Origin of the sequence: Amycolatopsis sp. NBC_01307, assembly GCF_035975215.1 — a bacterium.
Lineage (GTDB): Bacteria > Actinomycetota > Actinomycetes > Mycobacteriales > Pseudonocardiaceae > Amycolatopsis.
This window is the reverse complement of sequence record NZ_CP108403.1, coordinates 6,448,703-6,678,597: the sequence shown is the minus strand read 5'-3', so window position 1 is coordinate 6,678,597 and position 229,895 is coordinate 6,448,703. Positions and strand designations below refer to the sequence as shown.

Below are 229,895 nucleotides of genomic sequence, written 5' to 3'. Positions count from 1 at the left end.
CGAGGTTGCGCGCCACCGCCGTCCACCGCGACCGCCTGGCTCCAGACCAGCTCGAACAGCATCCGCAGGGCCGCGACGATCGTCGGGCTGCGGACGAACAGCGCGCCGTCCATGCCGCTCGGGTCCAGCGGGACCAGCGCGGAGTGGTGGTCGGCGACGACCATCTTCATCGGCAGCTCCGGAGCCACCCGCATGGCCCACCCGGCCGCGACGCTGGCGGCCACGACCTCCTTGGCGCCGTCGAACTCCAGGGCCGCGCGCTCGTAGACGTTGCGCAGCCGCACCCCGCGTTCGGTCACCGCGTCCGGCAGCCGCAGCACCGTGCCCGCGTCCGGTTTCCGCTTGAAGTGCCGCGTGGTGAACGTCAGGAACTCCTCGCGCGCGGACAGGCACAGCTCCAGCGACAGCGAGCCGATGCGCTGCGGGTCCGTCAGCACCTCGACGCCCGGGTCGCCGCCGCTGCCGTGCGCCGCGCGGTACACGGCCTGCAGCATGTCCAGCTGCTGGCGCGCCGCGACGATCTGACGCTGCTGCTCCACGAGCCGCTGCTGCGCGCCCAGGATCGCGTGGTCGACGGCGCGCACCGGCTCCATCGGCGCGATCACCGGGTCGTCGCGGTAGTCGCGGCGCACGAAACCCTGGTCGAACAGCTCCCGCATCTCCGGGCTCTCGGCCCGCGGATCGTCCAGCGGCAACGGCCCGGTGCGCACCATCGCGTCGTACAGCGCGCCCGCGCCGGGCGTCAGCAAGCCCTCGAGCATCCGTGCCCCTCCTCCGGCAGCGGCGGGGACGTGGACGGCCGGATCCGGCCGGTGTCCGCTCTGCCACCTACCCCACGCGCCGGACGGCGGAAAGGATTAGGCCGGTCGGGAACTTCGCCGCCGGACCCGTCGAGGGGGCAGGTCCGGCGGCGGACCCGACAGGAGCCGGACAGCGTCGTGCAAGGGGACTGCGGCACGGTGACGCCGTCGTGGCCGGCACGAACCGCCGAGGGGGCGGGTCGTGTTCCCCAGCACGACGACCGCGGACCGGACTGTCGAGGTCCGGTGAGGTGGCGGGGCCGGGCCCGGCCCCGCCACCTCACCAGCGGCGGGACGGGTCGATCACGTGGACGGCCGCTTCCTCCGCCGAGGCCGCGCCGCCGTCGACGCCCGCGTCGGAGGCGTACAGCTCCTCGTCGGTGTCCGCGCCGAAGCCCTCGTCCGAAGCGACGAGCCGGCCCGCGCGGACGTCGCCGACCTCGTCGTCGACCAGTTCGCCGTCGGTGTCCTCGCTGTCGCCCAGGCCGTCATCGTCGGCGTCGTCGGCCAGGTCGGGGACCTCGCGGGCGAGCCGGCCGTCGAGGCTTTCGCCCTCCGCCGTCTCCCGCGCGGTCGTGCCCCAGTCCTCGGTCGCGCGCGTGTGCTCCGGCGGGGAGTAGCCCTCGGCCAGCTCGTCGCGGTCGAGCAGGGTGTCCTCGGGGTCGAGCACGCCGTTGTCGGCGTTGTCTTCGATGTCGTCGTCCATGGACCCCATCTTCGTCCAGCTCCTTGGGCCGCACCCGGTCCGGGTGATATCACGTGCAGGCCGCCGCACGGGCGGTGTTCCGGTGAAAGGTGATTCCCCATGCCGATGAGACGCAGGGTGCTGGCCGCGGGGCTGGCCGGGGTGTTCGGCGCCGCCGTGTCCGGGCGGACCGCGCAGGCCGCGACGGCGACGACCCCGCCGGTGCGGCTCGACCAGCTGAACCTGGTCAACCTGTCGCACGTCAACGACCCCGCGAAGACCAACGTGTTCCCCGGCGATCCGGCGTTCTCGCTGGAAACCATCGCGACCATCCCGGACGACGGCTACTACCTGCAGTTCGTCCGCGAAGGCGAGCACACGGGCACGCACTGGGGCGCGCCCGGCCACTTCAACACCGGTCAGCCCCTCGCCGACGCGATGGACCCGGCGGATCTATTCCGGCCCGCGGTCAAGATCGACATAAGAGCGAAGGCGGCGGCCGACGCGGACTACGGCGTCACGATCGACGACCTCAAGGCCTGGGAGAAGCGCCACGGCCGGATCCCCGACGACGCCGTCGTCGTGCTCTGGACCGGCTGGGACGCCAAGTGGGGCACCCCGGCCTACCCGAACACCGGCGCCGACGGCGTGCTGCACCAGCCCGGGTTCTCGATCCCGGCGGTCAAGTGGCTGATCGACACCGGACGGCTGGGCCGCCAGGGCGGCACGGGCACCGACACGTTCAGCCCGGACGTCGGCACCGACGAGACGTACACCGTGTCCAAGCTGGTCTACCAGCGCCACCGGATCAGCCTGGAGATCCTGGCGAACCTGAAGGCGCTGCCGACGACGGGCGCGTGGGTGCTGGCGGGCGGCCCGATCAACCGCAGGGGCGCGGGCTCGACGGCGACGATCTTCGGCGTGCTCCCGCCGGGCGTGCACGCGGACTGAGCCGGTCGTGAGTGTTTAGGGCGGTTAGAACCGCCCTAAACACTCACGACAAGCCGCGGTAGACCCGGGTCAGCTCGCCGAGAGCGGCGCGGCGCCCGAGAGGCGCAACGCCGACAGCGGCGCCGGGCGGCCGAAGCGGTAGCCCTGGGCCGTCGTGCAGCCCGCCCGGGTGATCAGCTCGGCCTGCTCGGCCGTCTCGATGCCTTCCGCGACGACCGCGAGGTCGAGGTCGGCGCACAGCCCGACCAGCGAGCGGCACAGGGCGGCGTCGCGCTCCGGCTGGATGCCCGTCGTCAGGGCGCGGTCCAGCTTGATCAGGTCGACCGGCAGCGCGTGCAGCACGGTCAGCGAGCTGTACCCGGCCCCGAAGTCGTCGAGCGCCACCCGGACGCCGAGGGCCTGCAGCCGCCGGATCGCGTCGGCGCCGGCCGCGAGGTCCGGCACCGGCACCGTCTCGGTGATCTCGACGACGAGGCGGTCCGCCGGCAGGCCGTACCGGGCCAGGCTCGCGCTGACGCTCTGCTCGAGCGTGGCCGCGCCGAGCCGGCTGGCGCAGACGTTGACGTGCACCGTCAGGTCCAGCCCGGCCGCGGTGATCTCGCGGCAGGCCAGGTCCAGCACCAGCGCGTCCAGCTCGGCCCCGAGGCCGGCGCCTTCGACCGCGCGGACGAACGTCTCGGGCGAGACCGGCGTGCCGTCCGGGGCGCTCCAGCGGGCCAGCGCTTCGACGGCCACCGGTGTCTCGTCGGCGAGCCGCACGATCGGCTGGAACACCAGCCCGAAGCCCTCCGGGACGCCGCCGGCCGCGCGGCGCAGCGCCGACGGGAAGTCCGGCGGACCGTCCTGCGACGGCCGGTAGACCACGGTCGTGTCCTTGCCGAGGCGCTTGCCCGCGTACATCGACGTGTCCGCGCGGCCCAGCAGCACGTCGGAGGTGACCAGCGGCTCGGCCGGGTCCGGCACGACCAGGCCCATGCTCGCCCGCACCACGACCAGCGTGCCGTGCACCGAGAACGGCCGGCGCAGCGCGCCGCGAATCCGGTCCGCGACCGCTTGCGGCGCCTCGACTTCGCCTTCGAGCAGGATCGCGAACTCGTCGCCGCCGAGGCGCGCGACGGTGTCGGTCGAGCGGACGCAGCTCAGCAGCCGCTGCGCGACGCCGTGCAGCAGGAGGTCACCGCCGGCGTGCCCGAACCGGTCGTTGACCTCCTTGAAGTCGTCGAGGTCGACGAAGATCAGCACGAGCGGGCGGTGGTCCCCGGTGGCTTCCGCGCCGTCGGCGACGGCCCGGTCGAGCCGGTCGCCGAACAACGCGCGGTTGGCCAGCCCGGTGAGCGGGTCGTGGTAGGCCTGGTGGGTCAGCTGCTGCTGGCCCTCGTACACCCGCCGCAGCAGCAACCGGTTGTCCAGCACGGAAAGCAGCTGCCGGGCGAGCACCAGGAACACCACGAGCACGCCGACGAACACCTCGACGCCGTCCGGCCCGGCCCCGGCCACCAGCTGCGCGGTGATCAGCAGCGCCACGGCCGTGACCGGGATGTAGGGCAGCGCCAGCTGCCACCAGTCGACGCCGCCGGACTGGCCCGCGTCGTCGCGCCGGCGCGCGTTCGGCGTCGCCAGCAGCGCGAACGCGATGAACATCGGGCCGAGCACGAACCCCGCGTCGGCCCACGGCTTCATGCTTTCGGCGCCGATGCTGACGAGGTAGGCGAACACGCTGTCGGAGCAGGCGAGCGCGACGATCCCGACGGCCAGCAGCAGCAGGTTCGCGCGGTAGGGCCGGTCCACCCGGTCGAACACCACCAGCAGCACCGCGACGACCACGATGACCAGGTCCGACAGCGGGTAGGCGATGGCCACGGCCCACGAGCCCGCGTCCGGCGCGGTCGCCCGGACCAGCTGCCCGAGCGCCGCGGTCCAGGTCAGGATGAACAGCGAGCCGGTGACGACCAGGCCGTCGAGCACCACCGCGATGCCGAAGTGCGCGGTCCACTGCGCGGGCTGCCAGCGTTCGCGGTCCGGCCGGATCCGCGCCCGGGCCAGGGTGAACAACGCCGCGAGCGCGAAGACCGGGAAGCTCAGGTAGCCGACGTCGGCCAGCGACGGCGACGGCAGGCCCCGGCCGTCGACCAGCTGGAACCAGGACCAGACGCACTGCCCGAGCGACCAGCCGGCCATGCCGAGCGCGACGAGCAGCCGCCACCAGCGCTGGTGCCCGCGGAAGCGGCGGGCGACCAGGCAGCCGCAGAAGACCGCGGCGACCCCGGCGCTCAGCTGCATGGCGTCGTCGATCCACAACGCGAAGGTATCGCCCCAGAACGCGAACCCGTTGCCGGCGATCAGCGCCGCCGTGACGACGACGAGCACGATCGCCACCGGGTACCGCCGCACTGTCATGGCACCTCACGTGGTCAAACCCGGTCAGTCGAACTGAGAAACACTACACCGGGCACGACCGGGAACCGGCTCACCGCACCGGCACCATCAGGCGATGTCACGCCGGTGGAGCAGCCACCCGCCGAGCACGGCGAACCCGGCCAGGTACCCCGCGATCACCACGGTGGCCTGCCCGGACCCGACGATCTGCCCGACCCCGGGGGCACTCGCCCCGAACGACGCCGCGAGCGCGCCGGCGTTCGGCCCGGGCAGCACCTTCTGCAGCTCGGCGACCCACGTCAGCAGCGGCGCGGCGACCGAGGCGAGCAGGTTCTGCACAGCCAGCAGCCACACCAGGCCCAGCCCGATCGGCAGCGCGACCGAGCGCAGGCCGATGGCCAGCAGCACGCCGAGCGCGCCCCACATGGCCGTCACCAGCCAGCCGGCGCCGAGGCCCAGCAGGACGTCGGACGCGCTCGGCCAGACGAGCGCCTGGCCCTGCAGTGAGGCGACGAGCGCACTCGCGCCCGCGGTCGCCGCGAACAGCGTGAGCACCGTGGCGAGTGCCGCCGCCGTGACGACGACCAGCTTCGCGCCGAAGACCGTGACGCGCGAAGGGTTCTGCACCAGCACGGTCTTCCACGTGCCGAAGCCGTATTCGCTGCCCGCGACGAGCACGCCGAAGATCAGCGCGAGCGCGCCGACGAAGATCGGCAGCCCGCCCAGCGCGCTGCCGACGAAGGCATCCGGCAGCATCGCGCTCAGCCCGCGGCCGGCGCCGGGCCCGCCGGCCGCCGGGGCCCCGCCCAGGCCCGCGTAGGGGACGGCGTAGCCGAAGGTCAGCGTCAGCACGACGGCGACGGCCAGCAGCAGCCAGCTCGCGGGCCGGCGCGCCTGCTTCAGGAGCTCGGCTCGGATGTCACGCGGCATCGGGGGTACCTCCGGTCAGGGCGAGGAACGTCTGTTCCAGGTCGGGTTCGCGCCAGCGCAGCTCGCTGACGTCGAGGCCGGCGCCGACGAGCGCCGCGTTGATCCGCCCGGCCTCACCGGGGTCGACGTCGAGCTCGAGCGCGGCGCCGTCGGCGTGGACGCGGTCCGCGCCGAGCAGCCGGCCGAGGTGCGCGCGGGCCTGGTCGAGCGGCCCGGCGACGACGCGCAGCGCGCCACCCGCCCGCAGGTCCGGCACGGTCGTCTCGGCGACGAGCCGGCCGTGGTCGAGCACGCCGACGCGGTCGCAGATCTGCTCGACCTCGGCCAGCAGGTGGCTCGAGAGCAGCACGGTGCAGCCGTCCGCGGCGAGCTTGCGCAGCGTGACGCGCATGTCGGCCATCCCGGCCGGGTCGAGGCCGTTGGTCGGCTCGTCGAGCACCACCAGTTCGGGCACCTTCAGCAGCGCGGCGGCGAGGCCGAGCCGCTGCTTCATGCCGAGCGAGTACGTCGCGTACTTGTCCTTCGCCCGGTCGGTCAGGGTGACGACGTCGAGCACGGCGTCGACGCGGCTGCGCGGGACGCCGGCGTGGTCGGCGAGGACCCGCAGGTTCGCCCGGCCCGACAGGTACGGGTAGAAGGCGGGGCCTTCGATCAGCGCGCCGACGCGGGCGAGGCTGGCCGGGCCCGGTTCGGCGCCGAAGAGCCGGACGCGGCCGGACGTCGGCCGGATCAGGCCGAGCAGCATCCGCAGCGTCGTCGTCTTGCCGGCGCCGTTCGGGCCGAGGAAGCCGTAGACCTCACCGGCGCGCACCGACAGGTTCAGCTCCGTCACCGCGGCGGCCGGTCCGTAGCGTTTGGTCAGGGCGATCGTTTCGACGGGCAGGTTCACGGGTCTCCTTGCCTTTCCGGGTGAGGCCCCACGGCTTGAAGACCGAGAGGACGCTGGCGAACAGCAACAGGCTGGGGGCGACGATCACGGGGTAGAGCAGGCCGGCCGGGTCGCCTTCGGGCGGCACTCCCGCGGCGAGCTGACGGCCGTACCCGGCCGCGTCGTAGAGCCCCGGGCGCAGCGCGAAGAGGATCAGCAGCGCCATCACGACGTTCACCGCCAGCTTCACGGCCACCCACCAGTAGCGGACGAGGCCGTACTTCGTGCCGAGGCCGAGCACGACGCCGGTGCCGAGCGTGAGGAGCGCGGCGATCAGCATCGGCCACACGGCGAACAGCTCCAGCGCCTGCAGGCTCGTGGCGACGACGGCGGGGTCGCCGGAGATCAGCGCGGTGGCGACGAGGATGCCGAGGACCGCGTCGATCCCGATCCACGCGCCCCCCGAGACGATGTGGGCCACCAGGTACCACTTGCGGGCCCGGGCGCCGAGACGGCGTGTCATGGTCCCTCCTTTCGCTGCCCCCATCCTCGGGATCCGGGCCGCCGGGGGCGTCCCCCGGCGTACGGCACTTGGGCCTACGGCAGCGCGCGTACCCGGCTACGTCCGGTGTGGTGTGCCGGCCGGTTCTCCGGCCGCGTCCCGGGTGCCCCGATAGACTGAGTCCGGCACGCAGGACGAACCGGCAGGTGGTGCAGGTGACGCAGGCGAAGGAGCGGACCCGGGAGCGCATCTCCCGCAGCGGGGTGGACAAGTTCACCGAGCGGCGGGCGCAGCTGGCCGGGTCTGCGCTGCGGACGCTCGCCGAGCTCGGTTACGCGCGCACGAGCCTGCGGGAGATCGCCCAGAACTCGGAGTTCTCGCACGGCGTGCTGCACTACTACTTCGCCGACAAGGTGGACCTGCTCACCCACTGCGTCCGCCAGTTCGAGGAAGTCTGCGTCACCCGCTACGACGAGATCGTGGCCCGCGCCCGCACGGCCGAAGAGCTGAAGCGCGACTTCGCGGCGGCGATGGCCGCCACCCTGCGCGCGGACGCGAAGATGCACCGCCTCTGGTACGACCTGCGCAACCAGAGCCTGTTCGAGGAGTCGTTCCGCGCGGACGTCCTCGAGATCGACCGCCGCCGCGAAGAGATGATCTGGCACGTGGTGACGCGCTACGCGGACCTCGCGAAGACCCCGGTGGAGGTCCCGGCCCCGGTCGCGTACGCGTTGTTCGACGGCCTGTTCCAGCAGGCCCTGCTACGGCACCTGGCCGGCGCACCCGACGTCCCGGAGGAGCTGGAAAGCGCCGTCCCGTCGGTGCTGACCCGGATCGTGGCCGGCTAGCGCCTCGCCCGGCTGCTCGTGCTCCGCGGCGCGGGCACGAGAACGGCGATCAGGTGGTCAGGCCCGGGTTGCCCCAGCCGAGTTCCGGCAGGCCGTTCGACAGGCCGCCCGCGATCCGCGCGCCCGCCGGCAGTGGTGACCCGGTCGTGTCGGGCCGGTAGGCCAGTGGCCGGTCCGGCCGGAGTCCGCGGCGTCGTCGAGGACGCCGGCCGCGGTCTCGAACCTCCGGTACTTCCGCCCGAGGTCGTACTCGACGACGCCGCGGGGTTCGCCGCAGAACATCGAGCAGCGGTAGGCGATGCCGTGCCCGTAGTGCGTGCCGTCGATGCGCACGGCGGAAAGCCGGACGTCCGGTCCTTTCGAGACCGGGTTCAGTTCGGTGGTGAGCAGCAGTCGGCCACCTGGAACTGCCGGACCACGAAGTGGGTCGTCGAGTACGGGTTGAGGAACCGCGGGATCTCGTCGACCGCCCGGCCGGGGAGCACGACCGGCAGGATCCGCGCGGTGTACTCGTCGATGTCGCCGGTCACCTGGTCCCGCAGCACCGCGCCCTCGAACCGCGCACCCCGGCCGACGTGGGGCGGCTCCTCGCCGTCGGTGTGCACCTCGAGGCCGACGCGCCGGTGGAGGAACTCGGCGAACCGGCGCACGAGCGTCTTGTGGTCCTCGTCGTCGTGCGAATACGACACGAAGACCCGGGGGCGGCTCGGCATGACCCCGGAGCCGGCGGGTCCGGAGCCGCCGTTACGCCGGCCGGACGCGGGTTTCGCCGACCACGACCGGGTCGAGGCCGGGGTGGTTCTCGTCCGCCTGCGCCCAGTACCCCGCCGCCTCCGAAGCCGCGCCGCGGGCGGCCGCGACGTTGCCGAGGCCGGTGTACGCCCGCGCGGCTTCGTGGTCGCTCTCGCACGCCTCCGCCCGCGCCGCCGCTTCGCGGTAGGCCGCCGCGGCGAGGTCGAGCTCGCCGGTGTGGAACCGGGCCCAGCCCAGGCAGTTGAGCGCGAGCACGGCGTCGAGGTCCAGGCCGAGCTCGTCGAACACGCCCAGCGTGGCCGCCGCGAGTTCCGCCGCCTCCGCGGCTTCGCCGAGCGCGACGCGCACCAGCGCGATGCCGCGTTCGGTGATGGCGGCGTTGCGGCGGCTGCCGGTCTGGACGTAGAACTCCAGCGCCGTCCCGAAATCGCGCAGGGCCGCTTGGTGTTCGCCGCGGTAGTGGTCGGTCCAGGCGTGGTGCGCGAGCGCGGTGCTCTCGCCGTGGCGGTCACCGATCGCGCGGTACTCCCGGAGCGCTTCGCGGTAGCACTCGGACGCGCCGTCGAGGTCGCCCCGGTCGATCAGGGCGATCCCGAGGTTCGCCGTCGTGGTCGCCAGCGCCCACCGGTCGCCCGCCGCTTCGGCCGCCGCGCGGGCCCAGCGGTGCGTCGCGATCCACTCGTCCCACAGCTTCGCCAGGAAGAAGTAGCCGCGCAGGAAGAACGCCAGCTGCCAGCACCGCTCGTGCTCGCCGAGCTCGCCGGCCCGGCGGCACAGCGCGACGAGGTTCGGCCACTCGGCGCGGAACCACGCGACGCCGTCCAGCGGCCCCGGCTCGGGCAGGCCGCCGGGGTAGGTGACCACCGGCCGGTAGCGCTGCGGGGCCAGCAGCCGGTCGGCCCGTTCGGCGTCCCGCACGGCGAACGCCGCGAGCTGCCGGAAGGCCGCCTGCCGCTCCTCGGGCTCGAGGGCGGCTTCGCCGGTCTCGACGGCGAAGGCGCGGAGGAGGTCGTGGAAGCCGTAGCGGTCGGCGGCGGGCTGGGTGACCAGGTAGGCGTCGTGCAGCCGGTCGAGCAGCCGGTCGGTCTCCCGCGGGGCGAGCCCGGCCAGCGCGCTCGCCGCGCGGACGTCGAGGTCGTGGCCGGGGTGCAGCGAGAGCAGGCCGAACAGCCGGGCCTCGGCGTCGCTGAGCTGACGCGCCGACAGCCGGAAGGCCGCGGACAGGCTGCGCTCGCCGTCGTCGAGCTCGCCGAGCCGGTCGGCTTCGACGGCCAGCCGGCGGTCCAGCTCGGCCACGTCCCACGCCGGGTGGGCGCGCAGCCGGGCCGCGGCGATCCGGACGGCGAGCGGGAGCCGCCCGCAGCGGTCGGCGACGCGGGCGGCGTCGGCGGCGTCCGCGCCGGTGAGCGCGGTGAAGAGCGCGGCCGCCGCGCCGGCGGGCAGGACGTCGAGCGAGACGTGCCGGGCCTCGTCGAGCGCGCTCAGCCGCGACCGGCTGGTCACCAGCACCCGGCACTTCGGCTCGGCCGGCAGCAGCGGCCGCACCTGCGCCGCGTCGGCCGCGTTGTCGAGCACCAGCAGCAGGCTGCGCCCGCGCAGCCGGGAGCGGTAGAGCGCGGCGCGGTCGTCCGGGTCGGCCGGGATCCGCTCGGCGGGCACGCCGAGCACCCGCAGCAGCCGGTCGTGCAGGGCCGCCGGGTCGACCGGCGTCTCGCCGTGCCCGCGCAGGTCGACGAACAGGCAGCCGTCGGCGAACACCGCTTCGAGCCGGTGCGCGCAGCGGACGGCCAGCGCCGTCTTGCCGACCCCGCCCATCCCGGAGATCACGCAGACGCCGTTTTCGGCTTCCAGCGCGTCGCGCACCGCCTGTAGCTCCGGGGTGCGGCCGGTGAAGTCGCCGGTGGCGGGCGGCAGCCCGGACGCGCGGACGTCGGGGCGGGTGCGCCGTCGCGCGGGTTCGCGGGGGAGCAGCGCGGTCAGCGCCCCGGGCGCGTCCAGCTCGGCCTCGCACAGCGCGGCGAGTGCGGGATTCGGTGTGGTCAGCCCGGTTTCCACTTTGCTCAGATAACCCTTGCTGTAGTGGACCCGGTCCGCGAGGCCGGTCAGGGAGAGCCCGGCCGCCCGGCGCAGGCGCCGTAGTTCCGCGCCGAACGTCGCTCGTTCGTTCATCAGTACCCACCCTCGTCGCAGGAGCATTATGACGGCGCCGGAGCGTCGCCGGGGGTGGCCGGCCGGGTTCCGGGGCCCGGCCGGCCGCTGTGCGCACAGCCCGTGTTCGTCACGCATGGCCCCGTCCTCAGCCGAAGACGACGGTCAGCAGGGCGAGGATCAGCCCGATCGCGTGGGTCTGCATGGTTGGCGCACCTCCTCTCGGCGGGCGAAGACCAGGGAGGCGGCCCGGCCACCGGAGTGGTGAAAACGCACCGGCAACCGTCATTTCGACTCCTTCGACAGTGCGCACCAGGGCAGCACTCGGCGCGGGGTTCACCCCGTGGTCTTCGGTTTTTTGCCGCGGAATCGCCGCGGCCCGCCAAGAATGCGGCCGCCCGGAACGGCCCGGCAAGGAGTTTCCCGTTTCCCACAAGGAGAGGAAAGGAAACTGCGGCATAACGATCCGTATGTCGTGCCATGATCGACTGGACAGCGGCCGCGGGGCTGACGAGTATTGACGACCGTGCGCGGAACGGCGAGGGGAGGAACGGTGGTCCTCAAAGCGGCGGATGTGGTCGGCGAGCTGAAGATTCTCCGCAAGGGGAGGGGAATTTTCACCACGCCGCTGGGGGAACGGGTCGGGCCGGCGCTGCGCGAGATATGCGGCATTCTCGAAGATGACGACCAGGCCGAGGTGCAGCGTAAACTGTCCAGTCGTTTGCTGCCGCTGGTCGAGGCGCTGCCGGAGGACCTGAAGATCGTCCTGCTCGCCGCGTTCGCGCTGCACGAGAGCGCCCGCAAGCCCTTCTACCAGGAACGGGTGCACTGGGCGGCGATCACGCTGCAGCGTGACGACCGGACGGTGCGCCGTCGTATCGACGAAGGCATCGAACAGATCGCGGCAATGGCGGTCAAGGTGACCGAGCCGGATCCCGGACCGCGGTATCCGAGCCGCAGTTGGCACACCGAAGAACTGCGGGTCGCGCTGACGTTGGGCGACCCTTCGGCCGAGGCGTTCGAATTCCGGCGGGTGGTCGCGGACGCCGACGAAATCACCGAGCTGGATCTGGCGCTGACGCTGAGCGCGGCCGCGAAGTCAGGCGAATCCGTGCACGAGTCGGATCTGGAAGTGGACGTCTTCCACGGCGGTGTGCTGACCAGCCGGGCGATGGAGTCGAGCGACCGGATCGGGCTGGCGTTGCGGTTGCCGGAACCGTTGCGGCGCGGGGAACAGCACGAAATCGCGTTGCGGTTCCGGGCGAGCATCCGGGAACCGCACTACGTGTGCGTGCCGCGGCACCCGTGCGATCTGTTCGACCTGCACGTCAAGTTCGGCGACCGGGTGCCGGAGCACATCGTCCTCCTGGAAAAGGCTTTCCAGGAGGACGCGCGCGACACGTCCCGGCGCGGGACGCTGCTCAAGGCCGACGACTCCGGCGAGGTGCACGTCCGGTTCCGGCACCTCGCCCCCGGCTTCGCCTACGGCATCCGCTGGGAACCCGCGGACGTCAACTGACCCCGGCCCGGCCGGGCCAGATCAGCCGTTCGACGGTGAACAACGCCGACACGAACGGCTGGGGCAGCCGCACGACCTGCCGGGCGGCCTGGGCCTTGGCCGCCAGCTCGGTGCTGACGCCGAGCGCGTCGACGACGTCCAGCGCGGCGCCGTCGACCAGCCCGGTCGCCCGGTCACGCGGGCCGTGACCGCTCAGCGCGAGCGCGATCCCGAGGTCGAGGCGGCTTTCGATGGTCTCCGGGTGGGTCCGGCCGAGCAGCCGGATCTGCGGCTCCACAATGCCTTCCAGCAGTTCGGCCTGGCGGCCGAACTCGCGCAGCTGGGCGTGCGCCAGGCCCATGCCGTGCCGGATCCGGTACCGCAGCCGGTGGTCCCCGCCCAGCACCCGCAGCACGACCCGCTCGGTCGCGGACAGCACGGCCAGCGCGCGTTTGGGCTGGCCCAGGGCCAGCAACGCGCGGTCGGCGTGCGCCGCGGCCGTCAGGGTCAGCGGGTTTTCCGAGCCGTAGCGGCGCGCGTAGCTCTCCTCGAGCTCGCGCAGTTCGGCCGCCGAGCGCTCCCAGTCGGCCGGGGCGGCCCGCAGGTCGGCCAGGTCGAGCGCCAGCATCGCGTCGGCGCGGACGAGCTCCGCTTCACCGCAGCGGACGTGCCGCTCCCGGCCCGCCGCGTGGTAGGCCGCGACGACCTCGCCGGCGACCTCCCGCGCCCGCCGCGGCTGCCCGGACAGCTGCAGGCTGCGCGCGTGTTCGAGCCGGACGGCCGCCGGTTCGTCGCCGTCCGGTGGCGCGTCCCGCAGCTCCGCGAGCACCGGTTCGAGGAGCGCGACGGCCTCCCGCGGCCGGCCGCGCAGCCGGTGGGCCTGCGCCGCGACGACGGCGGCCCGGTAGCGCTCGTCGCCGTCGTCGGGCAGCCGGTCACCGATGCGCCGCCAGAACGTCCGGTCGGCTTCGGCGTAGTCGCCCTGGCAGTCCAGGGCCTGCGCCGCGGTCAGGCCGGCCGCGTACCGCTCGGCTTCGCTGTCCGCCAGCACGAGCGCTTCACGCGCGTGCCCGACGGCCTCCGGGTACAGGCCGCACGCGATTTCGACGCGGGCCGCGCGGGTGTGGTCCGCGGCCGTCGCCTCGCCGCTCGACAGGATCACGGCGTGGATCTCGCCGGCCGTCGTCGGATCCCCCTGGGCTTCGAACGCCGCCGCGACCGGGCGCAGCAGCCGCACCCGGTGCGCCGGCGCGGTTTCGGCGAGAGCACGGGCGTGCTGGAGCAGGAAGTCACGCCGGCCCCGATGGCCGGCCAGCCAGGCGAGCAGGACGTCGGCGGCGCGGCCGGGCAGGTCACCCGGGTCGAGGCCGGTGCGGGCGACGTCGAGGGTGAGGCCCAGGAACCGCAGGTCGCCGTCCGCTTCGGTGGCGAGCCCGCGGCTGACGAGCGCCGCTTCCGCACGAGAGCCCAGCACCTCGGCGGCGAACTCCGGCGGGACCGGGACGGGCGCGAGCACCGCACCCAGCCGGACCAGGTCCCGGGCCGCGGCGCCGAGTCCGGCGAGCAGGTCCCGGACGGCTTCCGGCGCGGTGTCCGGCAGGGCGTCGAGCACCTCGCCGGCCGGCGGCCGGAGCGCCGCGGCGCGCAGGGTGACCGGGTGACCGTCGCAGCGGTCGGCGAACCGCAGCACGGCCGCGCGCTCGGCGTCACCGGCAGGCGTCCGGAACAGCCGCAGGCTCTCCTCGCCGGTGAGGCCGGCCAGGTCCACGGTCGCCGCGTCCCAGCGGCCCGACCGGCTGGTGACCAGGGTGCGGACGTGGTCGCCCGGCAGCACGAGCCGGTCGAGGACCGCGGGCGGCAGCCCGGCCGGGACGTCGTCGACGAGCACCAGCACCCGCTCGCGGGCCGCGTCGATCCGGTCGGTGAGCAGCGCGCGCAGGCGGTCGAGGTCCAGCCCGGAGACGTCGGTGCCGAGCCGGTCCGCGGCGGCGCGCGCGAGCGCGAGGGGGAACTGCGCGAGGAAGTCGTCCGGGTCGAGGTGCCCGAACGGGCCGGTCCGGAGCACCCCGCCGGGGAAGGCACCGGCGAACAGGCAGGCGTACTGCTCGGTGAGCGCCGTCTTGCCGATGCCGGGCAGGCCGCGCACCACCACCGGCCGCGGATCCGCGGTGGTGCCCGGGAAGAGCGCGCTGTGGACGGCCCAGAGCGCCGGGTACCGGCCGGCAGGCGGGCCCGGCCGGCCCAGGGGGACGTCGGTCGCGGCGACCTTCGCGCGGACCCGGGCGACGAGGTTCGCCGAGGTCACGGCGAACTTCGCGTCCCGGAGTTCGGCCGGCTCGAGGTGCGCCGTGTCGGATTCGGGGTTGAGCACCAGTACGCGGTCCGCCGGGTCGCCGTGGTGCCAGGCGGCGGCCAGCGCGGCCGTCAGCTGCCATTGGCACGCGTATTCCGCCGGCAGGGCGGGTGAATAGCAGGCGAGCAGGACGCGCGATCCGGCGAGGGCGTCGACGGGCGCGTCGAAATCGTCGAATCGGGCCCGGAATACGCGCAGCCCGTCGGCTTCGAGCGCTTCTTCGACCCGTTCCACCGCCGGGTCGGCTCGCGGGGAACACAGGAAGACGTCGAACCGGTCCGTCACGGGGTAACCGTGCGGGCCGGAATCGGAATCCGTCATCGGGGCACACTCTCCGGTGGCGTTCAATGGGTGATCATCGGTGGAGGTCCTGGGGGTAGGGGGCGGTCACGGGCGAAGCATCGGTGCGCGGCGCGATTTCGCTACCGGTTCCCGCGGTGTGGCGATTACTGTCAAGAATCTGACCAGCCGGGCGGGGGCCGACCGCCGGGTATGCCGAGTGGGCCGTTTCTCGTTAACGGACAATATGTGGACAAGAACCACAGCACTGCAACGTTGCTGGTCAGCGCCTCGATAATCGAATGCGGGAACAGAAAACGAGTTCCTGCGGAGTTGGTATTTCCGGGTGGCCGGAACGAGGAGGGAACCCCATGGAGACCATGGCGTTGGACACGGTTCCGGCCGAAGAGGTCGACGGCTACACCGTGCTGAAGGAACTGCCGCGACCGGAAGGCCGGCTGACCAAGGAGGACCTCGACCCGGTGGTCGCGGCGGCGCGCACCGGTGACCCGGCGGCGATCCAGGCGCTGCTGCGGCTGATCAAGCCGACGGTCGCCCGCTACTGCCGCGCCCGGATCGGCGGCCGCGACCTGTCGTACCTCTCGGCCGACGACGTCGCGCAGGAGGTGCTGCTCGCGGTGCTGAAGGTGCTGCCGGGCTACCAGGACCGCGGCGGCTCGTTCCTGTACCTCGTGCGGGCGATCGCGGCGAACAAGGTCGCCGACGCGTTCCGCTCGGTGGCGCGCGACCGCTCGAAGCCGGTGTCGGAGCTGCCGGACCGCCCGCTGGGCGGCAACGAGCCGGAGAACCACGTGCTGGAGATGGACCTCGGCGCCCGCCTGGGCCGGCTGATGGCGACGTTGCCGCCGCTGCACCAGGCGATCCTGTCCCTGCGGATCGTCGTCGGCCTGTCGGCGAACGAGACGGCGGAGTCGCTGGGGATTTCGCCGGGCAACGTCCGCATCACGCAGTACCGCGCCCTCCAGAAGCTGCGCGCGATGATCGGCGAAAACGAGGTCTAGCGCGTCACTCCAGGTATTCGGTGATGAAGTGGTCGCTTTCGTGGATGTGCACGGCCTCGTAGACCCCGGGGCCGAGCACCGCGAACTTGTGCGCGGTGCCGGCCGGGACGACGAGCACGTCCCCGGCACCGCCGTCACGTTCCGCGTCGCCGATGGTGAACCGCGCCCGCCCCCGGATGATGACGAACGTCTCGGCGTAGGGATGCCGGTGCAGCCGCGGCCCGGACCCCACGACGTCGCTGCTTTCCCGGATGACGGAGATCCCGGACCCGACGTCGCGCCCCTCGAAGTTCTCACTGTCGCTCACCCGCTCCAGGGTAGGCGCCCCACCCAAGCCGCGGTGCCGGTTTTCGCGCGGCCCCCGTGTCGACCCGCCAATCACGCGTGTCGACCCGCCAATCACGCGAACTGACCCTCCAATCACGCGAGCCGACCCTCCAGGCACGCGAGCCGACCCTCCAGGCACGCCGAACTCGCGTGATCAGCCGCGTATCTCACGTGATTGAAGGCGTATCTCGCGTGATTGGAGGGACATCACGTGTGATTGGGGGGTCGACACGGCGTCAGGGGCGGGATTCCAGGGCGGCGATCCAGTGCGGGGCCTTGCAGCGGTGGGCCAGCTCCAGGGCCTGGCGGTAGTGCGAAGCCGCGGGAAGGTTCAGAGCCGTTGCCAGTTCGGCCAGGTAGAACGCCACCGGGCGGAGGGTCAGCAGGCCGCTGCCCGCGCCGGCCAGCTCGGCCGCCGCCGGGAGGAGCGCGTCGTACAGGCGGGTCATGGCGGGGACGTCGCCGGTGTTGATGGCCGTCAGGGCCTGGAGAGTGAGGCGGGCCTCGTACAGGAGGTCGTGCGGGGCGTCGCCCGGGTAGTCCACTGTGGACGCTCCGCGTTGCACCCGGTGGCACTGCAGGGCGAAGGCGAGGATGCCGTCCTCCAGGCCGGTCATGCCCGTCCCCGGGAGGCGGGCGGCCGCCGCGCGGAACAGGGCTTCCGCCGCCGGGTCGTCCGCGATGCTCGCCCGCAACGCGCGGTACCACTGCGTGAACACGCCGACCAGCGGCAGGTCGTGGTCGGCGGCCAGGCGGTCGGCCGCCTCGGCGTGGACGTCGGCCGCGGGCAGGTCGGCCAGTGCCGAAAACGCCTGGACCAGCACCAGATGACCCAGCACTTCGAACGTCACCAGGCCGTGCGCCGCGGCGACGTCGACCAGTTCACGCCCGATGCGTGCCCGCTCCGGCGCCAGCCCGGCCCGGTCGAACGCCTGCATGAACCGCGCGTTGAGCGCGAACGCGAGCAGCGCCGGCTCACCCAGTTCCCGCGCCAGGGCCTCGGCTTCGAAGGCCGCCTCCCGGCCGCGGTCGCCGCCGGTGTTGCGCAGCTCCAGCGTGAGCGTCGCCAGCAGCCGCGCGCGCTCGGCGCGGCGCTCCGGCGGCAGCGCGACCAGGGTCTTCTCGACGACCGTGACGATCCGCGCGGCCAGCTCCGGGTCGTCGTTGGCCGTCCACACCGCCGGGACGTCGAACGCGCCCAGCACCGACGCGGTCAGCACCGGGTCGCCGAGGGACTCCGCCAGCGTCACGGCTTCCGCGCGGTGCTCGCGGGCCTGCGCCAGCGCACCGGTGACGGCCAGCGCCCGCACCAGCCCCATGATCAGGTCCAGCCGCTCCCGGACGTCGTCGCCGGCCCGGTCGAGCGCGGCCCGCCACAGCCGCGCCGCCTCGTGCGGGGCCACCCGGCGCTCGGCGCGTTCTGCCGCCAGTCGCGCGTACCGCACGGCGGCCGGGCTTTCGGCGAGCAGGAAGTGGTGGGCCAGCGCGTCGACGTCGTCGGGGCGCAGCCGCTCCAGCGCCTCGCCGGCGTCGGCGTGCCAGCGGGCGCGGCGGGTGCGCGAAAGATCGTGGTACAGCGTGTCCCGCACCAGGTCGTGCGCGAACCGGACCCGCCCGGGCGCGGGCTCGACCAGGAACCCGGCCCGGACCGCGGCTTCGACGTCGTCGAGGACGTCGGTGCCGGCCAGCGAGCCGAGCAGCCCGAGGTCGACGTCGCGGCCGAGCACCGCCGCGCGGCGCAGCACTTCCCGCGTGCCGGCGGGCAGCCGAGACGTGCGGTGGCGGACGACGTCGCGGACCCCGGGCGGCACGACGGCGTCGGAGTCGGCGTCGAAGAGCCGCGCGAGCTCCCGCACGAAGAACGGGTTGCCGCCGCTGCGCCGGTGGATCGCCGCCGCGGTGGGCGCGGGGACGTCGTGGCCGAGCGTCGCGCGGACGAGGTCACGCACTTCGGTGGCCCCGAGGCCGCCCAGGTAGACGCGGGCGGGTTCGGCCCGCGCGACGCGCCCGAGGAAGCCGGCCAGGGTGGCGGGCAGGTCGGTGCTGCGGTGCGTCCCGACGACGAGCACGTGCCGCACCGACGGATCCGCGACGACGGAGGCCAGCAGCGTGAGGGTTTCGGCGCCGGCCCACTGGAGGTCGTCGAACACGAGCAGCAGCGGCGCCTTGCGGCCGAGCGCGGCGAGATGGGCGGCGACGGCGCGGTGCCGCCGGAACCGCGCCGCGACGGGATCGCTGCCCGGTTCGGGATCGAGCGCCACCGCCTCGCCCAGCACGCGGGTCCACGGCCACACCGCGGGCAGGCCTTCGTCGTCCGGGCTGGCGCCCCACGCCGTGGTCCAGCCGTTGGCGGCCAGGCGCACCGAGAACGCTTCCGCCAAGGCGGTTTTGCCCGCGCCCGCCTCGCCGGAGATCAGCGCCAGCCGCAACCGGCCGGTGCGGGCGGTGGTTGCCTCCGCGGCCAGCCGGGCCAGTTCGTCCGCGCGTCCCACCAGGGGCGAGACGGCCGGAGTCGCCGCCAGGATGTCCGCCTCCGCCTGGCGCAGCCCGGGGCCGGGGTCGATGCCCAGCTCCGACGCCAAGACGTGCCGCGCCCGCCGCAACGCGCCCAGCGCGTCACCCTGGCGCCCGGCCCGGTAGAGGGCCAGCGCGAGCAGCCGCCAGCCGTCCTCCCGCAACGGCCACGCCTCGACGTGCGCCTCCAGGTCCGGTACCGCCTCGGCCGCGCGGCCCAGCTCCAGCAGCGCCGCCGCCCGCCGCTCGACGCCCAGCCGGCGCAGCTCGTCGAGGCGGTTGATCTCGCCGCGGGCCCAGGGCTCGTCGGCGAACTCCGCGTACGCGGGCCCGCGCCAGAGGCCGAGCGCTTCGTCCACTTGGGACAGTGCCGCGCCGGGCGTGGTCACCGCGGCTTCGAAACTCCAGGCGTCGACGGACGCCGCGCGCAAGGCGTACCCGGGTCCCGAGGTGACCAGCAGCCGGGCCGGGGTTCGCGGCGCCCGATCGGGTTCCAGCGCGCGACGCAACGCGGACACGAACGTCTGGAGCGCGCCGACCGCACCCGCGGGCGGGTCCGGCCAGAGGTCGTCGACCAGGACGTCCACCGGCACGACCCGGCCGCGCGCGATCAGCAGCCGCGCCAGGACCGCCCGGTGCCGCGGGCCCTTGAGCGCCAGGGGACCCCGCTCGTCCTCGGCCACGAGCGGACCGAGCACGCCGAACCGGACCATGCACGCACTGTAACGCGCTCAGCCGGCGCTGACCCGGCGCTGATCGGCTTGACGCAGGCTCGCCGGGCAACCACCGCGAAAGGACGTCCATGCAGATCCCCGGATTCGACTACCAGCACGTCACGGTCGGTGACGACGTCGCTCTCAACGTCGCCGTCGGCGGCTCCGGCGCCCCGATCGTGCTGCTGCACGGCTTCCCGCAGACCCACCTGATGTGGCGGCACGTGGCCGCCGACCTCGCCGCCGACCACACCGTGCTCGTCCCCGACCTGCGCGGTTACGGCGCCAGCGACAAGCCGGCGGACACCGGCGAGACGTACTCGAAGCGCACGATGGCCGCCGACGTCGTGGCCGTCGCCCGCGCGTTCGGGCACGAGCGGTTCGCCCTCGCCGGGCACGACCGCGGCGCGCTGGTCGCCATCCGGGCCGGCCTCGACCACCCGGCCGCCGTCTCCCACCTGGCGATCCTCGACGTGCTGCCGACCCTCGACACGTGGGACGTGCTGCACGGCGTGAGTGCGGCGGTCGGCTTCCACCTCTACCTGATGGCCCAGCCGCCGGGCCTGCCGGAGACGCTCATCGCCGGCGCGCCCGACGCGTTCTTCGGGTACTTCCTCGACGCCTGGACGCAGCGCCCGGACGCGATCCCGGCCGACGTCCGCGCCGAGTACCTGCGGGCCTGCCGCGAGGCCGTGCCGTCGATCGTCGCGGACTACCGGGCAACGGCGACGGTGGACGTCGAGCACGACACGGCGTCGCGGACGGCGGGCGACCGGCTCGGCATGCCGGTCACCGTGCTGCAGCAGGACTGGGGCGCCGCGCTCGGCTACGACGCGACGGCGTTGTGGCGCCCGTGGACGGCCGATCTGCGCCACCGCACGGTGTCGTCCGGGCACTTCATGGCCGAGGAGGCACCCGCCGACGTCGTGAAGGAACTGCGGGAGCTGGTGGCACGCTGAGGGCATGACCTTCGGCGTGCACCACGTCCAGCTGGCCATCGAGCCCGGCAGCGAGGACCGCTGCCGCGCGTTCTACGTCGGCGTGCTCGGGCTGACCGAGATCCCGAAGCCGCCGGAGCTGGCCGCCCGCGGCGGGCTGTGGTTGCGGGACGGCGGTCTGGAACTCCACCTCGGCGTCGAGGCGGACTTCCGACCGGCCCGCAAGGCGCACCCGGGCATCCTCATCGACGACCTCGACGCGCTGGCGGCCCGCCTCGAAGCGCACGGCAGCCCGGTGGAATGGGACGACGGTTTCCCCGGCCACCGCCGGTTCTACACAAGCGACTGCCTCGGCAACCGCCTGGAATTCCTGACCCCGGTTCCACCGCCCGCTTGACCCGAAGTCCGTGAATGCCACATCGAGGGACACCAAGTCCCTCGATGTGGCATTCACGGCTTTCAGCGCAGGTGTTGTCAGAGATCCGGGGAGCGGAACGCGTCCAGCACGCGGCGCTCCCTTTTGGTCGGTCGGCCCGCGCCGCGGTCGCGGCGGGCGACCGGGATCACGGACTCCGGGGTCGGCTTCGGCGTCCGGTCCAGGAAGCACGTCGCGGCGTCCGGCGCGCCCACGCGTTTCTGGATCACCCGTACCACGTCGAGGATCCTGGTCGTGCCGCCGACGCGGACGCGGACCTCGTCGCCCGGCACGACGGTCGTCGCGGGCTTCGCCGGCTTGTCGTTGACGCGCACGTGGCCGCCTCGGCACGCCGCCGCGGCGTCCGGGCGGGTCTTCATCAGCCGGACCGCCCACAGCCAGCGGTCCACACGGGTCGACTCCACAGTCGTCCATCATGGCCCATTCGCGCCAATGCTGCGCCGTGCCTGGAGGTTACTCGCGGGTATATGTCGACTTGTCTGTACCAGTGAGCTATAACGTGTTCTAAATACCTCAACGGTGAGGAACATCACATGAGCGACGAAGCCATGGAGAGAACAAACTCTGGCGGTCTTTCCCGACGTCTCTTCATTGCAGGAACAGGTTCTATCTTGGCCGGGGCCGCGCTCGCCGGCCGAGCCGCCGGTGCGACGCCGAGAGCGGCCGGCCCCATCCCCGACGGGGCCCGGGTCCCGGCCCTGGTGATCGGCTCCGGCTACGGCGGCCAGGTCACCGCCCTGCGGCTCGCGCAGGCCGGCGTCGACGTCCAGCTGGTCGAAATGGGCATGGCCTGGGACACGCCCGGCTCCGACGGCAAGATCTTCGCCAACACGACCACGCCCGACCAGCGCTCGTTCTGGTTGCGCACCCGCACGAAGCAGCCGCTGTCCAACTTCCTCGGGTTCCCGATCGACAAGGACATCCCGAAGTACACCGGCATCCTCGACGCCGAGGAGTTCAGTGGTATCACCGTGTACCAGGGTCGCGGCGTCGGCGGCGGCTCGCTCGTCAACGGCGGCATGGCCGTGACGCCGAAGCGGGAGAACTTCGGCGCGATCCTCCCGACGGTCAGCGCCGACGAGATGTACAACACCTACTACCCGCGCGCCAACGCCGGTCTCGGCGTCGGCCTCATCGACCCGGCCTGGTTCGACACCGCCGAGTGCTACCAGTACGCGCGGGTCGGGCGGAAGCAGGCGCAGCGGTCCGGGTTCCCGTACGTCTTCGTGCCGGACGTGTACGACTGGAACTACATGAAGCAGGAGCAGGCCAACACCGTGCCGCGCTCGGCGCTGGCCGGGGAAATCCTGTACGGCAACAACTACGGCAAGAAGTCGCTGCAGAAGACCTACCTGCCGCAGATCCAGGCGACCGGCCGCGTCACCATCTCGCCGCTGCACCGGGTGGCGAAGGTGACGCCGGCGTCCGGCGGCGGCTACACCGTCACGATCGAGCAGCTCAACACCACGGGTGACGTGTCGGCGACCAAGGTCGTGACCGCGGCCAAGGTCTTCTTCGCCGCGGGCAGCGTGGGCACGAGCAAGCTGCTGGTGAAGCTCAAGGCCACCGGCGCGCTGCCGAACCTCAACGGCGAGGTCGGCAAGAACTGGGGCGACAACGGGAACGTGATGGTCGGGCGGGCCAACCAGATCTGGGACCCGACCGGCAGCCTCCAGTCGTCCATCCCGTGCGGCGGCATCGACAACTGGGCGGCCGGCGGCGCGTTCGCGGAGGTCGCGCCGCTGCCGACCGGGATCGAGACGTGGGCGTCGTTCTACCTGTCCATCACGAAGAACCCGAACCGCGCGCAGTTCAGCTGGAACCCGTCGACCCAGAAGGTCGACCTGAACTGGCAGACGGCCTGGAAGCAGCCCGGGATCGACATGGCCAAGACCATCTTCGACAAGATCAACGCGAAGGAGGGCACGATCTACCGGTCCGACCTCTTCGGCTTCTACAAGATCTGGGGCGACCATCTGACCTACCACCCGCTCGGCGGCGCGGTGCTCGACAAGGCGACCGACAACTACGGCAGGCTCGCCGGATACCAGGGCCTGTACGCGATCGACGGTTCCCTGATCCCCGGCAACACGAGCGTCAACCCGTTCGTCACCATCACCGCGCTGGCCGAACGGAACATCGAGAAGATCATCGCCACGGACTTCTAGGGTCTGCCGCGGCTCGTCGTGAGTGTTTAGGGCGGTTAGAACCGCCCTAAACACTCACGAGCGGTGGGACGGGAGGACGCAGGCGACGTCGAGACCCAGGACGTGGTTGAGCCGCCCGAAGGCCAGCCACGAACCGAGGCTCATGCTCAGCTCGACGACTTCCTTCTGGCTGTAGTGCTCGGCCATCCGCTTCCAGAACTCGTCGTCGATGCTGTGGTGGTCGAGCGCGTACCGCTCGGCGTACTCGGCCGCCAGGCGCGTCCGCTCGTCGAACAGGTCCGTGGTGCGCCACTCCGAGACGGCGTCGGCGAACTCCTCTTCGACCTTGACGCCGTCGCGTTCGGTGCGCCAGTCGAGGCAGAAGACGCAGCCGTTGATCTGCGCGATCCGCAGCCGCGCGGCCTCGAACTCCCGCAGCCCCAACGTGGTGTGCGAATAGACCGCCAGTGAGAACTTCGAGGCGGCGACCCCGATACCGGGCACCATTTCGCCCCACACGTACCCGATCGGGTCCTTGCCCTCGGGGATGTCGATGTTCACGAGCGCCTCCTTCCGAGCTTGCCGGCTGCCGGGCGCAGCGGGACGTCGAGTGCGTCGTAGAGGCCGGGTTTCGCGTCGGCCAGCCAGTCGATCGCGCCGACGAGACGGCCGACCGCGGTGGCGTTGCCGCCCGCCGACCGGTTTTCGCCTTCGTCGCTCGCTTCGACGCTGACCTCGATGCGCGGCCGGCCTTCGATGATCACGCGGTGGGCGCCGTCGCCGCTGGGCGGCGTCGGCCAGTCCGGCGCGCACGCCGGGTGGATGCGGGTGACGTGCTCGATGACGATCCGCGGCTCGCCGTCGACGATGCCCTGGACCTCGAACCGCACCGCGCCCTGGGTGCCCTTCTCGAACTCGCCCATGGTCCGCGTGGACACGGTTTCCTCCAGCGGACGCCGGTGCAGCGTCTCGCGCAGCTCGTCGACCTCGACGCCGAGGCCGCGTGCGATCAGCCGGACCTGCCCGCCCCACACCATCGACGGCACGCCGGTCATCAGCATCGGCGGGTCGTAGTCCATCGGCTGGCCCATGCCGACCAGGTACCGCACGGAGTCGGGCTGCTCGTAGGTCGAGTAGTCGAAGATCTCCTGGCAGCGGATGACGTCGACGTCGGTGCCGAGCCCGCTGATCAGCAGCGGCAGCACGTCGTTGCCCCAGCCGGGGTCGACGCCGGAGACGAACAGCGAGCCGCCGCCGTCGGTGATCGCCGCCAGGACCGGGTCCCGCAGCTCCGGCGGCGCGTTGCGCTGGTCGTAGAGCGGGTAGAGGGCCGGCGTCACGACGATCGCGCCCGAGCGGATCGCGCGCAGGATGTCGGCCAGCGCGTCGTCGAAGCGGATGTCGCCGGAAGCGGCGTAGACGATCGCGCGCGGACTCGCCGCCAGCACCGCCTCGACGTCGTCGGTCGCGGTGACACCCAGGTCGCCGACGCCGGCGAGCGCGCCCGCGTCCTTGCCGACCTTGTCCGGGTTGTGCACCAGCACCGCGGTCAGCTTCAACGCAGGATGGGCCTCGACGGCCCGGATTGCGGCCCGGCCGACGTTGCCCGTGCCCCACACCACTGTGGCGATCATTCGCCGAGTTTTCGCCGGTTCGACCGGCTCGAGGAAGGGAATCGTTCCGGTGAGCGGACCGCGCGGACGCGGGTAGCATCCAGTGCGTCCGAACGTCGTATCGGAAGGCGCGTCATGACGATCGACCCGAAGCCCCGCAGCCGCACGGTCACCGACGGGATCGAGGCCGCACCCGCCCGGGGCATGCTCCGCGCCGTCGGGATGGGCGACGACGACTGGCGCAAGCCGATCATCGGCGTCGCCAGCTCCTGGAACGAGATCACGCCCTGCAACTTGTCGCTCGACCGGCTGGCGCAGGCGTCGAAGGAAGGCGTGCACGCGGCCGGCGGCTACCCGCTGCAGTTCGGCACGATCTCCGTCTCCGACGGCATTTCGATGGGCCACGACGGGATGCACTTCTCGCTGGTTTCTCGCGAGGTCATCGCGGACTCGGTCGAGACGGTGATGCAGGCCGAACGCCTCGACGGCTCGATCCTGCTGGCCGGCTGCGACAAGTCGCTGCCCGGGATGCTGATGGCCGCCGCCCGCCTCGACCTCGCGTCGGTCTTCCTCTACGCCGGCTCGATCGCGCCCGGCTGGGTGAAGCTGACCGACGGCACCGAGAAGGACGTCACGCTGATCGACGCCTTCGAAGCCGTCGGCGCGTGCCGGGCGGGCCGGCTCAAGACCGCCGACCTGGACCGCATCGAACGCGCCATCTGCCCCGGTGAAGGCGCTTGCGGCGGGATGTACACGGCGAACACGATGGCGTCGGCGGCCGAGGCGATGGGGATGAGCATGCCGGGATCGGCCGCGCCGCCGTCCGCGGACCGCCGTCGCGACAACTACGCGCACCTCTCCGGGGAGGCCGTGGTCGGGCTGCTCGAAAAGGGCATCACCGCGCGCGACATCCTCACGCGGGAGGCGTTCGAGAACGCCATCACCGTCGTCATGGCCCTCGGCGGCTCGACCAACGCCGTGCTGCACCTGCTGGCCATCGCGCACGAGGCGAAGGTCGCGCTCGACCTCGACGACTTCAACCGCGTCGGCGACCGCGTCCCGCACCTGGGCGACCTGAAGCCGTTCGGCAAGTACGTCATGAACGACATCGACCGCCACGGCGGCATCCCGGTGCTGATGAAGGCCCTGCTCGACGAGGGCCTGATCCACGGCGACGCGCTCACGGTCACCGGTCGCACCGTGGCCGAAAACCTGGCCGAGCTGGACCCCGAGCCGATCGACGGCGAGGTCCTGCGCAAGCTGGACAACCCGCTGCACCCGACCGGCGGCATCACCATCCTGCGCGGCTCGCTCGCGCCCGAGGGCGCCGTCGTGAAGTCCGCGGGCTTCGACACGGCCGGCTTCGAAGGCCCGGCGCGCGTGTTCGAGCGCGAGCAGGAGGCGATGGCCGCGCTGAACGAGGGCCACATCGAGGCGGGCGACGTCGTCGTCATCCGCTACGAAGGCCCGAAGGGCGGGCCGGGGATGCGCGAGATGCTGGCCATCACCGCGGCGATCAAGGGCGCGGGGCTCGGCAAGGACGTCCTGCTGCTGACCGACGGCCGGTTCTCCGGCGGCACCACCGGCCTGTGCATCGGGCACGTCGCGCCCGAAGCCGTGGACGGCGGGCCGATCGCGTTCGTCCGCACCGGCGACCGGATCGCCGTCGACATCAAGGCCCGCAGCATCGACCTGCTGGTCGACGCGGCCGAGCTGGCCCGCCGTTGCGAGGGCTGGGAACCGCTGCCCAACAAGTTCCCGGAAGGCGTGCTCGGCAAGTACGCGAAGCTGGTCCGGTCGTCGTCCTACGGCGCCGTCACGACCTGAGCGAGGGCGCGTTTGTCGACCTTGCCGACTTCGGTGAGCGGCAGCGCGTCGGCGAAAGACACGCTCGCCGGGACGTAGTGCTCCTGGCCGAAGGCTTTTCGGACGTGGGCCTGCAGTTCCTCGACGGTGATCGGTCGCGTCGCGACGACCACGGCGTGCAGCACCTGGCCGTCCACGGTGTGCTTGCCGAAGACGGCGGCCGCGCGGACCGCCGGGTGCGTCGCGAGCGCGTGCTCGACGACGGTCGAGGGCACCTTCGTGCCGTGCTCGCCGACCACGACGACGTCGTCCACGCGGTCGAGCAGGTAGAGGTAGCCCTCGTCGTCGAAGCGGCCGAGGTCGCCGGTGCGCAGCCAGCCGGCGCCGACCTCCGGGCCGCCGAGGTAACCGTCCATCATGGACAGTCCGCGCACCTCGACTTCGCCGTCGGCGAGCCGCGCCTCCATCCCGGGCACGATCCGGCCGACCGAGCCGAGCCGCTCGGGGTGCCCGGCCAGCTCGGCGGCGGAGATGCTCGCGATCATCGGGGCTTCGGTGAGGCCGTAACCCTGGCCGACGACCGGGCCGAAGACGTCGAGGGCCTGCGCGAGCCGGTGCGGCGGCAGCGGCGCGGCGCCCAGGGAAAGTGAGCGGACGCTGCTGACGTCGGTGCTCGTCAACGCCGGGTGGTCCAGGACCGCGGCGAGGCGCGGTGGCGTCAGGGAGAGCGTGTCGATCCGGTGCTCCTGGATCGCTTCGACGACGGCGCCCGCGTCGAAGCCGTCCTGGAGCACGAGGGTGTCGCGGCGCAGGAGCGCGCCGAACACGGTGGCGTTGCCGGTCATGTGCGTCATCGGCGCGACGAGCAGCGTGCGGCCGGGGCCGTCCGGCGACGGGGCGAAGATGTAGGCCATGCCGTCGTAGATGCCGCTGTGCCGGATGAGCTTCGGGGTGCCGGTGGTGCCGCCGGTGGGGAAGAGGACGCGGACGGCGCTGGGAAGGTGCAGGTCCCGGGGCGCGCCGTCGAGGTCGTCGAGGGTGCGGACGTCGTCGCCGGGCCAGTCGTCCGGCCGGTCGGTGACGACGGTGGTGACCCCCGCCGCGGTGGCCGCGGCGAGCCGGTCCGGCCGCGGCGCCGAAGCGGCGACCAGCAGCACGGTGGCGCCGCGCAGGAGCGCCGCGAGCTGCACGAGCAGGGTCTCGGGCCGGTTCCGGACGTCGATCGCGACGACGTCCACCTCGCCCAGGCCGCCGTGCAACCGGCGCAGGCGGTCCCGGGCCTGGTGGTAGGTCGTGACGCCGTCCTGGTGGAACAGGACGCGGTCGCCGCCGTCGTCGAGGGCGGCCAGGACGGTCGTCAGGAAGAAGCTCACCCGGCGACGGTACTGCTCAGTCCTGGTAGGAGAGCTTCTCGAGTTCGGTGTCGAAGTCGAACCAGTCGCTCTCGCTGCCGGCCGGGATGACCTCGTACGTCGTGTCCAGGAAGGCGGCGAGCTCCTTCGCGGGCGCCTCGAGCACGGCGGCGCCGTCCGGGGAGGTCAGCTCGACGATGACCAGCTCCGGGTTGCCGGCGGGGCCGATGCGCACGTCACCGTCGCCGCAGCGGGCGAGCAGGCCGTCGGCGAGCAGGTCGCGCCCGAACAGCCACCGGACGGCGTTCGCACCCGCGTGGAGCACGACGGCGACCGCGTACGGGTCGCGGGTGTCGTACTCGAGCTCGGCCGGCACCGGCTTCGGCTCCGCCCCGAAGGTGCGGAGGGCGAAGTCGACGCTGGTGCTGGTCAGGCTGTGCGGCTCGGCCATGGGGTGGCCCCTCACGTCTCGTCGGTTCTGTCGATCTTGCTCTGGAGATAACCCATAGTGAGGTCAATGCCTTCTCAATGCGAAAGCGTTTCACTCCATAGGGGGACCGAGAAGTGCTAAAGGTCACCGTGAGCGCGAACAAACGGGCAACGCGCAGCCCCGAACGTGAAGGATTCGTCGCGACTTTCACGAAGCGGCCGGACCGGACCGAGTCCGCGACACCAGGCCTTCGGAGCCGCTGACCGGACGGATGGGTCCGGCTGCCGAACTTGCCCCGTCCGGGTGGGACACGCCACCTCATCGCCGCACAGACCAGTCCGCCGCGCCCGCCGGTCGCGAATCCCTCGCAGATGCCGGAGGGCGTCGTGGGTGACGTGGAGGTTGCCGGGGATGGGTGAGCGTGGGCGGCTGCGGCTGCATACGGACGAGGCTCCGGTGACCGTGGCCAGTGCCGAGGAGCTGCTGCAGCGGGTCGGGGCCGGGGACGAGAGCGCTTTTTCGGCGCTCTACGACCTCATCGCCGGTCCGGTGCTGGGTCTGGCGATGCGCGTGCTGCGCAACCACGCCCAGGCCGAGGAAGTGGCGCAGGAGGTACTGGTGGAGGTGTGGCGCAAGGCCACGAGGTTCGCCCCGGAGCGCGGCAGCGCGCTGTCGTGGGTGCTGATGATCGCCCACCGCCGGGCCGTCGACCGCGTGCGCTCCCACCAGGCCGTGCTCGACCGCGAGGACAAGGTCGGCCGGATGGACGTGCAACGGCCGTTCGACGAGGTCACCGAGTCCACCATGGCCAGCCTGGACCAGGAGCGGGTGCGCCAGTGCCTGTCCGCGCTGACCGACCTGCAGCGCGAGTCCATCGTGCTGGCCTACTACAACGGCTACACCTACCCGGAAGTGGCCGAGGTGCTGAAGGTGGCACCCGGCACCGTCAAGACCCGGATCCGGGACGGGCTCATCCGGCTGCGCGACTGCTTGGGGGTGGAACGATGACTGCCGAACTGCACACGCTGACCGGCGCTTACGCGCTCGACGCGGTGTCCGATGCGGAACGTGCCGAGTTCGAACGGCACCTCGGGGAGTGCGCCGCCTGCCGCCAAGAGGTCGAAGAGCTGCGGGCCACCGGCTCGCGGCTCGCCGTCGCCGTGGCGGTCGACCCGCCGGCGGAGCTGCGGGCCCGCGTGCTGGCCGAGGTGGCCCGGACCCGGCAGGTGCCGCCCAAGGTGACCGCCATCGGCGCCGCGTCCGGCCGGGCGCGGACCTGGCAGGTGCGCGTCGCGCTGCTCGGCGCCGCCGCCGCGGCCGTCGTGGCGGTCGCGTTCGGCGTGCACACCGCCTCCAGCGACCGGCAGCTCGACACCGCCCAGCAGGAACAGGCGTCGCTCAACTCGGTGCTGACCGCGCCGGACGCCTCGACGCTCAAGGGCTCCGGCCAGAGCGGCGCCACGCTCGTGGTGTCGCGCGGCCAAGGCAAGGCCGTCCTGCTCGCCTCCGGGTTCCCGGCGCTCGACGCGGGCCACGCCTACCAGGTGTGGTTCACCGGCACCGACGGCACGCGGTCGGCGGGGCTGATGCAACCCGAGTCGCCGCACCAGATGCGCCCGATGCTCGCCGCGATCCCGCCGGGCACCGACCACATCGGGATCACCGTCGAGCCCGCGGGCGGTTCCGCGGGGCCGACGACCGCGCCGGTCAGCACGATTTCCCTTTCTTGACCGGTTTCGCCGAAACGCCGGCAGGGTGACACAGCTTCGCTTTCACCGCACAGTGAGCCGTGTCACCCGATCGGACCCAATCCGTTTTCACCGCAGCCCCGAATGACCCACAACAAACAGTTCCGAGTGAACTGTCCAAGCCGCTTAATGGAGTGATTTTTCGTGCGTAACCTTCGTATTGCCGGTATCGGTCTGACGGCGGCCGCCGCGCTCACCCTGACCGCGTGCAGCGGCAGCGACACCGCGTCGTCGGGCAGCTCCAGCGCCCCGGCCCCGTCGTCCTCGATGGCCGCCCCGTCCTCCAGCGCCGACGCCGGTGCTTCCGATGGCATGACGACCAACGCCGACGTCTTCGGTCCGGCCTGTTCGCAGCTGCCGCAGGGCTCCGCGCCCGGCTCGCTGGACTCGATGGGCCCGCAGCCCGTCGCTTCCGCCGCCTCGACGAACCCGCTGCTGACCAAGCTGGTCGCCGCGGTCAAGGCCACCAACCTGGTCGACACCCTCAACAGCGCCCCCGCCATCACCGTGTTCGCGCCGGCCGACCCGGCCTTCGCGGCGCTGGGTGACGCGAAGTTCAACGAGCTGGCGGGCAAGCCGGCCGAGCTGTCGCCGATCCTGCAGTACCACGTCGTCGGCAAGCGTTACGACGCCAAGGGCCTCGCGTCCGCCGGCACGCTCGACTCGCTGAACGCCGCCGGTGGGCCGCTGAAGATCGAGGGCACCGGTGACAACATGACCGTCAACGGCGCGAAGATCCTCTGTGGCAACATCCCCACCAAGAACGCCACCGTCTTCGTGATCGACAAGGTGCTGACCCCGGGCACCAACAAGTAAGCATTCTCCGGATCAGTCCACAGTGGTCTCATCGAGGCCACTGTGGGCTTTCCGCGTCTCAGGGGTGCCGGCCGAGCTCCGGCCCGAGCTTCGTCGCGATGTCCGTGAGGATCTGGACGTAGTCCTCGTGCTCGAAGGTGAACGGCAGCGCGAACGCGACCTCGTCGATTTCCCGGAACGCGGCGTGGGCGTGCAGCCGCTCGGCGATTTCCGCGGAAGTGCCGACGAAATCGGGGGAAAACAGCATTCGCGCCGGGCCCTGCGGGGTTTCTGTGCGCGGCAGCCGTTTCGCGGCGAACGCTTCGTATTTGGCGCGCTGTTCCGGCGTGGCGCTGTCGGTCGGGACGACGACGAGCCCCTGCGAGACCCGCGCGTTCTCGCCGTCGGGGTGGGCGGCGCGGAAGGTCCGGATGTGGGACAGCTGGATGTCCGCGAAGTCGTCGGCCTCTTCGGCCTTGACGACGCTGCTGGTCAGGAAGTTCATCCGGTGCTTGCCGGCCCACTCCGCCGAGCGCAGGCTCGCGCCGCCGTACCAGAGGCGGTCGCCGAGCCCGGGCGCCTGCGGCTGGACGCGGTCGGAGAACACCTCGAAGCCCGCGGTGCCGCTGAACTCCGTCGCCGGCTCGCCGCGCACGAAGCCGAGCAGTCGCTGGACGCGCTCGTAACCGAAGTCCTCGACGTCCGCGGTGTCCGGGTAGAGGGCCGGCTTGACCTCGTCCCAGCGCATCGGCGGCCCGACGCTCAGGCCCGGGTTGAGCCGCCCGCCCGAGAGCAGGTCGACCGTGGCGAGGTCCTCGGCCAGCCGCAGCGGGTTCTCCCAGCCCAGCGGGATCACGGCGGTGCCGAGGTGGATCCGGCTGGTGCGCTGCGACGCCGCGGCCAGCACGGCGACCGGCGACGAGATGCCGTACTGCAGGTGGCGGTGGCGCACCCAGGCGCTGTCGAAGCCGAGCTGTTCCCCGAGCTCGATGATCTCGAGGGTCGATTCGTGGCCGCGGCGCGGGTCGGCCGCGTCGAACAGGCCGATGGTCAGGAAGCCGAGCTTCCGCAGGGGTCGCGACACCGGTGTTCCTCCACGATCCGGGACGGGATGACGCTCTCGATTCTGCCCCTCGGACGCCGTCGTCCCACCTGATGAACGTTTGGACCAAGTGCGGCTACGTCCGGCTCAGGTCTCGAGGAGGCGGTCCAAGCCGTCGAGGATGAGGTCCAGACCGAACTCGAACTCTTCCTGATCGTCGCACCAGCCCAGCGTCGAGTCCGGGTCGTCGTGGGCTATCTCGCTCAGCATGCCCACCAGGTTGGGCAGCTGGCCGGCCAGGTCCGCGGGGGTGCTGTCACCGCTCTCGGACGGGTCGAACAGCTCCTGGTTGAAGCCGAGCGCGCGGCTGCCCAGGGCGTGCAGCGAGTGGTGGACCAGGTCGTACGAGAAACCGCCCGCACGCATCAGGCCGACCAGGGCGTCGTAGTAACGCAGGACCGCCAGGCTCGTCGACGAGCGCGTTTCGAACAGTGCCGGTGCCCAGCGGTGGCGGAGGAACACCTCGCGCGCCGCCAGGATTCGTTGGCGCACCGCGGCTTTCCAGCCTGGAGCGGAGATGTTCGCGACGGCTTCGTTGATCTCCCGGGCCACCGCGTCGACGATGCCGTCGAGCACGTCTTCCTTCTTGGCCACGTGGTAGTAGAGCGACATCGCCTCGGCACCCAGCTCCTCCGCGAGACGGCGCATCGTGAGCGCGCGCAGGCCGTGCTCGTCCGCGAGTTCGACCGCCGCGCGCAGCACGCGCTCGCGGCTCAGCGGGGTCCGCGGTGCGGGGACGGCGTCGGTGGCCACCCGCAAGATCGTACAAGGTAAGGCTGGCGATCATGTGCCTTACAGCGTACGGTCGCCTTACAACGTACGACTTACGTTGTAAGAGCCGGGGAGACGCTATGAAAGCGCTGGTCCTGCACGCGTACGGCCCGCCCGAGCACCTGAGTTTCGAGGACGTCGCCGAGCCGGTGCCCGCCGCCGGTGAGGTGCTGGTCCGGGTGCTTGCCACCTCCGTGAACCCCTACGACTGGCACTACATGCGCGGCGAGCCGCGGATCGCGCGCCTGATGCCCGGCGGCCCGCGACGGCCACGCGCCGTGATCCTCGGCTGCGACCTGGCGGGCCGGGTCGAGGCGGTCGGCGAAGGTGTGACGGCGTTCCGGCCCGGCGACGACGTCTACGCGCTGCTGCCGCACGGGGCATACGCCGAGTACGTCACCGTTCCCGAAGACCTGCTCGCCCCGAAACCCGCGAACCTGTCCCACGCGCAGGCGGCGGCGATGCCGATGGCGGCCGTCACCGCGCTGGTCGCCCTGAGCGGGGTGGAACGCGGGCACCGCGTCCTGGTCAACGGCGCTTCCGGCGGGGTCGGCACCTTCGCCGTCCAGCTGGCCAAGGCGCTCGGCGCGCGGGTCGACGCCGTCTGCGGCGCGGCCAACGCCGACCTCGCCCGCTCGCTCGGCGCTACCGAGGTGACCGACTACCGCGAAGACGACTTCACCCGCGGCGGCCGCACCTACGACGTTCTCCTGGACATCGCGGGCAGCCGATCGCTTCCGGCCTGCCGGCGGCTGCTGTCCCGGACGGGCCGGTTCGTCGCCGTCGGCGGCCCGGCCGGGCGCTGGGTGCAGCCGGCCGGCCACGTGTTCGGTGCGCTGGCCGCCGGGCCCTTCACCGGACGGAAGGTCGTGCTCGCGGACGCGGTGGCCTGCCGCGACAAGAAGGCGGTCCTGAGCAGGCTGGCCGGGTACGCCGAGTCCGGCGCCCTCACGCCGGTGATCGATCGGAGTTACCCGTTCGGCGACCTCCGCGAGGCGATTGCGTACCAGGAAGCGGGGCACGCCAAGGGAAAGGTCGTCATAACCCGGTGATCGCCGTGTGTTCGTCGGGGCTCAGGACGAGGTCCGCGGCGGCCAGGTTCTCCCGCACGTGTGCGATGGACGTCGTGCCGGGGATCGGCAGGACGGCGGGGGAGCGGCCGAGCAGCCAGGCCAGCGCGACCTGCGAGACGGTCGCGCCGTGCCGCGTGGCGATGGGCTCGAGCACGCGGCGGACCGCGGCCGGCCCGGCGGTGTCCGTCGGCGCTCCCGGGACGGACAGCGACACCGGCTGCCACGGGACGAAGACCGCGCCGGCCTCGGTGGCGGCGTCCAGCAGCGGTTGCTCGTGACGGTCCGCGACGTTGTAGTGCGCGGTGACGGCGGCGACGTCGACGATGCTCTGCGCGGTGCGGAGCTGATCGAGCGTCACGTTCGACAGGCCGATGTCGCCGATCACGCCCTCCTCCCGCAGCTCGGCGAGGGTGCCGACCTGCTCCTCGAACGACGCGTCCCGCGCCCAGCCGCTGTGCAGGTAGTAGAGGTCGATCCGCTCGACGCCGAGACGCCGCGCGCTCAGCTTCGCGGACTGGCGGAGGTACTGGCGGTGGCCGAGCGCGGCGATCGTCGAGATCTCCGGGCCGCTGCGGACGAACCCGCCCTTGGTCGCGATCCGCAGGTGCTCCGGGTACGGGTGGAGCGCGTCGCGGATCAGCAGCTCGTTGGTGTGCGGGCCGTAGACGTCGGCGGTGTCGATCAGCGTCACGCCGGCGTCGGCGACCTGGCGTAGCAGCTCGACGCCGCCCTCGCGGTCGGGGTAGTCGCCCCAGTGGCCCGGCCCGGTGAGCCGCATCGCGCCGTAACCGATTCGTGGAGTGGTCATGACCCCACCGTCGGCCGGCCGCGGGCGCCGGACCAGGGAGGGTGCTGCCTATGCACGCGCGTACCAGGCAGCCGGGCGCCGACCGGCGGACACTGGAGGGATGGATGGCACCGAACTGGGCGAGTTCCTGCGGGCCCGCCGCGCCGCGCTCGACCCGCGCCGGGCGGGGCTGCCCGACGACGGCCGGCCGCGGCGGGTGCCCGGCCTGCGGCGGGAGGAACTGGCCCAGCTCGCGCACGTGAGCACGGACTACGTGATCCGGCTGGAGCAGGGCCGCACCCGGCGGGTGTCCCGCACGATCCTGGACGCGCTCGCGGACGCCCTCCGGCTGGCCCCGGACGAGCGCGCGTACCTGTTCACCCTCGCCGACGTCGCGCCGCGCACCTCGCCCCGGCCGCCCACGGCGGATCGGGTCGCGGGCCCGTTGCGGCGGCTGCTCGACGGCATGCCCGACATCCCGGCGCTGGTGCTGAACCGCCGGCAGGACGTGCTGGCGTGGAACCGCGCGGCCGTCGCCCTGCTGATCGACTTCGGCGCGCTGGCGCCGGCCGAGCGCAACCTGATCCGGCTGACGTTCCTCGACGCCGGTTACCGCTCCCGCTACGCGGACTGGCCGCGGGCGGCGCGCGCGTGCGTCGAGGTGCTGCGCATGGAGGCCGGCCGGGACCCCGCCGACCCGGTGCTGGCCGCGCTGGTCGGCGAGCTGGTGCTGAAGGACGCGGAGTTCCGGTCGTGGTGGAGCAGCCACCAGGTGCGCGGGCCGCGGGAGCTGACCAAGACCTACGTGCACCCGGTGGCGGGCGCGGTCACCTTGGACGTCCAGCAGTTCTCGGTGGAGACGCACCCGGGCCAGCGGCTGGTGGCCTACACCGCCGAGCCCGGGTCCGACTCGGAATCCGCGTTGCGGTTCCTGTTGCAGTGGGCCACCGAGCCCGCGCGGCGGTGAAGCGCGGGCCCGGCGGACCGGTCAGCCGGCGTGCGGGCAGTTGCCCCGGTAGTCGGAGATCGTCGTGCTGGTGCCCGGGATCGGGCAGAGGAACTGCTCGTACCGGGTGTCGTCGTCGATGAACCGCTTGAGCCACGACAGCGTGTACTTTGCGATCGTCGTGTTCGCCGAGTTCGGCGCGAAGTGGCTGGCACCGCGCAGTTCCAGGTACGCCTTGTCCAAAGAGGACGGCAGGCTCGTGTAGAACGGGATCGAGTGCGACGCCACCGGCGCGACGGTGTCCGCCTGGGCCCCGACGACCAGCGTCGGCACCCGCACGGTCGACCAGCTCTTCGTCAGGTTCCAGCCGGTCAGCGGGATGGCCGCCTGCAGGGACGGCCGTGAGCGCGCCGCCTCCAGGGTGCCGCCGCCGCCCATCGAGTGCCCGACGACGCCGAGCCTGCTGCTGTCGATCCGCGACCGCACCGAGCTCTGCTGGGTCAGGTAGTCCAAAGAGGACAGCAGCTGCCTGCCCCGGCTGTCGGGCTGATCGCTCGTGGTCAGCGTGTCGATGGTGAACACCACGAACCCCTGCGACGCGAGCCGCGGGCCCAGCCAGGAGATGCTCGACTGGGTGGCCGTGAAGCCGGGGGCGATCGAGATCGCGCCGAACGTGCCGGCGGTCGTGCTGGTCGGGTAGTAGATGGTGCCGCCGCCGAAGCCGGAGACGGCCAGCCGGGACACCGTGGTGGTGCCGGTCGCGAAGCTGCCGCGGCTGGCTTCGATGCTGGACGTGGTCGGTGCCGGACCCCGTTCGTAGGGGTTCGCGGCGGCCGGGGCCGGCGCGACGACACCGGTGGTCAGCGCCAGCGCGGCCACCACGACACCGGCGGTCTTGCTGCGCCAGCCGAGGCGGCGGGTCTTCTCACCCGAGCCAGACGACGTCGGCGGGCTGGTGAGTACGGACATGGATCGCTCTCTTTCCCCGGGCAGGCGAAAGTGCGCCCGGATACGGACGGCGGATCGATGGAACCGTTGCACGGCAGGGGAACGCATGCCGCGTGCGAGGAGGCGGAGTGAGCCGCTCCCGTCGCCCCATGAAACACTTCGGCTAAATGTTCCACAACGGCCGAACGGGTGAGGAATTGTCCGGTTGTTGGTGAATGAGCGCCCGGCCTAGGCGGTGTCCTGTGGGTCTGCTCGATGGGCTTCGTGATCCAGGTGGTTCCTGGCGGCGCGGGCGGGGCGCCCTCGTACCGGGGTTGTACTCGGGCGATCCGCCCGTGCCGTCAGGGGCCGCCTGGGCGCGAAGACCGCGAGCTTTGACTCGCAGGACACCGCCTAGCGCTCCAGGGCGCCTTGGACGAGCTTGTCGAGCAGCGTCGTCGCCACCGCCAGGTCGACCGCGCGCGCGGCCAGGACGTCCGAGTAGAGGAACGACTCGCCCAGGCGGACCACGGCGAACGCCAGGTCGGGCAGCGGGACCAGCGGGGTGAGCTCGGCGGCCTCGGCGTCGGCGCGGAACAGGTCGACGTGCGCGTCGACCAGGGCGGGCTGGACGCCGCCGCGCGGGTCGGTCAGGACCCGCAGCGCGACCGTCGACTCGGTCGCGAACAGCTTGCGCATGCCCTCGTTGCCGGCGACCTCGCGGCGGTACTCCTCCATCACCCACAGGCAGCGCAGCCGCCCGTCCGGGCCGCGGACGTCGTCGCCGTGCTTCGCGTGCCAGCGCTCCAGCGCCTGCTGCCAGGTGCGGTCGGACAGCAGCAGGAGCCCGGCGCCCATCAGGTCGTCGCGGTTGCCGACGCGGCGGAAGAACGTCGTGCGCGAGATCCCCAGCTCGGCGGCCATCCGGCCGAGGTCGAGGCGGGTGCCGGCGAACAGCAGCCGGGCCGCGTGCCGGACGATGTCGTCGGTCGAGACAGTCACCGGGCGCAGCCTAGTACCCGCCCGGATCCCCCTGAGCGCAGGGAATTCCCCGCAGGTCGCCGACGGTTACGTTGAAGTGCGTGGCGCTCCGTGGTTACGGTGGTGGGAGTTCCCGATCAAGGAGTACGTCGTGCGCGTCGACATCTGGTCCGATCTCGTCTGCCCGTGGTGCTACCTCGGCAAGCGCCGGTTCGAGCAGGCCGTGGCCGAGCTCGGCGTGGACGTCGAGGTGGTGCACCACTCGTTCCAGCTCGACCCGTCGTTCCCGCGCGGGACGTCGCGGCCGACGCGCGAGCTCCTCTCGGAGAAGTACGGCCGGACGCTCGAAGAGGCCGACGAGATGGAGGCGCAGATGGAACAGCGCGCCGCGGCCGACGGGCTCGAGTACCACCTCGACGGTGTCCACATGGGAAACACCGTCGACGGGCACCGGCTGGTCCACCTCGCCGCCGATCGCGGCCTGGCCGACGAGGTCGTCGACCGCTTCTACCGCGCGCACTTCACCGAGCGGCGGTCGCTGTTCGACCGCGACTCGCTGGTCGAGCTGGCCGCCGAAGCCGGCCTGGACGCCGACGAGGCCCGCGCCGTGCTGGCGTCCGGCGCCTACGAAGCGGAAGTCGAGGCGGACGGCGAGCAGGCGCGGGCCCTCGGGGCGACCGGCGTGCCGTTCTTCGTGATCGACAGCCGGTTCGGCGTCGCCGGCGCGCAGACACCCGAGGTGTTCACCCAGGTGCTGCGCCGGGCTCTGGAGCCCGCGGCGGGCTAGCGGCGGGTCAGCGGCGACGACGGCTCCGGCTGAAGCGCGAGCGGTCGGTGGCGACACCGGCCAGGTGCAGCGCGACGCACAGGAGCCCGGCGGTGGTCAGGGTGCTCGTGGTGATGACCGGGCCGAGGCTGAACCCGGCGAGCTCCATGATCAGGGCGATCCCGAACAGCACTGCGGCGACGATGGCGAGCATGACGTCCTCGTTTCCTTGGTGGACACCGCTGAATGGTCCACACCACTACGGCATTTGCGTTACCGGGCAACAAAATCGCCGTCCGGCTGGTGGCCAGTAGTTCCCCCTGGGACGCGGGGTGAAACCGGCTATTCCGGCGGCGGTGCCGTGCTGGCGCGCACGACCAGTTCGGTCGGGACGGTCACCGGCGCGCCCGCTTCGACGTCCGCCGCGATCTCGGCGAGCAGGGCCGCCACCGCGTGACGGCCGACCGCCTCGAACGACTGGCGGATCGTCGTCAACGGCGGCCAGAAGTGGGCGGACTCGTCCATGTCGTCGAAGCCCACGACGCTCACCTCGCCCGGCACGCTCCGGCCGGCTTCGTGCAACGCGCGCAGCAGGCCGAGCGCCATCTGGTCGTTCGCCGCGAACACCGCCGTCACCGCCGGGTCCGTGGCGAGCCACCGGCCCGCGCGGTAGCCCGACTCGGGGGACCAGTCGCCGGTCAACGCCGGCGGCACCTCACGCCCGGCCCGCTCCAAGGTGGCCTGCCACGACTTCCGGCGCCGCTCGGCCGCGTACGACTGCGGCGGGCCCGCGATGTGCCAGACCGTGCGGTGCCCGAGGTCGAGCAGGTGCCGGGTCGCGGTCGCCGCGCCGTCGGCCTGGTCGGTGTCGACGACCGGGTAGTCGTAGCGGGCGCTGGAGTCGATCACCACGACCGGGAGGCCGTGCGGCAGCTCGATCTCGCTCTGGTCGAGCTGGTGCTGCTCGATGAGGATGACGACGCCGTCGACGGCCTGCTCGTTCAGCTTGCTGAACGCGCCGGTGACCTCGCCCTGCGTCGGGCGCGTCACCGGCATCAGGATGATCGAGAACCCCTCCGCGACGACCGCCGCCGCGATGGCGTCGAGCGTGCGGCTGTTCCCGAAGGTCGGCAGCGCCGAGATGATCACGCCGATGCTGCGGAACGTCCCGTTGCGCAGCGCGCGGGCCGCGCTGTTGGGCCGGTAGCCGATCCGGCGCATCGCGGCCAGGACGCGCTCGCGCGTGGCGTCGTCGACGTTCGTCCGGCCGTTCGCCACCCGCGAGACCGTCTGGCCCGAGACACCGGCCTCGCGGGCCACGTCCGCCATCGACGGTCCACGGCGGGCGGGTGCAGCCGACACAGGTACTCCTCGATCTCCTGGACATGTTTACGTCAACACGTTACCCTCCCGATCGTCCATGTTGACGTAAACATCAGCACGAACCGCCGGAGGGACGATGACGTCCACAGTGGCTTCACTGCCCCGCAGGTCTCGGCGGCAGTGGCGTGGCTGGCTCTTCGTCGCCCCGTTCATGGTCGTGTTCGCGCTGACGTTCCTCGCGCCGATCATCTACGCGTTCGGCCTCAGCCTCTTCCGCGACCAGGCCTTCTTCGGCGGGACGACGTTCGTCGGCGCCGCCAACTACGCCGACGTGCTCGCCGACGCGAAGTTCTGGGCGTCCTTCCTGCGGGTGCTGCTGTTCCTCGCCGTCCAGGTGCCGGTGATGCTGCTGCTCGCGCTGGTCGCGGCGCTGGCGATCGACAGTGCCCGGCTGCACGCGGCCGGGTTCTTCCGGATCGTGATCTTCCTGCCCTACGCCGTGCCCGCGGTGGTCGCCGCGCTGATGTGGGGCTTCATCTACGGCGACCACTTCGGACTGGCCGCGGACCTGAACCACCTGCTCGGGCGCGACGTCGTGAAACCGCTGTCGGACCACTGGATGCTCGCCTCGATCGGCAACGTCGTCACGTGGGAGTTCGTGGGTTACAACATGCTCATCTTCTACTCCGCGCTGAAGGTGATCCCGAAGGAGCTGTTCGAGGCGGCGGCGATCGACGGCGCGGGCGCGTTCCGCACCATCGCGAGCATCAAGCTCCCGGCGTTGCGGGGCGCGATCGTGATCGCCACGATCTTCTCGATCATCGGCAGCTTCCAGCTGTTCAACGAGCCGAACATCATGCGGACGCTGGCGCCCAACGTGATCGGCACGTTCTACACGCCGAACATGTACGCCTACAACCTCTCCTTCGGCGGCCAGCAGTACAACTACTCCGCCACGGTCGCGATCGTGATGGGTGCGATCACCGCCGTCATCGCCTACGTCGTCCAGCTGCGCGGCGCCCGGAAGGGGATGTGATGACGGCAGTTTCCGTGACGCGGCCGCGGCGTTCCCGCGTGCTCACCACGGTCATGGCGCTGTACCTGCTCTACACCCTCGTCCCGCTGGTGTGGCTGGTGATCAACGCGACCAAGACGCAGGCCGCGCTGTTCACCAGTTCGGGTCTGTCGTTCGGCGGCCCGTTCGCATTGTTCGACAACATCGGGCAGACGTTCACCTACGACAACGGTATCTTCCTGCGCTGGCTGGGGAACACGCTGCTCTACGTCGGCGCCGGGGCCGGCGGCGCGACGATCCTCGCCACCGCGGCGGGGTACGGGATGGCCAAGTACCGTTTCCCCGGCCGCAAGGCGGTGTTCGCCGTCGTCCTCGGCGCGGTGGCCGTGCCCGGGACGGCGCTCGCCGTGCCGACGTTCCTGATGTTCAGCAAGCTCGGGCTGACCAACACCCCGCTGGCCATCATCATCCCGTCGCTGATCAGCCCGTTCGGGCTTTACCTGATCTGGGTGTACGCCGCCGAAGCCATCCCCGACGAGCTGATGGAGGCGGCGCGGATCGACGGCGCGGGGGAGCTCCGGATCTTCTTCACCGTGACGCTGCGCCAGCTGATCCCCGGCGTGGTGACCGTCGCGCTGTTCACCATGGTGTCCACCTGGAACAACTACTTCCTGCCCTTGATCATGCTCAGCGAGCCGAAGTGGTACCCGCTGACCGTCGGGCTGAACCAGTGGAGCGCGCAGGCCTCCGGCGCCGGCGCGCAGCCGGTGTTCAACCTGGTGCTCACCGGCTCACTGCTCACGATCATCCCGCTCGTCGTCGCTTTCCTGCTCCTGCAACGCTTCTGGCAGTCCGGGCTCAGTGCGGGCAGCGTCAAGCAATAAACCGTCACACCGTCGTGAAGGGACACTCGATGTCACGCACCCGTAGTCGCGCCAAGGCGTTCGGCGCCGTCGCGCTGGCCGCACTGCTGGCCGTCGGCTGCTCGTCCGGAAGCTCGTCCGGGCCGGCCGGCGCCACCGGTACCCAGGACTCCGTCGACGCCGCGCTGAAGGCCGGCGGCGAGATCACCTACTGGAGCTGGACGCCGTCGGCGAAGGACCAGGTCGCGGCGTTCGAGAAGGAGTTCCCGAACGTCAAGGTCAACTACGTCAACGCGGGCACGAACAAGGACGAGTACACCAAGCTGCAGAACGCGATCAAGGCCGGCTCCGGCGCCCCGGACGTCGCGCAGGTCGAGTACTACGCGCTGCCGCAGTTCGCGCTGACCGACTCGCTCGCCGACCTCGGCCAGTTCGGCTTCCAGGCGTTCGAAAAGGACTACAGCGCGTCGACCTGGGCCCAGGTGAAGAACGACAACGGGCTCTACGGCCTGCCGCAGGACTCCGGCCCGATGGCGTTGTTCTACAACAAGGAGGTCTTCGACAAAAACGGCATCACCGTGCCGAAGACCTGGGAGGAGTACGTCGCCGCGGCGAAGAAGCTGCACGCGGCCGACCCGACGAAGTACATCACCTCCGACACCGGTGACCCCGGCTTCGCGCTGAGCATGATCTGGCAGGCGGGCGGGCACCCGTTCACCACCGACGGCCGGAACGTGAAGATCAACCTGGCGGACGCGGGCGCGAAGAAGTGGACCGCGCTGTGGGACCAGCTGATCGCGGGCAAGCTGCTCGCGCCGGTCAAGGAGTGGTCCGACGACTGGTTCCGCGCGCTCGGCGACGGCACCGTCTCCTCGCTGGTCACCGGGGCCTGGATGCCCGGCAACTTCAAGTCCTCGGTCCCCGGCGGCGTCGGCAAGTGGGCGGTGGCGCCGATGCCGACCTACGACGGGCAGCCGGTCACCGCGGAGAACGGCGGCAGCACGCAGTCGGTGCTCAAGCAGAGCAAGAACCCGGCGCTGGGCGCGGCGTTCGTGCGCTGGCTCAACCACGGCAACGGCGTCAAGCCGTTCATCGAGAGCGGCGGTTTCCCGGCCACCACGGCGGACCTGACCTCGCCCGCGTTCGTCGACGAGGCCGTGCCGTACTTCGGTGGCCAGAAGGTCAACCAGGTGCTGACGCAGGCGTCGAAGGACGTCGCGAAAGGCTGGACGTACCTGCCCTACCAGACCTACGCGAACAGCGTCTTCACCGACACCGTCGGCCAGGCCTACCTCAACGGCACGAGCCTCGAGGCCGGGCTGGCCGCGTGGCAGAAGGCGCTGGTCGACTACGGCAACCAGCAGGGCTTCACGGTCACCGCGGGATGAGCGTCCGGATCGAAGGTGACGTCCGCGAGGCTGTCGGTCCGGTCCCGCGTCGCCTCTTCGGCTCGTTCGTCGAGCACCTGGGCCGGGCCGTTTACACCGGGATCCACGAACCGGGACACTCCACTTCGGACAGCCGTGGCTTCCGTGGCGACGTCCTGGAATTGGTCCGGGAGCTGGGCCCGACGGTGGTGCGCTACCCCGGCGGGAACTTCGTCTCGGCCTACCGCTGGGAGGACGGCGTCGGGCCCGACCGGCCGGTCCGGCTCGATCCCGCGTGGCACAGCGTCGAATCGAACCGGTTCGGGCTGCACGAGTTCGCGGCGTGGGCCGAAGCCGCGGACGTCGAGGTGATGTACGCGGTCAACCTCGGCACCCGCGGGATCTCCGAGGCCGCCGACGTCCTGGAGTACTGCAACCACCCCGGCGGCACCGAGCTGAGCGAGCGGCGGCGCGCGAACGGCGCCGACCGCCCGTTCGGCTTCCGGCTGTGGTGCCTGGGCAACGAGATGGACGGCCCCTGGCAGATCGGGCACAAGACGGCCGACGAGTACGGCCGGCTGGCCGCCGAGACCGCGCGGCTCATGCGGATGATCGACCCGGACGTCGAGCTGGTGGTCGCGGGCAGCTCCCACGCCGACATGCCGACGTTCGGCTCGTGGGAACGCACGGTGCTGCGCCACACCGCCGGGCTGGTCGACCACATCTCGCTGCACGCCTACTACCAGGAGCTCGACGGCGACACCGACAGCTACCTCGCGAGCGCGTCGGCGCTGGACGCCTACATCCGGACGGCGGCCGGGATCATCGACGAGGTCGGGAGTCCCGTCGGGATCAGCGTCGACGAGTGGAACGTCTGGGACCTGCGCCGCTGGACCGAGACCGACCAGCCGCGGCTCGTCGCCGGGGGCTGGCGAGAGCATCCGCCGCTGCTCGAAGACACGTTCACCCACACCGACGCGGTGGTCGTCGGCTCGCTGCTGGGTTCGTTGCTGCGCAACGTCGACCGCGTCACCATGGCCAGCCAGGCGCAGCTGGTGAACGCCATCGCGCCGATCCGCACCGAGCCCGGCGGTCCGGCTTGGCGGCAGCCGACGTTCCACCCGTTCCGGCTGGTCTCGTCGTTGGCCCGGGGCGTGAGCCTGCGGTTGTCCGTCGGGGGCGACCGGATCCGCACCGCCCAGCACGGCGAGGTCGATCTTGTCGACGTCGCCGCGACTCTTGACGGGGCCGCCGGTGCGGTGTTCCTGACCAATCGCGCCACGAAGACGAGCACCGACGTCGAGATCCGGCTCCGCGGCGGGAGGTTCGCGGTCGCCGCCGCCGAGACCCTCGGCGCCGCGGGCCCGGTGCCGCTGCCCGGCCCGGGAGCGACGTCCGACGCGAAGGGAACCGTCATCACCGCGACGCTGCCGCCCCTGTCCTGGACCGTGCTCCGGCTGGCGGGCGCGGATGCCTGAGTTCGCCATCGGGGACACGGACTTCCTGCTCGACGGCCGGCCGTTCCGGATCCTGTCCGGCGCCCTGCACTACTTCCGGGTGCACCCGGACCTGTGGGCCGACCGGATCGACAAGGCGCGGCGGATGGGGCTCAACACCATCGAGACGTACGTGCCGTGGAACGCGCACGCGCCCGAGCCCGGCACCTTCGACGTCACCGGCGGCCTCGACCTCGACCGGTTCCTGCGCCTGGTCGCCGCCGCCGGGATGTACGCGATCGTCCGGCCCGGCCCGTACATCTGCGCGGAGTGGGACAACGGCGGGCTGCCGGCGTGGCTGTTCCGGGACCCCGCGGTGGGCGTGCGCCGGTTCGAGCCGCGGTACCTCGCGGCCGTGCGCGAGTACCTGACGCGGGTGTTCGAAGTCGTTGCGCCGCACCAGATCGACCGCGGCGGGCCGGTGCTGCTCGTCCAGGTCGAGAACGAGTACGGCGCGTTCGGCGACGACAAGCGGTACCTGAAGGCGCTGGCCGAGTACACCCGCGAGGCGGGTGTCACGGTGCCACTGACCACAGTGGACCAGCCGGACATGCTCGAAGCGGGCGGCCTGGACGGGCTGCACCGGACCGCGTCGTTCGGTTCCGGCGCGGCGGCCCGGCTGGCGGTCCTGCGCGCGCACCAGCCGACCGGGCCGCTGATGTGCGCCGAGTTCTGGAACGGCTGGTTCGACGACTGGGGCACCCACCACCACACGACGTCCGCCCCGGACGCGGCGGCCGAGCTCGACGCGCTGCTCGCCGCGGGCGCGTCGGTCAACCTCTACATGTTTCACGGCGGCACCAACTTCGGCCTCACCAGCGGCGCCAACGACAAGGGCGTCTACCGGCCGATCGTCACGTCGTACGACTACGACGCGCCGCTCGACGAAGCCGGCGACCCGACGCCGAAGTACCACGCGTTCCGGGACGTGATCGCCCGCTACCACGACGTTCCGGACGCGGCACCGCCCCCGGCGCGGGCCGCCCCGACGCCGTCGGCGGCGCTGGGTGACCCGGTGTTCCTGCTCGACGCCCCGGAGCGCTGGGGCACGTGGCAGTGGTGCGAAGAGCTGCCGGTGTTCGACGAGCTGTCCCCGGTGCCGCGGCTGGCGCTGCTGCGGACCTGGGTCGACGGGCCGGGGGTGCTGGTGTTCGGCGAGGTCCGCGACCGGGCGACGGTGTTCCTGGACGGCGTCCGCGTCGGCACGCTGCTGCGGGAGCACCACGACCGCGCGGTGCGGCTGCCGGCGTCGGGGAAGCTGCTGGTGCTGGTGGAGGACCAGGGCCGCGTCGACTACGGCCCGCGGATCGGCGAGCCGAAGGGCATCGTCGGCGGCGCCTCGGTGGCCGGTTCGCCGGTGCTGGGCTGGGAAGTGCTGCCGATCGACCTGGCCGCGCTGCCGGGCTCTTCGGAGCCGTCCGCTCAGGTTGCGGGTCCGGTGGCCGGGCCGGTGCTGCTGCGCGCGTCCTTCGACGTCCCCGCGCCGGCCGACCTGTTCCTGGACACGGCCGGGTGGGGCAAGGGAATGGTGTGGTGCAACGGTTTCCTGCTCGGCCGGTACTGGCGGCGCGGGCCGCAGCGGACGCTGTACGTGCCACGCCCGGTGGTCCGGAGCGGGGCCAACGAACTCGCGGTCCTCGAGCTGGACACGCTGCTGGACCCGGCAGTCCGGTTTGTGCCGCGCCCGCTGCTGGGACACACCGAGGCCTGAGCGGCGCCCGAGTACCGGCGGGCTGTTCGTCCGGGTCGCCGCCGCCGACGTCGGGCGACCAGCCGTGGTGGTTCTCCTGTTCGGCCATGACGGCCTCCTCGATCACCGCAGCGCAGTCACGCGTCAGGTACCGCGGGCCGGCTGCTCCATGCCGGCGCCAGGCCGAACGCCGGGACCAGCGCCGGGTCGTTGAACGCCGTGATGCGCGCGATCCGGTCGCCGGCGAGCGTCAGCACCTGGACGCCGTGGGCCTCGAAGCCGCTCCCTGTCCTGGCGTACTCCACCAGCGCCGGCTGGCCGTTGGCGCGCGTCGGGACCAGGTGCCAGCGGCCCTCGCGCAGCACCCGGCTCGCGAGGAACCCGACGACCGCGTCCCGGCCGGTGAACCACGTCGGGATTGGGGGCATCTCCAGCTCGACGTCGGCGCGCAGCAGCGTCACCAGCGCGCCGGGGTCGGCGCGGACGAACGCGTCGACGTAGCTGTCGAGCAGCGTCCGGCGGGCGGGTTCACCGGGCTCGGCGAGGTCGTCTTCGGCCAGCGCCGCCTCGGCGAGCCGGGTGCGGGCACGGCGCAGCGCGCTGTCGACGGCGTCGGTCGTCGTGTCGAGGATGCCGGCGACGTCGGCGGCCGGGAACGCCAGCACGTCGCGCAGGGTCAGCACGGCCCGCTGCCGGGCGGGCAGCAGTTGCAACGCGGCGATGAACGCCAGCCGCACGCCGGCCCGGCCCGCGGTGATCGCCGCCGGGTCGAGCAGCGCGTCCGGCACCGGCTGCAGCCACGGCACCGACGGTTCCGCGTCCGCGACGGGCACCCGGTGGTCGTCGGCCGGCGCGCCCAGGCCCGACGGCAGCGGCCGCCGGGCCCGGGTCGCCAACGCCGTCAGGCAGGCCGTGGTCGCGATCTTGTACAGCCACCGCCGCACCGAGGACCGGCCTTCGAACCGGCCGAACCCGCGCCACGCCCGCAGGTAGGTCTCCTGCACGAGGTCCTCGGCGTCGTGGATCGAGCCGAGCAGGCGGTAGCAGTGCGCGAGCAGCTCCGGCCGGAACGGCTCGGTCTCCGCGGCGAAGTCGGTCATGGTCCCGTCCACGTTAGAGCGCGCGCAGCCCGGAACCGTCGACCTGGTACTCGGCGGCGCTTCCGGCGTCCGAAGCGACGTCGAGGACGGCTTTGGCGACCTGCTCCGGCGTCAGGACCGGCTGCAGGCCCTCGATGAAGGCGTCGCGGTCGACGCCGGCACGCGCGGCGTAGCCGGTGACGCCCGCCGCGCCGACACCCGCGGTGGGCGTCAGCTGCGGCAGCAACGTGACGAACCGCAGGCCCAGCGCGGCGCGGTCCGACTCGCCGGCGGCGTACCCGCGCAGGTACCGGACCGCGGCCTTCGCGCTGGCGTACCCGCCGCTGAGCGGCGACCCGCCGAGGGCGGCCCCGCTCGACATCGACACGACGACCCCGCCGGGCGCGAGGGGTTCCCGCAGCGCGGCGCGCGTCCAGGCGAAGACGTGCCGGGTGTCGACGTGCCAGTTGCGGCTGAAGGTCTCCCAGGTCTGTTCGTGGATCGGCGCCATGGGCGGCACGGCCCCGGCGTTGAGCACGAGCAGCGCCGGCCGGTGCTCGTGGATGACGTCTCGCGCGAGCGCGTCCTCGGTCGCGTCGGCGGCGACGGGCACGAAGCGCTCGCCGAGCTCGTCCCGGGCCGCGTCGAGGTCGGCTTCGCTGCGTGCGATGCCGACGACGGTGTGGCCGTCGGCGACGAGCGCGGCGGCGATCGCGCGCCCGAAGCCGCGGCCGGCTCCGGTGACGACGGCGGTCTTACTGGAGTGGGACATCAGGCCCTCCGGGGGTGGTGCGGTGCGGTCGGGATCAAGACCGGCAGGAGCGCCGGAAACCGTCGCGACAACGACGTGAGCTGGGTCACAGTTGAATCCGGGACGGCGGCCCGATCCAATGGCGTGGTGACCTCTTCGCTGCTCCTGCGCAACGCCCGCCTGCTCGACCCGCTGACGGGGGAGTACACCGAAGGGGACCTGCGGTGCGCCGACGGCCGGATCGCCGAGGCCGGGCCGGGGCCGGCCGCCGCCGACGTGCGGACGCTCGACCTGCGCGGCGCCGTCGTGCTGCCCGGGCTGATCGACGCGCACGTGCACGTCGCCGCGTCGACCGCGGACCTCGGCTCGCTGCCGGCGCAGTCACCGGCCTACGCGGCGGCTCAGGCCGCGCGCATCATGAGCGCGATGCTCGACCGCGGTTTCACCACGGTCCGCGACGTCGCGGGCGCCGACTACGGCCTCGCCGACGCGCAGGCGGAGGGGCTGTTCCGCGGGCCGCGGCTGCTGTTCTGCGGCAAGGCGCTGAGCCAGACCGGCGGGCACGGCGACAGCCGCACCCGCGGCACCCACGTCCGGGACGACCACCCGTGCTGCGCGGGCCTCAACCGGATCGCCGACGGCGTCGACGCGGTCCGCGTCGCGGCGCGCGACGAGCTGCGCAAGGGCGCCCACCACCTCAAGGTGATGGCCTCGGGCGGCGTCGCGTCTCCGACCGACCGCATCGACTCGACGCAGTACTCGGCCGACGAACTGCGCGCGATCGTCGAGGAGGCGGAGGCGGCGAACCGGTACGTCGCCGCGCACGCGTACACCGCCCGCGCCGTCAACCGGGCGCTGGAGCTGGGCGTCCGCTCGATCGAACACGGCAACCTCCTCGACGACCGCAGTGTCGAGCTGTTCGTTTCGCAGGACGCGTACCTCGTGCCGACGCTCGTGACGTACTGGGCCCTGAAGGAGGAAGGCCGCGAGCACGGCCTGCCGGAATCGAGCTGGCGCAAGGTGGACGAGGTCCTCGACGCGGGCCTGGCCGCCCTGGACCGCGCGGCCCGCGGCGGCGTCAAGCTGGTCTACGGCACCGACCTCCTGGGCGGCATGCACCGCCACCAGAACCACGAGTTCCGCCTGCGAGCCGAAGTCCAGTCACCCCTGGAGGTGATCCGCGCGGCAACGTCGACGGCGGCGGACCTGCTGAACTTGACGGGCGAGATCGGCACCCTGGCCATCGGCGCGCACGCGGACCTCGTGGTGGTGGACGGCGACCCGCTCGCCGACATCGGGGTGCTGACCCGGCCGTTCCGGCACGTGGTGCAGGGCGGGGCAGTGGTGGCCTAGACCCAGTTCCGCACGCTCGGCGCGTAGCCCTCGGGCTTGTCGCCGACCTTCAGGCCGGGCGTGACGATCCAGCTCTGGTAGTCCGGGGTGAACATCTGGTAGACCGACGCCGGCGGGAGCGCGCTCGCCTTGTCGAGGAGTGTGCGCAGCTCGGCGGGGATCTCGAAGTCGAGGGCGGCCATGCTGGCGCCGAGCTGATCGGCGCTGCTGGCGCCGACGATCGCGGACGCGATGCCCGGCTGGGTGGCGACCCAGTTGAGCGCGACCTGGGCCATCGTCACGCCGAGCTTGCCCGCGACCTCTTCCAGGGGCTTGAGCAGCTGCCAGTCGCGGTCGGTCCAGGTCTGGGCGTCCGGGTCGGCGAACCGGCCTTCGGTCCCGGTGCGGTATTTGCCGGTGAGGAAACCGCCGGCCAGCGGGCTCCACGCCGTGACGCCGAGGCCGAGTGTCTGGCCCAGCGGGACGTGCTCGGTCTCGATCTGGCGCTGGACCAGGGAGTACGGCAGCTGCAGGTTGATCACGGGTGTGAGCGCGTTCGCCTCGGCGTAGGTCTGGGCGCGCGAGGCGTACCAGGCGGGCACGTCTGAGAGGCCGGCGTAACGGATCTTGCCCGCGCGGACGAGGTCGTCGAACGTGCGCATGACCTCCTCGACCGGGGTGAGCCGGTCCCAGGTGTGCAGAAGGAAGAGGTCGACGTAGTCGGTGCCGAGCCGGCGTAGCGACGCCTCGAGGGCGCGGATCATGTGCTTGCGCCCGTTGCCGCCCGCGTTCGGGTCGCCGTCCGCGACGCTGTTGGTGAACTTGGTGGTGAGTACGACTTTGTCGCGGACGTTCGCCTCGGCGATGAGCTTGCCGAGGATGGTTTCGCTCTCGCCGGCGGTGTAGAAGTCGGCGGTGTCGATGAAGTTGCCACCGCCGTCGAGGTAACGGCGGAAGATCGGGCGGGCCTCGTCCTCGGTCTTCCCGTAGGCGGCGTGGAAGCCGCCGGTGCCGAAGTTCATCGTCCCCAACGCGAGCCGGCTGACGCGCAGCCCCGAGCGGCCGAGGAGGTAGTACTGGTCGAGTGCCATGGGAAGTGCTCCTGTGCAACGGAAATCTGGTGGACTCCTCCAGGGTGCCGAGAGTTTTTTGGACCGGCAAGTCCAGTCATCGGCCGCACGTCGGCCTGGACGTGGACCGGTTCTGAGGTCTGCCGCGGCTCGTCGTGAGTGGTAATTCGGGTTAGAACCCGAATTACCACTCACGACCTTCCGGCGTCGCGCGGCCCTCCGGGGCAGACGTCATCGGGGTTCGTTGTGGACCGGCGAGTCAGGCGAGTTCGGCCGAGACGACCGTCGGGAGTTCGCGCAGGCGGTCGAGCAAGCGGTCCGTCTCCTCGTCCGGGAGCAGGAGCGCGCAGGCCAGTGAACTCTCGCGGACGCCGTCGCGGATGTCGACCGAGAGTTCGTGGATCATGCTTGTCTGCTGGGTGAGGGTGCCGACCAGGGCGGGGATTCCCGCGGCGCCGCCGGTGAAGTACGTGGCGATGCGGCGGCGGACCAGCAGGGAACTGGCGAAAGACGTGGGGGCCATGACGGATCTCCGGAAGTCGGGTTCTCAGGGGATCCGGGCCAGGCCCCGGGGGCAAAACATGGGTCGTCAGCGCTGCGCGCCGGCGACCTGGTTCAGCCGGCGCGCCGGGTTACGAGTCGCGAGGACGTCATCAGGCGCTGCACGGCGACAGGCTAACACGGACTCACCCGTTCGCCGGGAAATGCGGGTCCACCAGGGCCGCGAGGTGGTCGTCGAGCAGGTCGGCCTGCCGATCCGGTGGGAACGCCCGCGGGTCGAACAGTGCTTGGACGACCAGGCCGAGCGTGAACGCGAGCGCGCCCGCGGCGATGCGCTCGGGGTCGCCGGGGCGCAGCTCGCCTAGGCGTTGCGCCTCGATGACGAGGTCGCGCAGGCGGTCGCGGCTCTCGCCGTACTTCCGTGCGTACGCGACGCTCAACGCCGGGTCGGCCAGCGCGGTGTCCCAGGAGGACACCCAGATCCGGTTGCCCGTGATCGCGTCGGCGGTCAGCGGCAGGATGTCCAGGAGCCTCGCGCGCACCGCGGCGAGGCCCGGGCCGGTCGTCCGGCGGGCGCGGGTGCTCGTGCGCTCGTCCAGCAGGTCGAGCGCGTGCGCGAGCAGCTCCTGTTTGCCGCTGAAGTAGTGGGTGAGCAGGCCGGTGGTGGCGCCCAGTTCGGCCGCGACGGCGCGCATCGTCAGGCCGCCGAACCCGTGCGCGGTCAGGACGCGCCAGACCGCCTCGGAGACGTCGCGGCGGCGGGCTTCATGGTCTCCCTTGGGGCGCGGCACGCGTGTTAGCATAACAGTCGTTGTGTGAATGGGGGCAGCTGTGTTCTTCAGACCGTTGACGGAAAACGCCCGGCTCGAGCCGCTGGAGCCGTGGCAGGCCGAGGAGTTCGCCGGGCACCTCGAGCGGGCGCGCGAGCACATCCGGCCGTGGGTCGGGCCGGCGTTCGTCACCGACGACGTCGAGGGCGCGCGGGCGACCCTGCGCCGGTACGCCGAGCGCCAGGCCACGGGCGGCGGCCGGCTCCTCGGAATCCGGCTCGACGGCGCGCTGGTCGGCGGCGTGATGTTCGTGGAGTTCGACGCGGGCGCAGGCTCGTGCGAGATCGGTTGCTGGCTGGAACCGGGCGCCGAGGGCCACGGCCTGGTGACGCGGGCGTGCGAGGTCCTGCTCGACTGGGCGTTCACCACCCGCGGCCTGCACCGCGTGGAGTGGCGCTGCCGCGCGGACAACGTCCGCAGCTCGGCGGTGGCCGAACGCCTCGGCATGGTCCGCGAAGGCGTCCTGCGCGAGTACTGGCCGTACGACGGCGCCCGCTACGACAAGGAAATCTGGGCCATCCTCGCCCCGGACTGGGCCGACCGAACGTCGTGAGGGGCACCTTCAGGGCTTATACGTCCCTGAAGGTGCCCCTCACGGCAGGTCAGGCGCCGGTGGCGGCCTTCAGGTCCGCGGCGCGGGCGGTGCTCTCCCACGGGAGGTTCAGCTCCGGACGGCCGAAGTGGCCGTACGCGGCGGTCGGAGCGTAGATCGGGCGCAGCAAATCCAGATCACGGATGATCGCCGCGGGACGCAGGTCGAAGACCTCGGTGATGGCCTGCTGGATCTTCGACGGGTCCACCGTCTCCGTCCCGAACGTCTCCACGAACAACCCCACCGGGGCCGCCTTGCCGATCGCGTACGCGACCTGCACCTCGGTCCGCGTCGCCAGGCCGGCGGCAACGACGTTCTTCGCCACCCACCGCATCGCGTACGCGGCGGAACGGTCGACCTTCGACGGGTCCTTGCCCGAGAACGCGCCACCACCGTGACGGGCCATGCCGCCGTAGGTGTCGACGATGATCTTGCGACCGGTCAGCCCGGCGTCACCCATCGGACCACCGATCACGAACCGGCCCGTGGGGTTGACCAGCAGCCGCGCGCCGGACGTGTCGATCCCGAGGTCCGCCAGCTCCGGCTCGACGACGTGGTCCTTCACGTCGACGCCCAGCATGCGGTCGAGGTCGATGCCGTCCGCGTGCTGCGACGAGACCACGACCGTGTCCAGCCGGACGGGCCGATCGCCCGCGTACTCGATGGTCACCTGCGTCTTGCCGTCGGGACGCAGGTACGGCAGCACGCCGTCGTTCCGGACCGCGGTCAAGCGACGGGAAAGCCGATGAGCGAGGGCGATCGGCAAGGGCATCAGCTCCGGGGTGTCGGAGCACGCGTAACCGAACATCAGGCCCTGGTCACCCGCACCCTGGCGGTTGATCTCGTCCTCATCCGACTCCACGCGGGACTCGTAGGCGGTGTCGACGCCCTGGGCGATGTCGGCCGACTGCGACCCGATCGCCACGTTGACGCCACACGAGTTGCCGTCGAACCCCTTCGCCGACGAGTCGTACCCGATCCGCAGGATCACATCCCGCACGATCGTCGGGATGTCGGCGTAGGCCTCGGTCGTCACCTCACCGGCGACGTGGACCTGCCCAGTGGTGATCAGGGTCTCGACCGCGACGCGGCTGCGCGGGTCCTTCGACAGCAGCCCGTCCAGGATCGAGTCGCTGATGGCGTCGCAAATCTTGTCGGGGTGCCCTTCGGTCACCGACTCCGAGGTGAACAACCTGCTGCCGGACATGACGGGTCCTCGCTTCCGTGGAGTTTCGTCGGGAGTTTTCGTCGGGAGTTTCTTCGGGAGTAATAGACAGCGGCAGGCACTCCCGCACGGAATGCCTGCCGCTGGTGGTGAACCCGAGTTAAAGTCTTTCCCCAGTCCCCAGTGAACTTCGGTCGAACTCGGTTTCCCCGGTGGTGCGTCGGAAGGCGGTCAGCCTTCCTTCTTCCCCGATATCGCGTGGTCGTCGCCCGGCAGCCCGATCACGGTGTCCGCCGCGTTGTCCAAAATGGACACGATCCACGAGAGCAGGTCCTGCTTCGTCGTGCTGGCGGCCTCGAGCCATCGCTGCTTCCGGTCCGCCGGCACGTTCATCTCGATGCTGAGGACGTCGCTGCCGCCCTCGTCGTCCGCCGCCCGCGCCGCCTTGCGGCTGGCCCGGACCCGGTTGCGCAGCTCGTTGCGGGACCAGCTGAACTTCTCCGCCCGATCGAGCCAGTTCTCCTGCTGTTCCTCCGGCAGGCTCGCCAGCTCCGCGTGGTGCTGGAAGCTGAGCGCCGGCCGGCGGCGGGTCACCGAGTACCGCCGCGCCACCCACGCGTAGTTGCGGAGCGTCTGATAGTCCAGCGACGTCTTCGCGATCGCGTGCATGTAGCGGTCGGGGTACTGCGCCTGCCCGTAGATCAACCAGTCGCCCAGCCACCACGTCGAGGACTCCGAGATCACGAAGATCTCGTGGCCGATCCTGCTCCACTCGTCGAGCGGGATCTGGGGTGGCAGGTTGAGGCTGGTCCGCCTGGTCAGCATCCCGTCGGTGAACGGCCGGCCGGCCAGCCGGCCCGGGGGCGACGCGACCGGTGACCGGTCGGTGTCCCGCGGGCTGCCGGCCGGTTCGGCGTGCCGCGGAATGCTGCCCTCTTTGCTCGTCATCATCACCATTCGTCTCCTAGGCGTCATCGACATAGACGACCTCGACCCGGCGAACGTGATCGCCGGGCCGCCCTGTACTCCTCCCCATTGGCCTTCTCCTCCTTCCACGATCGGGTGAATTCCTTGGTGTCAGCACCCTACACGCGGGCATGGTGCGGGGCGGGTTTTCCGGGATTCCGCGGGGCGGCTTCGCGCGCCGTTCCGGAATGCGGGCGGTGCCGCTCACCGGGGTGCCCGGCCGCGGGGATCGGAACGGCGCGCGGCCGCCCTCGCCGTCCCATTCCGGGATAGCACCACAACGGTGTGGTGGATTGGAAAAGTGATCCCGGGCACACGTCCCGCCGCCCGGACGGGGTCCTGCCGGTTAGTCCACGCCGTGGACTAAATGAAGATCATTCGGGTTTGTCCGTTGGCTCCCCGGCCCGGCGCGCGCGTCCGCGTCCGCCGCTGCCGGTCGTGCACGAGCCTCGTGCCGAAACGGTCGTGTCCAAAGCGCCCCCAGGTGCCCCAGTGGTACGGGCCTCTTCGGGGCCCGCGTCCGGCCGACGGTGGCCCGGGTGCGCGGGCGATGCCGCGCAGAGGCGGACCACCTCGGTGACCAGGTGGATTCTGGCACCGCTGTAGGCCTTTGACAAGTTGGGCGGGCTGTGTCCACGTCGGACTCGGCACCGGTTCCGCGCCGGTCCGCCGGGTGCCGCGCGCGGGCCCGGCGTCCCGCCGGCGGGACGTCCGGCCCGCGGCGGCGCGTTCCCGGACCGGCTGGGAGCGCGACCGGAAATCGCCGCCGCGCGGCCATCGGGGAGAAGCGCTTCGATGCGGTGCCCGCACCATTGACGCCCCCGCGTCGCCTTGCCTAGTGTTCCCGATATCCACATCGCGGCATTCTCATTCTCGCCTCGCGGTCGACGTATATCGACGAATGGACCCAGAAAATGAACAAGGCCATGAAAGGAATCGTTCTCGCCGGCGGAACCGGTTCGCGGTTGTACCCCCTGACGAAGGCGACGTCTAAGCAGCTGCTCGCGGTCTACGACAAGCCGATGGTCTATTACCCGCTTTCGGTGCTGATGCTCGCCGGCATCCGGGAGATCCTGGTCATCTCGACGCCCGACAGCATCCCGGCCCTGCGCGCGCTGCTCGGTGACGGCTCCGACCTGGGGCTCGACATCAGCTACGCCGAGCAGGACCAGCCGCGCGGCATCGCCGAAGCGCTCCTGATCGGCGCGGACCACATCGACGGGAATCCGTCCGCGTTGATCCTCGGTGACAACATCTTCCACGGTGCCGGGTTTTCCCGAATCCTGCGCGCCGCGCGCGAGCGCCTCGACGGCTGCACGCTGTTCGGTTACCCGGTCTCCGATCCCGAGCGCTACGGCATCGGCGAAACGGACGAGCGCGGCTCCCTCGTGTCGATCGAGGAGAAACCGCTGCGCCCGCGTTCCGACAACGCGATCACCGGGCTGTACCTCTACGACTCCGACGCCGTCGAGATCGCCCGCGGCATCGAGCCGTCGGCGCGCGGCGAGCTGGAGATCACCGACGTCAACAAGGCCTACCTCAAGGAGGGCCGCGCGCAGCTGTGCCGGCTCGGCCGCGGGTTCACCTGGCTCGACGCCGGGACGCACGACTCCCTGCTCGCCGCCAGCCAATACGTTCAGGTGATCGAAAAGCGCCAGAGCGTCCGGGTCGCCTGCCTGGAGGAGATCGCGCTGCGCATGGGCTACATCGACGCCGAGCGGTGCCGGGCCTCCGGCGAGGCGATGAAGAGCTCCGAATACGGCAAGTACCTGATCCAGCTCGCCGAGACGCTGGGCTAGGGGGATGGGATACGCGGAGCTGACCCCGCACGAGCTGCTCACGCCCGGGTTCGCGGCGCCGGAGGTGACCGGGCGCGCCTGGCACGTCCGGTGGGACCGCGAGCCGGCGATCGGGCCGGACGCGCTGCCCGCCGTCGTCGACTTCCACACCTCGGGCACCACCGGGCCGCGCCGGCAGTGGCGGCGTCACGGGCCGAAGGTGTGGGCCGAGGCGGGGATGCTCGCCGACCTCGTGGCGCCCGGACGGCCGGACGCCGTCGTCTCGTTCGTGCCGCCGGTCCACCTGTTCGGCGCGCTGGCCACGGTGCTCGTCCCGGCCCGCCTGCGCGTGCCGGCGTGGTACCGCGACGGCTTCTACGGCACCCTGCCCGACATCGGCGGCCGCCCGGTGGTGATGGCGACGCCGTGGATCTTCGAGCTGCTGCTGCGCCACCTGGACTGGGTGCGCGGGCTCGACCACCTCACCGTGCTCTACGGCGGCGCCATGCTGCCGGCCACCGCGGGTGACCTGCTGCGCGAGCTCGGCCCCGAGCGGGCCCTGCTGGTCGAGGTGCTCGGCTCCACCGAGGCGGGCGGCATCGCGACGCGCACCTGGCGCGAGGGCGAGCCGCCGGAGTGGCAGCTGTTCCCCGACGTCGAGTTCGCGGGCCGGGCGACGCCGGGTGCCGAGGTGCCGCTGGCCGTCACCAGCCCGCGGCTGGCGTTCCGGCCCGGCGAACCGGAGCCGGCGTCCTGGGAGGCCGACGACCGGGTCGTGCCGCTCGGCGAGCGCTCGTTCCGGCACGCCGGCCGGGCCGGTCGCCTGGTCAAGGTCAACGGCCGCCGGATCAACCTGGACGACGCCGAGTACGCCCTGCGGGCCGTGCTCGACTGCGCCGACCTGGCGCTGCTGCCGGTCACCGACCCGAAGATCGGCGAGCACGTCGAACTGCTCGTCGCCCTCGCGCCCGGCACCGAGGTCGCCGACCTCGACCTCGCGGCCGCGTTCGCCCGCCTGGGCGTCCGGCCGCGCAAGCTGCACGTCGTGCCCCGGATCGACCGGTCCGCCCTGGGCAAGCTGCGGCACGTTCCCGCCCCCACCACACCCGACGAGGAGGTCGCAGCGAGGTGACACCGATCGCCGAAAGCCAGGGCCGCGAGCTGACCAGTTCCCTTTACCTGGGCGAGATCGTCTGGAGCGCCGACTGGGACGCGAAGATCGACCCGTGCGACGACGCGGACATCGCCCGGATGCGGGCGAGCGCGCGCACCATCGAGGAGCACCTGACCGCCGACAAGCCGGTGTACGGGCTCACCCAGGGCTTCGGGCCGCTGGTGGTGTTCGACGCCGACTCCGAGATGGAGCAGGGCAGCTCGCTCATCTCCCACCTCGGCACCGGCCAGGGCGCACCGCTCTCGCCCGACGTCTCGCGGCTGATCCTGTGGCTGCGCATCCAGAACATGCGCAAGGGCTACTCCGCCGTCACGCCGCGGTTCTGGCAGATCCTCGCCGACCTGTGGAACAAGGGCTTCACCCCGGTGATCCCGCGGCACGGCACGGTCAGCGCCAGCGGGGACCTGCAGCCGCTGGCGCACGCCGCGCTGGCGTTCGGCGGGCAGGGCCGGGCGTGGCGCCGTGACGGTGGCGGCCGGTGGATCACGGTGCCCGCGAAGGACGCGCTGGCCGCGCTGGGCCACGAGCCGGTCGACTGGCCGGTGCGGGAGGCGCTGGCGTTCGTCAACGGCACCGGCGCGAGCCTCGCCCAGTCGATCGTCAACCACCAGTCGTCGCTGCGGCTGGTCCAGGCCGCCGCGATGCTGACCGGCCGGCTCGCGAGGCTGCTGGGCGCCAACCCGGAGCACTACGACGCCGGGCACGGCATCGCGCGCGGCCAGCTCGGCCAGCTCACCGCGGCCGAGTGGATCCGGCGTGAGCTGCCGGACAACCAGACCCGCGACCCGAAGCGGCCGCTGCAGGAGCCCTACAGCCTGCGCTGCGCGCCGCAGGTGCTCGGCGCGGTGCTCGACCAGCTCGACAACGTGGGCAACGTGCTGGCCCTGGAGGTCGACGGCTGCCAGGACAACCCGATCACCTTCGAGGGGCGGCTGCTGCACGGCGGCAACTTCCACGCGATGCCCGTCGGGCTCGCCTCCGACCAGACCGGGCTCGCCATGCACATGGCGGTCTACCTGGCCGAACGGCAGCTGGGGCTGCTGTTGTCCCCAGCCACCAACGGCGACCTGCCGCCGATGCTGACCCCGCGCGCCGGCCGCGGCTGCGGGCTGGCCGGCGTGCACATCAGCGCGACGTCGTTCGTGTCGCGGATCCGGCAGCTGGTCTACCCGTCGTCGCTGACGACGTTGCCGACCAACGGCTGGAACCAGGACCACGTCCCGATGGCGCTCAACGGCGCCAACTCCGTGGCCGAGGCCCTGGAGCTGGGCTGGCTGGTGATCGGCTCGCTCGCCCTCGGCGTCGCGCAGCTGGCCGTGATGACCGACGCGCCGCCGCCCGACGGCGGGATCTGGGCCGAGCTCGCCGGGATCTCCCCGCCGCTGGCCGAGGACCGGCCGATGGCGGCCGAGGTGCGGGCCGCGCGCGACCTGCTCAACCGCTACGCCACCGACGCCCTGGCCAACGGCGACGCGGGATGAGCCTCGAGATCAAGGGGATCTCGCTGCAGGTCGACGAGGTGAGCGAGGAGGTCGCCGCGCACGACCTGCGCGCGATCAGGGAGCAGCTGCACTGCACCGACGTCATCCTGATCGGGATGGACCTGCCGAAGCTGTTCACCGCGGCGCACAACGCCCTGGCGGCCGGCCTCGACGTCTGGATCGAGCCGCACCCGGTGGACATCGGGCGGCGCAAGGTGCTGCGCACCCTCGAGGTCGCCGCGCTGGCCGCCGAGCAGCTGCGGCGCGGCTTCCCCGGCCGCGTCAACCTGGTCGTCGGCTGCGAGTTCTCCCTGCACCTGGCCGGGATGATCCCCGGCAGGCCGGAAGCGATGCGGCTGCTCGTCACCATCCACTGGCGGCGACGGTTCGAAAAGCGGATCAACCGCAAGGTGAACCGGCTGCTGGCGCGGGCGCTGGGCCGGGTCAAGCCGGTCTTCGGCGGCCCGGTCACCTACGCGGCGGCGTCGTGGGAGGACGTCGACTGGTCCGGCTTCGACTACGCCGGGGTGAACCTCTACCGCACGGCGTCGAACTCCGCGCAGTTCGAGGTGCGGCTGAGGGAACGGCTCGCGCGCGCCGGGAAACCGCTGCTCATCACGGAGTTCGGCTGCGGGGCCTACGTCGGTGGCGCGCAGCGCGGGCCGGGATCGTTCAAGATCGTCAACTGGCTCTCGGTTCCGCCCAAGATCCGCAAGGGCAACATCCGCAGCGAGCGGGTGCAGGCCGCCTACGTCGGCGACATGATCGACGTCTACGCGCGCAACGACGTCCACGGCGCGTTCGTCTACACGTTCGCGCTGCGCGACTACCCGCACTTCGCGGATCCCTTGCGGGACCTGGACATGGCGTCGTTCAGCGTCGTCAAGATCGATCCCGACGACCTGGACCGCTGGGAACCGAAGGACGTGTTCCACGAGATCGCGCGCCGGTACGCCGTTCCCGCGGTTCAGCTCGCCGGGGGTGGCCGCGCTAGCATCGAGCAACCATGATCGGTTAGACCGCTTACGGGGGACCCATGGAAATTCACCAGCTGCAGAAGCACGATCGGTTCCACATCCGGCAGAAGCAGAAGCTGATGGTCATCCGCTACCACGTCTACGCGGACGACGGTCAGGGCCGGCCGGGTGACCTGGTCGCCTTCATCGAGGAGAAGCGCCTCACGTTCAAGGAACACGCGACGTTCTACACCGACGAGAGCAAGGAAACGGTGCTCGCGAAGTTCCGTTCCCACAAGGTGGAAGAGCTGTCCAGCGCGTACCAGGTACTGGGCGCCGACGGCGACGAAGAGGTGCTCGGCCTGTTCGGCAAGAAGTTCGGCAAGTCCTTCTACCGCTCGACCTGGGTGCTCGACCAGGAGGGCCGCGACCGCCTGACGGTCAGCGAGCGCAGCCAGGGCATGGCGGCGTTCCGCCGGATCTGGAAGCTGGTCCCGTGGCCGGGCGACGTCGAGGTCCCGTTCTTCTGGAAGTACCACTTCGACTTCACCCGCGGCGAGGACCAGGTCGTCGGCGCGGTGGAGAAGACCGCGCGGCTGTCGGACAACTACCTGCTGCGCCTGGAAGACGACGAGATCGACCGCCGCCTGGCCCTCGGCCTCGCGATCGGCCTGGACGCGTTGCAGTACAACTGATCCTCCCGCGGCTCCGTTCAAAGCCGTGAAGGCCTCCTTACCGGCCATAAGAGCCGGTAAGGAGGCCTTCACGGCTTTACGGCGTCAGGTGAGCTGGTGCTTGCGGGTGAGCTGCTCCAGCTGGGCGACGAGGTCGTTCGGGCCCGGCTGGGCCTCGATTTCGGCGCGTAGCGCCTGGGCTCGGGTACGGAAACCGGGCTCCGTGAGGAGTCGTTGTAGCGCGTCGCGGACGGCTGGGCCGGTGGCGTCGTCCGAGTGGACTGTGAGGCCCGTTCCCTGCTCCTCCAGTTTGCGGGCCAGCAGCGGCGCGTCGAAGTCGTACGGGAGCGTCAGCTGGGGGACGCCGTGGCGGGAGAACGTCGCCAGGGTGCCGAAACCGCCGTGGTGGATGGCCGCGGTGCACGTCGCCGCCAGGGCGTCCAGGGGGACGTACGGGACCACTCGTGCGTTCGACGGGATCGGGCCCAGTGACTCCGGGTCCGCGATCGTCGCCACCACCTCGATGTCCATTGTGGACAATGCGGCCAGGATGTCGCGGACGTTCACCGTGTAGCCCGAGTACTCCGTCGCCGACGTGCCGAGCGTCAGCGCGACGCGGGGGCGGTCGAGCGGCTTGGTCACCCAGGGTGGGACCACCGCCGCGCCGCCGTACGGGGTGTAGCGGACCGGGAGCGCGTCCAGGGAGACGGCGAGGCTCGGCGGGAGCGGGTCGAGGGTGAAGTGCCCGGCCCGCAGGTGATCCTCGTACGGGAGGCCGTGACGGGACGCGGTTTCCGTGAGCCACGCAGTGAGATGATCGGTAGCGGTGAAGCGCCGGATCCAGTCGTGCGTAACGCCCAGGAAGTCCGTGCCGAACAGCACCCGGCCGTGCGCGGCGCCGCACGCGTGGGCCGCCAGCGCGCCGCTGTAGGTGAACGGCTCCCACAGCACCAGGTCCGGCCGCCACGCGCGGGCGAACTCGACCGCGCCGTCCAGCAGCGGCTCGTTGTCCTCGCCGAACGCGTACGTCACCATCATCTCGAACGCCTCGGCGCGCTCGTAGGTCCAGTCGGCCGGCGTCGGCGTGAACTCCGCCAGGTCGTAAGGCTTCGGCAAGCCGCGCCGCAACGCGTCGCGCGCCTCCTGCGCCTCCGGCGTGTCGTCCTCGGGGTCGGGCTCCGGGTCGTGGCCGAGCGGGACGGCGGTGAGGCCGGCGCGGGTGATCGCGTCGGTGAACCCCGGCGTGCTCGCCACCCGGACCTCGTGCCCGGCGGTGCGCAGTGCCCACGCGAGCGGCGCGAGCGCGTAGAAGTGCGTCAGCTGGGGCAGGACACAGCACAGGACCTTCACGGCTGGCCTCCGCGGTGTTTCGTGGTCAGTTCTTCGAGCCGCGCGACGACGTCGTTGGGGCTCGGCATCGCGGCGATCTCCCCGGCCAGCGCGGTCGCGGCGGCCCGGATGCCCGTGTTGCCCAGCAGTTGTTCGACGCTCCACCGGATCCGGCGGCCGCTGGCCTGGGCCGGGTCGACCGTCAGCCCGGCGCCCTGGGCCGCGAGCTTGCGGCCGAGCAGGGGCGCGTCGAAGTCGTGCGGCAGGGTCAGCTGGGGGACGCCGTGGCGGGCGAACGTCAGCAGCGTGCCGAACCCGCCGTGGTGGATCGCCGCCGCGCACGTCGGGGCGAGGGCGTCGAGCGGCACGTACGGCACGGCCCGCACGTTGTCCGGCACCGGCCCGTCGACCGTCGCCACGACCTCGACGTCCATTGTGGACAACGCGGCGAGCAGGTCGGTCACCTGCACGGTGTAGCCGCCGTACTCCAGCGTCGCGGACGTGCCCAGGGTGACCGCGATCCGCGGGCGTGACGGGGTTTCCCGCAGCCAGGCGGGAACTTCCGCCGGGCCGCCGTAAGCGACGTACCGCGCCGGGACGTACTCCAGCTCCGGCGACGACAATCGCAGCGGCGACGGCAGCTGATCGACGGTGAAGTGCCCGGACCGCAGGTCGTCCGTGTAGGGGACGCCGAGGCGATCAGCCGTCGAAGTCAGCCACTCGGTGAGCCGGTCGTCCGGGACGTGGGCGTGGATCCACTCGTGCGTGACGCCGAGGAAGTCCGTGCCGAACAGCACCCGGCCGTGCGCCGCGCCGCACGCCGCCGCGGCGAACGCGCCCGCGTAGGTGAAGGGCTCCCAAAGCACCAGATCGGGCTGCCAGGAGCGGGCGAACGCGACCAGGTCGTCGAGGATCGGCGCGTTGAACTCGCCGAAGGCGTAGGTGACCATCGCGTCGAACGCCTCGGCGTGCCCGTCGGTCCAGTCCGCGCCCGACTCCGCGAGGTCGTACGGCGCGGGCAGCCCGGCCGGCGCTTCCTCGGCGATCTCCTCGTCGTCCTCGGCGTCGGCCGGGCCGACCGCGACGGCGGTGAGCCCGGCGTCCGTCACGGCTTCGGCGAAGTCGGGCGAGGTCGCGTACCGCACCTCGTGCCCGGCCGTGCGCAACGCCCAGGCGAGCGGGACCGTGGCGTAGAAGTGCGTCAGCTGCGGCAACGCGCAGAACAGGACCTTCACGACGCACCGCCGCGGTGCTTGACGGTCAGCGCTTCCAGCTCGCCGACCAGCTGGTTCGGCGTCGGCAGCGCGTGCATCTCGTCGCGCAGCCGCGCCGCCCCTTCGGTGAACGACGGTTCTTCCAGCAGCCGCAGGACATTCGCGCGGATCGTGTCCGCGTCGATCGGGATGCCGTGCATGTTCAGGCCGGCGCCGGTCGCGGCGAAGCGGCGGCCGATCAGCGGCTCGTCGAAGTGGTACGGCAGGGTCAGCTGGGGGACGCCGTGCAGCGCGAACGTCGAGAGCGTGCCGACGCCGGCGTGGTTGATCGCGACCGAGCACGTCGACGCGAGCGCGTGCAGCGGGATGTACGGCATCAGCAGCGCGTTCTCCGGGATGCTGCGCAGCTTCTCCTGTTCGTCCTCCGGGACCGTCGCGTACAGCTCGACGTCGAGGTCGGCGAGCGCGTCGAGGACGTCCTGGATGTCGATCGTGTAGCCGGCGAAGTGGCCGGTCGCGGTGAGGCCCATGGTGAGCGCGACGCGCGGCTTCTCGGGCTTGATCTCCAGCCACCACGGCGCGATCGCGACGCCGCCGTACGGGACGTTGCGCATGTGCAGGTAGTTGAGGTCGGCTTCGCACTGCAGGCTGGCCGGCATCGGGTCGATCGTGAAGTCGCCGGTGATCAGGTCCTCGGTGAAGTCGAAGCCGTACTTGCGGCCGTAGGAGGCGAACCACTTGGCCAGCGGGTCCTCGGCCTGGCCGAAGCCGCGGAAGATCTCGCGGGCGCGGCCGTAGACGTCGGCGCCGAACAGGAGACGCGCGTGGGCGGCACCGCACGCCTTGGCCGCGATGGCCCCGGCGTAGGTGAACGGTTCCCAGATGACCAGGTCCGGCTGCCACGACTTGGCGAACTCGACGAGCCCGCCGATCATGGAGAAGATCTCGTAGCGGCAGCGCTCGACGTCGTCGACGTAGCCGGTGAGCATGCTCTCCCAGTCGGCGCTCGACGGGTCTTCGACGGCGTCGTACGGCGGGTGCAGGCCCTCGCGGGCCTCTTCCAGCATGTCCTCAGTGACCTGCATGGCCACGAGGAGCCGCCGCGGGTCGACTTGGCGACCCGCCGGGACCGCGGTGAGCCCGGCCTGCGTCACCTCCTCGACGAAGTCGGGCTGCGTGGCGACGACGACCTCGTGCCCGGCCGTGCGCAGGGCCCAGGCCAGCGGCACCATCGGCTGGAACATGCTGCCCTGGTTGGCGGTGGTGAACAGGATGCGCATCGGATCTACCTTTCGTGAGGTGCCGGTCGTGAGTGGTTAGGGCGGTTCTAACCGCCCTAACCACTCACGACGGGCACCGTGCTAGCTCGTGGGCGACTTCGTTCGGGGTGGGCAGAGCGTGGATTTCCTTGCGCAGTGCGGCGGCGCGCTCGCGGAACTCCGGTTCGGTCAGCAGCCGTGCTACGTGCTCCCGGATGGCCGTGGGGGTGGCCTGGTCGCCGGGGAGGGTGAGCGAGCCGCCCTGGTCGGCCGCGCGGGCGGCGAGCGCGGGCTCGTCGAACGTCCACGGCACGGTCAGCTGCGGGACGCCGTGCCGCGCGACGGTCAGGAAGGTCCCGGGTCCGGCGTGGTTGATGACGACGTCGCAGGTCGGGGCCAGGACGTCGAGCGGGACGAAGGGGACGACGCGCGCGTCGACCGGGCCCAGGTCGTCCGCCACGGTGGCCAGCACCTCGGCGTCCAAAGTGGACAGCTCGGCCAGGGTGTCCTTGACGCTCACGGTGTACCCCGCGAACTGTTCGGTGGCCGACGTGCCGAGCGTGAGGCAGATCCGGGGGCGGTCGCGGGGCCGTTGCAGCCAGTCCGGGACCGTCGACGGGCCGTTGTAGGGGACGTACTGCATCGAGCGGTAGTCGAGATCGGCGTCCAGGCGCAGGGACGCGGGTAGCGCGTCGAGCGTGAACTCGCCGGTGATCAGGCTTTCGTCGAAGTCGAACCCGTACTTGCGGCCGTACCCGCTGAGCCAGTCCTTCAAGGGGTCGGCATCAGGCGAGAGGGCGAGGAAGCGTTCGCGCGTCACGCCGAAGACGTCGAGGCTCCACAGGAACCGCGCGTGGGCCGCGCCGCACGCTTTCGCCGCGATCGCGCCGGCGTACGTTGTGGCTTCCCAGATCACCAGGTCGGGCTGCCACGCGCGGGCGAACTCGACGAGCCCGGGGACGAGCGCGAAGTTGTTCAGCTTGTGGCCGTGCTCGATCATCCGCTCGTACCCGGCCCGCATTTCCTCGACGCCGACCGGGCGCAGCGCGGCGTCGTACGGCGACGGCAGGCCCGCGCGGTCCGCTTCCGCTTCGGCGGGGTCCAGGGAGAGCAGCCGCCGCCAGGTGTTCGTGCGCTCCCGGCCGACCGGGACGGCGGTGAGCCCGGCCGCGGTGATCGTGTCGGCGAAGACCGGGGGCGCGGCGACGCGGACCTCGTGCCCGGCCGTGCGCAACGCCCAGGCCAGCGGGACCATCGGCTGGAACACCGTGGACTCGGGGTAGGTGGCGAACAGGACGCGCATCGGGCTCACCGGTTCTTCTCGACGAGGGCTTCGATCTCCTCGGCGACGTCGTTGGGGGACGGCAGGCCGCGCAGCTCGTCACGCAGGTCCGCGGCGCGGGTCTTGAACGAGGGTTCGGCCAGCAGCCGTTCGACGCCCTCGCGGATCCGGGCGCCGGTCGCCCGGTCGCCGCGGATGGTGAGTGACCCGCCCTGCGCGGCCGCGCGGCGGGCCAGCTCGGGCTCGTCGAAGTCCCACGGGACCGTCAGCTGCGGGACGCCGTGGCGGGCCACCGTCAGGAACGTGCCCGGTCCGGCGTGGTCGATGACGACGTCGCAGGTCGGGGCCAGCGCGTCCAGGGGGACGAAGGGCACGACGCGCGCGTTGGCCGGGATCGGGAACGCGGGATCCTTGACCGTCGCGACCACCTCGACGTCCAATGTGGACAGTTCGGCGAGGGTGTCTTCGACGCTCACGACGTACCCGCCGAAGTGCTCGGTCGCCGTGGTGCCCAGGGTGAGGCCGATGCGCGGGCGCCTCGTGGGCAGCCAGTCCGGGGTGGCGGCCGGGCCGCCATAGGGGACGTACTGCATCGGCCGGTAGTCCAGGTCGCCGGCGCGCAGGCCGATCGACGGCGGCACCTGGTCGATGCTGAACTGCCCGGTCGTCATGTCCTCGCTGAACGCGAAGCCGTACTTGCGCCCGTAGCTGCCGAGCCAGTCCGCGAGCGGGTCCTCGGGGGCGCCGTTCGCCGTCCGCCGGTAGATCTCGCGGGTCGCGCCGAAGACGTCGAGGCTCCAGAGCAGCCGGGCGTGCGCGGCGCCGCACGCCTTCGCGGCGATCGGGCCCGCGTAGGTCAGCGGCTCCCAGATCACCAGGTCCGGCTCCCACGCCCGAGCGAACTCGGCGAGGCCGTTGATCAGCGGGAAGTTCTCCAGCTTGTGGCCCTCGTCGACGGCGACGCGGTGGCCCTCGCGCAGGTCCTCCCAGTCGGCGTTGGCCGGGTCCTCGACCACCCGCCACGGGCTCGGCAGCCCGGCCCGCGCCTGCTCCAGCAGCGCCGGGTCGAGGCTCTCCATCCGCCAGATCGTCGCGTCGCGCCCGACTGGGACGGCCGTGAGCCCGGCTTGCGTCACCACGTCGGCGAACGCGGGCTGGCAGGCGACGCGCACCTCGTGCCCGGCCGTGCGCAGCGCCCAGGCCAGCGGGACCATCGAGCAGAAGATGGTCCGCTCGGCGATGACGGTGAACAGGATCCGCATCAGCGCGTCCGGAACTTCACGGTCAGCTCTTCCAGCTGTCCGACGACGTCGTTGGGCGAAGGCAGCGCGAGCATCTCGTCCCGCAGGTCGACGGCCCGCGCGCGGAACCGCGGCTCGGCGAGCAGGCGGGCGACGCCGTCGGCGACATCCTTGCCGGTCGCGTGGTCGCCGCGGATCATCAGCGCCGACCCGTGCGCGGTGGCGCGGCGCGCCAGTTCCGGCTCGTCGAGGTCCCACGGCAGCGTCAGCTGCGGGACGCCGTGCAGCGCGACGGCCAGGTAGGTGCCCGCGCCGGCGTGGTTGATCACGACGTCGCAGGTCGGCGCGAGGGCGTGCAGCGGCGCGTACGGCACGATCCGCGTGTTGCGCGGCACGGCCGTGAGCCGGCCGCGGACGTTGTCGGCGACGGTGGCGATCACCTCGATGTCGAGGTCGCCCAGCGCGGTGAGGACGTCTTGGACGTCCACGGTGTAGCCGTCGAAGCGGATGGCGGCGGTGCTGCCCAGGGTGAGCGCGACGCGCGGGCGCGTCGGCGCCGCCCACAGCCAGTGCGGCACCGACGCCGGGCCGCCGTAGGGGACGTGCTGCATCGGCAGGTAGTCGACGTCGTCGGCGGCCATCCGCAGCGAGCCGGGGAACTGGTCGACGCTGAACTGGCCGGTGACCATGTCCTCGCCGAACTCGAAGCCGTAGCGCTCGCAGTAGCCCTCGTACCAGTCGGCGAACGGGTCGTAGCGCTGGTCTTCCGGCTGCTGCGCCATCAGCCGCCGGTAGTGCGAGCGGGTGACGCCGAACGCGTCGAGCCGGCCGAGGAGCCGGCCGTGCGCCGCGCCGCAAGCCTTGGCCGCGATCGCGCCCGCGTATGTCGACGGCTCCCACAGCACCAGGTCCGGCTCCCACGCGCGGGCGAACTCGACGAGCCCGGCGATCATCGGGAAGTTCTCAGGCTTGTGGTCGGTCCACACCGCGCCCGCGTAGGCCGGCAGCATCTTCTCCCAGTCGGCGCGCTCGGGGTACTCGGCGACGTCGTAGGGCGCGGGCATCCCGGACTCGAGTTTCAGCAGCTCGAGGGCGTCTTCGTCGGAGACGCCCTCGAACTCGGCCTTCAGCTCCGCGTTGTGGTCGAGCGCGCCCATCACGGCGTCGAGACGGCGGTACAGGTCGACGTCGCGGCCGACCGGGACGGCCGTCAGCCCGGCCTGGGTGATCGTCTCGGCGAACATCGGGGCCGCGGCGAACCGGACCTCGTGCCCGGCCGTGCGCAACGCCCAGGCCAGCGGGGCCATCGGCATGAACGTCGTCGGCTCGGGGGTGTCGGTGAACAGGACGCGCATGGGATCTCCTGGGCTTCTACTGGCGGGTGCGGTGCCGGGCGGTGAGCTCTTCGAGCCGCGGCACCAGGTCGTTCGGGCTGGGGGCCGAGAGGACTTCGCCGCGCAGCGCGACGGCCCGGCGGCGGAACTCCGGCTCGGTGAGCAGCCGCTGCACGGCGTCGCGGACGCTCGCGCCGGTCGCCTCGGTGGTGTGCAGCGCGAGCCCGGCGCCGTGCTCGGCCAGCTTGCGGCCGAGGATCGGCTGGTCGAAGTGGTAGTGCACGGCCAGCTGCGGCACCGGGTAGCGCGACGTCGTCAGCAGCGTCGCCGCGCCCGCGTGGTGCACGATCGCGGCGCAGGTCGGCACCAGTGCGTGCCACGGGACGTACGACACGACGCGGACGTTGGCCGGCAGCGTCCCGAGCTTCTCCTGCTCGGCCTCGGCGACGGTCGCGACGACCTCGACGTCCAAAGTGGACAGCTCGGTGAGGACGTCCCGCAGCGGGACGGTGTAGCCGGTGAAGATCTCCGTCGCGGTCAGGCCGAGGGTGAGGCCGACGCGCGGGCGTTCCGGCGGGCGCTTGAGCCAGTCCGGGATGACGGCCGGGCCGCCGTACGGGACGTACTGCGTGCGGACGTAGTCGAGGTCGGCGTTCTCCTGGAGGCTCGCCGGGAACTGGTCGATCGTGAAGTGCCCGGTGGTCATGTCCTCGGTGAACGCGAAGCCGTACTTGCGGCCGTACGCGCCGAGCCAGTCGGCCAGCGGGTCTTTCCCTCGTTTCGCCTTCAAGAAGTGTTCGCGGGTCAGGCCGAAGACGTCGACGCTGAACAGCATCCGCGCGTGCGCCGCGCCGCAGGCCTTGGCCGCGATCGGCCCGGCGAGGCAGAACGGCTCCCACACCACGAGGTCCGGCTGCCAGGCCTGGGCGAACTCGACGAGCCCGGCGAGCATCGGCACGTTGTCCGGCCGGTGGATCGACGCGACGGCGTGCTCCTGCTTCTCGACGAGGTCGTCCTCGTTTCCGTCGAGGACGTCCCACGGCGACGGCAGCCCGGCGCGCGACTGCTCCAGCAGCTCAGGTTGGGTGCCGCGCCACTTGTCGACGTCGCGTCCGACCGGGACGGCGGTCAGGCCGGCCTGGGTGATGACGTCGGCGAACCCGGGCTGGCTCGCCACCCGCACCTCGTGCCCGGCGGTGCGCAACGCCCACGCCATCGGCACGAGGTACAGGAACGTGCTCTTCTCCGGGTTGACCGCGAACAGGACGCGCATCACTCCTCCGTTTCCGGGTCTGCCGCGGCTTGTCGTGAGTGGTTAGGGCGGTTCTAACCGCCCTAACCACTCACGACCGGGTGCGGTGCTTGGCGGTCAGGGCTTCGATCTCGGGGACCAGGTCGTTGGGGCTGGGGAGCGCGCGGATCTCGGTCTGGAGGCGGCGGGCGGCCGTGGTGAAGGACGGCTCATTCAGCAGGCGGAGGACGCCTTCGCGGACGTTCGCGCCCGTCACCTGCGTCGGGTCGAGGTTGAGGCCGGCGCCCTGGGCGGCGAGGCGGTGGCCGAGCGTCGGCTCGTCGAAGTGGAACGGCAACGTCAGCTGCGGGACGCCGTAGGGCGCGAACGCCGTCAGCGTGCCGAAACCGGCGTGCGTGATCGCCGCCGTGCACGTCGGGGCGAGCGCGTGCAGGGCCACGTACGGGACGAGCCGCGCGTTGTCCGGGATCCGCGCCAGCTTCGCCTGCTCGGCCTCGGCGACCGTCGCGACCAGCTCGATGTCCAGGTCGGCGAGGGAGTCGAGGATGTCCTGGACGTTCACCGTGTAGCCGGAGAAGTACCCCGTCGCGCTCAGGCCCATGGTGAGCGCGACGCGCGGGCGCTCCGGGGGCAGCTGCAGCCAGCGCGGGACGACCGCCGCGCCGCCGTACGGGATGTACGGCGTCCGCAGGTAGTGCAGGTCCGACTCGGTCTGCAGGCTCGCCGGGATCTGGTCGATGGTGAACTGCCCGACCGTCATGTCCTCGCTGAACTCCGCGCCGTACTTGCGCGCGTACCCGCCGAGCCAATCCGCGAGCGGGTCGTTCCGGCCGTTGCGGATGCTCAGGAAGTGCTGTCGGGCAAAGGCGTAGACGTCGACGCCGTAGAGCAGCCGGGCGTGGGCGGCGCCGCACGCCTTGGCCGCGATCGCGCCGGCCGGGGTGAACGGCTCCCACACGACGAGGTCAGGCTCCCAGTCGCGGACGAACTCGACGAGCGCCGACATGATCGCGAACGTCTCGAACCGCGCGCCCTCGGCGACCTCGGTGAACGCGCGGTGGGCGCGGTCCCAGTCGGTCGAGCCGGGGTCGTCCAGCACCGCGTACGGGTCCGGCAGCCCGCGGCGGGCCTCCTCCAGCGTGGCGCTGTCCATGCCCATGGCCAGCAGCAGCCGCGGGATGCCGAGGTCACGCCCGAGCGGCACGGCGGTGAGCCCGGCCTGGGTGATCTCGTCGGCGAACGCGGGCTGGCTCGCGACACGCACGTCGTGCCCGGCGGTCCGCAGCGCCCAGGCCAGCGGCACCATGCTGTTGAACACGGTCGTCCCCGGACTGACGGTGAACAAAACCCGCATTACTCCTCCGTTTCCGGGTCTGCCGCGGCTGGTCGTGAGTGTTTAGGGCGGTTCTAACCGCCCTAAACACTCACGACCCCCGGCGGTACTGGGCGGCCAGCTGCTCGGCGACCGCGTTGGGTGTGGGCATGGCGTGGATCTCGTCGCGTAGGACCGAGGCCCGGTCTGCGAAGGCGGGCTCGTCGAGGAGGTGGGCCACGGCGTCCGCGACCACCTCGCCCGTCGCCTGGTCGGCGCGGACGGCGAGGGCGCCGCCTTGCGCCGCGGCGCGGGCGGCGAAGACCGGGCCGTCGAAGTCCCACGGCGTGCACAGCTGCGGGACGGCGTGGCGCGCGGTCGTCAGGAACGTGCCGAAACCGCCGTGGGAGACGACGGCCGAGCACGTCGCCGCCAGGGCTTCGAGTGGCGCGTACGGCACGATCCGGACGCCGTCGGGGATGCTCGCCAGCTTGGCCTTCTCGACGTCCGGCAGGGTGGCGACGACCTCGACGTCCAGCTTGACCAGGTGATCCAGCACGTCCTGCACCGCGACCGAGTAACCGGCTTCGTGGTCGGTGAGGCTGATCCCCATGCTCAACGCGACCCGCGGCTTCTCGGGCGGCTCACGCAGCCAGTCCGGGATGGCCGCCGGGCCGCCGTACGGAAAGTATTGCAGCGGCACGGTTTCCAGCGACGTCGGCAGCCGCAGCGACGCCGGGAGCTGGTCGATCGTGAACTGCCCGGTGACCAGCTCCTCGGTGAATTCGCCGCCGTGCTTGCGCGCGTACGCGCCGAGCCAGTCACCCAGGGGATCGCCGGCCGCGGGAAACGACCGGGTGACGCCGAAGACGTCGGTGCTCCACAGGATCCGGCCGTGCGCCGCCCCGGACGCCAGCGCCGCGATCGGGCCCGCGAAGCACAGCGGTTCCCACAGCACGAGGTCCGGCTCCCAGGCGCGGGCGAACTCGACCAGGCCGCCGATCATCGGGAAGCACGCGGGCTTGTGCCAGTAGTGCAGGATCGCCGCGTACGACTCCTCGAGGTACTCCGGCGTCGCCTTCTCCGGGAACTCCGCGACCTCGTACGGCACCGGCAGCCCGTAGGCCGGCCGCCACTGGGTGCCGCGGTAGTCGGGGTGGCGCGGCATGAGGTCCCACAGGTCGCCGTCGCGGCCCACGGGCACCGCCGTCAGCCCGGCCTGGGTGACGACCGGCGCGAACTTCGGCTGGCACGCGACACGCACCTCGTGCCCGGCGGTGCGCAGCGCCCAGGCCAGCGGCACCATCGGCAGGAAGTGCGCCTTCTCGGGGTTGGCGGCGAAGAGGACCTTCACGCGATGGCCACCTTCGCGACCCGGCGGGCGAGCTGGTCGGCGACGTCGTTGGGTGTCGGCATGGCGAGGATCTCGTCGCGCAGCCGGTGCGCGCCCTCGGTGAACTTGGGCTCGGTGAGCACGCGCAGCAGCCGGTTGCGCAGCACCCCGCGCGCCGACGCCTGGTGGACGTGCAGCGCCAGCCCGGCCCCCTGCGCGGCGACGCGCTTGGCGAGCGCGGGCCCGTCGGCGTTCCAGGGCACGATGACCTGCGGTTTGCCGTGCAACGCCGTCGTCGCGAGGGTGCCGTAGCCGGCGTGGTGGATGACGGCGGTGCAGGTCGGGACCAGCGCGTGCAGCGGCACGAACGAGACCATCCGCACGTTGTCCGGGACCTGGCCGAGCTTCTCCTGGACGCTCTCCGGGATCGTCGCCACGAGTTCCATGTCCACATCGGACAATTCTTCGAACAGGTCCTTGAGGTCGACCATGTCGCCGCTCGACTCGGCGATGCTGATGCCCATGGTGAGCGCGACCCGCGGCTTCTCGGGCGGCGTCCGCAGCCAGGCCGGGAGCACGGCGGGGCCGCCGTAGGGGACGTACCGCATCGGCACGTAGTCGAGGTCGGCCTGCACACGCAGCGACGGCGGCAGCAGCGAGATCGTGAACTCACCGGTGACGAGGCGTTCGCTCCACGGGACGCCGTACTTGCCCGCGGCCGGCGCCAGCCACTCCTTCAGCGGGTCTTCGGCGCCTTCGGGGCTGAGCCGGGTGAAGTGGTCGCGGGTGACGCCGAAGGTGTCGAGGCTGAACAGCAGCCGCGCGTGCGCCGCGCCGACGGCCTCGGCGGCGATCGCGCCCGCGTACGTCGACGGCTCCCAGATCACCAGGTCCGGCTGCCACGCCTGGGCGAACTCGACCAGGCCCGGGATCAGCGGGACGTTGCTCATCTTGTGCCACTTGGTGACGTGCAGCTTGTAGCCGTCGCGGAGGTACTCGTAGGAGACGTCCTCGGGGCGCCAGTCGACGGTGTCGTAGGGCACCGGCAGGCCGTTGAGCCCGACGCTGAACCAGTTCGTGTCGCGGGCCATCAGCTGCCACAGGTCGCGGTCCGGCCCGACCGGCACGGCGGTGAGCCCGGCCTGCGTGACGACGTCGGCAAACTTCGGCTGGCACGCGACGCGCACCTCGTGCCCGGCGGTGCGCAGCGCCCAGGCGAGCGGCGCCATGGCGAGGAAGTGGGTCTTCTCCGGGTAGGTGGTGAACAGGACGCGCATGTCTCTCCTTGCGAGCGGTGCCGGGGTCGTGAGTGGTAATGAGGGTTCTAACCCGAATTACCACTCACGACCCGCGGCGGGCGGCCAGGTGCGCGGCGACGTCGTTGGGTGACGGCATCGCGAGCATCTCGTCGCGCAGGTGGGCGGCGCCCTTGGTGTACGCGGGTTCGTGCAGCAGCCGGACCAGCGCGTCGCGGATGCCTTCGGTGGTCGCTTCGGTGGCGTGGATGGAGATGCCCGCGTCCTGCGCCGCGAGACGGGCGCCGAGCGTGGGCTGGTCGACGTCCCAGGGCAGGGTCAGCTGCGGGATGCCGCGCAACGCCGTCGAGGCGAGGGTGCCGACGCCCGCGTGGTGGATGGCGACCGAGCACGTCGTCAGCAGCGCGGTGAGCGGCACGAACGGGACCAGGCGCGTTCGCGACGGGACCCTGCTCAGCCGGGTCTCGGGGGTGACCGTGGCGACCAGCTCGACGTCGAGGCCGTCGACCGCGTCGAGGACGTCCTGCAGGTCGACCGGGTAGCCGCCGGTGCGGTCGTGCGCCGTCAAGCCCATGGTCAAGGCGACGCGTGGGCGTGAAGGTGGCGTCGAAAGCCAGTCCGGGACGACCGCGGCGCCGCCGTAGTTCACGTACCGCATCGGGACGTGCTCCAGCGACGCCCGGTGCCGCAGGGACGCCGGGAGCTGGTCGATCGTGAACTGCCCGGTGACCATGTCCTCGCTGAACTCGCCGCCGTACTTGCGCGCGTACGCCCCCAGCCACTCGCCGAGCGGGTCCGGCGCGCCGTCCGGTCGCAAGCGCAGGAAGTGGTCGCGGGTCAGGCCGAAGACGTCCTCGCCGATGAGGATCCGGCCGTGCGCCGCGCCGCACGCCTTGGCCGCGATCGCGCCGGCGTACGTCGTCGGCTCCCACAGCACCAGGTCCGGCCGCCACCAGCGCGCGAAGTCGACGAGGTCGTTGATCAGCGGGACGTTGCTCGTCTTGTGCCAGCGCACGGCGATGTCGCGGTAGCCGCGCAGCACGTGGTCCCAGTCCGGTGTGGACAGTGCCGCGGTGTCGTAGGGTGCGGGCCAGCCCGTCTCGACGCCGAACAGGTGCTCGGGTCCGGTGCGGCGCAGCAGGTCCCACAGGTCGCGGTCGTGCCCGACCGGGACGGCGGTGAGCCCCGCCCCGGTCACCGCCCCGGCGAGCTTGGGCTGCACCGCCACCCGGACGTCGTGCCCGGCGGTGCGCAGCGCCCACGCGAGCGGCACCATCATCAGGAAGTGGGTGCGCTCGGCGTAGGTGGTCAGCAGGACGCGCATGTCACCGCGCCCGGTGCTTCACGACGAGCTCTTCGATCCGCGGCACGGCCTGGTTCGGGGTGGGCAGCGCGAAGATCTCGTCGCGCAGGGCCACCGCCCGGTCCTGGAACACCTGCTCGGTGAGCAGCCGGTCGATCGCCGTGCGGAACTTCTCGGGCGTGACCTCGGAAACGTGGATCGACAGCCCGGCGCCCTGCTTCTCGAGCATCTTGCCGAGCGTCGGCTGGTCGTAGTGGTAGGGCAGGGCCAGCTGCGGCACCGGGTGGCGCGCGGTGGTGCCCATGGTCGCGGCGCCGGCGTGGTGCACGACGACCGAGCACGTCGGGGCCAGCGCGTGCATCGGCGCGAAGTCGACGATCCGGGCGTTGTCCGGCGTCTTGCCGAGCAGGGGCTGCTGCGACGCGGCGACGGTGGCGACCACCTCGACGTCGAGGTCGGCGACGGAGTCGAGCAGGTCGCTCAGCGGCACGTTGTACCCGCGGTACACCTCGACGGCGCTGTTGCCCATGGTGATCGCGATCCGCGGCTTCGCCGGCGGCGTCTGCAGCCACTTCGGGACGACGGACGCGCCGTTGTAGGCGATGTACTGCGTCCGCACGTACTCCAGGTCGGCCTCGTCCTGCCAGCTCAGCGGGAACTGGTCGAGCGTGAAGTCGCCGGTGAACATGTCCTCGGTGAAGTCGAAGCCGTACTTGCGGGCGTAGGCGCCCATCCATTCGGCGAGCGGGTCGCGGCGCTGGTCGGCCGGTTGCGCGTCCCGCAGCTTCACGAACTGCTGGCGCACCTTGCCGAAGACGTCGACGCCGAACAGCAGCCGCGCGTGGGCCGCACCGCACGCCTTGGCCGCGATCGCGCCGGCGAAGCTCAGCGGGTCCCAGACGACGAGGTCGGGCTTCCAGTAGCGGGCGAACTCGACGAGCCCGGAGATGATCGGGAAGTTGCCGTACTTGTGCCACTCGATGCCCTCGTTGGCCATCGTCGAGACCATGTGCTCCCAGGTGGCCTTCTCGGGCTCTTCGTAGACGTCGTAGGGCGCCGGGATGCCCGCGCGCTCGTTCTCGACGCCGCGGGTGCGGGCGGCGACCTTGTGCATGTCGCGGCTGTGCCCGACGGGCACCGCGGTGAGCCCGGCCTGCAGGACCTCGTCGACGAACTCGGGCTGGCTGGCGAACCGGACCTCGTGCCCGGCCGTCCGCAGCGCCCAGGCGATGGTGAACATGTACTTGTAGACGGTCCGGGGCGGGTTGGAGACGAACAGGATGCGCATGGGCTTTCCTCCGGTCAGCGGGCTTCGGATGGCGAGGGAGCGGCGGCCGGTTCCTCCGCTCGGCGAGCTTCGAGCACGAGTGCGGCGGCCGTTCCCGTGGCCGGGAAGGTCGGCCGGCCGGGGCGGGGCCAGGTGGTCCTCATGCGTTCCTCCGGGCGACGTGGTCTTCGAGCGCTTGGACGACGTCGTTGGGCGAGGGCGTGGCGGCCATCCGCGCGGCCAGTTCCCTCGCCCGGGTGGTGAACGACGGCTCCGACAGCAGCCGCAGGACGTCCGCGCGGACGGCCTTGCCCGAGACCTCCGAGCCGGTCAGGGTCAGTGCGGAACCGTGGACCGTCGCGCGGCGGGCCAGCTCCGGCTCGTCGAACTCCCACGGCACAGCCAGTTGCGGGACGCCGTAGCGGGCCGTCGTCAGGTAGGTGCCGGGCCCGGCGTGGTTGATGACCGCCGCGCACGTCGGCACGAGCGCGTGCAGCGGCACGTACGGCACGATCCGGGTGTTGGCCGGGACTTCCGTGACCTTGGCGGCTTCGGCGTCCGGCAGCGTGGCGACGATCTCGGCGTCCACATCGGACAGTGCGGCCAGGATGTCCGGGACGCTCACCGTGTAGCCGCCGAAGTGCTCGGTGGCCGTCGTGCCGAGGGTCAGGCCGATGCGCGGCCGGTCGCTCCTGCGCTTCAGCCAGTCCGGGACGCTGGCCGCGCCGCCGTAGGGGACGTACTGCACCGGCAACGTCGGCAGCCGCGTGTCGAGGCGGATCGGGTCCGGCACCGGGTCGATCGTGAACTGCCCGGTGATCAGCTCCTCGTCGAACGCGAAGCCGTACTTGCGGCCGTACCCGGCGATCCAGCCGGCCAGCGGGTCCGGGCCCGGACCGAGAGAAAGGAACCGTTCGCGGGCCGCGCCGAAGACGTCGATGCTCCACAGGAGACGGCCGTGTGCCGCACCGCACGCCGCGGCCGCGATCGCGCCCGCGTACGTCGTCGGCTCCCAGATCACCAGGTCCGGCTGCCACACTCGCGCGAACTCGACCAGACCGGTGACCAGGGGGAAGTTGTTCTGCTTGTGCCACAGCTCCAAAATGGACGCGTAGCCGTCAGTCATCTCCGCACGCGTACCCACACCGGAAACGGCGGCGTCATAAGGCGAAGGCAGGCCGACGCGCTCGGCTTCGGCCAGGTCGGGGTAGGCCTCGGTGAGCCGCCGCCAGTTGCCGACGCCGCGGCGGCCGACCGGCACGGCGGTCAGCCCGGCGCCGGTGATGACGTCCTCGAAGCCCGGCTGGGTCGCCACCCGCACCTCGTGCCCGGCGGTGCGCAGCGCCCACGCCAGCGTGACCATCGGCTGGAAGATGGTCTTCTCCGGGTAGGTGGTGAGCAGGACGCGCATGGTCTCTCTTCCGGGGTCTGCCGTGGCTGGTCGTGAGTGGTAATGAGGGTTCTAACCCTCATTACCACTCACGACCCCCTGCGGAACTTGGCGGTGAGGTCTTCCAGGTCGGGGACGATGTCGTTCGGCGACGGCAAGGTGTCCATTTCGGACTGGAGGTTCGCCGCGCCGCGCGTGAAGGACGGGTCGTCGAGTAGCCGACGGACGCTCTCGCGGATTGTGTCGGCCGTGGGTGAGCGGAGGTCGATTCCGGCGCCGGCGCGGGCCAGGCCGGCGGCGAAGATCGGCTCGTCCAGGTGGTGCGGCACGCACAGCTGGGGGACGCCCGCCCGGGCGAACGTGGCGAGGGTGCCGAGGCCGCCGTGGTGGACGGCGGCCGCGCACGTCGGGGCGAGGGCGTGCAGCGGGACGTACGAGACCAGCCGGACGTTCGCCGGTACCGTGCCGAGGCCCTGCGCCGTCGCCACCACTTCGACGTCCACATCGGACAGTGCGTCGAGGACGTCGGGCAGCGAAAGGTGGTAGCCGCCGAAGATCTCGGTGGCGCTCAGGCCCATCGTCAGTGCGGTCCGCGGGCGCTCGGCCGGCCGTTGCAGCCAGTCCGGCACACAAGCCGGGCCGCCGTAGGGGACGTACTGGAAGCGCAGGTACGGGAGGCCGGCCTCGATCTGCAGGCTGCCCGGGAGGTGGTCGAGGGTGAAGTCGCCGGTGACCATGTCCTCGCCGAACTCGAAGCCGTACTTGCGGCCGTAACCGGAGAACCACGCCTCGAACGGGTCCGGCTCGTCGCCGCGCAGCCGCAGGTAGTGGTCGCGGACGCCGCCGAAGAGGTCGATGCTCCACAGCATCCGCGCGTGGGCCGCGCCGCACGCCCGCGCGGCGATCGCGCCCGCCTGGCTCAGCGGCTCCCAGACGACGAGGTCCGGCTTCCAGGCCCGGGCGAACTCGACGAGGTCGGCCACGATGGGGAAGTTGCTCACCCGGTGCCAGCCGCGCACCGCCTCGGTCAGGCCCGGCTGCAGGTAGCCGAGGGTCTGCTTGGCGACGTCGTCGAAGGCGTCGTAGGGCGGCATGATCCCCTCGCGCATCGCCTCCGTGCCGCCGGCGCGCGTCTCGGTGATCCGCCAGAAGTTCCGGTCGGACCCGACCGGCACCGCGGTCAGCCCGGCCTGCGTGACGACCGGCGCGAACTTCGGCTGGCACGCCACGCGCACCTCGTGCCCGGCCGTGCGCAGCGCCCAGGCGAGCGGGACCAGGTGGTAGAAGAACGTCTTCTCCGGGTAGGTCGTCAGCAGGACTCTCATCGGACGCGCGCCTCGATCTCCGGCACGATCGCGTTCGGCGACGGCAGCCCGAGGATCTCGTCGCGCAGGTCCGCGGCCCGGTCCTTGAAGGACTGTTCGGTCAGCAGCCGTTCGACGCTCTCGCGGATCCGCGCGCCGGTCGCGCGGTGGGTCGGCAGCTCCAGCCCGGCGCCGTGCTCGGCCAGCTTGCGGCCGAGGAACGGCTGGTCGTAGTGGTGGTGCAGGGCCAGCTGCGGCACCGGGTGCCGGGACGTCGTGGCCATGGTCGCCGCGCCGGCGTGGTGGACGACGACCGAGCACGTCGGGGCCAGCGCGTGCCACGGTACGTACGAGACGATCCGCGCGTTGCCCGGGATCCGCGTCAGTTCCGCCTGTGCCTTCTCCGCGACGGTCGCGACCAGGTCGATGTCGAGGTCGGCGAGCGCGTCGAGGGCCTCCTGGACGCCGACGGTGTAGCCGTTGAAGTGCTCGGTCGCGGTCAGGCCCAGGGTCATCGCGACGCGCGGGCGCTCCGGCGGCTTGCTCAGCCAGCTCGGCACCACGGCCGGGCCGCCGTACGGGATGTACTGCGTGCGCAGGACGTCCAGCTCGGTCGCCGGCTGCAGGCTCGCCGGGAACTGGTCGATGGTGAACTGCCCGGTCGTCATGTCCTCGGAGAACTCGGCGCCGTACATCCGCGCGTACCGGCCGAGCCACGCGCCGAGGTGATCGACGCGGCCCGGCTCCTCGGCCAGCCGCCGCCGGTACTGCTCGCGGGCCGCGCCGAAGACGTCGACGCCGAACAGGAGACGTGCGTGGGCGGCGCCGCACGCCTTCGCGGCGATCGGCCCGGCGTAGCAGAACGGCTCCCAGACGATCAGGTCCGGCTGCCAGGCGCGGGCGAACTCGACGAGCCCGCCGACCATCGGGTGGTTGGTCAGCCAGTGCCAGCCGCGCACCGCGTCGGCCATGCCGGGCTCGAGGTACTCCCAGGTGGCGCGCTCGTAGTCGTCGAAGACGTCGTACGGCGCGGGCAGCCCGGCGCGCCCCTCTTCCCGGCCGTCGACGTCGTTGAGGCGGCGGTTGCGGGTGTGCCCGACCGGCACCGCGGTGAGGCCGGACTGCGTGATCACGTCCGTCAGCGCGGGCTGGCTCGCGAAGCGCACTTCGTGGCCGGCGGTGCGCAGCGCCCACGCCATCGGCGCCAGGTACAGGAAGACGCTCTTCTGCGGCGTGGTGGCGAACAGGACGCGCATGGTGCTCCTTTCCGGGTCTGCCGCGGCTGGTCGTGAGTGTTTAGGGCGGTTCTAACCGCCCTAAACACTCACGACCCCGTGCGGTGCTTGGCGGTCAGCTCTTCGAGCGTTCCGGCCAGTTCGTTCGGGGTGGGGAGCGCGAAGATCTCGTCGCGCAGGTCTGCCGCGCGGGCTTTGAAGGACTGCTCGGTGAGCAGGCGCGCGACGGCGTCGCGGACACCTCCGCCGGTCGCGTCGCCCGTGTGGATCTCCAGGCCGGCGCCGTGTTCGGCGAGCTTGCGGCCGAGGTAGGGCTGGTCGAAGTGGAAGTGCAGGGCCAGCTGCGGCACCGGGTGCCGCGCGGTCGTCGCCAAGGTTGCCGCGCCCGCGTGGTGCACCACCGCGGCGCACGTCGGGGCGAGCGCGTGCCACGGCACGTAGGGCACCATCCGGACGTTGGACGGCATCGGCGGCAGCGTCCGCTGCACGTCCTCGGCGACCGTCGCGACGACCTCGACGTCCAATTCGGACAGTCCTAAGAGGATCTCCGACAGTGGCACGTTGTAGCCGCCGAAGACCTCGGTCGCGGTGAGGCCGAGGGTCAGCGCGACCCGGGGACGTTCCGCGGGCCGCTTCAGCCAGTCCGGTACCACCGCGGCCCCGCCGTAGGGCACGAACTGCACCCGCACGGTGTCGAGCCCGGCGTCCAGGCTCAGCGACGCGGGCAGCTGGTCGATGGTGAAGTCGCCGACGGCGAGGTCCTCACCGGCGTCGAAGCCGTACTTGCGGGCGTAGCTCCCGAGCCAGTCGGCCAGCGGGTCGACGCGGTCCGCCGGCGCCTGCCGGGCCTGCGTCCGCAGGTAGTCGACGCGGGTGGCGCCGAAGACGTCGATGCCGAACAGCAGCCGGCCGTGCGCCGCGCCGCACGCCTTGGCGGCGATCGCCCCGGCGTAGCAGAGCGGCTCCCACAGCACGAGGTCCGGCTCCCAGTACCGGGTGTAGGAGACCAGGTCGGCGAGCATCGGGAAGTTCGTCAGCCGGTGCCAGCCCTTGACCGCCGCGGTCATCCCGTCACGCAGGTAGTCCCACGTGGCCGATCCGGGGACGTCGAACAGGTCGTACGGCGCGGCCACCCCGGCCCGCAGCGCCGCGCGTTCCTCGGGCCGGTTTTCGGTGATGCGCCACGGGTCCCGGTCGTGCCCGACCGGGACCGCCGTCAGCCCGGCCTGGGTGATCGTGCTCGCGAACCGCGGCAGGCTCGCCACGTGCACCTCGTGCCCGGCGGTGCGCAGCGCCCAGGTGACCGGCACCAGGTAGTTGAAGATGCTCTTCTCGGCGGGCAGGACCAGCAGGACGCGCATCGCCGGCCCCTCAGACGCCCGACGAGACGGCGTCGCGCGCCATCGCCGCCGCGAGGTTCTCCAGGCCGTGCTCCAGCGAGACGCGCGGCGCCCAGCCGGTGGCGTTCCGGAAGCCCGACGGGTCGAGCACGAAGTCGAGCAGGTCGGTCGGCATCGAGTGGTCGGCCGGCGGCACCGACACCACCGGCACCGGCTCCCGCCCGGTCTGCGCGGCGACGGCCTTCGCGACCCCGCCGAACAGGTCGCCGACGCTGGTCGCCAGCCCGGTGCCGACCAGCCACGGCCGGCCGTCGACGGCGTCCGGCTGGTCGAGCGCGGCCAGGAAGGCGCGGGCGACGTCGTCGACGCACACCAGGTCCCGCTTCACGGTCCCGTCGTGCCACATGGTGAGCGCCTCGCCGGCGAACGCGCGGCGCATCATCGCCGAGACGACGCCGCGGTCGAGCGCGGGGGAGTCGGAGCCCTGGGTGTAGAGCGTGGCCAGCCGGAGCGACGCGCCCCGCAGCAGGCCCGTCTCGACGGCGTCGCGGATCGCGTGCTCGGCGTCCAGCTTCTGCCGGTCGTAGGTGGTGAGCGGCTGGTCCGGCTCGGTGCCGTCGATCCGGCCCGAGATCGAGCGCCCGGCCTGCGACATCGACCCGGCCAGCAGGACCACCGGCGGGTGCACCGGCCGCTGGTCCTTCACGGCGGCGACGAGGTCGTGCACCAGGCCGACGTTGACGCGCTCGGCGACCGGGTCGTCCGACGACACCCGCCAGGTGCTGGCCCCGGCGATGTGCGCGACCAGGTGGATCACCGCGTCAGCGCCTTCGACGGCGTCGGCGACGGCACCGTCGGCGGTCAGGTCGGTGGTGCGGACGTCGATGTCGGCCCGCGCCCCGGCCGGGACCGTGGTCGGCCGGCGCCCGGCGAGGCGCAGGCGGACCGGCCGGGCGGCCAGTTCGCGGGTGATGGCGGTGCCCAGGAGCCCGGACGAGCCGAGCACCGTGATCAGCGGTCGTGCCTGTTCGCCCACGGCTTCTCCTCCAGTTTCGCGTGAATGGGTGGAATGGCTCTTCCGGGAATAGCCGGAACGTCTCGGCCGGTGAGCTGTCCGCAGTCTAAGTCAGCTTCGCCGCCGTATCCAAAGAATTGCGCGATCATTTCGACACGACGGCTTCGCGGTGTTCGTCCCAGCGCTTTTCGCCGGTCGCCACGGGCAGTGTGTCGATGTCGCGCAGGTCCGCCGCGCTCAGCCGGATCCCGGCCGCGCCGACGTTCTCCGTCAGCCAGCGCAGCCGCCGGGTGCCGGGGATCGGCACGACGTTGTCGCCGTGCGTGGTGAGCCAGGCGATCGCCACCTGCGCCGGGGTCGCGCCGTGCCGGGCGGCGACCCGCTGCAGGCCGTCGACGATGCGCTGGTTGTCGGTGAGCGCGCCGGCCTCGAACCGCGGGTCGCGCCGCCGCGAGTCGCCGTCGACCAGCTCGTCGACGGCGACCTGCCCGGAGAGATAACCGCGGCCGATCGGGCAGCAGGCGAGGAAGCCGACGTCGTTCTTCCAGGTCCACGGCAGGATCTCGTCGAGGTTCCGGCGTTCCCAGACCGACAGCTCGTACTGCACCGCGGCGATCGGGAAGAGCGCGTGGATCTGCTCCAGCTCCTCCACGGTCGCGTGCGAGATGCCGAGGCCGAGGACCTTGCCCTCGGTGACGAGCTCGGCCAGCGCGCCCCACGACTCGGCCAGCGGCACGGCGGGATCGACGCGGTGCAGCTGGTAGAGGCCGATCGCGTCGACGCCCAGCCGGCGCAGCGAACCTTCGCAGGCCTCGCGCAGGTATTCGGGGCGCCCGTTGCGTTCCAGGGTGCCGTCGGGCCGCAGGATCAGGCCGACCTTGGTGGCGATCGTGGTCCGCGCGCGGTACGGCGCGAGCACCTCGCCGAGCAGCTGTTCGTTCGTGAACGGGCCGTAGACGTCGGCCGTGTCGAACACGGTGACGCCCAGGTCGACCGCGTGCCGGAGCACCCGGGCCGACTCTTCGTGGTCCCGCGCGGTCCGGGCGGGCCCGTAACCGTAGGACATCGAACTGCAGCCGAGCCCGATTTCACCGACGGAAAGCGTTTCGGTGAGCCGTGTGTGCCGCATATTCACCTCCGATAGCCACAAGGGCGATTCATGAAGCGTCCGATCGCGGGGCGAAATGCGAGTCGGCCGGGGGTGTCCCGGTGCCGGAAAGGAATTCGTGCGCGAGGTCCGGGTCGGCGCCGGCGACGAACGCGAGGGCCTGCTCGGTGCCGGCGTCGATCGCGCGGTAGTAGCGGTCGCCGGCCGCGGTCGGGACGCCGATCGTCATCCGCGAGCCCAGGCGCTGGAAGATCGTCTGCCGCAGCCGCCAGCCGATCACCGCGCGGGTGCGCAGCACGGTCGTCGAGCGCCCGGCCGCGCCGCTGCGCACGACCAGGTACGGGCCGACCAGCGCGTGGCCCAGCGTGCGGTAGGCGACCCAGGCCAGCGCCCAGGTCAGCGGCAGGAGCAGCAGCGGCAGCGGCCACCACGACGCCGGCACGACGCCGGTCGCGCCGAGCCAGGCGAGCAGGCCCGCGACGGCCGCCGGGCCGTAGGTCGCCCAGTAGAGCCGGCGCCGGAACGCGCCGGCCGGGTGCCGCAGCAGCGGCGCTTCGAGGGGCTGGTGGCCGTCCGGGAAGACGAAGCTCGCCGCGTGCCGGGCGTCGTGCAGCGGCGTGCGCGGCAGGATGTTGGCCGACTCGTTGAGCGAGGCGTTGAGCCCGGTCGTGATCACCTTGGTCTCGGCGAGGCGCATCCACCGCCACAGCAGCGGTTCGTGCAGGTGCACCCCCCGGATCCGGCGGTCCTCCCGGTGCACGGTCTTGGTGGTGAACAGGCCTTGCCGGGTGCGCAGCTCAGTGCCGTCTTCGCCGCTGGTCGTGCGGACCAGCTCGAAGTTCCAGTGCTTCGCGGCGAAGTCCAGGCCGAGCGAGAAGTACCCGAGGACGAACGTGATCACGACGGACGCGCCGATCGTGCGCCAGACGCCCAGGTTCGCCCAGTGGATCAGGCCCGCGATGACGTCGATGAGGTCGACGGCGAACGTCTGCATCGTGAAGTACAGCGACACGAGGAAAAGCACCCCGGCGAGGATCGCCCAGACGTGGAAAACGTTGTACCACAACCAGATCCAGCGCAGCCGGGCGATGACGACCTCGCGTTCCGCCGGCGCCTCGGCGTCGCGGGGGATCAGGTCGCGCCGCAGCTGGGCGGCCGTCTCCTTCGACAGCGCGTCGAGCTTGAACGCGGGTGAGAAGTGCTTGCCCTCACCCGATCCGATGTGGACGACGCGCAGCTTCACCAAGCGGTGCCGCAGTTTCGCGCTGCTGCTGACGCTGCGGATGCGGTCGCGTCCGACGTGCCGCTCCTCGCGGACCAGCAGGCCGGTGCGGCGCTCGACGCGTTCGGGCGTGACGCGGTAGCGGGTGAACAGCCAGCGCCACAGGTCCCGCAGGGTCATCAGCGCGCTGATGCCGCTGACGACCAGCAGCGGCCAGACCGGGCCCGAGTCGTAGAGGAAGTAGCTCGTGATGCTGATGGCGAAGGAGATCGTGAACTTGGCCGCGTTGACGTAGAAGAGCTTGATGTCCAAGCGCAGCCAGGGAAGTTCGCTCTCTTCGGCCGACGCGGGAGACACGGGCTCGGCCGTCGTTTCCGCCGTCACGTCGCGTCCCCGGGCGTGGCCTGGGCGATCTCGTTGAGCCGGCGGACCGCCTCCTCGGCGATCGGCGTCTCCAGGCCTTCGATCTTCACGTGCCCCTCGTGCGAGGCCGTTGTGACCTTGATGGTCGAGAGGCCGAGCAGCTGCTCGATCGGGCCCTGCACGGTGTCGATGCTTTGGATCCGGGACACCGGGACGATCCGCCACTCCCGGGTGATCCAGCCGCTGAGGGAGTACACGGCCTCGTCGGTCGTCTCCCAGCGGTGCACCAGGTAGCGGTAGGTCGGCATGAACAGGAAGTTCGCCGCGAAGATCGCGCCGACGCCCCAGGTGATCGGGTCCAGCCAGGTGCGGATGCCGGCGAAGATGATGTGGAGCGTGACGAACACGCCGAGCACGCCGATCGCCCAGAACAGCGTGTTCAGCGTGCGCCACAGGATGAAGCGGCGCGCGAGCCGGTGCCGCGGCGGCCGGACGGCGAGGGGTTCGGGCCGGACCGGGAGCACGGGCCGTGAAGAATCCGTGGTGGAGTGGTCCATCGGCTGAGCGTCCGATCTGTGAGGAGAACCGTGTCTCGCCGGCGGGACCCGGTGTGCGGACCCGGGGCGCCCGCACACCGGCGTCTGCCGCGGCCGGTCGTGAGTGGTAAAGAGGGTTCTAACCCTCATTGCCACTCACGAGCCCTAGGCCGGGGCGTCCGGAGCGGCGGCGTCGGGGGCCGCCGTTTCGGCTGTGGGAGCCGGGGTTTCGGCCGGGGCCGCGTCCTCCTCGGCGACGATCTTCACGATGTAGGCGGCCAGGTCGCGGAACTCCTCGCCCTCGGTGAAGTCCTCGAACTTCTCCAGCAGCTTGCGGTCGGTCGTGTTCTCGACCTCGAGCAGCACCTGCACCACGGAAAACGAGTCGAGGTCGCGCAGGCTCTCCGGCTCGGGCATGTCGGGCTGCTCGGCGCAGATCATCCGGGCGATCTCCCGGACCATCTCCTCGACGTCGTCGACATTGGTGAGGTCGACTTTCGTGGCGTTCTCTGACATGACAATTCAGCCCTTCCGCTTAATCGTCCGTGTGGCCGCGCGGCGAATCCTTCCCCTGATGCGGGGTGACGCGCTCCGGGCGAATGCCCCCAGTCGGCAGCCGGAACCCGGCCGAGGTTAGCCAGCACTCCGGCCCCGGTCAACAACACCGTGGCGGCCGTTGTCCCGCCGGCGGGACGGGCCGGTCAATGCGCGTCGAATGATGGCCGGCAAGGCTGTGACAGCCGAGCGGAAGTGTGCTTCCATGACTCCGGCGGCGCTGGGCAGCAAAACGAATAGGCGTCGCGTCGAATAGCCCATGTGTTGCGGCGTCCCGGAAGTTCACCGGGAATTCGCCCGCGTCGTACGAGCCCTGTCCGGTCGTGCCACGGCCGATCCCCTGGAGGTGACCCGCCCTGATGGCTCAATATGTCTGGGGTTATTTGCCGGAGTACGAGAAAGAACGGGACGACATTCTCGACGCCGTCGACACGGTCTTCCGCTCCGGCAAGCTCGTGCTCGGCCCGAGCGTGAAGGCGTTCGAAGAGGAGTTCGCCGCCTACCACGGCGTCGAGCACTGCGTCGGCGTCGACAACGGCACCAACGCCATCGTCCTCGGCCTGCGCGCCCTCGGCGTCGGGGCCGGCGACGAGGTGATCACGGTGTCCAACACCGCGGCGCCGACCGTGCTGGCGATCGACCAGATCGGCGCCGTGCCGGTGTTCGTCGACGTCCACCCCGGCACGTACCTGATGAACGTCGAGCAGGTCGAGGCGGCGATCACCGAGCGCACGCGCTGCCTGCTGCCGGTGCACCTGTACGGCCAGTGCGTCGACATGGCACCGCTGGAAGCGATCGCGGCCGAGCACGGCCTGCCGATCCTGGAAGACTGCGCGCAGGCGCACGGCGCCCGCCACCACGGGAAGATCGCCGGGTCGATGGGCAAGGCCGCGGCCTTCTCCTTCTACCCCACCAAGGTGCTCGGCGCCTACGGTGACGGCGGCGCGACGATCACGTCGGACGCCGAGGTCGAGGCGAACCTGCGGCGGCTGCGCTACTACGGCATGGAGAAGGTCTACTACGTCGTCTCCACGCCGGGGTACAACAGCCGGCTCGACGAGGTGCAGGCGGAGATCCTGCGCCGCAAGCTGACCCGGCTCGACGACTACCTCGTCCGCCGCCGGCTCATCGCCGAGCGCTACGCCGAGGCGTTCGCCGGCACCGACCTCGTGACGCCGGCGCTCGCCCCGGGCAACGACCACGTCTACTACGTCTACGTGGCGCGGCACCCGTTGCGGGACAAGATCATCGAAGCGCTCAAGCCCGAGGGCATCGAGCTGAACATCAGCTACCCGTGGCCGGTGCACACGCAGTCCGGCTTCGCGAAGCTCGGCTACCGCGAAGGTTCGCTGCCCGAGACCGAGGCGGCGGCCCACGAGATCTTCTCGCTGCCGATGTACGCCTCGCTGTCCGACGTGGACCAGGAACGGGTCGTGGAAAAGGTGCGGGCGGTGCTGGCGAAGCTCTGACCCACCCGGTGGTCCGACAGACAGGAGAGCACGAGCATGAAGCGACTCGCGGTGCTGCACCGGGAACTCAACCCCGGGCCCGGAACCACCGGCGGCAGCATGATGTCCATGGTGGAGTTCCACGACTGGTGGGCCGAGCGGACGGCGGCCGGGCACTTCGCCGTCGACCGCATCCCGTTCGCCGAGCTCGGTGACTGGGCGTTCGAGGCCGGCACCGGGAACCTCGGGCACAAGAGCGGGCGCTTCTTCACCATCGAAGGCCTGCAGGTGCGCGAAGGCGGCGTCCCGACGTGGTCCCAGCCCATCATCAACCAGCCCGAGATCGGCATCCTCGGCATCGTCGTCAAGGAGTTCGACGGCGTGCTGCACTGCCTGATGCAGGCCAAGATGGAGCCGGGCAACGTCAACACGCTCCAGCTGTCGCCGACGGTGCAGGCCACGCGCAGCAACTACACGCAGGTGCACCGCGGCGCGACCACGCGCTACCTGGAGTACTTCGTCGGCGCCGGCCGCGGCCAGGTGCTGGTGGACGTGCTGCAGTCGGAGCAGGGCGCGTGGTTCTGGCGCAAGCGCAACCGCAACATGGTCGTGCTGGTCACCGGCGACGTCGAGCTGCACGAGGACTACTGCTGGCTGAGCCTGGCCCAGATCGGCGAGCTGTCCCACCGGGACAACCTGGTGAACATGGACGCCCGCACGGTGCTCTCGTGCATCCCGTTCGCCCTCCCGGACGGCGACGGCGCGACCGGCGAGGACTTCCGGGACGCGCTCGTGCGCTCCTACCAGTACGCCGCCGAGGACGCGCCGGGCCCGGCCCTGCACACCGCGGGGGACATCCTCAGCTGGTTCACCGAGGCCAAGACGCGCTGCGACTGGTCCGCCCGGCTGACGCCGCTGTCGGCGACGACGGGCTGGCACCGCGACGACGAGGAGATCGCCGACGACGCGGCGGCCAACTTCCGCATCATCGGCGTGCGGGTCGAGGCGGGCACCCGGGAGGTCAAGGCCTGGCGGCAGCCCCTCCTCCACCCCAGGGGGGAGGGGCATGCCGCCTTCCTCGCCCGGCGCGTCCGCGGCGTGCTGCACCTGCTGGTGCAGGCCCGGCCGGAGTACGGCCTGATGGACATGGTCGAGATGGCGCCCACCGTGCACCTGCTGCCCGGCCAGGACGCGTCGTCGATCAAGGAGCCGTTCCTGCGGGACGTGCTCGAGGTCGGCGGGGTCAAGACGCACTACGACCAGAAGCTCTCGGAGGAGGGCGGCCGGTTCTACCACGCGCTGACCCGCTACCAGCTGATCGAGGTGGGTGAGGAGTTCCCGGTCGAGGTGCCGCCGAACTACTGCTGGATGACCGTGCGCCAGCTGATCGACCTGCTGCGCCACGGGCACTACCTGAACATCGAGGCCCGCAGCCTGCTGGCCTGCATCCACAGCCTCTGCTGACCCGAGGCGGCACTTTCACGTGAAAGTGCCCACCTGGGAGCGGCACTTTCACGTGAAAGTGCCGCCTGGCCGGAAACCGCACCGGGAAAGGAAGTTCGCGTGCGATTGCTGTTCACGACCGCGCCGTTGCGCGGCCATCTGTTCCCCCTCGTGCCGCTCGCCTGGGCGGCCCGGGCGGCCGGGCACGAGGTCCTGGTCGCCACGACCGAGGCGTTCGCGCCGGTCGTGCTCCGGTGCGGGCTGCCGGTCACGTCCTGGGGTGCCGCGCCCGACTTCGTCGAGCTGGTCGGCGGCGAACCGCCGGTGACCGCCGAGAGCACCGTGCTGCGCCGCGCCGAGCACGGGCACGCGTTCGGGCAGATCGCCCGGGCCTGCCTGCCCGGCGCGCGCAAGCTGGTGGACGCGTGGCGGCCCGACCTCGTCGTCAGCGAGCGGGCGGAGTTCGCCGGCCCGCTGGCGGCCGCGGCCGGCGACGTCCCGGTCGTCGCCTACCACTGGGGTGTCGCCCCGCTGACCGAGTACGGCCGGGCGGCGGCGATCGAGCTCGCCGCGGCACCGCCGGACCCGGTCGCCACGCTCGACCCGTGGCCACCGGGGATGCGGCTGCCGCACGCCGCCGGCCACGAAGGCGTCCGGGGCGGGTCGTTCAACGGCGACGTCCACCTGCCGGACTGGGCGTTCGAGCCGCGCGAGCGGCCGCGGGTGTGCGTCACCTTCGGCACCGTGCTGCCCGGGATGGCCGCCCTCGGGCTGCGCGAAACCGTGGCACCGATGCTGAAACTGCTCAAGGAGCTCGACGTCGAGCTGGTGGTGGCCGCCGCCGACGACGTGCTGGCGGACTGGCCCGAGCTGGCCGCCGCGGCCGACCGCGCCGGGCGGCTCCCGCTCGCCCAGGTGCTGCCGGCCTGCGAGGCCATGGTCAACCACGGTGGCCAGGGCACCGTGCTCACCGCGCTGGAGGCCGGCTGCCCGCAGCTGGTGCTCCCGCAGTTCGACGACCAGTTCGACAACGCCGCGGCCGTGGCCGCGAGCGGCGCGGGCCTGCAGCTCTCGCTGGACGAGGTGTCGCCGGAGCGGGTGGCCGAGCGGTGCCGCGCGCTGCTGGACGAACCCGCCTTCACCACCGGCGCGGTGCGCGCCGCCGCCGCGGTCCGGGCCCAGCGCTCGCCCGCGGAAGTCGTGGGCCTGCTGGAGAAACTGGTCGCGGCATGACGAACTCTTTCTGGGACGAATTGGGGAGCTGGTAGCTATGCCGGGCGGAATGCGGATCGAAGAGACCAAGGTCCCGAATGCCTTCAGGCTGTTCCCGGAGCAGTTCCCGGACCAGCGGGGCCGGTTCCACGAGGCGTTCCGCGCGGACGCGCTCTCGGACCTGATCGGCTACCCGTTCGTGGTCAACCAGGTGAACTACTCCACGAGCCGCCGCGACACCGTGCGCGGCATCCACGGCACGACGCTGCCACCGGGCCAGGCGAAGCTGGTCACGTGCGTGCGCGGCGCGGTGATGGACGTCGTGGTGGACCTGCGCGTCGGTTCGCCGACGTTCGGCGTCTTCGACGTCACCTACCAGGACGAGGACTCCGGCACGGCGGTCTACCTGGCCGACGGCCTGGGCCACGCCTTCCACGCCCTGACCGACGACGCGTGCATGAACTACCTGTGCTCGCAGAACTACGTGCCGGGCACCATGCTCGTGCTCAACCCCATGGACCCGGACATCGGCATCCCGTGGGAGCTGACCGGGCCGCCGATCATGTCCGAAAAGGACGCGAACGGCGTCGGCCTCAAGGAGGCGGAGTCCGAAGGGCTGCTGCCGACCTACGAGGAGTGCCTCGCGCACTACGCGGCACTGGGGGCGGGCGCCGCCGCGACGCCGGCGAGCCGGCCGACCTCCCCACTTCCCGACGAGCAGCGGAGCTTCTGCCGATGACGAGCTACCAACCGGCCCAGCGGCTGCGCTTCGGGGTGATCGGCTGCGCGGACATCGCCTGGCGGCGGACGCTGCCGGCGATGGAGACCGACCCGGCGATCGACGTCGTCGCGATCGCCAGCCGCGACGGCGATCGGGCCCGGACGTTCACCGACCGCTTCGGCGGCACGCCGTACGCCGGCTACCAGGCGGTGGCCGAGCGCGAGGACGTCGACGCCGTCTACATCCCGCTGCCGCTGATGCTGCACGCGGAGTGGATCGAACGGTGCCTCGACGCCGGCAAGCACGTGCTGGTGGAGAAGCCGATGTCCGACGGCTACAAGGAGTCGGCCCGGCTGCTCGACCTCGCCCGCGAGCGCGGCCTGGTGCTGCTCGAGAACTACATGTTCCTCTACCACTCTCAGCACGCGGCGGTGCGCAAGCTGCTCGCCGACGGCGCGATCGGGGACCTGCGCGGTTTCCACAGCGCGTTCACGATCCCGCCGAAGCCGCCGGGGGACATCCGCTACCAGGCGGACGTCGGCGGTGGCGCGTTCCTCGACTTCGGCGGCTACCCGATCCGCGCGGCGCAGCACCTGCTCGGCCGGGACCTGTCGGTGGAGGGCGCGGTGTTCCGCCGCGACCGCGCGCTCGACGTCGTGATGTCGGGCAGCGTGCTGCTCGCGTCACCCGAAGGCGTGCCGGCCCAGCTGACCTTCGGCATGGAGCACTCCTACCGGAACAGCTACGCCCTGTCCGGCAGCACCGGGCGGCTGACGGTGGACTGGGCGTTCACCCTGCCGGAGACGCACCGGCCGGTGCTGCGGATCGAACGGCAGGACCACCGCGAAGAGGTGGTGCTGGCGGCCGACCACCAGTTCGCCGGGGCGATCCGGGCCTTCGTCGAAGCGGTCGTCACCAAGGCGCCGCTGCGGGAGGAGCACGACGGGACGCTCGAGCAGGCCGCCCTGATCGAGCAGGTGCAGCGGGTCGCCCGCAACGTCTGGATCTGAAACTTTCCCATACCCAAGAGGGAGATTGTGAGCATGTCGAACACAGCCGAATGCCGGATCTGCGGCGGCACGGTCGAAGAGTTCTTCGACTTCGGGCGCCAGCCGCTTTCCGACGCCTTCGTCGCGCCCGGCGCGGACCCGGAGAAGGAGTTCTTCTTCCGCCTCGCCGTCGGCCTGTGCGGCGGGTGCACGATGGTGCAGCTGATGGAAGAGGTGCCCCGCGAGGCGATGTTCCACGAGGAGTACCCGTACTACTCCTCGGGTTCCGTGGTGATGCGCGGGCATTTCGAGGACCTCGCCAAGCACCTGATCGCCACCGAGCTCACCGGCGACGACCCGTTCGCCGTCGAGATGGGCTGCAACGACGGCATCATGCTCAAGACCCTGGCCGACTCCGGCATCCGGCACCTGGGCGTCGAGCCCTCCGGTGGCGTCGCCGACGTCGCGGCGTCGAAGGGCGTGCGCGTGCGCAAGTCGTTCTTCGAGGAGTCGACCGCGCGCGAGATCCTCGCCGAGGACGGCCCGGCCGACGTCATCTACGCGGCCAACACCCTGTGCCACATCCCGTACATGGACTCGATCCTCGACGGCGTCAAGGCGCTGCTCAAGCCGACCGGCGTGTTCGTCTTCGAGGACCCGTACCTGGGCGAGATCGTGCGGCGCACGTCGTTCGACCAGATCTACGACGAGCACTTCTACTTCTTCACCCTGCGCTCGGTGCAGCAGATGGCCCAGCGCCATGGCCTCGAGCTCGTCGACGCGCAGCGCCTCGACGTCCACGGCGGCGAGGTGCGCTACACGCTGGCGCCGGCCGGGTCCCGGACGCCGTCGGACGCCGTCCGCGAGCTGCTCGCCGAGGAGCAGGCCGCCGGGCTGCACGAGCGGGCGACGCTGGAAGCGTTCGGCGCGAAGGTGCTGCAGGTCAAGGAAGACCTCGTCACCCTGCTGCGCAAGGCGAAGGACGAGGGCAAGCGCGTCGTCGCCTACGGCGCCACGGCGAAGAGCGCGACCATCGCCAACCTGTGCGGCCTCGGCCCGGACCTCGTCGAGTTCGTCTGCGACACCACGCCGGCCAAGCAGAACCGGCTCACCCCGGGCACGCACATCCCGGTGAAGCCGGCCGCCGCGTTCTCGGACCCCTACCCCGACTACGCGCTGCTGTTCGCGTGGAACCACGCCGACGAGATCATGGCCAAGGAGCAGGCGTTCCGCGACGCCGGCGGCCAGTGGATCCTCTACGTGCCGACGGTCCGGCTGGTCTGATGACCGAGACCACGACGTTCCCGCTCTCCTGGATCGGCGACTGGGCGCCGGAGCCGATCCCGGGCGGCGCGGCGGGCATCTTCAACTCGGCCGTGGCGGCGTTCGCCGTCGCCACGGCCTGGGAGGCCGGCGCCCTCGACGCGCTCGACGGCGGCGGCACCCTGGACGTGCCGGAGTTCTGCGCGCGCCGGGACCTGCACGAGCCGTCGATCCGGAGCGTGTTCGCGGCGCTGGCCTCGGTCGGCATCGTGGTGCGCGAGGGGGACGCCGTCGTGGCCGGCCCGGAGTTCGCCGAGGTGTACCGGGCCAAGGCGTTCTTCCACTGGCTCACCATCGGCTGCGGCGAGCTGTTCGCGAACATGCCGCGGATCGTGCGCAACACCGAGCGCACCGGCGACTTCTTCCGGCGCGACGCGGCGGCCATCGGGTTCGCCTGCCGGGACATCAACCGGCAGGCGTTCGACCCGGTGTTCGCCGACGCCCTGGCGGACCTGGACTTCCCGGTGACCAAGGTGGCCGACCTCGGCTGCGGCAGCGGCGGCCGGCTCATCGACCTGGCCCGCCGGTTCCCGGGCGTGCGGGGCGTCGGCGTCGACATCGCCCCGGCGGTGCTGCGCTCGGCGGCGTCGAACACCGAAGCCGAGGGACTGGGCTTCGAGTTCGTCGAGGCGGACGTCCGCGCGCTGGGGCCGTCACCGCGCTTCGAAGGCGTCGAACTGCTGACGTGCTTCATGATGGGCCACGACTTCTGGCCGCGGGAGCGCTGCGTGGCGACCCTGCGGATGCTGCGCGAGGCGTTCCCGGACGCACGCCGGTTCCTGCTCGGCGACACCGCGCGCGTCGAAGGCGTGCCGGACCGCGAGAAGCCCGTGTTCACCCTGGGGTTCGAGACCGCGCACGACCTGATGGGCGTCGACCTGCCGACGCTCTCGCAGTGGGACGGCGTGTTCGCCGAGAGCGGCTGGCGCCTGCTGCGCGCCCGGCCGGTCGAGGTGCCCGCCGCGTCCGTGATCTTCGAACTGAGCTGATCTTCTGAGCTTGCCTGAGAGGGGACGACATGCGGGTCCTGGTGACCGGCGGAGCTGGTTTCATCGGCTCGAACTACGTCCGGCGGGTGCTGTCCGGGGGCTACCCCGCGCTGGCCGACGCCGAGGTGACGGTGCTCGACAAGCTGACCTACGCCGGGAACCGGGCGAACCTCGCCCCGGTGGCCGGCAGCGAGCGGCTGAGGTTCGTCGAAGGCGACATCTGCGACGCCGCGGTCGTGGCGGACGTGATGCGCGGCGTCGACCTCGTGGTGCACTTCGCCGCGGAGTCCCATGTGGACCGGTCGATCGCCGGGTCGGGCGACTTCGTGCTGACGAACGTCCTCGGCACGCACACGCTGCTCGAAGCGGCGTTGCGCGCCGGGACCGGCAAGTTCGTGCACGTGTCCACCGACGAGGTGTACGGCTCGATCGACGACGGCTCCTGGCCCGAAACGCACCCGCTGGAGCCGAACTCGCCGTACTCGGCGGCGAAGGCGTCGTCGGACCTGCTGGCCCGGGCGTACTTCCGCACGCACGGCCTGCCGGTGTGCGTGACGCGGTGCTCGAACAACTACGGGCCGTACCAGTTCCCGGAGAAGGTCGTCCCGCTGTTCGTCACCAACCTCCTAGACGGCGAGCAGGTGCCGCTCTACGGCGACGGCCTGAACGTGCGCGACTGGCTGCACGTCGACGACCACTGCCAGGGCATCCAGCTCGTCGCCGAGGCGGGCCGGCCGGGCGAGGTGTACAACATCGGCGGCGGGACCGAGCTGAGCAACCTGGACCTGACCGGCCGGCTGCTGGACGCGGCCGGCGTGGGCTGGGACCGCGTCCGCCGGGTGGAGGACCGCAAGGGCCACGACCGGCGGTACTCCGTGGACATCTCGAAGATCAGCGCCGAGCTGGGGTACGCGCCGCAGGTGAAGTTCGACGACGGCCTGGCCGCGACGGTGGCCTGGTACACCGCGAACCGGTCCTGGTGGGAGCCGTTGAAGGAACGAGCCGCCGAAAGGTGAAGACGTTTCGGGCCGGGGTCGGCTATGTTGGCCTCTTCGGTCGGCGTGCTGGGGGGTCGGAGGCGATGGAAGGTGCGGGCCGGTACGACCTCGTGACCGAGCGGCGGTTCCTGAACCCGCTCGAAACCGAGGCCGACACGGGCCGCGCGCCCGCGGTGGTCGGTGACCGCTACGAGCTGGGCGAGCTGCTCGGCAGCGGCGGCACCGCCCGCGTCTACCGGGCCCGCGACCGCGACGCCGGCACCGAATGCGCCGTCAAGCTGTTCCACCGCAACGCCGCCACCCTCGGCCCCCGCCGCGCCCGCGAAACGGCGATCCTGCAGGGTCTCGACCACCCGGGGGTCGTCGGCCTGCACGACGCCGGCCTGGAAGACGGCCGCGCGTACCTCGTGGTGCAGCTCGTCGAGGGCGAGGACCTGGCCGAGCGCCTGCTCACCGGCCCGCTCGGCCTCGACGAGATCACGGCCGCGGCCCGGCGGCTGGCCGACGCGCTGGCCCACGTGCACGAGCGTGGCGTCATCCACCGCGATCTCAAGCCGGGCAACGTGCTGCTGGGCGCGGACGGCGCGATGATCACCGACTTCGGCGTCGCGTACCTGCTGGACACCACGCGCGTCACGGCGGTCGGCTCGGTCGCCGGGACCGCGGCGTACATGGCGCCGGAACAGGTCCTCGGCGAGCCCGTGGGCCCACCCGCCGACGTCTACGCGCTGGGCCTCGTGCTCATCGAAGCCGTGACGGCCGAGCGCGAGTACGCCGGCCCGCGTGTCGAGGCCGCGCTCGCCCGGCTGAGCAGGCAACCCCGCATCCCGGAAGGCCTGCCGGACGAGCTTTCCCAGGTGCTGCACCTGATGACGGCCCGCGACCCGGCGTTGCGCCCGACCGCCGCCGAGGTCGTGCGGGCGCTGTCGGGGGTCTCGTCACCGTCGTCGGCTTCGTCCGAGTCGTCGCCGTCCGAGCCGCTGCCGTCCGGCCTGGTGACACCGCCTTCGCTGCCCGCGTCCCGTCGCAAGCGCGGCGTGGTCGCGGCGGCCGTCCTGTCGCCGGTGGCCGCCGGGCTGGTGCTGGTCGCGCTGGTGACGGGCAGCGGCCGGGTGACCGACAGCCTGCACTCGCCGTCCTACCCCGACCCCGGCCGGATCCCGGCCACGTCGTTCGCCCCGGCGCCGTCGTCCATCGTGATCCTCACCCCGGTCGGTTCGGACGTGGTTTCCCCGCCGGGCGAGGGGAAAGCGCCGTCCGGCGGCACCGCGGCGGCCGTCCAGGCACCCCCGCCGTCGATGACCACGGTGACGTCGACCGCGACCCGCGGCCCGCACCGCGGGGTCCGCCACCACACCCCGCTGAAGCACGCGACCAAGGCGATCCCCTCGGGCAAGGCCAAAGCCCGGTAGCGCCGCCGCCGCCGGGCAGGCCGAAGTCCGTGAATGCCACATTCACGGACACTAGGTCCCTCGATGTGGCATTCACGGACGTTCGCCGGACGTGTGGCCGGGCTCACGTGGGTGCGCGGAAACTCGTGGCCGTCGGAGGCCGGGATCGCCGAGCGCGTCCGGACGGTTACCGGGAGCATGGGGGCATGGCGCGACGTCTGGCTGCGGCCCTCCTCCTGGTGGCACTGTCCCCGTTCGTCGCCGAGTTCCTGCTCGGCGACCAGTACCTCAGCGGCACCCCGCGACCCGGGCAGCAGTTCGGCCAGTTCGGCATGTTCGTCGCCTTCTACGGCAGTGGCGCGCTGCTCATCCGCGAGATCGCCCGGCACCTCAACCGCGGCTGGCCGACCATCCTCACGCTGAGCCTCGCGTTCGGCCTGCTCGAAGAAGGCCTGCTGACGCAGTCGCTGTTCAACCCGGACTACCTCGGCATCCGCGTGCTCGACGCCGGGCACATCCCGGCGCTCGGGATCGGCGCGCCGTGGACGGTGTACGTGCTGACGCTGCACGTCGTGTGGAGCATGGGCACGCCGATCGCGATCACCGAGGCGCTGTTCGGGCGGGAACCGTGGCTGGGCAAGCTGGGCCTGGCGTTCTGGTCGGTCGTGTTCGTCCTCGGCTGCGCCGCCGAGTTCCTGATCTCGCTGCTGGTCGGGCCCGCGCCGTTCATGTCGGCGCCGGCCCAGCTGATCGTGGCCGGCCTGATCGTGGTGGGGCTGGTGGTGCTGGCGATCCGCGGCTTCCGCAAGCCGCCGCGTGACGCGCCGAAGGGCAACCGCTGGGCCGGGTTCGCGGTCGGCCTGGTCGCCGGCACGGGCGTGCAGCTGCTGGAACGCTGGGAGTCGATCTCGCCGTGGCTGCTGGCCGCGTTGATGCTGGCGCTGGTCGTGGTGGCCGCGGTGGTCGTGCGGGCCCTGAACCCACCGGCGTTCGCGCCGGCGGCGGGCACCCTGCTGACGTACTGCTGGGTCGGCCTCAACACCGCGATCGGCCAGGGTGTGGTGGCGATCATCGAGCAGACGGTGCTGGTGGCCGTCGCGGTGGCGCTGCTGCTGGTGACGGCCCGCCGGACCACGGCCGAGTACTGAAGTCCACAGTGGACAGCGCCTGGCGGGACGCCGTCCAGTGTGGACTCAGGTGCCGGCCGGCTCGGTCAGCAGCGCGGCGTCGACGGCGCGGCGCATGGCCGCCGCGGTGGCGGGGCTGTCCCGCGCGATCGCGATCGCGGTGTTGACGAGCACCGCGTCCGCCCCGAGCGCCAGCGCTTCCGAGACTTGTTCGGGAGTACCGAGCCCGCCCTCGGCGACGACCGGGACGTCGACGGTTTCGATCACGGCCCGCACGGCGTCCGGGTCGAGGACGCCCCGCGCGCTCGCCACCGGTGACGCCATCACACGCAGCGCCACGGCGCCGAGGTCGACCAGCTGCTTCGCCAGGCCGGCGTCGGGCCGGATGAACGGCAGCACCGAAAACCCGTCGCCGATCAGGGTTTTCGCCGCGGCCACGGTGGGTTCGCCGTCGGGCAGGTTGTCCGGCGTGCGGACGTCCAGCTTGATCACCTCGATGCCGAACGCGTCACGCAGTTTCTTCGCGGTGTCCACCGCTTCCCCGGCCGAGTAGGCGAACGAGGTCGTCCCGATCCAGCCGTACCGGGTGAGGTCCATCGCCTCGTCGAGGTCCGAGAGCAGCAGGCTCGCCCGGTCCCCGGTGGGGTCGTAGGTGGTGATGAAGACGTCGCAGCCGCCGGCGGCCAGGACGTCGGCGACGAGCCGGGGGTCGGCGTACTGCTCGATCCCGACGATCAGCCGGGAGGTGAAGGAGACCCCGCCGGCCACCAGCCAGGGGGTGTTCACCGGTCTGTTCGCGTCGTGCACGATCCTCCTCGCAGATCGATGACTTCGACACCGGCGGCCGCCGGCGCCTCTGACCGAGGATGCCGCATCCTGGTCTGGACCAATAAAGCGGCCCTCTCCGAACGGGTTTCGCTAGAGTCGCCACCATGGATTTCCAAGACGTGGTACGGCGTCGGCGCATGGTCCGGGAGTTCGGCCCGGAGCCGGTGCCCGCCGGGAGCCTGGAGCGCCTCCTCGACAACGCCACGCGCGGTCCGTCCGCCGGGTTCTCGCAGGGACAGGCGTTCCTGGTCCTCGAAGGCGACGCGCTCGAGCGCTTCTGGGCGGTGGGCCTGGACGCCGTCCAGGACTCGGTGCGCACCGCGCCGCTGGTGATCGTGCCGCTGTCGTGCAAGCGGGTGTACCTGGACCGCTACGCCGAACCGGACAAGGGCTGGACCGACCGCGACGAGTCGCGGTGGCCGGTGCCGTTCTGGCACATCGACACCGGGATGGCGGCGCTGCTGATCCTGCAGACCGCCGTCGACGAGGGCCTGGGCGCGCTGTACTTCGGGATCGTCCCCGAGCAGGTGGCGCCGTTCCGCGCGCTGTACGGCGTGCCGGACGACCAGGAGCCGATCGGCGCCATCGCCATCGGGTACCCGGCGGAGACCGTCCCGGTCGACCGGGAGCGGTTCAAGCGGCGCCGGAAGCCGCCGGCCGACGTCGTGCACCGCGGCCACTGGAGCTGACGCTCGGATCCGGACCGTGGAATCCGTAGCGGCCCGTGTCGCCGCCGTCGCTTTCCGGGGTCCGGTTGCGCCGGTCGAGTCGGCCTTTCGCATTCAGCTAGCGAGGGCCAAACGGCCGTGCCAAATTGATCCCATGAGCGAATACCCGAGTTATCCGGCTTCGTCCGACCCATCCGCTTCGAGCGCCGCCGCCCCGGCCCGGCCGAGCACCATCGAGGTCTCGTTCTGGGCGTTCATCGCCTCCACTGTGGTCAGCCTGATCGGCGGCATCCTGGTCTTCGGCAACAGAGACGCCCTGACCACCGCCACCCGCGACGCCAGCAGGCAGAACGGCACCGGCCTGACCGAGGCGCAGATCGACCAGGCGGTGACCATCGGCCTGGTCGTGGCGGTGGTGATCGCGGTCGTGATCGCGCTGCTGTACCTGCTGTTCGCGTTCAAGCTCCGCGCCGGCCGCAACTGGGCCCGCATCGTGCTGACGGTGATCACGGTGCTCCAGGTCCTGTCGGTCCTGGTCGGCCAGAGCACGTGGGTCACGTACGTGAGCGTCGTCGCCGCGGTGATCGGCGTGGTGTTCTCGTTCCTGGCCCCGTCGAGCGCCTACATCAACGCGAGGAAAGCCGTCCGCTGACCCCGCGGGCCGCGCCGTATCCCCCGGCGGCGCGGCCTGGGGTCACCCCGCTCAGCCGACGGCCGCTCGGGCGGCTTCGACGTCCGGGTGGATCTCCAGCATGTCGGCCAGTCCCAGCAGGGAGATCGGCCTCAACACCGCGCGCTGGCGGGTGACGAGGACGAACCTCGTGCCGGCCGCGTCGGCGGCGCGGTGGGCGTGGATCAGTGCCGTCAATCCGGTGGAGTCGCAGAACGTCACGTCGGTCAGGTCGGCGATCACCGGGGTCCCGGACTCGATCGCCGTCGCCAGGCGGTCGCGCAGCTCGCCGGAGACGGACGCGTCGATCTCGCCGGCCGCCTTCAGCACCGTCGCGGCGCCGGTGGACGTCAGCTCGAGCGCGAAGTTGACGCGGGCTGGCGGGCCTTCGATCACGGGTGGACTCCTCCGGGGGGTCAGCGCGGGATCACGCATGACGGGACCACGGCTGGTGTCTCAACCGTATTGACACGACCGTAGCAGCCGGGGCCGTCGGCGGCGCCGCTCCGGAGGCCGCGAAGCCGCGTACCGTGTGGAGGCGGCGACTGAGGAGGTCCTGGCGTGGATTGGTTCCTTGACCGGCAGGACCGCGCCTCCGCGTCGCTGCTGCGCCGCGAGATCACCGCCTACCTCAGCCGCCACGCGGTGGACCAGGCCGAGCAGATCGACGACGCCGCGTTGATCGTCGCGGAGCTGCTCGCGAACGCCTACGACCACGGCCGCGGCGACATCTGGGTGTCGCTCCAGTGGACCGAGGTCCGGCCGGTGCTCGAAGTGCACGACATGGGTGAGGCGTTCACGCTGCCGCGGGAGGCGCCGACGGCGGAGCAGTACCGCGGGCGTGGCCTGTGGCTCGTGTCGCAGTTCTCCTCCGAGCTCGCGGTGGCCGCGAAGCGCGCCGGCGGGAAGTTCGTGCGGTCGGTGCTGCCCGTGGTCCGGCCGGTGGAGCTGACGCTCGACCTGCCCGCGCGCCGCGTCAGCCCGCTGCCCGCCATGTCCGAGGCCCGCCCCGAGGGCGGGTTCGGCCGCGAAAGCTTCCTGCGCGCCCTGGTCGTCCAGTTGTCGACGGCCGTCGAGCAGCAGCAGGGCCCGGAAGCCGCGCAGCGCGCGATCGCCCAGGTCGCGGCCGACATCGGCGGCCAGATGGAGCAGGAGTACCGCGACGCCATCGCCACGCAGGCGGCCCAGCTGGCGCCCGAGCAGATCGCCGAGTGCCTGGTCCGGCTGAAGGCGGCGATCGGCGGCACGTTCCAGGTCGTCGAGATCACCGGCGACCGCCTGGTGTTCGTCAACTCCGACTGCCCGTTCGGCGCGGCGGTGCGCCAGTCGCCGTCGTTGTGCCGCATGACGTCGTCGGTGTTCGGCGGCATCGCGGCCCGCAACGTCGGCGAGTCGGCGGTGACGCTGGAGGAGCGCATCGCGGTCGGCGATCCGCAGTGCCGGGTGGTGGTCCACCTGGGCGCGGCGGCGGCGAAGGCGGAGAACGCGCACCGCTACACCGCGAGCGCCTGACCACTCGGCGCGGCGCCGGGGATCGAGGCGGTGGCCCCGGGTCTTGGCGGCATCGCGGCCCGCGTCGACGGTGACACTGGAGGAGCGCATCGCAGTGGGCGACCGCAGTGCCGAGTGGTAGTCCACCTTGGGTGGGGCGGCGAAGAAGGCGGAAAACGCGCATCGCTACACCGCGACCGCCTGACCTCTCACCGCCGCCGGGGATCGAGGCGGTGGCCCCGGGTCTCGGCGGCATCGCGGCCCGCAACGTCGGCGAGTCGGCGGTGACGCTGGAGGAGCGCATCGCGGTCGGCGATCCGCAGTGCCGGGTGGTGGTCCACCTGGGCGCGGCGGCGGCGAAGGCGGAGAACGCGCACCGCTACACCGCGAGCGCCTGACTCCTCACCGCCGCCGGAAGGCCAGCAGCGCGATGTCGTCCTCCGCGGCTTCGCCGAAGCGGTCCAGCAGCGTGTCGCACAGCGTCTCCAGCTCCGCGTCGTGGGTGACCGCCGTGCGGAGCAGGTCCATGCCGTCGTCGATGACGCTGCCTCGGCGCTCGATCAGGCCGTCCGTGACCAGCAGCACCAGCGTGCCGCGGTCGAGGGTCAGGGCTGTCGCCGGCGGGCGGGGCAGGCCGATGCCGAGCAGGGGCCCCGCGACCTCGACGTACCGGGCCCCGGCCGCGTCGGCCAGCAGGGGCGGGATGTGGCCCGCGCTGGCGATCTCCAGCGCGCCCGACGCGGGGTCCAGCACGACCAGGCAGAGCGTGGTGAGGCTGCGCGGGTGGTAGCGGCGCAGCATGGCGTCCAGCAGGTCCAGGATCTCGACCGGTCCGTGCCCCTCCACCGCGTACGCGCGCAGGGCGTGCCGCACCTCGCCCATCACCGTGGCCGCCTCGATGGAGTGCCCGACGACGTCGCCGACCGCGATCAGCAGGCGGCCGCCGATGTCGGAGACCTCGTAGAAGTCGCCGCCGATCTCCGCGTTGTCGCTCGCGGGGGCGTAGCGCGCGGCCATCTCCAGCTCGGGCCGGGCCGGGAGCTCGCGGGGCAGCAGGCTCTGCTGCAGCGTCAGCGCGAGCTGGTGCTCTTCGGAGAACGTCCGCATCGCCTCGCACGCCAGCGCGGTCGCCTGGCCCAGCTGCAGCAGCAGGTTGCGGTCGTCCTCGGACTTGATCCCGCGCGCCGCCACGGTGATCGCGACGGGCAGCCGCGACGGGTTCGGGTAGACCAGCGCCACCAGCGAAAGCCCGTCCGGTGACGGGAAGACCGAGGACGCCGGCGCGTCGGCGGCCACCGCCTTGGTGGCCTGCTCCAGCGCGCGCGGGGTGTCCGCGTGGACGACCGGGACCTCGGCGGCGTCCTCGGTGGTGGCGGAGCGCACCTGGCCGCGGTGGCTCGCGCTGACGACCGAGGCCGGGCCCTCGAAGATCGTCGCCGCCCCGGTGGCGGCCGCGGCGAGGACGTCGTCGAACGTGCGGGCGCTGTTCATCGCGAGGGTGGCGCGGGTCAGCCGGCCCAGCCGCAGCGCCAGCCGTTCGGCGTGGGTCCGGGCCCGGTAGTACCGCAGGGCGGCCTCGACGGTGGCCACCAGCTCACCGGGGTCGACCGGCTCGATCAGGTACCCGTCCGCGCCGCGGTCGAGGCCGGTGGTGCGGTCCTCGACCTCGATGGCCGTGGCGGAGATGTGGATCACCGGCATCGCGGCCGTGCGCGGGTCGCCCTTGATCCGCTCGCAGATGTCGAACCCGCTCATGTCCGGCAGGTTGACGTCCAGCAGGACGATGTCCAGCTCCTCGGCGGCGATGGCGGTCAGCGCCTCCCGGCCGGTGCGGGCCTCGGTGACGCGGTAGCCGTTGCGGCGCAGCCAGCTGCTGGTCAGGTACCGGCTGGCCTCGAGGTCGTCGACGACCAGGATGCTGGCCCGGCCGGTTTCGCCGGGGGTGCTCATGCGGTCACCGCCCGGGCCACGACCGCGAACGCTTCACCGATGGCGAGCCGGAGGGTTTCCGGCGTGACCTGCGACTTGAGCAGCAGGCCCGCGCGGAGGCCGGCCCCGGTCAGGTCCAGCCCGTCCGGCGGCGACGAGGTGACCACGACGACCGGGATGTCCCGCAGGCCGGGTTTCTCCCGCAGCACCTGGAGCACCTCCTTGCCGTTCATCCCGGGCATGAGCAGGTCGAGGAAGATCAGGCCCGGCCGGTGCTCGTCGAGGGCTTCGATGGCCTCCCGCCCGTCCGCGGCGTGCCGGACGTCGGCGGCGACGCCGTGGACCAGCCGGGCGAGCCGGTCCCGGAAGTCGGCGTCGTCGTCCACGATCAGCAGTGAGTCGACGCGGGCGGGCGAGGGCCGGCTCGGGTCGGGCCGCGGCAGCCGGAGCACGACGGTGGTGCCCGACCCGTGCTCGCTGGCCAGCGTCAGGCCACCGCCCAGGATCTCCGCGAGCCGGCGCGCGTACGGCAGGCCGAGCCCGGTGCCCGGGGCGCCTGCCTGCAGGTCGTTGTGGACCTGGTGGAACTCCTCGAAGACGCGGTCCTGCTGGTCGGCCGGGATGCCGATGCCGGTGTCGGTGACGGTGAACCGGACGTCGCCGGCGTCGGCGTCGATCCGCAGCCGGACCTCGCCGCGCTCGGTGAACTTGAGGCTGTTGGACAGCAGGTTGCGCAGGATGCGGACGAGCATCGTCTCGTCGGTGACCAGCTGCGGTTCCGGGCCGGGGTCTTCGATCACCAGCTTGACCTCGGGCGAGGTCACCGTCGAGCGCAGGGCGCCCCGCAGCTGGAGGCAGACGGCGGTCAGGTCGACCTGGGTCGGCTGCGCGACCAGCCGGCCGGACTCGGCCTTCGCGGTGTCGAGCAGCTCGTTGACCAGGGAAAGCAGCGTCGACCCGGCGTCGTTGACCAGGCTCACCTGACGGCGCTGGTCGTCGGTGAGCGGATCCGCGCCGGGGCCGGTCAGCAGCCGGGCGAGGCCGATGACGGAGTTGATCGGCGCCCGCAGCTCGTGGCTGATGTTCGACCAGAACCGGGTCTTCGCCTCGCTGGCCGCCTTGAGCTGGCTCGACTTCTCGTTCAGCTCGGCGTAGAGGGCGACGACCCCGCGGTTCGTTTCCTCCAGCTCTTCGGAGAGTTCCTTGTACAGCGCGACGACCCCGTGGTTGGTCTCTTCGAGCTCCTCGTTGACCCGCATCAGCTCCTGGCTCTTCGCTTCGAGGCTCTCCAGGGTTTCGATCAGCTCCTGGTTCTGCGCCCGCAGCTCGTCCATCGGGGTGCTCACCCCGCGCAGCGCCAGTGCTTCGCGCAGCCGGTCGAGGTCGGCGGCCGTGGGCGTCTTCGCCGCGGGGGAGCGCAGCTTGTGCAGCGCGACGACGTTGCGGTCCGCCTCGCGGGTGACGCGCACGTCGTCCATCAGCCGGTCCGCGGTGGCCCGGCCGGACCTGAGCACAGCGTCGGCCGGGCCGCCGGGCCAGCCGAACTCGACGACGAGCGCGGGCGGCGCGTCCTTGAGGAGGAACCGGACGGTGGCCTGCACCCCGGCGTGGACGAGGTCACGCCCGATGTCGCTGAGCACGGTGGCGACCCGGATCTGGTCCTGGCTCTCCAGGCCCACCGCTTCGGCCACTTCGCGGCCGCACCGGCGGATCGTGAAGACGTCCGGCTCCGCGCCGACCGGCAACCGGATCAGCTCGTCGCGCTGCCGGGTGGTCATGGGCGGGGCTTGCCGACCAGCACGCCGGCGTCGTCGTGGCGGATCCCGGCGTCGCGCAGCAGCGCCGCCGCGATCGCCAGGGGAGTGGCGGCGAACAGCCGTTCGCGGCCGTCGACGCTCCACCGCTCGGTGAGGCCGTCGGAGTGCAGGACCACCGTCGAGCCGGGCGGCAGCGGGTAGTCGAACGCGCGGATCGTGCGGGCCTGGTGCCCGGCGACGCCGGGTGCGGAGATCATGCCCTGCTTGCGCCCGCCGGCCACGACGCAGCCGGCGATGTTGCCCAGGCCGGCGAACCGGACGGTGCCGGCCGCGGTGTCGACGTCCGCGACCGCGACCGCGCCGCCTCGGGTCCGGCGCAGGGCCTCGTGGATGTGCTTCACCACTGCCTCCGGCGGCTCGGTCGCGTGCTCGCGGAAAACGTCGGCGGCGGCGCGGGACGCCGCGGCCGCCAGCGGGCCGTGGCCCGATCCGTCACACATCATCAGCCGGAGCCGGCCGGGCTCGTGGTGCACAGCGTAGGCGTCGCCGCAGACTTCTTCGCCGCCGATCGGCCGGGTGATCCCGGCGAAGCCGGTCTCGGGGATCTCGGCGAGCGGGCCGCGCTTGGGGTGGAACCGCGCGGTGACGACGGTGCCGTGGCCGGGCTCGGAGAGCACCGAGGCCACGTCGGCGAGCCGGCGCACGGCCCCCATGCCGATCCCGAGCGTGCCGGCGGTGGACTCGCCGTCCTGGCCGGCGGCGACGGCGTCGGCCATGCCGGGGCCGCGGTCGATCGCGACGACCTCGACGGCGGCCTCGCTGACGCCCCGGACGGACCGGACGACCACGACGCCTTCGACGGCGTGCTTGGTGAGGTTCGTCGCGAGCTCGGTGACGGCCAGCCCGATCTCGGCCACCCGGACCTCGCCGAAGCCGAGCTGACCGGCGAGCGTGGCGGCGGCGCGCCGGGCCCGGCCGTGCGCCGTCTCGTCCTCGACCCGGAGCCAGGCGAAGTCCTCGGTGACCGGGAGAGAACCGGCGGTGGTCATCGCGCCCACTTGACGACGGTGATGTCCGTCCCGCGGCCGACCTCGGTGTCCAGGTCGAACTGGTCCACCAGGCGCTTCGCGCCGCCGAGCCCGAGGCCCATGCCCTTGCCGCTGCTCCAGCCGTCGGCCAGGGCGACGGTGACGTCCGGGATGCCGGGGCCGTCGTCGTGGAAGTGCGCCCGGACGCCCTTGCGGCGGCCGTCGGTGATCTCCTCGACGCGGGCCGTCCCGCCACCGCCGTAGATCAGGGTGTTGCGCGCGAGCTCGCTGGTCGCGGTGACCAGCTTGGTCTGGTCCACCAGGGACAGCTTGACCTCCAGCGCGTAGGCGCGCACGAGCTGGCGGACGCGGACGACGTCCTCGTCCGCCCGGATCACCTGCTCGTCCGTTCTGCCGGGGTCGGTCATCCCGTCACCGGAACGGGTTCCTCGTCCGGGCCGGCCGTGGTCCCGGCGCGCCGGGCGGCGAGGGAGTCGAGCACCTTGATCCCGCGCTCGAGGTCGAGCGCCGTGCGCACGCCACCCAGCGTCAGGCCCAGCTCGACCAGGGTGATCGCCACGGCCGGGCGCATGCCGACGACGACGGTCTCGGCGTCGAACAGCTTCGACAGCGACGCGATGGTCGCGAACATCCGGCCGATGAACGAGTCGACGATCTCGACCGCGGAGATGTCGATGACCACCCCGGACGCGCCGGTCGCACTGATCTTCTCCGCGAGATCCTCCTGCAGGGCCAGCACGCTCTGGTCCTGCAGGTCGATCTGGATGGAGACCAGCAGCATGTCGCCGATCTTCAGGATGGGGACCCGGTCCATCAGCGCGTCCGCTCGCGGGAACGGGTCACGACGACGCCGTCGCGCTGCAGGGCGTGGCGGAGCGCGTCGGCCAGCGTGGCCTTGGTGGTGATGTCGCCGAACTCGATCCCGAGCGCCACGATCGTCTGCGCGATCTGCGGCCGGATGCCCGAGATGATGCATTCGGCGCCCATCAGCCGGGCCGCCACGACGGTCTTGAGCAGGTGCTGGGCGACCTGGGTGTCGACGGCCAGCACGCCGGTGATGTCGACGATCGCGTGCTCCGAGCCGGTCTCGACCAGCGCCTCCAGCAGCTTCTCCATCACGACCTGGGTGCGCGCGGAGTCCAGGGTGCCGACCAGCGGCACGGCCAGCACGCCTTCCCAGAGCTTGACCACCGGCGTGGTCAGCTCGAGCAGCTGCTCGGACTGCTCCCGGATGATCTCCTCGCGGGCGGCGGCGTAGGTCTCGAACGTCCACAGCCCGAGCGTGTCCAGCAAGGAGGAAAACGCCAGCACCTCGCGGAACACCTGGGGGTCGGCGGCGTTCTCGGTCAGCTCGGACACGGCCTGCTTGAGGGCGAAGACGCCCGCGGCGGTCTCGGACGGGCTGAAACCCTGGCGGGCCCGGCTGCGGGAGAGGTCGGCCAGCTGCGCCTTGAGCTCGGTGAACTCGGACCGGTCCAGACCACCGTCCAGGGTGATCACGGCGGCGATCGCGGTGTACAGCTCGCGCAGGTCACGCTCGAGCTCGGTGGTCGTCAGCCGCCCGCGCAACGCCGACCCGGCCAGCTCGGCCCAGCGGCCGACCAGCCGGTCGCGGTCCGTTTCGAACACCTCGGCCAGCCGGTGGACCGGCCCGCTTTCCGCTACCACGGTTTCTCCTTGCGACGTCACTTGTGGTGCTGACAGTAGCCGGTGGCCCCGGCCGGGTTTCCCGTCGCGAGGGGTAATCCCGATGGGGGTACCCGCGCACCGCAGTTGGTGCACTATTCACGAAAGGGGAGCGGTGTGATCGGCGCGGCACCGGGGTAATCCGGGGAAATGACGATGACCAGGGCCTACCGCGGCGGCGAACCGAAGGAGGAGGGTTTCCGGTCGAGCAGGTGTCGGATTTCCTCGCCGACGAGGACACGACCGTGTGGGTCGACCTGTGCGAGCCGACGGAAGCGGACCTCGCCGCGCTGACGGCGGAGTCCGGGCTGCACCGCCTGGCCGTGGAGGACGCCGTCCACGAGCACCAGCCGTTCTTCGACGAGGCGACCGCGCCGTACTTCCAGGACGTCTACGACCACGTGCTGCGCGCGTCGGAGTGGACGGAGTCGTTGCGGGAGCTGGTTTCCACGATTCGCGAGACGCAGCTGAACCTGCAGAGCAACCGGCTCAACCTGATCATGAAGAAGGTGACGGGCTGGGCCGCGGTGATCGCCGTCCCGACCGCGGTGACCGGCTTCTTCGGCCAGAACGTGCCGTATCCGGGCAGCGGGAGCTCGCTCGGTTTCCGGATGTCGACGCTCGCGATCGTGCTGTTGTCGGCGTTGCTGTTCGGTATTTTCCGCCGTCGCGACCGGCTCTGACGGCTAGCCGCGCAGCAGGACGAAACTCGCCCGCGCGACGGTCGTTCCCGCCGACGTCACCCGGCACGACGTGAAGACCGCGCGGCGGCCGACGCGGTCCGCCGTCGTGGCCACTTCCAGCCAGCTGCCGACCGCGGCCGCCGAGAGGAAGTCGACCGTCGAGCTGACCGTGCGCACCACCGCGCCCTCGCCGATCGCGCGGCGCGCGGTGCGGCCGGCGGCGATGTCGGCCAGCGTCATCAGGAAGCCGCCGTGGGCCGTGCCGAGCGTGTTGCGGTGCTCGTCGCGGACGTGGACCCCGAGCACGCCGTCGTCGTTGACGTGCAGCGGTCCCACCAGCCCCGAGAACGGCGACGACTCCAGCACCACGAAGCCCGGCGGCGGGGTGCTCACCGGGCCGCCTGGAGGAGCCGGGCGAGGCGGTCGAGGTCGTCCTCGAGGTCGATCGACGGGTCGAGCAGCCACTGCGCCTGCAGGCCGTCGGACGCCGCGATCAGCACCCGCGCGGCGAAGTCCGCGTCGACCGGCGGCGTCTCGGGCCGCGGGGACCGCGTGAACTTGCGGGCGAGGATCTCGCGCAGCTCGCGGTAGCGGCGCGTGAAGAACCCGTGGGCCGCGTGCTCGGGGTCGGGCGCGGCCGCGGTCATCTCGAGGAAGAGCCGGACGAGGCCGGGCGTCTTGGCGGTGTGCGCGGTCACGGCGGCGAGGTCGTCGAGGGGGCCGTCCGGGTCGAAGCTCGCGCGGTCGGCCGCGTCGCGCTCGGCGAGGATCGCCACGAACAGCTCGTCACGGGCCGGGAAGTAGTGCAGCAGCCCGCGTTCGCTCAGCCCGGTCCGCTTCGCGATGGCCCGCAGCGACGGCCCGGTGCTGTCGCTCTCGGCGTAGGCGGCCAGCGCCTCGCGCAGGATCTGCTGCCGCCGGGCGATCCCCTTGGCGTACGGGCCGCGACGTGTCGGTTCGGGCATGGGCCGACGGTACCGGGAAATTGAAAACACAGCATCGCTGGGTTTTCGTGTACCGTCCTCGCCGTGGAGAGATCGCCGATGATCGACGCGAGCGCCGTGCGGCTGGGCCGCCTCGGGCCGTTGCTGCTGCTCGGCCAGCTGGCCTGGGCCGCGCCGGGCGCGGCGAGCGGCACCCTGCTCGCCGCCCTGCTGGCCGGCGTCACCCCCGCGCACAAGGTCGGCGTCTTCACCGCCTACGCCGTGGCCGGCGCGGTGACCAGCGCCGCCGGCACCGTGCTCGGCGGGCTCCTCTCGGACCGGACGCGCAACCGGCTGGGCCGCCGGTCGCCGTGGCTGCTCGGCTCGGCCCTGCTGGCCGCGGTGGCGCTGACCGCGGCCGGGCTCACCAGCGACCTCGTGCTGGTCGGTGCCTGTTACGCGGTCTTCCAGCTCGGCGTCGGGACGTGGGTGGCCGCGTTGTCGGCGCTGATCCCCGACCACGTGCCGGCCGGCTCGGTCGGCCGGGCGTCGGCGTTCGCCGGCTTCGGCTTCCTGCTCGGGCAGACCGCCGGCGGGGTCGTGGCGGGCGCGCTGGTGACGACGCCGGCGCGCGGGCTGATCGTCGTCCCGTGGCTGATGGTGCTCGTCGCGGTCGTCCTCGCGCTCGCCGTACCCGGGCGCGACAACCGGGACGAGCCCCGGCGGATCGCCCGGCGCGACCTGGCGCTCCCGGCGTCGCGTGACTTCTGGCTCGCCTTCACCGGGCGGTTCCTGTTCATCCTCGCGATCCTGATGATCACGACGTTCCAGCTCTACCTGCTCACCGACTACCTGGGCCTGCCCACCGCCGAAGCCGGCCGGGTCGTCGGCCTGGCGACGCTGCTGGTGGGCGTGCTCTCGGCCGTCTCGGTGATCGTCGCGGGCGTGCTGGCCGACCGGCTCGGCCGGCTGAAACCGGTGGTCGGCGGGGCGCCGGTGCTGCTGGCGCTCGGCCTGGTCCCGCTGCTCGTCGCGCCGGGGCTGGGCACCGAGCTGGTGTTCTTCGGGATCGTCGGGCTGACGCTGGGCGCGTACCTGGCGGTCGACCAGGCCCTGATGATCGCGGTGCTGCCCGATCCCGGCACGGCCGCGCGCGACCTCGGCGTGCTGAGCATCGGCTCGACGCTGCCCGGCGTCGTCGCGCCGATCGCCGGCGGCCTGCTCGCCGGCGCGGCCGGCTACCTGGCGATCTTCGTGGTCGCCCTCGTCCTGGCGGTGGCCGCGGCCGCCGTCGTCCTCGGCATCAGGAGTGTGCGATGACCTTCCCGCCCGGTTTCCTCTGGGGCGTCGCGACCGGCGCCCACCAGACCGAAGGCGGCAACGTCGCCAGCGACTGGTGGTACCGCGAGAACCGGCCGGACTCGCCGGTCGCCGAGCGCTGCGGCGACGCTGTCGACAGCTACCACCGCTGGCCCGAGGACCTGGACCTCGCCGCGGGCGCGGGGTTCACCGACTACCGCTTCGGCATCGAGTGGTCCCGCGTCGAACCGGCCGACGGCCACGTCTCGCACGCCGCGATCGCGCACTACCGCCGGATCGTCGAAGGCGCGCGCGAACGCGGCCTGCGGCCCCTCGCGACACTGCACCACTTCACGCTGCCGCTGTGGTTCTCCGCGGCCGGCGGCTGGCTGCGACCCGATGCCGTGGACCGGTTCCTGCGGTACGTCGACGCGCTCGCGCCCGTCCTCGACGCCGGCGTCGAACGCGTGGAAACGATCAACGAGCCCAACATCGTCGCCATCTTCCCGAAGCTGACGGCGGCCGGGGAGCTGGCCCACGGCCTGCCCGAACCGGACGCGGCGACGACGGCGGCGATGATCGCGGTCCACCGGTCCACTGTGGACCGATTGCGCGCGAACCACCCCGGCCTGCTCGTGGGCTGGGGCGTCTCGGTCCAGGACTACCAGGCCGAACCCGGCGCCGAGGCGGCGCTGGAGGCCTACGCCGAGCCCCGCGACCAGGTCTTCCTGCGGGCGAGCGCGGGCGACGACTTCGTCGGCGTCCAGACCTACACCGGCGGCCGGCTGCGCGCGGACGGCACAGTGGCCGAAAACCCGGCGGCCGAACGCACGCAGACCGGCTGGGAGTACACGCCCGGCGCCCTGGGCGGAGCCGTGCGGCGCGTGGCGCGCGTGGCCCGCGACGTCCCGATCATCGTCACCGAAAACGGCGTCGCGACGGCGGACGACGACCGGCGCGTCGCCTACACGACCGGCGCGCTGGAGTCGTTGCGCGAGGCGATGGCCGACGGCGCCGACGTCCGCGGGTACTTCCACTGGAGCCTGCTCGACAACTGGGAGTGGGGCCACTGGGGTCCGACGTTCGGCCTGGTCGCCGTCGACCGCACGACGTTCGCGCGCACGCCCAAGCCGTCGCTGAAGTGGCTGGGCGGGCTCGCGCCGTCGAGGATGGACGCGTGACCCCCGAAGACGCCGGCCTCTCGCCGGCCGGACTGGACCGCGTCGACGCCGCTGTGCAGCGGCAGATCGACGACGGCGTGATCGCCGGCGCCGTCACGCTCGTGGCGCGCCACGGCGAGGTCGTGCGCACCACGGTGCTGGGCCGCGACCGCCGGTTCCCGCGCAAGCCGCTGCGGACCGACACGATCTTCCGGATCTTCTCGATGACGAAACCCGTCACCGGCCTGGCCATGTCCATCCTCGCCGACCGCGGGCTCTGGAAGCCGGCCGACGCCATCGCCGAGCACCTGCCCGAGCTGCAGGACCTGCGCGTCGTCACCGGGTTCGCCGACCGCGGCCGCCCGGTGCTCGCCGACCCGGTGCACCCGCCGACGATGCTCGAGCTGCTGACGCACACCGCGGGGTTCGCCTACGGCTGGGACAAGGCCGACCCGATGACCCGGCTCTACCGCGCCGAACGGCCGTTCCGGGCCACGAGCCTCGACGACTTCGTGGCGCGCGTGAGCCGGCTCCCGCTGGCCTACCAGCCGGGGACGAGCTGGCGCTACAGCCTGTCGATGGACCTGCAGGGCGCGATCATCGAGCGGCTCAGCGGCCAGTCGCTGCCGGACTTCTTCCGGGAGCACATCTTCGAGCCGCTGGGCATGACCGACACCGCGTTCCACACCCCGCCGGAGAAACGCCGGCGGCGGGCGGCGCTGCACTTCACCGGCGGCCCGGTCCGGCTGCTGCCGATCCGGAACCCGCTCTACCGCGACTCCGCCACCCCGCCCGCGGCGGCGATGGGCGGCATGGGCCTGGTCTCCACGATCGGCGACTACGCGAAGTTCGCCCAGCTGCTGCTGAACCGGGGCGAGTGGCACGGCCGCCGGATCGTCAGCGAAGAAGCTCTCGCCGCGCAGATGTCGAACCAGCTGCCGGAATCCTTGCTGGAGCGGGGTTTCCATGCCGGGCACATGGACCTGCGGCCCGGGTTCGGCTACGGCTACGACGGCGCGGTGTTCCACGACCCGGCCCTGGCCGGCGCCCCGGTCGGGCGCGGCACCTACCAGTGGGACGGCGCCGCGGGCACCTGGTTCTGGGTCGACCCCGAGCACGACCTGCTCTACGTCGGGATGATCCAGCTGCTGTCGTACGCGGCGCCGCCGCTGCAGAAGATCACCCAGGCGCTGATCGCCGAAGCGCTGCTCGACCGGTGACCGCGACGTTCCCGCTCGGGCCGTTCGAGCCGAGCCCGGCCAACCCGATCCTGCGCCCGCGCGGTACCGGCTGGGAGTCGGCGAACCTCTACAACCCGGCCGCGATCGTCGTCGGCGACCGCGTCGCGCTGCTCTACCGCGCGCACGCGGCCGACCGCGTCTCCCGCATCGGTCTCGCCTGGAGCGCGGACGGCGTCCGGTTCGACCGTGAAGACGACCCGGTTCTGGTCCCCGCGCACGACTACGAGCGGGCCGGGTGCGAAGACCCCCGGATCACGCGGGTCGGCGAGACGTACTACCTGACGTACACCGGCTTCGACGGCGCGCAGGCCCAGCTGTGCCTGGCGACGTCGGCCGATCTGCGCACCTGGACGAAGCACGGCCCGCTGTTCCCGGGCTTCAACACCTGGCGAACCTTGCCGTACGGCCCGGACAAGCCGTGGAGCAAGGCCGGCGTCATCCACCCGGAGAAGCTCGGCGGCCGCTACTGGATGTGGTTCGGCGAAGGCACGATCCACGCGGCGACGTCGGCGGACCTGCTGCACTGGACGCCGGTGGCCGGCGACGAGCACCCGATGCACACGCCGACCCCCGGCGAGTGGGACGCGACCCTGGTCGAGATCGGCGCCCCACCGGTCCGCACCGACGACGGCCTGCTGGTGTTCCTGACCAACGGCGCGACCGCGTCGTCGCCCAGCGAGGTCCACTACCGCTGCGGCCAGATCGCCGTGGCCGCAGCGGATCCGGCGACGGTCGTCGCGCGCACAACCGAGCCGTGGCTGCGCCCGACGAGCTTCGAGGACACCCACGGGATGGTCTCGAACGTCACGTTCGTCGAGGGCCTGGTGCACTTCCGCGGCCGCTGGTTCGCCTACTACGGCCAGAGCGACACGACCCTGGCCGTCGCGATCTGCTGATCACCGTCGTTCCAGGACGACGATGGGGATCTCGCGACCGGCTGCTTTCTCGCGGTACTCCGGGAAGTGCGGCCAGAAGGTCTCCGCGATCCGCCACCAGCGGTCTTTCTCCGCACCGTGCACTTCGCGCGCGCGGACGGCGAGGACGTCGTCGTGGTCCTGCACGCGCACGAGGGGATCGGCGAGGACGTTCCGGTACCAGGCGGGGTGCTCGGGCGCACCCCCGGCGGACGCGACCACGGCGTAGACGCCGTCGTGCTCGATCCGGATCAGCGGGGTCTTGCGGACCTTGCCGGTCTTGGCGCCGGTGGTGGTGAGGATGACGACGGGCCGGCCTTCGAGCGTCCCGCCCTCACGGCCACCGGTGGCTTCGTACCGGTCGACCTGCTCGCGGACGCGCTCACTGGGGCTGGGTGCGTAGTCCATGGTTCGTGCTCCTGTCTTCAGATGGCGGTGCGGCCGCCGTCGGCGGCGATGGTCGCGCCCGTGACGTAACTCGCCTTCGGGGACGCCAGGAACGCCACCACCTCGGCGATCTCCGCCGGGTCGGCGGCCCGCTTCATCGCGGTTGTCTCGGCGAGCGCGTCGAACAGGTCGCGGGCCTCCGGGCGGGTGTACACCGGGCCCGGCGCGACGGTGTTGAAGCGGACGCCCCGGTCGCTGTACTCGGCCGCCCAGCCGCGGGTCAGGGCGGCCAGCGCCGCCTTGGTCGCGCCGTACGTGGCGCCGTTCACCAGGCCGACGGTGCCCGCCATGCTGCCCAGCGAGATCACGCTGCCCGACCCCCGGGCCGCCATCGCCGGGGCGAACGCGGCGACCAGCAGGAACGGCGCGCGGACGTTGCCGGCGAACATCGCGTCGTAGTCGGCGAGCTTCAGGTCCTCGGTCGGCGCCCAGACCGACTGGCCGGCGTTGTTGACCAGGACGTCGATCTCGCCGACGTCGGCCGCGAGCCGCTCGATGGCGGCCGGGTCTTCGAGGTCGGCCTCGACGAACCGGGCCCGGCCACCCGCGGCGGTGATCTCCTCGACGGTCTCGGCGCCGCGGCGGGCGTTGCGGCCGACCGCGATGACGGTCAGCCCGTCGGCGGCCAGCTTCTTCGCCACGGCTTTGCCGATCCCGGACGTCGCGCCGGTGACCAGGGCGGTAGCAGGCTGAGCGGACATGGTCGGCACCTTCCGGAGTTATCATCCAGACCGGTCTGTCTGGCAAGAATCAATCTAGACAGACCGGTCTGGATGCGTCAAGGGTGACGCTCGCCTCAGCGCAGACAGACCGACCTGTCTGCTATGGTGTGCGCATGTCCGAGAAGGCGCCGTCACCCCGGGAACGCAGCGCGGCCGCGCGAGCGCGGCTGCTGGCCGCCGCCGACGAGCTGTTCTACGCCGAGGGCGTCCAGTCCGTCGGGATCGACCGGGTCATCGAGCACGCCGGCGTCGCCAAGGCGACGCTCTACAGCGCGTTCGGCAGCAAGGACGGCCTCGTCCGCGCGTACCTGGAGGCGCGGCACGCCGCCACGGCCGACCGGATGGCCCGCGAGCTCGAAACCCGTTACGCCACGCCGAAAGAGCGTCTCGTCGGCGCCTTCGAGGTGCAGGGCTTGTCGTTCACCGAGCCGGGCTTCCGGGGCTGCGCGTTCGTCAGCGCGAGCGCCGACGCCGCGCCGGGCGGCGTGGTCGAGGAGACCGCCGCCGACTACCGCACCTGGCTGCACGACCTGTTCTTCGACCTCGCCCAGCAGGCGCGCGCGACGGACCCGAAGCTGCTCGCGCAACAGCTGGTGCTGCTCTACGACGGCGCCGGGATCAGCGCGTGGATGGACCGCGACCCGAGCGCCGAGTCGGCCGCTCGCGGGGTCGCGGCCGCCTTGGTGAGTGCCGCCGTCCCGGACTGATCACGTCGCACCGGCGAAGGCGACGACTGCCTCCAGGACGACCGTCGTGTCGGGGCCGTACAGCGCGAGCGTCGGGGTCGAGCGCGGCACGTTACGCGCGTGTGGCGCGGGTGGAAACGATCCGGGACCACCCGCCTGGCCGAGCGCGGGCGCGGTGCGCGCGCCTACGCTGGGGGCGCGCCCCGGACCCAGGCGACCGCAGTCGAACGGCCCGAGGAGATCCGCCGATGACCACCACGCACCGGGAGCTCGATCCCGTCGAGATCGAGCAGATCGGCACGGAGCTGGACAAGCTGCGCACCCGCGTCGCCGGGGAGCTCGGCGCGGAGGACGCCGACTACATCCACAACGTCGTTGCCGTGCAACGGTTCTGCGAGGTCTCCGGCCGGGTGCTGCTGTTCGCGGGCTGGTTCCCGCCCGCCTGGGCCGGCGGGGTGGCGGCGCTGACGCTGTCGAAGATCCTCGACAACATGGAGATCGGCCACAACGTCATGCACGGCCAGTACGACTGGATGAAGGACCCGGCGCTGAACTCGCGGACCTTCGAGTGGGACATGGTGTGCCCGGGCGAGCAATGGCGCCGCTCGCACAACTTCATGCACCACACCTACACCAACATCCTCGACAAGGACCGCGACGTCGGCTACGGCATCCTGCGGATCACCGAGGACCAGCCGTGGCACCCGTACTACCTCGGCAACCCGGTCTACGCCGCGGCGCAGGCGGTGTTCTTCGAGTACGGGATCATGCTGCACGACCTCGAGGTCGACCGGATCGTGCAGGGGCGCCGCGGCTGGCGCGACGTCCTCCCGCTGCTGAAGCCGATGCTGCGCAAGACGGCGCGCCAAGCCGGACGCGACTACGTCGTCTACCCGCTGCTCACCGGGCCGCTCGCGCCGCTGACCCTGACGGCGAACGTCACGGCCAACGTGCTCCGCAACCTCTGGGCGTTTTCGATCATCTTCTGCGGCCACTTCCCCGACGGCGCCGAGGTTTTCGCCGAGGAGGAGAGCGAGCACGAGAGCCGCGGCCAGTGGTACCTGCGTCAGATGCTCGGGTCGGCCAACATCACCGGCAGCCCGCTGTTCCACGTGCTCTCGGGCAACCTCAGCCACCAGATCGAGCACCACCTGTTCCCGGACCTGCCCAGCCACCGCTACCCGCGGATCGCCGCCGAGGTGCGGGAGATCTGCGAACGGCACGACCTGCCGTACAACACGGGATCGCTGTCCCGGCAGCTGGGCTCGGTGGTCCGCAAGATCTTCCGCCTCGCGCTCCCGGGACGTCTACTTTAGACGGTCCAGCAGCGTCTCGACGGTGTCGGTGCCGTCGCGGTGCGCCGCCGCCATCTGCACGTCGTGCGCGGCTTCCGGGTTCGCGTCCGAGGGAACGATCAGCAGGGTCACGCGGTGGCGGTCCGACGCGCCGATCACGGTGAGCGTCCCGGCTCGCTGCGAGCGGAACCCCTCCAGCCGGACCCTCTCGCCGTCGTACTCGATTCGCCTTGGCGGGTCGGCGAAATCGCCGAGGTGGAAGGTGACGCGCTCGATCCGGCCCAGCCGGACGGCCAGTACGGCGAACAGTTCCGGCAGCTCGCCGACCAGGTCGGCCGAGTGCGGCCACCACGCGCCGTCGACGTACCCCGTCGTGGGTCCCTTCGGCTTCAACCGAAGCCGGAGGGCGTGCTCCTCGGCCGCGGGGGTGGTGACAGTGCTGGGGGCCGACGTCATGCCGGGACTCCCGTCCCCGGCCGCCGATCGCGACCGGTACGCGCCCGAGGACGGCGCGGGCTCGAGCGCCCGCGCGCGAAATGCTCTCGGTCACCACAGACACTACACGCACTGTGTGTTAAGACTGGGGTCTACCAAAGGGGCCCTCGTGGACCAGCTCACCCTCGGCGTCGTCTCCCGTTCACGGAAAGAGAACGAACGCCGGCTTCCCATCCACCCCCGCCACTTCGAGCGGATCGATTCCGATCTGCGCGAACGCATCTTCCTCGAACACGGCTACGGCGAGAACTTCGGCGTCGCGGACGAACAGCTGGCCGGCCTCGTCGGCGGCCTGCGCACCCACGAGCAGCTCGTCGCCGAGTGCGACGTCCTGTTGCTGGCCAAGCCGTTGCGGGAGGACGTCGCCGAGCTGCGGACCGGCCAGGTGCTGTGGGGCTGGCCGCACTGCGTCCAGGACACCGGGCTCACGCAGCTGGCGATCGACAGCAAGCTGACGCTGATCGCGTTCGAGGCGATGAACCACTGGAACCGCGACGGCTCGTTCGGGCTGCACGTCTTCCACAAGAACAACGAGCTCGCCGGCTACTGCTCGGTGCTGCACGCGCTGCAGCTGGCCGGTGCGACCGGGGACTACGGCCGCCGGCTGAACGCGGTCGTGATCGGTTTCGGCGCGACGGCACGGGGTTCGGTGACCGCGCTCAACGCGCACGGGGTGCACGACGTGCACGTGCTCACCGGCCGGGGGATCGCCGCGGTCGGCTCGCCGATCCACTCCGCCACGATGGTGCACTTCGAGCACGACGAGAACAACCCGGGCGACCTCCGGCGCAGCCACGCGCTGACCGACCGGGGCCGGGTGCCGCTGGCCGGGTTCCTCGCCGAGCACGACATCGTCGTCAACTGCGTGCTGCAGGACACCGCCGAGCCGCTGACGTTCCTCATCGAGGAAGACCTCGCCGCGTTCGCGCCGGGCAGCCTCATCGTCGACGTCTCCTGCGACGAGGGCATGGGCTTCAGCTGGGCGAAGCCCACCACGTTCGCCCACCCGGCTTTCACGGTCGGCGACGGCATCACCTACTACGCCGTCGACCACAGCCCGTCCTACCTGTGGAACTCGGCCACGTGGGAGATCAGCGAGGCGCTGCTCCCGCTGCTGCGGCCGGTGCTCGGCGGACCGTCCGAATGGGACGGTCACGAGACCGTGCGGCGCGCCGTGGAGATCCGCGACGGCGTCATCGTGAACCCCGCGATCCTGGCCTTCCAGCACCGGTCGGCCGCGTACCCGCACGTAGCGGGGTAGGGTTCGGTGCGGCCGCGGTGGCGGAGCTGATCCGGACCCATGTCCTTCCGAGTCGGTGTGGCGGTGCAGGACACCGACCCGGAGGAGGCCCGCATGCGCCGGCGTGTGGTGGGTGGCTGAGCTCGACGCCCTGCGCAGCGGCGTCCTGGCCGCCCTCGCCGGCGGCCGGGCGGGCAGCGGCGTCGACACGGTCGGCCGGGTGTGCCGGGCCTGCGTCGAGCTGCTCCCGGTCGACGGCGCCGCGGTGTCGGTGATGGCCGACGCCGGGCACCGCGAAGTCGTCTACACGAGCGACGAGGTGAGTTCCGCGCTCGCCGAAATGCAGTTCTCGCTCGGCGAAGGCCCGTGTTTCGAAGCGTTTTCCCAAGGCGGGCCGGTGCTCCACCCCGACCTCGCCGCCGGGCTCCCGCCGGCCTGGCCGGTGTTCGCCGCCCAGGCCGCCGAGCACCCGGTGGCGGCGTTGTTCACGTTCCCGCTGCAGATCGGGGTCGTGCGCGTGGCGACCCTCGACACCTACCGGGCGACGCCGGGCTCGCTCACCGCCGCCGAGCTTTCGACGGCCCTGCAGGTGGCCGACATCGCCGCGCTGGCGCTGTCCGGGCTGCTCGGCGGCGACCGGTGGCTCGACGGGGACGGCCGGTGGATGGAAGGCGCCGGGATGCGGCACCGGGAGGTCCACCAGGCCACCGGGATGCTGATCGCGCAGCTCGACGTGCCGGCCGAGGCGGCGCTGGCCCGGATGCGCGCGCACGCCTTCGGCGAAGGGCGTCCGCTGCTCGACGTCGCCGCCGACATCGTGGCCGGCCGGCTCCGGCTGGACCGGGAGCCCCGATGAGGGTCACCGTGAAGACATCCGACGAACAACCAGGAGGTGGTGGGCATGGCCGACCGTGAACGACAGGTGACCCGGACGTTCGTCGCACTGGCCGACACCCTCGTCGACGACTTCGACGTCGCCGACCTGCTGCACACGCTGGTGCGGCGGTGCGTGGACCTGCTCGACGTCGCCGCGGCCGGCCTGACGCTCGTCGACGAGCGCGGCAGCCTGCAGGTGCTCGCGTCGTCGACCGAGCAGGCCCGGCTGCTCGAGCTGTTCCAGCTCGGCATCGACGAGGGCCCGTGCGTGGAGTGCTTCGCGAGCCGGACCCCGGTCCTGGTCGCCGACATCGCCGCGGCGGCCGGCCGCTGGCCGCGGTTCGCCGCCGAGGCCGCCCGCGAGGGGTTCGCCTCGGTGCACGCGCTGCCGATGCGGCTGCGCAAGCAGACCATCGGCGCGCTGAACCTGTTCGGCGCCCACCCGGGCGAGCTGGCGGCCGACGACGTCTACCTGGCCCAGGGCCTGGCCGACACCGCGACCATCGGCATCCTCCAGGAGCGGGCCGTCCGGCACGGGGAGACGATGTCCGAGCAGCTGCAGACCGCGTTGAACAGCCGGGTGACGATCGAGCAGGCGAAGGGCGTCTTGGCCGTGACGGGCGGGCTCACCATGGACGACGCCTTCGCCGCGCTGCGGGGCTACGCGCGCAACAACGGCCTCCGGCTGAGCGACGTCGCCCGCGCGCTCGCCGAACGGGCACTGGACCCGGCCCTCGTACTGGCGCGCCGCAAGGCCTGATCACCGGCGGGTGCGAGCGACCGGCGGAACCACCCGGCTGGAGCTGCCGCGGTGCCGCGGTGCTCACGTAGGCTGGATCATCGCCCCGGACCACGGCGACGAGAGTTCGTCGACGAATCGGGGCTGTGCGGTGGAATCGGCAAAAGCGTTGGACGACGAGTACCCGGTGGGCTGGGTCCTCACCTACCGGGACCGGCGGGTTTCCGGCTGGTCGGCCGGGGTGGTGCTCGGGTCGCCGGTGCGGGATCCGCGCACAGGTCTGGAAACGATCCCGCTGGCCCCACTGGGCGACGGCCCGCCGGTCTGGGTGCCGGACAGCGACGTCGTCGGCATCGAACCCCGGCGCCCACCACCCGGGTGACGTCCGTCCTCAATGGACTGCCCCGCGGGCGGAACCACCCACCTGGCCGAGCCCGCCGAGCCCCGCCCGGGCTTAGGCTGGACGCCACGCCCCAGCCCCCGGCGCCCTTCGACGTTCGAGCGAGCGGGGTGACGAGATGGCCACGGCCGAGGATGCCGAACCCGGCGTGTACCCACCGGGCTGGCAGGTCCGCTACCGCGGCCGCCGGGAGCCGTCGATGCCCGGGTTGCGAACGTCGCGGGAACGCATCGGCACGATAGCCGGCCCCACCCTGCGCGACGAGCACACGTGCACGACGTGGGTCCGGGTCAGACCGTTCCGCGCGGCCCCCGGCACCCCACTGAGGCTGGTGCGCTCGACGGACATCGTCGACGCCCGCCCCCCGGGCGAGCCGATGCCCCCACCCCCCGCGAACGACGACGACGAAGGCCGCACGGTGGTCATCGAACTACCGGACCGCGGCCCGTGAGCTGTCAGGCGGCCGTCGCATGAGCGCTGACGCGGGCGCGTAAGCGCTGACGCGGGCGCGTAAGCGCTGACGGGGGTGCGTGAGCGCTGACGCGGGCGACCGGTGATCGCCGAGCCTTCGGAGCCGGGCCCGGGAGGTCAGGTCGCGTGCCGGGAGGGTCGGCTCGCGTACTCGGAGAGTCGGCTTGCGTACTTGGAGAGTCGGCTCGCGGTACGGAGGCCGGAACTCGCGTGATCCGAGCCGGAACTCGCGTGGTCCGAGCCGGAACTCGCGTGGTCCGGGCCGGAACTGGCGTGATTCGGGCCGGGACTCGCGTGATCTGGGCCGGGACTCGTGATTGAAGACGGAACTCGCGTGATTGGACGGTCAACTCGCGTGTCTGGAGGGTCAACTCGCGTGCCTGAAGGGTCGGCTCGTGTGTCTGGAGAGTCAACTCGCGTGATTGGAGGGTCGGCTCGTGTGTCTGGAAGGTCGGCTCGCGTACTTGGAGGGTCGGCTCGCGTTACGGGAGGCCGGGACTCGCGTGATTCGGGCCGGAACTGGCGTGATTTGGGCCGGGACTCGCGTGATCCAAGTCGGACTCGCGTGACCAGAGCCGGGACTCGCGTGATCTGGGCCGGGACTCGTGTGATTGAGGGCGGGACTCGCGTGATTGGGGAGTCGACTCCTGTGATTTGGGGGGCGACACGGTGTGGGCGTGGCGGGTTAGGGGGGTGTGGGGAGGTGGCCGGGGCGGAACTGGACCAGCAGGGCCGTTGCCGTTGCGCAGACCACGTTGCCTGCTCGGAGTTCGCCGGTGGCGTGGAGCTTGCGGCCGTCGCGGCTTGTGAAGCGGCCCTCCGCCGTCAGCGGGACTCCGTAGGGCGTGCCCTGGTGGTAGTCGACCGTCAGGGAGGCCGTCATGCCGGGGAAGCCCGCCGCCGCGGTGGCGCGGCCCAGTACGTGGTCCATGACCGCCGCTACCCAGCCGCCGTGCACCCGGCCGGGCGGTCCTTCGTGCGCCGGGCCGAGCAGCAGCTCGGCCCGCACCGAGTCCGGCCCGACGTGCACCCACGACAACGGTGGCGCCAGCGGGTTTCCCGGCCCTTCGACCGGGTTGTTGATGCTCAGGTACCCGCCGCCCTCGAGCGCGGCCAGCAGCAACGGCGACTCGCCGCCGGCGGCGCGCAGGGCCTCGGTGACGGCCTCGATCCGGTCCGCCGCGGCGACCAGATCGGCTTCGTCGTCGCGCACGCACACGGCGGCCTCGATCAGGTCCCGGATCCGTGAACCGAGCAGGGCCCGCGCGGGTGGCACGCCGGGGACCACCGGGTACGCGCTCCTGAGCTGCGGTTCGGCCATCGTCCTCCTGCCGCCGGAACTAGAACACGTTCCACATTAGCAGGATCTTCACCGGCCGGTACGGCGCCGGGCGACGAGGCGCTGACGGAGGCGGGCAGGCCGGAACCGGCCTGCCCGCCGACGGTTCACCCCGTGACGAACGGGTTCGCGTCCAGCCCGCAGGTCTTGCCCGCCGCCGGGAACGTGCCGGCGATCAGGTAGTTCCGCTTGACCTGCTCCGTGCACGTGCTCGGCGCGTACATCGACGAGTGCCCGAAGCCGTCGGTCACGAACACCTTGGCGCGCGCCAGTTCCGCGGCGCCGTCCTGCGCGCCGTGCAGCGGTGTCGACGGGTCGTAGCGGTTGTTGATCACCAGGATCGGCGCCGACGTCCAGCGGTTCCACGGCCCGGTGTACCGGTCGGTGTCCTTGGCCTTCCAGTACGCGCAGCTCATCATGTCCAGCGCGCCGATCCGCCCGAAGTACGGCACCCGCTGGTCTTCCGACGCGGCATAGCGGCTGTAGATCGCCGGATCGGCCGGGACGTCGCTGTCGGTGCACTGGATCGCGTTGAACGCCTCGGTGCGGTTCGAGGTGTACTGCTCACCGGTGGCCGCCGACAGCCGCGCGACCGTGTTCTTGGCGTTGTACAAGCGCTGCAACAGGTCCGCGATGTCCAGCCAGCCCCGCAGGTCCGAAAGGTCGCCCGCGGTGTTGATGATCCCGGAGTACGTCCAGGTTTCCGGGCCGTCGGCCCCCTGGACGGTGATCGGGCCCTGTTTCGCCCGCGCCGTGATCGCCGTCCACTTCGCCTTCGGGTCACCCGAGGAGAACGCGCAGTCCGGCCCGGCCGCGGTGCACTGCTTCAGGAACTGGTCGAACGTGTCCGCGATGCCGCGCGGGACGTCCTGCCGGGTGTCGAGCGGGACCGTCGGCCCGGTGCCGTCGTGGCCGGTGGCGCTGCCCACGAAGTCCATCGAACCGTCGAAGACCATGGCCCGGATCCGGTCCGGGAACAGGTTGGCGTAGACGGCGCCGAGGAACGTCCCGTACGAGATCCCGTGGTAGGTCAGCTTCTGGTCGCCGACGGCGCGGCGCAGCAGGTCCAGGTCCCGCGCCGTGTTCGCCGTCGAGACGTGCTGGAGGATGCTCCCCGCCTTCTGGCCGCACCGGTCGGCGAGGTCCTTCGAGGCGGCGTAGAACGGCGCTTCGCCGCTCGGGTCGCCGGGCATCTCCGGGAAGGCACCGAAGAACGCCTGCTGGCCGGCTTCGGTGTCGAAGCACCGCACGGCCGTGCTGTTGCCGATGCCCCGCGGGTCCCAGGACACGACGTCGAACCGGGACCGCAGCTCGGCGGAGAACAGCCACGGCCACTTGCCGCGCTCGCGCAGCCGCTGCAGCCCGGACGCGCCGGGGCCGCCGAAGTTGACGAACAGCGTCCCGATGCGCTTCGCCGGGTCGGGTGCCGGGAGCTTGATCAGCGCCAGCTGCACCTGGGCGCCGGTGGGCTGGTCGTAGTCCAACGGCACCGGCGCCGTCGAACACTGGAAGCCGTCCTGGCAGTCGGACCAGGTCAGCTGCGGGGCCGCCGGTTCCCGTGGGGTGGCGGCGGCGGGTACGCCGGGCAGGGCCAGAGCGGTCGCCAGCACGGCGACCACGAGCCGGCGCGCACGGCGGGGGAGAAGGGTGGGCAAGGGGGAGTCCTCCAGTTTTGCCGCTTGTGGTGTCGCCTCCTCTTGCCCGCAGCCGTGAAAGGTGTTCACGCGGGTGCCGGACCGCTCCGGCACCCGCGTCGGAGATCAGTTGGCGGCGCTGGTGTTGACCTCGCCGTTGACGCCCTTGGGGAAGAATCCGCCGGAGGTGGCGGCCTTGTTCGTCAGGTAGACGATGTTGAGGACCTGGCCGGGTGAGCGGCTGTAGGCGATGCCGTTGGCGTCGGTGGGGACGATGTTGGCGTTGCCGTGGCTGTCGATGACGCCCTGGTCGTCGTCGGTGGGGCCGTCGAGGCTGTCGCGGGCGGCCGAGAGCTTGACGGTGGCCTTGCCCTCGCCGCGCTGGTAGAGCGCGCTGCGGATGTTGGCCGCGTGGTAGGCCTCGACGGCGAGGATGCCGGCGGCGGCTTCGAGGTAGGTCTTGTTGGTGATCAAGGGCGCGGCGCCCTTGTAGGCCGTGACGCCGACGTCTTCGAAGAGGAACGCGGCAAGTAGGAAGTTCTCCTCGCAGGAGAACGCGTCGAAGCTCTGGCCGGGCTTGACGAGCCCGGCGGCCTGGGCCGCGGCGGTGAAGCTGGAGCGCAGGTCGATCGCGGGGCGGCTGACCGCGGCGGAGCCGAGCGCGGAGCGCAGGAACTGGACGTGGGCCTTCTCGTCGCCGGCGATCTCCTGGGCGTACTGCTTCGCGGCTTTGGTCTCGAAGCGGACGGCGCGGCCGCCGGTGACGCCGCCGCGGGCGCCGGTGCCGGTGGTCATGGCGTCGTCGAGGCCGCGGCCGGTGACGGCGTGCAGGTAGAACTCGGCTTCGAGGTACTCGAGGTTGAGGGCGAAGTTGAGGACGGCGGCGTCGCTCACCCCGCTCGGCGCGGCGGCCGCGGCGGCGGGCCGGGCGGTGGCCGCGGACGCGGTTCCGGCGGTGAGACCGCCGAGGGCTCCGGCGCCGACGACGCCGAGTCCGGTCATGCCGGCCGCTTTGAGGAAGCGGCGGCGGTCCTGGTCGTTCTCGGCACTCCGGTTGATCATGGCTGCGGCGTAGCGTTTACCGAACACGTACGTTCTCCTCCCCGCCCGCACGCGTACGGCGGGCGACACCCGCTCGCCGGGCTTCCCGGCGGCGGGACGGATCCATCGTGGACGTTGGCCTTTCGGGGCCGTCGGCGCCGCGGATGGGTCGGAAAGCGGGCCCAATACCCGCTACTCAGCGGTAGGAAACCCTTTCGGGTAAAAGAAAATAACTTGGATCTACCCCAATCCGGTGATGGCGTTCGCCCCGAAAGACGACTGACGGTGAAGTCGCCACTCGAAAGGGGGTGAGATGATGGATACTTCCCTGACGGACACAACGCCGGCCCCGCACCCGTTCGTGCTGCGGATGCTGATCTTGGCCGGCGCGTTGTTCGGGTTCACCGTGCTGGCCCTGCTCGTGTCGGGCACCGCGAACGCTGCCGAAGGTTCGCCGCCACCCGACCGGCCCGGCCTGCTCGACCAAGCCGGGCAAACCGTGCACGGCGTGCTCGAGCCCGTGGAACCGGCCCTCAAGCCGGTGACGGGCACTCTGCACGCGGTGACAACGCAGGTGGAACCGGTGCTGAAGCCGGTGACGGGCACCGTGCACACGGTGACGTCGCAGGTGGCGCCGGTGCTGAAGCCGGTGACGGACACGGTGTACGCCGTGACGTCGCAGGTCGCTCCGGTGCTGGAGCCGGTGACGAGCGGGCTCGAGCCCGTCGTCGCGCCGCTGATCCACGCGGTGAAGCCGGTGACGAGTCCGGTGCTTTCGGCCCTGCGGCCGGTGACCCAGCCGGTGCTGCACGCGCTTTCTCCGGCGACGGAGCCGGTGCTGCAGTCGCTGTCCCCGGTGACGGAGCCGGTACTGCACGTCACGGCTCCGGTGACCGCGTCGCCGGTCCGTCCGATCCGGACGGACCAGGTGGTTCCGGCCGTGACCGGGCAACCGGCCGCGCCCCAGCCGCGTGAGGGTGCCAGTGCCTCGCCGGTGCAGGCCCGGGTCTTCGCGGTGGTCCACAGCGGTTCTTCCCAGGCGGTCGCCAAGACCGCCGACACCGCGGTTCCGATGTCCGGATCCGGCGGTGGCGGGTTGCCCGCCGACGTGTCCGGCACGAGCGGTGCGATGTCGGCGAGCCCGGGTGGTCAGCACGGTGGTGAGTACGCCGTGACGTCCGCCGGTTCGCGGGTGCTCGGCACCGACCGGGCCTGGCGCGCGCCACCGGGCGCCGCGTGGTCGCTGTACTGGCTGGTCTTCTACGGAAACGACCATCCGAGCTGACTTTCCCTTTCCACCTCCGGAAATCCATAAAGGACAGATGGTAAGGAAAGGGAAGTCATGCACAAGTACGTGCGACGCGGCCTGACCGCCGCATTCATCTCCGGCGGGTTCGTCCTGCTGGGCAGTGCGGTGGCCAGTGCGGACACCGGCAACACGAACCCGCTCGGCGGGCTCGGCAACACGCTGCACTCGGTCGTGACCGGCACCGCCACCGGCGGCAACGGCGGGACCTCGGGCAACGGCGGCAACGCGACCAGCGGCAACACCGCGGTCAGCGGGAACTCCGGCAGCTCGGGCAACTCCGGTTCCACCGGCGGCAACAGCGCTTACGGCGTCTGTGTGCTGGCCAAGTGCAACACCACGGTGTCCTCGGGCAACTCCGGGAACACGGGCGCGACCGGCTCGACCGGGAACGCCTCGAACACCAGCACCACCACCGGTGGGCACTCCGGGAACGCCGGCGACGGCGGCTCCGGGACGTCGGTGGCCTCGGGCAAGAACACCGCGGACTCGCGGGGCGCCCGCGGTGTCGGCAAGGTGCTCGGGACCGTCACGGGTACCGCGAAGGGCGGCAACGGTGGCACCTCCGGCGACGCCGGGAACGCCACCAGCAGCAACTCCGCGACGTCGGGGAACTCGGGCAACTCCGGGAACTCCGGCTCGACCGGTGGCAACAGCGCCTACGGCCTGTGCCTGCTGGCGCAGTGCACCACCTCGGTGACCTCGGGTGACTCCGGGAACACCGGCGCCACCGGCTCGACCGGCGACGCCACGAACACCAGCACCACCACCGGCGGGAACTCGGGCAACGCGGGCAATGGTGGCGACGCCACCGCGGCCGGCACGGGCCACAACTCCGCCACGAACAACGGTGGGCACGGCTGGGGCTGGAACCGTCAGGGCGGCACCACGGGCGTCCTGGGTTCGGTCACCGGCACCGCCAAGGGCGGCAACGGTGGCAACTCCGGCGACGCCGGGAACGCCACCAGCCACAACTCCGCGGTGACCGGGAACTCCGGCAACTCGGGTGACTCGGGCTCCACCGGCGGCAACACCGCCATCGTGTGGACCCTGGGCGGCCAGGACAACGGCCGCGGCCACCAGAGCGGCGGCTGGAACCACGGCGGCTGGAACAACGGTGGCTGGGACAACGGCTGGAAGCACGACTCCGGCTGGAAGCACGACTCCGGCTGGAAGCACGACTCCGGCTGGAAGCACGACTCCGGCTGGAAGCACGAGGGCACGAAGTCGGCCACCACGGTGACCTCGGGCAACTCGGGTGACACCGGCGCCACCGGTTCGACCGGCGACGCCTGGAACACCAGCACCACCACCGGCGGGAACTCGGGCTGGGCGGGCAACGGTGGCGACGCCACCGTCGTGAGCACCGGCAAGAACTCCGCCACGAGCAACAACGGTGGGCACGGCTGGAACCGTCACAACCAGGGCGGCACCAGCAGCGTTTCGGGCACGGTCACCGGCACCGCGACCGGCGGCAACGGTGGCAACTCCGGCGACGCCGGTAACGCCACCAGCGGCAACGACGCGGTGAGCGGCACGTCCGGCAACTCGGGCGACTCGGGCTCGACCGGCGGCAACACCGCCGTCACGTCGACCCGTGGCCACGAGCAGCAGGGCCGCCACCACGGTGGCTGGAACAAGGGTGGCTGGAACAACGAGAGCGGCACGAAGTCGGCCACCACGGTGACCTCGGGCAACTCGGGTGACACCGGCGCCACCGGCTGGACCGGCGACGCCGGCAACACCAGCACCACCACCGGCGGTAACTCGGGCTGGGCGGGCAACGGCGGCGACGCCGGCGTCCTCGCCTCGGGCTGGAACACCGTCGCGCACAGCCCGCACACCGTCTGACGGTAAGCGGGAGAACGACCGAGCGGGGGCACCGGAATCCGGTGCCCCCGCTCCGTGCGTATCAGGGTGTCGGCCGGGCAGTCCGGCCGCATCGAGCCGGTTGCATCGAGCCGGTTGCATCGAGTCTGGCCGCGCCGAGGCGGGTCGCATCGAGGCCGGTCGCATCGAGGCCGGTCGCATCGAGCCTGGCCGCGCTGAGTCTGGCCGCATTGAGGCCGGTCGCACTGAGCCTGGTCGCATCGAGGCCGGGTGCACCGAGGGCCGGTCGCATTGAGCCCGGCCGCGCCGTGCCTGGCCGCGCCGAGCCGGGCGGCACCGAGGCCGGTCGCGCCGAGCCCGGCCGCGCCGATCGCGTCAGGGCAGTGTCAGGGCAGCGCCAGGGCGTCGTCGACCGTCGGGACCAGGGTGATCAGTTCGTGCGCTCCGGCGAGCTGGATGGTCTTGAGGACCGTCGGGCCGTCCGCCACCACCCGTAGCCGCGTGGGGTTGTCGTCGGCGTCGCGGCTGGCGCGGACGATGGCGTTGATGCCGCTCGAGTCGAGGAAGGTCACCGCCGTCAGGTCCAGCACCACGGGCCCGGCGGCGGCCGCCTGGATGGCGGTCAGGGTCCTGCTGAACTCCGGGACGGTCAGGAGGTCGAGCTCGTCGGCCACGGCGACGACGACCGCGCTGCCACGGCGGCTGACACTGCACTGCAAGGCCGGCTGCTCGTCGGGGATCACCAGCGGCGGCGGCTCAGGGGGTTCGTTGCTGGACACGGGTCAAGTCTCTCCCGGCCGTCCGGCCTCCGCAGCGTGGTCCCCGAGGTCGAGTGCCGGTTCTCACTCCGGCAGCGTCGCGCTCGAGGTCACGGTCCGCAGCGCGGCCCGCAGCAGCCGGGCGATCTGCGGCGGCGTCCAGCCCGTGCGCGTGGCGAGTTCGGCGGTCGTGAGGCGGTCCACCGCGGTGGACCACAGGGCGAAGCGCTGCCGCGGCGGCAGCTGGGTCACCTCGTCGAGCAGGACGGCGTCGCGCAGGGCCGCGTCCAGCGTGGCGCGCTCGATCCGCGGCGCCAGGTCCGCCCGCAGTGCCACCAGCACGCGGGCCCGCACCTGCCGCTCGGCGGCCGCGTCCCGGCACCGCCGGTCCACCTCCGGCGCCGCGGCCAGCACCCGGCGGCACAACGCGGTGCTCGTGCGCTGGGAGCGCCCGGTCTGCTTCGCGACGCGGTAGACCAGCGTCAGCATCCGCCCGGGAAGATCGGTTTCGGCAGACTGCCAGGTGAGCACCGGCCGCGTGCGGCTCTCGGTCTTCATCCGTCCACCTCGGCGCCGGTCCGGGCGCACGGATCGCCGGTCAGGTGGCCCAGCAGCCAGGTGAGCTCGGCGGCGTCGATCAGCCCGGCGTCCGCCGCGCGGATCCAGGCGCCGGCGGCACGACGGGTGAACTCGCGCGTAAAAACGGGACTGGTCGCGTGCTGAACGCTGTTCATCAGCTGCTCCCGATCGGCGAGGGGGTGCGTGCTCGGCCACCGGGGTCCGGGGGTGCCGCGACTGGCTGAATCCTAACCCCCGCCCGCCTCCGTCGCAGTGGTCAGGACCCCAAACCGAACCGCTGCGCGGCGGAGGAGTTGCAGTCGTAGATCCGTAGCCGGTCACCGGCCTTCCCGGCGTTGTCCGGGTCGTCGAGGCACCGCCCGGAGCCGACGTTGCGCAGCGCTCCGCCCGTGCCCGCGACCCACTGCTGCGCGGCGCTTCCGTTGCAGTCCCACAGCTGGACCGGGGTCGAGTTCGCGGTGCCGCCGTTGACGACGTCGAGGCACTTCCCCAGCGTCCGCAGCGACGCGTCACCCGGCGCGGACCAGCGCTGCGCGTCGGTGCCGTTGCAGCCGTAGAGCTGCACCCCGCTGCCCGACGCGGGGTAGGCGTCGACGACGTCGGCGCAGAGCCCGGCCGGCCCGGTGACCGGCGCCGGCGGGAAGCGCCAGGCCTGGTCGGTGGTGTCGGCGCAGTCGGCCAGGCGCATCCCGTCACCCGCCGTCGTGGCCGCCAGGCACCGGCCGGCGTTCAGCAGCTTGCCCGCCGTGGTCAGGCTCCACGCCTGCGCGGCCGTCCCGTTGCAGGTGTAGAGCTGGACCGGCGTGCCGGCGGCCGTCGAGCCGCCGGCGAGGTCGAGGCACTTGCCGAGCACGCGCACCGTGCCGCCACCGCTCGGCGGGGTGAGCTGCTGGCCCGCCGAGTGGTCGCAGGCGGCGAGTTCCAGCGCCGTGCCGTCGGCCGACGCGCCGCCGTGGACGGCGAGGCAGAGCCCGCCGCGTCCGGTCACCTGGCCCGCCGCCGGGTTGTCGGCGGCGCTGCCGGTCAGGGTGACGGTGTGCCGGGCGTTCGACGGCAGGCTCGCCGTCGTCACGGTGACCGTGCGGGAGTGTGCGTTGTACGCCCACGCCGTCTCGGGCAGCCGCTGCCCGTCGACCGAAACCGCCGTCGGCGCGGCCGAATTGGCCAGCCGCAGGGTGTAGGCCTTGGCCGGGGAGGTGCCGCCGGCGGCCGCGTCGACCGTCAGCGTCTTCGCGGCGTCCTGCCAGCCGAACCGGGTCGTCGACGACACTCCGGCGCCTTCACCGGAGTCCTCGTACAGCGAGAAGTTCCCGTCGGCACCGGCCGTCACGTTCAGCGTGAGCTGGTCGAGCGGCGCGGCGGCGTTGTCGACGTAGTTCGTGCGCAGCGGCACCACGCCGCCCGCCTTGACGAGCACCGGCATCTCCGACAGCGGCTTGGTGATCGTCGCCGTCGACGGTCCCGTGTAGACGGTCCCGGTGAAGTAGTCGGTCCAGGTGCCCGGCGGAATCCACGCCGAGACCGAGCCGCTCGCCGTGGTGATCGGCGCGACGAGGACGTTGTCGCCGTACAGGTATTCCTGCGGGTGGGTGTAGGCCGCGTCCTGGTCCGGGTAGTTCAGGTAGAGCGGCCGGGTGATCGGCACGCCGGTCTGGTTCGCCTGCTTGGCGAGGGTGTAGGTGTAGGGCACCAGCGATTCGCGCAGCCGCAGGAACTTCTCCGCGCTGTCGCCCGCCGCGCCGGGGTAGTCCCACGGCAGCCGGTCGCCGTGGTCGGAGTGCAGCCGGTCGATCGGCTGGAACGCGCCCAGCTGCAGCCACCGCGCGTAGAGGTCGTCGGGCAGGTGCCCGCCGTGGAAGCTGCCGATGTCGTGGCTGACGTTGCTGAGCCCGGCGGCCGCCTCGTCCGGCGTGAAGCGGGCCTCGTAGGCGAGCATGTCCCAGCTCAGCGGGGTGTCGCCGGTGAACTGGAGGGTGTTGCGGCGCTCCGACCACGGGCCGAGCGGGTAGCTGCTGTGGATGCCGCCCTGCTCGGCGCCGCCGATGCGGCCGAAGGAGAAGCCGCGCAGGCCCTGGGCCGCCGCGTGGTCGGCGTAGGCCTGGTTGATGAAGTTGTCCGGCGCGACGCCGGGGTCCGACGCCGTCGACCGGCCGCAGCCGGAGCAGTAGTCCAGCCACCACGTCCGGACGCCCTGGGCGTCGAACGGCTTGTGCAGGTCGAAGTAGGAGCGCAGGTGCGCCGGGTTCGACCAGTCCCACACGTAGTTGGAGCCGTCGGCGATCAGGCCGCCCGCAGTGGCGTTCGCCGCCGCGAACTTGGGGTCGTTGCCCGCGATGGACGTGTGGATGTTGAGCGAGACGGCGAGGCCCTGCTGCTTCGTCCAGTTCAGGAACCCTTGCGGGTCCGGGAAGAGCCCGGTGTTCCAGTTCCAGCCGTTCCACTGCGACGGTGACTTCCAGTCGGTGTCGACGACCAGCCAGTCGATCGGGGTGAAGCTCGAGCGGAACTTCGGCAGCAGCGAGGTGCGGTAGTCGTTGTCGGAGTAGGCGAAGTAGCGGGAGAACCAGACGCCGTAGGCGGACCGGGGCAGCAGCGCCGTGCCGCCGGTGAGGGCGTTGAGGTCGCCGAGGCCCTGCTTGAAGTCCTTGCCGTAGCCGAAGAAGTAGCCGTCCTGGTAGGGCTGCGCGCCGTGCGACGCCCGGTCCGTGACGGTGCGGTCGGCGTTGAGGACCGCCGAGCGCGTGTCGTCGAGCAGGTACCAGCCGTCGCGGTCGAGCAGGCCCGGGTGCTGCGGCGTCGGGACGGCCTCCGGGTTGTCCAGCGAGCGGTCCCAGCCGCCGAGCACGGACTTGGGGCCGGCGCCGTAGGCCGTGGTGAGCAGCGAGGTGTCGGCGGCGGGGTAGGCCCCGGTGGCCGTGGTGACGGCGAGGCTGTCGAGGTTGACGTTGCCCGAGTCGCCGGACTTGCGGTCGACGCGCACGGCGTTCGTCCCCGCGTTCAGCGGCACCGTCACCGACGCCGTCGCCCAGGTGTTCCACGACGACGTCGCCGGCAGCGACAGCTTCGGCCCGGGCGCGCCGTTGACGGTGGTGGACAGCGTGCGCGTGGTGGTCTGGCCGTCGCCGCCCTGCGCGTTCGCGTAGCGGACGGTGAGCCGGTACTGCCCGGCCGACGGCACCGCCGAGACGTCCTGGGCGAGCGACGCCCCGACCGAGGTGAAGCCGGCGAGGAAGCCCGACCCGGTGTTGCCGGTGTGGTCGTAGGCGGTCGCCGCCGACCCGCCCGGGACGCCGTTTTCGGCCTCGCAAGCAGTGGCGAAGGCGCAGTAGGACGGGAACAGGGGCGCGGCGGTCACGTTCGTCGTCGTGAGCAGCACCGACGTGTTGTCGCGGGTGAACGGCCCGCTGTTCTGCCGGTACCGCAGGGTCAGGCCCGCGGTCCTGATCTCGCGGACGCCGCCGGTCACCGTGGTCGTGTAGGCCGGAGCGGGGAAGGACCGGTTGACGGCGTTGAAGGTGGTCAGGTCCTGGAACCGGTCGTCGCCCGCGTACTCGAGCCGGATCAGCGTCGGCGTCAGCACCTCGAACCGCGCGTGCCCGTCCTGGACGACGGCTTGGTCCACCTGCTGGGGTCTGAGGTCCTGGGCGGCGGCGGTGCCGGTGACCGTGGCGACGCCCGTCACGACGGCGACCAGGGTGTGGATCAGCTTCAGCGACGGTGATCGGAACACGCGCACTCCCTTGTCCACGCAGACCAGCTGATCCACTGTCAACGTTGTCCACCGGACATGTCAGCCGCCGAATGCAGCAGAACCGGCCGAAGCATCCACAATGGACGGACCACGGCGGCGCGCTGGTCCGGTGCGGTCGACTCTTTCGGGTACCGGCGGTTCGCCGGGGCCCGTGCGGGGTAAGCCGGGGGCGAGACGGTCTTCGCCGGTCAAACAGCCGGCCGGTGAAGACCGTCTCGGCCGGGTACCGGAACCCGCCGGGCGGCGTCCGCCTGACAGGATGACCCGATGGACGCGCGCAGCAGGAACAACGTGGTCGTCACGGGTCCCGCCGACGGCCCGGTGGTGCTGCTCGCCCACGGGTTCGGCTGCGACCAGAACCTCTGGCGGCTCGTCGCCCCCGCACTGGCCGAACGCTTCCGCGTGGTGCTGTTCGACCACGTCGGCGCGGGCCGCTCGGACCTCTCGGCGTGGTCGGCCGAGCGGTACGCCGGCCTCGACGCCTACGCCGAGGACGTCCTCGAGATCTGCGCCGAGCTGGACCTGCGTGACGTGGTGCTCGTCGGGCACTCGGTGTCGGCGATGATCGCCGTGCTGGCCGTGAACCGCGCGCCGGAGCGGTTCGCGAAGCTGGTGCTGCTCACGCCGTCGCCGTGCTACCTCGACGACGGCGACTACCGCGGCGGGTTCAGCCGGGCGGACATCGACGAGCTGCTCGAGTCCCTCGACGCCAACTACCTGGGCTGGTCGGCGGCCATGGCGCCGGTGATCATGGGCAACCCGGACCGGCCCGAGCTCGGCGGCGAGCTGACGGACAGCTTCTGCCGCACCGACCCGGTGATCGCGCGGGTGTTCGCCCGGGCCACGTTCCTCTCCGACAACCGCGCCGACCTGCCGGGCGTCACGGTGCCCACGCTGGTCGTCCAGACCGCCCAGGACGCCATCGCCCCGCCGGCGGTCGGCGCGTTCGTCCACGACCGGATCGCCGGCAGCGCGCTGGTGACGCTGGACGCGATCGGGCACTGCCCGCAGCTGAGCGCGCCCGAAGCGACCACCGAAGCGATCCGGGCGTTCGCGGGCACGCCGTGATGTGCGAAATCGGGGACACCGGCGGCAGCGAGGACACGGTCGGGGCCGCGTTCGGCGCCCTGCTCGAGGACAGCGCCGAGGACCTCTACGAGCACGCCCCCTGCGGCTACCTCTCGACGTTGATGGACGGCACCATCGCGAAGATCAACACCACCCTGCTCGGCTGGCTGGGCCACGGGCGCGCCGATCTGGTGGGGCGGCGCCGTTTCGCGGACCTGCTGACCGTCGGCGGCCGGATCTACCACGAGACGCACATCGCGCCGATGCTGGCGATGCACGGCGAGGCCGGCGGCCTGGCGCTGGAGCTGCGGACCGCGGACGGGACCCGGATTCCGGTGCTCGTCACCTCGACGGTGAAGAAGGGCGAAGACGGCACCGCCCAGCTGATCCGCAGCACGATCTTCGACGCCCGCGACCGCCGCGCCTACGAAGAGGAGCTGCTGCGCGCCCGCCGGCAGGCCGACGACGAACGCGACCGGGCCCGGGAGCTGGCGGCGATCCTGCAGCGCACGCTGCTGCCGCCCGCGCTCCCCGCCGTCCCCGGCATGGAGGCGGCGGCGTACTACCACCCCGCCTCGGCCGACGAGGTCGGCGGCGATTTCTACGACCTGTTCCCGCTCACCGGCGACACCTGGGGGTTCTTCCTCGGCGACGTCTCCGGCAAGGGCGCCGTCGCGGCCGCGGTGACGTCGCTGGCCCGCTACACGCTGCGGGCCGCCGCCGTCTACGACCCCGATCCCGTCGGCGTGCTCGCCAACCTCAACACGGTGCTGAACCAGGAGTTCCACGGCGCCGACCCGCGGTACTGCACCGCCATCTACGGCGCGCTCACCCCCGAACCCGGCGGCTACGGGATCACCCTGGCCAGCGGCGGCCACCCGCCGGCGATCCTGGTCCGCGCCGACGGCACCACCGAGTTCCTCGACACCCCGGGCGGCATGCTCGTCGGCGCGGTGCCGAACGCCCGGTTCACCAGGATCGGCCTGCACCTGGCCCCCGGCGACACGCTGCTGCTCTACAGCGACGGCCTCACCGAAGCCCGCACCGCGGCCGGCCGGGACCGCTACAGCGAAGAGCAGCTGCTGGAGTTCCTCACCGCGCGCGCGTCGACGACGGCCCCGGCGCTGATCGCGGCGCTGACGGCCCTGCTCACCGGCTTCGGCGACGGCGTCGAGGACGACACCGCCCTGCTGGCCCTGAGCATCCCCGCCCGGACCCGGCCGTGACCGCCGGCTTCACCACCGCCACCCGCCGCTCCGCCACGGGGACGGTGCTCGAGTTCGCCGGCGAGCTGGACGCCGCCACCTCGCCCGACGCCCTCGCCGCGATCCAGGCGCTGACCCTGAACCGCGGCGAGCACCTGGTCGTCGACCTGTCGGCGTTGACGTTCTGCGACTCCAGCGGCATTTCCGCCCTCCTGGCGGCCCGCAACCTGGCCCTCGCGGCCGACGCCGGGATCGCGCTGGTCGCCGTGCCCGGCCAGCTGCAGCGCAGCCTGCGGCTCATCGGCCTGGCGGACTTCTTCCCGGCCCACCCCACCCTCGCCGACGCCGACGCCGCGTGGGCCGCCGCACGGCGTTAGCGCGTGTCTGACAATGCCGTGTTGGCCGCTCCGGTCGCCGTGTCGGCGCTTCCGGTCACCGTACTGTCCGTTCGTGAACGGCCGAGCGCCTGCCGACGGCCACCGCAGTGCCCGGAGTGGCCAATACGGCGACCGGGGAGTGGCCAACACGGGCGCCGGGCACCGCTTTTCGCGCCTTCGCCACGTGGTCGGCCGGCAGGTGGGTGGTGTACGGGACGACCGTCGCGAGGACGGTGAGCCCGAGACCGGCGTACAGCGCGGCGATCGCCCCGCGTTCGGTGCGGGTCATCGGTCCGCTCCCGCGTCGAGGGCGGTGCGGAGGAACTCGAGGATCTCCGCCCGCGCGGCCCCGGCCTGCGGCGCCACGCCCGGCATGCTGAGGAACGCGTGCCCCGCGCCGGGATATTCGCTGAGCCGCACGGAAGTCCCGGCCGCGCGCAGCCGGCCGGCGTAACGACGGCCGTGGTCGGCCACCGGGTCGTCGGTCGGCACCACCACGAGCGCCGGCGCCAGTCCGTCGAGATCCTCGGCGTACAGCGGGGAAACCGCGCGGGCGTCGGTGCCCGGCGGCACGGCGAGCCGCTGGAACAGCCGCAGCTGCCCGGTGGTGAGCGTCGGGCTGACGGCGTACTCGGTGGCCGACGGGTAGCCGAACATCGTGGCGGTCGCGTCGACGGCGGGGTTGACCAGCACCTGCGCCCGCAGCGGCAGGCCGGCGTCCTCGGCCCGGATCGCGGCCAGCGCGCAGATCAAGGCGCCGCAGCTCTCGCCGAAGACGGCGGTCCGCGCCGGGTCGACACCCCACTGCCCGGCGTGGTCCAGCAGGTGCCGCAACGCGTCCCAGCCGTCGTCGACGGCCGCCGCGAGCGGCGTGGCGGCGTCGAGGAGCCGGTGCTCGACGGAGACGACGACCGCGGGCAGCCGGGCGGCGACGTGGCTGGTGACCCAGTCGCACTGCGCCGCCGTGCCCACGAAGCCGCCGCCGTGCACGTGGAGCACGAGCGGCAGGACGTCGTTGCCGGTGGCCGGCCGGTGCACCCGGACCGGCAGGTCGCGGCCGGGCAGCGCCAGTTCCCGCCACGCGATCGCGGCGCCGGGATCCGGCTCCCCGGTGATCACCCGCGCCGCCTCGGACGCCCGGACGCGGTTCTCCGCCTCGCGGTAGCCGACCAGCTCCTCGTCGGTGATGGCCGACCAGTCCGGCTCGGGCGGCCGCTGGGCCATCGTGGTTTCGCTCATGCGCTTCTCCTCGCTTCGCCAATTACGCTACCTCAGGTATCGATACCAAGGGTAGCGAAAACCGGTATCGTCCGGCCATGAGTTCCGCCCGGCCCCCCGGCCGCCCCCGCACCGGCGTCAACGAGGTGGTCTTCGCGGCCACCTTGAGCACGGTCCACGCCCTCGGCTACGCGGCGGCCACGGTGGAGCGCATCGCCACCGCGGCCGGCGTCGCCAAGACGACGATCTACCGCCGCTGGCCCTCGAAGGGCGAGCTGATCGTGGACTGCCTCCTGGACGCGTTCGGCCCGCTGCCGCTGACGGGCGCGAGCCGGGTGGAGCTGATGGCGTCGTCGATCCGCTGGATCGCGGCGAAGATCGCCGAGCCCGGGGTGGGCGACGCGTTCGCGGGCGTGTTCAGCGACGCCGTCAGCGACCCGGCCCTGCGCGAGGTCCTGGCCGCCCGCCTGCAGGACCCGTACCGCGAGGCGCTCCAGGACGCCCTCGACGAGCCGGAGAACCGGGTCCTGTTCTTCATCGACGTCGTCGTCGGCACCCTGCTCCACCGCATGGGCATGACCGGCGAACCCATGGCGGACAACGACGTGGCGGCCCTGGTGGAGATGGTCCTGCCCCACTTCACCGCGGGGAAGCGCACCGGATGATCACCTTCCGGACGGGCCGTGACTAGGGCATCCTTGGCGGCCTGACGAGGAGGATCATGCTCGACGATGTGATGACGGCGCTCGACTCCGTCCTGCCGCGGCTGGCGGCGGTCACCGGCACGCCCGGGGTCGCCGTCGCGGTGGCGACGAGCAGCGAGCTGCGCACGGCCGCGACCGGGTTCGCGGACCTGGCCGCGGGTGCGCCGATGACCGCCGACACCGTGGCGCCGGCGGGGTCGCTCACCAAGCCCGTCACGGGACTGGCCCTCATGCAGCTGGTCGAAGCGGGCGAGGTCGGCCTGGACACGCCGATCGACGCGCTGCTGCCCGCGGGGCTGCGCGGTCCCGGCGCGGCGCCGGTCACCACGGCCATGCTGGCGGCCCACCAGGGCGGTTACTACAACGACATCGTCACGGCCACGGCGTTCGAGGCGCCGGCCGAACCGGTCCTCGACTACGTCCGCCGTCGCCACGAAGCCGGGCGCGCCGTCGAGTACGGCGGGGCGCTGCCGCTGGTGACGACGCCGGGGCCCTACTCGTACTCCAGCTTCGGCGTCGGCGTGCTGGGCGGTGCGCTCGAGCACCTGACCGGTGACGCCTACGGCGCGCGCGTCCACCGGGACGTCTTCGCCCCGGCCGGGATGACCGGCACGAGCATCGACGACGGCACGCGGAACCCGTGGGCGACCGGCGCGCCGGGCCGCGGCACCGACCGGGCGACGGGGTACATGGCCTTCGGCGACTGGTGCGTGCCGAGCCCGCCGCTGCGCACCTCGGCCTACCCGGGCGTCGGGATGCACACCAGCGCCGCGGACGCCGGGCGGCTGCTGCAGTCCTTGCTGCGCACCGCCCGCGGCGACCGCGGACTCGTCCGGCCGGAGTCGCTCGCGGCGATGGTGACGCCGCGGGTCGCCCGGCCCAGCCACGGCGCCCCGTCGTTCTCCGGCCTGACGCTCGAGCTCGCCGACCCGGCGCTGGGCGACGACTGGTGGTGGGGCCACACCGCGGCGTTCCCGTGGGGCTTCTGGTGGGAGGCACGGGTCTGGCCGCACCGCGACCTCGCCGCCGTCGCGGTCGGCACCCGGTGGGACATGGCCCGCTTCCACAACCCCGCCACCCGCAGCGCCCCGGGCCTGGCCGTCGAGTGGGCCGGCCGCTGGGCCGTGTCCGGGGTCCCCGCGAGCCTCCCGGACACGGACGCGCGCCCCCGCTGGACCGGACCGAGCCCGACACCGGAAACCTCGCGCTGGATGGGGGTGCTGGCCGGGGAACGCACCCACGGCCTGCTCGGCGTAACCGGCCCGCTGCCGGCCGCGACGCTGACCGCGATGACCAAGGGAGCGCGCTGCCTCGGCGACGCCGTCCCGGACGGCTGGGACCCGGACGCGTTCACGCGCGGGGTGGCGCAGGCGCGCGCGGTCGCCCCCGATCCGGACGCGCTCGGCGCACTGGGCCGGGACCTCGGGCCCGCCGCGGCGCTGTGGATGCTCGAGTGCGGGGCGTCGAGCGCCGAGGTGACGATGCCGGTCGGCTTCTACGCGCGGGCGTAGCGGGGATCAGCGCAGGCGGACGTCCAGGTTGACGCGGTGGCGGCCGCGCGGCAACGGCACCCACGCCGGCTCGGTCACCGGGGACACCTCGGGGAAGCGGGCGAACAGGGTGCTCAGCGCGACCTCGGCCTCCAGCTTCGCCAGCGCGACGCCGAGGCAGAAGTGCGGCCCCCAGCCGAATCCGACGCTGCCCTCGCGGCCGCCGTAGAGGGCCTGCCACCGCACGTCGGTGTCGTGGGGGTGGGCGAACTGCGCGGGATCGCGGTTGGCCGCCCCGAGCACCGCCTGCACCGCGTCACCCGCGCTGATCCGCACGCCGCCGACCTCGAGGTCGGTCGCGGCGTAGCGCAGCCGGGCGAGCTGCACCGGGCCGTCGGTGCGCACCAGCTCGCGCACCGCGGCCGGCCAGAGCTCGGGCTCGCCGCGCAGCAGCTCCCGCTGGGCGGGGTCGCGCATCAGGGCGAGCGCCGCGTTGGACAGCATGTGCGCCATGGTTTCGTGCCCGGCGAGCACGAGGAACACCAGGACGGCCACGGCGTCGACGTCGGTCAGGTCGTCCTTGGCGACGACCTGGCTGATCAGGTCGTCACGCGGCTCGGCGCGGCGCCGGTCGATCAGGGCGTGGCAGAAAGCGAACATCTCGCCCAGCGTCGGCGTGATCTGCGCCGGGTCGCCGCCGACCAGCACCTTGCCCCAGCGCCACCAGTCCGCCCAGTCGGCTTCGGGGACCCCGACCAGTTCGCAGACCACGGCCATGGCCAGCGGGTAGGCGTACTCGTCGAGCAGGTTCACCGTCTCCGCCGCGGCGAAGCCGTCGAGCAGCTCGTCGACGATCTCCTGCACCCGGGGCCGCAGCGTGGCGACCTGGGCCGCGCCGAAGGCGTGGCTGATGCTGCGGCGCAGCCGGGTGTGCTCGGCACCGTCCAGGCTGAGCAGGCTCGCCCGCAGGTAGGGCAGGTGTTCCGGGGGCGTGCCCAGCGCGAGGAACGCCTGCTCCTGCGTCTGGGCACCCACCCCCGGCAAACCGGTGGGATCGTTGCGCACGGCCGGGTCGGAGAGCACGGCGCGGACGTCGTCGCTCCGGGTGACCAGCCAGCCCTCCTCGCCATTGGGCAGCCGGGCCCAGCAGACCGGTGATTCGGCGAGGATGCGGTCGTAGCCGGACACGGGGTCACCGAGGATGGCCGGATCACGCAGGTCCACAACGGGTTCGGGCGGCACCCGGCCATCCTGCCACGAAGATCGCCCCGGGCGGAGCGGCCCGCGTCACTTGCCCGGCTGCGGCCCGAGCATCGTGTTCACGTCGATCGGCGACGGGATGGCGCCCAGCTGCAGCAGCAGGTCCGGCACCCGCTGCAGCCGCCGTGAGTCCAGGCTCGAGCCGTAGCCCGGCAGGGTGAGCAGCTTGGCCGTGTCCTCGTCGATCTTGGCGAACCGCACCAGCAGCGGCTCGACCTTGGCGCGGTCGTTGGTGGCCTCGTGGGTGGCCTTCTGCATCGCCCGCTGGAACGCGGCCAGCGTCTTCGGGTTCTCCCGCACCCACTTCTTCGTCGCGCCGAAGCCGGTCAGCGGGAAGTCCTGGGTCGCGCCGGTGTTGATGTCGATCACCGGGATGGCGCCGGCCGTCTTGGCGGCCTGCGTGATGTAGGGCTCCGGCAGGTACGCGGCGTCGGCCTCGCCCTGCTGCAACGCCGCCGCGACGTTCGGCAGCGGGAGCAGCACCCACTTCACCTTGCTGAAGTCCACGCCGTGGTCCTGCATCACCGAGCGGGTGAGCAGATCAGCGGCGGTGTTCTTGGCCGTGATGGCTATCTTGCTGCCTGCCAGGTCGTAGATGGTCTTCACCGGCGAATTCGGCACCGTGACGATCGCGTTGCTCTTCGCGTTGACCGACGTCGCGTCGGCGACCAGTTCCATGTCGGCGGCGCCGGTGCTCTTCGCGATGAAGAACGGCGGGTAGGTCGAGAACGCGATGTCGGCTTCACCCGAGATCGCTTTCGTCAGTGAGGCCTGCCCGCTGGCGGCGACCACGGACGTGACGTCGAGCCCTTCGTCCTTGAAGTAGCCACTGTCCTGGGCCAGCCAGAACGGCCCGAGGTCCGTGGTGGGCAGGATCGAGACCTTCAGCGCGGTCTTCTCCAGGCCGGTGCCCGCAGAGGCTTTCGAATCGGTCGAACCGAGTGCCCCGCAGCCGGTGACGAGTGTGACGACGGTGGCGGCCGCGAGGGCGAGGGTGGCGCGAAGAGCGCGATCCCGGCTGCTCCTGGCGATTCCAAACAAGACCTGCTCCTTGACGGAGATGATGGTTGATGTACCGAATCCAAAGAAGCCGGGTGAATAATTCCCGGAGTCAGGCAGGTGACTGTAGGCACCTGCGAACCGCGTGGCAATGCGTTGGTGCGCCCCAAAACCGGGATTTCACCAGAATGGCGGTGCGTATTCTTGATCGACGATCATGAATTGATCTTCGCTGCGCACGGCGTAATTCTACGAATCACTGCGGCCGACCGGCGGGGCACTGCCGATTCCTCCGGCCGCAGCCGGAGGAATCGCGGATTCGCGAAAGAGCCGGTGGTGGCGGGTGGTGACCGGTGGTGTGCGGTGGCCACCCATCCGGCCCAACGGTGCCGGTTCCCGCTCACCACAAGAGTCCATTGTGGACTCGATAAAGTGCCTAAGCGGTGACGCGAAAAGCGTCGATCATGCCGACGGACGTGCTGCGGTTGACGATCCGGACGGTGTGCTGCGCCGCGCTCAGCCCGCTCTTCTGCCAGACCACCTGCTGCACCTGCCGGGCGCCGTCGGCGTGCAGGTCCACGGTCGCCTGGAAGGTGTTGTCGAGGTAGACGTCGACGGTGCCCATGTCGCCGTTGCGCTCGGAGAGGTACTGGATTCCGGTGCCGGTGAAGGAGTAGTTCGCCGTGGCGCCGACGACGGTCGAGTGGTGCGTGTCGTCGTTGTAGTCGCCGTAACCGCGGTTGGTGGTGGCGAACCAGTTGCTGTCGTAGCCGGCCTCGGTGTCGTTGACCAGACCGCCGCCGCCGGCGTTGAGACCCAGGGTGGAAGCGGTGCCGCTCAAGGCTTTGGCGCCCTGGTTCGGGCTGCCGGTCAGCCGGGTCGTCGCGTACGAGGTCAGCGGCTTCGCGGTGCGCTCGACGACGTAGGCGGTGCCGCCGGCCGTGGGGAACTCGAACTCCGCGTCGGTGGTGGTCAGGAGGATCGTGTTGTCCGACGCGCGCCGCACGCGCACCTGCTGCCCGCCCCAGGGGTTGACGACGTGGGCGGTGGCGCCCCACTGGCTGCGCAGGCCGACGTACTTCGTCTCGTTGGCCTCGCGCTCGGAGCTGACGAGGAAGCCGTTCTTCGCCAGCAGCGTGAACTTCCCGACGAACGAGGAGTTTCCAGGCGCGGCCGGGAAGACGCGGATCTTGTCGTTGTACGACTGCAGCAGGGCCTCGTTCATCGCGGAGAGGTTGACGCCGTGGTACTCGAAGACGCCGTTGGTGTTGCTGGTGAACCCGTTGGGGTAGTTCTGGTACTGCCGCAGCATCCGCTTCACGCCGTCGAAGGTCTGGTCGCCGAGGCCGAGCCGCGCGGCCTGCACGGCGTCGTTGGCCCAGACGTTGCCGTAGGGGAACGGCCGGCTGTTCCAGGCGTTCAGGGCGGTCTGGTAGTCGGGGGCGCCGATGCCGGTGACGTTGTAGGGCCAGATCAGCTCCGAGGCGACGTTCTCGTTGTTGCGCGTCTGGGCCAGTGGTGGCTGGTGCGGCTGGTACGCGCCGTTCTGCTGCGGGTAGGCGACGAGGTTGCCGAGGACGCGCTGCCACTCGGGGCGCAGGCTCGCGTCGGCGCCGAGCTGCTGGGAAACCTGGATGGCGATGGGGAAGATGCTGCGTACGGCGGCGAGGTCGGTGATGGCGTTCGGGACGTTCCAGTACGTTTCGTGCGCGTTCGAACTGGCCATGTAGTACTTGCCGTTGCCGTCGACGGAAAGCATCCGGGAGTAGAACTTCGCTGTTTCCCGGATGAACGGGTACGCGACGGTGCGCAGGTAGTTGTCGTCGTTGGTGTAGCGGTACTGCAGGTACATGTTGTACGCGGCTTCGTAGCCGGTGGAGAGGATGTTCTTGGTGTAGTCGCTGCCGACCGTGCCGCGCGCGTTGCCGTCCCAGCCCATGGTTTCCGGCACCCACAAGCCGTCGACGCCGTACCGGGTCTGGGTGTAGGACTTCAGCGCGGTGTAGTTGCGGCTGTAGAGGTTGTCGAAGGTGTTCATCAGGTCGACGTGGTTCGAGGCTAGGAAAGAGTTGTAGACGTCGCGCTGGTTCCAGTACCAGTAGGCGTTGCTCCACTTCGTCTGGTCGCCGGTCGCGCGGAAGACGCCGTTGATGAAGTGGTACGGGTAGTTGCCGTAGCCGCCGGCGGCGATCAGGTACGTCGAAAGGTAGTAGACGTTCTCGAGGTAGTCGGCGTCGCCGCCGAGCCCGCCGTACTGCACGAAGGACTTGCTCCAGAAGCTGTGCCACCAGTTCCGGTAGGCGGTGTACGTGCTTTGGTAGCCGGTGGTCTTGACCGCGTTGAGCGCGTTTTTCGCCTGGTTGACGGAGTTGTTGCCGGCGGCGTTGAGCCGGGTGCTCGCCGTGAACCACACGGTGTAGCTCGAAGTGGGCGTGATGGTGAGGCGCACGCGGCTGTTGTTCACGACGGAGGCGCTGTAGTTCGCGCCTTCGACGGTGGCCGCGAGGGTGTAGCCGAACTTCTGCGGGTCGGCCTGGCCGCGGCTGATCCCGGCGCCACTGGCGTCGGCGTAGCTCGACACCTGACGCCAGGTGCTGATGTCGGGCACGTCGCCGCTGTTGGCGAGGTTCGCCACGTCCCACAGCGACAGTTCGAGGGTCACGCTGCTCACGCCGCCGCGGGTGTCGTCGACGTGGATGCCCATGACCTCGGAACCGGGCTGACCCATGATCGTGACGGTCCGGTTGGCGTCGTACTTCGTCGTCAGCGTCCCGTCGTAGAGGGACAGCCGCTGCTGGTAGGCGCTGTAGCCGGAGTCCATCGCCGGCGTGGTGGCCAGGTTGACCAAGCCGGCCCCGAACGCGGTCTGCTGCGACGCGTCGACGTTCGACACCTGCATGGTCAGGCCGCCCGCCTGCCAGACCATCGCCCCGGTGCGGCCGTTGCCGACGGTCAGGCCGTAGTCCGGGTTGGTGTTCGGCCGGTTGTAGACGATGTCGTGCTTGGCCAGGTAGCCGGCGTAGTCGACGTCGAGGCGGCCGGCCGCGGGGGAGAACGCGGCGTCACCCGGGGCGGCCAGCGCGGGCGAGGTGACGGGGACGGTGAGCGCGGCACCCAGCAGCACGGCGACGGGCAGCAGGCGGATCGACCTCATGGAGCACCTTCCGGAGCCAGAGATATGATGAATCGATCAGATCTTGAGCGCGTAACCGGGCTATGAGCTTGTTTAAGGTTGTAGCAGACGGCAGGCATCGCGTAAAGAACCGATGTCTGGACCTTTGGCTGCGAGAGGCCTGAGCGGTGCCCTGTGAGTCTGCTCGATGGGCTTCGTGATCCAGGTGGTTCCTGGCGGTGCGGGCGGGTCGCCCTCGTACCGGGGTTGTACTCGGGCGGGCCGCCCGTGCCGTCAGGGGCCGCCTGGGCGCGAAGACCGCGAGCTTGACTTGCAGGACACCGCTCAGGGATCGGGCGGGCACCAGGTGTCGGACGTCGGGCCGTTGGCGGCGCCGCAGAAGCCGTGCACCGACTTGTCGACCTCGCCGCCGGCCACCCCCATCACCGCGACCGGCTTGTTCTGCGGCACGTTCCGGCTGATGTCGCCGCCGTAGTCGATGATGCCGGTGACGCCTTCGAGGTACTTGTTGACCTGCTTGCCGTCCGGGCGCGAGGTGTGGATGGCGGTGATCTCGCGCCAGATCGCCCCCGGCGTCACCGGGATCTCGGCGGCGGTCTCCCGCAGGTACGCCGCCGCGACGATCATCACCTGCGCGGCGTCGTAGGCGAGCGCGGCGTGGCCGTCGTACGAGCGGCCCTCCGGCGTCCGCTCGAACGGGAACAGCGTCTGGTCCAGCGTCGTGTAGAAGTCGAGCGCCGCGCCCCGCGGCTCGGTGACCGGCGCGGTGGCGAACGACATGAAGTAGTACGGCAGCGCGCGGTTGCGCTGGCGTTCGCCCTGGTCGGCGACGAACCGCGTGACGTCGTCGTCGCCGATCACGGTGGCCCGGCTGCCGCACAGCGCCGCGCTGCTGATGAACTGGCCGAAGTCGGGGACGCCCCGGCCGGCGAAGAACACGAAGCCGTCGTAGGAACAGGTGTCGCGGCCCGCCGCGCCGGCGTTGCCCACCAGCGTCTCGCCGTACCGCAGGTGCGACGGCGGCCCGCCGGGCCCGCCGTCCGGCGTGAACGCCCGCGCCTCGACCTGGAAACCCTTGTCCCGGAACGACTTCAGCGTGTCGTCGCGCAGGTTGGTGCTGTAGACGTCGGCGTCGTCGTCGGAGTAGTAGACGCGGATCACGCGCGGCCCCGGCAGCTGCTCGACGAACCCGGCCGCCACCGCGGCCTCGCGCCGGTTCTGCGGCGTGACCTGGAAGTACATCGGGTTCAGGTCGGCCAGCGGGTCGGCGGACAACGTCGAGGCGACCATCGGCAGCCCGGCGTTGGTCAGCGCGGCGATGGTCTGCTGGGTCGGCTGGCTGCTCAGGTCCAGCCCGACCACCCCGACGATGCTGCGGTCCTGCTCGGCCTGCTGCCGCAGCTGGTTCGCCACCCGCACGCCCTGGCGCATGTCGCGGCCGGCGTTGGCGATGAGCAGCCGGACGATCGGGTCGGCCGAACCCGGCGCGTTCAGCTGCCGCAGCTGGGCGACCGCGAAGCCCTCCAGCGATTCGCGCTCGCTGGTCAGCCCCTCCGCGAGGTTGTTGGACGACGTCAGCGCCTCCAGCGCGACGAGCGTGATGTACGGCCGCTCCGGGTGGGCCTCGTGCAGCTTCTCCGCGCGGTGGTTCTGGTCCAGCACCACCGCTTCGACCTGCCGGATCGTCGCGTCCGACGGCTGGAAGAGGTCCTGGGCGCCGTCCGTGGTGCCGACGCACTCGCTGCCGGTCCAGGTCAGCCAGGGGTTGTCCGAACCGCAGTGCTCGGCGTAGGTGTCGTGGCTGCGGTAGGCGACGAACCCGGCGACCAGCGCCACCACCACGACCGGCACGCCGATCCGCGTCCACCGGCTCGCCCACCACGGCGGGCGGACCTGCCGCCGGAACCGGTAGTCGCTGCCGAGGGTCTGCAGCATCTGCTGGACCTTCGGCTCGTCGGCGTCGGCGGGCGGCCGGACGCCGATCGGCAGGTACCACGCGGTCGGCTGCCGTTCCCGCCGGTCGCGTTCGAGCTGGTTCTGCCAGGCCACGTAGGCCGCGCGCGCCTGCTCCGCCTGGAACTGCGGGCGGCGCGAGGTCGGCACCGCGTCCGGCGGCGGCGCCGGGCTGGCGCTGACCACCAGCAGCGGGTCGAACAGACCGACCTGGTTGCGGACCGAGTTGACCAGCTCCAGCAGGCGGTAACCGCCGTTGCCGACGCTCACCTCGTCCAGCAGCAGCACCGGGTAGGTCATCCGGCGCCGCCGCCACACCCGCCACGGCCGCAGCCGGTAGGCGCGTCGCAGGTCCTCGAGGAAGGCGTTGAGCAGCAGCCGGCAGACGTATTCGGGCGCCTCCTCCTGCCACTGCCCCTCGGTGAGCCGCCGCGCGAACCGCACGAAGCTGCCGGACATCTCCGGCGCCAGGTGCGGCTGCCTGAGGAACCAGCGGTACCGGCCGGACAGCAGCGGGACGCGCCCGGTGACGGCGATCCGGAAGGTCAGCAGGGTCAGCCCGCGCACGAGCAGCGAGAAGACCTTCCAGATGCCCTGGTTCTCCGGCAGCTGCTTGACCGCGTCCTCGGCGGACGAGCTGAACCGCTCGGCGAGGCTGATCCGCCGGATGGCCCGCCGCAGCACCCCGTCGGGATCGTCACGGCCGTCGTAGTCCTGCAGCATCAGCCAGTAGACGAGGTCGAACAGCGGGAACGGCAGCCGGCTGGTGTGTGCCGTCGCGCTGTCACCGAGCTCCTTGCGCGCCTCCCGCAGGACGTCCCGGACGACGGTGACGGAGTCCGCGGTCGCCGCTCCCGCCTCGTCCCGGCCCTCGTGCTCGGCGAGCCCGGGCCGCGCGTACCGGATGCTGCCCTGCGGTTTCGCGGTCTTGAGCCGATCCGCGACGGCGGCCAGCACGTCGGCGCTTTCCGGCGGCCGGACCAGGCACACCATCGGCAATCCGCGCCGTTCGGACCGCTCGTCCTGGTAGTCCGTCCACTCGCACTGTTCGTCGAGTTTCCGCGGCCGATCCCCGAATCGCGGCCGCAGGCACAGCGCACCGAGCAGTTTCACCAGCGCGTCGGCCCCGAGAAAGCCGAGCGGTCCCGTTCTCCCCATGGGCCCAGAATGGCACATTGGGAGCGCGGCTGGTCCCGGAAATGTACCGACAATGCCGGAACCGAAATCCTATCCCCGCTGGACGTCGGGCCCGCCGGCGGCGGCCGGACCGGTGTAGCGCGCCCCGCCGAAGGCGAGAATCAGGTAGCCGATGATGGAGAACACGAACAGCCCGAAGAACCCGAAAACCCCGCTCTTGCCGAACGCCTTCGCGACGTCGATCGAGACGATGATCGCCACGACCAGGTTGACCACCGGGATCAGCAGCAGGAGCAGCCACCACCCGGAGCGGCCGGCGACCTTCAGCAGGATGTAGGCGTTGTAAATCGGGATGATCGCCGCCCAGCCGGGCCGCCCGGCTTTGGTGAACACCTTCCACAGCGCGATGATCGTGAGCACGGCGAAGATCAGGCCGGAACCGAACCCGATGCCGAGGCCGAAGACGGACGTCGAGTTTTGATCGTTCATGGAGCGGGAGTGTCCTTCCGGGAGCGTCAGTCGTGACGGGTGACCTTAGCGTCGACCGAATCGGCTCACCGCAGGTGGGCGGTCATTTCCCGCGGCTTTCGAATATCGGGCGGCCCACCGCATTCGAACGGGACGGGATCACGGGCGTTGCTCAGCCCAGCCGGCCGGCTTCCGCTGCGGCCCGGGTCACCGACTCCGCCGCGCGGCGGGACGAGCCGGTCAGCTTCCCGCGGGCCATCGCCAGGAGCACGGCCGGCTTCGGCGGGAACGCGCCGAGCTGGCTGAGCATGGTCAGGTCGTCCCGCACCGCCTCGTGACTCGTGACGCCGTCCGGGCCGACGCGCAGCACGTGGATCTGCTCGAAGTCCATCGCCCGCCCGGTGGCGGGCAGGATCTTGTCGGGCTTGCCGTCCCGGAAGCGGACGAACGGCCGGTTCTGCACCCCCTGCATCCGCAGCCGGACCCAGGCCACTCCGGCGTCGAAACCCGCGTCGAGCACCGGGAACCGCAGATCGTCGAAGGCGGCGCGCATCCAGGCACCGGAGGCGAGCAGCGCGCCGGGCCCGGGCACCGAGCAGGCGGGCGGGGCGTCCGCGGCCTCCCGGTTGACGAACGCCGGCGCGGCCACCGACCGCGCGAGATCGGGATCGCCGGTCACCAGGACCCGGAAGACGTCGATCGCGGACTGCAGCTCGGTGCTGGTGGTCACGGTTCCCTCCTCGGACCGGACCGCGCTGATCCGGCGTAGCCCCATCTAATGATAGTAATGCGTTCCAGTCAATGTGACGCATGACGGTGAAGTACGCTGAGTGACGTGACGCGCCCCTACAAGTCCGCCAGGCGGACGTCCGCGGCGGCGGAAACCCGCCGCGCCGTGCTCGCGGCCGCACTCGCCCTGTTCGAAGAGCGGGGCTACGTCGGGGCAACGCTGGCGGAGATCGCCACGCGCGCGGAGGTGGCGGTCAACACCGTCTACACGAGCGTCGGCGGCAAGCCGCAGCTGCTGATCGAGCTGATCCGCGAAGCCGCGAACAACGACCAGATCGACGACTCGCTGCGCAGGCTGAACACCGCCCGGTCCGGCCGAGAGGTCATCGCCGAAGTCGCGGAGGGCACCGCAACAGTCTTCCGCGACCGCGCCTGGCTGCTGGGCGCGCTGTACGACAACGCGGGCACCGAGCCGCTGTTAACCGAGGCGGTGGAAAGCGCCGAAACGGCGTACGCCGACAGACTCGCCGAGGCGGCGTCCCGAATAGCGGCCCTGGGCGAACTCCGCGAGGGGGTGGACATCGCGACAGCGTCGGACATCCTCTGGTTCCACTTCGGTTTCCGCCCATGGCGAGACCTCCGCACGCGAGGCTGGTCCTGGCAAAGAGCGACCACCTGGCTGACCACCCAGGCGGGGCACGCACTGCTCGCCGAGCCACCAGCTCAGTGAGCGTCGGTTCGCGAGCGACCACAGTGGACAGTCCGCGGCCGGTGACTCCGTCTTCTTCTGGGACGAGACGTTCGACCCGGGCTGCTACCGCCACGTCGTACATCTCCCCGGTTTTGTCCCTCTCCTGGCATCGATCTACTGAACGATGCGTTGAAACACTGGGCTCGCGAGACTGACGGTCAGCACCCTGGAAGCGGGCTGCGAAGCCATAATCACTGGCAGTAGATCTACGGCCAGTCGCTCGAGACGGCGGTGTATGAGACATCTGACGAGAATTGGTTGAGCTGGGGCGCGACCTCCACACCGCGCGTTACGATGGTGGTTACAGCCAGCGCGGCGATGGCGACGGCACCGCGCCGGAGAACGATCGGCGAGTCGGCCAACCGGTGAGGCGGGTCGTCGGAGGCCCGCCAGTGCTCACTCACTTGGTCGGTGTCCGTGCCCCGAGGATCTTCCGGCTATCTTCGGTTTCGGATTCGGCGTCCTCATGGTGGGCGTCGGCGTCAGCCGCCGTGACCTTGTGCAGCTCATCGGCTGCCTGCCGGACGTCCGCCGCCGTGCGCTGCAGTCGGCCAGCGATGTTTTGAAGGCCGCCCAGCTGACTCACGACAGCCACCAGTTGCTCGGCGGTCACAGGGAGGTGAGTGAGTTTGTTGGCAGCTCCTTCGAGTACATCCGCGTTGCCCTCCAACGCGTTCAGATCCCTGGTCGTTTGTTCGAGTCGGCCGGCGCTCGCCGGGAGATGTGCAAGTCCGGTCGCGACGTCATGCAGGAGCGCCGCGTTGTTCACCACCTCGGCGAGTTGGCCGGCCGTGGCGTGCAGTTCCTTGGTCTCGGGCGCAAGAAGGATGAGCTTGTCGGCGGCATCCTGCAGCGAGGCCGCGCCGCGTTCGAGCCCTCCGAGTCTTTCCGCGGCGTGTTGAAGGAGTTCGGCGCTGCCGCGAAGATGAGCCAGTTCGCTCGCGGCCCGGTAGAGCATCTCGGCTGTATCCATGGTGATCGCCGAGCCGGAGCTTCTGGCCATGCGCAGTTCGTCGAGTAGTTCCTTGATCAGTTCGGCCGCTTCGGAGTCGGTCCGTTGCAAGCGTGCGAGCGCACTGTTGACGGCTGTTTCGCGAGATTCAAGCGCGTCCCGGATCATCTCATCGAGACGTTCCTCCGTCAGTTCGCGCAAGCCGCGTAGCCTTCGGATGCCATCGCGTTCGCGTTCTTCCTTCCACCTCCGGAGGGTCGCGGCCGGCCACGTCGCTGCGGCACCGCGTTCATCGATCACTTGATGGTGCGCATGACAGAGGAAGATCAAGTTATCGAAGTGGTCGCGTTCCTTCGGCGTCATCTTCGGCTCGTACCGCTCGCCGGTGGCGTTCAGCGCGCAGATATGGGCGATCTCAAGAGCGATCTTGTAACTACCCTCGACCCGTTTGACGATCGGGTCCGAGCACTCGGGCCAGTAGCACGTACCTGCGCTGAGTGAGATCAGTGCAGCTCGATCGCCTCGGGTGTAGTCGCGGTTCCCGCTCAAGACGTCTCCTTGCCACCCGCTCGTCGTCTGGAACCTTAACGAGGCATGCTGAGGAACGTCGTGACAGATCTATGACGAAAAGTGTCCACTCTTCGTGGCACCGCCGAGTCCGGCGAACTCGACGGTCTGACCGGGGTTTAGCTACCAACGGCGACCGCACCTGGCTCGACGTCGCGTGAGGGCCGGGGCAGCGACTCGCCCCCACTCACATGGCTCTCATACATCTCTCCAGTCACCTTGATCACGTCGGGATCACGGCTGGTAACCCGCGTGCGCGACTGGGCGACGGGCGGCTCCGCCGACAGCGGATTTACTAGTCGCTACCGGTCGAGTACTGCTGGTAACCAGGCCTCTGAGTCGCACCACCGGGGAGGGCGAGTTGAACGACTATTTGTCGCTGTTGCCGTCGACCTTGCAATGGGTTTCGAACCAGCTCGGATCCGTCTCGGATGTGCCATGGCCCCTGTGGATCGGGTTGTTGTTCCCGATCTACGTCGCGGTGATCTCGGTGGTCATTTGGTTCCTACGAGGGCGAGTCTGGCTGGTGCACTGCGCGTATCCCAAGACGAGCCGCGGCTGGGAGTGCCGTATCTGGGTTCCCGGAGAGTGGTCGCGGTGCAGGCATCACAACCGGCGGCAGAATTACCGGTTCGGACACTCGGTGAACCCTCAGATCCAACGATGGCAGACCTTCGGCAAGGGTGACGCAATCATCGACCGTTCGGAGCGTGGTGTGGGTCTGTTGAGACTCCGGCCAGCTGGTGCAACGCTGCTCTATCAGCGCGGATACCCGCGCCCGCCGATGCTGGTCTTGCGGCAGTTGCCGGCGGCCGCCGTTGCGGCGTGGCGCCGGATCCGTCAGGCTCGCCTCAAGGAACCCGCCGGCAGCCGATCTGCGGAGGCTGGTGCGGGTTCCGTGCGCACCGATGTCGCAGCTGGACTCGAACGGGTGGTGTCCGCAACTCGGTTCGCGATGATCGCGTTCATCGCGGCGATCGTACTGACAGCTGTGGCGGTCCTGCTGGATGGTGCACCGCAGACAGTTCTACAGTACTTGGCGACCCTGGGTTTCGTGCTGGCCTGGGCGGCGACGAGTTCGGGAATCTACAGTCGCAGCGAAACCTGGCTTCGAGGCGCGTGTTTGAAGAGCCTGAGATGGTGGCTGATCATCTTTGTACCCGTAGGCGTGCTCAACCTGGTTTTCACTGTCGCAAACAAGACTCCGGCTCAGTGAAGCTTGCACCGTTCGAACCCAGCTGGGAGCAGATCTTACGACCCGTCCGCCTTGGCGCGCGGCAGATGGCTCAGGATCAGCCTTCGATCCCGGGGGCGTTCCGGCCCCGGCTCAGGTCGGCTTCGCCGGGTCATGGGGCCTGAACGAGGGTGCGGCCGATGTAGTCGTCCGGGGCGTCTGTGATGCCCGGTAGGACGAAGAAGTACCCGCCGCCTACCGGGAGCACGTATTTGTCCAAGGCCTGGCCGGCCAAGCGGCGTTGCACCGTCGCGAAACCCGTCTCGACGTCGCGCTGGAAGCAGACGAATACGATTCCCTCGTCGCGGTCGGTGGTCGGGGTCGGGTTCGTGCGGAATGAGTAGCCGCGGCGCAGGATTCGGTTCGGCTCCGTCTCCGGGGTTCGCGGGTTTGCCCGCCGGATGTGGGAGTCCAGGGCGACTACTTGCCCGGACGGGTCGGCCGAGTAGTCGAACGCGGCGTCCTCGCGGTCGTGGCCCAGTGGGGCGCCGTCCGTCTTGCGGCGGCCGATGACCGCCTCCTGGCGGGCTGTCGGTTCGGCGTCCCACAGTGCCGGCGAGAAGCGGATCCGGCGCACTACCTGGTAGGTGCCGCCCGCGGCCCAGGCCGGTTCGTCGTCGTCCGCCCAGACGAACCTCGCGGCGACGGCTGGGTCGCGCACGTCCGGATTGCCTTCGCCCTCGCGGAAACCGAACAGGTCCCGGGTCGCCGCGCGGCCGTCGGTTGTGGTCGTGTTCTCCTCGCGGAAGCCGTCGATCCGCCAGCGCGGGCGCAGCGCGCCGCCCACCGGGGCGAGCGCGCGGCGCAGGGCGGCGTCGGCGGTCCGTGCGTCGTGCGAAGCCACCTGCAGGAGCAGATCTCCGTGGCACAGCGCGGGATCCAGGACGTCGTTCGGGAACGCGGGCATCGCGCCCAGCCGCCGCGGTGCGCGCTTCGCCAGGCCGAACCGGCCGTCGAACAGCGACGCGCCGACCGCGATGGTGACCTCGGCGTCGGTCGCGCGCGTCCCGGGGGCCAGGGCCCGGAAGACCGCCTCCGGCGTTCCGGAAACCACGTCCAACGCGGCGAAGACGGCGGCCGCGGGCGGTGCCGTCACCACGCCCGGCTGGTGGGGGACCGGCGCCACGGATGGCGTTGGGGCCGGCGCGCAGGCCGCCACGCCCAGCAGACCGGCGCCCGCCAGCACGGTTCGCCGTCGCACGCTGGTCAACAGCCCACGGCGGCTAGCACGTGCTCGTACCGCGGGCGCGACGGCGAGTCCGGTGGGTACGCGGTCGCCAGCAGCTCCTTCGCCCGCTCGGGCTCGCCCAGCACCAGGAACGCGGCCGCGACGACGACGGGTTCGGCGCCCCACTGGCCGTCGTTGCCGCCGAGCCGGGTGATGACCTCGGCCTTCGGCTCGGCGAAGGCCCGCACCGTGCGCCTCGCGTCGAGGTGCGGCAGGACGCCGGTCCGCAGGTACCCCTCGATCGTCGGCACGTGGGCGGCCAGCTCGGCGGGCGTGCGGAAGGTGAGCACCGGCGGGTTGCGCACCAGCGTGCCCAGCAGCTCGCGCTGGACGAGGTCCGGCTTACCGCGGACGAACGGCTCGCCCCGCAGCTCGGCGGCCTTCGCGCCCACCTCCGGCAGCAGCAGCGAGGTGAACAGCGTGAGCTGCACGGCGTCCCTGGCGTACCGCGGGCGCATCACCAGGTCGAAGTCGATCCGCTGCTTGCCGCCGTCGATCTTCCGCGTGTAGGCGATGCTCTTCGCCGGCCGCGTGAAGCCCTCGGCCCGCAACGGCTCGTCCAGCCGGGCCGCCAGGACCTCGCGGGTCCAGGCCGCCGCCGTCGCGCGGTCGAGGGGACCGCCGTCGCTCGTCATGGGACGTTCCACTGGTACACACCTACCACCTGCCGGCCCGCATGCCTACCGACGCCGACGGCTTCCGCACCCGGTGTCGTGTTGAGCCAGGTGTCGAACGCCCGCTGCTCCGGGGTCAGCCGGGCGGTGCCGCTCTTGACCTCGATGCCGATGAGCCTGCCGTCGTCGGGCCGCACGATGGCGCCGTCGAAGATCCGGGTCTGGCCGTCGTTGCCGGTGACCGTCACCGGCTCGCGGATCACCTCGTAGCCCAGCTCCTCGAGCCGGTCCCAGACGTCCGCTTCCGCCTGCGAGCCCGGCCGCGCCCCGGTGGTGCCGACGAAGTGCCCGGCGTGGTCCCGGATCGAGCCGTCCGGGTACTGGAAGGTGCCGTCGCCGAGCGCGATGCGCCGCGGCTTCTCCGGGATGGCCGGCTTGGCCGACGTGCCCAGCGGGTCGACGAACGTCGTCGGCGCGTCGCCGACGTAGGCGTACAGGTTGGTGTCGCCGCCGCCGAAGCCCAGCGAGTCCTGGCCGAGGAAGCGCTGGTCGGTGGTCGAGTAGTACCGCGAGCGGTACTGGTACAGGCCGTTGCCCTCGTCGTCCCGGCCGGTGAAGCGGGTCGGGTTGCCGCCGTCGTCGCCGGTCAGCGTGGTGGCCCCGAACGGCTGGTAGGTGTACTCGCCGGTGACCGTCCCCGCGCCGTCGGCGACGGCGATCGTGCTGCCGAGCCGGTCGGTGAGCAGCGAGCGGGTGGTGCCGCCGGACGTCCGGGCGAAGACCTCGTCGACACCGCCGGTGAGCAGGTTGGCGCTGGGCGTCCCGCCAGTGAGCTCCTGGACGACGTTCAGCCCGTCGAACAGGTACCCGGTGGTCACGCCGGCGGTGGTCTTGCCGGTGCGGCGGCCGAGGCCGTCGTAGGCGTAGGTGGTGCTCACCCCGGCCCTGGCCGACGACGCCAGCTGCCCGCGCGCGTCCCAGACGTAGCTCGTGGTGCCGTCCGAGGTGGGGTTCCCGTCGGCGTCGTAGGTCCGGGCGACCCCGGCCAGGCTGGTCAGCTGGTTCGCCGCGTCGTAGACGGCGGGCCCGTAGGCCGCCGGGACGTCGCCGCGGGCGTAGCTGCCGCCCGCCTGGGTCAGCCGCCCGGCCGGGTCGTAGGCGTAGGACAGGTCGCCCAGCGCCGCGCCCGCCTTGGCGTACCCGATCGCGGTGATCCGGTCGTCGGCGTCGTAGGTGTAGTTCTGCGCGATGCCGTCGGGCAGGGTGACCGCGCTCCGGCGCCCGGCGGCGTCGTAGCCGAGGGCCACCGTGTCGGAGCCGCGCTGGACCTGCGTCAGTTGGCCGTCGGCGTCGTAGCCGTAGGTGATCTGTGGCTGGCCGGCGACGGTGAGGCCGGTGCGCTGGTCGGCCGCGTCGAAGGTGTAGTCGAGCTGCCCCTGCGGGCTCACCGCGCGGGTGATCCGGTCGAAGCCGTCGACGGTGAAGGTCGTGGTGCCGCCGGCCGAGTCGGTGATCGAGGTCGCCCGGTCGCCCGCGTCGTAGGCGTAGGCGATCTGGCTCTCGGCCGTGCTCCCGGAGACGCCGAACCGGGCCTGGGTCAGGCGGCCGAGCGAGTCGAACGCGTAGTCGCTCGCCTTGCCCCGGGCGGTGGTCAGGCCGGTCCGGTTCCCTTCGGTGTCGTAGGACGTCGTCGTGACGCGGTTGAGCGGGTCCGTCTCCGTGGTCGCCCGGTTGGCCGCGTCGTAGGTGTAGGCGGTGACGCCGCCGCGCGGGTCGGTCAGCTTGACCGGGTTCCCGTTGGCGTCGTACTCGTAGGCGGTCACCCGGCCCAGCGGGTCGGTGATCGACCGGACGCGGTCGTCGGCGTCGTAGGTCGCGCGGGTGACGGCCCCGGCCCGGTCGATCTGGGCGACCGGGCGGCCCGTGCCGTCGGTCACCCGGCGGGCGACGCGGCCGAGCGCGTCCGTCACCGTGACCGGGTCGCCGAGCAGGTAGCCGTAGCTCGTCGCGTGCGAGAGGGGATCGGTCACCTTCGTGACCCGGCCCTGCTCGTCGGTGTCCACAGTGGTCACCCGCGTCAGCGGGTCGGTGGTGGTCCGCGGGGCGCCGTTCGCGCCGTAGCCGAACGTGGTGACCCGCCCGAGCGGGTCGGTGGCCTGGCTCAGCTGGCCGAACGGCCCGGCGTAGGCGTAGGTCCGGGTGCGGGCGGCCGCGGTCCCGGCCAGCTCGGTGGTCCCGGTGACGTCGCCGAAGGCGTCGTAGGTCAGGTCCGTGCGCCGCCCGAGCGGGTCGGTCGTGCTGGTCACCAGGTTGGTGGCCGGGTCCCGCGCGATGGTCGTCGTCCGGGCGAGCGCGTCGCCGAACGCGGCGGTGTCGGACGTGCTGTAGCCCGCCGCGTTGAAGGTGACCCGGCGGACGGTGCCGCGCGGATCGGTCAGCTTGGTCTCCGTCACCTTGCCGGCGGAGTCGGTCAGGTAGGCGAACTGGTAGGTGCCGCCGCCGGCGACGGTCTGCTTGCTGACGCGGCCGTTGGTGTCGTAGAGGTTGGCCAGGTAGACGGTGCCGCGGGGGTCCTTCGCCGTCGCGAGCCGGCCCTGCCCGTCGTAGGTGTACGTCGTGACCGCGCCGGTGGCGTCGGTGAACGTCGAGAGCCGGCCGCTCGCGTCGTAGGTGTAGCCGACCGCGCGGCCCGTGTTGTCCTCGGCGCGGGTGATCCGGTTCGCCGTGTCGTGCGCGAAGCTGATCCAGCGTCCGTTGGGCGAGGTGACCTGGGTGATCGGGCCCTTCGCCCGGACGTGCCCGTCGGTGTCGGCCTGCGCCGGCCCGCGGGTGATCGTCACGGTGTTGCCGAAGCGGTCCCGGATCGCCTGCAGCGGCGCCTCTTCGCCGAACACCAGCGTGGTGCCGTCGCGCAGCCGGAGGTCGAAGCCGTTGCCGTTCCAGGCCAGCACCGAGCCGGCGTACTTCGTCGGCGTCGGGTCGGCGGCGAACGCGGCCGTCAGGTAGTCGGTCGGTCCGGTGCCGCCGGGGGTGATCCGGTGGTACTTGACCTTCGCGCCGTCGGGCAGGATCAGCTGCCCGTCGATCCACTGCTGCTGTGCGTAGAGGTAGACGTCGTAGTCCGAGCCGGTGCCGACGCCGAACGTGCGGCGCCCGGTGTCGGCCTGCTGGTAGGTGCGGGTGACGCCGATCGGCAGCGTGTCGGACACCGTGAGGTCGGTGTGGGTGTCGCTGAGCAGGCCGCTGCCCAGGTCGACGGGATCGCCGCCGACGGTGTCGCCGCCGGGAGCCGGCGCGGCGTCCGGCGGGGCGTCGACGCCCGGCTCGATGAGCATCGCGCCGGTGAACTGGTAGACCTCGGTGCCGGGATCGGGCACGACCTGCTTGCCGTCCGGGGTCACCTTGCCGTGCCCGTAGACGAACCAGCCGCGCCCGGCCGGGTCGTAGTGCCAGAAGTCCATCGTCGCGCCGGGCGGGGCGTGCGGGTAGTTCGGGTAGATCACCCGCGCGCCGGTCGGGAAGACGTAGGAGCTGCCGGGCTGCACGGTGAAGTACGTCGGGACGTTCGACTTCGGCAGCGGGAACGGCGGCCGGTCCACCGGGATGGCCGTGATGCCGAGCTCGGTGACGACCTTGCCGGCGCTGTCGCGGACGACGGCGCCCTTCGGCAGCCGCACCTCCAGCCCGGGGATGGCCGGGGTCGTGACGACCACTTCGGCCGGTGCCGGCGACGCGAACCGCACCATGTGCTTCGTGTCGAGCGCGGTCATCCAGATCGGGTACGGCAGCACGGTGGTCCGCCCGGCGACGAGGTCGACGCCGTCGTCGTAGAGCCCGAACCGCCGGTCCGGGGTGCTCGCGCTCGCCCCGTCGATCCGCAGCACACCGTGGCCGGGGGTGACGCCCTCGAGCAGGAACCGGCCCTGCGCGTCGCTCACCCCGCGGGCCGCGCCGACGGACAGGGTGACGCCGGCCAGCGGGTGGCCGTCCAGGGTGCGCACCCGGCCGGACACCGCGGTCGAGCCCGGCTTCCCTTGCAGCGCCGGGGTTTCGTCCCCGGTCACCGGGGGCAGGTGGGTGGTCCAGTCGGCGCCCGACAGGTTGCGCGCGTCGGGGACCCAGGAGGCGCCGGCGGCCGGGCTGGTCTGCGTGCCGGTGTCGGGCCGCTCCGCCCTCGGCCGGTTCGCGGGCTTGCCGCCCTCGGCCAGGGCGCGCGGGACACCGGGCAGCGGGGGCGCCGCCGTCGCGCGCGGGGCGGACGGCTGCGTGACGAGCGGCTGCAACGCGGCCCGCGTGACGAGCTTGAGGGTGTCCGATCCGGTGTAGGAGTAGGGACTGACGACGATCTCGTAGGTGCCGGTGACCGGCAGCGTCGCGATCGGCACCGACGCGGCGCCGGCGTGCTGGGTCAGCACCGTGCCGTCCGGCTTGCGCACCTCGACGTACGGGTAGTAGGGCAGCGTCGTGCTGGTGGAGTTGAGCGAGAGGTTCTGGCCCGCGGTCCCCGCGTACGTCAGCCGGACGCTCTGCCCGGCACGGCTCATCGTCACGGTTTTCGCGGTGTTGAAGGCGATCGCGCCGCCGTCGAGCTGCTGCGACAGCGTCGCCGAAACCGAGCCGGTCGCGTTCGCCCCCGGCGCGAGGATCAGCCGGTACGTCCCGGCCGCGCCGACCTTGGTGTCGACGGCGCCGCTCTTGTAGACGAGGATGTCTTCGCTCTCGACGCCGTTCGCGTCGACCACGCGGGCGCGGAAGTAGCCGGCCGCGGGGAAGGTCCAGTTGGTGAACCCGATCGACAGCCGCTGGTTCGCCGTCGCGGTGAAGGACGTTTCGACGTACTTGCCCGCCTGCGCGACGGTCATCGTCTTCGCGGCCCCGCCGACGGTCGCGGTGCCGGCGTCGGTCCGTTCGGCCAGGGTCAGTTGCGCCGTACCGGTTTCGGCGAACGGGTACACCACGATCTGGTAGGTGCCGGCGGCCGGCAGCGGCCCGAGGTCGACCTGCGTGGCGGTGATCGTCCCGTTCCGCAGCAGCCCGCCGTCCGGCCGGATGACCATGACGCCCAGGTAGTAGGTGAAGCCGTAGGACGGGAAAGCCAGGCTGAGCCGCTGGTTCGCGGTCCCGGTGAAGCTCAGCCGGGTGGTCTGGCCGGGCCGGGTCGCCGAAACCGTCTTCGGGGTGCCGACGGCGATGGTGCCGCCCGCGGTTTCCGCGGACAGCGTCACGGCGGCGGAACCGGCGCCGGACCCGTCCGGGGTGAGCAGCAGGCGGTACGCGCCGGAAGCCCCGGGCACGAACCAGAACGTGCTGAGCGAGCCGACGTCGTAGGCCGCTTCGACCTCTCCCGTCGGCTTGATCACCTGCGCGAGGACCGTCCCGGGCAGCGTCCAGTTCGTGAAGGCGAGCGACAGCCCGCTGCCGGCCGTGGCGGTGAAGGCGAGCGACGCCGTCTGCCCCGACTGCGGGAGGTTCACGGTGACGGCCGGGCCGGTGGTGGTGAGGGTGCCCGCGTCCTGCCGGGTGGTCAGCAGCAGCGTCGCGGACCCGGTGGTGGACTGCGGGCTCACCGTGATCAGGTAGCCGCCGTCGACCGGCAGTGCGGGGAAGTCGGCGTGGTAGCCGGACGGGCCCGCGTAGAGCGCCGAGCCGTCCGGCTTGGTGACCGTGAGGTAAGGGAAGTAGCCGAAGGTGTACTGGTCGAAGTCGAGGCTGAGCTGCTGGCCGGCGACCCCCGCGTAGGTCAGCCGGGCGTCCTGGCCGGGCCGGGAGATGGCGAGGTTCTTCGGTGCGCCGAGGGTGATCGCGCCCGCTTCGAGGGCCGGGGACGCGGTGACCGTCAGCGAGCCGGTGGTGGCGTCCGTCGAGCCGACCACCAGCGTGTAGGTGCCGGTCTGGCTCGGGACGAAGTCGTAGTCGCCGCCGCCGTCGGACTTGAGCAGGCCGCGCGTGGAACCCTGGGCGTTCCACAGCAGCGGGGTGCCGTTGGGTTCCTTGACCGACAGCGTGAGCTGGGTGCTCGCGGCGAAGGTCGACCCGCTGAACCCGACGCCGATGTGCTGGCCCGCGGTCACCGGCAGCGTCAGCTCCGCCTGCTGCCCCGCCCGGGCGAGGGCCACGGTGACCCCGGCGCCGGCCGGGTCGAGCGTGCCGGTGACGCGGCTGGACAGCGTCGCGGTCACCGAGCCGGTGCCGGCCGCGCTGGGGTCGACGACCACCTGGTAGACGCCGCTGCTGGGCAGCGGCGGCAGCTCGTAACCGCCGTAGAGGTACGTGCTCAGGCGCGGCGCGTCGTAGTCGTTGCGGGCGAAGGGCGCGCCGTAGGGCGTGAAGACGGCGACCGAGTACTCGGTGGTGATCGTCGAGCCGGTGAGCCCGAGGCTCAGCCGCTGGCCCTTCGTGCCGGCGAACCGCAGCAACGCGACCTTGCCCGACGCGGCCACGGACACCGTGGCCGCGGTGCCGTCGGCCGCCAGGGTCGCCGCGGACCCGACGTCGGCGACGGCGTAACCCCTTGGCACGACGACGAAGTCGGTGCCCGACACCGCGGCGGTGCCACCGGGCGTCGCGACGGTGATCCGGCCGGAGGTGGCCGCGTCCGGGACGGTCACGGTGAGGCTGGTGGCCGTGGCCGCGGTGACGCGGGCGCGGGTGAGGCCGAACGTCACGGTGTCGTCGGCCGCGACGGGGGCGAACCCGGTGCCGGTCAAGGTGACCGTCGTGCCGGCGACGCCGGTCGCGGGGCTGAAGCCGGTGACCGCCGGGGCGGCGGTGGCCGCGTCGACGGTGAAGGACTGCTGGCTGGTCGCGGTGCCCGCGGTGGTCGTCACCGTGACCGGGCCGGTGACCGCGCCCGTGGGCACGGTCACCTCGAGGGAGGTGGCGCTCGCCGTCGTGACGGTGGCGGCCTTCCCACCGAACTTGACGGTGTTCGCGCCGGCCGTGGCGGCGAACCCGGTACCGGCGACGGTGACCTTCGCGCCGGCGGCGGCTTGCGCGGGGACGAAGCTCGAGACCGACAGCGCCGAAGCGACGGTGCGGTCGATGGAGGTGACGTTGCCCGAATCGTCGTAGTTGTACCGCGCGGCGGCGCCCGAACCCGTGCTCTGGGAAACACCCTTCACGCGGCCGGCCGCGTCGTAGGCGTAGTTCGTCGGGGTCGAGGGCAGCGCCGCGGCCTTCGCCGTGGCGGCGGCCGGCTCGGCGCCCGCCGGGTGCGTGAACCCGGCGATCTGGCCCGCGATGAGCAGGGCGGCCGCGAACGCGGCGAATCTGGACGACCTGGCCATGAGCTCTAGTCCCCTCGTGCCGCATCCGGTCGGGGAAAGCATGCGCCGGGCCGTGCCCAGATCTTGCCCAGATTCCGCCCAGGCCCGGCACTGTGACGCCGGACCGCGTTTCCCGAACTGCCGTTGTGCGTTGAGGTACCGGCGTAGCACTATGTGTAACGAGGGGAAGACTAGGGGGACTCGATGCGATTCGACCTGCTCGGACCGCTGGAGGCGCGAAGAAACGGGCGGACCGCGGAGCTGGGCGGGCCGCGGCAGCGTGCCGTGTTCGCCGCTTTGCTGGTTCGTGCGAACAAACTCGCCAGCGTCGACTACCTGGCCGAAGCCGTCTGGGACACCCCGCCGGCCAGCCCGGAGTCGAACCTCCGCACGTACGTCGCCGGCCTGCGCCGCTGCCTCCGCGAAGCGGGTGACGTGGAGGACCGGTTGCTCACCCGCGCGGGTGGTTATCTCCTGCGCGTCGAGCCCGGCGAACGCGACCTGGACCTGTTCGACCGCTACGCGTCGGCGGCCGAGGCGGCCGCCCGGCTCCACCGGTATTCGGACGCGCTGGAGTACTACCAGCAGGCGTCGGCGTTGTGGCGCGGCCGCGCGGGCGAAGGCCTGCGGGTGGGGGCGTTGCTGCACGCCGAACTGCTGGCGCTGGAGGACCGCCGGACCACGCTGGCCGAGCGCCAAGCCCAGGTGCACGCGGAACTGGGCGAACACGACCAGGCGGCGTCGGAGCTACGGGAGCTCGCGGCACGGAACCCGCTGAGGGAAAGCCTGTGGGCACAGGCGATGCGGGCCCTGGCGCACGCGGGCCGCCGGGCCGAAGCGCTGGAGGCGTACCTGCAGATCCGCCGCCACCTGGTGGAAACCCTGGGAGTGGAGCCGGGAGCAGTCCTGCGCGAACTGCACCAGCGCATCCTCCGCGGCGACTTCCCGGGCGACGCGGTCTTCACGGCCCACACCCGAATCTTCGGCTGAGGTTCTTCAGGCCCGGCAATGGGTCGACGCGACGTACACGGCCGCGGCCGGCTACCAGCGATGCGAAGTCCGACAACCAGAACTACAACTGGACGCCGGTCTGGCACATCGACCCCTGCTGAGCCGCAGCGTCGGGCTTGCGTGCGGCCTCGACCCGGCCGCGCGCAAGCCCGACGGCACCGCCGCATCGTCGTCGCTACGACACGGTCACCGAGGACCGGAGGTCGTTGAACCCGGTAGCCGCGTCCCACAGGCCCGTGTTGGCCGTCCGGATCGAGTACTCGGGCCGGGTGGGCAGCAGGGGATCGGCCAGTTCCAGCAGCAGCGCGTACGTGCCGGGGGCCAGCGACGACGGCACCGCCACGGTTTGCGCCACGGTCTGCGCGCCGGGCAGCCACGTGCGGGGGTCGGCGGCGAGCGGGATCCGCGTCACCGCCCCGGTGGCGGTGTTGCGCAGCACCAAAGCCACGCTGCGGGGATTGGTCGCCGCCGCGTAGCCGTCGTTGGTGAGCCCGAGCCGGATCGCGAGGCCCGATCCGCGCACGGCGGTGGCCGGGAAGGTGCCGTCGCGCAACGTGAACCGGTAGCCGAGGCGGTTGGTCACGTCCGCGAGGCAGCCCTGGGCCGCCCACGACTGCAGGACCGCCTGCTGGTAGTCGGTGTTGAGGAACGTCCAGTGGAACCGCGACAGCTCACCCGTGGCCGTGGGGCAGTCCGAACGGGGCGGGTTCAGCGCACACGTCTCGCCGCCCATCGGCACCGTCCGGGTCTCGCCCTCCAGGTACGGGTACTCCACGGACGGGTTCTCGTAGGTGCCGAAGTCGTCCGCGCCGGCCAGGAAGCAGTCGTTGTGGTGGCCCAGCCGCGTGTTGCCGCCCGCGTAGAGGGTGCGCTTGATCTTCGGTGTCCGCAGCTGCACGGCCCGCGTGGCGGGCAGGACGCTCAGCAGCTTGTCCACGACGGCCTTGCGGTTCGCCCAGTCCGCCGACGTGATCGCGCCCGCGTTGCCGAAGTTCTGCGTGTAGTACCACTCGCCCCACGCGCCGATGAACCCCGCCTGCACCACGTCGATGACGTCCGCGTTCGCCTTGAGGTACGGCGCGAGCTGGTCCAGGTGCCCGAGCACGCGGTCCTTCGGCGCGTCGTCTCCGGCGTCCGACGCCGTGTAAGCGAAGCGCAGCACCAGTTTCACCCCCGCCGCGCGAGCCGCGGCGAACTGCCGGCCCAGCCGGTCCAACGCGCTCTGGGCGATCGGCGTGGACTTGTACTCGGCGAGGTAAAAGATGCACATCACCAGCGTGATGCCCTGCGAGACCCGGTACTGGCGCAGCGTGTCGGCGGAGAAGTCGGCCTTGTCGCAGTCCTGGGTGTGGTGGTAGAGCCCGCGTTCCGGATTGGCGATGAGGTCGGCCGAAGGCTGGTAGACCGGACCGCTCGCACCTCCGGTGTAGGTGTACGTGATCTTGGCGGAGGTCTCCACCGGGGCTTCCACCTGGAACACCACGTCGGCGTCGTTCGGGCTCGCCGATTCGCCGATGTCGGCCCGGTCCACCGTCCAGCGCGCGATCCCGCCCGACGACGTGAACGGCACCGGCTTCACCGGCGTCCACGCCCATCCGCCGCCCGCGTGCCGGTAGAGGGATCCGTTCTCCAACAGGAAGTCCGCGCCGACCGCACCCTGGGCGAACCCCGTGCCGGTGTTCCGGTCCACGTCGAGGTAGACCCGCGCGAACGCGGGCGCGCCGGTGTACCCCATCTGGTAGGTGACGGTGGTGGCGGTGCTGGTCACCGTCGGAGCGGTGATCGCGGCGGCGGCGGGAACGGCCGCGACACCGGTGAGGACCACGGCCAACACGAGGGCTCGCACGATCTTCGGCACGCGCTTCTCCGTTCCCGCCCGCGGAGCGACTGCCGTCACCCAGCGGAAGACGTCTTCGGTGGAGCCGACCACAGTGATCGAACGTTAGACGCGCACGCCGCAGGGGTCAATATCCGGGGTCAGGATGCGGACCACACGGTCAATCGATCATTTCCCGCCCGTTCGTGAATGAGTGAAGCTCACGTGAGAAAGCGCTTTCACAATTGGTTCACGGCGTGGACCTCGAATCGGCGCCGTGGTCGTAGGCCTGCTGGGCTTGCTGGATCTGCGGGCTGTGTTCGACCGTCCAGGAGTAGAGGTGACCGAACGGCTCGCGCAGTGACTCGCCGAGCGGGGTCAGGGAGTACTCGACGCCGACCGGCGAGGTCGGCAGCACGGTGCGGCGGATCATCCCGTTGCGTTCCAGGCGGCGCAACGACTGGGTGAGCACCCGCTGCGTGACCCCCTCCAGCCGGCGCATCAGCTCGTTGAACCGCGTCGGCCGCTCCAGCACCGCCATGATCATCATCGACCACTTGTCCGCGATCTGGTCGAGGATCGGCCGGCTGGGGCAGTCCGAGCGGAACACGACCCGGCCGCCGGTGACGTCCGCGGCCGCGCCGAGCAGGTAGGTATCCCTCATGATCCCTGGTTCTCCCAAAGTGCGTTCTTGATCTTCACCGTCGTGCTGACCAGCATGGGTATGCATCGCAAACCTACAGGCCGATCAGTAACGCGAGGGATCCGTGATGACCGAACAGCCCTACTCGACCCTGCACGTGAGCACCGATCAGGGGGTCGCCCGCGTCGTGCTGCACAACCCGCCGGTGAACGTGCTCGGCGCGACGATGATGCGGGAGCTGCGCACGCTGCTCGACGGGCTCCGCGACGACCCGTCGGTCCGGGTCATCGTCTTCGCCGGCGCCGACCCCGAGTTCTTCCTCGCCCACGTCGACATGCTGATCCTGGAGGACGCCGACGCCCTCGACGCGCTTGCCGAGGCGGCGCCGGCGGGGGTCAACGTGTTCCAGGCCGTCGGCGAGCTGCTGCGTCACCAGCCGCAGGTGACGATCGTCGAGCTCGCGGGCAAGGCCCGCGGCGGTGGCGCGGAGTTCGTCGCGGCCGCGGACATGGCCTTCGCCGCGGCCGAGACGGCCGGGCTCGGTCAGATCGAGGCGCTCATGGGCATCGTTCCGGGTGGTGGCGGCACGCAGTACCTGCGTGAGCGGGTCGGGCGCAACCGCGCTCTGGAGATCGTCCTGGCCGCCGACCTGTTCGACGCGCAGACCGCCGCGGCGTACGGCTGGATCAACCGGGCCGTGCCGGCGGCCGAGCTGCGCGGGTTCGTCGATCGGATCGCCCGCAACATCGCCGCGCTGCCCGACGGGGTCATCGCCGCGGTGAAGCAGGCTTTGCCCGCCGACGACCTCACCGCCGGGTACCTGCGTGAGCACGACGCCTGGGCGTCCCAGGTCGAATCGCCCGCCGTGCAGAAGCTGATGGCCGCGGCGTTGCCGAACGGGGTTCAGACACGCGACGGTGAGCGCGACCTCGAAACGCTGATGCGCACCATCGCCCGCTGAGCGTCAAGGAATCGACCGTCGACGTCGGTCCCGTGCGTGTGAGGGGAAACGCGAATGGCAGTTCTCAGCCGTGCAGGGCGCTGCCGGCCTGCCAGGCGCTCCAGCTGATCGCCCAGTCGCCGTGGCCGTTGTTGATCGACAGCTGCGGGCCGCCCGAGTTGGTGACCTCGACGACGTCGCCGGTGTTGAAGTTGTCGAAGAACCACTTGGCGTTCTCGGTGTTCATGTTGAGGCAGCCGTTGGAGACGTTGTCGCTGCCCTGTACCCCGACCGTCTTCAGGTTCTCGTGCAGGTACTCGCCGTCGTTGGAGATCCGGACGTCCCAGTTCTCCGGCGCCTTGTAGTAGCCGGGGTCGCCCTCGCACACGCCGTAGCTGCAGGAGTCCATGATCGTGTGGTCCACCTTCGACAGCACGGTGTGCGTGCCGTTGAACGTCGGCGTCGGGCCCCGCGGCGGGGTGTCGACGGTCTTGCCCATGCTGATCGGCGCGGTCTTCACCAGCTGCCCGTTGTGGAACGCCTTCATCTGGTGCGTCTTACCGTCCGCCTTGGCGACCCAGGAGTCGTGCACCTTGTAGCTGGCCGAGACGTCCTGGCCGCCGTACACGCCGCCCCCGATCGGCATCCCGAAGGTCGTGGTCTCGAGCTTCACCGTCGAGCCGGCCTTCCAGTACTCCTTCGGCCGGAAGTGCACCTCGCGCTTGCTCACCCAGTACCAGCCGCCGCCCTGCGCGGGCGAGGACGTCACCTTGAAGGACTTCTCCACCGCGGCCTTGTCGGCGATGTCGTGGTCGAACTTCAGCCCGAGGACCAGGCCGACGCCGATGTCACCCGACGCCGGCTGGAACAGCGAGGCGGTGGCGACCCCGGACGGCTTGAGCGTGTGCACTTCGCCGCGTTGCTCGGTCGCCGCACCGGCCTGGTTCACCGCGGTGGCGACCGCTTGGTAGGTGGCCCCGTACCGCAGGTTGTCCGCGCTGGTCCAGGTCGTCTTGTCCGGCGACAGGTCACCCTTGACGGCGTTGCCGGTCTGCGGGTTGGTGACCGTGACCGCCTGCAACGTGCCACCCGACGCCCTGACCACGATCGGGTCCTTCGGACTCAGCTGGTCGCCGCCCTCGAACGCCACCGTCGCGGCCGGCATCCCGGGCACCGTCGCCGTCCCGGCCACTCCGACCGCTCCGACGGCCTGCGCAGTCCCGTCGGTCTCGGTCTGTCCACTACACGCGGCCAACAGCAGGGTCACCAGGCCGAGCCCGGCGATGCGGATCACTCTCACGGTCCATCAGACGTTCGACCCCGCGCCAAGTTGCGTCACGATCCGGTCACTCGTGGACGAGTTGCCGCCGGTCGTCCGAGCCGCTCGCAGCCTCGCCGGTTCCGTACCTGTCGTCGGCGTCCGGCTGGCATCGCCTGATGCCGATCCCAGCCGGACGGGGTACCCACCCAGCCCGAGGTTTCTCGGGCTGGGTGATCATGCCGCATCCCCTACGTGTGACGCCCACGTCGTCTCACGTCTCTTCACGCGGCCGCTGCTGGGCAACCCGACGGATCAGCCGCCGAGCAGCTCGGCGAAGCGCTCCGGGCTGATGTTGCCGCCGCTGAGGATCACGCCGACCCGGCCCGGCGCGGTGATCTGCCCGCTCAGCAGGGCGGCGATCCCGGTCGCCCCGCTCGGTTCGAGGACGAGCTTCAGCCGCTCGAAGGCGAACCGCATCGCGTCCCGGATGGCGTCGTCGGTGACCAGTGCGATCTCGTCGACGAGGTTCCGGTTGATCGAGAACGTGAGCTCGCCGGGGATCTCGGCGGCTTGGCCGTCGGCGATCGTGTGGGGCACGGGGATCGCGACGCGTTCGCCGGCCGCCAGCGACCGCTTGGTGTCGTCACCCGCCGCCGGTTCGACGCCGACGACCCGGATGCCGGGCTGCAGCGCCTTCGCGGCCGTGGAGCTGCCCGCGATGAGGCCGCCGCCGCCGACCGGGACGACCAGCGTGTCCAGCGAACCGGCCTCCTCCAGCAGTTCCAGCGCCGCGGTCCCCTGACCGGCGATGACGTGCGGGTGCTCGTAGGGCGGGATCAGCGCGAGCTCGCGCTCGGCGGCCAGCGCCTGCCCGATCGCGACCCGGTCGCCGGTGTACCGGTCGTAGGTGACGATCTCGGCGCCGTAGCCCCGGGTCGCGTCCACTTTGGACTTCGGGGTGTCCTCGGGGACGAGGATCACCGCGCTGCTCCCGAGTTCCCGCGCGGCGAGCGCGACGGCCTGGGCGTGGTTGCCCGAGGAGTAGGCGGCCACGCCCTTGGCCAGCTGCTCCGGTGTGAGGCGGGAGACGGCGTTGTACGCGCCGCGGAACTTGAAGGCCCCGATGCGTTGCAGGTTCTCGCACTTGATCAGCACCTCGGCGCCGACGAGGTCGTCGAGGGTGCGGGAGCGCACCACCGGGGTCCGGTGCGCGACGCCGGCCAGCCGGGCGGCGGCGTCGCGGATGTCGTCGAGGGTCACGGGCGCGGTCATGGTGCTCCTTGGGCGCGGATGTCGGCGAGGTAGTTGTAGGCGGAGGCACGGGAAATGCCGATCCGGGCCGCGACCTGCGGCACCGCCCGCCGCACGGCGAACACGCCGCGGGCGTGCAGGCTGCGGAACAGGTCCAGCCGCTCGTCGCGGCTGAGCGCGGCCCAGGGTTTGTTCAGGCGCAGCTGGTGCTCGTCGACGATCGCGTCGACCACGGCGTCGACGTCGTCGCCGAAGGTGGTCGTCGGTGGTTCCGCGGTCGTGCCGACGTCGGCCAGTTCGCCGACGAGGGTCCGCAGCCGGCCCAGCGCGGTGACGTCGAGGTTCACGCAGAGCGCGCCGAACACCGCGCCGCCGCTGTCGCGCACCAGCATCGTGGAGGACTTCACCAGTTTCCCGGATGCGGTGCGGGTGACGTAGTTCAGCTGGTCCTCGGCGTCGTCACCCCGGGCGAGCAGGCCCATGCCGATCTCGCTCATCGACCCGCCCACCGAGCGTTCGGTGACCGACCCGGCGATCGCGACGACCGAGCTGTCCGGCTGCCGGAAGTCGTGCACGACGACCTCGCAGAACGAGCCGAGGGTCGCGGCGATGCCGTCGGCGACCGGGGCGAGCGCCGCGAGGATCGCGTCCCGCTCGGAGACCTCAGGCATCCCGCACCCGGGCGAGCGCTTCGACCTCGACCACGGCGCCGTAGGGCAGCGACGCCACCCCGACGCAGGTGCGCGCGGGCCGGGGCTCGGCGAAGAACCCCTCGTAGACGGCGTTGAGGCCGGGCCGGTCGGCGATGTCGGTCAGGTAGGCCACGACCTTCACCACGTCGGCCCGGCTCGCGCCCACCGACCGCAGCGCGGCGTCGAGGTTGGTGAAGGCCTGCGGGCACTCGGCATCGAACCCTCCCGGCACCAGCTCGCCGGTCCCGGTGACACCGAGCCGCCCGGACACGGAAACCAGATCGCCGCTGCGGAAGGCCGGCGGGTAGGGGTGCTCGTTGCTCATGGACTCAGCGTATATCGAGTGGACGAACTGTCCAGATGGCCTGTGTCACGCCGTTGCCGAGCAGGCCCTCACGTCGGCGGCGGGGCGACCCTTCCTGCTAAAGCGCAACGTGCGGCCGGTCGCCACCCAGTGCGGCCAGCACGGTCCGGTAGGTCAGGTCGGCCCGCGCGCCCACCTCGCCCGCCGCGGTACCCAGCGCCGGGGAGTCCGTCGGCAGCCGTGCTGCCTCGTGGACGACGGCCAGGTAAATGGCGCAGCACCACGCGGTGTCGGTGGCGGTGATTTCGCCGGCTTCGCGCAACCGCTTGAACAGCAGCTCGAGCCCGGCCGTGACCTCGGGGCTCATGGGTGTCATCTGGGTGGCCGGGTCCGCGGTGAGTTCCATGATCGCCCGGCTGCCGACCTTGAGCTCGAAGAGCAGCTCGGTCAGCCGGTACAGCGCCGCGACCGGTGGGGCCGTCGCCACTCGCGCCTGGTCGAGGCCCCGCAGGTAGCGCTCGTTGAGCACGCCGGTCAGCGCCTCCAGCAACACTTTGCGGGACGAGAACCGGCGGTGGACGGTGGCGCGCGCGAGTCCCGCGGCGTCGGCGATCCGCTCCAGCGTGGCGTTCGCGTCGACGGCGAGCACCTCCTCGGCGGCCGCCAGGATCCGCGCCGTGCTGCGCTCCGCGTCCGCCCGCAAGCGCCGCGGTTCGGCGTCTGCACTCATCCGAACCCCTCCTCGTCCCGGATCAGCCTACATTCGAAGCACTGTCGCCTCGACTCCTGGACTAAATGAGACTCTCGTGTAGCATTTGTGTAGTCAAGTCAGACGCGAAAGGAACGTCATCATGGATCTGGATCTTGCGGGCAAGCGCGTCCTCGTCACGGGGGCGAGCAGGGGCATCGGACTGGCGACGGTCGAGGCGTTCCTCGCCGAAGGCGCCGAAGTCGTTGCTGTGTCGCGGAAGAGCACTCCCGAGCTCGAAGCCACCGGCGCGACGTTCGTGTCCGCCGACCTCCTCGACGCCGGCGCACCGCAGCGGGTGCTCGACACCGTGCTCGCGGCCGACCCGCGCCTCGACGTGCTCGTCAACAACGCCGGCGGCGGCGATGTGGCCGAGGCCGACCTCCTCGACCCCATCGGCGGGTCCGGCGCGGTGTGGAGCGACGTCCTCGCGCTGAACCTCGGCGCCGCCGTGGAGATGACCCGGGCGGCACTGCCGGCGCTGTCGCGAGCGCGAGGCGCGATCGTGAACATCAGCTCGAGCTCCGCGCGCGACCCGCGTGGGGTGCCGCTGTCGTACGCCGCGGCCAAGGCCGGGCTGAGCGCGTTCTCCCGCGGGCTGGCGGAGAAGCTGGGAGAAACGGGCGTCCGGGTCAACGTCGTCACCCCCGGCGCCACCCGGACCGCGATCCTGACAAGTCCGGACGGCTACGTGGGGAGGCTGTCGGCGAGCATGGGCATCGACCAGGAGACGGTGCTCGCGGCGATGCCCGAGCAGTCGGGAATGGTGACCGGCAAACTGATCGAGCCCGCCGAGATCGCCCGGGCGGTGCTCCTGCTGGCATCGCCGGCGATGCCCAGCGCGGTGGGCTCCAACTGGACCGTCGACGGGGGCATCCTCAAGACACCGTAAGAGTCCTGCCGAACCCCCGCCTGCACCTCGTGCTCGGGGTGATCGGGTACTTCGTCCCCGGCAACGCCGGGTCGGCGCCCGCCGGTCCATTGTGGACGCGGTATTCGGTGCTGATCTTCAGCGTAAGCCGGTTCCTGAACGCCTTGCACACCCTCATCGGCGTGCTGGGGCATCATGGCCGCGCGCCTGACAGCTCCGCGGAGGCACGCCGGTGTGACCGGTTCGTGTCCGAAATGTTCTTCCCCGCTCTCGCCCGCCGGTTATAGTCGCTGGCCAGGGCTCTGGAGTGCCGGGCCCTTCCTTGGGGGAAGGAAACGACGTCGGATGAGCGGGTTCGTCACCGCGGCTTTAGCTTTTCCTGCCGTGCTCTTCAGCTTCCTGCTGATCGTCGTCATCGGGTACTGGGTGCTGGCCCTCGTCGGGGTGCTCGACGTCGAGGACGGTGAAATCGGCTTCTTCGGCGGGGTTCCGCTGCCCATCCCGCTGTCGCTGCTCGTCGCCTTCAGCTGGTTCCTCAGCCTCGTCGGGACCGTTCTCATCGACGGCGTGGGCACACCCCTGCGGGTCGGGCTCGGCTTTGGCGTGCTGGTCGCCGCGCTCGTGGGAGGGGCGCTCGGGACCCGGCTGGTCGTCGTGCCGTTGCGGCGCGTCTTCGCCGGGGCCGTGCCGAGCCGGCGGGACTTCGTCGGCCGGGTTGCCGTTGTGCGGACCTCGACCGTCACCGAGGACTTCGGGCAGGCCGAAGTGGCCGCCGCCGACGGGGCGTTGGCGATCATCTCCATCCGGCTCGCCGGGGAAGGCAACCTCGGGCTGGGCAGCCGCGTGGTCATCTACGACTACGACAGCGAGGGTGAGTTCTTCTGGGTCAGCCCGCTGGAACTCGAAGCAGAAAAGGACTGACGCATGGATGCCATCGGCCTGGGTGCCGGCGTGTTGATCGCCGTCGTGGTGCTGATCCTGCTGGTGCTGTTGTTCGTCGTGAGCCGGCTGTTCCGGAAGGTGCCGCAGGGCAAGGCGCTGATCATCTCCAAGGTGCGCAAGGTCGACGTCACCTTCACCGGCGCCGTCGTGCTGCCCGTGCTGCACAAGTCCGAGGTCATGGACATCTCGGTGAAGACGATCGACATCGAGCGCACCGGCCAGGAAGGCCTGATCTGCCGGGACAACATCCGCGCCGACATCCGGATTTCGTTCTTCGTGCGGGTCAACAAGACGGCCGAGGACGTGGTGAAGGTCGCGCAGGCCATCGGCACCGAACGCGCGAGCGACGAGACGACGTTGCAGGCGCTGTTCAGCGCGAAGTTCTCCGAGGCGTTGAAAACCGTCGGCAAGCAGCTCGACTTCGTCGACCTCTACACCAAGCGCAACGAGTTCCGCGACCAGATCATCCGCGTCATCGGCACCGACCTGAACGGGTACAGCCTCGAGGACGCGGCGATCGACTACCTCGAGCAGACGCCGATGACGTCGCTGGACGCGGCGAACATCCTGGACGCGCAGGGTATCCGCAAGATCACCGAGCTGACCGCGATCGAGCACGTGCGCACCAACGAATTCCGCCGCCACGAAGAGAAGGAGATCACGCGCCAGAACGTCGACGCCCGCGAGGCGATCCTCGAACTGGAGCGGCGCCAGGCCGACGCGGAGATCAAGCAGCGCCGCGAGGTCGAGACCATGCGGGCGCGTGAAGAGGCGGAAATCCTCAAGGTGCAGGCCGAGGAGCGGCTCAAGTCGCAGGCCGCGCAGCTGCGCACCGACGAGCAGCTCGGTATCCAGCAGCAGAACCAGCAGCGCGAAATCGAAGTCGCCGGCAAGAACCGGGAACGCGTCATCGCCATCGAGTCCGAGCGGATCGAAAAGGACCGCCTCCTCGAAGTGATCGGCCGCGAGCGCGAGACCGAGCTTTCCCGGATCTCGAAGGACAAGGAACTCGAAACGGAGAAGCGGTCGATCGCCGAGGTGATCCGCGAGCGGATCGCCGTCGACAAGACCGTCGCGGAGCAGGAAGAGAACATCAAGAAGCTGCGCGTGGTCGAGGAGGCCCAGCGCACACGCGAGGCCATCGTCATCCGGGCCGAAGCCGAAGCCCAGGAGAACCTGGTCAAGGGCATCAAGGCCGCCGAGGCTTCGGAGCAGGCCGCCAAGCACAAGGCGCGCGAGGAGCTGACCCTCGCCGAGGCGCGCCAGCAGACCGCCGAGCTGGAGACGCGGGCCAAGATCCGGCTGGCGGAGGGGATCCAGGCCGAGGAGGCCGCCGCCGGCCTCGCCGCGGCGCTGGTCAAGGAGCGCGACGCCGATGCGCTGGAGAAGGTCGGCCGCGCCGAAGCGATCGTCGAACGCGAGAAGGCGATCGTGGTCGCCGAGGCGCTGCGCGACAAGCTGAAGGGCGAGGCCGAGGGGCTCACCGAGAAGGCCGCCGCGCTGGCCGCGCTCGACAGCGCGAGCCGCGAGCACGAGGAGTACCGGCTGCGGCTGGAAGCGGAGAAGGAGATCCGGCTGGCCGCGCTCGATGTGCAGCGTGACGTCGCCGAGGCGCAGGCGACGGTGCTGAGCGTCGGGCTGGAGAAGGCCGACATCGACATCGTCGGCGGCGAGACCATGTTCTTCGACCGGATCGTCGGCTCGATCGGCCTCGGCAAGAGCATCGACGGCTTCGTGCAGCACTCCGACGTCGTCCAGTCGCTCGCGCGGCCCTACCTCGACGGGTCGGCCAGCCTCACCGACGACCTCGCCAAGCTGATCGGCGCGGTCAGCACCGAGGACGTGAAGAACCTGACGCTGTCGGCCTTCCTGGCGCAGCAGCTGAAGGCGGGCGGCCCGGACACGGACAAGCTCCGTGAGCTGATGACCACGGCGCAGCGGCTCGGCCTCGCCGAGACGTCGGTCGCCACCGTCGTCGCCGCGAAGCAGTGACGGCGGCCGAGACGGAGCTGGACGCGGGCACGTATGACGTGCTCCGCGTCCGGCTGGCCGCCCAGGCGGCCGAGCTGGCCAACCGCGCGGACGAGCTCAACGCGCGCCGGCTGGCGGTCTTCGGCAGCGCGCAGCTCGCGCTGATCGGCACCGAACGCATCCGCACCGCGAACAACTGCGTGCCCCAGGACATCGTCGCGGTCGGCGGGCGGATGTTGTTCGGCTACAACGTCTTCATCGGGCTCAAGCCCGAGACGGCGGTCGATGACGTCTTCTCGCTGCAGCGCTTCAGCCACGACGAAAACGCGTTCCGGTTCGACGACGTGAGCGCGCAGGACCTGCCCGAGCTGCTGCGGGACGAGCAGTTCGGGCGGGACTTCGGCGAGCTGTACCGGTACTACCGCCAGGCGAAGCTGCTGCAGCTGCGCCGGCTGGACGGGAAGCTGCTCGCGGTGTTCCAGATCGGCCCGCGCACCGAGGACATCCGGGTGCTGCGGTGGGGTATCGCGTCCGACGGCGCGGTGTCCTACCTGGACAACCGCGGTGAGCGCGACCACGTTTTCCCGCCGTCGCACGATTTCGAGTGGGTCGAGACCACGCGCGAGAACCACGTTCTCGGCCGGCATCCGCACATCTCGATCGAGGACGAGGTGTTCGTCGAGACCGTCGGCGGCAACCTGACGGTCAAGGTCGAGAACAACACCGAGACCGGCGCCGGCGTCTACGCCGAGCCGGTCGACGAGCCGTTGCAGAGCCTCGCCGACGCCGAGGTCTCCTACGCCCGGATCGGCCCGCTGATCCTGCTGCGCATGCTGCCGTACAAGGAAACCACCTACCGCTACCTGGTCTTCAACACACGCACCCAGGACGTCGTGCGGCTCGACGGCATCGGGCAGGCGTGTCAGCGGCTCCCCGAGGACCACGGCATCATCTTCCCCGGCGGCTACTACCTCGACACCGGCGTGAGCAAGACGTTCGACACCACGGTGGACGGTCTCGAGTTCGAGCGCGTGATCCGCTCGCCCAACGGCGAGGACGTGCTGTACGTCTTCCACGCGCGGGCCGAGGGGCGCTCGCTCCTGCTGCCCTACAACGTGATCCGCAAGGAGGTCGCCAACCCGATCCCGTGCCACGGGTACTCGCTGTTCGACGACGGCACGATGATCCTGTTCCGCGCGCTGTCCGGCGAACCGAGCCGGGTGCACCCGATGCAGGTGTGGCGCACGCCGTTCCAGTCGGACACCTACGCCGCGTCACAGCCCGCCGGGACCGGGCCGCTGGAGCGCGTCGGGAACGCCGATCTCGTCCGCGGGATCTCGGACTGCCTCTCGATCACGACGATGATCGCGGACATGGCGCCGTCGGCGGCGGTGTTCGAGGCGCTGATCGCCGCGTGCGCGCGGCTCTTCGACCACTACCACTGGCTCGGCGAGTCCGAGCTGGGTGATCTGCGCTCGCCGCTGTCCGACGTCCGGGTCACCGCCGAGCAGGTGCTGGACGAGTTCGAGACGGTCACTTCGCTCACCGCGCAGGCGGCCGAGGCCGTCGACACGGTGGCGGCCGACACCGCGTCCCTCGTGCGGCGGGTCCGCGGCGAGGCCCTGGACACGGCGGACGCGTGGGTGCGCCGCCTCGCCGAAATGCACCGGGCGCGGGGGCGCCTCGTCACCGTGCGGGAGCTGCGCTACGCCGACACCGCGCGCGTCGACACGCTGATCGGCGAGCTGGACACGGAGTTTGCCGAGGCCGCGCACCGCGCCGTGCGGTTCCTGCAGGGCGAGGAGGCGTTCACCGGCTACCACGCCGAGGTGGACGCGCTGGTCGCCGGGGCGGCCGCGATCGCGACGGTCGCCGAGGCCGGCCCGGTCGCCGAGCGGCTCGACGAGCAGTCGGCCGGCCTGGAGGTGCTCATCGACGTCGTCGGCGGGCTCGACATCGCCGACGCCGTCGTCCGCACGAAGATCCTGGAGCGCGTCGGCGAGGTGATCGGCGCCGTCAACCGCGCCAGGGCCACCTTGGACGCGCGGCGCCGGGAACTCCTGGAGACCGAGGGCCGGGCGGAGTTCGCCGCCGAGTTCGCGTTGCTCGCGCAGGCCATCACGGGCGGGCTCGCGGTCGCGGACACCCCGGAGCGCTGTGACGAGCAGCTGGGCAGGCTGTTGCTGCAGCTGGAGAACCTCGAATCGCGGTTCGGGGAGTTCGACGACTTCCTGACGTCGCTCGGGGAGAAGCGCACCGACGTCTACGAGGCGTTTTCCTCGCGCAAGCAGGCGCTGCTCGACGAGCGGGCGCGGCGGGCGGACCGGCTCGTCGATTCGGCGGGCCGGATCCTCGGCAGCGTGACCCGCCGGGCCGGTTCGCTCGGCTCGGTCGACGAGATCAACACCTACTTCGCGGCCGATCCGATGGTCTCGAAGCTGCGCAGCGTCGTCGAGGACCTGCGGGCGCTCGGCGACCAGGTCCGCGCCGAAGAGCTCGAAGGCCGGGTGAAGGCCGCCCGCCAGGAGGCCGGCCGGAGCCTGCGCGACCGGCTGGACCTCTACGGCGAGGGCGGCGGGACGATCCGCCTCGGACGCAGCACCTTCGCCGTCAACACGCAGGACATCGACCTGACGCTGGTGCCGCACGAGAGCTCGATGAAGTTCGCGATCACCGGCACCGACTACCGGGCGCCGGTGCGCGACGAGGCGTTCGAGGCGACGCGGCCGTACTGGGACCAGCTGCTGGTCTCGGAGTCGCCGGAGGTGTACCGGGCCGAGTACCTCGCGACGTCGATCCTCGCCGAACGGCCGGTGGCCGAGCTGGTCGAAGCCGACCTGCTCGACGTCGTGCGGAGCGTGGCCGGGGAGCGCTACGACGAGGGTTACGCGCGCGGGGTGCACGACCACGACGCGGCCGCGATCCTCGCGGCCCTGCTGCGCCTGCGGTCCGCCGCCGGTCTGTTGCGCTACCCGCCCGCGGCCCGTGCGGCGGCTCAGCTGTTCTGGGCCTTCGGCGCCGACGAACGGGCCAAGGCCGCGTGGACGACGCGGGCCGCGTCGCTGGGGCGGGTGCGGGAGGCGTTCGGCCACCCGAAGGCGATGGACGACCTGGCGCGGGAGCTCACGGACGCGATGACGGCGTTCCTCGACGGCGCCGGGCTGCGGCTCGGGGCCGAGTTCGCCGGGGAGTACCTGGTCGAGGAGCTCGCCGTCGCCCAGCCCGGGTTCGTCACCGACAGCGGCGCGCGCACGGTGCTGGACAAGTTCCGGCTCGACCGGCGGAGCTTCGCCGAAGACCTGCGTTCCCTCGACGCCCTGGCGGACCGGTACCAGCTGGCCGACGCCTGGCTGCGATCCTTCGTGGCCGCCGCCGGGCTGCCGGCCGACGAGCTGCCGGAGGCCGTCGCGATCGAGCTGTGCGACCTCCCGCGGTACGACTCGTCGGCGACGCTGACGACCACTGTGGACGGTCTGCTCGGCGCGCACCCGCGGATCACCGGGCGGTCGCTGACGCTGCGGCTGGACGAGGTGCTGGCCAGGACACACCGGTTCCGGCGTGATCGGGTGCCGGGGTTCCGCGCCTACCAGCGGCTGCGCAACGAGCTCGTCGCGGCCGAACGCGACCGGCTCCGGCTGGACGAGTACAAGCCGAAGGTGATGAGCGCCTTCGTGCGCAACCGGCTGCTGGACGAGGTCTACCTCCCGCTGATCGGCGACAACCTGGCCAAGCAGCTCGGCGCGACCGGGGACGCCAGGCGCACCGACCAGTCCGGCCTGCTCCTGCTGATTTCGCCGCCGGGGTACGGCAAGACGACGCTCATGGAGTACGTGGCCAGCCGGCTCGGGCTGGTGTTCGTGAAGGTCAACGGGCCGGCGCTCGGCCACGACGTCACCTCCGTCGACCCGGCCGATGCGCCCAACGCGACCGCGCGGCAGGAGGTCGAGAAGATCTCGTTCGCGCTGGAGCAGGGCAACAACGTGCTGCTGTACCTCGACGACATCCAGCACACGTCGCCGGAGCTGCTGCAGAAGTTCATCTCCCTGTGCGACGCGCAGCGACGGATGGAAGGTGTGTGGGAGGGCCGCACGCGGACCTACGACCTGCGCGGCAAGCGGTTCGCGGTGTGCATGGCCGGGAACCCGTACACCGAGCAGGGCAAGCGGTTCCGCATCCCCGACATGCTCGCCAACCGCGCGGACGTGTGGAACCTCGGCGACGTGCTGTCCGGGAAGGAAGACCTCTTCGCGCTGAGCTACGTCGAGAACTCGCTGACGTCGAACGCCGTGCTGGCGCCTTTGGTGTCCCGCGAACAGTCCGATGTGGACGTCCTGGTGCGGATGGCGCGCGGTGACGGTTCGGTGCGCACCGACCAGCTTTCGCACGCGTATTCGGCGCCGGAGCTGGAGCAGATCCTCGCGGTGCTGCGGAAACTCCTGCGGGTGCAGCGGACCGTGCTGGCGAACAACCGGGCCTACATCGCCTCGGCGGCGCAGGCGGACGCGTCCCGCACCGAACCGCCGTTCCAGCTGCAGGGTTCGTACCGGAACATGAACAAGCTGGCCGAACGGATCGTGCCGGCGATGAACGACGCGGAACTCGAGGCCCTGATCGACGACCACTACGCGGGCGAGGCGCAGACGCTGACTTCGGGCGCCGAAGCCAACTTGCTCAAGCTGGCCGAGCTGCGGGGCCGCCTGTCCGAGGAGCAGGCCCGCCGGTGGGCCGACGTCAAGGCCGCGTACCTGCGGGCGCAGGCACTGGGCGGCGACGACGAGGACCCGATGAGCCGCGCGGTCGGCGCGGTGGGCCTGCTGGCCGACCGGGTGGGCGCGGTCGAAACCGCCATCGGACGTGCGGCGCAACGGCTTGTGCGCGAAGAAGCTTAGTTACGAGGTCTCACCGGGGCTGCTCGGGCACCTCGACCAGTGACGCCGCTGTGGCGCCGTTGACCTGCCGGTACTGCCTATTCTGCGAGTGTATACGCCGCGTGTATACGCATCCGGTATAGTGATCCCTGCTCGGGGAGACCCGGGCAGGGAGGAGTGGGAATGTCGGTTTCGCATACCTTGCTCGCGTTGCTCGAATCGGGCCCGCGGCATGGCTACGACCTCAAGCGCACGTACGACGAGCAGTTCGGGCAGGACCGCCCGCTTGCTTACGGGCAGGTCTATTCGACGTTGTCGCGGCTGCTGCGCAACGGCATGGTCGAGGTGGCCGGCGTCGAAAGCGGCGAGGGGCCGGAGCGGAAGCGCTACACGATCACCGACGCGGGGGTCACCGATGTCGAGACGTGGTTGCACACTCCGGAGAATCCGCAGCCGTACCTGCAGAACACGCTCTACACGAAGGTGGTGCTCGCGCTGCTGTCCGGTCGCAGCGCCGCCGACGTGCTCGACGTGCAGCGCGGCGAGCACCTGAACGTGATGCGTTCGCTGACCAAACGCAAGAACGGGGGCGACCTCGCCGATCAGCTGATCTGCGACCACGCGCTCTTCCACCTCGAGGCGGACCTGCGGTGGCTGGAGCTGACCGCCGCGCGCCTCGGCGAACTCGAGAAGGCGGTGCGCTGATGACCACGCCCGGAACGCCGTTGCTCGTCGGCAACGGACTGCACAAGTCGTTCGGCCGCACCCAAGCGCTCGACGGGGCGGCCCTGTCCGTCTCGACCGGGGAAGTGCTCGCGATCATGGGCCCGTCCGGCTCCGGCAAGTCGACGCTGCTGCACTGCCTCGCCGGCATCGTCCGGCCGGACTCGGGCACCATCCGCTACGGCGGCGCCGACCTCGTCGGGATGGACGACAAGGAACGGAGTGCGTTGCGGCGCACCGAGTTCGGCTTCGTGTTCCAGTTCGGCCAGCTCGTGCCCGAGCTGTCCTGCCTGGAGAACGTCGCGCTCCCGCTGCGGCTCACCGGCGTCAAGCGGAAGCCGGCCGAGGCCAAAGCGGCCGAATGGCTCGCCCGGCTGGAGGTCGACGGACTGGCGAAGCGCCGTCCCGGCGACGTCTCCGGCGGGCAGGCACAGCGGGTCGCGGTGGCGCGGGCGCTGGTGACCGAGCCGAAGGTGGTCTTCGCGGACGAGCCGACCGGCGCGCTCGACTCACTCAACGGCGAGAAAGTCATGCAGATGCTCACCACCGCGGCGCGGGAAACGCACGCCGCGGTGGTGCTGGTGACCCACGAGCCGCGGGTCGCGGCCTATTCGGACCGGGAGGTCGTGGTGCGCGACGGGCAGACGGTCGACCGGGAGCTGGTCGCGTGATGCGGGATCTGGCGCTGGGGCTCCGGCTGGCCGTCGGGGGCGGCCGGATGTCCGGCGCGGCGCTGCTGCGCCTCGCGATGACCGCGTTCGGGATCGCGCTCGCGGTCGCCGTATTGCTGCCCGCGGCGGCGGTCCAGCACCTGACCGGCGCGCAGGCGGAGCGCAAGGCGGCGATCGCCCAGGTCACCGAGCCGCGCGCGGGCGTCGCCCCGCTGCTGACCTACAACTGGTACCCGTCGGTCGGCGACGACTTCGTGAAGGTCACCGCGGTCGCGGCGACCGGACCCGGCTCGCCGGTGCCGCCGGGACTCACCCGGCTGCCCGCGCCGGGCGAGCTCGCCGTGTCACCGGAGCTCGCCGCGAAGCTGGCCGCACCGGGCGGCGGTTCGCTGAAGGCGCAGCTGCCGGGGCAGGTGGCCGGCCAGATCTCGCGGGACGGCGTTTCCGGCGCGGGTGATCTCGCCGCGTTCTACGGGGTGCCGGCCGCGCAGATCGAGGCCGAAGGCGCCAGGGGCAACAAGGTCTACGCGTTCGGCAAGCCGTACACCGGGCTCGGGCTGTCGGCGGCCGTGCTGGCCATCATCCTGCCGATCGCGGCGGTGCTGCTGCTGCCGTTGCTGATCTTCGTGACCACCGCGTCGCGGATGGGCGCGGCGCAGCGGGAACGCCGGCTCGCCGCGCTGCGGCTGATCGGCCTCGACTCGCGGCAGGTCAAGCGAGTGGCAGCAGCGGAGTCACTGGTCGGGGCGGTGATCGGGCTCGTGGCTGGCATCGGGTTCTTCGCCGTGCTGCGCACGTTCGTCGCGGACATCCTGCCGTTCGGCCTGCGGATCGTCCCGGAGGACTTCGTCCCGGACTGGCCGCTGGTCGTGGTGATCGTGCTGCTGGTGCCCGGCCTCGCGGTCGGCTCGGCGATGTTCGGGCTGCGCCGCACGATCGTGGAACCCCTCGGCGTGGTCCGCCAGGGCAAGCCGATGCGCCGGCGGATGTGGTGGCGCTGGGCGCTCACCGCGACGGGTGTGCTGCTCCTGGCCGCGAGCCTGGCTCTCGGTCGCGAGACAAGCGACACGACCGCCGGGATGGCACTCGCCACGGGCAGCGTGTTCCTGCTGGTGGGTGTCGCGGCCCTGCTGCCCTGGCTGGTCGAACGGCTCGTGGAGCGGTTGCACGGTGGTCCGCCGTCGTGGCAGCTCGCGATCCGGCGGCTGCAGCTGGACAGCGGCACCGCCAGCCGCGTCGTGTCCGGCCTGGTCGTCGTGCTGGCCGGCACCATCCTGGTCCAGGGCGTGCTCACGTCCCTGACCGGCGGCGTCGAGCAGCAGGTCTCGCCGGACAGCGTGGCCGCGGCCCCGGTGCGGGTGCAGACCACCACCACGCACCAGGCCGAGGCCGCCGAGCGGGCGGCGTCGGCGGCCGGGGTGACCGGGACGCACCCGGCCACGAACATCATGGTCCAGTCCGGGCGGGAGTCGACCTACGGCGTGGTCGGTGATTGCGTCGCGCTCGAGGTGGCAGCCGACATCGGCGGCTGCGCCGACGGCGACGTGTTCTACGTCGTGCCGTCGCGAGGCGGTACCGCCCCGGCGGGAACGGTGCAGCTGCGGAGCTTCCTGCACGACAGCGAGGCCGACGGTCCGGAGTGGACGGTCCCGGGCGGCGTCAAGGTCGTGCCGTCGGCCACCACGGCGGCGGAGGGGACGTTGTTCGTCACACCGGGTGCGCTCGGCGGGCTCACGGTGCCGGCCTCGTCGGTCGCGCTGTACGTGTCGGGCACCGGCGACCCGCAGGCGCTGACGGACAACGTCGCGAGGGCGGTCAACGCGCTCGCGTGGAACGCCACGGTCAGCAAGAGCAGCTACCTCGACGACTTCCACGCCCAGGACCAGCGGATGGTGGAGAACTTCCGCTCGGTGCTGATCACGGCGGCACTGTTCGTGCTCGCGGTGGCCGCGATGAGCCTGCTGATGCTGTCGATCGAGCAGATCAGCGAACGGCGGCGCCCGCTCGCGGCGTTGTCCGCGGCCGGCGTGCCGATCGGGGTGCTGGCCCGCGGAGCGCTGTGGCAGACCGCGGTTCCGGTGGTGGTCGGCGTGGTGCTGGCGATCGCGGCGGGGCTGGGGCTGACCGCGCCGATCCTGTCGCTGGCGGACCGGCCGATGATCGTCGACGTCCCGGTGCTGCTCGCGCTGGCGGGCACGACGGTGGCGGCGGTGCTGCTGGTGACCGGGTTGACGATGCCGTTGTTGCGGCAAGCGACCCGGTTGGACACGTTGCGCTCGGAATGAGCCGCTGCCGGCGCGTCGCGCCGACCCGACCGGCGATCTTGTCCAGCCGGCGGGTGAAGGACACCGGCAGTGGCAGCGGCTCAGGAGTCACGTCGTGCTCCGGTCGCGCAGTGCGGCGTCGAGTTCGGCGAGGCCGGCGGCGGTGCGCAGATCCGGCGGGTCGAGCCGGCCGACGCGGTGGTCGTCTTCTTGCAGTGCGGTGACGAACCGGGCGACGTGCTCGGGTGCCGGGGTGATGGTGGGTCCGCCGAGGTACCGCACGACGACGAGGTCCTGGCCGGAGTGGGTTTCGATGGCGGCGGCCCAGCCGCGGGTCTCGTCCCACAGCAGGGCGACGTCGCGGCCGGGGTAGCCGGGCAGCTGTTCGTCGAGGGCGACGTAGGCGGAGACCGGGGTGTCGTGGTCGACGAGGCAGGATTCAGGACCGATGCCGAGTGCGGTGGTGACGTCGGCGAGGTAGCCCCACAGGGCGGTGAGGGCGGGGTGGCCGGTCGGGATGTGCAGCGATGCGGTCACGGGTACGGGTGCCTTCCGGGACAGTGTCGTTCGAGGACAGTGTCGTTCGAGGACAGTGTCTTTCGAGGACAGGGCCTTTCGGGGACTTGCGGGGCCGGCGCAGGACCGGTTCGGGGTTCCGGTCCTGCGCCGGGTGGGCTCGTCAGGCCTGGATTTCCTTGTGGTCGCCGGCGGTGCCGGTGATCTCGATACGGCGTGGCTTGGCCTTTTCGGCGACCGGGATGCGCAGGGTCAGGACCCCGGCTTCGTAGTCGGCGGCGATGTGGTCGGTGTCGAGGGTGTCGCCGAGGAACAGCTGGCGGGAGAACACGCCCAGCGGCCGTTCGGAAACCTGCATCTGGACGTCGCCGCCGCCGGGGAGGGGTCGTCGTTCGGCCTTGACGGTGAGGACGTTGCGCTCGACGTCGAGCTCGATGGCGTCGGGGGTGACGCCGGGCAGGTCGAAGCAGACGACGAACTCGTCGCCGGCGCGGTAGGCGTCCATCGGCATCGCGGCCGGCTTGGACCAGGTTCCGGGGGCTGCGGCGCCGAGCACCTGCTGGGCGAAGCGGTCCAGTTCACGGAACGGGTCGGTGCGCATCAACATGGTTCCACCTCCTGGGTTCGATGATCTGGTGTCAACACGCCCCACTGTTCTAACATGTCATCACAACGATGACAAGTGAGTAGTCGTCAAAGGGATGACAGGTGGTGGACATGGATCCGATCCGTGCCGCGCGAGACGTGCACGAGGTGGTCCTCGCGACCGGCCGCGGCGAGGTGCCGCCCGACCGGCTGCTGGGCGCCCTGGTCTCGCTGCGGTCCCTGCGTGAGCAACTCACCGGGTGGGAACCGGAGCTGATCGCCGCGGCGAGGTCCGAGGGCGTCAGCTGGGCGGCTCTTGCGCCGGCCCTGGGTGTGGCCAGCCGGCAGGCCGCGGAACGGCGGTTCCTGCGACTGAGGCCGTCGGCGACGGGCGAGACGACGGGGGAGGCGCGCGTCGACGCCGAGCGGGACCGGCGTGCGGGTGATCGCGCGGTCGCGGACTGGGCTCGGCGCAACTCGGCGGTGCTGCGGCAGCTGGCCGGGCAGGTGAATGCGCTGGAAGACCTGGACGGCGCGGCTCGCGCGGACGCCGACCGCCTCGGCGCGGCACTCGGCGGCGACGACGTCACCAGTCTGCTGCCTCCGCTGGCGGCGGTCCGTGGCCACCTGGGACGAGATCATGCGGGCCTGGCCGACCGGCTCGGCGCCATCGAAGACCACGCCGACATGGTGCGCCGTGACGCCACCGGGCACCGTCGTGATCGTGCCACCTGATCACTGCAGAACCACTTCTCGTGTCATGTGGTGGCGCATCGGAGGCTGATGGAACCCACCGCCAGGAGAACAGCTCGATCGGCCACCTGCCGGCGTGACTCGTTTCCGGCAATGGCCGCACCGTCGGTTGTGACGCGATCGACCCGCCGCCCCGAGGACGCCGAGTGGTGAATTCGGCACCCCTGCTCGCGGCCGTGGTCGCTGTGGGTCCCGACCACGTCGCCAGGTTGGTGGACCTCCCACGGCGAACCCCGCGCGTCGATACCGACGAACCTCTTCTTCGTGGCTCTCGGGTGGTCAGGTCCACCGGGACGTCACGGCCGGTCGGCACACTCGCGATGCAGGGCCGCGCCACGCTTTCCGCGGTACTGACCGCGATCTGCTGCACCAGCGCGCGATGTGCGACGTCGGCCAGCCTCTCGTTCGCACGCGCGTCTGTGGTCCGGTCCCGCTCGGGATCGCCATCGGACGGCTCGGTCGTGATCACCACCTCTCCGGTCGCGCGGGCTCCGACTGTCCCGTGTCGTTCACCTGGGTGGGCATTCTGGTTGCTCAGGCGCCGAGGCGGCTGTAGATGCGACCGGCCAGGGACGCGGCCAGCCGGTTCAGCGCGCCCAGCGGGTCGACTTGCGCGAACTGCCCGAGCAGCTCGGCCGCCGCGTAGGCCTCGGCCTCCGACAGCACCGCCGCGCACCGCTCCCGCCGGCCCCGCTCCAGCAACCGCGTCAAGGCTTCGGCGTATTCGCTCAGGTCACGTACTCCGACCAGGCCGTACCGCTCATCGAGCGGGCTCTGCTGCGTGATGTCGTCGCTCATGGCCGCACGCCCTCCTCATCACTCGTTCGACTGCCTTCAGAAAATCTATGACGGTCGGAGTAGACATTCAACGTCGGGTGTGTGTACTGTTCTGCTCATACCGAGAGAGACAACGTCAAGCAGGCGCGGGAGAAGACGTAACTACCCGCGAGGTGAGACAAGGCGGTCAGGCAGCACGGAGCCGATCTAGGGAACAAGGTTTCGGCTGGTGACCAGGAGTGTTGCTCCGGAGACCGGGTCGTGAAGAAGGTTTGACCGAGTAGTACCGGTCCGGAGTGGAAGTGCAGGACAAGGGCAGTGGCAGGACCGGTCAGGTGGCCGGAGCCGATCGGTGAAGGGGCTCCGGGCAGTGGCCAGCGGCGTCAGCGTGCTGGGACCGATCAGTGGAAGGGTTCCGGCAGTGACGTACGCAGCAAGTGATGTAGCGGTAACCGGTAAGTGGAAATCACCGGAGAGAAGGGAACGGGAACATCATTGGATCGCCCGCGGCGGCCAGGCAGTACTGCCGCGCGGGTGCCGTGGTCCCATCGAGTTCGGAGGTGGTGCTCGGTCACGAGTAAGCGATCCCCGCACGATCCGGCTTCACGTCGGATGCGGGTGCAGGAAGCCGGCGGTCGCGCCGGTTGACAATGGTGAAGATCCCTACCCTCGAGGACCCCGGGTGCCGTGCGCGGCACCCGGGGTCCTTTGTGACGTGGAGGTGGAATGATCCCAGACCAGCAAGGCCCGGCCACGCCCAGCAAGGCCGACAAGTTCGACGACGACCTGTACCCCGCCTACACGATGGGCCGGGCCGCCGACATGCTCGGCACCACGCAGGGGTTCCTGCGCAGCCTCGATGAGGTTGGCCTGATCACTCCGCAGCGGTCCGCGGGCGGGCACCGTCGCTACTCGCGCCACCAGTTGCGCTTGGCGACGCGGGTGCGGGAACTGGTCGATCAGGGCACCGCCATCGAGGCCGCCTGCCGCATCATCACCCTCGAAGACCAGCTGCACGAGGCCCAGCGCCGCACCATCGAACTCCCCACTGGCGACTGAACCCGGCTCGGCACGCGGCCTCGGTGCCGCGTGCCGTTTTGCGGCCAGGCCCGGCTTTCCGCGCCATGGCAGGGACGCCGACCACGGACGTCTGCTGGGTGAACACGTCTTGCCCGACGGGAGAATGACGCCTCGTCCGGCGTCCGGCGTCAGTTCAGAGCAAGGTCTGCGGACTCGTCGACAGCCGGATTCGTCCTTCGCCGACTGGGTGAGCGACGTGTTCGCGGCGACGCGCTGACCGATGCAGCACCCGGCGGCGGAACTCGGCCGGTGCGTAGGCCGGCAGCGCGTGCCCGCGCGAGGAGATGTGCACCGGCAGCCGCCCGGCGATCTGCGGGTCGCCGCGTCGCGCAACGACGACCGTCGATGGGGCCCGGCACCGGCTCGCGGTGCCGGGCCCCGACGGTGGAGCGGATCAGTTCGCGGCGCAGGCCGACGTGATGCCGTCGGCGCTTCCGGTGCCCTGGAAGCCGAATTCGGTGGACTGCCCGGCCGCGACGCTGCCGTTGTAGCCGACGTTGGTCCAGTTCACCGTGCCGCTGGTGCCGCTGTTGCCGGCGCTCCAGCCGTTGGTGACGGTCGCGCCGGAGGGCAGGTTCGTCGTCACCGTCCAGCCGTTGAGGGCGGTCGCTCCCGCGGTGACCTTCACCGTCGCCACGAACCCGCCGTTCCACGAGTTGAGGGAGACCGAGGCGCTGCAACCGCCGGGCTGGGACGTGGTCGTCGTCGTGGGCGTGGTGGGAGTCGTCGGGGTGGTCGGTGTCGTCGGCGTGGTGGTCGCGCCGCCGGCGTTCAGGGCGTCGAGGACACTCGTGTACGCGGCCTTCTTGTTCCCGTTGTTGTCGAACAGGAGCGGGTTTTCACCCGTGCGCCAGGAGTCGCTGTCGCGGATGCCCCAGACGGTGATGCCGGCGCAGCGGGCGACGGCCATGCAGGCGCGCGTGACGGTGCCGTAGACGGCGGCCTGGTTGGAACCGGAGATGTCCAGTTCGGTGATCTGGACTTCGACGCCGAGGTCGGCGAACCGCTGCAGGTTGGCCTGGTAGTCGCCCGGGGCGGAGTTGGACAGGTGGGACTGGAAGCCGACGCAGTCGATCGGGACGCCGCGGGACTTGAAGTCCTGCACCATGTTGTAGATTCCGGTGCTCTTGGCGTTGATCCCGTCGGTGTTGTAGTCGTTGTAGCAGAGCTTCGCGCCGGGATCGGCGGCCCGCGCGGCGCGGAAGGCGGCTTCGATCCAGTCGTTGCCGGTGCGCTGCAGGTTGGAGTCACGCCGGCCACCGCCGCCGCCGTCGGCGAAGGCCTCGTTGACGACGTCCCACGAGTAGACCTTGCCCTTGTAGTGGGTGGCGACCTGGGTGACGTGGTTGATCGCGGCCTGGCGCAGGGCGGAGCCGCTGAGGCTCTGGGCCCAGCCGGGTTGCTGCTGGTGCCACAGCAACGCGTGCCCGCGGACGCGCTGGCCGTTGCTCACCGCCTGGTTGAGGATGCGGTCGCCGCCGCTGTAGCCGAACTGGTTCTGGTTCGGTTCGGTGGCGTCCCACTTCATCTCGTTTTCCGCGGTGACCATGGTGAATTCGCGGTTCAGGATGCCGGTGTAGGTCGCGTCACCGAGCTTCCCGGCCGAGACGGCGGCGCCGAAGTACCGGCCGGTCTGAGCGGCCGACGCACCCAATGTCGTGGCGGCGCCGGCCGAGGTGGCGAGCACCAGCGAAACCCCGAGCGACGTCGCCAGGAGCGTCGAAGCGACTGCCGCGCGGGACAATGACCGCGATGTCATCTTCATGTTCACACCTTCCGGAGTGCACCTGGGGGCCAGGCGGGGCGAGCTTTCAGTTGACGTTGGCCGAGAACGAGTTGACCGCCAGGCCGGCTCCGCCGCTCCACGGCTCGAACCCGGCCTGGACGCTGGTCAGGTACCAGGAGCGATCGACGCGCGTCCGGGCGTCGACGTCGTTGACGAAGTCCATGACGTTGAACGACCAGCCCGAGATCGGGGACTGGGCGACGTAGGAGACCACGTCGTTGCCGCCGTTGTTGCCCTGCCACACGTCCCAGCCCCGGCCGCCGAGACTGGTGGTGCCCACCCGGCCGCCGACCGGTTGCACCGATCCCGTGCGGTTGAACCAGATCATCAGCTCCATCTGGTTGACCCCCGTGGTCTTCGCGGCCGGGTCCATCCAGATGTCGTAGGAGGCGTCGAAGACGGACCCGCCGACGTAGGTGTAGGAGATCGAAGACGGTGCGCTGCCGATCCGGTTCAGCTGCCGCGGCAGGTTCGTGCCGGGGGAGCAGTTCCCGTAGTGGCAACCGACGTAGACCGCCGGGTACGACAAGGGGGCGCCACCGCTGGTGGATCCCTGCTGGGTCTGGATCCGGAACCCGCCGCCGGTGACGTTGATGCACTGCTGGGCGCTGCTGCCCCACCGGTTGTTCATGACGACGTACCGGCCGCCGATCGTGGTCGTCCCGTACTGGTCGCAGATCAGGGTGTCCGCGTGCGCGACCGGTGCCGCCGTGACGGCCGGCGCCACGAGCCCGGCTGTGACCAGTGCTACCGCGGACAGAGCGTGCTTCAGCTTCACGTGCTGCCTCCACCTCGTTGTGGGAGAGTGTCTGGGAGCGCTCTCAGGTCGACCGCTTCCGATGAAACCACAGGGGAACCGGTGAGCAAAGAGTTCACCCGTGATCAATTTTCCTTTCTCCCGACGAAAGTTTCGCCGGTGATTGCCAGGGGTGTGGGTGGCGGCTACCGTGCTGGGAGCGCTCCCATCCTGGATCACCATCAGCACGCCGACGAAGACGAGGAGATGGCGTATGCGGGCAACGAAGTCGCGGGCCGGTCTGGTCCTGCTGGCCGCGGTGGCGCTCGGGGTGACGGCGGCCGCCGTGCCCGCGGCGGCCGCGGACTACGAGCGCGTGCTCAACGGGACCTTCTCCGGCGGCACCCTCGACCCGTGGTGGGCCGGGGCGGGGACGACCGGCCGCGTCGCCGGCGGGGAGTTCTGCACCGACGTACCCGGCGGCACGGCCAACGGCTACGACGCGCTGGCGGGTCAGAACGGGGTGCCGTTCGAGGCGGGACAGCCGTACACGCTGACCTTCGACGCGCACGCGACGAGCACCCAGCAGATCTCCGCCGTCGCGGGCGAGGCCGTGTCGCCCTACCGGCAGATCTCGCGGACCGACCTGACGGTGACGCCGTCGACGCAGCACTTCACGGTCACCTTCTCGTCCACTTTGGACTTCCCGGCCGCCGGTAACGGCCAGCTGGCGTTCTGGTTCGGCGGTCAGGCCGCCGCCAACACCGTGTGCCTGGACAACATCTCCCTCGTCGGCGGCGTCGTGCCGCCCGGCGGCCTGCCGCCGACGAGCGGCATCCGGGTGAACCAGGAGAGCTACGTGCCCGGCCTGCCCAAGCGGGCGACGCTGATCAGCGACTCGACCTCGCCGCTGACGTGGACGTTGAAGAACGCCGCCGGGAGCGCGGTGGCCACCGGCCGGACCACGCCGCGGGGCGCGGACGCGGCCTCCGGTGAGAACGTGCACGAAATCGACTTCTCCGCCTACGACACCGCGGGAACCGGCTACACGCTGAGCGTCGGGTCCGAGACCAGCTTCCCGTTCGCCATCTCCGCCGACGCGCTGCAGAAGCTGCGTCGCGACTCGCTGGCCTTCTTCTACCACCAGCGCAGCGGGATCGCGATCGACGCCGCGTACGTCGGGGCCGCCTACGCGCGCCCGGCGGGGCACGTGAACGTCGCGCCGAACCAGGGTGACGACAACGTCCCCTGCCGGTCGGACCTGAACTGCGGCTACACCCTCGACGTGCGGGGCGGCTGGTACGACGCGGGCGACCACGGCAAGTACGTCGTCAACGGCGGGATCGCGGCCTGGGAACTGCTCGACGAGTACGAGCGGGCGCTGCGGCTGGGGGACGCGAGCGCGCTGGGTGACGGCAAGCTGGCGATCCCGGAGCGGGCCAACGGCGTGCCCGACATCCTCGACGAAGCCCGCTGGGAGGTCGACTTCCTGCTGGAGATGCAGGTGCCGGACGGCAAGCCCCAGGCGGGCATGGTGCACCACAAGATCCACGACGCGCAGTGGACGTCCCTGCCCACCCGGCCCGACCAGGACAGCCAGCCGCGCCGGCTGTCGCCGCCGAGCACCGCGGCGACCCTGAACATGGCAGCTGTCGCGGCGCAGGCGTCGCGGCTGTGGCGGAGCATCGATCCGGCGTACTCGGCGAAGTTGCTCGCCGCGGCCGAGAAGGCGTACACGGCGGCGAAGGCGAACCCGAACGTGCTGGCCGACCCGAATGACGGCACCGGCGGCGGGACGTACAGCGACAACACTGTGAGCGACGAGTTCTACTGGGCCGCCGCCGAGCTGTTCACGACCACCGGAAAGAGCGGCTACCGCGCCGACGTCACCGGATCTGCGCTCTACCGCGGGAAGAGCTTCACGACGCACGGCTTCGACTGGGCCTCGACGGGCGCGCTCGGGGACATCACGCTCGCCGTTGTGCCCACCGACCTGCCGGCGGCGGACGTCGCGGCGATCAGGACGGCGGTCACCACGACCGCCGACAGCCACCTGGCGCAGATGGCGTCGATGGGCTACCCGGCGCCCTACCGCACGGCCGACGGTTCGTACGAGTGGGGTTCCAACGGCCTGGTGGCCAACAACGGCGTGGTCCTCGCCCTGGCGTACGACTTCACGAAGCAGGACAAGTACCGGGACGGCGCGTTCGCGGCGATGGACTACCTGCTGGGCCGCAACCCGGCGAACTACTCCTACGTCTCCGGCCACGGTGACCAGCCGGTGACGAACGTGCACCACCGGTTCTGGGCGCACCAGCTGGACGCTTCGCTGCCGACCGCCCCGCCCGGCGCGTTGTCGGGCGGTCCCAACAGCGGCCTGCAGGACCCGACCGCGGCGCGGTTGCTGGCCGGCTGCGCGCCCCAGCGGTGCTTCGTCGACGACATCCAGGCGTACTCGGTCAACGAGGTCGCGATCAACTGGAACTCGGCGCTGGCCTGGCTGGCCGGCTGGACCGCCGAGAAGTCGTCGTCCACTGTGGACACGACCGCGCCCGCCGCGCCCGGCACCCCCGTCGTGTCCGCGGTGTCGAGCGGCGGCGCCACGCTGACCTGGACGGCGGCCGCGGACCCGGAGAGTGGCGTCAAGAGCTACGACGTGGTCCGCGTGACCGGTTCGGCCCGGACGGTCCTCGCCACGGTCACCGGGCCGACGGCGACCTTGACGGGTCTCTCGCCGTCGACCGCGTACACGGTCGTCGTGATAGCGCGCAACGGCGCGGGCCTGGCGAGCCCGGACTCACCGGCCGCGCAGTTCACCACACAGCCGGCCACCCCGGCGGGCGGCTGCCAGGTGACGTACGCGGCGAACACGTGGAACGGCGGCTTCACGGCCACCGCCACGCTGAAGAACACCGGCACGACGGCGTGGACGAGCTGGAAGCTCGGCTTCACCTTCCCCGGCAACCAGAAGGTGACGCAGGGGTGGTCGGCGACGTGGGCGCAGTCCGGCGCCGACGTGACCGCCGCGGCCATGCCGTGGAACGGCTCGGTGGCGCCGGGGCAGTCGGTCGCGATCGGGTTCAACGGCAGTTACACGGGGACCAATCCGGATCCGTCGGCTTTCACGGTCGACGGGAGGGCGTGCGCCTGACGACCGGCCCGCTCGCCGGGTCCCGAGAACCCGGCGAGCGGGTGTTCCCCGCTCAGAACCAGTGCCCGCGGCCGCCGACCTTGCGCCCGGTCCCACCCAGGACGGCGAGGATGACGCCGGCGACGGCCAGGACGATGCCGATCGTGTACAGCACGGGAATGCCGATGAGAAAGCCGAGGACGATCAGGATGACGCCGAGGATGATCACGGTCGGGAAGCTCCTTCTGCTCACGGAGGGGCCGGGCACCGGGATGTGGTGGCCGCTCGCCCGGGCCCGGAGTGCCCAGGGATCTCCGCGGTCAAACAGACGTCTTCATCCCATCGGTCCATGAGCCTTTCAGCGCAGCGTCCACCGCTGGTTCGCCTGCCCGCTGCAGGCCCAGAGGATCAGCTGGGTGCCGTTGGCCGTGCCCTGCCCGTACGCGTCGAGGCAGAGGCCCGACTGGACCCCGGTGATCGTGCCGTCGGTGGTGACGGTCCACTGCTGGTTGGCCTGGCCGTGGCAGTCCCAGACGATCACCGGGGTGCCGTTGGCCGTGCCGTGGCCGGACGCGTCGAGGCACTTGGTCCCGCCGACGGTCAGCTCCTGGCCGGCCCGGGTCCACGCCTGACCGGTCTGCCCGCCGCAGTCCTGCAGCCGCACCTGGGTGCCGTTGGCGGCACTCGCGGCGTCGAGGCACCGGCCCGACTGCGTGCCGACGATCTGCCGGGCCGCGGACGTCCCCGGGGTGCCGATGCTCCCGGACACGGACTGCAGCGCGCCGAACCAGGTGGCGGCCATCTTGTCGTACCCGGTGGCCGTGGGGTGGATGCCGTCGGTCAGATCGCCGGTGGTCACGGCGGAGTGCATGTCGACCAGGTGCACGTGCTTGCCGGCGTTCTGGTTGCTCTGCACGATCCCGGGGATCGCGGAGTTGAACGTGCGGACGGCGGACTCCTGCCCGGAGTCGGCGAGGGGGGTGATCATCGCGACGAAGACCTCGGCGTCCGGTGCGGTCGCGGTGATGTGGTCGATCAGCCCGGACAGCCGGGCGGGCGCGCGGCCGACGTCGTAGTTCTGCAGGACGTCGTTGGTGCCGAGGTGCAGCAGGACCGTGTGCGAGCCGGTGTTCCGCAGCCAGGTCACGATGTTCGCGTCGATCTGGTCGATGCGCCAGCCCGGGTGACCCTCGTGGTCGTGGTCACCGAGGGCGGCCGGGCCGTTGTACTGCGAGCCGGTGAAGTCGACCTGGTAGCCGCCCGCGCTCAGGCGCTGCCACAGCCCGATCCGGTACCCGCCGGGGACCTGCGTGCCTTCGGTGATGGAGTCGCCCAGCGGCATGACCCGGACGCCGCCGTTCGACTCGGCGGCCGCCGGGGTGCCCGGGAGCAACGCGCTCAGGAACAGGGCTGTCGTAGCCATGACGAGTCGGATGCGCATGGTTCTCCTCGATCGGTCAGCCGAAGGTCCACTTCTGGTTGGCTTGCCCGGTGCAGGTCCAGAGCCGGACGGCGGTGCCGTTGGCCGTGCCGCCGCCGGTCACGTCGAGGCACAGTCCGGATTGGACACCGGTGACGGTGCCGGCCGAGGTGACCTGCCAGCGCTGGTTGGCCCCGCCGTTGCAGGTCCAGATGACGACCTTGGTGCCGGGGGTGGTGCCCTGCCCGGAGGCGTCCAGGCACCGGGTGCTGTCGCCGCTGTAGACGGTCAGCTCGCCCGCGGTCGTGCGGGTCCAGGACTGGTTGCCGCCGCCGTTGCAGTCCCAGATCTGCACCTGGGCGCCGGGGGTGGTGCCGGCACCGTCGACGTCCAGGCACCGGCCCGCGCCGGCCGCGCGCACCGGGCCCGCGGCCGGCCCGGTACCACCGGGGCCCGCAGTGGCGATGACCTGCTGCGCGCCCGAAGGCCAGCTGGTGCCGCTCACCTGGACGTTCCCGCTCAGGACGTTGTTGTGCGGCGAACCGGTGGCCACGTTCGTCGCGCCGCCGTTGTACCAGTTCCCGCTGAACGTGCTGTCGTCGGTGTTGTTGCTGCCGCTCGCGTTGGTGAAGGCCCACACCCCGGAGTCCTGGATCACGTTGGCCGACAGGGAGACGTAGCGGGAGCCTTCGTCCAGGTACAGCCCGACCGTGCGGTTGTTGTCGTAGACGTGGTTGTGGTCGATCGAGCTCCCCGGGTTGGCGGAGAGGTTGTAGATGCTCCCGCCGTCGTGCATGAGCTTCTTCGTGCCGTGCACCCGGTTGTAGCTGACGACGGTGTCCCGCAACGTCGTCGCGGTGGAGTACACGGGCTGGTAGTCGTACAGGCCGCGGTTGCGGTAGTCCTGGCTGCCACCGGGGTCGTTCGCGCCCCAGCCCCAGCCGACGTCGATGCCGTCGTAGGTGAGGTCGGCGACGTCGTTGTGCGTGATCACGGCGTGCGTGACGTAGGTCGACAGGATGCCGGCCATTTCCCGGTAGTCCAGGGCGACCCGGCTCACCGTGTTGTTCGACAGCGTGATGTCGCGGTCGGTCATCGCCGCGTTCGACGGGTGGTGGGCATCCGGCCGTACGCCGCCGACGACGATGCCCGCGCCCGAGTCCTCGGTGAAGGTGTTGTGGTCCACGGTGATCGACGACGCCCCGAGGCCGACCCCGGACGCGTGGGCGTTCGCGTCGTTGCCGATGCCCAGCGCCACCTGCCCGAGGTGGGTGAAGGTGTTGCCGCTGAACGTGATCCCGGTGGCGGCCGAGACCTGGACGGCGGCCGGGGCCTGCGCCCAGCCGTTGCGGGCGCCCTCGAACAGCGGGCAGCCCGACTGGCAGGAGCTCAGGAAGTCGCCCGGCATCGATGCCGCGGCCGGGAGGAACGTGCCGCTCTGCTGGTCGGCGTAGCCGACCGACGTGCCGGGCGTGAGCCAGGTGGTGTGCTCGAAGTGCAGGCCGCTGAAGGTGAGGCCGCGCACCGGGTTGTCGTAGCCGCCGCTGATCTGCAGGAGGGACGTCAACCGCGGCAGCTCCACGTCGTGGCTGCCGGGAGCCCAGCCGCTCGGCGCCTTGTAGTAGAGCTTCCCGGCCTGCGGGTCGAGGTACCACTGGCCGGTGTTCTTGAGGAAGGAGTAGGAGTTCTCCAGGAACAGCCGGCCGCCGCCGAAGGGCTTGGCGAGGGTGTCGTAGCCCCAGTTGTTGTTGTTCCACGCGGGTTGCTGCATGACGACCGAGGTGCCGCTGACGTGGTCGACGGGGGAGTACCGGTCGGTGAAGGAGTTCTGGCTCTCCACCTCGATCCGGTTCTGCTGGGGCAACGTCGCCAGGTAGTCCAGCGCGGAGTTGACGATGGTCATGCCAGCGGTGGTGATCTGCACGTCGCTGCGGGAGATCGGGATCGAGGCGCGTGGCGCCAGCGCGCCGTCGACGAACAGCTGCCGCGAGTCGGCCCCCCGCGGCACCGAAGCCACCCAGACGTTCTGGCTCGCGTCCTGCACCGTCCAGCCGGTGACCTGCGTACCGCCGGACAGGATCGGCGTCTGGCCGGAAGCGGCCCGCCAGGTGACGGTGTGGCCGTTGCGCCCGGAGTCGGCGCTGGTGAACGTCAGCGGAGCGGCGAGCCGGTAGGTGCCGCCGGCGAGCTGCACGACCACGTCGTCGGCGGCGGACCGGGCGCGGGCCAGCTGCTGCGCCCTGGCCGGGGTGGCGACGGGCTGCTCGGGGGTGCCGGGGTCGGCGTCGTCACCGGTGGGCGACACGGCGATGGTGACGGTCGCGGCGTGGGCGGGTGGCGCGGCGAGCGCGGTCACCACGAGGGCGGTGACGAGCGCGGCGGCCACGGATCCGGTGCGCGGCGGCATGGCGGTACCTCTCCGGGGACGGGTCTCGGGCGCCCGAAAATCCACAGTGGACCAGGCGAACCTGGGAACGATGTGTACGACTCATACGAGGTCAAGGTCGGGTCGACGTCAAGAGACGAAAGGACCCATCGTCCCCATCCGGCATCGTCACCTGCGGGAACGTATGTAAGTTTCACCTTGGGCTTTCCGGGTGTTGACCGGACAGGTGAGCCGCGAGGTACAGTCACTGAACGGTGCCCACAGAGTCATACTCATCGGGTGACTCGTAACGAGGAAGCCGCACCGCCGGCCCCGTACCGGCCCGGCTACGAAGTGGTGGCCGAGCAGATCCTGAATCTGATCGCCGAGCTGGAACTGCGGCCCGGTGACCGGATGCCGACGGAGGTCGAGCTGGCGGCGCGGATGGGCAGCAGCCGGACGGTGGTGCGGGAGGCCGTCAAGATCCTCTCGGCGATCGGCCGGGTACGAGCGCACAAGGGACGTGGGCTGTATGTGTCCGACGACGAGAGCATGCTCGGCGCTTCCCGGTGGGGCGGCTTCTTCCTCCCTGCCGATCTCGGCCACGTCTACATGCTGTTCGAGTTCCGCCGGGTCCAGGAGACCGCGGCCGGCAGGCTGGCCGCGGGGAACGCCACCCCGGTCGAGCTGCGCGCGATCGAGGCCGCCGCCGAGACCTGCCGGTACGGTCACCTGAGCGGGCAGAGCGCGCTGTTCGATCGGGCGACAACGACTTCCACCTCTGCGTCGCCACCGCGTCGCACAACCGGTTCCTCGTCGCGGCCGTGCGCGAAGCCCGCCGCCTGCAACGCCAGACGAACATCATCGGAATGTCCGGCGCGACAGGCGGCCACGCTTCGGACGCGATCGAGGAGCACGCCGCCATCTACCGGGCGATCCGTGACGGCGACCCGGACGAGGCGGCCCGGGCGGCCGCCGTCCACCTCGACAACACCCTGGAGGACTATCGGCGCGAGATCCAGCGGCGTCTCTTCGGTCAGTGAGCAGAGAAGTGCGTACTCGGGGCCTGGCTTCGGGTACGCAGTCCTGTGCTCACTCCTTTGTGGACGGCCGCCATCGAGGGACGGGCACGATCCGGTGCGGATGAGTAAGTTTCACCGCGCATTGACCTTTGCCGCCGCCCGCTTCTATCTTGGCTCTTGCCTGTTCGGTCGGTGACCGGACGATTCCGGAGCGCGCATCGACTTTCCTCACGACCCTGGAGAACGACGATGTTCGAAGACCAGAGGGAGCCCCGCGATGGTGAGGTTCAGAGCCCTGTTCGCGTCCGTGGCCGTCGGGGCGCTGCTCGCGATGGCCGGGACCGGCACCGCACAAGCCGCACCGGGTGTGCGGTCGGCGGCCGCCGCCGGGACCGCCGGCTGCGGAGCCGCCCCCGGCCTGGCGAGCGGCAACCACACGATCTCCAGTGGCGGCCAGAATCGCGGCTACATCCTGCGGATCCCGGCAAACTACGACAACAGCCACCCGTACCGGCTGTTCGTCGGGCTGCACTGGCGCGGCGGCACGGCCGACGACGTCGACTCGGGCGGGACCGACGGTTACAACTGGTCCTACTACGGGCTCCGGCGGCTGGCGGACAGCGCGGGCAACACCACGATCTTCGTGGCGCCCCAGGGCAACGGCAACGGCTGGGCCAACCCCGGCGGCCAGGACGTCACCTTCGTCGACGACCTGCTGAGGCAGCTCGAGGCGGCACTGTGCGTCGACACCTCGCAGGTCTTCGCCGGCGGATTCAGCTACGGCGCGGCCATGAGCTACGCGCTCGCCTGCGCCCGGCCGGCGGTCTTCCGCGCGGTCGCCGTCTACTCCGGGGCGAACCTCAGCGGGTGCAGCGGCGGCACCCAGCCCGTCGCGTACATCGGTCTCCACGGCCTCCGGGACGACGTTCTGCCCATCGCGTCCGGACGTTCGCTGCGCGACCAGTTCGTCCGGAACAACGGCTGCACGCCGCAGAACCCGCCCGAGCCGGCGCCGGGCAGCCTGACGCACGTCGTCACCGCCTACTCCGGCTGCCGGGCCGGGTACCCGGTGGTCTGGGCCGCGTTCGACGGCGCCGGGCACGACCCGGGCCCGAGGGACGGGTGCACCTGCGACGGCTGGCAGACCTGGACCTCCGGTGAGGTGTGGAAGTTCATCACGCAGTTCGACTCGTCGACTCCGCCGGCCGGGCCTCCGGTGCAGGTCGGGGTGAACTACACCCTGGTCGCCGAGCACAGTGGCAAGCTCCTGGACGTCAGCGGCGTCTCCACCGCGGCCGGCGCCCTGCTGCAGCAGTGGCCGGCCACCGGCGGGCAGAACCAGCAGTTCGACTTCCTCGACTCCGGCGACGGCTACTACCGCGTCCGGGCCCGCCACAGCGGCCTGGTGCTCCAGGTGGCCGGTACCGCCACCGGCGCGGACATCAGCCAGCAACCGGACTCCGGCGCCACCGCCCAGCAGTGGCGTGTGGTCGACCAGGGCGGCGGCGTGGTCGGCCTGGTCAACCGGCTGAGCGGCCTGACGATGGACGTGTGGGGAGCCTCGACCGCCGACGGCGCGCGGATCTCCCAGTGGACGGCCACCGGCGGTGCCAACCAGCGATTCCGGGTCCAACGAGCCTGAGCGGCCCGTTACCCGGCGGTATCGTCGAGCGAGCCCCGCAGAGACAATGACGTCTTGGGAGAGCGAACGTGTCGTCCGTCGAGTTGCCCCAGCTCCGTCCGACCCTGGCCGACGTCGCGCGAGCGGCCGGGGTGTCGACCGCCACCGCGTCCCGCGTGCTCAACGGCTTTCCGCGGGTCCGGCCGAAAACGCGCAAGCAGGTCGAGTCGGCGATGTCGGCTCTGGGCTACGCCCGGCAGAGAGCCGCGCGGGCGACGGCGGGGCGCACCGGATCGGTCGCGCTGGTCGTGTGCGAGGAGGTGCTGCGGCTGTTCGCCGACCCCTACTTCGCCCGCATCTCCGCCGGTGCCGGGAAGGAGCTGACCGAGGCGGGCCTGCAGCTCGTCCTGCTCACGGTGCCCGCGACGGAGAACTACCAGGCCCCCGTGGTGCGCTACCTCGACGGCGGCCACGTCGACGGCGCCCTCGTCGTCGGCATGCACGGCCGCCGCCCGCTCGACCTGGACTGGCTCGGCATCCCGGTGGTGTTCGGCGGCCGCCCGGTCCGGGAAGGGGACTGCTCCTCCTACGTCGACGTGGACAACCGGGGTGGTGCGCGGCAGGCCACCCAGCGCCTCATCAACGCGGGGCGGCGCACCGTGGCGACCATCGCCGGACCTCAGGACATGACCGCGGGCGTGGACCGGCTGCTCGGCTACCGGGAGGCGGTGGTGGGCGCCGGCCGCGGCGACCGGGGGCTGGTGGTGTTCGGGGACTTCGGTCAGGCGTCCGGCGAGCACGCCACGGCCCGCCTGCTGGACCGCAGGCCGCACGTAGACGCCATCTTCGCGGCCTCGGACATGATGGCGGTCGGCGCGCTGCGGGCCCTGCAGCGCGCGGGGCGGCGGGTGCCCGGGGACGTGGCTGTCATCGGGTTCGACGACCTGCCGATCGGCCGTCGGACGGATCCGCCGCTCACCACCGTGCGCCAGCCGATCGAAGAGATGGGCGCCCGGATGACGGGTGAACTGCTCGCCATGCTCGGTGGCTCGGCCACGCCCCGCTGTGCCGTGCTGGACACCAAGCTCGTTCTGCGCGCGACGGCATGACTTTTGTGTTAGCGCTAACAATCCGTCTGCGGAGAAGTCCGCAGCGCTCGAAGGAGGATTCGTGACCACTCGAGTCAAACCGGTGCGTGCCGTCCTGGTTCTGGCCGCGATGCTGGCGGCCGCCCTGACCGGCGCGCCACCGGCGTCCGCGGCGTCGACGTCCCTCGCGAGCGCGGCGTCGGGGCGGTGCCTGAACGTGACGGGCGGCGTCGACACGCCGGGAACGGCATTGGAGATCCGGGACTGCACCGGCCAGGCGAGCCAGGCTTTCGAGTTCACCGCCGCCGGTGAGCTGCGGGGGATGAGCGGGACGCGGTGCGTGGACGCCTACGGCAACCGGACGGCGCCCGGCACGGCGGTGATCATCTGGTCCTGCACCGGCGGGGCGAACCAGCAGTGGCGGCAGAACTCCGACGGGTCGGTCACCGGGGTCCAGTCGGGGTTGTGCCTGGACGTGAACGGGGCCGGGACGGCCAACGGCACCGCGGTCATCCTGTGGACGTGCCACGGCCAGAGCAACCAGCGGTGGAGCACGAGCACCCCGCCGCCGACGGGCGCGGGCCCGTGCGACATCTACGCTTCGGGCGGCACGCCGTGCGTCGCCGCACACAGCACGGTTCGTGCGCTCTACGGCTCCTACAACGGAAACCTGTACCAGGTCCGGCGCGCGTCCGACAACGCCACCCGGAACGTCGGCGCCCTGGCGGCGGGCGGTGCGGCCGACGCCGGAGCCCAGGACTCCTTCTGTTCCGGCACGTCCTGCGTCATCACGGTGGTCTACGACCAGTCCGGGCGGGGGAACGACCTGTGGTACCAGGGGTCGAGCGCGGTTCCCGGGTCCAGCCAGAGCAGTCCCGCGAAGGCCACCACGGAGTCCCTCGCGGTCGGGGGCCAGAAGGCTTACTCCCTGTACATCAACCCCGGCAACAGCTATTGGCGGGACGGCCACCTGACCGGCGTGCCCACCGGCAGTGCGCCCGAGGGCATGTACATGGTGACGAGCGGGACGCACGTCAACAGCGGCTGCTGCTTCGACTACGGCAACAGCGAGACGACCAGGAAGGCCGACGCGGCCGGGGCGATGGACGCGATCAACTTCGGCAAGCAGTGCTGGTTCGGCGGGTGCTCCGGCACCGGCCCGTGGGTGCAGGCCGACCTCGAGTGGGGGCTCTACCCCGGCGGGAGCCAGTCGTGGAACCCCGGCCAGCGGGCGTTCGGCAGCAAGTTCGTCACGGCGGTGCTGAAGAACAACGGGACGTCACGGTTCGCCATGAAGGGCAGCGACGCCCAGTCCGGCAGCTTGACGACACTGTGGGACGGCGGGCTCCCGAGCGGGTACAGCCCGATGAAGAAGCAGGGGGCGATCGTGCTGGGCAGCGGTGGTGACTGCTGCAAGCCCGGCGGCGGCGCCAACCTGAGCGCCGGGACGTTCTACGAAGGGGCGATGGTCGCCGGCTACCCGTCCGACGCGACGGAGAACGCGGTGCAGGCCAACATCGTCGCCGCCGGTTATCGCTGACGCCGCTTCCGCTCCCGGGGAAGAACCGAACGCCCGAGCCGTATCCGGCGGCTCGGGCGTTCGGTGTGGGCGCAGGGGATCAGACGCGGCTCCACCGCTGGTTCTGCTGTCCGTTGCAGCTCCACAGGATCGCGTGGGTCCCGTTGGCCGTACCCGCGCCTTCGGCGTCCAGGCACAGTCCGGAGTGGACGTTGCGGACCGAGCCGTCCTGGCCGAACGTCCACTTCTGGTTGTCCTGCCCGGTGCACGGCCAGCTGAGCACGCGGGTGCCGTTGGTGGTGCCCTGGTGGTCGGCGTCGAGGCACTTGTCGCCGAACACGCGGACCTCGCCGTTCTCCCAGGTGGTCCACAGCTGGTTCGCCGCGGTCTGGCAGTCCCAGATCAGCGCGCCCGCGCCCGCGGCCGTCGAGGCGTTGTCGACGTCCAGGCAGCGCCCGGAACCCGCACCGCGCAGCCGGGAGGTCGTGGCGGCCAGCGGGGCACCACCGGACACCCGGTACGCCGCGACGCCGTGCGCCGGCACGCTCGCGCCGATCGGGCCGCCGGTCGTCGAAGTCGCGCCGGTCCACACGTCGGTCAGGGTGAACGCCGAGCCGGAGAGCCCGATCTGCGCGGCGGTCGTGCTCACGGTGGTCGTGGCGCTGCCGCGGTTGAGCAGCCCGACCGCGACCGAGCCGTCGGCCAGCGGCTTCGCGAAGACCTCGACGTTGCCGTCGTCACGCACCCGGCGGCCGCCGGCGCCGAGCCGGTCCTGGTCGACCGCCAGCAGCCGCGGGTTCCGCAGCACCGCGCTGATGTCGGCCGGCATCGTGCGGATGTCGTTGCCCGCCATCAACGGCGCGGCCATGAGGGCCCACAGGGCGAAGTGGGCGCGGGACTCGGTCAGCGACAGCCCGGGCCGCCCGACGACGAGCATGTCCGGGTCGTTCCAGTGCCCCGGGCCGGCCTGCGCGGCCAGCGGGGCGGTGACGTCGAGGACGTTGCCCACGCCCATCGGGTAGCTGTTGGTGTTGCCGTTCTGCCAGACGTCCAGCAGGTCCTCGGTGGTGCGCCAGAGGTCCGCGACCTGGCCCCAGTCGTACTTGTCGCCGGTGATGGCGTGGTAGCTGTTGGGGTTGATGCTGTAGACGATCGGGCGGCCGGTGGCGCGCACGGCGTCGCGCATCACCGTGAACCGGGCGACCTGCTCGTCGCGGGTGCCGGCGGGGGAGCACCAGTCGTACTTGAGGTAGTCCACGCCCCAGGACGCGAAGGTGGTGGCGTCCTGGACCTCGTGCCCCGCGCTGCCGGTGGAACCGGGGTAGGTGCCGGTGCGCTGGGCACAGGTGCGGTCGGTCGGCACCTGGTAGATGCCGAACTTCAGGCCGCGCCCGTGGATGTAGTCGCCCAGCGCCTTCATGCCGCTCGGGAACTTCGACGCGTTGGCGCGCAGGGCGCCTTGGGAGTCGCGTTGCGGGTCGAACCAGCAGTCGTCGACGACGACGTACTGGTAGCCCGCGTCCTTCATCCCGGACGAGACCATCGCGTCGGCCGCCTGGCGGATGGCGGTCTCGGTGACGCCGCAGCCGAAGCTGTTCCAGCTGTTCCAGCCCAGCGGCGGGGTGAGCGCCGGGCTGCCGGGCGCGGCCACGGCGGCCGGCGGGGTCGGTAGCACGGTCGCCAGGGCCAGTGCGGTGGCCGCGGCGGTGAGCAGGTGCAGGATGCGGTGGCGCGGTCGAACGGGCATCGTCGCCCCTTTCCGGGAGTGGAAGCGGAGTGGCGGCCGGCCGGCGACGCCGAAGCGCTCGTTCACCCGGGCCGGCCGCCGAGTCGTGACGTCAAGCGGCGAACTGCCACCAGTTCACGTTGAACAGGTAGCCGCTGCCGCCGGTGAACCGGAGGTACAGGTCGTGCGTCCCCGTCGCCCCGGTCACCGGGCAGGACACGCTCGTCCAGGTCTGCCAGCCACCCGTACCCGGAACGGTGCAGGTTCCCGCCAGGGTGCCCCCGGTGCTGTCCAGCCGGACTTCGATCCGGCCGCCGGCGGCCGCGGAGGCGACTCGCGCGGTGAAGGTCCGGGCGCCGGTCCCGAAAGCGGCGCCCTTGACCTTGATCCAGTCACCGTTCTCGAGGTAGCCGACGTTCATCCCGCCCTCGGTGGACGGCTCGGTCTCGACGCCGGACTCCCAGGCGATCGTTTCCGCTTCCTGCCGCGTGTACGGGTTCAGCGTGCCCACCTGCGGCGCGCCCGTCGTGCTCATGCCGATCGTGGGGATGGTGCCGTCGGCGTTGTAGGTGAACTTCTCCACGGCCACCGAGCGCGTGTAGCCGCCGCCGCCCGGCAAGGCGCCGTTGTGGTAGAAGAAGTAGGAGTTCCCGTTGAAGTCGATCACGCCCGGGTGGTTGGTGAAGCTGCCTCCCTGGGTGGGCATGACCGTCCCGCGGTAGGTCCACGGTCCGGTGGGGCCGGGAGCGGTCGAGTAGCCGATGAACTCCGAGCAGCAGTTCGCCGCGAACACGTTGTAGTACAAGCCGTTGCGCTTGTAGACCCAGGGACCTTCCTCGAACAGCGTCGGCCGGCTCGCGTTCCCCGTGCGGGTGCCGAACCCGGCGGTGGTCAGGGGGATCTGAGTCGGTCCGCTCGAGTAGGAGATCATGTCGGCGTTGAGCTTCACGTACCACAGGTGCGGGTTGCCCCAGTACAGGTAGGCCTGCCCGTCGTCGTCGACGAACACCGTGGGGTCGATCTCGCCGTTGCCGACGAGCGGGTGCCCGAGCGCGTCGCTGAACGGCCCGGTGGGGCTGTTCGACACGGCCACGCCGATCGCCATCGCGCCGGTCGCCCGGACCGTCATCGGGACGTACCAGTAGAACTTGCCGTTGCGGTAGACGGTCTGGCCCGCCCAGGCGTTGGCGCTCGCCCACGTGAAGCTGGCGAGGTTCAGGGGGGAGCCGTGGTCGGTCCAGTTGACCATGTCCGCCGACGACCACACCCGCCACTCCTTCATGGTGAAGTACGTCGAGCCGTCTTCGTCGTGTCCGGTGTAGAGGTAGACGCGGCCGTTGTACACCAGGGGCGCCGGGTCGGCCGTGTAAATCGTCTGGATGATCGGGTTGTCCGCCCGGGCCACCGCCGGGAACAGTCCCAGGGCACACAACAGGCTGACGATCAGCGTGAACGCACGCCGGGGTTTGACGATCGCCGAAGGTGAGGACGCGACTTTCACAGGTGCTCCTTGGGTAGTGGTCACCGTTTGCTCGCGCTCCAGAGCCAGGCGAGGAGCAGTGTGACACGGCACTGTTCACGCTCACAAGCATTCGCCACGGCGCATGAAAGTTACACCTTGCCCGTGTGTTCCACGCTGGGGTTTAGCGGCGGCCGCAGGTCCGGTCGGTCATGGGGGTTGACCATCGGCTCCGGCTGAGCCTAGACATGGTGTCAGTTCCGGTGATCCCAGGCGGCACTTCGTCCACCACATTGTGTTAACGCTAACTGTTTCGGAGCCGAGGAGGCTTTCCGCGATGTCCGAGTTCAGCCGTCGCACGATGCTGGGTCTGATCACGGTGAGCGGCTCGGCGGCCGCCGGTCTGCTGCGCGGCGGGACCGCCTGGGCCACCGCCGGGCCGGGCAGCTACACGCCGACCTGGTCGTCGGTCGACCAGCACCCGCCCGCGGCGGAGTGGTTCTGCGACGCCAAGTTCGGCATCTACTTCCACTGGGGCGTCTTCAGCGTCCCCGCGTTCGGCAACGAGTGGTACCCCCGCAACATGTACGTCGCTGGCTCGGCCGAGAACAACCACCACCAGGCCGTGTACGGCGACCCGTCGGCGTGGCCCTACCACAACTTCGTCAACGGGGCCCGCGACAAAGCCGGCAACTTCGTGCAGTTCGCGCCGAAGCTCAAGTCCGCGGGCGGCAACTTCGACCCGGCGGAGTGGGCGCAGCTGTTCGCCGACGCCGGCGCCAAGTTCGCCGGACCCGTCGCCGAGCACCACGACGGCTTCTCGATGTGGAACAGCGCCGTCAACGAATGGAACTCGGTCGCCAAGGGGCCACGGCTGGACCTGGCGCGGCTGCACGCCGACGCGATCCGCGCCCGGGGGCTGAAGTTCATGGTGTCGCTGCACCACGCCTACCACTTCACCGGCTTCTACGACCACGTGCCGGCGCAGTCGGACGCCGGTCTGCGCAAGCTGTACGGCCAACTGGGCGCGGCGGCGGAGAACCAGCTCTGGTACGACAAGCTGGCCGAAGTCGTCGACGGCTACCAGCCGGATCTCTTGTGGCAGGACTTCAACCTGCCGCGCGTCGACGAGTCCCGGCGGCTGAACTTCCTGTCGTACTACTACAACAAGGCCGTCGCGTGGAACAAGGACGTCGTCGCGACCTACAAGGACGGTTTCGACAACCGGGGCGAGGTCTTCGACTTCGAGCGCGGCGGACCGGGGGACATCCAGAACCCGTACTGGCTGACCGACGACAGCATCTCCAGCTCCAGCTGGTGCTACACGACCGGCATCGGCTACTACTCGATGAAGGCGATGCTGCACGCGCTGATCGACCGCGTCAGCAAGAACGGCACGATGCTGCTCAACATCGCGCCGATGGCCGACGGCACCATCCCGTCCGGGCAGCGGACGATCCTGCTCGGCATCGGCGACTACCTCGGCCGTTTCGGGGAGTCGATCTACGCCACCCGCGCCTGGTCGGCCTACGGCGAAGGCCCGACGCAGATGGGCGGCGGCTCCTTCACCACGCCGCGTGAGGGCACCAACCGCGACATCCGGTTCACCCGGAGCAAGGACAACACCGTCCTGTACGCCACGGTCCTGGGGTGGCCGGGCAGCACGCTGGACGTCACGATGCTCGGCTCGAGCCGGATCAACCTCGGCTCGCTGAAGACCGTGCAGCTGCTCGGGGCCACGGCCGGGTCCTACACCGACCTGCCCGACCGCACCCAGGACGGCTCAGGGCTGCACATCCGGCTGCCGTCAGCGCCGTTCAGCGCCCCGGCGTACGTGGTGAAGCTGACCTTCACCGGCCAGATCCCGGCTCCGGGGTCCGGACCGCTCCCCACCGGCTGGGTGCGGATCGCGAACGTCACGACCGGCCTGGTGCTCGACAGCGGCGGGAGCGTCGCGGCCGGGTCGGTGCTCAAGCAGTGGTCCTACGACGGCTCGGCCAACCTCCAGTGGCAGCTGGTCGACCTGGGCAACGGGTACTACCGGATCGTCAACCGCACCAACGGCATGGTCGCCGACAGCGGCGGCCGGACGGGCAACGGCGTCAACGCCGTGCAGACGTCCTGGACCGGGAGTGACAACCAGCAGTGGCGGCTGACCGGGATCGGGAACGGGCGCTACCAGATCGTCAACCGGGGCACCGGCACCGCACTCGACGGCGCGGGCACCACCACGGCCGGCTCCACGGTCGTCCTGTGGGCGCCGAACACCAGCACCAACAACCAGTGGACCGTCACGGCCGTCTGATCCCCCCTGCGTCGGAAGAGAGAACCGCCATGCCCGGAGCCTTGTTCCGCAGGGTGCGAACCACGATGGCCGTGGTCGTCGTCCTGGCCGCCGGCGTGGTGGCCGGGGCCGCGCCGGCCCAGGCCGCCACCTCGATCACGATCAACGGCGGATCGGCCGGCCGCACCTTCGACGGCGTCGGCGCGGTCAGCGGCGGCGGTGGCAACAGCCGCCTGCTGATCGACTACCCCGAGCCGCAGCGCGGCCAGATCCTCGACTACCTGTTCAAGCCCGGTTACGGCGCCGCGCTGCAGATCCTCAAGGTGGAGATGGGCGGCGACACCAACTCCACCAGCGGCGCGGAGCCCAGCCACGCCCACTTCCGCGGCGACCTGGACTGCAACCGCGGCTACGAGTGGTGGCTCATGGAGCAGGCCAAGGCGCGCAACCCCGGCATCAAGCTCGTGGGCCTGCCCTGGGGTGCGCCGGGCTGGATCGGCAACGGCACGTTCTTCTCCGACGACCTGACCGGCTACTACCTTTCGTGGCTCGGGTGCGCCAAGCAGCACGGGCTGACGATGGACTACCTCACGACCGTCCAGAACGAGAAGCAGTGGAGCGCCGACTGGACCGTCACCATCCGCAACGCGCTCAACGCCAACGGGTACAGCGCCGTCAAGCTCATCTCCGGTGATTCCTGGCCGGGGGACTGGGGGCCCGCGAGCGCCATCTCGACGAACACGGCCTACCGCAACGCCACCGACGTGCTCAGCGCCCACTACACCTGTGGTTACCTCAGCTCGCAGACGTCGTGCAGTGTCCCGGCCGGCGTCACCAACACCGGCAAGACGCTGTGGTCCAGCGAGAACGGCTCCCAGGACTACAACGACGGCGCCAAGCCGCTGGCCCGCGGCATCAACCGCGTCTACCTCGACGGCAAGATGACCGCCTACCTCAACTGGGACCTCATCGCCGCCACCACGCCGAACATCCCCTGGCCGACCGTCGGGCTGGCGCTGGCCAACCAGCCGTGGTCGGGCTACTACTCGATCGGCAAGGACGCCTGGGCGCTGGCGCACACCACGCAGTTCACCGCGCCCGGCTGGAAGTACCTCGACACCTCCAGCGGCTACCTCGGCGGCAACCGCGCCAACGGCAGCTACGTCTCGCTGAAGTCGCCGAACAACACCGACTACAGCACGATCATCGAAACCATGGACGCCACCTCGGCCCAGACGCTAAACCTGAACGTCACCGGCGGGCTGTCCACCGGCCAGGTGCACGTGTGGGCGACCAACCTGAACTCGAACAACCCCGCGGACTTCTTCGGGCACACGGCCGACGTCACCCCGTCCGGCGGCGCGTTCTCCCTGACCGCCCAGCCCGGCTACCTGTACACGATCACGACCACCACCGGGCAGGGCAAGGGCACCGCGACCAGTCCGGCGCAGGGCTCGCTGAACCTGCCCTATAGCGACGACTTCGACGGGTACGCGACGGGCAAGGAAGCCAAGTACCTGATGGACATGGAGGGCGCCTTCGAGACGTCCGCCTGCGGCGCCGGCCGTTCCGGCACGTGCGTGCGCCAGTCCGCTCCGCAGAAGGCGATCCCCTGGAAGAAGACGACCGATCCGTACGCGTTGCTGGGCAACGTGGCCTGGAGCACCTACACGGTCAACGCGGACGTGTTGCTGGAGAAGTCCGGGTACGTCCAGCTGCTCGGCCGGGCCGGCTCCCAGGACACGGGCAACCAGGGCGCGCTGAACGCCTACTACCTGCGGGTCGGTGACACCGGTGCCTGGTCGATCCAGCGCAACAACACCAGCCAGCAGGTCACGACGCTGCGCAGCGGTACGACGACCGCGTTGGGCACCAACCGCTGGCACAAGCTGTCCCTGGGCTTCTCCGGCAGCACCATCACCGCCACCGTCGACGGTGTGGTCGTCGGAACGGTCACCGATACCACCTTCCCGGCGGGCCAGGTCGGGATCGGCACGAGCCAGGGGGAGACCGCGCAGTTCGACAACCTCGCCGTGACCGGCTCGGGCGGCGGGTCGACCTCCGTGCTGCGCAACACCGCTTCGAGCCGGTGCCTCGACGTCCCGAGCGCGTCGCAGACCAACGGCACCCAGGTCACGTTGTGGGACTGCAACGGCGGCGGGAACCAGCAGTGGACCCTCACCTCCGGGAAGCAGCTCCAGGTGTACGGCACGAAGTGCCTCGACGCCGAGGGAGCGAGCACCGCGGCCGGCACCCGGGCGATCATCTGGGACTGCACGGGCGGCACCAACCAGCAGTGGAACGCGAATGCCGACGGCACGATCACGGGTGTCCCATCAGGACTGTGCCTCGGCCCGAGCGGCACCGGGAACAGCGCACCGGTGACCCTGCAGGCTTGTACGGGCAGCAACGCCCAGAAGTGGAACCGAAGCTGACCGCGGCCGGTCGTGAGTGAGAAACAGTGTTCTAACACTGTTTCTCACTCACGACCCCTGGCACGGCGAGAGCATCCCCGACCGGACAAAGGAGTTCGCTCATGACCCCACGATGGAGAAGGTTGCTGCAAACCATGGGCGCCGCGGTGGCGCTCGCCGCGGGCGCGCTGGCCGGCCCGGCCGCACCGGCGCAGGCCGCGACGCAAGGGCCGTGCGACCTCTACGCTGCCGGCGGGACGTCCTGCGTGGCCGCGCATTCCACCACCCGGGCGCTCTACGGCGCTTACAACGGTGCCCTGTACCAAGTCCGGCGGTCGTCCGACAACGCGACACGGGACATCGGCGTCCTGAGCGCCGGCGGTGTCGCGAACGCCGCGGCCCAGGATTCGTTCTGCGCGAGCACGACGTGTCTCATCACCGTCATCTACGACCAGTCCGGCCGCGGCAACCACCTCACGCAAGCACCGCCCGGCGGGTTCTCCGGCCCGGCCGCCGGCGGGTACGACAACCTGGCCAACGCCACCGCCGCCCCGATCACCATCGGCGGCCAGAAGGCGTACGGCGTGTTCGTCGCCCCCGGAACCGGCTACCGCAACAACAACACGAACGGTGTCGCGACCGGTGACCAGCCGGAAGGCATGTACGCGATCTTCGACGGTACGCACTACAACGGCGGCTGCTGCTTCGACTACGGCAACGCCGAGCGCAACAGCCGGGACAACGGCAACGGCACCATGGAGGCCATCTACTTCGGCAACATCAAGGTCTGGGGTTACGGCGCCGGACCGGGTCCCTGGGTCATGTCCGACCTCGAGAACGGCCTCTACTCCGGCGTCAACGCCGGTTACAACGCCAACGACCCCACCGTCAACCACCGCTACCTGACCGCGATCCTCAAGGGTGAGGCCAACCACTGGTCCATCCGCGGCGGCAACGCGCAGTCCGGTGGCCTGTCCACCTTCTACAACGGCTCACGCCCCAACGTGTCGGGCTACAACCCGATGCGCAAGGAAGGCGCGATCATCCTCGGCACCGGGGGCGACAACAGCATCGGCTCCGCGGGCACCTTCTACGAAGGCGTGATGACTTCGGGCTACCCGTCCGACGCCACCGAGAACGCCGTGCAGGCCAACATCACCGCCGCCGCGTACGGCACCGGCGGCAGCGGCACCAGCACCGGACCGCTGCACGCGGTGGGCGCCGGCAAGTGCCTCGACGTCCCGGGCTCCACCACGACGTCCGGCACCCAGCTGCAGATCTACAGCTGCAGCGGCCAGGCGAACCAGACCTGGACCCGCACGTCGTCGAACCAGCTGACGGCCACCGTCGGCGGGCAGACGCTCTGCCTGGACGCCTCGGGCAACGGGACCAGCGCCGGCACGAAGGTGGTGACCTGGTCCTGCAACGGCGGGGCCAACCAGCAGTGGACGGTCAACTCCAACGGCACGGTCACCGGCGGGCAGTCCGGCCTGTGCCTGGACGTGACGGGTGCGTCGACGGCCAACGGCGCGCTGGTCGAGCTGTGGACCTGCAACGGCGGCAGCAACCAGCAGTGGACGCTGGGCTAGGACCTTCGACGAAGGAACGAGGTTGTCATGACCATCAGCCCATCCCGATGGCGGACCGCGCTCGCCACCGCGGCGACCGCCGGACTCGCGGCGAGTGCCCTGGTGCTGTTCCCCGGCACCGCCGGCGCGGCGAGCACACTCGGCGCCGCGGCGGCGCAGAGCGGAAGGTACCTCGGCGCCGCGATCTCCACGAGTCACCTCGGCGAAGCGGCGTACGTGAACACGTGGACGTCGGAGTTCAACGGCGTCACCCCGGAAAACGAGATGAAGTGGGCGACGGTCGAGCCGAACCGCAACCAGTTCAACTTCGGGCCGGGGGAGCAGATCGTCAGCCAGGCCAGGAGCAAGGGGATGAAGATCCGCGGGCACACGCTGGTGTGGCACGGGCAGCTGGCCGGGTGGGTGAGCGGGCTGGACGCGAGCAACCTGCGGTCGGCGATGCAGAACCACATCAGCCAGGTGGCCGGTCACTGGAAGGGCCAGCTCTACGCGTGGGACGTCGTCAACGAGGCGTTCGAGGAGAACGGCACCCGCCGGCAGTCGGTGTTCCAGCAGAAGCTCGGTGACGGCTACATCGAGGACGCGTTCCGCGCGGCTCGCACGGCCGACCCGAACGCCAAGCTCTGCTACAACGACTACAACACCGACGGCGTCAACGCGAAGAGCACCGGGATCTACAACATGGTCCGGGACTTCAAGAGCCGGGGCGTGCCGATCGACTGCGTGGGCTTCCAGAGCCACCTCGGCTCGAACTCCAACCTCGGCAGCTACCAGACGAACCTGCAGCGCTTCGCCGACCTCGGCGTCGACGTGCAGATCACCGAGCTGGACGTCGGCGGCTCGGGCTCCGGTCAGGCGAACGTCTACCGGCAGGTCACCCAGGCGTGCACGGCGGTCTCCCGCTGCACCGGCATCACGGTCTGGGGCGTCACGGACAAGTACTCGTGGCGCTCGGGCGACACACCGCTGCTGTTCGACGGCAACTACGGCAAGAAACAGGCCTACACCGCCGTTCTCGACGTGCTCAACAGCAGCGGCGGGAACGGTGGCAATGGCGCGATCCGCGCCGTGGCCGCGAACCGGTGCCTGGACGTGCCCAGCTCGTCGACCACCCCCGGCACTTCGCTGGGGATCTGGGACTGTCACGGCGGGACGAACCAGCAGTGGACCCGCACGAGCTCCGGGGCGCTGACCGTCTACTCCGGTGACGGGCAGCGGTGCCTGGACACCGCGAGTGGCGGGACTTCCGCCGGGACCGCGGCCGTGATCGCGAACTGCACCGGCGGCAACGGCCAGAAGTGGACGTCGAACTCGAACGGCACGATCACGAACGGCCAGTCCGGACTGTGCCTGGACGTCAACGGCGCCGCGACCGCCAACGGGACCGCAGTGATCATCTGGACCTGCAACGGCGGGGCCAACCAGCAGTGGACCGGCCCGGCGACCTGATCGCGCCGAAGCCGTACTCCACGCCAGCATGCCCGGGATGCCGGAGTTCGCTGCGGACTCCGGCACCCCGAGCGGCAACAGCCCGGCAAAGCGAAGGCGGTCGACGCCCGTCACCACCCTTGGGTCGACAACCGCCTTGTCCACAGTGGTCTCCGGTGACCTCATGCTGGAGACAAGCCTGATCCGGACAGGTTATGTCCGGTATTCAGGATAGCGTCGTGATCATGACAACGAACACCGTCCAACTGGCCTCCGTCCGCGTGATCACCGACGACCTACCGCAACTCGTCCGCTTCTACGAGGTCCTCACCGGCGCCACCCCGCAGTACCTGACTGACGACTTCGTCGAGCTGGTGACACCGTCCGCGACGTTCGCGCTCAGCACGCCGGAGCGGGTCGCTTTCATCACGGACGACCCACCGCGAGCGGCCGCCAACCGCACCGCCATCGTCGAGTTCGTCGTGGAGGACGTCGAATCCCTGCTCGCCCTCATGAAGGCCGAACTCGGCGATGACCTCGACATCGTGCAGGCGCCGACGATGATGCCCTGGGGCAACATGTCCGTTCTGATCCGCGACCCCGAAGGGTCACTCGTCAACCTCTACACGCCGGTCACGCCGCAGGCGCTGCGACTGCAGCAGAACCGGACACCCAAGATGCCACCGCCCACCAGCAAGGCGGACTGACCACAGACGCAGGTCGAGCACAGGTACGACGCGACCTGACGGACCTTGGACGAGGAGTCGCCACGCGGTCCTAGCCCGAGTCGCCGCCGGGATCGACGATCGCCGCGGCGATCAGCTTCTGCCCCAGCGCGGCAACGACCCCGTGCAGAGCCTTCGGCTGCTCGATGACGAACGGTCGATCGAGAGCGGCCAATCTTCCCGCGACCCATTCCAAACGTTCCGCACGTACGAAAATTCTCAGCCAGTGACCATTTCCGGCGACGCCGGCTACCGGTTCGACCGACGCCAGCGTCTCCGGGAACAACGCTCGCACTTGCATTGCGTCAGCGTCGACGAGCACTGACACCTCGTGTCGCCCGGGACCCGCTGCGAGCGGGCCCACAACCCGCTGCACCGGGTTCAGGTCATCCGGCACCTCGAACGTGCCTTCCAGCAGGCGCAGGCCGGCGATGCGGTCCAGGCGGAACGTCCGCTCCGCCTGGCGCCCGACGTCGTGGCCGGTGAGGTAGAGCAACCCGTGCATGGCAACGATGCCGTGCGGATGAACGGTGCGTAACCGTGCACGTCCGTGCCGCGGCATGTAGTCGAAGGCAACCGGACGCCGGTCCCCCGTCGCCTGCACCAGCCTGAGAAGCACTCTCGCGCTTGCCTCCTCGCCACCCCCGGTGTGGTCTGCCTCGCCGATCCGACCGCCGGTGAAATTCACGGTTTCGACCACTGCGTCAATCTGTCGTGCCAGGGCCGGGGGCAGTACCCGGCGCACCTTCGAGGTGGCGGCCTCCACGTCACCGATCGAGGCCGGACCAGACCCCGACCGGCCCGTCAGCAGAAGCCCCCAGACGACCGCCAGTGCTTCCTCGTCGGTGAGCATCAACGGAGGCATCCGGTAGTGGCGCGCCAATCGGTAACCGCCGTAACGACCACGCACGGAATCCACCGGAATGCCGAGGTCACGCAGGTGCTCCACGTAGCGGCGCACCGTGCGTCCATCCACGTTCAGCCGCTCGGCCAGCTCAGCAGAGGTACGGGTGCCGCCGGACTGCAACAACTCGAGCAACGTCAATACCCGAGCTGTCGGCCGTGCCACGTCACCCCACACCATGCTCGGGCTGACGTAGTCCGGCAGGGTGCCGGTCACCGCCGCGGCGCCGTGCAGGCCGACAACGCCGCGCGGCCAGGTGAAGCGGACCACCCCGGTGACGGTGACGCCGAACGGAGCCTCCAGTCGCACCCGCCGGTGCGCCCACGCCGGGCAGGGTTCCTGCGGAGTCGATCAGCACGTTGACGCCATGGTCGCCGGACGCATCCATGGGAGCCCACACCTCATCAGCGAACACCTCAGCGCGCACCATTCGCCCATCCTCGGCCCGAGAGGTCAAATAGTCAGGAGACACGCCCTAGGACACCACGCGCCGCCTAAGCGATGTCTCGTAACTGATCTTGTGTTTGGTGGTGCTGGTGTTGCGGATCAGTCCGTGAGGAGGATGTTGTGCAGGTGTGCGATTCCGGACACCGTGTCGTTCAGGGTGCGGGCGGCGCGGCGATAGTCGCGCAGGATCTTCCAGCACTTCATCCGAGCGAGCGCGTGTTCGACGCGGGCGCGGATCTTGCGGTGGCCGGCGTTGAGGTCTTCTTTCCAGTCCGGCAGATCGCTACCGTCACGAGGTTTGCGGTAGGGCATGATCACCTCGGGATTGCCTTGGTAGCCGCCATCAGCCATCACCGGGCGCCCTGCCAGTTCGCGTTCGATTCCGGAGTCGCGGTAGACGGTGCAGTCGTTGCGGTTGCCCGGGTGGGCGTCGCCGGTGGCGATCACCAGGCGGGTGTCGGCGTCGATCGCGACCTGCACGTTCGCCGAGTACCGGTAGTTCTTCGACGGTGCCGCCAACCGGTGGTCCCGTGTCGGCACCAAGGTGCCGTCGACGATCGCGATCGCGTCGATCCGGCGTTTGCGGACTGGTGCGAGCGCCAGCAGCGGTCCGATGGTGTCGATCACTCGATGCGCCGCGGAGTGCGACACTCCGAACAGCGGCCCGATCTGGCGCATTGTCAGGTTTGTCCGCCAGTACGTCGCGACCAGCAGCACACGATCGGCCAGGTCGAGGCGCCACTGGCGGCCAGGTCGGCCATCGGCGATCTCGTCTCCGCCACGTCTCGCCACGATCCGCACCAGCTTCCGGAACTGACCTGGTTCCAGCCCCGTGAACGGGGTAATCCACTCCGGTCGCGATGCCGAGATCACCTGCACCACACCATGATCGACTACATGCACGACCAGACCCACGCCGGGTTACGAGACATCCCTTAGCGTGACAGATCACGCGGTCGGTTCTTGCCGTCGTGACCCGCGTCGGGTGGGGTGCGAGGATTGTCTGCAGCACCGGACCGATGTGCCGGACGATCGCCTAGGTCTCCTCTTTGGCGAGTACGGCCACTTGCACGATCTGCCGGCCGACGACGATGCCGACGAGCATCGAGGCCGCGAGAGCGACGCGGACCCCCGGTGTCGTGACTGTCCGAAGTGGACTGTCGGGCACCTTCGGACAGGCGCGCTTCGCGGCCCGGTCCAGGGCGATGTCGAGCGCGACGCAGCCGCCGGCACCGTAGCGGCGGCGATCAACGAGTACGTCCAGCGCCGGCCGCAGACGCGCAGGCGCGGCCGCCGGCGGTTGCGGGCAGCGGTGACGGAGCAGGGCGGGTGCCGGGGAGGTCTTCAAACGTGTGTTCCTCTCGAGCCATACGGCAATCGAAGGCCGTCGAGGCTCAGCCCACGCGAATTTTCACTGTGTGAGGGTGTACACGTGGGCGCCGACGGCGTGGTACTCGACTGGATCGCCACCGTCTTTCGCCCGCTGCATCTGGGGGCTAGCCGGATCGTCGGTACACCGGGCTCAGCCGACCAGCTTGCGCAAGGTGCGCCCGGCCAGGTCGACCACACCGGGCTGGTGTCCGTTGGCGACCAGGTTGATGATCAGGCCATCGACGCCGGGATCGAGGACCCTGGCTTTCAGGTCTGCGGCGACCTGGTCGGGATCACCGACGAACTGACGAGCCGTGACCGCCGCACGCTCTTTGTCGGTGAGCGCGTCGAGGTCGATTCCTCGGCTGCGGAGGAAGGCACGCTGCTGTTCCCTGGCCCGGTCGCCGTTCTCGTCGATCATCACGAAGCCCAGGAAGCTCGTCTCCAACGTGGACCGGTCCCGGCCCGCCTCGGCGCATCGCTGGTCGAGCGCTTCGAGTTTGCGAGGCAGTTCTGCCGGATCGCAGATGATGTTGAGGTGCTGGGCGAACCGCGCCGCCAGTGCGAAGGTCTTCTTCTCACCGCTGCCACCGAGCATGATCGGCAGGTCGTCGCGAATTCTGGGCTCGTTGATCGCGTTCTCGGTGTGGTACCACTTGCCGTCGAAGGTCGGGCGCTGACCGCGCAGCATCGGTTCGATGATCTGCAGCGCCTCGTCGAGACGTTCAAACCGGTCGGTGAAGGTGCCGAACTCCCAGCCGAACTGCCGGTGTTCCAGTTCGAACCAGCCTGCGCCGATGCCCAGTACCGCACGTCCGCCGCTGACCACGTCCAGCGTGGTGACGTTCTTGGCCAGCATCGGCGGGTTGCGGTACGTGTTTCCGGTGACGAGCGCGGACAGCTGGATCCGCGAGGTGGCGGTGGCCAATCCGCTCAGCGCGGAGTACGCCTCCAGCATCGGTTCGTCCGGCTCGCCGATGCCGGGCAACTGGTAGAAGTGATCCATCACGAACGCGGCGTCGAAGCCGGCATCTTCCGCCTCCCGCACCTGGCGGATCACCGTGGGGAACAGGTCCGTGACCGGCGTCCCGTAGCTGAAGCTGGGAATCTGGTAACCAAGCCGAATGCTCATGGTCCCAACGCTAAACCTTGGAGTGCGCTCCAGGGCAAGCTGCAGGGCGTGGACGTCGGAGGACTGGAGCGTGGCGGCCGGGTCGGAGTGGTCGTGCCGCCGACGATCGCGAGCCGGCCCAGTGCCTTGGTATCCCGCGCGGCGGGCGTCGGCTGCCCGGATGCCGTGGATGGCCTGGTGTCCGGGATGGACTCGGCTCGCGGTCACGCCGACCCGGGCGGACCACGGCCCGAGCCGGCAAGGGCGCGTTCAGAGGGGCGAGCTCCACCCGGGCGCGTCGGCGCCGGGAGCCATGAGGCCGGGTACCTGCCCGAAGTACTCGGCCATGAACGGCTGCTGAACGTGCTTCACGAGCGAAGCTCCGTTCTCCCATTCCTCGTAGATGAGATAGGCCGAGGCGTCCTCGTGTGAGCGGTTGACCGTGTAGTGGACGTTCCCGTCCTCCTGCCGGATCTTCGGCAGGATCGAGCGGATCAGCCCTTCGAACTCGGCTTCCTTCCCCGGGAGGATCCGGGCTTGACCGACCATGGCGACCGGGCCGGTCGCGGTCGCGATCTCGACCGGTAGCGGACCTTCGGTCACGTCGGTGTCACTCATTCGTTGTGCCTTTCGCCAGTGGGCCGTGAAACCTGCTACCACGAGCCTAACCAGCAGATCTGGGCCGAACAATGACACAATGGAGCGCTGACTTGTCCGTTTGACCCATTCGATCTAGGATGGGGAGCATGGACGTCCTGTCCGAAGTGCTCGCCGCGTCCGGCATCACGGCAAGCTCGGGGCTGCGTATCGTCGCGGGCGGCGACTGGGGCATGACGCGACCCGAGTGGACGGACGCCGCGCTCTACGGTGTCGTCTCCGGAGAAGGAGTTCTCCTCACCCGGGAAGACGGCCTACGTCCGTTCGCTGCGGGCGACGTCCTGCTGCTCACCTCCGGTATCGCGCACGTCATCGCCTCCTCCTCGTCCGCCGAGGCTGCGATCTGCGATGGCCGGGCCGTCGCCGAGGCGCAGCACAGCGGTGACTTCATGAGGCTCGGTACCGGCGACGCCACCGTCCAGCTGGTCGCCGCGTCCTATTCCCGCGACATGATCGCGCCGCTGCCGTGGCTTCACCAGCTCCCCGATGTGATCCACATTCGCGCCGAAGCCACCGACGCGCGCACGGTGACGACCATGCACTTGCTCGACCTCGAGCTGACCGAGCCCGGCGCGGGTTCACGGATCATCATCGACCGGCTCGTCGACGTACTCCTGGCCTGCGCGCTGCGATCCTGGGCGAACGGCGAGACGGAATGTGAGTCAAGCCTGTGGCGCGCCCTCCGCGACCCCGCCGTCGTCTCCGCTGTGGCAGCGATTCACCGCGACCCGTCCCACGCCTGGACCGCCGCCACGCTCGCGAAGGAGGCAGCCGTGTCGCGCACGACGCTCAACCGGCGGTTCGAAGCAGCGACCGGCGACGGTCCCGCCACCTACCTCACGCGCTGGCGGATGCACCTCGCGGCACGCAGTCTCCGCGACAGCGACGACACCGTCGAGCACATAGCCGCCGAAAGCGGATACACGTCGGTCGCGGCTTTCAGCCGCGCGTTCCGCCGGGAACTGGACACACCACCGGCACAGTTCCGGCGCGACTCCCGCATCACCTGAGTACCTCCTTCGGTGCCGTCGACGTCGAAGCCCGGCCGAACGCTGTGTCGGTTCCACCACGCCGGCCTCGAATGGCGGTGACGTGGCAGCCCCAGGCGGCGAGCACCTGGAGGGCGATGTGCCCCAGGTCGCCGCCGCCGACCACCGGTACACCGTGGTACCCGCGCACAGCAGCGGGGCGGTTTCAGCGGACGTCAGTGCGACGGGGATCGGCGGGACGTGCCGCCAGTCGCTCGCGCGCACCTGACCGGCGAAGGTGCCACCGGTGCCCGCAGGCGTCGCGCTCCGGCCGCGATGTATGGACTTGGTATTTACGCGGCCGGACGGCAGCCCACTGCGCCCGGCCGATGTGGCCGACGAGTTCGCTCGGTTGATCTCGCTTGCGGGTTTGCCGCCGATCACGTTGCACGGTCTTCGGCACGGTGCTGCGACCCTGGCATTGGAGGCCGGGGTGGACATCAAGGTGATCCAGCAGTGGCTGACGATGCTGCGCGGAAGCTGGCTGGGGTGATCCCGCGGAGGGCGTTGCACCCCGGCTTGCGCTCTCGGGCTCCCCTCGGGCCCCTGACCGACCACAGTGGACAGTCCAGAGGCGGATGAAAAGTTTCCGGAAATCACAAATCCCCAGGCCGAAGAGATCTTCGACCTGGGGAGTGAGGGTGCGCCATCAGGGACTCGAACCCCGAACCCGCTGGTTAAGAGAACGCGTTTTGGGGTGTCAGGCGGTGCCGAGTGATGTCGGACAAGACCTTTTCGGCTGGTCAACGGCCATCACTCATGTCAGATAGTACCGCGTTCTGTCGACGGGTGCGAGACCTCTCGGGCACTTCTCGGGCACGTCCGTGCCGGATTCTGCCGGACTGTTCGTGCAGGTCGATCGTGGTTCGTGGTGCGGACGGCGGGGCAGGGTGGTTGCTGTGTTGAGCCCGAGCGAGGGCCGCGATCCGGTGCTGTCGGCGGTCACGCTGATCGTGGGGATCATCGTGGGGCTGACCTTTCTGTTCGGTTTCGGGAACGTGTTCATGTTGGCGCTTCGGCTGGGGGTGCCGGTCTGGGTGGCGCCGTTGGTGGCGCCGGCGGTGGATCTGTCGGTGGTCGGTCTGCTGATCGCCATTCGGTCCCTGTCGATGCGAGGCGCGCCCGCTGAGGTGATTCGGCCGGCTCGACGGCTGCTGTTGGCCTCGAGCATGGTCACTTTGGCGCTGAACGTCGCTGAGCCATTGATCGCTGGTGAGGTGGGCAAGGCGTTGTTCGATGCGGTGGGTCCGCTATTACTGATCGGCTGGTCGGAGGTGGGGCCGATCCTGCTGCAGGCATTGGCCGCCGTATACGCCACAGGGCGTCCAGTCGGTGTGGCCCAGACGCAGACCGCTGGCTCTGACAGCACTTCGACCGAGCAGTCAGACGGTGTGTACGTGAACACTGAGTTGCTGGAACGGGCGCGGTGTGAGGATCGGCGGCATCGTGAGTTGTATCAGCGTCCGGTCTCCGCGGAGAGTCTCCGAAAGGCGCTGGGCGTAGGAGCAGAGCGGTCGCGAACTTTGGTGAAGCTGGTGCGGGCCGAGCGCCGTATCTCGACGTAGCAGCTGGGGTTAGTGCAGGCGGGGCGGCTCTGTTCCTTAGAAGTCGCTCGACTGGCGCAGTCCGAAAGGGTTTTGACTGTCAGTGGTGGTGGATACGCTCAGTGTTATGGGGTTCTATGAGGCGTGCGCCTGCCCGCACACGGCCACTGACCTGCAACAACGAGCTGTTCGCCGGGGCGGGGGTGAGCGTCGATGAAACCCCGCCCTGTTGCGGACACGGTGGAACTGGCCGGTGCGGCGCAGCTGCTCGGTGTTTCGGCACGGAAGGTGCGGCGGCTGGTCAAGCGAGGTCGGTTCGCGCCGGCCACGGTCGAGGCGACGAGGGGGCTCGGCTGTGGGACGCACGGGAGCTGTGGTGCTGGGCGACGCGCAACGCCCCGGAATGTGCGGCGTCGATGCCGCTTAAGCACTGGGCCACCCAGAATGAGGCGCCGGAGCTGAGCGTGGTCCGGACCGTTCGTGACGCGGTTGTGCAGGACTGGTACCTGGCCGACGACCCGGCGTTGTTGCGAGTGGTTTGGCCGACCGGGGACATCCTGAGCTCCGACGCCGGCGCGGCGGCCCGGCTGGACCCGCCGGTGCCGTGGGTGCTGCAGGTCGGTCCCGGGCTTGGGGTGTTCGGCCCCGAGCTGGGCCTCTACGGCCCCGACGGCCGGGAGATCCAGGGGGCCGGGTGGCGGGACTACGCCGAGGTCATGGGCGGGGTGGCGGACTACTGGCCGGGCGGGCTGCGGGATCCGGAGGTGATGCAGGCCTGGGAGCCAGGCGACCCGCAGCCGATCGTGCCGCCGGACCCGGCGCTGGACACCGCGCCGCTGCTGCGTCTGGCCGCGATGCTCGATCCGGAGACGCCGGCGACCCGCACGCTGCTCAACCTCGCCCGCAACGTGCAGTACAAGCGATGACCGGCCCTGAGATCGACGTGAAGGAGGTTCGCGAGGAACCCCGCTTCAACCGGGTGCGGCTGGCGGCGCTGCCGCTGGAGGTGCCCGCAGCCAGCACCGACGACCTGCCTGAGTCGGTCCGTCGCGCCGGGTGGCTGGAGGTGCTCGCCCGTGGCGACGTCCTCGCCGTCGAGGTCGTGCGGTCGTTGCTGGCCTGGAACGGCGGCGAGGGTCTGCCGTTCTGCAAGCGCGAGGACCTCAACCCCAGCAAGTCAGCTCTAGCCAGGGAGTGGGTGGACCGGCTGGTGCCGGCGCCGCACGGACGGACCGCGGCGTTCGAGATCGCGCTGAGTCGCGACGACCGGCCGGTCGAGTACCTCATCGACCCGGAGACCGACTCGCCCGCGGCCCGAATGAAGAACGGCACGGTGCAGACCGCCGTGCCGCAGCGGCTGTTCACCCAGAGCCCGCTGGCGGAGGTCGTGCTTGAGGACCCGATCTGGGTCCGGGTCGCCGACGGCACTCTGCACCTCGCGCCCCGTCACAACTACTTCGGGATCAACTGGGGCTACGGCGGCTCCGGGCCCGGCTCGCTGGCGCTGCTGCTGGACCGGCTCCTGCGTGACATCAGCGCCCCCGCGGCCGACGGCATCAACGGCGCCGCCGACGGGCTGGAGAAGTTCACCCAGGTCAAGTGGCCCAACGGATCAATATTCACCCGCGAGCAGCTCGAAGCCGCCCGGGACGGTCAGGTTCTGCCGCTGCCTGCCGACATCGACGACGACGACGAGGACGAGGACGAGGGACGACAACTACCACTTGATCAAGTTGCTCTCGCTGGTTGCCTGGACCGAGAACGAGGAGGGCCCCAATCGCTACAATAACTTCCCTCGCGGCGGCAAGTGCGGCATGCGCTACCACGGCCCGGTCCAACGCAACAAGCTGACCAGCCAAGAGCAAAATGCCGCGCAGAACATGTGCATGCACTACGCGGCGCCGTGGACTACCACCACGGCACCGCTACCGGCGTCAACGAGGAGCTCGGCCAGAGGCAGTTCCCGGGGTTCACGCTCGCGTTCGTCACCGGGTTGGCCGACGGCGTGGTCGAGGTGCTCGGACAGATGGTGTGTACATCCCTGCGCTTGCCCAAGGAGGCCGATCCCATCGCGATGGGGCGCAAGTGGGTCGACAACGTCACCGACACCAGTTGGCGCTTGGTGCTGAACGGCTACGAGGACCGCTTCGGTCAGGGGGGATAACCAGGGCGCCGTGGCCCAGGTGAGAAGCCACAGGCCCCGGCGGTAAGGCGGGGAGTCTTTGCTGCCGGGCCAATCGCGACTCAATGTTGCCGCTCACGGGTGGACGTCTGTCGCGGCGCGCGCGTTACTGGCGGCTGGCCAACGTGTCTACCAGGGGGTGGCTTGACCTGACCGGCATCTTCTGGTGCCCAACATGGTGGCGGCGTGGGTATGCCGTCATCGCGGCGCAAGCTCTTCTCCGGTCGCGGCTACTCAAGCCGCTTTGCTCTGGTTTGGCTGGAAGCTACCGTAGCCAACCTCGGCTCAGGTACTGGCCGATCCCGGGTGCGGTGGCGGACGATAATCGCATGAGTTCAAGCGACGGGCCACGGTGGGTTCTGCCTCGCAGCTTCGCATCGTTCATGTGCGGCGTCCCATTGGGAATGCTCGTCAACGAGCTCTCCGGGGCACGGCCACAGCTTGTATGGACCGTCATCCTCACGACAACCGCCGTGCTGGGCGCCAGGCTTCTTCTCCACCCCGACATGCCGATCATCGGACTGGCCCTACGGCAGCTCCCGGGCGTCACTGTCGGCGGGTCCGTGCTCGTCGCTCTGACGCCGGTGTCGGTCGCAAGCGTGATCGCGACCGTTACAGTCCCCGTGTTGGCAGGGTGGGTCACGCTGGCGCTGCAACACCCCCGCAAGAACGTGGCGACCACTTTGGTGTGTGTCTCCATCGTTGCGTTCGGCACGATGATGCTCAGCCTCCTCTTTACCAATTCGACCATTGCCGTGAAGGTGACGTCCGGATTCCTGAGTCTGTGCGCCCTCACCTTCGGGTTTATGGGACTCTGGGCCGCGGCGAGGAATCCGACACGGTCGATTTTCAGCTTCGCCGAGGTGCGTGGCTGGAAGCTCTCCTGGTCACGGGCCGGTGTGCTCGGACTCATGGTTCTGCCTGTTGCCTATAACATGGCGGTGCGCAGCCGCCTGGTTGATGCCGTCGTGCTAGCTGTCGGTGGTCTGTGCTGGTTCGGCGCCACGGCTGTACTTGTCCTTTCCAAGCGTCGGGATGGTCTTGCGGGCGCGTTGCTGGTGACGAGCGGTTTCTGCACGTTGTGGCTGGTCGTGACAGCGTTCTCGATGGGCCAGTTCGCGTTGGGCGTAGCCATTGCCCCACTCGGAGCGGCGATGTTTGGTAGCGGGATAGGGCTGCTGGACGCCGTCGGCATTCTCGCGAGCATCCGGCGGCAGTTCATCGTCCCGCAGCCGACAGATGAAGAGCTGCAACGATAGCGCCCTGCGTAGGCCCGGCCGGTCCGTGGCCCCGTCTCCGCTCCAGATCCCTGCTCGACCCGACATCGGAGCTGTCCCACCCGCACGATTACGAGGATGGCAACCTCAAGTACTGGCTGGAGGACCTTCCGCCCACCATCGATCGGACACCGCTTGGTCGTCTATGTCGTCACCTACGCCCCAGCGAGGACGGGCAGCTACCTGGTCGACGAGTATGCGACCAGGTCGAACCTGCTGGCCGCCTACTCGGACGCCGAGATCCCCTGGACCGCTGCCGACGAGCCCGGGGGCCCACTCCGCCCGATGGGGAGGTCGCGGCGGCGTTGACGGCACTGCGTCGGAGCGATGGACCACGCTGTACGCTGCGGCCACGGTGAGCAGCCGTCAGCTCTACTCCTTACCGCGAGTATCCGCAGCTCTAGAATATATGGCCAGACAGGGCGGGAAGCGCCAGTTCGGCAACCAGCAGCAAGGCAAGCCAGCGTGGGCTCCTGAACAGGTCGGCCAGCATGCGGAGCGCACGGGCCGATCGGGGCTCCTTAGTCACCGGCCTGGCTCCGTTCGGATTCGGAGCGAACCTTACCCGGATCACGGCAATCTCGCTTTGTGCGAAAATCAACCGCTGCCATCCGGTCTCCATCGCGACGACACTTCCGTCTTCTTTTACCGTGAACAGCGGGGTGGCGAGCACGAGTTCGCGCCCTTCCATTGCTTCGTTCACGGTGAACGCGTCTCGGGTGCCGATGAAGACCGGTCCGGACTTCAGCTCCACCTGCACCTGGGTCCTGATCGTCCGGCCAGCGAGTTCGCCGGCCTGCTCGCGGTTCAACCGGTCGAGAAGGCCGGCAAAAACGGACACCCAGGCGCTTTCCTGTGCGATGGGTCCGAGTATACCTGGGTAGAGGAAAATCGAAGAGTAAACCCCTGCAAGCGTGGTGGTGAATGCCAGAAAAAGAACCAGCGAATACAGCGTCAACAGAAGATGGCCCGGCACGTACAGCGGGTCGACCATCGCGGACCGCAAGTCGATGATCGCCCGTGGTGACACGACAGCCAATGTGGACATCAGCAGAAGACCGATCGCACTGAGCAGCACGCCTGCGGCCAACACTCGGGCCGTTTCCAGGAACGCACTGTCGCTTCGCGTGGGCTGGGCCCGCTGACGCAGTGACTCAAGCAGAATTCCTGGAGTGACGACCATCAGCAGGACCAGGACGCCGACGAAGGTCGTCGGTAGCACAGTCAGCTCGGCTCGCCCAGAGTTGCCTCGGTGTCGACGCTCGTCTCCGGAACGGTTGAGCTTTCCGAGATCAAGTCACTCAAACTGACCGGGTTTACGTCGGTAGTCACCCCTCTGTCGACAAACCGGGCGCTGGCAGGATCGTGTTCGTTGGCGGTCGTCATTGCTGTTCCATTCGGTGGGAAGCCTCAAATTCTGTGCGTGGACCGTGCTCCATGCAAGCGACTGCGCGACAGCTTCACTCGTTCGTACCAATCGACGCAACGCGACTGCTCTTTCTGTAACGCCACTCCATGGATTCGCGATAGATGATGATTCGCAATCTCTTCCGAGGAGAGCGGGAGTGTAATGGTGACAGGACCGCGGAAGATATTGAAAATGATCCGCACTCAGGCGGCGGTCAACGGCGCATCGAAGCTTCTGTCCGAGGGGAAGCTGGAGGCGGCCGAACGCAAACTCGCCGAAGCAAGGCGGCTCATCCTGGAGTTCCCGACGTCGGCGAAGACGAGAGAGGGCTTGGGGTACACCTACCTGATCGAGGCGGACCTTCGGCTCAGTCAAGGTCGGATGGAGGACGTTCTCGAAGCGTTCGCGAAGGCCGAGGACGTCCTGTCGCAGGATCCTTCGAATCGTGAAGTGCTGGGCCGGTGCCTACGCGAATCTGCGATCACCCTCGCCGATATCGGATTCGTCCCTCTTTCGCTGAAGTACCTCGATCGAGCCGAGGCTGCTCTCGGTGGGCCTGGCGACCCCGCGGCGGGGGAGGTCGCCCGCCTGCGCAGGAAATTCGAGGCGAAGCCAGGTGTTCTGTCCGACGCGGCACCCGAGGATGAGCTCGCGGACGTGGATGACGAGATGGCCGCGCTCCGCGCAGAAATCGAGTCTTCGTTCGATCCCGCTCAGCGCGCGATGAGCTCGTTCAACCTGGCGGTCATCTTGCTCGGGAAGTACGGGCCCCTGCAGATGCAGGAGGCGTCGGCCCTCCTCAAGACGACTTTCGACTACTGTATGAAGCGCAGGGAAATCGATAAGCTGGCCAAGGTCCTGTGGCCGTTGTGCATGCATCGAGACCTGCCGTGGCCGAGCTGGCTCGGGCCGGCGACCGAGACCGCGGTGAAGCTGGTCCGGAAGAAGGGCGGTCCGGGCCAGATCGCGAATATCCTCTACGCCCGCGCATCTTGGCTGCACATCCAAGGCGACGCCGAAGCAGCGCTGGCGCTCACCCTCGAATCGCTCGCCTATGGCGACGAAGACAGGAGAACGACCGCGTCGTCGCTCGTCCGGATGCTCACGGCGAACGCATCCGAAGGTGCCCGGGAACTTGCTCTGGAGATCGCGGTCGGACGCCACGATGTGGAACTGGTCGTCGAGCTGTTGGAGAGCGCCCGGCTCCAAGTTCTTCCTCGTCCGCTTGCTCGCCGATCGGACCGTTATGCCGGTGACTCGGTGATCGGAACCGTGGCAACTGTGGCCGCGACGGACACGACCGACACAGGCCGGATCGAGGTGGCTGGCGGGTCACGGGTCCGGCAGACAAGCAAGTCGTGGGACACCGGTCCGCTCATCGATTTGGACCGGTGTCTCAGCCTGGTCGGCGGACCGGACGCCGTGTGGTGGGGATGCTGGGCGTTCGAGGAGCGCCTCTATTGGGCGGTCTACGGCAGCGGAGTGAGCTCCACTGGTGTGATGTCGATCTCGCCCGGTACTCGGCTCCGAGCATTGTTCGACATTCTCGAGCAATGCTGTCCGAGCAACGGCGCTCTGACTCCCGAGCAACTGCTCGACGGAGCCTATTGTCGTAGCGCATCCAGTGAAGAGCAACTGTCGCGAGACTTCGGAGAAGCGTTCATACCGAAGCCCCTTAAAGATCTCATGCTTCGTGCAGCTGAGCAGAACGCGGACCCGTTGTCGCTGGTCTTAAGCGGAAGTCCCTTCGCGCTACTTCCGCTTCCGCTGCTCGGGGTTGGCGAGGTTCCCCGGCGTGGCCTGATCCGGCTCGTGGAGGCAGCGTGCATCCGGATCTTCCCGCCGGCCGTACTCGTCGAGCATGTGGCACATCACCGAGCGGTGACCCGGTGGCCGCTCCCGCTGTCGCTCGCCTGCGTCGACCCCACCGGCGATCTCCCGTACTCGCGACGGGTGCCAGCGGCTGCCGAAGTCGTTCTCGCCGGGCCGTCAGGGGTGGAGGGTGACACGGACATCGATTACTCGCCCGCGACTGCGGCCGCGCTGGCCGCCGCGCTGCAGCACCTGGGGCCGACTCATGGAAGCGTGATGGTCTACGCGGGACACGGGTACAACGGCAACTTGAGCGGTGACAGCGAAAGTGGTCTTGTGCTCCGTGATGGGCAAGGGCTCCCGGCAGAGACGATTTTCACTCCCAAACCCGACGGAACGCCTGGAATACCCTTCCCGGCACGAGTGTTGCTGGGTGCGTGTGACTCTTCCGGATCGGGCGGTGCCGGCGCTGGCGAATGGTTCGGGACGACAGCCGCAGTCTTGTGGGCTGGCGCACGATCGGTCACCGCGACGAACTGGAACGTGTGGGACCACCCATTCACCAGCTGGTTCGATGCGGAACTCGCACAGCAGTTGCGCGTGGAGCAAGACGCCGCTCGGGCGTTGCGCAATGTACAGCTGGCCAGTCTGCATGCCTGGAGAGACGGCGTGCTCCCGTCGTCCATGCGATTCACCCGGGCTGCTCACCCTCACGAGTGCTATCCGGTCATCTGGGGTGCGTACTGTTCGATCGGAGTACTCTGAAACGCGTGCCGGTGGAACTGTGGCTATCGTGCGGACCGGTGATCACCGGCGAGAGCGACCTGGCTGGTTTGTGAGTTCCGGCCACTCCCAGTCGGTGCCGTTCCAGTGGCGCTCACCTTGTCCGGTCACCGGATCCGGGTACCATCCCGGCGCGTGGAGCACGTCGGGTTCCGGAATTTCGTCGAAGTCGCGCCCCAGTCGGGAAAACGCGACTGCGGTCCATGCGATGATCTCCAATCCAACAGCTGGGCCGACCCGTATCCGCCGGGCGTCGACTTCTCCGACCGATATCTTGCTGTACTGCTCGTACACTGCGAGACGGTCTCGTACAAACTTGTAGGTGTCCACGGCGGATTCCTGCTGTGCTTCGGTCAATTGGCTCGCCCATGCGGGGCTTACGCCGAGTACTTCGTCGGGCTCGTCCGGCGGTGAGAGCAGTCCGACACCCATGACCAGTTCAACGGTCGGGTAGAACGGAACCTGTCTGGACGTGCGGTCGTAGGTGTCGATGTAGAGGAGGGTTAGGGCTCCGCGCAGGGCTGCCCAGCGAATCATCGACGGCTCGTACTCGAAGACCGGTTCGATGACCGGGATCAGTTCGTCGAGACCGAGGCCTTCGCCGATCGGTACCTCGCGTGCGTCGGGGGCGGCAAGGGGCTCTTCCGCGATCCTCCTGGCGCATCGGGCGAAGAGCCGTATCCGGCGTTGGATGGTACCTGGGCCTTCCGGAGTGTGGGAATGGTTTCCGTTGATCGGATGCCGCTGCGGTGGTCGACCCACCGGTTTCATCGGCATTCAGGGCACCTCTTCACAATCGTTTTCACCTGTTCGGCCCCTGTCTTTCGGCGCAATTCGGCTAGTGTGGCGTCGTGAGTGCGGACGATCGGGAGGAAGTCGACCTCGCGGATCGCCTGCGTGAGTACGAGTCGGCTTCAAGGCGAGACTTGTTACTGAGCCCTGACCTCCTCGCGGACATGGCCTTCGCCATGGCCAAGGCATGGCCGGCCGCCCGATCGCGCGTGAACGCGCGGAACGGTGGCCTGATGGCGACGGTGAAGGCCGTGGCCTCCCTGCACCGTGCACGTGCCAAGCACGCGGCGGACTCCATGATCGGCGCGGAAGACGAACAAGCTGCAGCCGACCTGACGGCCCTGGTCGAGGCCTGGGGTTCTCCGGCCCCCGGCGATGCCGAGCCGCGCAGAGCCTGGGACAGCCATACCTCCGCGGTGGTGCACGCGGCCTGGCAGACCGGCGCCGCCGACCTGCTCGAAGCGGTGATCGCGGTTTGGCAGGCGATGGCAGCCGCTGGTGTCGAGACGTCGGACGGGAACGAACTCGGCCGACATGTCGCGATGCTGCTGAACCTAGGGTCGGCACTCGGCGAACGCTTCCACCGGACGGGTCACACGGTAGACCTGAACTCGGCGGTAACGGTGCTACATGACGCACGGCATCACGCCCGCGAAGCACCCGAACTGATTCCGGCAGTGCTGGCCGGATTGGCCGAGGCGCTGCGTCAACGTTACGGTGCGCTGGGCCGGCCGGCGGACCTCGACGAAGCCGTCGAACTCGGGAAGAAGGCAGTCGCTGTCGGCGCGGACGATGTCGATCGTGCGCTCTACTTGTACGAGCTGGCCGACGGCTACCTCGGCCGGTTCGCGCGGGACGGTGACCCGGCAGCCGTCAACCTAGCTGTCGACGCGTTGCGGGAGGCGGTGGCATTGACCCCACTGGCATCCGCGGACCACCCATCTCGTCGATCGCGACTAATTGACGCGCTAACGATCCGGTTCGAGCACTTTCACGACCGGAACGACCTGACCGAGGCACTCGGTATCGCCGAAGCGGCTGTCGTCGAATCCCAAGGCATGGCGTCCCGGGCTCGCGCGAACTCCGACCTGGCCGGGGTGTTGCTCGCTCGCCTGGCTGATAGCGGACATGACGGCGATCTCCGACGAGCAGTCGACGCCGCGCGCGCCGCCGCGAACGAAGCGACTAAAGGCGACGTCAACCATCCGCACTACTGCAACCAGCTCAGCCTTCTCCTCCGGATGCTGTTCGAGCGGACTCGCTCGCTGAGTGACCTTCACGAGGCGATCTACGCGGGGCGCCTCGCTGTCCGGAACTCCCCTCCAGGGAGTCCTGACCTTACGAGAAGGCGGTCGAACCTAGGATTCGCGCTTACCCTGCTGGCCGAACGCACGGGCAGCAGGAACGACGTCGAAAGCGCCGTCGAGGCCGGGACCGAAGCGGTGACGGCGATCCCGGCGGGGCACCCGGACCGGCCGATCGCGCTGTCCAACTTCGCGGCCGCGCACGACCTTCGGCGTAGGCTGTGGCCCAACGTCGAAGCCGACCTCGACACAGCAATTGAAGCTCTGCGCGAGGCAGTTACAGAAGCACCCGCCGGGCACCCCGTCCGCCCGGTGTTCTTGTCCAATCTGAGCACATCCCTGGTGAGTCGCCACCGCAAAACTGGATCGGCTCGTGACCGGTCGGAGGCGCTGGCCGCGATCGAACGCGCCTTGCGGGAGTGCGCGCCGCAGAGCCCCGATCTGGCCGGTTTCCAATTCAACCTGGCTCTGGTCCTCGAACTCGGCGGTGCTGCTGCCGAGAGCAGTGCTGGCGCCCGGGTGGTGGAGGCGTTCCGGTCAGCCGCCCGGAACGAAGTTGCGCCGGTCCGGATCCGTGCGCTGGCTGCCCGCGGCTGGGCCGACAAGGCCGCCGAGAACGGCGAGTGGGAGGAGTCGCT

At 71.0% G+C, this 229,895-nt stretch carries 201 protein-coding genes and 1 pseudogene (2 of these 202 running past the window's edge); 93 read left to right on the top strand and 109 right to left on the bottom strand.

From position 1 onward, the window contains the following. On the bottom strand, positions 1-761 hold the 5' portion of the coding sequence (locus OG439_RS28680) for a helix-turn-helix transcriptional regulator (RefSeq protein WP_247056616.1). 196 nt of this gene lie to the left of the window's left edge; the window shows 761 of its 957 coding nt (coding positions 1-761); it begins with the start codon at positions 759-761; the stop codon falls past the left edge of the window. A gap of 319 nt (positions 762-1,080) precedes the next feature. Then, entirely contained in the window at positions 1,081-1,506 is a 426-nt protein-coding gene (locus OG439_RS28675; protein WP_247056613.1) for a DUF5709 domain-containing protein, read from the bottom strand. Positions 1,507-1,605: 99 nt separating this feature from the next. Here OG439_RS28675 and OG439_RS28670 point away from each other — a divergent pair, with 99 nt between their 5' ends. Then, the gene (locus OG439_RS28670; protein WP_326943915.1) at positions 1,606-2,436 is read left to right on the top strand and encodes a cyclase family protein; all 831 of its coding nucleotides are present in this window, start codon (positions 1,606-1,608) and stop codon (positions 2,434-2,436) included. A 69-nt stretch (positions 2,437-2,505) separates the two neighbouring features. Here the strand turns inward: OG439_RS28670 and OG439_RS28665 are convergent, their stop codons facing one another. The 4 genes from OG439_RS28665 to OG439_RS28650 form a co-directional block, all read right to left on the bottom strand. Then, the gene (locus OG439_RS28665) at positions 2,506-4,833 is read right to left on the bottom strand and encodes a putative bifunctional diguanylate cyclase/phosphodiesterase (protein ID WP_326943914.1); all 2,328 of its coding nucleotides are present in this window, start codon (positions 4,831-4,833) and stop codon (positions 2,506-2,508) included. 87 nt (positions 4,834-4,920) lie between these two features. Then, entirely contained in the window at positions 4,921-5,742 is an 822-nt protein-coding gene (locus OG439_RS28660; protein WP_326943913.1) for an ABC transporter permease, read from the bottom strand. After that, positions 5,732-6,631: an ABC transporter ATP-binding protein gene (locus OG439_RS28655; RefSeq protein ID WP_326943912.1), complete on the bottom strand. Its 900-nt coding sequence runs from the start codon at positions 6,629-6,631 to the stop codon at positions 5,732-5,734. Before OG439_RS28655 ends, OG439_RS28660 begins: the two co-directional genes overlap by 11 nt. Then, entirely contained in the window at positions 6,540-7,133 is a 594-nt protein-coding gene (locus OG439_RS28650; RefSeq protein ID WP_326943911.1) for a hypothetical protein, read from the bottom strand. Before OG439_RS28650 ends, OG439_RS28655 begins: the two co-directional genes overlap by 92 nt. 194 nt (positions 7,134-7,327) lie before the next feature. On the opposite strand from OG439_RS28650, the gene OG439_RS28645 reads away from it, so the two are divergent. Beyond that, positions 7,328-7,960: a TetR/AcrR family transcriptional regulator gene (locus OG439_RS28645; protein WP_326943910.1), complete on the top strand. Its 633-nt coding sequence runs from the start codon at positions 7,328-7,330 to the stop codon at positions 7,958-7,960. 57 nt (positions 7,961-8,017) lie between these two features. Here OG439_RS28645 and OG439_RS28640 read toward each other — a convergent pair whose 3' ends face one another. Genes OG439_RS28640 through OG439_RS28630 form a run of 3 tightly spaced genes read right to left on the bottom strand, consistent with a single transcriptional unit; the run spans position 8,018 to position 10,882 of the window. After that, a complete protein-coding gene (locus OG439_RS28640; protein ID WP_326943909.1) occupies positions 8,018-8,293 on the bottom strand; it encodes a hypothetical protein in 276 nt (91 codons plus the stop codon). A gap of 38 nt (positions 8,294-8,331) precedes the next feature. Beyond that, positions 8,332-8,673: an SEFIR domain-containing protein gene (locus tag OG439_RS28635; protein ID WP_326943908.1), complete on the bottom strand. Its 342-nt coding sequence runs from the start codon at positions 8,671-8,673 to the stop codon at positions 8,332-8,334. A 31-nt stretch (positions 8,674-8,704) separates the two neighbouring features. Continuing rightward, positions 8,705-10,882: an ATP-binding protein gene (locus OG439_RS28630; protein ID WP_326943907.1), complete on the bottom strand. Its 2,178-nt coding sequence runs from the start codon at positions 10,880-10,882 to the stop codon at positions 8,705-8,707. A 532-nt stretch (positions 10,883-11,414) separates the two neighbouring features. Between OG439_RS28630 and OG439_RS28625 the strand changes: the two genes are divergently transcribed. Beyond that, positions 11,415-12,380 (top strand): hypothetical protein, encoded by a 966-nt coding sequence (locus tag OG439_RS28625; RefSeq protein ID WP_326943906.1) that lies wholly within the window; start codon positions 11,415-11,417, stop codon positions 12,378-12,380. On the opposite strand, the gene OG439_RS28620 is transcribed toward OG439_RS28625, so the two are convergent. After that, entirely contained in the window at positions 12,373-15,033 is a 2,661-nt protein-coding gene (locus OG439_RS28620; RefSeq protein ID WP_326943905.1) for a hypothetical protein, read from the bottom strand. The two genes, OG439_RS28625 and OG439_RS28620, sit on opposite strands and share 8 nt — an antisense overlap. A 329-nt stretch (positions 15,034-15,362) precedes the next feature. Here OG439_RS28620 and shbA point away from each other — a divergent pair, with 329 nt between their 5' ends. Further along, complete coding sequence (gene shbA / locus OG439_RS28615) at positions 15,363-16,013, top strand: RNA polymerase sigma factor ShbA (RefSeq protein ID WP_326943904.1); 651 nt, start codon at positions 15,363-15,365, stop codon at positions 16,011-16,013. 4 nt (positions 16,014-16,017) lie between these two features. On the opposite strand, the gene OG439_RS28610 is transcribed toward shbA, so the two are convergent. Beyond that, the gene (locus OG439_RS28610; RefSeq protein ID WP_326943903.1) at positions 16,018-16,320 is read right to left on the bottom strand and encodes a cupin domain-containing protein; all 303 of its coding nucleotides are present in this window, start codon (positions 16,318-16,320) and stop codon (positions 16,018-16,020) included. A 256-nt stretch (positions 16,321-16,576) separates the two neighbouring features. Then, the gene (locus OG439_RS28605; RefSeq protein WP_326943902.1) at positions 16,577-19,567 is read right to left on the bottom strand and encodes a BTAD domain-containing putative transcriptional regulator; all 2,991 of its coding nucleotides are present in this window, start codon (positions 19,565-19,567) and stop codon (positions 16,577-16,579) included. 89 nt (positions 19,568-19,656) lie between these two features. On the opposite strand from OG439_RS28605, the gene OG439_RS28600 reads away from it, so the two are divergent. Both OG439_RS28600 and OG439_RS28595 read left to right on the top strand, forming a co-directional pair. Continuing rightward, positions 19,657-20,526: an alpha/beta fold hydrolase gene (locus tag OG439_RS28600; protein WP_326943901.1), complete on the top strand. Its 870-nt coding sequence runs from the start codon at positions 19,657-19,659 to the stop codon at positions 20,524-20,526. Between the two features lie 4 nt (positions 20,527-20,530). Then, positions 20,531-20,902, top strand: a complete 372-nt coding sequence (locus tag OG439_RS28595; protein ID WP_326943900.1) for a glyoxalase — start codon at positions 20,531-20,533, stop codon at positions 20,900-20,902. A gap of 77 nt (positions 20,903-20,979) precedes the next feature. On the opposite strand, the gene OG439_RS28590 is transcribed toward OG439_RS28595, so the two are convergent. After that, positions 20,980-21,345: an RNA-binding S4 domain-containing protein gene (locus tag OG439_RS28590; RefSeq protein WP_256475414.1), complete on the bottom strand. Its 366-nt coding sequence runs from the start codon at positions 21,343-21,345 to the stop codon at positions 20,980-20,982. Between the two features lie 207 nt (positions 21,346-21,552). On the opposite strand from OG439_RS28590, the gene OG439_RS28585 reads away from it, so the two are divergent. Further along, positions 21,553-23,109, top strand: coding sequence for a GMC oxidoreductase (locus OG439_RS28585; RefSeq protein ID WP_326943899.1), 1,557 nt, complete (start codon positions 21,553-21,555; stop codon positions 23,107-23,109). Positions 23,110-23,163: 54 nt separating this feature from the next. Here the strand turns inward: OG439_RS28585 and OG439_RS28580 are convergent, their stop codons facing one another. Then, a complete protein-coding gene (locus OG439_RS28580) occupies positions 23,164-23,649 on the bottom strand; it encodes a carboxymuconolactone decarboxylase family protein (RefSeq protein ID WP_326943898.1) in 486 nt (161 codons plus the stop codon). Continuing rightward, positions 23,646-24,722, bottom strand: coding sequence for an NAD(P)H-dependent amine dehydrogenase family protein (locus OG439_RS28575; protein ID WP_326943897.1), 1,077 nt, complete (start codon positions 24,720-24,722; stop codon positions 23,646-23,648). Before OG439_RS28575 ends, OG439_RS28580 begins: the two co-directional genes overlap by 4 nt. A 114-nt stretch (positions 24,723-24,836) precedes the next feature. Here OG439_RS28575 and ilvD point away from each other — a divergent pair, with 114 nt between their 5' ends. Next, entirely contained in the window at positions 24,837-26,528 is a 1,692-nt protein-coding gene (gene ilvD / locus OG439_RS28570; RefSeq protein WP_326943896.1) for a dihydroxy-acid dehydratase, read from the top strand. On the opposite strand, the gene OG439_RS28565 is transcribed toward ilvD, so the two are convergent. Both OG439_RS28565 and OG439_RS28560 read right to left on the bottom strand, forming a co-directional pair. Further along, on the bottom strand, positions 26,507-27,880 hold the full coding sequence (locus tag OG439_RS28565) for a class I adenylate-forming enzyme family protein (protein WP_326943895.1): 1,374 nt from the start codon (positions 27,878-27,880) through the stop codon (positions 26,507-26,509). The two genes, ilvD and OG439_RS28565, sit on opposite strands and share 22 nt — an antisense overlap. 16 nt (positions 27,881-27,896) lie before the next feature. Further along, a complete protein-coding gene (locus OG439_RS28560; protein WP_247056575.1) occupies positions 27,897-28,310 on the bottom strand; it encodes an SsgA family sporulation/cell division regulator in 414 nt (137 codons plus the stop codon). A 390-nt stretch (positions 28,311-28,700) separates the two neighbouring features. Between OG439_RS28560 and sigK the strand changes: the two genes are divergently transcribed. The 3 genes from sigK to OG439_RS28545 all read left to right on the top strand — a co-directional run bounded on the left by sigK (position 28,701) and on the right by OG439_RS28545 (position 30,853). Then, entirely contained in the window at positions 28,701-29,297 is a 597-nt protein-coding gene (sigK, locus tag OG439_RS28555) for an ECF RNA polymerase sigma factor SigK (protein ID WP_247056573.1), read from the top strand. Then, positions 29,294-30,019: an anti-sigma factor gene (locus OG439_RS28550; protein ID WP_326943894.1), complete on the top strand. Its 726-nt coding sequence runs from the start codon at positions 29,294-29,296 to the stop codon at positions 30,017-30,019. Before sigK ends, OG439_RS28550 begins: the two co-directional genes overlap by 4 nt. A gap of 162 nt (positions 30,020-30,181) precedes the next feature. Beyond that, entirely contained in the window at positions 30,182-30,853 is a 672-nt protein-coding gene (locus tag OG439_RS28545) for a fasciclin domain-containing protein (protein WP_326943893.1), read from the top strand. Positions 30,854-30,911: 58 nt separating this feature from the next. On the opposite strand, the gene OG439_RS28540 is transcribed toward OG439_RS28545, so the two are convergent. Continuing rightward, complete coding sequence (locus OG439_RS28540; protein ID WP_326943892.1) at positions 30,912-31,916, bottom strand: LLM class flavin-dependent oxidoreductase; 1,005 nt, start codon at positions 31,914-31,916, stop codon at positions 30,912-30,914. Between the two features lie 105 nt (positions 31,917-32,021). After that, on the bottom strand, positions 32,022-32,687 hold the full coding sequence (locus OG439_RS28535; protein WP_326943891.1) for a TetR/AcrR family transcriptional regulator C-terminal domain-containing protein: 666 nt from the start codon (positions 32,685-32,687) through the stop codon (positions 32,022-32,024). Positions 32,688-32,785: 98 nt separating this feature from the next. Here OG439_RS28535 and OG439_RS28530 point away from each other — a divergent pair, with 98 nt between their 5' ends. Next, the gene (locus OG439_RS28530; RefSeq protein ID WP_326943890.1) at positions 32,786-33,757 is read left to right on the top strand and encodes an NAD(P)-dependent alcohol dehydrogenase; all 972 of its coding nucleotides are present in this window, start codon (positions 32,786-32,788) and stop codon (positions 33,755-33,757) included. Here OG439_RS28530 and OG439_RS28525 read toward each other — a convergent pair. Further along, a complete protein-coding gene (locus OG439_RS28525; RefSeq protein WP_326943889.1) occupies positions 33,744-34,586 on the bottom strand; it encodes an aldo/keto reductase in 843 nt (280 codons plus the stop codon). The two genes, OG439_RS28530 and OG439_RS28525, sit on opposite strands and share 14 nt — an antisense overlap. A 100-nt stretch (positions 34,587-34,686) precedes the next feature. Here OG439_RS28525 and OG439_RS28520 point away from each other — a divergent pair, with 100 nt between their 5' ends. Continuing rightward, positions 34,687-35,532: a helix-turn-helix transcriptional regulator gene (locus OG439_RS28520; RefSeq protein ID WP_326943888.1), complete on the top strand. Its 846-nt coding sequence runs from the start codon at positions 34,687-34,689 to the stop codon at positions 35,530-35,532. A gap of 21 nt (positions 35,533-35,553) precedes the next feature. Here the strand turns inward: OG439_RS28520 and bdeA are convergent, their stop codons facing one another. Next, on the bottom strand, positions 35,554-36,480 hold the full coding sequence (bdeA, locus tag OG439_RS28515; RefSeq protein ID WP_326943887.1) for a bis(hydroxyethyl) terephthalate hydrolase: 927 nt from the start codon (positions 36,478-36,480) through the stop codon (positions 35,554-35,556). Between the two features lie 372 nt (positions 36,481-36,852). After that, positions 36,853-37,440: a QsdR family transcriptional regulator gene (locus OG439_RS28510; protein WP_326943886.1), complete on the bottom strand. Its 588-nt coding sequence runs from the start codon at positions 37,438-37,440 to the stop codon at positions 36,853-36,855. Positions 37,441-37,570: 130 nt separating this feature from the next. On the opposite strand from OG439_RS28510, the gene OG439_RS28505 reads away from it, so the two are divergent. Continuing rightward, positions 37,571-38,206, top strand: a complete 636-nt coding sequence (locus OG439_RS28505) for a DsbA family oxidoreductase (protein WP_442788289.1) — start codon at positions 37,571-37,573, stop codon at positions 38,204-38,206. A gap of 7 nt (positions 38,207-38,213) precedes the next feature. Here the strand turns inward: OG439_RS28505 and OG439_RS28500 are convergent, their stop codons facing one another. Together OG439_RS28500 and OG439_RS28495 are read right to left on the bottom strand one after the other, a co-directional pair. Further along, on the bottom strand, positions 38,214-38,399 hold the full coding sequence (locus OG439_RS28500; protein ID WP_247056556.1) for a hypothetical protein: 186 nt from the start codon (positions 38,397-38,399) through the stop codon (positions 38,214-38,216). A gap of 128 nt (positions 38,400-38,527) precedes the next feature. Next, positions 38,528-39,514 (bottom strand): LacI family DNA-binding transcriptional regulator, encoded by a 987-nt coding sequence (locus OG439_RS28495; RefSeq protein ID WP_326951631.1) that lies wholly within the window; start codon positions 39,512-39,514, stop codon positions 38,528-38,530. 205 nt (positions 39,515-39,719) lie between these two features. Here OG439_RS28495 and OG439_RS28490 point away from each other — a divergent pair, with 205 nt between their 5' ends. Genes OG439_RS28490 through OG439_RS28470 form a run of 5 tightly spaced genes read left to right on the top strand, consistent with a single transcriptional unit; the run spans position 39,720 to position 45,960 of the window. After that, positions 39,720-40,544 (top strand): carbohydrate ABC transporter permease, encoded by an 825-nt coding sequence (locus tag OG439_RS28490; protein ID WP_326951630.1) that lies wholly within the window; start codon positions 39,720-39,722, stop codon positions 40,542-40,544. Then, positions 40,544-41,407 carry a carbohydrate ABC transporter permease gene (locus OG439_RS28485; RefSeq protein ID WP_326943885.1) on the top strand — a complete coding sequence of 288 codons (864 nt, stop codon included), beginning with the start codon at positions 40,544-40,546 and terminating at the stop codon, positions 41,405-41,407. The genes OG439_RS28490 and OG439_RS28485 overlap by 1 nt, the downstream gene beginning before the upstream one ends. A gap of 29 nt (positions 41,408-41,436) precedes the next feature. After that, entirely contained in the window at positions 41,437-42,774 is a 1,338-nt protein-coding gene (locus OG439_RS28480) for an ABC transporter substrate-binding protein (protein ID WP_326943884.1), read from the top strand. After that, positions 42,771-44,231 carry an alpha-N-arabinofuranosidase gene (locus tag OG439_RS28475; RefSeq protein ID WP_326943883.1) on the top strand — a complete coding sequence of 487 codons (1,461 nt, stop codon included), beginning with the start codon at positions 42,771-42,773 and terminating at the stop codon, positions 44,229-44,231. Before OG439_RS28480 ends, OG439_RS28475 begins: the two co-directional genes overlap by 4 nt. Then, on the top strand, positions 44,224-45,960 hold the full coding sequence (locus OG439_RS28470; protein WP_326943882.1) for a glycoside hydrolase family 35 protein: 1,737 nt from the start codon (positions 44,224-44,226) through the stop codon (positions 45,958-45,960). The genes OG439_RS28475 and OG439_RS28470 overlap by 8 nt, the downstream gene beginning before the upstream one ends. A gap of 116 nt (positions 45,961-46,076) precedes the next feature. On the opposite strand, the gene OG439_RS28465 is transcribed toward OG439_RS28470, so the two are convergent. Both OG439_RS28465 and OG439_RS28460 read right to left on the bottom strand, forming a co-directional pair. Next, entirely contained in the window at positions 46,077-47,039 is a 963-nt protein-coding gene (locus OG439_RS28465; protein WP_326943881.1) for a sigma-70 family RNA polymerase sigma factor, read from the bottom strand. Between the two features lie 13 nt (positions 47,040-47,052). Further along, positions 47,053-47,790: an SDR family oxidoreductase gene (locus tag OG439_RS28460; protein ID WP_326943880.1), complete on the bottom strand. Its 738-nt coding sequence runs from the start codon at positions 47,788-47,790 to the stop codon at positions 47,053-47,055. 126 nt (positions 47,791-47,916) lie between these two features. Between OG439_RS28460 and OG439_RS28455 the strand changes: the two genes are divergently transcribed. Continuing rightward, the gene (locus tag OG439_RS28455; protein ID WP_326943879.1) at positions 47,917-49,122 is read left to right on the top strand and encodes a metal-dependent hydrolase family protein; all 1,206 of its coding nucleotides are present in this window, start codon (positions 47,917-47,919) and stop codon (positions 49,120-49,122) included. Here the strand turns inward: OG439_RS28455 and OG439_RS28450 are convergent. The 3 genes from OG439_RS28450 to OG439_RS28440 all read right to left on the bottom strand — a co-directional run bounded on the left by OG439_RS28450 (position 49,119) and on the right by OG439_RS28440 (position 51,463). Then, complete coding sequence (locus OG439_RS28450) at positions 49,119-50,192, bottom strand: aldo/keto reductase (RefSeq protein ID WP_326943878.1); 1,074 nt, start codon at positions 50,190-50,192, stop codon at positions 49,119-49,121. The genes OG439_RS28455 and OG439_RS28450 overlap by 4 nt on opposite strands. Positions 50,193-50,430: 238 nt before the next feature. After that, the gene (locus OG439_RS28445; protein WP_326943877.1) at positions 50,431-50,694 is read right to left on the bottom strand and encodes a hypothetical protein; all 264 of its coding nucleotides are present in this window, start codon (positions 50,692-50,694) and stop codon (positions 50,431-50,433) included. A 163-nt stretch (positions 50,695-50,857) separates the two neighbouring features. Then, the gene (locus OG439_RS28440; RefSeq protein WP_326943876.1) at positions 50,858-51,463 is read right to left on the bottom strand and encodes a TetR/AcrR family transcriptional regulator; all 606 of its coding nucleotides are present in this window, start codon (positions 51,461-51,463) and stop codon (positions 50,858-50,860) included. A gap of 55 nt (positions 51,464-51,518) precedes the next feature. On the opposite strand from OG439_RS28440, the gene OG439_RS28435 reads away from it, so the two are divergent. After that, on the top strand, positions 51,519-52,055 hold the full coding sequence (locus OG439_RS28435) for a GNAT family N-acetyltransferase (protein ID WP_326943875.1): 537 nt from the start codon (positions 51,519-51,521) through the stop codon (positions 52,053-52,055). Positions 52,056-52,104: 49 nt separating this feature from the next. On the opposite strand, the gene metK is transcribed toward OG439_RS28435, so the two are convergent. Then, positions 52,105-53,301 (bottom strand): methionine adenosyltransferase, encoded by a 1,197-nt coding sequence (gene metK, locus OG439_RS28430; protein WP_326943874.1) that lies wholly within the window; start codon positions 53,299-53,301, stop codon positions 52,105-52,107. Positions 53,302-53,490: 189 nt separating this feature from the next. Beyond that, positions 53,491-54,207, bottom strand: coding sequence for an LmbU family transcriptional regulator (locus OG439_RS28425; protein ID WP_326943873.1), 717 nt, complete (start codon positions 54,205-54,207; stop codon positions 53,491-53,493). Between the two features lie 944 nt (positions 54,208-55,151). Between OG439_RS28425 and rfbA the strand changes: the two genes are divergently transcribed. Genes rfbA through OG439_RS28400 form a run of 5 tightly spaced genes read left to right on the top strand, consistent with a single transcriptional unit; the run spans position 55,152 to position 60,309 of the window. After that, complete coding sequence (gene rfbA / locus OG439_RS28420) at positions 55,152-56,024, top strand: glucose-1-phosphate thymidylyltransferase RfbA (RefSeq protein WP_247063580.1); 873 nt, start codon at positions 55,152-55,154, stop codon at positions 56,022-56,024. 4 nt (positions 56,025-56,028) lie between these two features. Further along, entirely contained in the window at positions 56,029-57,135 is a 1,107-nt protein-coding gene (locus OG439_RS28415) for a class I adenylate-forming enzyme family protein (protein WP_326943872.1), read from the top strand. Then, a complete protein-coding gene (locus OG439_RS28410) occupies positions 57,132-58,658 on the top strand; it encodes an aromatic amino acid ammonia-lyase (protein ID WP_326943871.1) in 1,527 nt (508 codons plus the stop codon). The genes OG439_RS28415 and OG439_RS28410 overlap by 4 nt, the downstream gene beginning before the upstream one ends. Then, positions 58,655-59,668 carry a hypothetical protein gene (locus OG439_RS28405; RefSeq protein WP_326943870.1) on the top strand — a complete coding sequence of 338 codons (1,014 nt, stop codon included), beginning with the start codon at positions 58,655-58,657 and terminating at the stop codon, positions 59,666-59,668. The genes OG439_RS28410 and OG439_RS28405 overlap by 4 nt, the downstream gene beginning before the upstream one ends. Positions 59,669-59,694: 26 nt before the next feature. Further along, entirely contained in the window at positions 59,695-60,309 is a 615-nt protein-coding gene (locus OG439_RS28400) for a hypothetical protein (RefSeq protein ID WP_326943869.1), read from the top strand. Positions 60,310-60,393: 84 nt separating this feature from the next. Here the strand turns inward: OG439_RS28400 and OG439_RS28395 are convergent, their stop codons facing one another. The 21 genes from OG439_RS28395 to OG439_RS28295 all read right to left on the bottom strand — a co-directional run bounded on the left by OG439_RS28395 (position 60,394) and on the right by OG439_RS28295 (position 85,699). Beyond that, entirely contained in the window at positions 60,394-61,638 is a 1,245-nt protein-coding gene (locus tag OG439_RS28395) for a nucleotide disphospho-sugar-binding domain-containing protein (RefSeq protein ID WP_326943868.1), read from the bottom strand. Then, the gene (locus OG439_RS28390) at positions 61,635-62,852 is read right to left on the bottom strand and encodes a nucleotide disphospho-sugar-binding domain-containing protein (protein WP_326943867.1); all 1,218 of its coding nucleotides are present in this window, start codon (positions 62,850-62,852) and stop codon (positions 61,635-61,637) included. Before OG439_RS28390 ends, OG439_RS28395 begins: the two co-directional genes overlap by 4 nt. After that, the gene (locus OG439_RS28385) at positions 62,849-64,111 is read right to left on the bottom strand and encodes a nucleotide disphospho-sugar-binding domain-containing protein (RefSeq protein WP_326943866.1); all 1,263 of its coding nucleotides are present in this window, start codon (positions 64,109-64,111) and stop codon (positions 62,849-62,851) included. Before OG439_RS28385 ends, OG439_RS28390 begins: the two co-directional genes overlap by 4 nt. A 64-nt stretch (positions 64,112-64,175) precedes the next feature. Next, positions 64,176-65,393, bottom strand: a complete 1,218-nt coding sequence (locus OG439_RS28380) for a nucleotide disphospho-sugar-binding domain-containing protein (protein ID WP_326951629.1) — start codon at positions 65,391-65,393, stop codon at positions 64,176-64,178. 5 nt (positions 65,394-65,398) lie between these two features. After that, positions 65,399-66,634, bottom strand: coding sequence for a nucleotide disphospho-sugar-binding domain-containing protein (locus OG439_RS28375; protein ID WP_326943865.1), 1,236 nt, complete (start codon positions 66,632-66,634; stop codon positions 65,399-65,401). Then, positions 66,634-67,968, bottom strand: a complete 1,335-nt coding sequence (locus OG439_RS28370) for an activator-dependent family glycosyltransferase (RefSeq protein WP_326943864.1) — start codon at positions 67,966-67,968, stop codon at positions 66,634-66,636. The genes OG439_RS28375 and OG439_RS28370 overlap by 1 nt, the downstream gene beginning before the upstream one ends. 16 nt (positions 67,969-67,984) lie before the next feature. Further along, a complete protein-coding gene (locus tag OG439_RS28365; protein ID WP_326943863.1) occupies positions 67,985-69,220 on the bottom strand; it encodes an activator-dependent family glycosyltransferase in 1,236 nt (411 codons plus the stop codon). Between the two features lie 70 nt (positions 69,221-69,290). After that, positions 69,291-70,553 (bottom strand): activator-dependent family glycosyltransferase, encoded by a 1,263-nt coding sequence (locus OG439_RS28360; RefSeq protein ID WP_326943862.1) that lies wholly within the window; start codon positions 70,551-70,553, stop codon positions 69,291-69,293. Between the two features lie 70 nt (positions 70,554-70,623). After that, positions 70,624-71,865, bottom strand: a complete 1,242-nt coding sequence (locus tag OG439_RS28355) for a nucleotide disphospho-sugar-binding domain-containing protein (RefSeq protein WP_326943861.1) — start codon at positions 71,863-71,865, stop codon at positions 70,624-70,626. Continuing rightward, positions 71,862-73,121, bottom strand: coding sequence for an activator-dependent family glycosyltransferase (locus tag OG439_RS28350; RefSeq protein WP_326943860.1), 1,260 nt, complete (start codon positions 73,119-73,121; stop codon positions 71,862-71,864). The genes OG439_RS28355 and OG439_RS28350 overlap by 4 nt, the downstream gene beginning before the upstream one ends. A gap of 64 nt (positions 73,122-73,185) precedes the next feature. Then, positions 73,186-74,424, bottom strand: coding sequence for an activator-dependent family glycosyltransferase (locus OG439_RS28345; protein WP_326943859.1), 1,239 nt, complete (start codon positions 74,422-74,424; stop codon positions 73,186-73,188). A gap of 1 nt (position 74,425) precedes the next feature. Continuing rightward, positions 74,426-75,691, bottom strand: a complete 1,266-nt coding sequence (locus OG439_RS28340; protein WP_326943858.1) for an activator-dependent family glycosyltransferase — start codon at positions 75,689-75,691, stop codon at positions 74,426-74,428. 139 nt (positions 75,692-75,830) lie between these two features. Next, positions 75,831-77,081, bottom strand: a complete 1,251-nt coding sequence (locus OG439_RS28335) for an activator-dependent family glycosyltransferase (RefSeq protein WP_326943857.1) — start codon at positions 77,079-77,081, stop codon at positions 75,831-75,833. A 68-nt stretch (positions 77,082-77,149) separates the two neighbouring features. Continuing rightward, entirely contained in the window at positions 77,150-78,385 is a 1,236-nt protein-coding gene (locus tag OG439_RS28330; RefSeq protein WP_326943856.1) for an activator-dependent family glycosyltransferase, read from the bottom strand. Continuing rightward, positions 78,382-79,620, bottom strand: a complete 1,239-nt coding sequence (locus OG439_RS28325; protein WP_326943855.1) for an activator-dependent family glycosyltransferase — start codon at positions 79,618-79,620, stop codon at positions 78,382-78,384. The genes OG439_RS28330 and OG439_RS28325 overlap by 4 nt, the downstream gene beginning before the upstream one ends. A gap of 68 nt (positions 79,621-79,688) precedes the next feature. Then, entirely contained in the window at positions 79,689-80,960 is a 1,272-nt protein-coding gene (locus tag OG439_RS28320; protein WP_326943854.1) for an activator-dependent family glycosyltransferase, read from the bottom strand. A gap of 10 nt (positions 80,961-80,970) precedes the next feature. Continuing rightward, the gene (locus OG439_RS28315) at positions 80,971-81,975 is read right to left on the bottom strand and encodes an NAD-dependent epimerase/dehydratase family protein (protein ID WP_326943853.1); all 1,005 of its coding nucleotides are present in this window, start codon (positions 81,973-81,975) and stop codon (positions 80,971-80,973) included. A gap of 124 nt (positions 81,976-82,099) precedes the next feature. Next, the gene (locus OG439_RS28310) at positions 82,100-83,083 is read right to left on the bottom strand and encodes an aldo/keto reductase (protein WP_326943852.1); all 984 of its coding nucleotides are present in this window, start codon (positions 83,081-83,083) and stop codon (positions 82,100-82,102) included. A gap of 28 nt (positions 83,084-83,111) precedes the next feature. Continuing rightward, complete coding sequence (locus OG439_RS28305) at positions 83,112-84,668, bottom strand: PH domain-containing protein (RefSeq protein ID WP_326943851.1); 1,557 nt, start codon at positions 84,666-84,668, stop codon at positions 83,112-83,114. Beyond that, positions 84,665-85,204 carry a PH domain-containing protein gene (locus OG439_RS28300; protein WP_326943850.1) on the bottom strand — a complete coding sequence of 180 codons (540 nt, stop codon included), beginning with the start codon at positions 85,202-85,204 and terminating at the stop codon, positions 84,665-84,667. Before OG439_RS28300 ends, OG439_RS28305 begins: the two co-directional genes overlap by 4 nt. A gap of 144 nt (positions 85,205-85,348) precedes the next feature. After that, complete coding sequence (locus OG439_RS28295) at positions 85,349-85,699, bottom strand: hypothetical protein (protein WP_326943849.1); 351 nt, start codon at positions 85,697-85,699, stop codon at positions 85,349-85,351. A 398-nt stretch (positions 85,700-86,097) separates the two neighbouring features. On the opposite strand from OG439_RS28295, the gene OG439_RS28290 reads away from it, so the two are divergent. The 10 genes from OG439_RS28290 (at position 86,098) to OG439_RS28245 (ending at position 97,400) form a co-directional block, all read left to right on the top strand. Continuing rightward, positions 86,098-87,207: a DegT/DnrJ/EryC1/StrS family aminotransferase gene (locus OG439_RS28290; RefSeq protein WP_247056471.1), complete on the top strand. Its 1,110-nt coding sequence runs from the start codon at positions 86,098-86,100 to the stop codon at positions 87,205-87,207. A gap of 36 nt (positions 87,208-87,243) precedes the next feature. Beyond that, positions 87,244-88,650 carry an NDP-hexose 2,3-dehydratase family protein gene (locus OG439_RS28285; protein ID WP_326943848.1) on the top strand — a complete coding sequence of 469 codons (1,407 nt, stop codon included), beginning with the start codon at positions 87,244-87,246 and terminating at the stop codon, positions 88,648-88,650. 99 nt (positions 88,651-88,749) lie between these two features. Beyond that, positions 88,750-89,862 (top strand): nucleotide disphospho-sugar-binding domain-containing protein, encoded by a 1,113-nt coding sequence (locus OG439_RS28280; protein ID WP_326943847.1) that lies wholly within the window; start codon positions 88,750-88,752, stop codon positions 89,860-89,862. Between the two features lie 49 nt (positions 89,863-89,911). After that, a complete protein-coding gene (locus OG439_RS28275) occupies positions 89,912-90,580 on the top strand; it encodes a dTDP-4-dehydrorhamnose 3,5-epimerase family protein (protein WP_326943846.1) in 669 nt (222 codons plus the stop codon). Further along, positions 90,577-91,572 carry a Gfo/Idh/MocA family protein gene (locus tag OG439_RS28270; protein WP_326943845.1) on the top strand — a complete coding sequence of 332 codons (996 nt, stop codon included), beginning with the start codon at positions 90,577-90,579 and terminating at the stop codon, positions 91,570-91,572. The genes OG439_RS28275 and OG439_RS28270 overlap by 4 nt, the downstream gene beginning before the upstream one ends. A 33-nt stretch (positions 91,573-91,605) precedes the next feature. Next, complete coding sequence (locus OG439_RS28265) at positions 91,606-92,835, top strand: class I SAM-dependent methyltransferase (protein WP_326943844.1); 1,230 nt, start codon at positions 91,606-91,608, stop codon at positions 92,833-92,835. Continuing rightward, a complete protein-coding gene (locus OG439_RS28260; protein WP_326943843.1) occupies positions 92,835-93,863 on the top strand; it encodes a class I SAM-dependent methyltransferase in 1,029 nt (342 codons plus the stop codon). Before OG439_RS28265 ends, OG439_RS28260 begins: the two co-directional genes overlap by 1 nt. A gap of 29 nt (positions 93,864-93,892) precedes the next feature. Next, positions 93,893-94,879, top strand: a complete 987-nt coding sequence (gene rfbB / locus OG439_RS28255; RefSeq protein ID WP_326943842.1) for a dTDP-glucose 4,6-dehydratase — start codon at positions 93,893-93,895, stop codon at positions 94,877-94,879. Positions 94,880-94,944: 65 nt separating this feature from the next. Further along, the gene (locus OG439_RS28250; protein WP_326943841.1) at positions 94,945-96,273 is read left to right on the top strand and encodes a serine/threonine-protein kinase; all 1,329 of its coding nucleotides are present in this window, start codon (positions 94,945-94,947) and stop codon (positions 96,271-96,273) included. Positions 96,274-96,458: 185 nt separating this feature from the next. Then, entirely contained in the window at positions 96,459-97,400 is a 942-nt protein-coding gene (locus OG439_RS28245; RefSeq protein WP_326943840.1) for a hypothetical protein, read from the top strand. 45 nt (positions 97,401-97,445) lie between these two features. On the opposite strand, the gene OG439_RS28240 is transcribed toward OG439_RS28245, so the two are convergent. After that, the gene (locus OG439_RS28240) at positions 97,446-98,186 is read right to left on the bottom strand and encodes a nitronate monooxygenase (protein WP_326943839.1); all 741 of its coding nucleotides are present in this window, start codon (positions 98,184-98,186) and stop codon (positions 97,446-97,448) included. A 125-nt stretch (positions 98,187-98,311) separates the two neighbouring features. On the opposite strand from OG439_RS28240, the gene OG439_RS28235 reads away from it, so the two are divergent. Then, complete coding sequence (locus tag OG439_RS28235; RefSeq protein ID WP_326943838.1) at positions 98,312-98,896, top strand: nitroreductase family protein; 585 nt, start codon at positions 98,312-98,314, stop codon at positions 98,894-98,896. A 133-nt stretch (positions 98,897-99,029) separates the two neighbouring features. Then, a complete protein-coding gene (locus OG439_RS28230; RefSeq protein ID WP_326943837.1) occupies positions 99,030-99,527 on the top strand; it encodes a hypothetical protein in 498 nt (165 codons plus the stop codon). Positions 99,528-99,578: 51 nt separating this feature from the next. Here the strand turns inward: OG439_RS28230 and OG439_RS28225 are convergent, their stop codons facing one another. Continuing rightward, complete coding sequence (locus OG439_RS28225) at positions 99,579-99,941, bottom strand: STAS domain-containing protein (protein ID WP_247056443.1); 363 nt, start codon at positions 99,939-99,941, stop codon at positions 99,579-99,581. Positions 99,942-100,106: 165 nt separating this feature from the next. Here OG439_RS28225 and OG439_RS28220 point away from each other — a divergent pair, with 165 nt between their 5' ends. Further along, positions 100,107-101,057, top strand: a complete 951-nt coding sequence (locus tag OG439_RS28220; RefSeq protein WP_326943836.1) for a methanogen output domain 1-containing protein — start codon at positions 100,107-100,109, stop codon at positions 101,055-101,057. Positions 101,058-101,269: 212 nt separating this feature from the next. Then, complete coding sequence (locus OG439_RS28215; protein ID WP_326943835.1) at positions 101,270-101,434, top strand: hypothetical protein; 165 nt, start codon at positions 101,270-101,272, stop codon at positions 101,432-101,434. Positions 101,435-101,438: 4 nt separating this feature from the next. Here OG439_RS28215 and OG439_RS28210 read toward each other — a convergent pair whose 3' ends face one another. The 6 genes from OG439_RS28210 to OG439_RS28185 are packed head-to-tail and all read right to left on the bottom strand — an operon-like array spanning position 101,439 to position 107,439. Then, positions 101,439-102,986, bottom strand: a complete 1,548-nt coding sequence (locus tag OG439_RS28210; protein WP_326943834.1) for a fused response regulator/phosphatase — start codon at positions 102,984-102,986, stop codon at positions 101,439-101,441. Continuing rightward, positions 102,983-104,743 (bottom strand): ATP-binding protein, encoded by a 1,761-nt coding sequence (locus OG439_RS28205; RefSeq protein WP_326943833.1) that lies wholly within the window; start codon positions 104,741-104,743, stop codon positions 102,983-102,985. Before OG439_RS28205 ends, OG439_RS28210 begins: the two co-directional genes overlap by 4 nt. Continuing rightward, positions 104,740-105,771, bottom strand: a complete 1,032-nt coding sequence (locus OG439_RS28200; protein WP_326943832.1) for a SpoIIE family protein phosphatase — start codon at positions 105,769-105,771, stop codon at positions 104,740-104,742. Before OG439_RS28200 ends, OG439_RS28205 begins: the two co-directional genes overlap by 4 nt. Further along, positions 105,768-106,178: an anti-sigma regulatory factor gene (locus OG439_RS28195; protein ID WP_326943831.1), complete on the bottom strand. Its 411-nt coding sequence runs from the start codon at positions 106,176-106,178 to the stop codon at positions 105,768-105,770. The genes OG439_RS28200 and OG439_RS28195 overlap by 4 nt, the downstream gene beginning before the upstream one ends. Beyond that, positions 106,175-106,585, bottom strand: coding sequence for an STAS domain-containing protein (locus OG439_RS28190; RefSeq protein ID WP_326943830.1), 411 nt, complete (start codon positions 106,583-106,585; stop codon positions 106,175-106,177). The genes OG439_RS28195 and OG439_RS28190 overlap by 4 nt, the downstream gene beginning before the upstream one ends. Continuing rightward, positions 106,585-107,439: an STAS domain-containing protein gene (locus OG439_RS28185; protein ID WP_326943829.1), complete on the bottom strand. Its 855-nt coding sequence runs from the start codon at positions 107,437-107,439 to the stop codon at positions 106,585-106,587. Before OG439_RS28185 ends, OG439_RS28190 begins: the two co-directional genes overlap by 1 nt. A 230-nt stretch (positions 107,440-107,669) precedes the next feature. Here OG439_RS28185 and OG439_RS28180 point away from each other — a divergent pair, with 230 nt between their 5' ends. After that, positions 107,670-108,140, top strand: coding sequence for a CorA family divalent cation transporter (locus OG439_RS28180; RefSeq protein ID WP_326943828.1), 471 nt, complete (start codon positions 107,670-107,672; stop codon positions 108,138-108,140). 3 nt (positions 108,141-108,143) lie between these two features. On the opposite strand, the gene OG439_RS28175 is transcribed toward OG439_RS28180, so the two are convergent. Both OG439_RS28175 and OG439_RS28170 read right to left on the bottom strand, forming a co-directional pair. Then, entirely contained in the window at positions 108,144-108,533 is a 390-nt protein-coding gene (locus OG439_RS28175; RefSeq protein WP_326943827.1) for a PaaI family thioesterase, read from the bottom strand. Next, a complete protein-coding gene (locus OG439_RS28170; protein ID WP_326943826.1) occupies positions 108,530-109,105 on the bottom strand; it encodes a TetR/AcrR family transcriptional regulator in 576 nt (191 codons plus the stop codon). Before OG439_RS28170 ends, OG439_RS28175 begins: the two co-directional genes overlap by 4 nt. A gap of 63 nt (positions 109,106-109,168) precedes the next feature. Between OG439_RS28170 and OG439_RS28165 the strand changes: the two genes are divergently transcribed. Genes OG439_RS28165 through OG439_RS28150 form a run of 4 tightly spaced genes read left to right on the top strand, consistent with a single transcriptional unit; the run spans position 109,169 to position 113,659 of the window. Then, entirely contained in the window at positions 109,169-110,383 is a 1,215-nt protein-coding gene (locus OG439_RS28165; RefSeq protein WP_326943825.1) for an MFS transporter, read from the top strand. Then, the gene (locus tag OG439_RS28160; RefSeq protein ID WP_326943824.1) at positions 110,380-111,543 is read left to right on the top strand and encodes a glycoside hydrolase family 1 protein; all 1,164 of its coding nucleotides are present in this window, start codon (positions 110,380-110,382) and stop codon (positions 111,541-111,543) included. Before OG439_RS28165 ends, OG439_RS28160 begins: the two co-directional genes overlap by 4 nt. Next, positions 111,540-112,742, top strand: a complete 1,203-nt coding sequence (locus OG439_RS28155) for a serine hydrolase domain-containing protein (RefSeq protein ID WP_326943823.1) — start codon at positions 111,540-111,542, stop codon at positions 112,740-112,742. The genes OG439_RS28160 and OG439_RS28155 overlap by 4 nt, the downstream gene beginning before the upstream one ends. Next, positions 112,739-113,659: a glycoside hydrolase family 130 protein gene (locus OG439_RS28150; RefSeq protein WP_326943822.1), complete on the top strand. Its 921-nt coding sequence runs from the start codon at positions 112,739-112,741 to the stop codon at positions 113,657-113,659. Before OG439_RS28155 ends, OG439_RS28150 begins: the two co-directional genes overlap by 4 nt. Here OG439_RS28150 and OG439_RS28145 read toward each other — a convergent pair whose 3' ends face one another. Then, entirely contained in the window at positions 113,660-114,085 is a 426-nt protein-coding gene (locus OG439_RS28145; RefSeq protein ID WP_326943821.1) for a nitroreductase family deazaflavin-dependent oxidoreductase, read from the bottom strand. A gap of 17 nt (positions 114,086-114,102) precedes the next feature. After that, complete coding sequence (locus OG439_RS28140) at positions 114,103-114,825, bottom strand: SDR family NAD(P)-dependent oxidoreductase (protein WP_326943820.1); 723 nt, start codon at positions 114,823-114,825, stop codon at positions 114,103-114,105. A gap of 134 nt (positions 114,826-114,959) precedes the next feature. On the opposite strand from OG439_RS28140, the gene OG439_RS28135 reads away from it, so the two are divergent. Beyond that, on the top strand, positions 114,960-115,553 hold the full coding sequence (locus OG439_RS28135; RefSeq protein WP_326943819.1) for a TetR/AcrR family transcriptional regulator: 594 nt from the start codon (positions 114,960-114,962) through the stop codon (positions 115,551-115,553). 227 nt (positions 115,554-115,780) lie between these two features. Next, entirely contained in the window at positions 115,781-116,848 is a 1,068-nt protein-coding gene (locus OG439_RS28130) for a fatty acid desaturase family protein (RefSeq protein ID WP_326943818.1), read from the top strand. Here OG439_RS28130 and OG439_RS28125 read toward each other — a convergent pair. Continuing rightward, complete coding sequence (locus OG439_RS28125) at positions 116,840-117,283, bottom strand: DUF5994 family protein (protein WP_326943817.1); 444 nt, start codon at positions 117,281-117,283, stop codon at positions 116,840-116,842. The two genes, OG439_RS28130 and OG439_RS28125, sit on opposite strands and share 9 nt — an antisense overlap. Before the next feature lie 148 nt (positions 117,284-117,431). Between OG439_RS28125 and OG439_RS28120 the strand changes: the two genes are divergently transcribed. The 5 genes from OG439_RS28120 to OG439_RS28100 all read left to right on the top strand — a co-directional run bounded on the left by OG439_RS28120 (position 117,432) and on the right by OG439_RS28100 (position 121,028). After that, positions 117,432-118,583 (top strand): N(5)-(carboxyethyl)ornithine synthase, encoded by a 1,152-nt coding sequence (locus tag OG439_RS28120; protein ID WP_326943816.1) that lies wholly within the window; start codon positions 117,432-117,434, stop codon positions 118,581-118,583. 112 nt (positions 118,584-118,695) lie between these two features. After that, on the top strand, positions 118,696-119,418 hold the full coding sequence (locus tag OG439_RS28115) for a GAF and ANTAR domain-containing protein (protein ID WP_326943815.1): 723 nt from the start codon (positions 118,696-118,698) through the stop codon (positions 119,416-119,418). A gap of 45 nt (positions 119,419-119,463) precedes the next feature. Next, a complete protein-coding gene (locus OG439_RS28110; protein WP_326943814.1) occupies positions 119,464-120,198 on the top strand; it encodes a GAF and ANTAR domain-containing protein in 735 nt (244 codons plus the stop codon). Between the two features lie 130 nt (positions 120,199-120,328). Beyond that, positions 120,329-120,559, top strand: coding sequence for a hypothetical protein (locus tag OG439_RS28105; protein ID WP_326943813.1), 231 nt, complete (start codon positions 120,329-120,331; stop codon positions 120,557-120,559). 136 nt (positions 120,560-120,695) lie between these two features. After that, a complete protein-coding gene (locus OG439_RS28100) occupies positions 120,696-121,028 on the top strand; it encodes a hypothetical protein (RefSeq protein WP_326943812.1) in 333 nt (110 codons plus the stop codon). 705 nt (positions 121,029-121,733) lie between these two features. Here the strand turns inward: OG439_RS28100 and OG439_RS28095 are convergent. The 3 genes from OG439_RS28095 to OG439_RS28085 form a co-directional block, all read right to left on the bottom strand. Continuing rightward, positions 121,734-122,369, bottom strand: coding sequence for a PaaI family thioesterase (locus OG439_RS28095; protein ID WP_326943811.1), 636 nt, complete (start codon positions 122,367-122,369; stop codon positions 121,734-121,736). A gap of 125 nt (positions 122,370-122,494) precedes the next feature. Next, positions 122,495-124,042 carry an alpha/beta fold hydrolase gene (locus tag OG439_RS28090; RefSeq protein WP_326943810.1) on the bottom strand — a complete coding sequence of 516 codons (1,548 nt, stop codon included), beginning with the start codon at positions 124,040-124,042 and terminating at the stop codon, positions 122,495-122,497. 105 nt (positions 124,043-124,147) lie between these two features. Next, the gene (locus OG439_RS28085; RefSeq protein ID WP_326943809.1) at positions 124,148-125,110 is read right to left on the bottom strand and encodes a ferritin-like domain-containing protein; all 963 of its coding nucleotides are present in this window, start codon (positions 125,108-125,110) and stop codon (positions 124,148-124,150) included. Between the two features lie 268 nt (positions 125,111-125,378). Between OG439_RS28085 and OG439_RS28080 the strand changes: the two genes are divergently transcribed. Together OG439_RS28080 and OG439_RS28075 are read left to right on the top strand one after the other, a co-directional pair. Beyond that, positions 125,379-126,347, top strand: a complete 969-nt coding sequence (locus tag OG439_RS28080) for a hypothetical protein (RefSeq protein ID WP_326943808.1) — start codon at positions 125,379-125,381, stop codon at positions 126,345-126,347. Positions 126,348-126,404: 57 nt separating this feature from the next. Next, complete coding sequence (locus OG439_RS28075; protein ID WP_326943807.1) at positions 126,405-128,219, top strand: beta strand repeat-containing protein; 1,815 nt, start codon at positions 126,405-126,407, stop codon at positions 128,217-128,219. Between the two features lie 365 nt (positions 128,220-128,584). On the opposite strand, the gene OG439_RS28070 is transcribed toward OG439_RS28075, so the two are convergent. From OG439_RS28070 to OG439_RS28055, 4 genes are all read right to left on the bottom strand, one after another. Next, the gene (locus tag OG439_RS28070; RefSeq protein ID WP_326943806.1) at positions 128,585-128,977 is read right to left on the bottom strand and encodes an STAS domain-containing protein; all 393 of its coding nucleotides are present in this window, start codon (positions 128,975-128,977) and stop codon (positions 128,585-128,587) included. A 63-nt stretch (positions 128,978-129,040) separates the two neighbouring features. Further along, positions 129,041-129,514 carry a sigma factor-like helix-turn-helix DNA-binding protein gene (locus tag OG439_RS28065; RefSeq protein ID WP_326943805.1) on the bottom strand — a complete coding sequence of 158 codons (474 nt, stop codon included), beginning with the start codon at positions 129,512-129,514 and terminating at the stop codon, positions 129,041-129,043. After that, positions 129,511-129,690: a hypothetical protein gene (locus OG439_RS28060; protein WP_326943804.1), complete on the bottom strand. Its 180-nt coding sequence runs from the start codon at positions 129,688-129,690 to the stop codon at positions 129,511-129,513. Before OG439_RS28060 ends, OG439_RS28065 begins: the two co-directional genes overlap by 4 nt. 101 nt (positions 129,691-129,791) lie before the next feature. Beyond that, positions 129,792-133,265 (bottom strand): ricin-type beta-trefoil lectin domain protein, encoded by a 3,474-nt coding sequence (locus OG439_RS28055; protein ID WP_326943803.1) that lies wholly within the window; start codon positions 133,263-133,265, stop codon positions 129,792-129,794. Between the two features lie 288 nt (positions 133,266-133,553). On the opposite strand from OG439_RS28055, the gene OG439_RS28050 reads away from it, so the two are divergent. From OG439_RS28050 to OG439_RS28040, 3 genes are read left to right on the top strand one after another with little or no spacing between them, the layout of a single operon-like run. Beyond that, complete coding sequence (locus OG439_RS28050; RefSeq protein ID WP_326943802.1) at positions 133,554-134,354, top strand: alpha/beta fold hydrolase; 801 nt, start codon at positions 133,554-133,556, stop codon at positions 134,352-134,354. Further along, positions 134,354-135,580, top strand: coding sequence for a PP2C family protein-serine/threonine phosphatase (locus OG439_RS28045; RefSeq protein ID WP_326943801.1), 1,227 nt, complete (start codon positions 134,354-134,356; stop codon positions 135,578-135,580). The genes OG439_RS28050 and OG439_RS28045 overlap by 1 nt, the downstream gene beginning before the upstream one ends. Then, the gene (locus OG439_RS28040; RefSeq protein WP_326943800.1) at positions 135,577-135,936 is read left to right on the top strand and encodes an STAS domain-containing protein; all 360 of its coding nucleotides are present in this window, start codon (positions 135,577-135,579) and stop codon (positions 135,934-135,936) included. Before OG439_RS28045 ends, OG439_RS28040 begins: the two co-directional genes overlap by 4 nt. A gap of 55 nt (positions 135,937-135,991) precedes the next feature. Here the strand turns inward: OG439_RS28040 and OG439_RS28035 are convergent, their stop codons facing one another. Together OG439_RS28035 and OG439_RS28030 are read right to left on the bottom strand one after the other, a co-directional pair. Beyond that, a complete protein-coding gene (locus OG439_RS28035) occupies positions 135,992-136,225 on the bottom strand; it encodes a hypothetical protein (RefSeq protein WP_326943799.1) in 234 nt (77 codons plus the stop codon). Beyond that, positions 136,222-137,175, bottom strand: coding sequence for an alpha/beta hydrolase (locus OG439_RS28030; RefSeq protein WP_326943798.1), 954 nt, complete (start codon positions 137,173-137,175; stop codon positions 136,222-136,224). The genes OG439_RS28035 and OG439_RS28030 overlap by 4 nt, the downstream gene beginning before the upstream one ends. Before the next feature lie 77 nt (positions 137,176-137,252). Here OG439_RS28030 and OG439_RS28025 point away from each other — a divergent pair, with 77 nt between their 5' ends. Continuing rightward, positions 137,253-137,819 (top strand): TetR/AcrR family transcriptional regulator, encoded by a 567-nt coding sequence (locus OG439_RS28025; protein WP_326943797.1) that lies wholly within the window; start codon positions 137,253-137,255, stop codon positions 137,817-137,819. Between the two features lie 56 nt (positions 137,820-137,875). Further along, on the top strand, positions 137,876-139,369 hold the full coding sequence (locus tag OG439_RS28020) for a serine hydrolase domain-containing protein (protein WP_326943796.1): 1,494 nt from the start codon (positions 137,876-137,878) through the stop codon (positions 139,367-139,369). A gap of 6 nt (positions 139,370-139,375) precedes the next feature. Here the strand turns inward: OG439_RS28020 and OG439_RS28015 are convergent, their stop codons facing one another. The 6 genes from OG439_RS28015 to OG439_RS27990 all read right to left on the bottom strand — a co-directional run bounded on the left by OG439_RS28015 (position 139,376) and on the right by OG439_RS27990 (position 149,028). Continuing rightward, positions 139,376-140,590, bottom strand: a complete 1,215-nt coding sequence (locus tag OG439_RS28015) for a cytochrome P450 family protein (protein ID WP_326943795.1) — start codon at positions 140,588-140,590, stop codon at positions 139,376-139,378. A 45-nt stretch (positions 140,591-140,635) separates the two neighbouring features. Beyond that, positions 140,636-141,649 (bottom strand): ABC transporter substrate-binding protein, encoded by a 1,014-nt coding sequence (locus tag OG439_RS28010; protein ID WP_326943794.1) that lies wholly within the window; start codon positions 141,647-141,649, stop codon positions 140,636-140,638. 394 nt (positions 141,650-142,043) lie between these two features. Continuing rightward, entirely contained in the window at positions 142,044-144,761 is a 2,718-nt protein-coding gene (locus OG439_RS28005; RefSeq protein ID WP_326943793.1) for a glycosyl hydrolase family 95 catalytic domain-containing protein, read from the bottom strand. Positions 144,762-145,064: 303 nt separating this feature from the next. After that, positions 145,065-147,851 (bottom strand): hypothetical protein, encoded by a 2,787-nt coding sequence (locus tag OG439_RS28000; protein ID WP_326943792.1) that lies wholly within the window; start codon positions 147,849-147,851, stop codon positions 145,065-145,067. A gap of 69 nt (positions 147,852-147,920) precedes the next feature. Next, complete coding sequence (locus OG439_RS27995; RefSeq protein WP_326943791.1) at positions 147,921-148,319, bottom strand: DUF5684 domain-containing protein; 399 nt, start codon at positions 148,317-148,319, stop codon at positions 147,921-147,923. Positions 148,320-148,470: 151 nt separating this feature from the next. Beyond that, the gene (locus tag OG439_RS27990) at positions 148,471-149,028 is read right to left on the bottom strand and encodes an ester cyclase (RefSeq protein ID WP_326943790.1); all 558 of its coding nucleotides are present in this window, start codon (positions 149,026-149,028) and stop codon (positions 148,471-148,473) included. A 105-nt stretch (positions 149,029-149,133) separates the two neighbouring features. On the opposite strand from OG439_RS27990, the gene OG439_RS27985 reads away from it, so the two are divergent. Then, positions 149,134-149,757: a TetR/AcrR family transcriptional regulator gene (locus OG439_RS27985; protein ID WP_326943789.1), complete on the top strand. Its 624-nt coding sequence runs from the start codon at positions 149,134-149,136 to the stop codon at positions 149,755-149,757. Positions 149,758-150,178: 421 nt separating this feature from the next. On the opposite strand, the gene OG439_RS27980 is transcribed toward OG439_RS27985, so the two are convergent. Next, positions 150,179-151,279, bottom strand: coding sequence for a hypothetical protein (locus OG439_RS27980; RefSeq protein WP_326943788.1), 1,101 nt, complete (start codon positions 151,277-151,279; stop codon positions 150,179-150,181). 379 nt (positions 151,280-151,658) lie between these two features. On the opposite strand from OG439_RS27980, the gene OG439_RS27975 reads away from it, so the two are divergent. Further along, positions 151,659-152,513, top strand: a complete 855-nt coding sequence (locus tag OG439_RS27975; RefSeq protein WP_326943787.1) for a hypothetical protein — start codon at positions 151,659-151,661, stop codon at positions 152,511-152,513. Positions 152,514-152,643: 130 nt separating this feature from the next. Here the strand turns inward: OG439_RS27975 and OG439_RS27970 are convergent, their stop codons facing one another. Genes OG439_RS27970 through OG439_RS27960 form a run of 3 tightly spaced genes read right to left on the bottom strand, consistent with a single transcriptional unit; the run spans position 152,644 to position 161,659 of the window. Beyond that, the gene (locus OG439_RS27970; RefSeq protein WP_326943786.1) at positions 152,644-153,732 is read right to left on the bottom strand and encodes a Dyp-type peroxidase; all 1,089 of its coding nucleotides are present in this window, start codon (positions 153,730-153,732) and stop codon (positions 152,644-152,646) included. 5 nt (positions 153,733-153,737) lie between these two features. Next, positions 153,738-154,394 carry a hypothetical protein gene (locus OG439_RS27965; RefSeq protein ID WP_326943785.1) on the bottom strand — a complete coding sequence of 219 codons (657 nt, stop codon included), beginning with the start codon at positions 154,392-154,394 and terminating at the stop codon, positions 153,738-153,740. Continuing rightward, the gene (locus OG439_RS27960) at positions 154,391-161,659 is read right to left on the bottom strand and encodes an RHS repeat-associated core domain-containing protein (protein ID WP_326943784.1); all 7,269 of its coding nucleotides are present in this window, start codon (positions 161,657-161,659) and stop codon (positions 154,391-154,393) included. The genes OG439_RS27965 and OG439_RS27960 overlap by 4 nt, the downstream gene beginning before the upstream one ends. Positions 161,660-161,842: 183 nt before the next feature. On the opposite strand from OG439_RS27960, the gene OG439_RS27955 reads away from it, so the two are divergent. Continuing rightward, complete coding sequence (locus tag OG439_RS27955) at positions 161,843-162,628, top strand: AfsR/SARP family transcriptional regulator (protein ID WP_247056333.1); 786 nt, start codon at positions 161,843-161,845, stop codon at positions 162,626-162,628. A gap of 196 nt (positions 162,629-162,824) precedes the next feature. Here OG439_RS27955 and OG439_RS27950 read toward each other — a convergent pair whose 3' ends face one another. Further along, positions 162,825-164,507, bottom strand: a complete 1,683-nt coding sequence (locus OG439_RS27950; RefSeq protein ID WP_326943783.1) for a DUF4832 domain-containing protein — start codon at positions 164,505-164,507, stop codon at positions 162,825-162,827. Positions 164,508-164,715: 208 nt separating this feature from the next. Next, positions 164,716-165,129, bottom strand: a complete 414-nt coding sequence (locus OG439_RS27945) for a winged helix-turn-helix transcriptional regulator (RefSeq protein ID WP_326943782.1) — start codon at positions 165,127-165,129, stop codon at positions 164,716-164,718. Between the two features lie 106 nt (positions 165,130-165,235). Here OG439_RS27945 and OG439_RS27940 point away from each other — a divergent pair, with 106 nt between their 5' ends. Next, positions 165,236-166,069, top strand: coding sequence for an enoyl-CoA hydratase/isomerase family protein (locus OG439_RS27940; RefSeq protein WP_326943781.1), 834 nt, complete (start codon positions 165,236-165,238; stop codon positions 166,067-166,069). Between the two features lie 64 nt (positions 166,070-166,133). On the opposite strand, the gene OG439_RS27935 is transcribed toward OG439_RS27940, so the two are convergent. From OG439_RS27935 to OG439_RS27915, 5 genes are all read right to left on the bottom strand, one after another. Then, entirely contained in the window at positions 166,134-167,342 is a 1,209-nt protein-coding gene (locus OG439_RS27935; protein WP_326943780.1) for a L,D-transpeptidase, read from the bottom strand. 279 nt (positions 167,343-167,621) lie between these two features. After that, complete coding sequence (locus tag OG439_RS27930) at positions 167,622-168,581, bottom strand: pyridoxal-phosphate dependent enzyme (RefSeq protein WP_326943779.1); 960 nt, start codon at positions 168,579-168,581, stop codon at positions 167,622-167,624. Next, positions 168,578-169,231 carry a helix-turn-helix transcriptional regulator gene (locus OG439_RS27925; RefSeq protein WP_326943778.1) on the bottom strand — a complete coding sequence of 218 codons (654 nt, stop codon included), beginning with the start codon at positions 169,229-169,231 and terminating at the stop codon, positions 168,578-168,580. The genes OG439_RS27930 and OG439_RS27925 overlap by 4 nt, the downstream gene beginning before the upstream one ends. Next, entirely contained in the window at positions 169,224-169,577 is a 354-nt protein-coding gene (locus OG439_RS27920) for a RidA family protein (RefSeq protein WP_247056313.1), read from the bottom strand. Before OG439_RS27920 ends, OG439_RS27925 begins: the two co-directional genes overlap by 8 nt. A 97-nt stretch (positions 169,578-169,674) precedes the next feature. Beyond that, positions 169,675-170,286, bottom strand: coding sequence for a TetR/AcrR family transcriptional regulator (locus tag OG439_RS27915; RefSeq protein ID WP_326943777.1), 612 nt, complete (start codon positions 170,284-170,286; stop codon positions 169,675-169,677). A gap of 121 nt (positions 170,287-170,407) precedes the next feature. On the opposite strand from OG439_RS27915, the gene OG439_RS27910 reads away from it, so the two are divergent. The 7 genes from OG439_RS27910 to OG439_RS27880 all read left to right on the top strand — a co-directional run bounded on the left by OG439_RS27910 (position 170,408) and on the right by OG439_RS27880 (position 182,635). After that, on the top strand, positions 170,408-171,196 hold the full coding sequence (locus tag OG439_RS27910; protein ID WP_326943776.1) for an SDR family NAD(P)-dependent oxidoreductase: 789 nt from the start codon (positions 170,408-170,410) through the stop codon (positions 171,194-171,196). Positions 171,197-171,520: 324 nt separating this feature from the next. After that, complete coding sequence (locus OG439_RS27905) at positions 171,521-172,096, top strand: hypothetical protein (protein ID WP_326943775.1); 576 nt, start codon at positions 171,521-171,523, stop codon at positions 172,094-172,096. 3 nt (positions 172,097-172,099) lie between these two features. After that, entirely contained in the window at positions 172,100-174,109 is a 2,010-nt protein-coding gene (locus OG439_RS27900; RefSeq protein WP_326943774.1) for a flotillin family protein, read from the top strand. Then, the gene (locus OG439_RS27895) at positions 174,106-178,977 is read left to right on the top strand and encodes a DNA repair ATPase (RefSeq protein WP_326943773.1); all 4,872 of its coding nucleotides are present in this window, start codon (positions 174,106-174,108) and stop codon (positions 178,975-178,977) included. The genes OG439_RS27900 and OG439_RS27895 overlap by 4 nt, the downstream gene beginning before the upstream one ends. 162 nt (positions 178,978-179,139) lie before the next feature. Next, entirely contained in the window at positions 179,140-179,661 is a 522-nt protein-coding gene (locus OG439_RS27890; protein ID WP_326943772.1) for a PadR family transcriptional regulator, read from the top strand. Then, positions 179,661-180,350 carry an ABC transporter ATP-binding protein gene (locus tag OG439_RS27885; RefSeq protein WP_326943771.1) on the top strand — a complete coding sequence of 230 codons (690 nt, stop codon included), beginning with the start codon at positions 179,661-179,663 and terminating at the stop codon, positions 180,348-180,350. The genes OG439_RS27890 and OG439_RS27885 overlap by 1 nt, the downstream gene beginning before the upstream one ends. Beyond that, a complete protein-coding gene (locus tag OG439_RS27880; protein ID WP_326951628.1) occupies positions 180,350-182,635 on the top strand; it encodes an FtsX-like permease family protein in 2,286 nt (761 codons plus the stop codon). The genes OG439_RS27885 and OG439_RS27880 overlap by 1 nt, the downstream gene beginning before the upstream one ends. Before the next feature lie 87 nt (positions 182,636-182,722). Here OG439_RS27880 and OG439_RS27875 read toward each other — a convergent pair whose 3' ends face one another. Further along, on the bottom strand, positions 182,723-183,151 hold the full coding sequence (locus OG439_RS27875; RefSeq protein WP_326943770.1) for a DUF6292 family protein: 429 nt from the start codon (positions 183,149-183,151) through the stop codon (positions 182,723-182,725). Between the two features lie 142 nt (positions 183,152-183,293). Then, complete coding sequence (locus tag OG439_RS27870; protein WP_326943769.1) at positions 183,294-183,737, bottom strand: Hsp20/alpha crystallin family protein; 444 nt, start codon at positions 183,735-183,737, stop codon at positions 183,294-183,296. A gap of 110 nt (positions 183,738-183,847) precedes the next feature. Here OG439_RS27870 and OG439_RS27865 point away from each other — a divergent pair, with 110 nt between their 5' ends. Next, on the top strand, positions 183,848-184,450 hold the full coding sequence (locus OG439_RS27865; RefSeq protein WP_326943768.1) for an HSP18 transcriptional regulator: 603 nt from the start codon (positions 183,848-183,850) through the stop codon (positions 184,448-184,450). 552 nt (positions 184,451-185,002) lie between these two features. Here OG439_RS27865 and OG439_RS27860 read toward each other — a convergent pair. Continuing rightward, positions 185,003-185,266, bottom strand: coding sequence for a hypothetical protein (locus tag OG439_RS27860; protein ID WP_326943767.1), 264 nt, complete (start codon positions 185,264-185,266; stop codon positions 185,003-185,005). A gap of 705 nt (positions 185,267-185,971) precedes the next feature. Between OG439_RS27860 and OG439_RS27855 the strand changes: the two genes are divergently transcribed. Next, complete coding sequence (locus OG439_RS27855) at positions 185,972-186,304, top strand: helix-turn-helix domain-containing protein (RefSeq protein ID WP_326943766.1); 333 nt, start codon at positions 185,972-185,974, stop codon at positions 186,302-186,304. A 415-nt stretch (positions 186,305-186,719) separates the two neighbouring features. Here the strand turns inward: OG439_RS27855 and OG439_RS27850 are convergent, their stop codons facing one another. Both OG439_RS27850 and OG439_RS27845 read right to left on the bottom strand, forming a co-directional pair. Beyond that, positions 186,720-188,090 (bottom strand): endo-1,4-beta-xylanase, encoded by a 1,371-nt coding sequence (locus tag OG439_RS27850; protein WP_326943765.1) that lies wholly within the window; start codon positions 188,088-188,090, stop codon positions 186,720-186,722. Positions 188,091-188,136: 46 nt separating this feature from the next. Beyond that, positions 188,137-188,889 carry a GH12 family glycosyl hydrolase domain-containing protein gene (locus tag OG439_RS27845; protein WP_326943764.1) on the bottom strand — a complete coding sequence of 251 codons (753 nt, stop codon included), beginning with the start codon at positions 188,887-188,889 and terminating at the stop codon, positions 188,137-188,139. A 232-nt stretch (positions 188,890-189,121) separates the two neighbouring features. Between OG439_RS27845 and OG439_RS27840 the strand changes: the two genes are divergently transcribed. After that, complete coding sequence (locus OG439_RS27840) at positions 189,122-191,998, top strand: glycoside hydrolase family 9 protein (protein ID WP_326943763.1); 2,877 nt, start codon at positions 189,122-189,124, stop codon at positions 191,996-191,998. Positions 191,999-192,050: 52 nt separating this feature from the next. Here OG439_RS27840 and OG439_RS27835 read toward each other — a convergent pair whose 3' ends face one another. From OG439_RS27835 to OG439_RS50465, 3 genes are all read right to left on the bottom strand, one after another. Further along, positions 192,051-192,206, bottom strand: a complete 156-nt coding sequence (locus tag OG439_RS27835; protein WP_247056273.1) for a hypothetical protein — start codon at positions 192,204-192,206, stop codon at positions 192,051-192,053. 129 nt (positions 192,207-192,335) lie between these two features. Then, complete coding sequence (locus tag OG439_RS27830; RefSeq protein WP_326943762.1) at positions 192,336-193,418, bottom strand: RICIN domain-containing protein; 1,083 nt, start codon at positions 193,416-193,418, stop codon at positions 192,336-192,338. 16 nt (positions 193,419-193,434) lie between these two features. After that, positions 193,435-195,804, bottom strand: coding sequence for an RICIN domain-containing protein (locus OG439_RS50465; RefSeq protein WP_442792229.1), 2,370 nt, complete (start codon positions 195,802-195,804; stop codon positions 193,435-193,437). On the opposite strand from OG439_RS50465, the pseudogene OG439_RS50460 reads away from it, so the two are divergent. The 5 genes and pseudogenes from OG439_RS50460 to OG439_RS27800 form a co-directional block, all read left to right on the top strand. After that, positions 195,724-196,239 (top strand): annotated as a pseudogene (locus OG439_RS50460) (FadR/GntR family transcriptional regulator); the annotation flags it as partial. The gene OG439_RS50465 and the pseudogene OG439_RS50460 sit on opposite strands and share 81 nt — an antisense overlap. Positions 196,240-196,331: 92 nt before the next feature. Then, positions 196,332-196,805 carry a FadR/GntR family transcriptional regulator gene (locus OG439_RS27815; protein ID WP_326943761.1) on the top strand — a complete coding sequence of 158 codons (474 nt, stop codon included), beginning with the start codon at positions 196,332-196,334 and terminating at the stop codon, positions 196,803-196,805. Between the two features lie 256 nt (positions 196,806-197,061). Continuing rightward, positions 197,062-198,426 carry an RICIN domain-containing protein gene (locus tag OG439_RS27810; protein ID WP_326943760.1) on the top strand — a complete coding sequence of 455 codons (1,365 nt, stop codon included), beginning with the start codon at positions 197,062-197,064 and terminating at the stop codon, positions 198,424-198,426. 68 nt (positions 198,427-198,494) lie between these two features. Then, positions 198,495-199,514: a LacI family DNA-binding transcriptional regulator gene (locus tag OG439_RS27805; protein WP_326943759.1), complete on the top strand. Its 1,020-nt coding sequence runs from the start codon at positions 198,495-198,497 to the stop codon at positions 199,512-199,514. A 61-nt stretch (positions 199,515-199,575) separates the two neighbouring features. Continuing rightward, a complete protein-coding gene (locus tag OG439_RS27800) occupies positions 199,576-201,033 on the top strand; it encodes an arabinofuranosidase catalytic domain-containing protein (protein ID WP_442792228.1) in 1,458 nt (485 codons plus the stop codon). Positions 201,034-201,112: 79 nt separating this feature from the next. Here the strand turns inward: OG439_RS27800 and OG439_RS27795 are convergent, their stop codons facing one another. Continuing rightward, entirely contained in the window at positions 201,113-202,759 is a 1,647-nt protein-coding gene (locus OG439_RS27795) for a glycoside hydrolase family 27 protein (RefSeq protein WP_326943758.1), read from the bottom strand. Between the two features lie 91 nt (positions 202,760-202,850). Beyond that, the gene (locus OG439_RS27790) at positions 202,851-204,239 is read right to left on the bottom strand and encodes a glycoside hydrolase family 43 protein (protein ID WP_326943757.1); all 1,389 of its coding nucleotides are present in this window, start codon (positions 204,237-204,239) and stop codon (positions 202,851-202,853) included. A 295-nt stretch (positions 204,240-204,534) separates the two neighbouring features. On the opposite strand from OG439_RS27790, the gene OG439_RS27785 reads away from it, so the two are divergent. From OG439_RS27785 to OG439_RS27765, 5 genes are all read left to right on the top strand, one after another. Further along, on the top strand, positions 204,535-206,502 hold the full coding sequence (locus OG439_RS27785) for an alpha-L-fucosidase (protein ID WP_326943756.1): 1,968 nt from the start codon (positions 204,535-204,537) through the stop codon (positions 206,500-206,502). A 65-nt stretch (positions 206,503-206,567) separates the two neighbouring features. Next, positions 206,568-208,916: a ricin-type beta-trefoil lectin domain protein gene (locus tag OG439_RS27780; RefSeq protein WP_326943755.1), complete on the top strand. Its 2,349-nt coding sequence runs from the start codon at positions 206,568-206,570 to the stop codon at positions 208,914-208,916. A gap of 101 nt (positions 208,917-209,017) precedes the next feature. Continuing rightward, positions 209,018-210,484: an arabinofuranosidase catalytic domain-containing protein gene (locus OG439_RS27775; RefSeq protein ID WP_442792227.1), complete on the top strand. Its 1,467-nt coding sequence runs from the start codon at positions 209,018-209,020 to the stop codon at positions 210,482-210,484. Between the two features lie 27 nt (positions 210,485-210,511). Then, entirely contained in the window at positions 210,512-211,933 is a 1,422-nt protein-coding gene (locus OG439_RS27770) for an endo-1,4-beta-xylanase (RefSeq protein ID WP_326943754.1), read from the top strand. A gap of 224 nt (positions 211,934-212,157) precedes the next feature. Then, positions 212,158-212,619 (top strand): VOC family protein, encoded by a 462-nt coding sequence (locus OG439_RS27765; protein WP_326943753.1) that lies wholly within the window; start codon positions 212,158-212,160, stop codon positions 212,617-212,619. Positions 212,620-212,689: 70 nt separating this feature from the next. On the opposite strand, the gene OG439_RS27760 is transcribed toward OG439_RS27765, so the two are convergent. From OG439_RS27760 to OG439_RS27740, 5 genes are all read right to left on the bottom strand, one after another. Continuing rightward, on the bottom strand, positions 212,690-213,850 hold the full coding sequence (locus OG439_RS27760; RefSeq protein WP_326943752.1) for a helix-turn-helix transcriptional regulator: 1,161 nt from the start codon (positions 213,848-213,850) through the stop codon (positions 212,690-212,692). A 237-nt stretch (positions 213,851-214,087) separates the two neighbouring features. Further along, entirely contained in the window at positions 214,088-214,867 is a 780-nt protein-coding gene (locus OG439_RS27755) for a transposase family protein (RefSeq protein WP_326951577.1), read from the bottom strand. A 157-nt stretch (positions 214,868-215,024) separates the two neighbouring features. Continuing rightward, on the bottom strand, positions 215,025-215,336 hold the full coding sequence (locus OG439_RS27750; RefSeq protein ID WP_326943751.1) for a hypothetical protein: 312 nt from the start codon (positions 215,334-215,336) through the stop codon (positions 215,025-215,027). A gap of 174 nt (positions 215,337-215,510) precedes the next feature. Next, complete coding sequence (locus OG439_RS27745) at positions 215,511-216,491, bottom strand: LLM class F420-dependent oxidoreductase (protein ID WP_326943750.1); 981 nt, start codon at positions 216,489-216,491, stop codon at positions 215,511-215,513. A gap of 249 nt (positions 216,492-216,740) precedes the next feature. Next, positions 216,741-217,088, bottom strand: a complete 348-nt coding sequence (locus tag OG439_RS27740; protein ID WP_326943749.1) for a putative quinol monooxygenase — start codon at positions 217,086-217,088, stop codon at positions 216,741-216,743. A 128-nt stretch (positions 217,089-217,216) separates the two neighbouring features. On the opposite strand from OG439_RS27740, the gene OG439_RS27735 reads away from it, so the two are divergent. The 8 genes from OG439_RS27735 to OG439_RS27700 all read left to right on the top strand — a co-directional run bounded on the left by OG439_RS27735 (position 217,217) and on the right by OG439_RS27700 (position 223,140). After that, positions 217,217-218,137: an AraC family transcriptional regulator gene (locus tag OG439_RS27735; RefSeq protein ID WP_326943748.1), complete on the top strand. Its 921-nt coding sequence runs from the start codon at positions 217,217-217,219 to the stop codon at positions 218,135-218,137. An 82-nt stretch (positions 218,138-218,219) separates the two neighbouring features. Next, positions 218,220-218,384 (top strand): hypothetical protein, encoded by a 165-nt coding sequence (locus OG439_RS27730; protein WP_326943747.1) that lies wholly within the window; start codon positions 218,220-218,222, stop codon positions 218,382-218,384. Between the two features lie 18 nt (positions 218,385-218,402). Then, positions 218,403-218,648, top strand: a complete 246-nt coding sequence (locus OG439_RS27725) for a tyrosine-type recombinase/integrase (protein WP_326943746.1) — start codon at positions 218,403-218,405, stop codon at positions 218,646-218,648. A 406-nt stretch (positions 218,649-219,054) separates the two neighbouring features. Further along, positions 219,055-219,720 carry a hypothetical protein gene (locus tag OG439_RS27720; RefSeq protein WP_326943745.1) on the top strand — a complete coding sequence of 222 codons (666 nt, stop codon included), beginning with the start codon at positions 219,055-219,057 and terminating at the stop codon, positions 219,718-219,720. Positions 219,721-220,115: 395 nt separating this feature from the next. After that, the gene (locus OG439_RS27715; protein ID WP_326943744.1) at positions 220,116-220,625 is read left to right on the top strand and encodes a hypothetical protein; all 510 of its coding nucleotides are present in this window, start codon (positions 220,116-220,118) and stop codon (positions 220,623-220,625) included. Beyond that, positions 220,622-221,488 carry a hypothetical protein gene (locus OG439_RS27710; RefSeq protein ID WP_326943743.1) on the top strand — a complete coding sequence of 289 codons (867 nt, stop codon included), beginning with the start codon at positions 220,622-220,624 and terminating at the stop codon, positions 221,486-221,488. The genes OG439_RS27715 and OG439_RS27710 overlap by 4 nt, the downstream gene beginning before the upstream one ends. 114 nt (positions 221,489-221,602) lie before the next feature. After that, entirely contained in the window at positions 221,603-221,863 is a 261-nt protein-coding gene (locus OG439_RS27705) for a hypothetical protein (protein ID WP_326943742.1), read from the top strand. A gap of 347 nt (positions 221,864-222,210) precedes the next feature. Then, complete coding sequence (locus OG439_RS27700) at positions 222,211-223,140, top strand: hypothetical protein (protein ID WP_326943741.1); 930 nt, start codon at positions 222,211-222,213, stop codon at positions 223,138-223,140. Positions 223,141-223,558: 418 nt separating this feature from the next. Here OG439_RS27700 and OG439_RS27695 read toward each other — a convergent pair whose 3' ends face one another. Both OG439_RS27695 and OG439_RS27690 read right to left on the bottom strand, forming a co-directional pair. Beyond that, complete coding sequence (locus OG439_RS27695) at positions 223,559-224,380, bottom strand: DUF6338 family protein (protein ID WP_326943740.1); 822 nt, start codon at positions 224,378-224,380, stop codon at positions 223,559-223,561. 2 nt (positions 224,381-224,382) lie between these two features. Beyond that, positions 224,383-224,544, bottom strand: coding sequence for a hypothetical protein (locus OG439_RS27690; protein WP_326943739.1), 162 nt, complete (start codon positions 224,542-224,544; stop codon positions 224,383-224,385). Positions 224,545-224,758: 214 nt separating this feature from the next. Here OG439_RS27690 and OG439_RS27685 point away from each other — a divergent pair, with 214 nt between their 5' ends. Beyond that, the gene (locus tag OG439_RS27685; protein WP_326943738.1) at positions 224,759-227,143 is read left to right on the top strand and encodes a CHAT domain-containing protein; all 2,385 of its coding nucleotides are present in this window, start codon (positions 224,759-224,761) and stop codon (positions 227,141-227,143) included. A 42-nt stretch (positions 227,144-227,185) separates the two neighbouring features. On the opposite strand, the gene OG439_RS27680 is transcribed toward OG439_RS27685, so the two are convergent. After that, positions 227,186-227,938: a hypothetical protein gene (locus tag OG439_RS27680; protein ID WP_326943737.1), complete on the bottom strand. Its 753-nt coding sequence runs from the start codon at positions 227,936-227,938 to the stop codon at positions 227,186-227,188. A 74-nt stretch (positions 227,939-228,012) separates the two neighbouring features. Between OG439_RS27680 and OG439_RS27675 the strand changes: the two genes are divergently transcribed. Next, positions 228,013-229,895, top strand: the 5' portion of a protein-coding gene (locus OG439_RS27675; RefSeq protein ID WP_326943736.1) for a CHAT domain-containing protein. Its footprint extends 1,552 nt past the window's final position; 1,883 of the gene's 3,435 nt are visible here — the first part of the coding sequence; it begins with the start codon at positions 228,013-228,015; its stop codon lies beyond the right edge, outside the window.

Bases quoted from the DNA above. Each gene is read 5' to 3' on its own strand.
- OG439_RS28675 (WP_247056613.1), bottom strand. From the start codon at position 1,506: ATGGACGACGACATCGAAGACAACGCCGACAACGGCGTGCTCGACCCC.
- OG439_RS28670 (WP_326943915.1), top strand. From the start codon at position 1,606: ATGCCGATGAGACGCAGGGTGCTGGCCGCGGGGCTGGCCGGGGTGTTC.
- OG439_RS28665 (WP_326943914.1), bottom strand. From the start codon at position 4,833: ATGACAGTGCGGCGGTACCCGGTGGCGATCGTGCTCGTCGTCGTCACG.
- OG439_RS28660 (WP_326943913.1), bottom strand. From the start codon at position 5,742: ATGCCGCGTGACATCCGAGCCGAGCTCCTGAAGCAGGCGCGCCGGCCC.
- OG439_RS28650 (WP_326943911.1), bottom strand. From the start codon at position 7,133: ATGACACGCCGTCTCGGCGCCCGGGCCCGCAAGTGGTACCTGGTGGCC.
- OG439_RS28635 (WP_326943908.1), bottom strand. From the start codon at position 8,673: ATGCCGAGCCGCCCCCGGGTCTTCGTGTCGTATTCGCACGACGACGAG.
- OG439_RS28630 (WP_326943907.1), bottom strand. From the start codon at position 10,882: ATGAACGAACGAGCGACGTTCGGCGCGGAACTACGGCGCCTGCGCCGG.
- OG439_RS28620 (WP_326943905.1), bottom strand. From the start codon at position 15,033: ATGACGGATTCCGATTCCGGCCCGCACGGTTACCCCGTGACGGACCGG.
- shbA (WP_326943904.1), top strand. From the start codon at position 15,363: ATGGAGACCATGGCGTTGGACACGGTTCCGGCCGAAGAGGTCGACGGC.
- OG439_RS28605 (WP_326943902.1), bottom strand. From the start codon at position 19,567: ATGGTCCGGTTCGGCGTGCTCGGTCCGCTCGTGGCCGAGGACGAGCGG.
- OG439_RS28600 (WP_326943901.1), top strand. From the start codon at position 19,657: ATGCAGATCCCCGGATTCGACTACCAGCACGTCACGGTCGGTGACGAC.
- OG439_RS28595 (WP_326943900.1), top strand. From the start codon at position 20,531: ATGACCTTCGGCGTGCACCACGTCCAGCTGGCCATCGAGCCCGGCAGC.
- OG439_RS28575 (WP_326943897.1), bottom strand. From the start codon at position 24,722: ATGATCGCCACAGTGGTGTGGGGCACGGGCAACGTCGGCCGGGCCGCA.
- ilvD (WP_326943896.1), top strand. From the start codon at position 24,837: ATGACGATCGACCCGAAGCCCCGCAGCCGCACGGTCACCGACGGGATC.
- OG439_RS28560 (WP_247056575.1), bottom strand. From the start codon at position 28,310: ATGGCCGAGCCGCACAGCCTGACCAGCACCAGCGTCGACTTCGCCCTC.
- sigK (WP_247056573.1), top strand. From the start codon at position 28,701: ATGGGTGAGCGTGGGCGGCTGCGGCTGCATACGGACGAGGCTCCGGTG.
- OG439_RS28550 (WP_326943894.1), top strand. From the start codon at position 29,294: ATGACTGCCGAACTGCACACGCTGACCGGCGCTTACGCGCTCGACGCG.
- OG439_RS28530 (WP_326943890.1), top strand. From the start codon at position 32,786: ATGAAAGCGCTGGTCCTGCACGCGTACGGCCCGCCCGAGCACCTGAGT.
- OG439_RS28525 (WP_326943889.1), bottom strand. From the start codon at position 34,586: ATGACCACTCCACGAATCGGTTACGGCGCGATGCGGCTCACCGGGCCG.
- OG439_RS28520 (WP_326943888.1), top strand. From the start codon at position 34,687: ATGGATGGCACCGAACTGGGCGAGTTCCTGCGGGCCCGCCGCGCCGCG.
- bdeA (WP_326943887.1), bottom strand. From the start codon at position 36,480: ATGTCCGTACTCACCAGCCCGCCGACGTCGTCTGGCTCGGGTGAGAAG.
- OG439_RS28500 (WP_247056556.1), bottom strand. From the start codon at position 38,399: ATGCTCGCCATCGTCGCCGCAGTGCTGTTCGGGATCGCCCTGATCATG.
- OG439_RS28495 (WP_326951631.1), bottom strand. From the start codon at position 39,514: ATGGCGGACGTGGCCCGCGAGGCCGGTGTCTCGGGCCAGACGGTCTCG.
- OG439_RS28490 (WP_326951630.1), top strand. From the start codon at position 39,720: ATGGTCGTGTTCGCGCTGACGTTCCTCGCGCCGATCATCTACGCGTTC.
- OG439_RS28485 (WP_326943885.1), top strand. From the start codon at position 40,544: ATGACGGCAGTTTCCGTGACGCGGCCGCGGCGTTCCCGCGTGCTCACC.
- OG439_RS28480 (WP_326943884.1), top strand. From the start codon at position 41,437: ATGTCACGCACCCGTAGTCGCGCCAAGGCGTTCGGCGCCGTCGCGCTG.
- OG439_RS28475 (WP_326943883.1), top strand. From the start codon at position 42,771: ATGAGCGTCCGGATCGAAGGTGACGTCCGCGAGGCTGTCGGTCCGGTC.
- OG439_RS28470 (WP_326943882.1), top strand. From the start codon at position 44,224: ATGCCTGAGTTCGCCATCGGGGACACGGACTTCCTGCTCGACGGCCGG.
- OG439_RS28465 (WP_326943881.1), bottom strand. From the start codon at position 47,039: ATGACCGACTTCGCCGCGGAGACCGAGCCGTTCCGGCCGGAGCTGCTC.
- OG439_RS28460 (WP_326943880.1), bottom strand. From the start codon at position 47,790: ATGTCCCACTCCAGTAAGACCGCCGTCGTCACCGGAGCCGGCCGCGGC.
- OG439_RS28450 (WP_326943878.1), bottom strand. From the start codon at position 50,192: ATGGCACTCGACCAGTACTACCTCCTCGGCCGCTCGGGGCTGCGCGTC.
- OG439_RS28445 (WP_326943877.1), bottom strand. From the start codon at position 50,694: ATGGCCCCCACGTCTTTCGCCAGTTCCCTGCTGGTCCGCCGCCGCATC.
- metK (WP_326943874.1), bottom strand. From the start codon at position 53,301: ATGTCCGGCAGCAGGTTGTTCACCTCGGAGTCGGTGACCGAAGGGCAC.
- OG439_RS28425 (WP_326943873.1), bottom strand. From the start codon at position 54,207: ATGACGAGCAAAGAGGGCAGCATTCCGCGGCACGCCGAACCGGCCGGC.
- rfbA (WP_247063580.1), top strand. From the start codon at position 55,152: ATGAAAGGAATCGTTCTCGCCGGCGGAACCGGTTCGCGGTTGTACCCC.
- OG439_RS28415 (WP_326943872.1), top strand. From the start codon at position 56,029: ATGGGATACGCGGAGCTGACCCCGCACGAGCTGCTCACGCCCGGGTTC.
- OG439_RS28405 (WP_326943870.1), top strand. From the start codon at position 58,655: ATGAGCCTCGAGATCAAGGGGATCTCGCTGCAGGTCGACGAGGTGAGC.
- OG439_RS28400 (WP_326943869.1), top strand. From the start codon at position 59,695: ATGGAAATTCACCAGCTGCAGAAGCACGATCGGTTCCACATCCGGCAG.
- OG439_RS28385 (WP_326943866.1), bottom strand. From the start codon at position 64,111: ATGCGCATCCTGTTCACCACCGCCAACCAGGGCAGCATGTTCCAGCCG.
- OG439_RS28380 (WP_326951629.1), bottom strand. From the start codon at position 65,393: ATGCGCGTCCTGTTCGCCACCTACCCCGAGTCCACGGTGTTCCAGCCG.
- OG439_RS28375 (WP_326943865.1), bottom strand. From the start codon at position 66,634: ATGCGGATCCTGTTCACCGTCATCGCCGAGCGGACCATCTTCTGCTCG.
- OG439_RS28370 (WP_326943864.1), bottom strand. From the start codon at position 67,968: ATGCGCGTCCTGTTCACCGACACCCCCGAGCCGACGACGTTCATGCCG.
- OG439_RS28365 (WP_326943863.1), bottom strand. From the start codon at position 69,220: ATGCGCGTCCTGTTCGCGGTCAACCCGGAGAAGAGCACGTTCCTGTAC.
- OG439_RS28360 (WP_326943862.1), bottom strand. From the start codon at position 70,553: ATGCGGGTTTTGTTCACCGTCAGTCCGGGGACGACCGTGTTCAACAGC.
- OG439_RS28350 (WP_326943860.1), bottom strand. From the start codon at position 73,121: ATGCGCGTCCTGTTCACCACCTACCCGGAGAAGACCCACTTCCTCGCC.
- OG439_RS28345 (WP_326943859.1), bottom strand. From the start codon at position 74,424: ATGCGCGTCCTGCTGACCACCTACGCCGAGCGCACCCACTTCCTGATG.
- OG439_RS28340 (WP_326943858.1), bottom strand. From the start codon at position 75,691: ATGCGCATCCTGTTCGTCTCCAACCCGCCCCGGACCGTCTACAAGTAC.
- OG439_RS28335 (WP_326943857.1), bottom strand. From the start codon at position 77,081: ATGCGCGTCCTGCTCACCACCTACCCGGAGAAGACCATCTTCCAGCCG.
- OG439_RS28330 (WP_326943856.1), bottom strand. From the start codon at position 78,385: ATGAGAGTCCTGCTGACGACCTACCCGGAGAAGACGTTCTTCTACCAC.
- OG439_RS28325 (WP_326943855.1), bottom strand. From the start codon at position 79,620: ATGCGCGTCCTGTTCGCCACCACGCCGCAGAAGAGCGTCTTCCTGTAC.
- OG439_RS28320 (WP_326943854.1), bottom strand. From the start codon at position 80,960: ATGCGCGTCCTGCTGGTCCTGCCCGCCGAGAAGAGCATCTTCAACTAC.
- OG439_RS28310 (WP_326943852.1), bottom strand. From the start codon at position 83,083: ATGCGGCACACACGGCTCACCGAAACGCTTTCCGTCGGTGAAATCGGG.
- OG439_RS28300 (WP_326943850.1), bottom strand. From the start codon at position 85,204: ATGGACCACTCCACCACGGATTCTTCACGGCCCGTGCTCCCGGTCCGG.
- OG439_RS28295 (WP_326943849.1), bottom strand. From the start codon at position 85,699: ATGTCAGAGAACGCCACGAAAGTCGACCTCACCAATGTCGACGACGTC.
- OG439_RS28290 (WP_247056471.1), top strand. From the start codon at position 86,098: ATGGCTCAATATGTCTGGGGTTATTTGCCGGAGTACGAGAAAGAACGG.
- OG439_RS28285 (WP_326943848.1), top strand. From the start codon at position 87,244: ATGAAGCGACTCGCGGTGCTGCACCGGGAACTCAACCCCGGGCCCGGA.
- OG439_RS28275 (WP_326943846.1), top strand. From the start codon at position 89,912: ATGCGGATCGAAGAGACCAAGGTCCCGAATGCCTTCAGGCTGTTCCCG.
- OG439_RS28270 (WP_326943845.1), top strand. From the start codon at position 90,577: ATGACGAGCTACCAACCGGCCCAGCGGCTGCGCTTCGGGGTGATCGGC.
- OG439_RS28265 (WP_326943844.1), top strand. From the start codon at position 91,606: ATGTCGAACACAGCCGAATGCCGGATCTGCGGCGGCACGGTCGAAGAG.
- OG439_RS28260 (WP_326943843.1), top strand. From the start codon at position 92,835: ATGACCGAGACCACGACGTTCCCGCTCTCCTGGATCGGCGACTGGGCG.
- rfbB (WP_326943842.1), top strand. From the start codon at position 93,893: ATGCGGGTCCTGGTGACCGGCGGAGCTGGTTTCATCGGCTCGAACTAC.
- OG439_RS28250 (WP_326943841.1), top strand. From the start codon at position 94,945: ATGGAAGGTGCGGGCCGGTACGACCTCGTGACCGAGCGGCGGTTCCTG.
- OG439_RS28245 (WP_326943840.1), top strand. From the start codon at position 96,459: ATGGCGCGACGTCTGGCTGCGGCCCTCCTCCTGGTGGCACTGTCCCCG.
- OG439_RS28235 (WP_326943838.1), top strand. From the start codon at position 98,312: ATGGATTTCCAAGACGTGGTACGGCGTCGGCGCATGGTCCGGGAGTTC.
- OG439_RS28230 (WP_326943837.1), top strand. From the start codon at position 99,030: ATGAGCGAATACCCGAGTTATCCGGCTTCGTCCGACCCATCCGCTTCG.
- OG439_RS28210 (WP_326943834.1), bottom strand. From the start codon at position 102,986: ATGAGCACCCCCGGCGAAACCGGCCGGGCCAGCATCCTGGTCGTCGAC.
- OG439_RS28205 (WP_326943833.1), bottom strand. From the start codon at position 104,743: ATGACCACCCGGCAGCGCGACGAGCTGATCCGGTTGCCGGTCGGCGCG.
- OG439_RS28200 (WP_326943832.1), bottom strand. From the start codon at position 105,771: ATGACCACCGCCGGTTCTCTCCCGGTCACCGAGGACTTCGCCTGGCTC.
- OG439_RS28195 (WP_326943831.1), bottom strand. From the start codon at position 106,178: ATGACCGACCCCGGCAGAACGGACGAGCAGGTGATCCGGGCGGACGAG.
- OG439_RS28190 (WP_326943830.1), bottom strand. From the start codon at position 106,585: ATGGACCGGGTCCCCATCCTGAAGATCGGCGACATGCTGCTGGTCTCC.
- OG439_RS28170 (WP_326943826.1), bottom strand. From the start codon at position 109,105: ATGCCCGAACCGACACGTCGCGGCCCGTACGCCAAGGGGATCGCCCGG.
- OG439_RS28160 (WP_326943824.1), top strand. From the start codon at position 110,380: ATGACCTTCCCGCCCGGTTTCCTCTGGGGCGTCGCGACCGGCGCCCAC.
- OG439_RS28145 (WP_326943821.1), bottom strand. From the start codon at position 114,085: ATGGACTACGCACCCAGCCCCAGTGAGCGCGTCCGCGAGCAGGTCGAC.
- OG439_RS28140 (WP_326943820.1), bottom strand. From the start codon at position 114,825: ATGTCCGCTCAGCCTGCTACCGCCCTGGTCACCGGCGCGACGTCCGGG.
- OG439_RS28135 (WP_326943819.1), top strand. From the start codon at position 114,960: ATGTCCGAGAAGGCGCCGTCACCCCGGGAACGCAGCGCGGCCGCGCGA.
- OG439_RS28130 (WP_326943818.1), top strand. From the start codon at position 115,781: ATGACCACCACGCACCGGGAGCTCGATCCCGTCGAGATCGAGCAGATC.
- OG439_RS28125 (WP_326943817.1), bottom strand. From the start codon at position 117,283: ATGACGTCGGCCCCCAGCACTGTCACCACCCCCGCGGCCGAGGAGCAC.
- OG439_RS28110 (WP_326943814.1), top strand. From the start codon at position 119,464: ATGGCCGACCGTGAACGACAGGTGACCCGGACGTTCGTCGCACTGGCC.
- OG439_RS28100 (WP_326943812.1), top strand. From the start codon at position 120,696: ATGGCCACGGCCGAGGATGCCGAACCCGGCGTGTACCCACCGGGCTGG.
- OG439_RS28095 (WP_326943811.1), bottom strand. From the start codon at position 122,369: ATGGCCGAACCGCAGCTCAGGAGCGCGTACCCGGTGGTCCCCGGCGTG.
- OG439_RS28080 (WP_326943808.1), top strand. From the start codon at position 125,379: ATGGATACTTCCCTGACGGACACAACGCCGGCCCCGCACCCGTTCGTG.
- OG439_RS28075 (WP_326943807.1), top strand. From the start codon at position 126,405: ATGCACAAGTACGTGCGACGCGGCCTGACCGCCGCATTCATCTCCGGC.
- OG439_RS28065 (WP_326943805.1), bottom strand. From the start codon at position 129,514: ATGAAGACCGAGAGCCGCACGCGGCCGGTGCTCACCTGGCAGTCTGCC.
- OG439_RS28060 (WP_326943804.1), bottom strand. From the start codon at position 129,690: ATGAACAGCGTTCAGCACGCGACCAGTCCCGTTTTTACGCGCGAGTTC.
- OG439_RS28050 (WP_326943802.1), top strand. From the start codon at position 133,554: ATGGACGCGCGCAGCAGGAACAACGTGGTCGTCACGGGTCCCGCCGAC.
- OG439_RS28045 (WP_326943801.1), top strand. From the start codon at position 134,354: ATGTGCGAAATCGGGGACACCGGCGGCAGCGAGGACACGGTCGGGGCC.
- OG439_RS28035 (WP_326943799.1), bottom strand. From the start codon at position 136,225: ATGACCCGCACCGAACGCGGGGCGATCGCCGCGCTGTACGCCGGTCTC.
- OG439_RS28030 (WP_326943798.1), bottom strand. From the start codon at position 137,175: ATGAGCGAAACCACGATGGCCCAGCGGCCGCCCGAGCCGGACTGGTCG.
- OG439_RS28025 (WP_326943797.1), top strand. From the start codon at position 137,253: ATGAGTTCCGCCCGGCCCCCCGGCCGCCCCCGCACCGGCGTCAACGAG.
- OG439_RS28020 (WP_326943796.1), top strand. From the start codon at position 137,876: ATGCTCGACGATGTGATGACGGCGCTCGACTCCGTCCTGCCGCGGCTG.
- OG439_RS28005 (WP_326943793.1), bottom strand. From the start codon at position 144,761: ATGAGGTCGATCCGCCTGCTGCCCGTCGCCGTGCTGCTGGGTGCCGCG.
- OG439_RS28000 (WP_326943792.1), bottom strand. From the start codon at position 147,851: ATGGGGAGAACGGGACCGCTCGGCTTTCTCGGGGCCGACGCGCTGGTG.
- OG439_RS27995 (WP_326943791.1), bottom strand. From the start codon at position 148,319: ATGAACGATCAAAACTCGACGTCCGTCTTCGGCCTCGGCATCGGGTTC.
- OG439_RS27965 (WP_326943785.1), bottom strand. From the start codon at position 154,394: ATGACGAGCGACGGCGGTCCCCTCGACCGCGCGACGGCGGCGGCCTGG.
- OG439_RS27960 (WP_326943784.1), bottom strand. From the start codon at position 161,659: ATGGCCAGGTCGTCCAGATTCGCCGCGTTCGCGGCCGCCCTGCTCATC.
- OG439_RS27955 (WP_247056333.1), top strand. From the start codon at position 161,843: ATGCGATTCGACCTGCTCGGACCGCTGGAGGCGCGAAGAAACGGGCGG.
- OG439_RS27945 (WP_326943782.1), bottom strand. From the start codon at position 165,129: ATGAGGGATACCTACCTGCTCGGCGCGGCCGCGGACGTCACCGGCGGC.
- OG439_RS27940 (WP_326943781.1), top strand. From the start codon at position 165,236: ATGACCGAACAGCCCTACTCGACCCTGCACGTGAGCACCGATCAGGGG.
- OG439_RS27930 (WP_326943779.1), bottom strand. From the start codon at position 168,581: ATGACCGCGCCCGTGACCCTCGACGACATCCGCGACGCCGCCGCCCGG.
- OG439_RS27925 (WP_326943778.1), bottom strand. From the start codon at position 169,231: ATGCCTGAGGTCTCCGAGCGGGACGCGATCCTCGCGGCGCTCGCCCCG.
- OG439_RS27920 (WP_247056313.1), bottom strand. From the start codon at position 169,577: ATGAGCAACGAGCACCCCTACCCGCCGGCCTTCCGCAGCGGCGATCTG.
- OG439_RS27915 (WP_326943777.1), bottom strand. From the start codon at position 170,286: ATGAGTGCAGACGCCGAACCGCGGCGCTTGCGGGCGGACGCGGAGCGC.
- OG439_RS27910 (WP_326943776.1), top strand. From the start codon at position 170,408: ATGGATCTGGATCTTGCGGGCAAGCGCGTCCTCGTCACGGGGGCGAGC.
- OG439_RS27905 (WP_326943775.1), top strand. From the start codon at position 171,521: ATGAGCGGGTTCGTCACCGCGGCTTTAGCTTTTCCTGCCGTGCTCTTC.
- OG439_RS27900 (WP_326943774.1), top strand. From the start codon at position 172,100: ATGGATGCCATCGGCCTGGGTGCCGGCGTGTTGATCGCCGTCGTGGTG.
- OG439_RS27890 (WP_326943772.1), top strand. From the start codon at position 179,140: ATGTCGGTTTCGCATACCTTGCTCGCGTTGCTCGAATCGGGCCCGCGG.
- OG439_RS27885 (WP_326943771.1), top strand. From the start codon at position 179,661: ATGACCACGCCCGGAACGCCGTTGCTCGTCGGCAACGGACTGCACAAG.
- OG439_RS27880 (WP_326951628.1), top strand. From the start codon at position 180,350: ATGCGGGATCTGGCGCTGGGGCTCCGGCTGGCCGTCGGGGGCGGCCGG.
- OG439_RS27870 (WP_326943769.1), bottom strand. From the start codon at position 183,737: ATGTTGATGCGCACCGACCCGTTCCGTGAACTGGACCGCTTCGCCCAG.
- OG439_RS27865 (WP_326943768.1), top strand. From the start codon at position 183,848: ATGGATCCGATCCGTGCCGCGCGAGACGTGCACGAGGTGGTCCTCGCG.
- OG439_RS27860 (WP_326943767.1), bottom strand. From the start codon at position 185,266: ATGAGCGACGACATCACGCAGCAGAGCCCGCTCGATGAGCGGTACGGC.
- OG439_RS27855 (WP_326943766.1), top strand. From the start codon at position 185,972: ATGATCCCAGACCAGCAAGGCCCGGCCACGCCCAGCAAGGCCGACAAG.
- OG439_RS27850 (WP_326943765.1), bottom strand. From the start codon at position 188,090: ATGAAGATGACATCGCGGTCATTGTCCCGCGCGGCAGTCGCTTCGACG.
- OG439_RS27840 (WP_326943763.1), top strand. From the start codon at position 189,122: ATGCGGGCAACGAAGTCGCGGGCCGGTCTGGTCCTGCTGGCCGCGGTG.
- OG439_RS27830 (WP_326943762.1), bottom strand. From the start codon at position 193,418: ATGCGCATCCGACTCGTCATGGCTACGACAGCCCTGTTCCTGAGCGCG.
- OG439_RS50465 (WP_442792229.1), bottom strand. From the start codon at position 195,804: ATGCCGCCGCGCACCGGATCCGTGGCCGCCGCGCTCGTCACCGCCCTC.
- OG439_RS27810 (WP_326943760.1), top strand. From the start codon at position 197,062: ATGGTGAGGTTCAGAGCCCTGTTCGCGTCCGTGGCCGTCGGGGCGCTG.
- OG439_RS27795 (WP_326943758.1), bottom strand. From the start codon at position 202,759: ATGCCCGTTCGACCGCGCCACCGCATCCTGCACCTGCTCACCGCCGCG.
- OG439_RS27785 (WP_326943756.1), top strand. From the start codon at position 204,535: ATGTCCGAGTTCAGCCGTCGCACGATGCTGGGTCTGATCACGGTGAGC.
- OG439_RS27780 (WP_326943755.1), top strand. From the start codon at position 206,568: ATGGCCGTGGTCGTCGTCCTGGCCGCCGGCGTGGTGGCCGGGGCCGCG.
- OG439_RS27775 (WP_442792227.1), top strand. From the start codon at position 209,018: ATGACCCCACGATGGAGAAGGTTGCTGCAAACCATGGGCGCCGCGGTG.
- OG439_RS27770 (WP_326943754.1), top strand. From the start codon at position 210,512: ATGACCATCAGCCCATCCCGATGGCGGACCGCGCTCGCCACCGCGGCG.
- OG439_RS27765 (WP_326943753.1), top strand. From the start codon at position 212,158: ATGACAACGAACACCGTCCAACTGGCCTCCGTCCGCGTGATCACCGAC.
- OG439_RS27745 (WP_326943750.1), bottom strand. From the start codon at position 216,491: ATGAGCATTCGGCTTGGTTACCAGATTCCCAGCTTCAGCTACGGGACG.
- OG439_RS27740 (WP_326943749.1), bottom strand. From the start codon at position 217,088: ATGAGTGACACCGACGTGACCGAAGGTCCGCTACCGGTCGAGATCGCG.
- OG439_RS27735 (WP_326943748.1), top strand. From the start codon at position 217,217: ATGGACGTCCTGTCCGAAGTGCTCGCCGCGTCCGGCATCACGGCAAGC.
- OG439_RS27715 (WP_326943744.1), top strand. From the start codon at position 220,116: ATGCCGCTTAAGCACTGGGCCACCCAGAATGAGGCGCCGGAGCTGAGC.
- OG439_RS27710 (WP_326943743.1), top strand. From the start codon at position 220,622: ATGACCGGCCCTGAGATCGACGTGAAGGAGGTTCGCGAGGAACCCCGC.
- OG439_RS27700 (WP_326943741.1), top strand. From the start codon at position 222,211: ATGAGTTCAAGCGACGGGCCACGGTGGGTTCTGCCTCGCAGCTTCGCA.
- OG439_RS27690 (WP_326943739.1), bottom strand. From the start codon at position 224,544: ATGACGACCGCCAACGAACACGATCCTGCCAGCGCCCGGTTTGTCGAC.
- OG439_RS27685 (WP_326943738.1), top strand. From the start codon at position 224,759: ATGATCCGCACTCAGGCGGCGGTCAACGGCGCATCGAAGCTTCTGTCC.
- OG439_RS27680 (WP_326943737.1), bottom strand. From the start codon at position 227,938: ATGCCGATGAAACCGGTGGGTCGACCACCGCAGCGGCATCCGATCAAC.